Annotated in this window: 198 protein-coding genes, 1 tRNA gene, 1 rRNA gene and 1 pseudogene (1 of these 201 cut by a window edge); 122 read left to right on the forward strand and 79 right to left on the reverse strand. The window is 71.4% G+C overall.

What is annotated here, in order from left to right:
* Positions 1 to 62: 62 nt before the first annotated feature.
* The 3 genes from rrf (at position 63) to MQN93_RS27880 (ending at position 2120) form a co-directional block, all read left to right on the forward strand.
* Positions 63 to 179, forward strand: a 5S ribosomal RNA gene (gene rrf / locus MQN93_RS27870).
* 190 nt (positions 180 to 369) lie between these two features.
* Positions 370 to 1455: a hypothetical protein gene (locus MQN93_RS27875; RefSeq protein ID WP_242711899.1), complete on the forward strand. Its 1086-nt coding sequence runs from the start codon at positions 370 to 372 to the stop codon at positions 1453 to 1455.
* Complete coding sequence (locus tag MQN93_RS27880) at positions 1347 to 2120, forward strand: hypothetical protein (protein ID WP_242711890.1); 774 nt, start codon at positions 1347 to 1349, stop codon at positions 2118 to 2120. Before MQN93_RS27875 ends, MQN93_RS27880 begins: the two co-directional genes overlap by 109 nt.
* A 45-nt stretch (positions 2121 to 2165) precedes the next feature.
* Here the strand turns inward: MQN93_RS27880 and MQN93_RS27885 are convergent, their stop codons facing one another.
* The gene (locus MQN93_RS27885) at positions 2166 to 3458 is read right to left on the reverse strand and encodes a DUF1015 domain-containing protein (protein WP_016434594.1); all 1293 of its coding nucleotides are present in this window, start codon (positions 3456 to 3458) and stop codon (positions 2166 to 2168) included.
* Positions 3459 to 3530: 72 nt separating this feature from the next.
* Between MQN93_RS27885 and MQN93_RS27890 the strand changes: the two genes are divergently transcribed.
* The 4 genes from MQN93_RS27890 (at position 3531) to MQN93_RS27905 (ending at position 7814) form a co-directional block, all read left to right on the forward strand.
* Positions 3531 to 4559, forward strand: a complete 1029-nt coding sequence (locus MQN93_RS27890; protein WP_242711739.1) for an HAD hydrolase-like protein — start codon at positions 3531 to 3533, stop codon at positions 4557 to 4559.
* Positions 4560 to 4699: 140 nt separating this feature from the next.
* Positions 4700 to 5743 carry a FecCD family ABC transporter permease gene (locus MQN93_RS27895; RefSeq protein ID WP_242711740.1) on the forward strand — a complete coding sequence of 348 codons (1044 nt, stop codon included), beginning with the start codon at positions 4700 to 4702 and terminating at the stop codon, positions 5741 to 5743.
* Positions 5740 to 6777 carry a FecCD family ABC transporter permease gene (locus MQN93_RS27900; RefSeq protein WP_242711741.1) on the forward strand — a complete coding sequence of 346 codons (1038 nt, stop codon included), beginning with the start codon at positions 5740 to 5742 and terminating at the stop codon, positions 6775 to 6777. The genes MQN93_RS27895 and MQN93_RS27900 overlap by 4 nt, the downstream gene beginning before the upstream one ends.
* 230 nt (positions 6778 to 7007) lie before the next feature.
* Positions 7008 to 7814, forward strand: a complete 807-nt coding sequence (locus MQN93_RS27905; RefSeq protein WP_016434589.1) for an ABC transporter ATP-binding protein — start codon at positions 7008 to 7010, stop codon at positions 7812 to 7814.
* Here the strand turns inward: MQN93_RS27905 and MQN93_RS27910 are convergent.
* The gene (locus tag MQN93_RS27910) at positions 7798 to 8145 is read right to left on the reverse strand and encodes a hypothetical protein (RefSeq protein ID WP_016434588.1); all 348 of its coding nucleotides are present in this window, start codon (positions 8143 to 8145) and stop codon (positions 7798 to 7800) included. The genes MQN93_RS27905 and MQN93_RS27910 overlap by 17 nt on opposite strands.
* 42 nt (positions 8146 to 8187) lie before the next feature.
* Between MQN93_RS27910 and MQN93_RS27915 the strand changes: the two genes are divergently transcribed.
* The 6 genes from MQN93_RS27915 (at position 8188) to MQN93_RS27940 (ending at position 14767) form a co-directional block, all read left to right on the forward strand.
* Entirely contained in the window at positions 8188 to 8535 is a 348-nt protein-coding gene (locus MQN93_RS27915) for a hypothetical protein (protein WP_242711742.1), read from the forward strand.
* Positions 8536 to 8566: 31 nt separating this feature from the next.
* Positions 8567 to 9382, forward strand: a complete 816-nt coding sequence (locus MQN93_RS27920; RefSeq protein WP_242711743.1) for a TlyA family RNA methyltransferase — start codon at positions 8567 to 8569, stop codon at positions 9380 to 9382.
* Positions 9379 to 10284, forward strand: coding sequence for an NAD kinase (locus tag MQN93_RS27925; RefSeq protein ID WP_016434585.1), 906 nt, complete (start codon positions 9379 to 9381; stop codon positions 10282 to 10284). The genes MQN93_RS27920 and MQN93_RS27925 overlap by 4 nt, the downstream gene beginning before the upstream one ends.
* 142 nt (positions 10285 to 10426) lie before the next feature.
* Positions 10427 to 12145, forward strand: a complete 1719-nt coding sequence (recN, locus tag MQN93_RS27930) for a DNA repair protein RecN (protein ID WP_016434584.1) — start codon at positions 10427 to 10429, stop codon at positions 12143 to 12145.
* Positions 12146 to 12190: 45 nt separating this feature from the next.
* A complete protein-coding gene (locus MQN93_RS27935; protein ID WP_242711744.1) occupies positions 12191 to 12958 on the forward strand; it encodes a hypothetical protein in 768 nt (255 codons plus the stop codon).
* 672 nt (positions 12959 to 13630) lie between these two features.
* Entirely contained in the window at positions 13631 to 14767 is a 1137-nt protein-coding gene (locus tag MQN93_RS27940; protein ID WP_242711745.1) for a glycosyltransferase family 4 protein, read from the forward strand.
* A 78-nt stretch (positions 14768 to 14845) separates the two neighbouring features.
* Here the strand turns inward: MQN93_RS27940 and MQN93_RS27945 are convergent, their stop codons facing one another.
* Positions 14846 to 16549 (reverse strand): PucR family transcriptional regulator, encoded by a 1704-nt coding sequence (locus MQN93_RS27945; RefSeq protein ID WP_242711746.1) that lies wholly within the window; start codon positions 16547 to 16549, stop codon positions 14846 to 14848.
* Between the two features lie 78 nt (positions 16550 to 16627).
* Between MQN93_RS27945 and MQN93_RS27950 the strand changes: the two genes are divergently transcribed.
* Positions 16628 to 17584, forward strand: coding sequence for an LLM class F420-dependent oxidoreductase (locus MQN93_RS27950; protein WP_242711747.1), 957 nt, complete (start codon positions 16628 to 16630; stop codon positions 17582 to 17584).
* Here MQN93_RS27950 and MQN93_RS27955 read toward each other — a convergent pair.
* Both MQN93_RS27955 and MQN93_RS27960 read right to left on the reverse strand, forming a co-directional pair.
* Positions 17571 to 18953, reverse strand: coding sequence for an FAD-binding oxidoreductase (locus MQN93_RS27955; RefSeq protein ID WP_242711748.1), 1383 nt, complete (start codon positions 18951 to 18953; stop codon positions 17571 to 17573). The two genes, MQN93_RS27950 and MQN93_RS27955, sit on opposite strands and share 14 nt — an antisense overlap.
* A 71-nt stretch (positions 18954 to 19024) precedes the next feature.
* Entirely contained in the window at positions 19025 to 20827 is a 1803-nt protein-coding gene (locus tag MQN93_RS27960) for a glycoside hydrolase family 15 protein (RefSeq protein ID WP_016434578.1), read from the reverse strand.
* A 464-nt stretch (positions 20828 to 21291) separates the two neighbouring features.
* Between MQN93_RS27960 and pyrG the strand changes: the two genes are divergently transcribed.
* The 10 genes from pyrG to MQN93_RS28010 all read left to right on the forward strand — a co-directional run bounded on the left by pyrG (position 21292) and on the right by MQN93_RS28010 (position 33295).
* Positions 21292 to 22959 (forward strand): CTP synthase, encoded by a 1668-nt coding sequence (gene pyrG / locus MQN93_RS27965; protein WP_016434577.1) that lies wholly within the window; start codon positions 21292 to 21294, stop codon positions 22957 to 22959.
* An 83-nt stretch (positions 22960 to 23042) separates the two neighbouring features.
* Positions 23043 to 23669, forward strand: a complete 627-nt coding sequence (locus MQN93_RS27970) for an NUDIX domain-containing protein (RefSeq protein WP_016434576.1) — start codon at positions 23043 to 23045, stop codon at positions 23667 to 23669.
* 184 nt (positions 23670 to 23853) lie between these two features.
* Entirely contained in the window at positions 23854 to 25950 is a 2097-nt protein-coding gene (locus tag MQN93_RS27975; RefSeq protein WP_242711749.1) for a tetratricopeptide repeat protein, read from the forward strand.
* A 132-nt stretch (positions 25951 to 26082) separates the two neighbouring features.
* Positions 26083 to 27207 (forward strand): alanine dehydrogenase, encoded by a 1125-nt coding sequence (gene ald, locus MQN93_RS27980; RefSeq protein WP_016434574.1) that lies wholly within the window; start codon positions 26083 to 26085, stop codon positions 27205 to 27207.
* Positions 27208 to 27576: 369 nt separating this feature from the next.
* Complete coding sequence (locus MQN93_RS27985; RefSeq protein WP_078516599.1) at positions 27577 to 28752, forward strand: ParA family protein; 1176 nt, start codon at positions 27577 to 27579, stop codon at positions 28750 to 28752.
* Complete coding sequence (locus MQN93_RS27990) at positions 28737 to 29327, forward strand: hypothetical protein (RefSeq protein WP_242711750.1); 591 nt, start codon at positions 28737 to 28739, stop codon at positions 29325 to 29327. The genes MQN93_RS27985 and MQN93_RS27990 overlap by 16 nt, the downstream gene beginning before the upstream one ends.
* Positions 29328 to 29543: 216 nt before the next feature.
* Complete coding sequence (locus tag MQN93_RS27995; RefSeq protein WP_308404422.1) at positions 29544 to 30884, forward strand: segregation/condensation protein A; 1341 nt, start codon at positions 29544 to 29546, stop codon at positions 30882 to 30884.
* Positions 30881 to 31555 carry an SMC-Scp complex subunit ScpB gene (gene scpB, locus MQN93_RS28000; protein WP_242711752.1) on the forward strand — a complete coding sequence of 225 codons (675 nt, stop codon included), beginning with the start codon at positions 30881 to 30883 and terminating at the stop codon, positions 31553 to 31555. Before MQN93_RS27995 ends, scpB begins: the two co-directional genes overlap by 4 nt.
* Entirely contained in the window at positions 31555 to 32628 is a 1074-nt protein-coding gene (locus tag MQN93_RS28005; protein ID WP_242711753.1) for a pseudouridine synthase, read from the forward strand. The genes scpB and MQN93_RS28005 overlap by 1 nt, the downstream gene beginning before the upstream one ends.
* Positions 32629 to 32704: 76 nt before the next feature.
* On the forward strand, positions 32705 to 33295 hold the full coding sequence (locus MQN93_RS28010) for a TIGR03086 family metal-binding protein (protein ID WP_242711754.1): 591 nt from the start codon (positions 32705 to 32707) through the stop codon (positions 33293 to 33295).
* Positions 33296 to 33304: 9 nt separating this feature from the next.
* Here MQN93_RS28010 and MQN93_RS28015 read toward each other — a convergent pair whose 3' ends face one another.
* The gene (locus MQN93_RS28015) at positions 33305 to 34174 is read right to left on the reverse strand and encodes a DUF72 domain-containing protein (RefSeq protein ID WP_242711755.1); all 870 of its coding nucleotides are present in this window, start codon (positions 34172 to 34174) and stop codon (positions 33305 to 33307) included.
* 85 nt (positions 34175 to 34259) lie between these two features.
* Here MQN93_RS28015 and MQN93_RS28020 point away from each other — a divergent pair, with 85 nt between their 5' ends.
* Genes MQN93_RS28020 through MQN93_RS28030 form a run of 3 tightly spaced genes read left to right on the forward strand, consistent with a single transcriptional unit; the run spans position 34260 to position 36763 of the window.
* Positions 34260 to 34991, forward strand: coding sequence for an NUDIX hydrolase (locus tag MQN93_RS28020; protein ID WP_242711756.1), 732 nt, complete (start codon positions 34260 to 34262; stop codon positions 34989 to 34991).
* Positions 34988 to 36010 (forward strand): ADP-ribosylglycohydrolase family protein, encoded by a 1023-nt coding sequence (locus MQN93_RS28025; RefSeq protein ID WP_242711757.1) that lies wholly within the window; start codon positions 34988 to 34990, stop codon positions 36008 to 36010. The genes MQN93_RS28020 and MQN93_RS28025 overlap by 4 nt, the downstream gene beginning before the upstream one ends.
* A gap of 3 nt (positions 36011 to 36013) precedes the next feature.
* Positions 36014 to 36763, forward strand: a complete 750-nt coding sequence (locus tag MQN93_RS28030; protein WP_242711758.1) for a nucleotidyltransferase domain-containing protein — start codon at positions 36014 to 36016, stop codon at positions 36761 to 36763.
* Here MQN93_RS28030 and MQN93_RS28035 read toward each other — a convergent pair.
* From MQN93_RS28035 to MQN93_RS28050, 4 genes are all read right to left on the reverse strand, one after another.
* Positions 36695 to 37432 (reverse strand): nucleotidyltransferase domain-containing protein, encoded by a 738-nt coding sequence (locus MQN93_RS28035; RefSeq protein ID WP_242711759.1) that lies wholly within the window; start codon positions 37430 to 37432, stop codon positions 36695 to 36697. The genes MQN93_RS28030 and MQN93_RS28035 overlap by 69 nt on opposite strands.
* 22 nt (positions 37433 to 37454) lie before the next feature.
* Positions 37455 to 37868: a Rieske (2Fe-2S) protein gene (locus tag MQN93_RS28040; protein ID WP_016434562.1), complete on the reverse strand. Its 414-nt coding sequence runs from the start codon at positions 37866 to 37868 to the stop codon at positions 37455 to 37457.
* Positions 37865 to 38449, reverse strand: coding sequence for a DUF6529 family protein (locus tag MQN93_RS28045; protein ID WP_242711760.1), 585 nt, complete (start codon positions 38447 to 38449; stop codon positions 37865 to 37867). The genes MQN93_RS28040 and MQN93_RS28045 overlap by 4 nt, the downstream gene beginning before the upstream one ends.
* A gap of 165 nt (positions 38450 to 38614) precedes the next feature.
* Complete coding sequence (locus MQN93_RS28050) at positions 38615 to 39274, reverse strand: hypothetical protein (RefSeq protein ID WP_242711761.1); 660 nt, start codon at positions 39272 to 39274, stop codon at positions 38615 to 38617.
* Positions 39275 to 39532: 258 nt separating this feature from the next.
* Here MQN93_RS28050 and aroH point away from each other — a divergent pair, with 258 nt between their 5' ends.
* The 5 genes from aroH (at position 39533) to der (ending at position 44008) form a co-directional block, all read left to right on the forward strand.
* Positions 39533 to 39901: a chorismate mutase gene (gene aroH / locus MQN93_RS28055; RefSeq protein WP_016434559.1), complete on the forward strand. Its 369-nt coding sequence runs from the start codon at positions 39533 to 39535 to the stop codon at positions 39899 to 39901.
* Complete coding sequence (locus MQN93_RS28060) at positions 39898 to 40983, forward strand: prephenate dehydrogenase (RefSeq protein ID WP_016434558.1); 1086 nt, start codon at positions 39898 to 39900, stop codon at positions 40981 to 40983. Before aroH ends, MQN93_RS28060 begins: the two co-directional genes overlap by 4 nt.
* Before the next feature lie 128 nt (positions 40984 to 41111).
* Positions 41112 to 41798, forward strand: a complete 687-nt coding sequence (gene cmk / locus MQN93_RS28065; protein ID WP_016434557.1) for a (d)CMP kinase — start codon at positions 41112 to 41114, stop codon at positions 41796 to 41798.
* Positions 41756 to 42478, forward strand: a complete 723-nt coding sequence (locus tag MQN93_RS28070) for a lysophospholipid acyltransferase family protein (protein ID WP_199786540.1) — start codon at positions 41756 to 41758, stop codon at positions 42476 to 42478. Before cmk ends, MQN93_RS28070 begins: the two co-directional genes overlap by 43 nt.
* Before the next feature lie 48 nt (positions 42479 to 42526).
* Complete coding sequence (gene der, locus MQN93_RS28075) at positions 42527 to 44008, forward strand: ribosome biogenesis GTPase Der (protein ID WP_242711762.1); 1482 nt, start codon at positions 42527 to 42529, stop codon at positions 44006 to 44008.
* Positions 44009 to 44073: 65 nt separating this feature from the next.
* Here der and MQN93_RS28080 read toward each other — a convergent pair whose 3' ends face one another.
* The gene (locus MQN93_RS28080; protein WP_016434554.1) at positions 44074 to 44463 is read right to left on the reverse strand and encodes a hypothetical protein; all 390 of its coding nucleotides are present in this window, start codon (positions 44461 to 44463) and stop codon (positions 44074 to 44076) included.
* A 74-nt stretch (positions 44464 to 44537) separates the two neighbouring features.
* A complete protein-coding gene (locus MQN93_RS28085) occupies positions 44538 to 45320 on the reverse strand; it encodes a DUF8842 C-terminal domain-containing protein (RefSeq protein ID WP_242711763.1) in 783 nt (260 codons plus the stop codon).
* A 538-nt stretch (positions 45321 to 45858) separates the two neighbouring features.
* On the opposite strand from MQN93_RS28085, the gene MQN93_RS28090 reads away from it, so the two are divergent.
* Positions 45859 to 46548 (forward strand): transglycosylase family protein, encoded by a 690-nt coding sequence (locus MQN93_RS28090; protein WP_016434552.1) that lies wholly within the window; start codon positions 45859 to 45861, stop codon positions 46546 to 46548.
* Between the two features lie 111 nt (positions 46549 to 46659).
* The gene (locus tag MQN93_RS28095) at positions 46660 to 47322 is read left to right on the forward strand and encodes a transglycosylase family protein (protein WP_242711764.1); all 663 of its coding nucleotides are present in this window, start codon (positions 46660 to 46662) and stop codon (positions 47320 to 47322) included.
* On the opposite strand, the gene MQN93_RS28100 is transcribed toward MQN93_RS28095, so the two are convergent.
* The 3 genes from MQN93_RS28100 to MQN93_RS28110 are packed head-to-tail and all read right to left on the reverse strand — an operon-like array spanning position 47222 to position 51101.
* The gene (locus tag MQN93_RS28100) at positions 47222 to 47932 is read right to left on the reverse strand and encodes an ATP-binding cassette domain-containing protein (protein WP_242711765.1); all 711 of its coding nucleotides are present in this window, start codon (positions 47930 to 47932) and stop codon (positions 47222 to 47224) included. The two genes, MQN93_RS28095 and MQN93_RS28100, sit on opposite strands and share 101 nt — an antisense overlap.
* Complete coding sequence (locus tag MQN93_RS28105; RefSeq protein ID WP_242711766.1) at positions 47929 to 50625, reverse strand: ABC transporter permease subunit; 2697 nt, start codon at positions 50623 to 50625, stop codon at positions 47929 to 47931. Before MQN93_RS28105 ends, MQN93_RS28100 begins: the two co-directional genes overlap by 4 nt.
* Positions 50625 to 51101 carry a hypothetical protein gene (locus tag MQN93_RS28110; protein ID WP_242711767.1) on the reverse strand — a complete coding sequence of 159 codons (477 nt, stop codon included), beginning with the start codon at positions 51099 to 51101 and terminating at the stop codon, positions 50625 to 50627. The genes MQN93_RS28105 and MQN93_RS28110 overlap by 1 nt, the downstream gene beginning before the upstream one ends.
* Before the next feature lie 143 nt (positions 51102 to 51244).
* On the opposite strand from MQN93_RS28110, the gene MQN93_RS28115 reads away from it, so the two are divergent.
* From MQN93_RS28115 to MQN93_RS28125, 3 genes are all read left to right on the forward strand, one after another.
* A complete protein-coding gene (locus MQN93_RS28115; protein ID WP_242711768.1) occupies positions 51245 to 51820 on the forward strand; it encodes an MTB12 C-terminal domain-containing protein in 576 nt (191 codons plus the stop codon).
* The gene (locus MQN93_RS28120; RefSeq protein ID WP_016434546.1) at positions 51789 to 53087 is read left to right on the forward strand and encodes an ABC transporter substrate-binding protein; all 1299 of its coding nucleotides are present in this window, start codon (positions 51789 to 51791) and stop codon (positions 53085 to 53087) included. The genes MQN93_RS28115 and MQN93_RS28120 overlap by 32 nt, the downstream gene beginning before the upstream one ends.
* Positions 53088 to 53168: 81 nt before the next feature.
* The gene (locus MQN93_RS28125; RefSeq protein ID WP_016434545.1) at positions 53169 to 53978 is read left to right on the forward strand and encodes a hypothetical protein; all 810 of its coding nucleotides are present in this window, start codon (positions 53169 to 53171) and stop codon (positions 53976 to 53978) included.
* Here the strand turns inward: MQN93_RS28125 and MQN93_RS28130 are convergent.
* Positions 53967 to 55100, reverse strand: coding sequence for an epoxide hydrolase family protein (locus tag MQN93_RS28130; protein WP_242711769.1), 1134 nt, complete (start codon positions 55098 to 55100; stop codon positions 53967 to 53969). The genes MQN93_RS28125 and MQN93_RS28130 overlap by 12 nt on opposite strands.
* A 63-nt stretch (positions 55101 to 55163) precedes the next feature.
* Between MQN93_RS28130 and MQN93_RS28135 the strand changes: the two genes are divergently transcribed.
* Positions 55164 to 56204, forward strand: coding sequence for a helix-turn-helix transcriptional regulator (locus MQN93_RS28135; RefSeq protein WP_242711770.1), 1041 nt, complete (start codon positions 55164 to 55166; stop codon positions 56202 to 56204).
* Here MQN93_RS28135 and ctaD read toward each other — a convergent pair.
* Positions 56203 to 57771: pseudogene (gene ctaD, locus MQN93_RS28140) on the reverse strand (aa3-type cytochrome oxidase subunit I); the annotation flags it as partial. The gene MQN93_RS28135 and the pseudogene ctaD sit on opposite strands and share 2 nt — an antisense overlap.
* Positions 57772 to 58206: 435 nt before the next feature.
* Here ctaD and MQN93_RS28145 point away from each other — a divergent pair.
* A complete protein-coding gene (locus tag MQN93_RS28145; protein ID WP_016434541.1) occupies positions 58207 to 58422 on the forward strand; it encodes an I78 family peptidase inhibitor in 216 nt (71 codons plus the stop codon).
* Between the two features lie 171 nt (positions 58423 to 58593).
* Here the strand turns inward: MQN93_RS28145 and MQN93_RS28150 are convergent, their stop codons facing one another.
* Together MQN93_RS28150 and MQN93_RS28155 are read right to left on the reverse strand one after the other, a co-directional pair.
* A complete protein-coding gene (locus MQN93_RS28150; RefSeq protein ID WP_242711771.1) occupies positions 58594 to 59631 on the reverse strand; it encodes a phosphatase PAP2 family protein in 1038 nt (345 codons plus the stop codon).
* A 237-nt stretch (positions 59632 to 59868) separates the two neighbouring features.
* On the reverse strand, positions 59869 to 61128 hold the full coding sequence (locus tag MQN93_RS28155) for a glycosyltransferase family 39 protein (protein ID WP_242711772.1): 1260 nt from the start codon (positions 61126 to 61128) through the stop codon (positions 59869 to 59871).
* Between the two features lie 259 nt (positions 61129 to 61387).
* Between MQN93_RS28155 and MQN93_RS28160 the strand changes: the two genes are divergently transcribed.
* Together MQN93_RS28160 and MQN93_RS28165 are read left to right on the forward strand one after the other, a co-directional pair.
* Positions 61388 to 62995 carry an MFS transporter gene (locus MQN93_RS28160; RefSeq protein WP_242711773.1) on the forward strand — a complete coding sequence of 536 codons (1608 nt, stop codon included), beginning with the start codon at positions 61388 to 61390 and terminating at the stop codon, positions 62993 to 62995.
* Positions 62996 to 63124: 129 nt separating this feature from the next.
* Positions 63125 to 64315, forward strand: a complete 1191-nt coding sequence (locus tag MQN93_RS28165; protein ID WP_242711774.1) for an acyl-CoA dehydrogenase family protein — start codon at positions 63125 to 63127, stop codon at positions 64313 to 64315.
* Positions 64316 to 64352: 37 nt separating this feature from the next.
* Here MQN93_RS28165 and MQN93_RS28170 read toward each other — a convergent pair whose 3' ends face one another.
* The gene (locus tag MQN93_RS28170; RefSeq protein ID WP_016434536.1) at positions 64353 to 64793 is read right to left on the reverse strand and encodes a cell division protein SepF; all 441 of its coding nucleotides are present in this window, start codon (positions 64791 to 64793) and stop codon (positions 64353 to 64355) included.
* Between the two features lie 334 nt (positions 64794 to 65127).
* Between MQN93_RS28170 and MQN93_RS28175 the strand changes: the two genes are divergently transcribed.
* Together MQN93_RS28175 and MQN93_RS28180 are read left to right on the forward strand one after the other, a co-directional pair.
* Complete coding sequence (locus MQN93_RS28175) at positions 65128 to 66291, forward strand: DUF5685 family protein (RefSeq protein ID WP_242711775.1); 1164 nt, start codon at positions 65128 to 65130, stop codon at positions 66289 to 66291.
* Between the two features lie 98 nt (positions 66292 to 66389).
* Positions 66390 to 66983: a GTP-binding protein gene (locus MQN93_RS28180; RefSeq protein WP_242711776.1), complete on the forward strand. Its 594-nt coding sequence runs from the start codon at positions 66390 to 66392 to the stop codon at positions 66981 to 66983.
* 39 nt (positions 66984 to 67022) lie between these two features.
* Here the strand turns inward: MQN93_RS28180 and MQN93_RS28185 are convergent, their stop codons facing one another.
* Complete coding sequence (locus tag MQN93_RS28185) at positions 67023 to 67973, reverse strand: ABC transporter substrate-binding protein (protein WP_242711777.1); 951 nt, start codon at positions 67971 to 67973, stop codon at positions 67023 to 67025.
* A 404-nt stretch (positions 67974 to 68377) separates the two neighbouring features.
* On the opposite strand from MQN93_RS28185, the gene MQN93_RS28190 reads away from it, so the two are divergent.
* The 9 genes from MQN93_RS28190 to MQN93_RS28230 all read left to right on the forward strand — a co-directional run bounded on the left by MQN93_RS28190 (position 68378) and on the right by MQN93_RS28230 (position 80782).
* On the forward strand, positions 68378 to 69235 hold the full coding sequence (locus MQN93_RS28190; RefSeq protein ID WP_242711778.1) for an amino acid ABC transporter permease: 858 nt from the start codon (positions 68378 to 68380) through the stop codon (positions 69233 to 69235).
* Entirely contained in the window at positions 69232 to 70989 is a 1758-nt protein-coding gene (locus MQN93_RS28195; protein WP_242711779.1) for an FAD/NAD(P)-binding protein, read from the forward strand. The genes MQN93_RS28190 and MQN93_RS28195 overlap by 4 nt, the downstream gene beginning before the upstream one ends.
* 37 nt (positions 70990 to 71026) lie before the next feature.
* Positions 71027 to 71788: an amino acid ABC transporter ATP-binding protein gene (locus tag MQN93_RS28200; RefSeq protein ID WP_278191261.1), complete on the forward strand. Its 762-nt coding sequence runs from the start codon at positions 71027 to 71029 to the stop codon at positions 71786 to 71788.
* A gap of 31 nt (positions 71789 to 71819) precedes the next feature.
* Entirely contained in the window at positions 71820 to 72749 is a 930-nt protein-coding gene (locus MQN93_RS28205; RefSeq protein ID WP_242711780.1) for an LLM class oxidoreductase, read from the forward strand.
* A gap of 165 nt (positions 72750 to 72914) precedes the next feature.
* Complete coding sequence (locus MQN93_RS28210) at positions 72915 to 73814, forward strand: S1 family peptidase (RefSeq protein WP_016434528.1); 900 nt, start codon at positions 72915 to 72917, stop codon at positions 73812 to 73814.
* Between the two features lie 172 nt (positions 73815 to 73986).
* Complete coding sequence (locus tag MQN93_RS28215; RefSeq protein WP_242711781.1) at positions 73987 to 74868, forward strand: slipin family protein; 882 nt, start codon at positions 73987 to 73989, stop codon at positions 74866 to 74868.
* Positions 74869 to 75098: 230 nt separating this feature from the next.
* Positions 75099 to 76181, forward strand: a complete 1083-nt coding sequence (locus MQN93_RS28220; RefSeq protein ID WP_242711782.1) for a S1 family peptidase — start codon at positions 75099 to 75101, stop codon at positions 76179 to 76181.
* A gap of 183 nt (positions 76182 to 76364) precedes the next feature.
* Positions 76365 to 79811, forward strand: a complete 3447-nt coding sequence (locus MQN93_RS28225; protein ID WP_242711783.1) for a DNA polymerase III subunit alpha — start codon at positions 76365 to 76367, stop codon at positions 79809 to 79811.
* On the forward strand, positions 79808 to 80782 hold the full coding sequence (locus MQN93_RS28230; RefSeq protein WP_242711784.1) for a DNA polymerase Y family protein: 975 nt from the start codon (positions 79808 to 79810) through the stop codon (positions 80780 to 80782). The genes MQN93_RS28225 and MQN93_RS28230 overlap by 4 nt, the downstream gene beginning before the upstream one ends.
* Positions 80783 to 80785: 3 nt before the next feature.
* Here the strand turns inward: MQN93_RS28230 and MQN93_RS28235 are convergent, their stop codons facing one another.
* Positions 80786 to 81160 (reverse strand): cupin domain-containing protein, encoded by a 375-nt coding sequence (locus tag MQN93_RS28235; protein WP_242711785.1) that lies wholly within the window; start codon positions 81158 to 81160, stop codon positions 80786 to 80788.
* A gap of 117 nt (positions 81161 to 81277) precedes the next feature.
* Between MQN93_RS28235 and MQN93_RS28240 the strand changes: the two genes are divergently transcribed.
* Positions 81278 to 81724 carry a MarR family winged helix-turn-helix transcriptional regulator gene (locus MQN93_RS28240; protein ID WP_242711786.1) on the forward strand — a complete coding sequence of 149 codons (447 nt, stop codon included), beginning with the start codon at positions 81278 to 81280 and terminating at the stop codon, positions 81722 to 81724.
* A gap of 172 nt (positions 81725 to 81896) precedes the next feature.
* Complete coding sequence (locus MQN93_RS28245; protein WP_242711787.1) at positions 81897 to 82760, forward strand: esterase/lipase family protein; 864 nt, start codon at positions 81897 to 81899, stop codon at positions 82758 to 82760.
* Between the two features lie 78 nt (positions 82761 to 82838).
* On the opposite strand, the gene MQN93_RS28250 is transcribed toward MQN93_RS28245, so the two are convergent.
* Entirely contained in the window at positions 82839 to 83810 is a 972-nt protein-coding gene (locus tag MQN93_RS28250) for a lytic polysaccharide monooxygenase auxiliary activity family 9 protein (RefSeq protein ID WP_242711788.1), read from the reverse strand.
* Between the two features lie 202 nt (positions 83811 to 84012).
* Between MQN93_RS28250 and MQN93_RS28255 the strand changes: the two genes are divergently transcribed.
* A complete protein-coding gene (locus tag MQN93_RS28255; protein ID WP_242711789.1) occupies positions 84013 to 84462 on the forward strand; it encodes a GNAT family N-acetyltransferase in 450 nt (149 codons plus the stop codon).
* Positions 84463 to 84742: 280 nt separating this feature from the next.
* A complete protein-coding gene (locus tag MQN93_RS28260; protein WP_242711790.1) occupies positions 84743 to 85360 on the forward strand; it encodes a class I SAM-dependent methyltransferase in 618 nt (205 codons plus the stop codon).
* A 7-nt stretch (positions 85361 to 85367) separates the two neighbouring features.
* Here MQN93_RS28260 and MQN93_RS28265 read toward each other — a convergent pair whose 3' ends face one another.
* Both MQN93_RS28265 and MQN93_RS28270 read right to left on the reverse strand, forming a co-directional pair.
* A complete protein-coding gene (locus MQN93_RS28265) occupies positions 85368 to 85877 on the reverse strand; it encodes a ribonuclease FAU-1 family protein (RefSeq protein ID WP_242711791.1) in 510 nt (169 codons plus the stop codon).
* Entirely contained in the window at positions 85858 to 86790 is a 933-nt protein-coding gene (locus MQN93_RS28270) for a GNAT family N-acetyltransferase (RefSeq protein ID WP_242711792.1), read from the reverse strand. Before MQN93_RS28270 ends, MQN93_RS28265 begins: the two co-directional genes overlap by 20 nt.
* 71 nt (positions 86791 to 86861) lie before the next feature.
* Here MQN93_RS28270 and MQN93_RS28275 point away from each other — a divergent pair, with 71 nt between their 5' ends.
* Positions 86862 to 87233 (forward strand): GntR family transcriptional regulator, encoded by a 372-nt coding sequence (locus MQN93_RS28275; RefSeq protein WP_242711793.1) that lies wholly within the window; start codon positions 86862 to 86864, stop codon positions 87231 to 87233.
* Positions 87234 to 87263: 30 nt separating this feature from the next.
* Here MQN93_RS28275 and MQN93_RS28280 read toward each other — a convergent pair whose 3' ends face one another.
* Both MQN93_RS28280 and MQN93_RS28285 read right to left on the reverse strand, forming a co-directional pair.
* Positions 87264 to 88016, reverse strand: a complete 753-nt coding sequence (locus tag MQN93_RS28280) for a DUF72 domain-containing protein (RefSeq protein ID WP_242711794.1) — start codon at positions 88014 to 88016, stop codon at positions 87264 to 87266.
* A 15-nt stretch (positions 88017 to 88031) separates the two neighbouring features.
* Entirely contained in the window at positions 88032 to 89126 is a 1095-nt protein-coding gene (locus MQN93_RS28285) for a DUF5925 domain-containing protein (protein WP_037782201.1), read from the reverse strand.
* Between the two features lie 162 nt (positions 89127 to 89288).
* Here MQN93_RS28285 and MQN93_RS28290 point away from each other — a divergent pair, with 162 nt between their 5' ends.
* Positions 89289 to 90710: a GH39 family glycosyl hydrolase gene (locus MQN93_RS28290; protein WP_242711795.1), complete on the forward strand. Its 1422-nt coding sequence runs from the start codon at positions 89289 to 89291 to the stop codon at positions 90708 to 90710.
* Positions 90711 to 90740: 30 nt separating this feature from the next.
* Here MQN93_RS28290 and MQN93_RS28295 read toward each other — a convergent pair whose 3' ends face one another.
* The 5 genes from MQN93_RS28295 to MQN93_RS28315 all read right to left on the reverse strand — a co-directional run bounded on the left by MQN93_RS28295 (position 90741) and on the right by MQN93_RS28315 (position 97847).
* Complete coding sequence (locus tag MQN93_RS28295; RefSeq protein WP_242711796.1) at positions 90741 to 94574, reverse strand: lipopolysaccharide biosynthesis protein; 3834 nt, start codon at positions 94572 to 94574, stop codon at positions 90741 to 90743.
* Positions 94567 to 95367, reverse strand: coding sequence for a polysaccharide deacetylase family protein (locus MQN93_RS28300; RefSeq protein WP_242711797.1), 801 nt, complete (start codon positions 95365 to 95367; stop codon positions 94567 to 94569). Before MQN93_RS28300 ends, MQN93_RS28295 begins: the two co-directional genes overlap by 8 nt.
* Complete coding sequence (locus MQN93_RS28305; protein ID WP_242711798.1) at positions 95364 to 96386, reverse strand: glycosyltransferase family 2 protein; 1023 nt, start codon at positions 96384 to 96386, stop codon at positions 95364 to 95366. Before MQN93_RS28305 ends, MQN93_RS28300 begins: the two co-directional genes overlap by 4 nt.
* Entirely contained in the window at positions 96383 to 97219 is an 837-nt protein-coding gene (locus MQN93_RS28310) for a glycosyltransferase family 2 protein (protein ID WP_016434507.1), read from the reverse strand. Before MQN93_RS28310 ends, MQN93_RS28305 begins: the two co-directional genes overlap by 4 nt.
* A 349-nt stretch (positions 97220 to 97568) precedes the next feature.
* The gene (locus MQN93_RS28315) at positions 97569 to 97847 is read right to left on the reverse strand and encodes a hypothetical protein (RefSeq protein ID WP_308404424.1); all 279 of its coding nucleotides are present in this window, start codon (positions 97845 to 97847) and stop codon (positions 97569 to 97571) included.
* Between the two features lie 376 nt (positions 97848 to 98223).
* Here MQN93_RS28315 and MQN93_RS28320 point away from each other — a divergent pair, with 376 nt between their 5' ends.
* Positions 98224 to 99030, forward strand: a complete 807-nt coding sequence (locus tag MQN93_RS28320) for an SGNH/GDSL hydrolase family protein (protein ID WP_016434505.1) — start codon at positions 98224 to 98226, stop codon at positions 99028 to 99030.
* On the opposite strand, the gene MQN93_RS28325 is transcribed toward MQN93_RS28320, so the two are convergent.
* From MQN93_RS28325 to MQN93_RS28340, 4 genes are all read right to left on the reverse strand, one after another.
* On the reverse strand, positions 99031 to 100644 hold the full coding sequence (locus tag MQN93_RS28325; RefSeq protein WP_242711799.1) for a serine/threonine-protein kinase: 1614 nt from the start codon (positions 100642 to 100644) through the stop codon (positions 99031 to 99033).
* Between the two features lie 63 nt (positions 100645 to 100707).
* The gene (locus MQN93_RS28330; protein ID WP_242711800.1) at positions 100708 to 102420 is read right to left on the reverse strand and encodes an urease accessory protein UreH domain-containing protein; all 1713 of its coding nucleotides are present in this window, start codon (positions 102418 to 102420) and stop codon (positions 100708 to 100710) included.
* Entirely contained in the window at positions 102417 to 104003 is a 1587-nt protein-coding gene (locus tag MQN93_RS28335; RefSeq protein WP_242711801.1) for a tetratricopeptide repeat protein, read from the reverse strand. The genes MQN93_RS28330 and MQN93_RS28335 overlap by 4 nt, the downstream gene beginning before the upstream one ends.
* Before the next feature lie 201 nt (positions 104004 to 104204).
* Complete coding sequence (locus MQN93_RS28340) at positions 104205 to 105734, reverse strand: DUF4331 domain-containing protein (RefSeq protein WP_242711802.1); 1530 nt, start codon at positions 105732 to 105734, stop codon at positions 104205 to 104207.
* Positions 105735 to 105985: 251 nt separating this feature from the next.
* Between MQN93_RS28340 and MQN93_RS28345 the strand changes: the two genes are divergently transcribed.
* The 3 genes from MQN93_RS28345 to MQN93_RS28355 all read left to right on the forward strand — a co-directional run bounded on the left by MQN93_RS28345 (position 105986) and on the right by MQN93_RS28355 (position 107730).
* Positions 105986 to 106528: a sigma-70 family RNA polymerase sigma factor gene (locus MQN93_RS28345; RefSeq protein WP_016434500.1), complete on the forward strand. Its 543-nt coding sequence runs from the start codon at positions 105986 to 105988 to the stop codon at positions 106526 to 106528.
* Positions 106525 to 107334 carry an anti-sigma factor gene (locus MQN93_RS28350; RefSeq protein ID WP_242711803.1) on the forward strand — a complete coding sequence of 270 codons (810 nt, stop codon included), beginning with the start codon at positions 106525 to 106527 and terminating at the stop codon, positions 107332 to 107334. Before MQN93_RS28345 ends, MQN93_RS28350 begins: the two co-directional genes overlap by 4 nt.
* A 126-nt stretch (positions 107335 to 107460) precedes the next feature.
* The gene (locus MQN93_RS28355) at positions 107461 to 107730 is read left to right on the forward strand and encodes a hypothetical protein (protein WP_016434498.1); all 270 of its coding nucleotides are present in this window, start codon (positions 107461 to 107463) and stop codon (positions 107728 to 107730) included.
* A 274-nt stretch (positions 107731 to 108004) separates the two neighbouring features.
* Here the strand turns inward: MQN93_RS28355 and MQN93_RS28360 are convergent, their stop codons facing one another.
* From MQN93_RS28360 to hmgA, 3 genes are read right to left on the reverse strand one after another with little or no spacing between them, the layout of a single operon-like run.
* Positions 108005 to 109165: a type ISP restriction/modification enzyme gene (locus MQN93_RS28360; RefSeq protein ID WP_242711804.1), complete on the reverse strand. Its 1161-nt coding sequence runs from the start codon at positions 109163 to 109165 to the stop codon at positions 108005 to 108007.
* 40 nt (positions 109166 to 109205) lie between these two features.
* Entirely contained in the window at positions 109206 to 109955 is a 750-nt protein-coding gene (locus tag MQN93_RS28365; RefSeq protein WP_242711805.1) for a GntR family transcriptional regulator, read from the reverse strand.
* 27 nt (positions 109956 to 109982) lie between these two features.
* Positions 109983 to 111308 (reverse strand): homogentisate 1,2-dioxygenase, encoded by a 1326-nt coding sequence (gene hmgA, locus MQN93_RS28370; RefSeq protein WP_242711806.1) that lies wholly within the window; start codon positions 111306 to 111308, stop codon positions 109983 to 109985.
* Between the two features lie 160 nt (positions 111309 to 111468).
* On the opposite strand from hmgA, the gene MQN93_RS28375 reads away from it, so the two are divergent.
* The 11 genes from MQN93_RS28375 to MQN93_RS28425 all read left to right on the forward strand — a co-directional run bounded on the left by MQN93_RS28375 (position 111469) and on the right by MQN93_RS28425 (position 125005).
* Positions 111469 to 112074 (forward strand): hypothetical protein, encoded by a 606-nt coding sequence (locus MQN93_RS28375; protein WP_242711807.1) that lies wholly within the window; start codon positions 111469 to 111471, stop codon positions 112072 to 112074.
* Positions 112071 to 112688, forward strand: coding sequence for a TetR/AcrR family transcriptional regulator (locus MQN93_RS28380; protein WP_016434493.1), 618 nt, complete (start codon positions 112071 to 112073; stop codon positions 112686 to 112688). The genes MQN93_RS28375 and MQN93_RS28380 overlap by 4 nt, the downstream gene beginning before the upstream one ends.
* 148 nt (positions 112689 to 112836) lie before the next feature.
* Entirely contained in the window at positions 112837 to 115089 is a 2253-nt protein-coding gene (locus MQN93_RS28385) for a molybdopterin oxidoreductase family protein (RefSeq protein ID WP_242711808.1), read from the forward strand.
* A gap of 133 nt (positions 115090 to 115222) precedes the next feature.
* A complete protein-coding gene (locus MQN93_RS28390) occupies positions 115223 to 116644 on the forward strand; it encodes a CitMHS family transporter (protein ID WP_242711809.1) in 1422 nt (473 codons plus the stop codon).
* 47 nt (positions 116645 to 116691) lie between these two features.
* The gene (locus tag MQN93_RS28395) at positions 116692 to 117951 is read left to right on the forward strand and encodes an MFS transporter (protein ID WP_242711810.1); all 1260 of its coding nucleotides are present in this window, start codon (positions 116692 to 116694) and stop codon (positions 117949 to 117951) included.
* A gap of 26 nt (positions 117952 to 117977) precedes the next feature.
* Positions 117978 to 118658, forward strand: coding sequence for a hypothetical protein (locus MQN93_RS28400; protein ID WP_242711811.1), 681 nt, complete (start codon positions 117978 to 117980; stop codon positions 118656 to 118658).
* Positions 118648 to 119352, forward strand: coding sequence for a class F sortase (locus tag MQN93_RS28405; RefSeq protein ID WP_037781680.1), 705 nt, complete (start codon positions 118648 to 118650; stop codon positions 119350 to 119352). Before MQN93_RS28400 ends, MQN93_RS28405 begins: the two co-directional genes overlap by 11 nt.
* Positions 119353 to 119532: 180 nt before the next feature.
* Positions 119533 to 120879: an ABC transporter ATP-binding protein gene (locus tag MQN93_RS28410; RefSeq protein ID WP_242711812.1), complete on the forward strand. Its 1347-nt coding sequence runs from the start codon at positions 119533 to 119535 to the stop codon at positions 120877 to 120879.
* 138 nt (positions 120880 to 121017) lie between these two features.
* Positions 121018 to 122403: an aldehyde dehydrogenase family protein gene (locus tag MQN93_RS28415; protein WP_242711813.1), complete on the forward strand. Its 1386-nt coding sequence runs from the start codon at positions 121018 to 121020 to the stop codon at positions 122401 to 122403.
* Between the two features lie 11 nt (positions 122404 to 122414).
* Positions 122415 to 123497, forward strand: a complete 1083-nt coding sequence (locus MQN93_RS28420) for a Zn-dependent alcohol dehydrogenase (protein ID WP_242711814.1) — start codon at positions 122415 to 122417, stop codon at positions 123495 to 123497.
* A gap of 179 nt (positions 123498 to 123676) precedes the next feature.
* Positions 123677 to 125005: an MFS transporter gene (locus tag MQN93_RS28425; protein ID WP_242711815.1), complete on the forward strand. Its 1329-nt coding sequence runs from the start codon at positions 123677 to 123679 to the stop codon at positions 125003 to 125005.
* Here the strand turns inward: MQN93_RS28425 and MQN93_RS28430 are convergent.
* From MQN93_RS28430 to MQN93_RS28440, 3 genes are all read right to left on the reverse strand, one after another.
* Positions 124997 to 125950 carry a DMT family transporter gene (locus MQN93_RS28430; RefSeq protein ID WP_372504472.1) on the reverse strand — a complete coding sequence of 318 codons (954 nt, stop codon included), beginning with the start codon at positions 125948 to 125950 and terminating at the stop codon, positions 124997 to 124999. The two genes, MQN93_RS28425 and MQN93_RS28430, sit on opposite strands and share 9 nt — an antisense overlap.
* A 110-nt stretch (positions 125951 to 126060) precedes the next feature.
* Entirely contained in the window at positions 126061 to 126777 is a 717-nt protein-coding gene (locus MQN93_RS28435; RefSeq protein WP_242711816.1) for an ArsR/SmtB family transcription factor, read from the reverse strand.
* Positions 126778 to 126824: 47 nt separating this feature from the next.
* Complete coding sequence (locus MQN93_RS28440; protein ID WP_242711817.1) at positions 126825 to 127475, reverse strand: TetR/AcrR family transcriptional regulator; 651 nt, start codon at positions 127473 to 127475, stop codon at positions 126825 to 126827.
* A 50-nt stretch (positions 127476 to 127525) separates the two neighbouring features.
* Between MQN93_RS28440 and MQN93_RS28445 the strand changes: the two genes are divergently transcribed.
* From MQN93_RS28445 to MQN93_RS28455, 3 genes are all read left to right on the forward strand, one after another.
* Entirely contained in the window at positions 127526 to 128677 is a 1152-nt protein-coding gene (locus MQN93_RS28445; RefSeq protein ID WP_242711818.1) for an acyl-CoA dehydrogenase family protein, read from the forward strand.
* A 96-nt stretch (positions 128678 to 128773) separates the two neighbouring features.
* Complete coding sequence (locus MQN93_RS28450; protein ID WP_242711819.1) at positions 128774 to 129061, forward strand: YiaA/YiaB family inner membrane protein; 288 nt, start codon at positions 128774 to 128776, stop codon at positions 129059 to 129061.
* A 95-nt stretch (positions 129062 to 129156) separates the two neighbouring features.
* On the forward strand, positions 129157 to 129780 hold the full coding sequence (locus MQN93_RS28455) for a TetR/AcrR family transcriptional regulator (RefSeq protein ID WP_016434478.1): 624 nt from the start codon (positions 129157 to 129159) through the stop codon (positions 129778 to 129780).
* A gap of 51 nt (positions 129781 to 129831) precedes the next feature.
* Here the strand turns inward: MQN93_RS28455 and MQN93_RS28460 are convergent, their stop codons facing one another.
* On the reverse strand, positions 129832 to 130293 hold the full coding sequence (locus MQN93_RS28460; RefSeq protein WP_016434477.1) for a MaoC family dehydratase: 462 nt from the start codon (positions 130291 to 130293) through the stop codon (positions 129832 to 129834).
* Between the two features lie 107 nt (positions 130294 to 130400).
* On the opposite strand from MQN93_RS28460, the gene soxR reads away from it, so the two are divergent.
* The gene (gene soxR / locus MQN93_RS28465; RefSeq protein ID WP_037781678.1) at positions 130401 to 130886 is read left to right on the forward strand and encodes a redox-sensitive transcriptional activator SoxR; all 486 of its coding nucleotides are present in this window, start codon (positions 130401 to 130403) and stop codon (positions 130884 to 130886) included.
* 40 nt (positions 130887 to 130926) lie between these two features.
* On the opposite strand, the gene MQN93_RS28470 is transcribed toward soxR, so the two are convergent.
* From MQN93_RS28470 to MQN93_RS28480, 4 genes are all read right to left on the reverse strand, one after another.
* Positions 130927 to 131994: an RNA ligase (ATP) gene (locus MQN93_RS28470; RefSeq protein ID WP_242711820.1), complete on the reverse strand. Its 1068-nt coding sequence runs from the start codon at positions 131992 to 131994 to the stop codon at positions 130927 to 130929.
* Between the two features lie 88 nt (positions 131995 to 132082).
* A complete protein-coding gene (locus tag MQN93_RS28475; protein WP_242711821.1) occupies positions 132083 to 132811 on the reverse strand; it encodes a 3-keto-5-aminohexanoate cleavage protein in 729 nt (242 codons plus the stop codon).
* 343 nt (positions 132812 to 133154) lie between these two features.
* Positions 133155 to 133280 (reverse strand): hypothetical protein, encoded by a 126-nt coding sequence (locus MQN93_RS44005; protein ID WP_278191263.1) that lies wholly within the window; start codon positions 133278 to 133280, stop codon positions 133155 to 133157.
* Positions 133281 to 133540: 260 nt separating this feature from the next.
* A complete protein-coding gene (locus MQN93_RS28480; RefSeq protein WP_016434473.1) occupies positions 133541 to 134143 on the reverse strand; it encodes a hypothetical protein in 603 nt (200 codons plus the stop codon).
* A 221-nt stretch (positions 134144 to 134364) separates the two neighbouring features.
* Between MQN93_RS28480 and MQN93_RS28485 the strand changes: the two genes are divergently transcribed.
* Complete coding sequence (locus MQN93_RS28485; RefSeq protein WP_242711822.1) at positions 134365 to 137148, forward strand: penicillin acylase family protein; 2784 nt, start codon at positions 134365 to 134367, stop codon at positions 137146 to 137148.
* Positions 137149 to 137166: 18 nt separating this feature from the next.
* Here the strand turns inward: MQN93_RS28485 and MQN93_RS28490 are convergent, their stop codons facing one another.
* A complete protein-coding gene (locus tag MQN93_RS28490) occupies positions 137167 to 138489 on the reverse strand; it encodes a serine-threonine protein kinase (RefSeq protein WP_242711823.1) in 1323 nt (440 codons plus the stop codon).
* Between the two features lie 80 nt (positions 138490 to 138569).
* Positions 138570 to 139814, reverse strand: coding sequence for an exo-beta-N-acetylmuramidase NamZ family protein (locus MQN93_RS28495; protein ID WP_242711824.1), 1245 nt, complete (start codon positions 139812 to 139814; stop codon positions 138570 to 138572).
* Positions 139815 to 139990: 176 nt separating this feature from the next.
* Between MQN93_RS28495 and MQN93_RS28500 the strand changes: the two genes are divergently transcribed.
* The 3 genes from MQN93_RS28500 to MQN93_RS28510 are packed head-to-tail and all read left to right on the forward strand — an operon-like array spanning position 139991 to position 143064.
* Complete coding sequence (locus MQN93_RS28500) at positions 139991 to 140764, forward strand: SDR family oxidoreductase (protein ID WP_242711825.1); 774 nt, start codon at positions 139991 to 139993, stop codon at positions 140762 to 140764.
* Positions 140761 to 142425, forward strand: coding sequence for a class I adenylate-forming enzyme family protein (locus MQN93_RS28505; RefSeq protein WP_242711826.1), 1665 nt, complete (start codon positions 140761 to 140763; stop codon positions 142423 to 142425). The genes MQN93_RS28500 and MQN93_RS28505 overlap by 4 nt, the downstream gene beginning before the upstream one ends.
* Positions 142426 to 142470: 45 nt before the next feature.
* Complete coding sequence (locus tag MQN93_RS28510; RefSeq protein ID WP_016434467.1) at positions 142471 to 143064, forward strand: TetR/AcrR family transcriptional regulator; 594 nt, start codon at positions 142471 to 142473, stop codon at positions 143062 to 143064.
* Between the two features lie 6 nt (positions 143065 to 143070).
* Here the strand turns inward: MQN93_RS28510 and MQN93_RS28515 are convergent, their stop codons facing one another.
* From MQN93_RS28515 to MQN93_RS28525, 3 genes are all read right to left on the reverse strand, one after another.
* Positions 143071 to 144285 (reverse strand): acyl-CoA dehydrogenase family protein, encoded by a 1215-nt coding sequence (locus MQN93_RS28515; RefSeq protein ID WP_016434466.1) that lies wholly within the window; start codon positions 144283 to 144285, stop codon positions 143071 to 143073.
* A gap of 6 nt (positions 144286 to 144291) precedes the next feature.
* On the reverse strand, positions 144292 to 145314 hold the full coding sequence (locus MQN93_RS28520) for a phosphotransferase family protein (RefSeq protein ID WP_242711827.1): 1023 nt from the start codon (positions 145312 to 145314) through the stop codon (positions 144292 to 144294).
* 161 nt (positions 145315 to 145475) lie between these two features.
* Positions 145476 to 145772: a hypothetical protein gene (locus MQN93_RS28525; protein ID WP_242711828.1), complete on the reverse strand. Its 297-nt coding sequence runs from the start codon at positions 145770 to 145772 to the stop codon at positions 145476 to 145478.
* 129 nt (positions 145773 to 145901) lie between these two features.
* Here MQN93_RS28525 and MQN93_RS28530 point away from each other — a divergent pair, with 129 nt between their 5' ends.
* The gene (locus tag MQN93_RS28530) at positions 145902 to 146840 is read left to right on the forward strand and encodes an NADP-dependent oxidoreductase (protein ID WP_242711829.1); all 939 of its coding nucleotides are present in this window, start codon (positions 145902 to 145904) and stop codon (positions 146838 to 146840) included.
* Between the two features lie 10 nt (positions 146841 to 146850).
* Here MQN93_RS28530 and MQN93_RS28535 read toward each other — a convergent pair whose 3' ends face one another.
* From MQN93_RS28535 to MQN93_RS28550, 4 genes are read right to left on the reverse strand one after another with little or no spacing between them, the layout of a single operon-like run.
* Entirely contained in the window at positions 146851 to 147174 is a 324-nt protein-coding gene (locus MQN93_RS28535; protein ID WP_016434462.1) for a DUF202 domain-containing protein, read from the reverse strand.
* A complete protein-coding gene (locus MQN93_RS28540) occupies positions 147171 to 147563 on the reverse strand; it encodes a YidH family protein (protein ID WP_016434461.1) in 393 nt (130 codons plus the stop codon). Before MQN93_RS28540 ends, MQN93_RS28535 begins: the two co-directional genes overlap by 4 nt.
* Positions 147564 to 147573: 10 nt before the next feature.
* Positions 147574 to 148092: an NUDIX domain-containing protein gene (locus MQN93_RS28545; protein WP_242711830.1), complete on the reverse strand. Its 519-nt coding sequence runs from the start codon at positions 148090 to 148092 to the stop codon at positions 147574 to 147576.
* A 23-nt stretch (positions 148093 to 148115) separates the two neighbouring features.
* Entirely contained in the window at positions 148116 to 149009 is an 894-nt protein-coding gene (locus tag MQN93_RS28550) for a DMT family transporter (protein WP_037782197.1), read from the reverse strand.
* A gap of 383 nt (positions 149010 to 149392) precedes the next feature.
* Here MQN93_RS28550 and MQN93_RS28555 point away from each other — a divergent pair, with 383 nt between their 5' ends.
* The 4 genes from MQN93_RS28555 to MQN93_RS28570 all read left to right on the forward strand — a co-directional run bounded on the left by MQN93_RS28555 (position 149393) and on the right by MQN93_RS28570 (position 153731).
* Positions 149393 to 150343: a hypothetical protein gene (locus MQN93_RS28555; RefSeq protein ID WP_242711831.1), complete on the forward strand. Its 951-nt coding sequence runs from the start codon at positions 149393 to 149395 to the stop codon at positions 150341 to 150343.
* Between the two features lie 34 nt (positions 150344 to 150377).
* Positions 150378 to 151922, forward strand: a complete 1545-nt coding sequence (locus MQN93_RS28560) for an APC family permease (protein WP_242711832.1) — start codon at positions 150378 to 150380, stop codon at positions 151920 to 151922.
* Positions 151923 to 152368: 446 nt separating this feature from the next.
* Complete coding sequence (locus MQN93_RS28565; RefSeq protein WP_242711833.1) at positions 152369 to 153121, forward strand: molybdopterin-dependent oxidoreductase; 753 nt, start codon at positions 152369 to 152371, stop codon at positions 153119 to 153121.
* Positions 153105 to 153731: a cytochrome b/b6 domain-containing protein gene (locus MQN93_RS28570; protein ID WP_242711834.1), complete on the forward strand. Its 627-nt coding sequence runs from the start codon at positions 153105 to 153107 to the stop codon at positions 153729 to 153731. Before MQN93_RS28565 ends, MQN93_RS28570 begins: the two co-directional genes overlap by 17 nt.
* Here MQN93_RS28570 and MQN93_RS28575 read toward each other — a convergent pair.
* The 5 genes from MQN93_RS28575 to MQN93_RS28595 form a co-directional block, all read right to left on the reverse strand.
* Complete coding sequence (locus tag MQN93_RS28575) at positions 153669 to 154748, reverse strand: hypothetical protein (RefSeq protein ID WP_242711835.1); 1080 nt, start codon at positions 154746 to 154748, stop codon at positions 153669 to 153671. The two genes, MQN93_RS28570 and MQN93_RS28575, sit on opposite strands and share 63 nt — an antisense overlap.
* 134 nt (positions 154749 to 154882) lie before the next feature.
* Positions 154883 to 155911: an L-idonate 5-dehydrogenase gene (locus MQN93_RS28580; protein WP_242711893.1), complete on the reverse strand. Its 1029-nt coding sequence runs from the start codon at positions 155909 to 155911 to the stop codon at positions 154883 to 154885.
* 22 nt (positions 155912 to 155933) lie between these two features.
* Complete coding sequence (locus tag MQN93_RS28585; RefSeq protein ID WP_242711836.1) at positions 155934 to 156692, reverse strand: glucose 1-dehydrogenase; 759 nt, start codon at positions 156690 to 156692, stop codon at positions 155934 to 155936.
* A 10-nt stretch (positions 156693 to 156702) separates the two neighbouring features.
* Complete coding sequence (locus tag MQN93_RS28590; RefSeq protein ID WP_242711837.1) at positions 156703 to 158100, reverse strand: GntP family permease; 1398 nt, start codon at positions 158098 to 158100, stop codon at positions 156703 to 156705.
* 37 nt (positions 158101 to 158137) lie between these two features.
* Entirely contained in the window at positions 158138 to 158656 is a 519-nt protein-coding gene (locus tag MQN93_RS28595) for a gluconokinase (protein ID WP_016434450.1), read from the reverse strand.
* Between the two features lie 146 nt (positions 158657 to 158802).
* Between MQN93_RS28595 and MQN93_RS28600 the strand changes: the two genes are divergently transcribed.
* On the forward strand, positions 158803 to 159504 hold the full coding sequence (locus MQN93_RS28600) for a FadR/GntR family transcriptional regulator (RefSeq protein WP_242711838.1): 702 nt from the start codon (positions 158803 to 158805) through the stop codon (positions 159502 to 159504).
* Between the two features lie 29 nt (positions 159505 to 159533).
* Here the strand turns inward: MQN93_RS28600 and MQN93_RS28605 are convergent, their stop codons facing one another.
* Complete coding sequence (locus tag MQN93_RS28605) at positions 159534 to 159956, reverse strand: YchJ family protein (RefSeq protein WP_242711839.1); 423 nt, start codon at positions 159954 to 159956, stop codon at positions 159534 to 159536.
* Between the two features lie 374 nt (positions 159957 to 160330).
* Between MQN93_RS28605 and MQN93_RS28610 the strand changes: the two genes are divergently transcribed.
* The 20 genes from MQN93_RS28610 to MQN93_RS28705 all read left to right on the forward strand — a co-directional run bounded on the left by MQN93_RS28610 (position 160331) and on the right by MQN93_RS28705 (position 190171).
* Positions 160331 to 162196, forward strand: coding sequence for a phage tail sheath subtilisin-like domain-containing protein (locus tag MQN93_RS28610; protein ID WP_016434447.1), 1866 nt, complete (start codon positions 160331 to 160333; stop codon positions 162194 to 162196).
* A 34-nt stretch (positions 162197 to 162230) separates the two neighbouring features.
* A complete protein-coding gene (locus tag MQN93_RS28615) occupies positions 162231 to 162755 on the forward strand; it encodes a phage tail protein (protein ID WP_016434446.1) in 525 nt (174 codons plus the stop codon).
* Positions 162756 to 162787: 32 nt separating this feature from the next.
* Complete coding sequence (locus tag MQN93_RS28620; protein WP_242711840.1) at positions 162788 to 163525, forward strand: T4 family baseplate hub assembly chaperone; 738 nt, start codon at positions 162788 to 162790, stop codon at positions 163523 to 163525.
* On the forward strand, positions 163518 to 164270 hold the full coding sequence (locus tag MQN93_RS28625; protein ID WP_242711841.1) for a hypothetical protein: 753 nt from the start codon (positions 163518 to 163520) through the stop codon (positions 164268 to 164270). The genes MQN93_RS28620 and MQN93_RS28625 overlap by 8 nt, the downstream gene beginning before the upstream one ends.
* A 48-nt stretch (positions 164271 to 164318) precedes the next feature.
* On the forward strand, positions 164319 to 165179 hold the full coding sequence (locus MQN93_RS28630) for a Pvc16 family protein (RefSeq protein ID WP_242711842.1): 861 nt from the start codon (positions 164319 to 164321) through the stop codon (positions 165177 to 165179).
* A 6-nt stretch (positions 165180 to 165185) separates the two neighbouring features.
* The gene (locus tag MQN93_RS28635; protein WP_242711843.1) at positions 165186 to 167147 is read left to right on the forward strand and encodes an ATP-binding protein; all 1962 of its coding nucleotides are present in this window, start codon (positions 165186 to 165188) and stop codon (positions 167145 to 167147) included.
* 11 nt (positions 167148 to 167158) lie between these two features.
* Positions 167159 to 167434: a DUF4424 domain-containing protein gene (locus MQN93_RS28640; protein ID WP_242711844.1), complete on the forward strand. Its 276-nt coding sequence runs from the start codon at positions 167159 to 167161 to the stop codon at positions 167432 to 167434.
* Positions 167431 to 173823 (forward strand): eCIS core domain-containing protein, encoded by a 6393-nt coding sequence (locus MQN93_RS28645; protein ID WP_242711845.1) that lies wholly within the window; start codon positions 167431 to 167433, stop codon positions 173821 to 173823. Before MQN93_RS28640 ends, MQN93_RS28645 begins: the two co-directional genes overlap by 4 nt.
* The gene (locus MQN93_RS28650) at positions 173820 to 175043 is read left to right on the forward strand and encodes a hypothetical protein (RefSeq protein WP_242711846.1); all 1224 of its coding nucleotides are present in this window, start codon (positions 173820 to 173822) and stop codon (positions 175041 to 175043) included. Before MQN93_RS28645 ends, MQN93_RS28650 begins: the two co-directional genes overlap by 4 nt.
* Before the next feature lie 19 nt (positions 175044 to 175062).
* Positions 175063 to 175749 carry a hypothetical protein gene (locus MQN93_RS28655; protein ID WP_242711847.1) on the forward strand — a complete coding sequence of 229 codons (687 nt, stop codon included), beginning with the start codon at positions 175063 to 175065 and terminating at the stop codon, positions 175747 to 175749.
* Between the two features lie 9 nt (positions 175750 to 175758).
* On the forward strand, positions 175759 to 176112 hold the full coding sequence (locus MQN93_RS28660) for a LysM peptidoglycan-binding domain-containing protein (protein ID WP_016434437.1): 354 nt from the start codon (positions 175759 to 175761) through the stop codon (positions 176110 to 176112).
* Complete coding sequence (locus MQN93_RS28665) at positions 176105 to 177244, forward strand: hypothetical protein (RefSeq protein WP_037781670.1); 1140 nt, start codon at positions 176105 to 176107, stop codon at positions 177242 to 177244. The genes MQN93_RS28660 and MQN93_RS28665 overlap by 8 nt, the downstream gene beginning before the upstream one ends.
* Before the next feature lie 92 nt (positions 177245 to 177336).
* Entirely contained in the window at positions 177337 to 177873 is a 537-nt protein-coding gene (locus tag MQN93_RS28670) for a phage baseplate assembly protein V (RefSeq protein WP_016434435.1), read from the forward strand.
* Between the two features lie 20 nt (positions 177874 to 177893).
* The gene (locus tag MQN93_RS28675; protein ID WP_016434434.1) at positions 177894 to 178229 is read left to right on the forward strand and encodes a hypothetical protein; all 336 of its coding nucleotides are present in this window, start codon (positions 177894 to 177896) and stop codon (positions 178227 to 178229) included.
* Complete coding sequence (locus MQN93_RS28680; protein WP_242711848.1) at positions 178226 to 178609, forward strand: GPW/gp25 family protein; 384 nt, start codon at positions 178226 to 178228, stop codon at positions 178607 to 178609. The genes MQN93_RS28675 and MQN93_RS28680 overlap by 4 nt, the downstream gene beginning before the upstream one ends.
* Positions 178606 to 181713, forward strand: a complete 3108-nt coding sequence (locus MQN93_RS28685; RefSeq protein WP_242711849.1) for a putative baseplate assembly protein — start codon at positions 178606 to 178608, stop codon at positions 181711 to 181713. Before MQN93_RS28680 ends, MQN93_RS28685 begins: the two co-directional genes overlap by 4 nt.
* On the forward strand, positions 181710 to 185507 hold the full coding sequence (locus MQN93_RS28690; RefSeq protein ID WP_242711850.1) for a putative baseplate assembly protein: 3798 nt from the start codon (positions 181710 to 181712) through the stop codon (positions 185505 to 185507). The genes MQN93_RS28685 and MQN93_RS28690 overlap by 4 nt, the downstream gene beginning before the upstream one ends.
* Positions 185507 to 187669, forward strand: a complete 2163-nt coding sequence (locus MQN93_RS28695) for a hypothetical protein (protein ID WP_242711851.1) — start codon at positions 185507 to 185509, stop codon at positions 187667 to 187669. The genes MQN93_RS28690 and MQN93_RS28695 overlap by 1 nt, the downstream gene beginning before the upstream one ends.
* Positions 187670 to 187727: 58 nt before the next feature.
* Positions 187728 to 189287 (forward strand): DUF6519 domain-containing protein, encoded by a 1560-nt coding sequence (locus tag MQN93_RS28700; RefSeq protein WP_242711852.1) that lies wholly within the window; start codon positions 187728 to 187730, stop codon positions 189285 to 189287.
* Positions 189287 to 190171 (forward strand): peptidoglycan-binding protein, encoded by an 885-nt coding sequence (locus MQN93_RS28705; protein ID WP_016434428.1) that lies wholly within the window; start codon positions 189287 to 189289, stop codon positions 190169 to 190171. The genes MQN93_RS28700 and MQN93_RS28705 overlap by 1 nt, the downstream gene beginning before the upstream one ends.
* Positions 190172 to 190198: 27 nt before the next feature.
* Here the strand turns inward: MQN93_RS28705 and MQN93_RS28710 are convergent, their stop codons facing one another.
* The 3 genes from MQN93_RS28710 to MQN93_RS28720 all read right to left on the reverse strand — a co-directional run bounded on the left by MQN93_RS28710 (position 190199) and on the right by MQN93_RS28720 (position 195870).
* A complete protein-coding gene (locus tag MQN93_RS28710; RefSeq protein ID WP_242711853.1) occupies positions 190199 to 191569 on the reverse strand; it encodes a M1 family metallopeptidase in 1371 nt (456 codons plus the stop codon).
* Positions 191570 to 191646: 77 nt separating this feature from the next.
* The gene (locus tag MQN93_RS28715; protein WP_242711854.1) at positions 191647 to 195513 is read right to left on the reverse strand and encodes a Pls/PosA family non-ribosomal peptide synthetase; all 3867 of its coding nucleotides are present in this window, start codon (positions 195511 to 195513) and stop codon (positions 191647 to 191649) included.
* A gap of 269 nt (positions 195514 to 195782) precedes the next feature.
* A tRNA-Leu gene (locus tag MQN93_RS28720) sits at positions 195783 to 195870 on the reverse strand.
* Between the two features lie 183 nt (positions 195871 to 196053).
* On the opposite strand from MQN93_RS28720, the gene MQN93_RS28725 reads away from it, so the two are divergent.
* From MQN93_RS28725 to MQN93_RS28735, 3 genes are all read left to right on the forward strand, one after another.
* Entirely contained in the window at positions 196054 to 197379 is a 1326-nt protein-coding gene (locus MQN93_RS28725; protein WP_242711855.1) for a M20/M25/M40 family metallo-hydrolase, read from the forward strand.
* 162 nt (positions 197380 to 197541) lie between these two features.
* Entirely contained in the window at positions 197542 to 197775 is a 234-nt protein-coding gene (gene chpH, locus MQN93_RS28730) for a chaplin ChpH (RefSeq protein ID WP_016434424.1), read from the forward strand.
* A gap of 141 nt (positions 197776 to 197916) precedes the next feature.
* A complete protein-coding gene (locus MQN93_RS28735) occupies positions 197917 to 198657 on the forward strand; it encodes a chaplin (RefSeq protein WP_242711856.1) in 741 nt (246 codons plus the stop codon).
* A gap of 131 nt (positions 198658 to 198788) precedes the next feature.
* On the opposite strand, the gene MQN93_RS28740 is transcribed toward MQN93_RS28735, so the two are convergent.
* Positions 198789 to 198977 (reverse strand): DUF5703 family protein, encoded by a 189-nt coding sequence (locus MQN93_RS28740; protein WP_007380901.1) that lies wholly within the window; start codon positions 198975 to 198977, stop codon positions 198789 to 198791.
* 47 nt (positions 198978 to 199024) lie between these two features.
* Here MQN93_RS28740 and MQN93_RS28745 point away from each other — a divergent pair, with 47 nt between their 5' ends.
* On the forward strand, positions 199025 to 199735 hold the full coding sequence (locus MQN93_RS28745) for a hypothetical protein (RefSeq protein WP_242711857.1): 711 nt from the start codon (positions 199025 to 199027) through the stop codon (positions 199733 to 199735).
* Positions 199736 to 199838: 103 nt separating this feature from the next.
* On the opposite strand, the gene MQN93_RS28750 is transcribed toward MQN93_RS28745, so the two are convergent.
* Positions 199839 to 202286, reverse strand: coding sequence for a helix-hairpin-helix domain-containing protein (locus MQN93_RS28750; RefSeq protein WP_242711858.1), 2448 nt, complete (start codon positions 202284 to 202286; stop codon positions 199839 to 199841).
* Entirely contained in the window at positions 202283 to 203269 is a 987-nt protein-coding gene (locus MQN93_RS28755; protein WP_242711859.1) for an aldo/keto reductase, read from the reverse strand. The genes MQN93_RS28750 and MQN93_RS28755 overlap by 4 nt, the downstream gene beginning before the upstream one ends.
* A gap of 112 nt (positions 203270 to 203381) precedes the next feature.
* Between MQN93_RS28755 and MQN93_RS28760 the strand changes: the two genes are divergently transcribed.
* Together MQN93_RS28760 and MQN93_RS28765 are read left to right on the forward strand one after the other, a co-directional pair.
* Positions 203382 to 204437 carry an LLM class F420-dependent oxidoreductase gene (locus tag MQN93_RS28760; protein ID WP_016434419.1) on the forward strand — a complete coding sequence of 352 codons (1056 nt, stop codon included), beginning with the start codon at positions 203382 to 203384 and terminating at the stop codon, positions 204435 to 204437.
* Positions 204438 to 204674: 237 nt separating this feature from the next.
* Entirely contained in the window at positions 204675 to 205463 is a 789-nt protein-coding gene (locus MQN93_RS28765; protein ID WP_242711860.1) for a ferritin-like domain-containing protein, read from the forward strand.
* A gap of 16 nt (positions 205464 to 205479) precedes the next feature.
* Here MQN93_RS28765 and MQN93_RS28770 read toward each other — a convergent pair whose 3' ends face one another.
* Positions 205480 to 206478: a magnesium and cobalt transport protein CorA gene (locus MQN93_RS28770; RefSeq protein ID WP_242711861.1), complete on the reverse strand. Its 999-nt coding sequence runs from the start codon at positions 206476 to 206478 to the stop codon at positions 205480 to 205482.
* Positions 206479 to 206540: 62 nt separating this feature from the next.
* Between MQN93_RS28770 and MQN93_RS28775 the strand changes: the two genes are divergently transcribed.
* The 4 genes from MQN93_RS28775 to mshC all read left to right on the forward strand — a co-directional run bounded on the left by MQN93_RS28775 (position 206541) and on the right by mshC (position 210144).
* The gene (locus MQN93_RS28775; RefSeq protein WP_016434416.1) at positions 206541 to 207227 is read left to right on the forward strand and encodes a histidine phosphatase family protein; all 687 of its coding nucleotides are present in this window, start codon (positions 206541 to 206543) and stop codon (positions 207225 to 207227) included.
* Positions 207228 to 207337: 110 nt separating this feature from the next.
* Positions 207338 to 207928 (forward strand): DUF3090 domain-containing protein, encoded by a 591-nt coding sequence (locus MQN93_RS28780; RefSeq protein WP_016434415.1) that lies wholly within the window; start codon positions 207338 to 207340, stop codon positions 207926 to 207928.
* Positions 207892 to 208719: an SCO1664 family protein gene (locus MQN93_RS28785; protein ID WP_242711862.1), complete on the forward strand. Its 828-nt coding sequence runs from the start codon at positions 207892 to 207894 to the stop codon at positions 208717 to 208719. Before MQN93_RS28780 ends, MQN93_RS28785 begins: the two co-directional genes overlap by 37 nt.
* 195 nt (positions 208720 to 208914) lie before the next feature.
* The gene (gene mshC / locus MQN93_RS28790; protein ID WP_016434413.1) at positions 208915 to 210144 is read left to right on the forward strand and encodes a cysteine--1-D-myo-inosityl 2-amino-2-deoxy-alpha-D-glucopyranoside ligase; all 1230 of its coding nucleotides are present in this window, start codon (positions 208915 to 208917) and stop codon (positions 210142 to 210144) included.
* A 69-nt stretch (positions 210145 to 210213) separates the two neighbouring features.
* Here mshC and MQN93_RS28795 read toward each other — a convergent pair whose 3' ends face one another.
* The 8 genes from MQN93_RS28795 to MQN93_RS28830 form a co-directional block, all read right to left on the reverse strand.
* Positions 210214 to 210807 (reverse strand): hypothetical protein, encoded by a 594-nt coding sequence (locus MQN93_RS28795; RefSeq protein ID WP_242711863.1) that lies wholly within the window; start codon positions 210805 to 210807, stop codon positions 210214 to 210216.
* A 34-nt stretch (positions 210808 to 210841) separates the two neighbouring features.
* Positions 210842 to 212566 (reverse strand): S8 family peptidase, encoded by a 1725-nt coding sequence (locus tag MQN93_RS28800; protein ID WP_016434411.1) that lies wholly within the window; start codon positions 212564 to 212566, stop codon positions 210842 to 210844.
* A gap of 218 nt (positions 212567 to 212784) precedes the next feature.
* The gene (locus MQN93_RS28805; RefSeq protein WP_016434410.1) at positions 212785 to 213762 is read right to left on the reverse strand and encodes a PAC2 family protein; all 978 of its coding nucleotides are present in this window, start codon (positions 213760 to 213762) and stop codon (positions 212785 to 212787) included.
* Positions 213763 to 213938: 176 nt separating this feature from the next.
* Positions 213939 to 214610 carry a FadR/GntR family transcriptional regulator gene (locus MQN93_RS28810; RefSeq protein WP_016434409.1) on the reverse strand — a complete coding sequence of 224 codons (672 nt, stop codon included), beginning with the start codon at positions 214608 to 214610 and terminating at the stop codon, positions 213939 to 213941.
* A 274-nt stretch (positions 214611 to 214884) separates the two neighbouring features.
* Entirely contained in the window at positions 214885 to 216501 is a 1617-nt protein-coding gene (locus MQN93_RS28815; RefSeq protein WP_242711864.1) for a glycerol-3-phosphate dehydrogenase/oxidase, read from the reverse strand.
* Between the two features lie 50 nt (positions 216502 to 216551).
* Positions 216552 to 218090 (reverse strand): glycerol kinase GlpK, encoded by a 1539-nt coding sequence (gene glpK / locus MQN93_RS28820; RefSeq protein ID WP_016434407.1) that lies wholly within the window; start codon positions 218088 to 218090, stop codon positions 216552 to 216554.
* Positions 218091 to 218141: 51 nt separating this feature from the next.
* Positions 218142 to 218936, reverse strand: coding sequence for an MIP/aquaporin family protein (locus tag MQN93_RS28825; protein ID WP_016434406.1), 795 nt, complete (start codon positions 218934 to 218936; stop codon positions 218142 to 218144).
* Between the two features lie 349 nt (positions 218937 to 219285).
* Positions 219286 to 220050, reverse strand: a complete 765-nt coding sequence (locus MQN93_RS28830) for an IclR family transcriptional regulator (RefSeq protein ID WP_016434405.1) — start codon at positions 220048 to 220050, stop codon at positions 219286 to 219288.
* 296 nt (positions 220051 to 220346) lie between these two features.
* On the opposite strand from MQN93_RS28830, the gene metH reads away from it, so the two are divergent.
* From metH to MQN93_RS28850, 4 genes are all read left to right on the forward strand, one after another.
* Complete coding sequence (metH, locus tag MQN93_RS28835) at positions 220347 to 223868, forward strand: methionine synthase (RefSeq protein WP_242711865.1); 3522 nt, start codon at positions 220347 to 220349, stop codon at positions 223866 to 223868.
* Between the two features lie 183 nt (positions 223869 to 224051).
* Complete coding sequence (locus MQN93_RS28840; RefSeq protein WP_242711866.1) at positions 224052 to 224747, forward strand: HAD family hydrolase; 696 nt, start codon at positions 224052 to 224054, stop codon at positions 224745 to 224747.
* Between the two features lie 453 nt (positions 224748 to 225200).
* Complete coding sequence (locus tag MQN93_RS28845; protein ID WP_016434402.1) at positions 225201 to 226805, forward strand: ABC transporter substrate-binding protein; 1605 nt, start codon at positions 225201 to 225203, stop codon at positions 226803 to 226805.
* A 67-nt stretch (positions 226806 to 226872) separates the two neighbouring features.
* Entirely contained in the window at positions 226873 to 228453 is a 1581-nt protein-coding gene (locus MQN93_RS28850; RefSeq protein ID WP_016434401.1) for an ABC transporter substrate-binding protein, read from the forward strand.
* A 70-nt stretch (positions 228454 to 228523) separates the two neighbouring features.
* Here MQN93_RS28850 and MQN93_RS28855 read toward each other — a convergent pair whose 3' ends face one another.
* A complete protein-coding gene (locus tag MQN93_RS28855) occupies positions 228524 to 229195 on the reverse strand; it encodes a response regulator (RefSeq protein WP_016434400.1) in 672 nt (223 codons plus the stop codon).
* A 14-nt stretch (positions 229196 to 229209) separates the two neighbouring features.
* Complete coding sequence (locus tag MQN93_RS28860) at positions 229210 to 230229, reverse strand: RecB family exonuclease (RefSeq protein ID WP_372504476.1); 1020 nt, start codon at positions 230227 to 230229, stop codon at positions 229210 to 229212.
* 330 nt (positions 230230 to 230559) lie between these two features.
* Between MQN93_RS28860 and MQN93_RS28865 the strand changes: the two genes are divergently transcribed.
* Positions 230560 to 230686, forward strand: partial view of a site-2 protease family protein gene (locus MQN93_RS28865; protein WP_242711868.1) — the 5' end (the start) only. It continues 1346 nt past the right edge of the window; only the first 127 of its 1473 coding nucleotides appear in the window; it begins with the start codon at positions 230560 to 230562; the stop codon falls past the right edge of the window.

Raw genomic sequence — 230686 nt, forward strand, 5'->3', positions numbered from 1 at the left:
TGTCGGCTTTGAGCGGAACACATAACTGAAGAGTGTGCTTGTTCGCTCGAAACCATTAGGGTTTCGGTGGTTATAGCGTGAGGGAAACGCCCGGTTACATTCCGAACCCGGAAGCTAAGCCTTACAGCGCCGATGGTACTGCAGGGGGGACCCTGTGGGAGAGTAGGACGCCGCCGAACAATCTTTGGGAAGGACCCCTGGTCCCCAGCGTTCAGCTGGGACCAGGGGTCCTTTTCTTTTTACAATGCTTGCGGTACCGAAGACAGGAGTCACCGATGTCCACCAACTCTCCCGACGATCGACCTGAGCGCGACCAGCGGCGACGGGACGGTGGGGACCGCGGCGTCCGAGGCGGCTATCGCGGAGACCGTGGTGGGTTCCGCCGCGACGACCGCCGGGGCGATCGTCGTGATGACCGTCGGGACGATCGGCGTGACGATCGCCGGGACGACAACCGCGGTGGCGGGTACGGGCGTCGGGACGATCGCGACCGTGACCGGGGCTTCCGCCGTGACGACCGCGGTGGATTCCGGCGTGACGATCGCCGGGACGACAACCGCGGCGGTGGGTACGGGCGTCGGGACGAGCGGCGGGGTGATGACCGCGGTGATCGTGGTGCGCGGCCGGCGTACCAGCGCGACGACCGTGACCGTGGCCCCCGTCGGGATGACCGTGACCGCGACCGTGACCGCGGATTCCGCCGCGATGACCGAGGCGACCGCGACCGGGGCTTCCGCCGCGATGACCGAGGCGACCGCGACCGGGGCTTCCGTCGCGACGATCGGGGTGACCGCAGGGACCGGCCCTCCTTCCGTCGTGACGACCGCGGCGATCGGGGTGGCCGCCCGTCCTTCCGCCGCGACGACCGTCGCGATGACCGCGGCGACCGCCCGTCATACCGTCGTGATGACCGTCGTGACGACCGTCGCGATGACCGCGGCGACCGCCCGTCATACCGTCGTGATGACCGTCGTGACGACCGCCGCGATGACCGTGGCGACCGTCCCTCCTTCCGTCGTGACGACCGCGGCGACCGTGGTGACCGCCCGTCCTACCGCCGTGACGACCGTCGCGATGACCGCCGTGACGACCGCGGCGGTGACCGTGGTGGCTTCCGACGTGACGACAACCGGGGTGACCGGGGTGACCGTGGTGGGTTCCGCGGCCGGGATGACCGTGGTGGACGTGGCTACGGTCCTCGTCGGGACGACCGTGGTGGTCGACCCGGAGGCTTCAGGGGGCGTGACGACCGGCGCGGTGGCGGCGGTGGCGGCGGCCGGTTCCGGGATGATCGACCCCGCGACCGTGACCGGGACCGCGACCGCGATCGCGAGCCGATCAAGCGGCTGCCCATCCCCGAGGACGTCACGGGCGACGAGATCGACAAGGACGTACGGCAGGAGTTGCAGAGCCTGCCGAAGGGGCTTGCTGAGGATGTCGCCAAGAACCTGGTGATGGTCGCGCGGCTCATCGACGAGGATCCCGAAGGCGCTTACGGATACTCCAAGGTGGCGTTGCGGCTGGCGTCGCGTGTCGCCGCCGTACGCGAGGCGGCCGGGTTCGCGGCGTACGCGAACCAGAAGTACGCCGAGGCGCTCGCCGAGTTCCGGGCCGCGCGGCGCATGACCGGCACCGTGGAGCTGTGGCCGGTGATGGCCGACTGCGAGCGTGGGCTCGGACGGCCGGAGAAGGCGCTGGACATGGCCGGGGCGCCCGAGGTGCAGAAGCTGGACAAGGCCGGGCAGGTGGAGATGCGGCTGGTCGCGGCCGGAGCCCGGCGCGACATGGACCAGCTCGACGCGGCCATCGTGACCCTGCAGAGCCCCGAGCTCGCCTCCAACTCGGTGCAGCCCTGGACCGCGCGGCTGCGTTACGCGTACGCGGACGCCCTGCTCGCCGCCGGTCGTGAGGGCGAGGCGCGGGAGTGGTTCGCGAAGGCCGTGGAGGCTGACCGCGACGGCAGCACGGACGCCTCGGACCGGCTCGCCGAGCTGGATGGCGTGGAGTTCGTCGACGCCTTCGACGGGAGCGACGAGGACGACGACATCGAGGCCGGTGCCGACGTCGACCTCGCTGAGAAGGACGAAGACCAGGACCAGGACCGGGACGACAGGAACTGATCGTTGACGAAGGGGCGGGGCCGTGCGGTCCCGCCCTTTCGTGTGTCAGAGGTCCAGCGTGCGCAGCACCAGCCCGGAGGCCGGCTTCGGGCCGAACGACGTCGACTTGCGCGGCATCGTCACTCCCTGGCGGGCCAGGTCGCGTACGACCTCCTCGCGGACCGGGTGCAGCAGTACCGCCGTACCGCCGTCGCGCTCCGCTTTTTCGACCGTGGCGGCCGTGTCGTGGATGTAGGCGATATGGGCCGGGGAGTCCTCGGGGATGTGCCAGACGTGGTCGAGGAGGGCGGCGTGCAGGACCGTCGCGTCCAGGGTGCGCCAGGCGGGGGGGCGGTCCGTCGGGATCGTACGGGCCAGGAGATCCGGGTCCGGCCGGTCGACCAGGTGGTAGGCGCCGTCGCCGGCCAGCAGGAAGGCGTTGCCGTCGCGGGCGCTGTCGGCCAGCGCTTCGAGGGCTGACGGCAGGGACCCCGGCAGGTGCCGGATGCGGAAGAGGCCCTCCACGGCGGCGAGCGCGTCGGCCACCGGCACACCGTGCAGGAGGCGGTGGATGGCACGGACGCGCAGGGGGTAGCGGGCCGTGTCGACGAGGAGGACGAGGCCGTAGTCCCAAGGGCTGGGGGAGGTGTGCTCCGCGCGTAGACGGCGGTACGTCGCCCAGCGGTGGTGGCCGTCGGCGATGAGGGCCTGGTGCTGTGCGAGGTCGGACTGGATGAGGGCGAGGTCGGCCGGATCGGTGACCGCCCACAGACGGTGGCTGTAGCCGTCCTCCGTGGTCGTGGCGAGCACCGGAGGGTGGTCGGCGACGCGCTCCACGATGTCGGCCGCGGCGGACGTCGAACCGTTGCCGCGGTAGGTCAGCAGCAGGGGTTCGAGGTTCGCGGAGGTGGCGCGCATCAGGTCCGCGCGGTCGGCGACGATGTGCGGCATGACGTCCTCGTGCGGCAGCACGACGCCCTCGGCGGGGTCGGAGACGCGCAGGGCGCCTATGATGCCGCGCTGCAGCATGCCGTCGTCGGCGCGCTGTTCGTAGACGTACAGACCCGGTTTGTCGTCGGCGGCGAGTACGCCCTCCGACTGCCAGCGGCGCAGGGTGTCCGACGCCTGCTCGTTGCGGGCGCTCGGTGTCGGGGCCTGGGGGAGGATCAGGCGGACGATGTTGTACGGGTCGGCCGACTGGAGATGGTGCAGGCCGTCGGGGCGTACGACCACGTCGTACGGCGGCGACGTCACTGCGGCCAGGCTGCCGACCCGGTCCGGGTCGTAACGGAGGCCTCGGAACGGGGTGAGTTCCAGGCCCCGGAGCGCCGTTGCTTCCGAGTGACCTGCTGTGTTCATCCCGGCATCGTACGTGTGTCAGAGGCGTGAGGGATGATCGAGGGAAAGCCGTCGAGCGAGGAGCGATGTGGAATGAGCCAGAGCGTCAGGACGAGGCCCGAGGGCAGTGGCCAGGCCCTGAGCGAGGCATACGACACGGCGCTGCTCGACCTGGACGGGGTGGTGTACGCGGGGGGCAGTGCCATCGCCCACGCCGTCGAGTCGCTGGCCACCGCCCGGGCGGGCGGGATGCATCTCGCGTACGTCACCAACAACGCGCTGCGGACTCCGGACGCGGTGGCCGGTCATCTGACCGAGCTGGGGATCCCGACCGGTGCCGAGGACGTCATCACCTCCGCACAGGCGGTCGCGCGGCTGATCAGCGAGCAGATGCCGGCGGGCGCGCGGGTGCTGGTGATCGGCGGGGAGGGACTGAAGGTCGCGCTGCGCGAGCGAGGGCTCGAGCCCGTCGATTCGGCCGAGGACGATCCGGCGGCGGTCGTGCAGGGGTACGGCGGTCCCGATCTGACGTGGGGACGTTTCGCCGAGGCGTGCTACGCCATCGCACGCGGGGTGCCGTGGTACGCCTCCAACACCGACCTGACGATTCCCGGCGCGCGCGGGATCGCACCGGGCAACGGCGCGGCGGTGGAGGTCGTGCGGATAGCGACCGGCGCCGATCCGCAGGTCGCGGGCAAGCCGCTGCCCCCGATGCACCGGGAGACGATTCTGCGTACGGGCGCCGAGCGGCCGTTGGTGGTCGGGGACCGGCTGGACACGGACATCGAGGGGGCGTTCAATGGCGAGGTGGACTCGCTGCTCGTCCTGACCGGCGTCACCGACGCGGCACAGCTTCTCGCGGCGCCGCCGCAGCACCGGCCGACGTATGTCGACGCGGATCTGCGCGGAATGCTCACCGGACAGCCGGAGGTCACCGGGCTGGATGACGGCTTCCGGTGCGGCGGCTGGACGGCCACGGCGTCCTCGGAGCGGCTTGAACTGGACGGTGACGGGGAGGCCTTGGACGGTCTGCGGGCGCTGTGCGCGGCGGCCTGGACGTCGGCAGGCGAGGGTGTGTGCGAGCTGGACGCGGGGAAGGCGCTGGGCCGGCTGGAGCTGTGAGGCGACGGTTGCGGAGTTCGCGGTGGGGAGTTCGCTGTGAGCCGGAGCACATGCTGGACGGCGCTCGGGGTACCTGTGCATCGCCCGGTCGCGGTGACCAGCCATCGTGGTGGGATGCGAGGGTAGGCTAACCTAACTGCGTGTTGGTCGACAGTCCTCCCGAACAGCGCGCGGAGACCGCCCCCGCGCCCCCAACCCGCCGGGCGATACGTGCCTTTGGGCTCCTCCTCGCTCTCGCCGTCCTGGTGCTCGTCGCATTGGCGAGCATCGCGATCGGCGCGAAAGAGCTGTCCCTGGAGCAGGTGTGGCACGGGCTGTTCCAGGACACGGGGTCGTACGGCGACGTCGTCGTGGACGAGCGGCTGTCGCGGACGGCCCTCGGACTGCTCGCCGGCGTGGCACTCGGCCTCGCCGGTGCGGTCCTCCAGGCGCTCACCCGCAATCCGCTGGCCGACCCCGGACTGCTCGGCCTCAACGCGGGCGCGTCGGCCGCGGTCGTCACGGCCATCACGTACTTCGGTGTCACCAGCCTGAGCGGCTATGTCTGGTTCGCCTTCGCCGGAGCGGCGGCCGTCGGTGCGCTGGTCTGGTTCCTCGGGGGCAGCCGGAGTGCGACGCCGGTGCGGCTCGCGCTCGCCGGTACCGCCATCAGTGCCGCGCTGTACGGCTATCTGCAGGCCGTGATGATCACCGACGAGGCGGCGCTGAACAAGATGCGCTTCTGGACGGTCGGTTCGCTCGCCTCGGCGACCGACTCGACCATCCTTCAGGTGTTGCCGTTCATCGCGGTCGGCTCGGTCCTCTCCCTCGTGCTCGCCCGTCCGCTCAACGCCGTGGCCTTGGGCGACGACACCGCCAAGGCGCTCGGCGCCGACCTGAACCGGACCCGGGCGCTGTCCATGCTCGCCGCGACCGTGCTGTGCGGGGCGGCCACGGCGGCGTGCGGGCCGATCGCCTTCGTCGGGCTGATGGTTCCGCACGTCGTACGGTCCTTCACCGGGCCCGACCTGCGCTGGATCCTGCCGTACGCCGCGATCCTGTCGCCCGTCCTGCTGCTCGGCGCGGACGTGCTCGGCCGGGTCGTCGCCCGTCCCTCCGAGCTGCAGGTCGGCATCGTCACCGCGATCATCGGCGGGCCGGTCTTCATCTTTCTCGTACGACGGCGAAGGACGGCGCAGCTGTGAAGAGCACCCGTGTGGTGAGGTCCCCGGGCGGGCTCTCCGTGCGCCTGGATGTACGGGCCGCCCTCGTCGTCGTCCTGCTTTTGCTCGCCGCGCTCGCCGCGAGCGTCGTACTGATCGGCACCGGCGACTTCCCCATCTCGGCCGGCGATGTGCTCAAGACCCTTGCCGGGAACGGAAACGCGGGACAGGAGTTCATCGTCAACGAGCTGCGGCTGCCGCGGGTCCTGGTCGGGCTGCTGGTCGGCGCCTCGCTCGGACTGGGCGGCGCGCTGTTCCAGGCCGTCACCCGCAATCCGCTCAGCAGCCCCGATGTGCTCGGGCTCGGCCAGGGGGCGACCGCCGGGGCGCTGGTGATGATCGTGCTGTTCTCCGGCAGCGCCACCGAGGTCACGGTGGGTGCGCTGGTGGGTGGGCTGGCGACCGGGCTCGCCATCTATCTGCTCGCCTGGAAGCAGGGGGTGCACGGGTATCGGCTGGTGCTGGTCGGCATCGGTGTCTCCGCGATCGTCACAGCGGTCAACGGCTATCTGCTCACCGTGTCCGACATCGTGGACGCCACCCGTGCGGTCGTCTGGATGACCGGGTCGCTCAGCGGCCGCGACTGGGAGCAGGTCTGGCCGCTGCTCGGGCTGTGCGCCGTGCTGGTCCCGCTCGTCCTCGTCAACGCGCGCGGGCTGCGGATGATGGAGATGGGCGACGACGTCTCCGGTGCCCTGGGGGTACGCGTGGAGCGCGTCCGGGCCCTGCTGATGGTGGCCGCGGTCCTGCTCACCGCGACCGCCACCGCCGCCGCGGGTCCCGTCAGCTTCGTGGCCCTCACCGCGCCACAACTCGCCCGCCGCCTCACCCGTTCACCGGGCCCCAACCTCCTGTCGTCCCTGTGCATGGGCGCCGCCCTACTCGTCACCGCCGACTGGGCCTCCCAACGAACCTTCGGCGCCGACCAACTGCCCGTCGGCGTGGTCACCGGAGTCCTCGGCGGGGTCTACCTGCTGTGGCTACTGGTCACAGAACGCAGGGCGGGGCGGATATGAACGGGCTGGAGGGGCTGGGCGGGGGTTCGGCGGTGAGGCCTGCCGGTGGCTCGGTGGTGGATGCGGGCGCGGGCGCGGTGGCGAGTCCGGACCCAGACACCGCAACCACCCCGGACCCAAACCCCGCACCCACCCCGACCCTGAGCATGTCGACAAAGCCGGACGCGCGTACATCGACAAAGCCGGGTGGGTGTGGCCCGGACGTTGCGACGAACACCCGAAGGAGCACTGTGAACCGTCTGTCTGCCGAGAGTGTGACTCTTGCCTACGATCAGCGGGTCATCGCCGAGGAGTTGTCGGTGGAGATCCCGGACAACTCCTTCACTGTGATCGTCGGGCCGAACGCGTGCGGCAAGTCGACGTTGTTGCGGGCGCTTTCGCGGATGTTGAAGCCGAACCGGGGGCGGGTGCTGCTCGACGGGCAGGTCATTCAGTCGATGCCGGCCAAGAAGGTCGCGCGCACGCTGGGGCTGCTGCCGCAGTCGTCGATCGCGCCGGACGGCATCACCGTCGCCGACCTGGTGGGCCGCGGCCGCTACCCGCACCAGGGCATCCTGCGCCAGTGGTCGACGGAGGACGAACGGGTCGTACAGGAGTCGATGGCGCAGACCGGGGTCACCGAGCTCGCCGATCGCTATGTCGACGAATTGTCCGGCGGTCAGCGGCAGCGGGTGTGGATCGCCATGGCACTCGCCCAGCAGACGCCCCTGCTGCTGCTCGACGAACCGACGACCTACCTCGACATCCAGCACCAGATCGACGTCCTCGACCTGTGCGCCGAACTCCACGAGGAACAGGGCCGCACCCTGGTCGCCGTACTGCACGACCTCAACCACGCCGCCCGCTACGCCACCCACCTGATCGCCTTGCGCGAGGGACGGATCGTCGCCGAGGGAGCGCCGAACGACATCGTCACGGCCGAACTGGTCGAGGAGGTCTTCGGGCTGCGCTGCCAGGTCATCGACGACCCGGAGACGGGAACCCCGCTGGTGGTGCCCGCAGCGCGGAAGGCGCGGGCCGCTACAGCAGCTTCCTGAGCAGCAGCAGGTCCCGCAGTCCGGCCTCCAGCTTCACCCGGCCCGAGCCCCACGCCCGGGCGAAGTGCAGTTCGCCGGAGACCAGCGCCACCAGGTCGTCGCCCTTCATGGCCAGTCTGATCTGGGCCTTCTCCCGCGGAGGGCCCTGGACCGTGTCCTCGACCACGATCCGGCCCCCGGTCATCCGGCCGACGAAGGTGATGTCGAGGTCGGTGATCCGGCAGCTGACGGAGCGGTCCAGGGCGACGGCCGTACGGACGTCCCCCTCGGCGCTGCGCATGTTGTCCGAGAGCTTTTCGAGTGCGGCGCGGCACTCCTCGATCGTGGCCATCGAGATCGACGGTACCCCAGGGCTTCGGGGTAGCGTCTGGGCATGAGCGACACTGTGCCCGAGCCCACGAAGGGTCATGCGCCGGCGCCCACGGCAGAGGATGCGCCGGCCGAGGCCGAACCCCTCGTCGAGGCCGACCACGACCCCGCGGCCGACCACGATCCCGAGGCCGACCACGACCCCGCGGCCCCCGCTCCGCTGAACATCCCCCGCACCCCGACCGGCAACGCCGAGGTCGACGCCGGGCTGGAACGGCTCGGTGACGCCGACCACCTCACCACTGACGGACACATCGAGGTGTACGAGGATGTACACCGGGGGCTGCGCGACACGCTCACCGCGCTCGACGCCCGCCCGGGACCTCCGGCGCCCCCGCCCTCGTACCGATAGCCGTCGTACCAACACAGGAGCTGAACCGAACGTGGCAGGAGTCGCACGCCGTCGTCTGGACGCGGAGCTGGTCCGCCGCAAGCTGGCGCGTTCGCGCGAGCACGCCAGCCAGCTGATCGCGGCCGGGCGGGTGACCGTCGGCAAGACCGTCGCGACCAAGCCCGCCACCCAGGTGGAGACGGCGGCGGCCATCGTCGTCTCCGGCGACGACAACGATCCCGACTACGTCTCCCGGGGCGGCCACAAACTCGCGGGCGCGCTGGAGGCCTTCGTGCCGCGGGGACTCGTCGTCGAGGGACGACGGGCGCTCGACGCCGGCGCCTCCACCGGCGGCTTCACGGACGTACTGCTGCGGGCGGGGGCGGCCCACGTCGTCGCCGTGGACGTCGGATACGGACAACTCGCCTGGACTCTGCGCAGCGATGAACGCGTCACCGTCAAGGACCGTACGAACGTACGCGAGTTGACGCTCGAAGCGATCGATGGGGAGCCTGTGGATCTAGTCGTGGGGGATCTGTCCTTCATCCCGCTCGGCCTGGTACTGCCTGCCTTGGTGCGGTGCGTGAAACCGGACGCCGACCTGGTGATGATGGTCAAGCCGCAGTTCGAAGTGGGGAAGGAACGGCTCGGCAGCGGGGGTGTCGTACGGAGTCCGCAACTGCGGGCGGAGGCCGTGTGCCACGTGGCCCACAAGGCGTGGGACCTCGGGCTCGGGGTGAACGGTGTCACCGCCAGCCCCCTGCCCGGACCGTCCGGGAATGTCGAGTACTTTCTCTGGCTGCGGGCCGGGGCACCCGAACTGGACCCGGCCGACGTAGACCGTGCAGTGGCGGAGGGGCCGCGTTGACACAGAACCGAGCTCGTACTGTTTTCCTGCTCGCCCACACCGGGCGGCCCGCGGCCATCCGCAGCGCAGAACTGGTCGTGAAGGGCCTGCTGCGCGAGGGCATCGGCGTGCGCGTCCTGGAGTACGAGGCACGCGACCTGCCGCTGCCCGAGGAAGTGGAGCTGGTCGAGGAGGCCACACCGCAGTGCCTCGACGGCTGCGAGCTGCTGATCGTGCTCGGCGGCGACGGCACGCTGCTGCGCGGCGCCGAGTTCGCCCGGGCCTCGGGAGTGCCGATGCTCGGCGTCAACCTCGGGCGGGTCGGGTTCCTCGCCGAGGCCGAGCGGGACGACCTCGACAAGGTCGTCGACCGGGTGGTGACGAAGGCGTACGAGGTCGAGGAGCGGATGACCGTCGACGTCGTCGTCCACCGCAACGGCGACATCGTGCACACCGACTGGGCGCTGAACGAGGCGGCCGTGCAGAAGGTGTCCGCCGAGAAACTGCTCGAGGTCGTGCTGGAGATCGACGGGCGGCCGGTCACCGGGTTCGGCTGCGACGGGATCGTGCTGTCGACGCCGACCGGGTCCACGGCGTACGCCTTCTCCGCGGGCGGGCCGGTGGTGTGGCCCGAGGTCGAGGCGCTGCTCATGGTGCCGATCTCGGCGCACGCGCTGTTCGCGAAGCCGCTGGTCACGTCGCCGGACTCGGTGCTCGCGGTGGAGGTGCTGCCGCACATTCCGCCGGGGGTGCTGTGGTGCGACGGGCGGCGGACCGTCGATCTGCCGCCCGGGGCGCGGGTCGAGGTGCGGCGGGGTGCCGTGCCGGTGCGCCTCGCCCGGCTGCACCACGCGTCGTTCACCGACCGGCTCGTGGCGAAGTTCGCGCTGCCGGTCTCCGGATGGCGGGGGGCGCCCCATTAAGAGGTACCCGGAGGCGTTGCACTCGGGTGGGTGACAATGTGCCGTCCTTGTGCATTCGTCACCTGCACCTTCACACAACCGGGACGGGGGCCGTCGCACTTCCCGGTACTGACCTCGTAAGGTCGTAGCCGTGCTGGAAGAGATGCGGATACGGTCACTCGGAGTCATCGACGACGCGGTCGTCGAGCTGTCGCCCGGGTTCACGGCCGTCACCGGTGAGACCGGTGCGGGCAAGACCATGGTGGTCACCAGTCTCGGGCTGCTGCTGGGCGGGCGGGCCGATGCCGCGCTCGTGCGGATCGGGGCCGACAAGGCCGTGGTGGAGGGGCGGATCGCGCCTCCCGAGGGCTCCTCGGCCGTCGTACGCGCGGAGGAGGCCGGGGCCGAACTCGACGACGGGGCGCTGCTGATCAGCCGTACGGTTTCCGCCGAGGGACGCTCCCGGGCCCATCTGGGCGGGCGCAGTGTGCCCGTCGGAATGCTGGCGGAACTGGCCGACGAACTGGTGGCCGTGCACGGGCAGACCGATCAGCAGGGGCTGTTGAAGCTGTCCCGGCAGCGGCAGGCGCTCGACCGGTACGCCGGGGACGCCGTGGCCGGGCCGCTGGCGAAGTACGGCGAGGCGTACCGGCGGCTGAGGGCGGTCTCCACCGAGCTGGAGGAGATCGTCACGCGCGCGCGTGAGCGGGCCCAGGAGGCCGACATGCTGCGCTACGGGCTCGACGAGATCGCCGGTGTGGAGCCGCGGGCCGGCGAGGACGTGGAGCTCGCCGAGGAGGCGGAGCGGCTCGGGCACGCCGAGGCGCTGTCCTCGGCGGCCACGGCCGCGCACGCCGCCCTCGCGGGCAATCCGGAGGACCCCGAGGGCATCGACGCCACCATGCTCGTCGCGGGCGCCCAGCGGGCGCTGGACGCGGTGCGGTCCTACGATCCGGCGCTGGCGGCGCTGGCCGACCGCATCGGCGAGATCGGCATCCTGCTGGGCGATGTCGCGGGGGAGTTGGCGGGGTACGCCGACGACCTGGACGCGGATCCCTTGCGCCTTGCGGCGGTTGAGGAGCGGCGTGCCGCACTCACCGCGCTGACCCGGAAGTACGGCGAGGACGTCGCCTCGGTGCTGGCGTGGGCCGAGCAGGGGGCCGCGCGGCTGACGCAACTGGACGGCGACGACGAGCGGATCGGCGAACTGACCGCCGAGCGGGACGCGCTGCGCAGCGAACTGGGCGGACTGGCGCAGGCGTTGACGGACGCCCGGTCGGAGGCGGCCGAGCGGTTCGCCGCCGCCGTGACCGCGGAGCTGGCCTCGCTCGCCATGCCGCACGCGCGCGTGTCGTTCGAGATCCGGCAGACCGAGGACCCGGAGGGCGTGGAGGTCGGCGGCCGTCCCGTCGCCTACGGGCCGTCCGGCGCCGACGAGGTCGAGCTGCTGCTCGCGCCGCATCCGGGAGCGCCGCCGCGGCCCATCGCCAAGGGTGCCTCCGGCGGTGAGCTGTCCCGCGTGATGCTCGCCGTCGAGGTCGTGTTCGCGGGTACGGACCCGGTGCCGACGTATCTCTTCGACGAGGTGGACGCCGGCGTCGGCGGCAAGGCGGCGGTCGAGATCGGCCGCCGGCTCGCGCGGCTGGCGAAGACCGCACAGGTCGTGGTCGTCACGCACCTGCCGCAGGTGGCGGCCTTCGCCGACCGGCAGTTGCTGGTGGAGAAGCGCAACGACGGGTCGGTGACCCGCTCCGGCGTGAAGGTCCTGGAGGGTGAGGACCGGGTCCGGGAGCTCTCGCGCATGCTGGCCGGCCAGGAGGACTCCGAGACGGCCCGGGCGCATGCGGAGGAGCTGCTGGCCACGGCCAGGGCGGACGGATAGCGCCCGCGGGGGCGGGGGCCGGGCGTCGCCCTTTAGGGTGGCCCGATGGTCAACCGTGCTCGTAGGACAAGGTTGTTCGCACTGGCCGCTGGACTCACCCGTGCCGGGATCGCCGGGCTGCGTGCCAAGGCGCCCGGCGGGCGCGGGCGTTGGGAGCGGACGAACTACGCAGGCCGGACCGTGGAGTTGTACGCCGGGCCCGCGGCCGCGGTGGGCGCGGCCGTCGGGGCCGGGCGGGTGCGGCCCGTCGCCGGATTCGCCGTGCTCGCGGCCGGGCTCTGCGGGGCCTACGACGATGTGGCCGGGGCCGGTGACGATCGGCGCGGGTTCCGCGACCATCTCCTGGCGCTGCGGGACGGCGAGATCACCAGCGGGACGGTGAAGCTGTTCGGGATCTCCGCAGCGGGACTGGTCGCGGGCGCGCTGCTCAAGGAGCGGGCCGTGGACAAGGTGCTCGCGGGCGTCGTGATCGCCGGAGCGGCCCACTTCGTGAACCTCGTGGACGTACGCCCGGGACGGGCCGCCGCCGCGGTCCTCGCGCTCGGAACCCCCGGACTGCTGCGCTCCGGCCCCGGCGCGGAGTTCGCCGCCGCCACGACGGGCGCCGCCGCAGCCGTCCTGCCCGATGACGTCGGTGAGCGCGCAATGCTCGGCGACACGGGAGCACACGCACTGGGCGCGGCCCTGGGCACTGCGGTCGTGGCGGGCAACACACGCGCCGGGCTCCTGGCGCATGCCGCGGCTCTGGTCGCCGCGGCGGTGTACGGCGAGAAGGTGACTGAGGCGGCGCGGGCGTGGGGTGGCCGGGTGTGAGGCGGGCGGTCGTCCGGCGGGATCTCTTCGGGCGGACAGCGACGCCTGGCGGCGTGCACGGGGGCTGCTGACCTGCGGTCGCGGGTGCGGAACTCGCCGCGGTAGCGACTGCGTCGCCGTGGCCGTCTGCAGCGATGAGGTGGCTGGGTGGCGAGGGCGTGAGGTGGGCGGTTGTCCGGCGGGCGAGGTGCGGCGGCGGGCGGCGTGGGCTGGGATCTGTTGGGCGCGGAAATGGGGGCGCGGCCGTCGTGGCCTGGGCCATAGGCGTGCCGGGTTTCTTGCGTACGTGCGACTCGGTCGCCGTGGTCGTCTGCCGCGATGGGTGGTTGACGTGGCGAGGGCGTGGGGTGGGTGGTTGTTCGATGGGGGGCGAGGCGCTCGGCGGTGTGCGTCCGGAGCGCGCGTGCACGTGGGCGCGCGAAGGGCGCACTTCTTCCAGTGGTCGGATGCATCCGTGGCACCCACTGCCCCGAGGAGCCCCCTGCTCACTCGTGTGAGTGACCAACCCCACCGTCGCGCGGCCCGCGCATCGGGTTCGCGTTGTCGGAACACCCGGGCGGGCTGGCATCCTTGAGGCAGTACGTGGAGGAAGCCGCGCGGTACACCCCCTCCGCTCGTTCCTTCTGTACTTTCTTCGTGACCGCCCGAAGCCGAACCAGGAGCCCCGGCCACGTGAGCCACGTGAGCAGCCACTCACCGCACGGCCAGTTGCCGCTGCGCACCGTGCAGGTGCTGGGCGGTGGCAACGCCGGCAGCAGCGCGCATGTGCGCTCGCTCGCGTCGGGACTGGTCGCGCGGGGCGTGCGGGTCACGGTGTGCGCCCCCGTCGAGGCCGAGCACACCTACGACTTCACGGGCGCCGGCGCCGACCATGCGCACGTGCCGCGCAGCAGCGACCCGGGAACCGTAACCCTGCTGCGCGCGGCCTGCGCCGAGGCCGACCTGGTCCATGCGCACGGCCTGCACGCCTCCTTCCGCGCCGCGCTCGCGCTCAGCGGCCGGCGCACCCCGCTCGTCGTCACGTTGCACGACCGCGCCCACGCCGAAGGAGCCCGCGCCCATCTGCTGCGCCTCCTGGAGCGGCGGGTCGTGAAGGCGGCCACCGTGGTGCTCGGCGTCACCTCGGACCTGGTGGACCACGCTCGCCGCAGCGGGGCACGGGACGCGCGGCTCGCCGCCCTCACCCTGCCGCCCGCGCGCCGCACCGCGGAGCCGGAGGACCCCGAGCGCCCCGGCCTCAAGCTGCGGGCCGAACTCGGCGCCACCGGCCGCCCGTTGCTGCTGGCCGTCGGCTCCCTCGACCGGCACCGGGGCTACGACACCCTGCTGGACGCCACGCGCGCGTGGCGGCGCCTGGACCCCGTGCCGCTCGTCGTGATCGCGGGCGAGGGGCCGCTGCGGGGCGTGCTGCAGCGCCGTATCGAGAACGAGGGCCTGCCGGTGCGCCTGTTGGGGCGGCGGGACGACGCGGCCGAACTGCTCGCGGCCGCCGACCTCGCGCTGCTGCCCAGCAGTTGGGAGTCGCGCTCCGTGCTCGCCCAGGAGGCCCTGCACGCGCGCGTGCCGCTCGTCGCGTCCCGCGTCGGCGGCATCCCCGAACTCGTCGGCGACGGCGCCGAACTCGTCCCGTACGCAGACGCGGAGGCCCTCGCCACCGCCGTCACCGCGCTCCTCGACGACCCCGGGCGCCGCGAGGAACTCAAGGCCAAGGGCGCCCGGCAGGCCGCCACCTGGCCGACCGAGGACGAGACGGTCGCGCAAGTGCTGAGCATCTACGACGAGTTGACCCAGCCCCGGCCGCTCGCCTAGCTCCCCGGCCGCTCGCCTAGCTCCCCGGCCGCTCGCCTGACTCCCCGGCCGCTCACCCAGCTCACCTCTCGGCTCCCCTCACGGCACATGCCTGCGCGCCCGCAGGGCCAGGCTCAACGCCAGTACCGTCTGCGGGTCGTCGAGGTCCGTGCCGAGCAACTCGCCGATCCGGGCGAGGCGGTTGTAGAGGGTCTGCCGGTTGAGGTGGAGCTCGCGGGCCGTCTCCGCCTTGCGGCCCGCGTGCGCCAAGTACGTCTCCAGGGTGGGCAGCAGAGGCGGTTTGGAACGGTCGTCGTGGTCGCGCAGCGGGCCGATCGCACGGTCCACGAAGGCCGCCAGGTCCGGGTGGTCGCGCAGCCGCCACAGCAGCAGGTCGATGTCCAGGCGGCGGGCGTCGTACCAGAGGCGGTCCGACAGGCCCTGCGCCGCCGTCGCCGTCTCCGCCGCGTGTCTGAGCCCCGCGGAGGCCGCCGCCCAGCCGCCCGCCACCCCGACCACCACCGGCGGCCGCGCCCCGGGCCGGTGCATCCCGGCCCGCTCCACGCCCGCCCGCAGCGCCGCCGCGACCCGGTCCGCGACCGCCGCACGCTCCGACTCCGACCGCAGGCCCAGCAGGACGAGCACACGGCCCTCGACCGGCCGTACACCGAGCAGGACCGGTACCCCGACGGACGCGAGCTCCTCGGAGACCGCCCGCGCCAGCACCGCCCAGCCTCCGCCGCGCTCGAACTCGCCCGCGCGCGAGGCACCCCCGGCCGGGGCGAGGGCGTCACCCAGCCGCATCACGACCGGCAGCAGCGGGCTGCTGCCCGGCTTGAAGCCCAGCACGCGCGCCTGCGCGGGCGCGTCCTGCGCGGTGATACGGCCCTCGGCGAGATCGGTGAGGAAGTCGCCGCGGCCCCGCGCCGCCAGCTCCTCCTCCTGCCGCGCCTGCATCAGCACGACCGCCAGGATGCCCGCGGCCCGCTCGGCGGCCATGCGGTGCACGGGCACGAGCGGCGCCCGTACGGGCAGCAGGACCAGCCGGGCCCGCACCGAACCGGTGCCGGGCCCGCCGCCCGGCACATCCACCAGGACCGACCCGGACGGCGGTGGCACGTCCTTGTGCTGGCCGCGCAGCCCCTCCCACACCTGCAGTGGGTCCGCCCCCTCGGGCCCGGCGCCGGCGGCGTACAGCAGCTGCCCGTCCGTCGTCTCCAGAAAGACCGGGTTGCCGCTGAAGTCGCCCAGGATGCCGAGCACTTGGGGCACTCCTCCGCCACCGAGCAGGGCCTCGGTGCAGCGCCGGTGCACCTCCTCCGCCTGCTGCAGCAGCGCGTAGTGACCGTTGACGATCTCGGTGTGGATCTCCTCCGTGACCGTCACGAAGGGCACCTCGCGGTGCAGTTGGACCAGGGGGAGCCCGGCCGAGCGGGCTGTGTCGACGAGCGCGGCGGGCAGGCGCGTGAAGCGCGGGCCGAGCTCGACCACGAGGGCCGCGATGCCGCGTTCGGCCAGGGTGCGCACGAACGCCCGCTGGTCGGCCGGGCGGGTGCCGAGCCCGTACCCCGTGGTCAGCAGCAGCTCGCCGCCCTTCAGCAGCGAGGCGATGTTCGGCACCTCGCCCGCGTGCACCCAGCGCACGGTGCGCTGCAGCCGGTCCTCGCCCGCGAGGACCTCCGGCAGCCCGCTGCGCAGACCGGGCAGCTCCAGCGCCCGCCGAACGGTGATACCGGCGCCGCCCCGGCCGTCGAACCCGCCGTCCCTGCCCCTGTCCGTGCCGCTTTCCGTGCCGCTGTCCATAGCCGGACGCTACCTGCGCCGATGCCTCCAGGACACCTCCGGGCGATTACGGCGCAGGCCGTCGGGTAGCGGATCGACATGGACTTCAGCGTGGTGGCAGTGGCGCGTGAGGACGACAGCCCCGTGGAGGAGCCGCTGCGGGTCGCGGTGCTCGCCGACCGGCTGGGCTACCGGGAGGTGTGGGCGGGGGAGGGACCCACCTGGGACTCCTTCGTGCTCGCCGCGGCGATCGGGCGGGCCACCGAGCGGGTCGCCCTGACGGCCGGCCCGGTGCCGGTGTCCGTGCGCGACCCCTACAGCCTCGCGCGCGGTGCCGCGTCGGTCGCCGCCGTCACCGGACGGGCGGTCGGCGTGGCACTCGGCACCTCCAGCAAGCGGGTCGTCGAGGGCGTGCACGGGCGGCCCCGGGTGCGCCCCGCGGCCGTGATGGAGGAGACGGCGGCAGCCGTGCGGGAGCTGCTGCACGCCGAGCCGGGCGAGCCCGTCGTGCCCGGCAGCCCCTTCCGCCGCCGGCTCGCACCGCCCGGCGGCCCGCTCACCGTCGCCGCCTTCGGCGACCGTGCCATCGCGACCGCCGCCGCGCACGCCGACCGCATGCTGCTCGACATCGTCTCCCCGGAGCAGGTGCGCGACCTGCGCGCCAGGCTGGACGCGGCGGCCGAGAAGGTGGGCCGTACGCCGCCCACGCTCGCGGCCTGGCTGCCCGCCGCGGTCGATCCGGAGCCGGCCTCGCTCGCGCAGATCCTGGTCAGCATCGCCGGCTATCTGACCGTGCCGGGCTACAGCGACGTGTTCACCGCGGCCGGATTCGGCGAGGCGGTGCGGCTCGCCGCCGCCGGTGCCGACCGCGACACCCTGGTCCGCGCCCTGCCGCCCGAGGCCGCCGCCACCGCGGGCCTGGTCGGCGACCTCGGGGCCGTACGCGCCCGCATCGACGCCTACGCCGAGGCCGGGCTCGACGAGATCGCGCTGGTGCCGGCGACGGCGGCCGATCCGGCAGGGGAGCGGACCCTCACGGCGCTCAGGCCGGCCTGATGTTGTGGTTGAAGCGGAAGACGTTGTCCGGGTCGTAGGAGCGCTTCACCTCCGCCAGACGCCGGGCGTTCTCCGCGCCGAGGCCCGCCACGACCCGGTCGGTGCCCTCGTCGCCGATGAAGTTGAGGTAGACCGCACCCGTGCTCCACGGCTGTACGCCGGTGCGCACCTCACGGACCCACTGGATGCAGCGCTCGTCGTCCGCGGGGTCCTCCCACAGCCCGAAGGGGTGCACGCCCCACGGCGCGTCCCGGTAGGGGACGGGGTACTCATGGGGGCCGGTGCCGATCGCGCCGCCCTGCGGGAACAGCGCGTGCAGGGTGCCCGTCGGTACCGGCGTGAACTCCCCGAGACGGCAGAAGACGTCCACGAACTCGTCGGGCGCACCCGTCAGATACTCCGCCGACCAGTAGTTCCGCATCCCCGGCGGATCGTCGAGCATGCACTGGACGTCGGCGTACGGCATCTCCCCGACGATCTCCGACTCGTGCGGCAGCGCCAGCAGCGGCTCGGCCAGCTTGCGCAGATCCTGCTCGGGTCCGGCGTACGTGAGCAGCATCCCGCACAGCAGCTTGCCGACCAGGTGCGGCGGTATGAACTCCTCGGGCGGGCCGGTGACGTAGAGGACGGCCCCGCTCGCCTCGTCCGGGCCTGCGGTGATCACATCCCGGTAGGTGCGCGTGACCTCCGGTCCGAACTCCGGCAGGTACAGCACGAACGCGATGGAGAAATGGGGCAGTTCGTACAGTTTCAGGGTGAGCGACGTGGCGACGCCGAAGTTGCCGCCGCCTCCGTGCAGGGCCCAGAACAGGTCGGGGTTGTCGTCGGCGTCGGCGTGGATGCGCTCGCCGTCGGCGGTGACCAGCTCGACGCCCAGGAGGTTGTCGACGGCGTATCCGCAGCAGCGGTCCAGCCAGCCGGTGCCGCCCCCCAGCACGAAGCCGCCCACACCGGTGGTGGAGGCGCGACCGCCGGTCGTGGCGAGGCCGTACGGAGCGCAGGCGCGGTCCAGGTCGCTCATGGTGGCGCCGCCCGCGATCCGTACCGCCTCGGCGGCCGGATCCACGGTGACGGCGCGCATGCGCCGCAGATCGACCACCACGGCCCCGTCGCCCAGGGCCGAGCCCGCCACGCTGTGCCCCCCGCCGCGCACCGCCACGGGGAGGTCCAGTTCTCGTGCGCAGCGCACCGACTTCACGACGTCGGCTTCGTTCGCGCACTGTGCGATCGCCGCCGGACGACGGTCGATCATCGCGTTGAACACGATCCGGGCCTCGTCATAGCCCGGGTCCTCGGGAGCGAAGAGTTCGCCGACCAGATCCTCGCGCAGCGCGGCGAGGGCCGCGCCCGCCGTTGAGAGGGAAGCCATGGCCGCCCCCTTCCGGAAAGGGGCAATGTGGATGCTTCCCAGCCTAGGCAGACACGGCCCTCCCGGCGCGCTCAGCCGCCGTACGCTCCCGAGGCCGTCAGCCGCAACGCCGTGTCGATCAGCGGGACATGGCTGAAGGCCTGCGGGAAGTTGCCGACCTGCCGCTGCAGCCGCGGGTCCCACTCCTCGGCGAGCAGGCCCAGGTCGTTGCGGAGCGCGAGGAGCTTCTCGAACAGTTTGCGGGCCTCGTCCACGCGGCCGATCATCGCCAGGTCGTCCGCCATCCAGAACGAGCAGGCCAGGAACGCCCCTTCGTCACCGGGCAGACCGTCTACGCCCTCGGTGGAGCCCTCCGTCGGGTAGCGCAGGATGAAGCCGTCCGCCGTGGACAGCTCGCGCTGGATCGCCTCGATGGTGCCGATGACGCGCTTGTCGTCCGGGGGCAGGAAGCCCATCTGCGGAATCAGCAGCAGCGACGCGTCCAGCTCCTTCGAGCCGTACGACTGCGTGAAGGTGTTGCGTTCCTTGTCGTAACCCTTCTCGCAGACGTCGCGGTGGATGTCGTCGCGCAGTCTGCGCCACCGCTCCAGCGGCCCGTCGGCGTCGCCGGACTCGATGAGCTTGATGGTGCGGTCCACGGCGACCCAGGCCATGACCTTGGAGTGCACGAAGTGCCGGCGCGGACCGCGGACCTCCCAGATGCCCTCGTCCGGCTCCTCCCAGTGCCGCTCCAGGTAGCGGATCAGCTTGAGCTGGAGCAGCGAGGCGTAGTCGTTGCGGGCCAGGCCCGTCATGTGGCCGAGGTGCAGGGCCTCGGTGACCTCGCCGTACACGTCCAGCTGTAGCTGGTGCGCGGCGCCGTTGCCGACGCGCACCGGTGCGGAGTTCTCATAGCCGGGCAGCCAGTCCAGCTCCGCCTCGCCGAGCTCCCGCTCGCCCGCGATGCCGTACATGATCTGCAGGTTCTCGGGGTCGCCCGCCACCGCGCGCAGCAGCCACTCGCGCCAGGCGCGGGCCTCCTCGCGGTAGCCGGTGCGCAGCAGCGAGGACAGGGTGATGGCCGCATCGCGCAGCCAGGTGTAGCGGTAGTCCCAGTTGCGCACGCCCCCGATGTCCTCCGGCAGGGAGGTGGTGGGGGCGGCGACGATGCCGCCGGTCGGTGCGTACGTCAGCGCCTTCAGCGTGATCAGGGAGCGGATGACGGCCTCGCGGTACGGGCCGTGGTACGTGCAGTGCTCCACCCACTCGCGCCAGAAGTCCTCCGTCGCCTGCAGCGAGGCCTCCGGCTCGGGCAGCGCGGGCGGCTGCTTGTGCGAGGGCTCCCACGAGATCGTGAACGCGATCCGGTCACCCGGTGCGACCGTGAAGTCCGAATACGTGGTCAGGGACTTGCCGTAGGTCTCGCACTCGGTGTCGAACCACACCGAGTCGGGGCCCGCGACGGCGACCGTGCGCCCGTCGTGCTTGTGCACCCACGGCACCACACGCCCGTAGCTGAATCGCATCCTGAGGGCCGAGCGCATCGGGACGCGGCCCGAGACGCCCTCGACGATGCGGATCAGCTGGGGGGCGCCGTCACGCGGCGGCATGAAATCAATCACTCGGACCGTGCCGCGCGGGGTGTCCCACTCCGACTCCAGGATCAGGGAGTCGCCGCGGTAGGTCCGGCGGGCCGCGGTGGGCGGCTGGGCGTCGGAGGCGTGCGCGGGGCCGAGCCGCCAGAAGCCGTGTTCCTCGGTGCCCAGCAGTCCGGCGAAGATGGCATGCGAGTCGAAGCGGGGCAGGCACAGCCAGTCCACTGTGCCGTCCCGGCAGACCAGGGCAGCGGTCTGCATGTCTCCGATGAGTGCGTAGTCTTCGATGCGCCCGGCCACGTGCAACTCCAGTCGAACGGCCACGTCACACCCCCACGGGGGTGCTGTCGCTAGTGCGGTCAAGGGGTCGTTGTAATGCGTCGTTGAGCGGTGAAGCAAAGCAGGCGTCCAGCCGTGTGGCAAAACGACGATTTCTGCTCAACGAACTGACGAGCTCTCGTTGTTCCGGCGCATGCGGGCGGGGGTGGTGCCGTGATGCCGGCCGGGCTCGGCAGCGAGTGTCCGAGCAGGATACGACGCACGTAGATGATCTGCGTGCCGCTCCGGACAACCCGGATAGGCCGAACGGGTGAGCAACGGGTGAGAAAGTCGGGAGACCGTGCGGGTCCGTGGTGACTCGTGTGCGGAGCGTGGCCGGAAGCCATCCCCTCCGGGCGCTGATACCCTGGTAGCCCGTGGACCGGTGGGCGAGAAAACCCCGGAACCGCACCCCAGACCGCGACCACGGGAGCCCCCCTTTGGCCATGCCGCCCGCTGCTTTCCGAAACAGCAAAGCCACGACGACCAAGCACATCTTCGTCACCGGGGGTGTCGCCTCCTCGCTCGGCAAGGGCCTCACCGCCTCCAGCCTCGGCATGCTGCTCAAGGCGCGGGGCCTGCGCGTCGTGATGCAGAAGCTCGACCCGTACCTGAACGTCGACCCGGGCACGATGAACCCCTTCCAGCACGGTGAGGTCTTCGTCACCAACGACGGCGCCGAGACCGATCTGGACATCGGACACTACGAGCGCTTCCTCGACCGGGACCTGGACGGCTCTGCCAATGTCACTACAGGCCAGGTCTACTCGACCGTGATCGCCAAGGAGCGGCGCGGCGAGTACCTGGGCGACACCGTGCAGGTCATCCCGCACATCACCAACGAGATCAAGCACCGCATCCGCCGCATGGCGACCGACGAGGTCGACGTCGTCATCACGGAGGTCGGCGGCACGGTCGGCGACATCGAGTCCCTGCCGTTCCTGGAGACGGTCCGCCAGGTCCGGCACGAGGTCGGCCGTGACAACGTCTTCGTGGTCCACATTTCCCTCCTGCCCTACATTGGCCCGTCGGGAGAGCTGAAGACGAAGCCGACCCAGCACTCGGTTGCGGCTCTGCGCAACATCGGTATCCAGCCGGACGCCATCGTGCTGCGCTGCGACCGCGAGGTCCCGACCGCGATCAAGCGCAAGATCTCCCTGATGTGCGACGTCGACGAGGCCGCCGTGGTGGCCTGTCCCGACGCCCGCTCCATCTACGACATCCCGAAGACCGTGCACGGCGAGGGCCTGGACGCCTACGTCGTGCGCAAGCTGGACCTGCCCTTCCGCGACGTGGACTGGACGACCTGGGACGACCTGCTCGACCGCGTCCACAAGCCCGACCACGAGGTCACCCTCGCGCTGGTCGGCAAGTACATCGACCTGCCCGACGCCTATCTCTCGGTCACCGAGGCGCTGCGCGCGGGCGGCTTCGCCAACCGGGCCCGCGTGAAGATCAAGTGGGTCACCTCCGACGACTGCAAGACCCCGGCCGGCGCCAAGGCGCAACTGGAGGACGTCGACGGCATCTGCATCCCGGGCGGCTTCGGCGACCGCGGTGTGCTCGGCAAGGTCGGCGCGATCAAGTACGCCCGCGAGAACAAGATCCCGCTGCTCGGCCTCTGCCTCGGTCTGCAGTGCATCGTGATCGAGGCCGCCCGCAACCTGGCCGGCATCTCCGACGCCAACTCCACGGAGTTCGACCCGGCCACCGGTCACCCGGTGATCTCCACCATGGCCGAGCAGCTCGACATCGTCGCCGGCGAGGGCGACATGGGCGGCACCATGCGCCTGGGCATGTACCCGGCCAAGCTGGCCGAGGGCTCGATCGTGCGCGAGGTGTACGAGGGCAAGGAGTACGTCGAGGAGCGGCACCGCCACCGCTACGAGGTGAACAACGCCTATCGTGCGGAGCTGGAGAAGAAGGCCGGCATCCTGTTCTCCGGCACGTCGCCCGACGGCAAGCTCGTGGAGTACGTGGAGTACCCGCGCGAGACGCACCCCTATCTGGTGGCGACCCAGGCGCACCCCGAGCTGCGCTCCCGCCCGACCCGCCCGCACCCGCTGTTCGCGGGACTGGTGAAGGCGGCGGTCGAGCGGCAGAGTTCCAACTAGCACGACAGTTGTACGGTGGCCGGGGCGCGCGCATTCAAGAGGTGTGCGCCCCGGTTTCTTTTGCGCACGTCGAAGGGCAGGGCATGACGATCAAGGACACCCCGCAGGAGTGGGAGATCCGGGCGACCGAGACCCCCTTCGTGGGCAACAAGACCTCCGTCCGCACCGACGACGTGGTCATGCCCGACGGTCATGTGGCCCGCCGCGACTACCAGGTCCACCCCGGCTCGGTGGCCGTCCTCGCCCTCGACGACGAGGGGCGCGTCGTGGTCATCCGCCAGTACCGCCACCCGGTGCGCCACAAGCTCTGGGAGATCCCGGCCGGCCTGCTGGACGTGCCCGGCGAGAACCCGCTGCACGCCGCCCAGCGCGAGCTGTACGAGGAGGCCCACGTCAAGGCCGAGGACTGGCGGGTGCTGACCGACGTCTACACCACCCCCGGCGGCTGCGACGAGGCCGTCCGTGTCTTCCTCGCCCGCGGTCTCTCCGAGGCCGACGGCGACCGCTTCGAGGTCGAGCACGAGGAGGCCGACATGGAGCTCGCGCGCGTACCGCTGAAGGAGCTCGTACGGGGTGTGCTCGCGGGCGAGCTGCACAACAACTGCCTTGTCGTGGGCGTCCTTTCGCTGGTCGCCGCGGAGCACGGGGACGGGCTCGACGCGCTGCGCCCGGCCGAGGCCCCGTGGCCCGCGCGTCCCTTCGAGTCCTGAACGCAGCCGTCACCGCGCCCGTCCCCGCAGCCGCTCCCGCACCGGTGTGACGATCTGCTGATCCGATCGAGGGACGTGTCCGCCGCGCTCCGCACGGAACGTAGCAGAGCGTGAACTAGGCTCTGACACGCCCGAACCGGAGTCCCGGCGGGCTTGCACGCGCGGTGGGACGGGAGTGTGGCCCGTGACGGATCAGGCGGTGGACACGGACGGTGCACGGCCGGCGGGGCGCGCTGCGGACGAGGGCCGATTCCTGGGCCGTACAAGGGAGTTGAAGGAGCTGCGCGCCGACATCGAGCGCGCGGGACTGGACACCCTCTCCGGCCGCAAGGCCCCCCGCGCACGCGTCCTGCTCATCGCCGGAAGGCCCGGTTCCGGACGCACGGCGCTCGCCGAGGAACTGGCCCGGCAGGTTGCGCACCGTTACGACGACGGAGTGCTCCGGGCGCGGCTGAGCGGGCACGACGGCACCCCCGTCCCGGTCGAGCGCATCGCCCGCGAACTGCTCGGTGCCCTCGGGCTGCCGACCCCCGCCGGAGCCACCGAGGACGATCTGTGCGAGGCGCTGCGCGCCGCCCTCGCCGACCGACGGACGCTGGTGCTGCTCGACGACGCGGCGGACGCCGAACAGGTCGACGCGCTGCTGCCGGACACTCCGGAATGCCTGGTCGTGGCCGTGTCCGGCGGGCCTCTCACCGGGATCTCCGACGTCCGACCCTGCACCCTCGGCGGCCTCGACACCCGGTCCGCGGTGGAGCTGCTCAGCCGCTTCACCGGCTCGGTCCGCATCACGGTCGACCCCAGGGCCGCCGAGAGCCTCGTCGAGGAGTGCCAGGCCCAGCCCGCCGCCCTGAGGCTGGCCGGCGGCTGGCTCGCCGCCCGCCCCAAGGCGACCGTCGCCGACCTCGCCAAGCAACTGAACACGGAGAGCGACGAAAGCACCCCGCTGCGCCGGGTCTTCGGGCTCGTGTACGCCTCGCTGTCCGCGCCGGACGCCCGGATGCTGCGGCTGCTGTCGCTCGCCCCGGCCGGCCAGGTCGACCCGCACACCGCGTCCGCGCTGGCCGGCTGCTCGGTGGGCGACGCCCGCACCGCGCTGGACGGCTTCGCCGGCCTCGGGCTGCTGCGGGCGCTCACGTCGCCGCTGCCGCAGTACGAGGTGCCGGGCTGCCTCCACCCCCTACTCGAGGCGCTCGCCGAGACCCAGGACCGCCCGGGGGAGCTGCAGCTGGCCAGGGCCCGGATGCTGGAGCGGACGGTACGGCTGCTGCAGTCGTGCCGGACGATCACCGAGACGGACAACCCCGAGGCGCGCGAGAAGCTTCAGGCCATGCCGCGCTCGATGCGCTTTTCGAACCCCCGGGCCGCCGAGGACTGGCTGCGGGTGCGCCGGCCCGCGCTGCTGGCCGCGGCCCGGCTCGCCGTGGCCGACGGGGAGCTGGACACCCTGGCTCGCCGCCTGATGTCACAGCTGGTCAAGGCCATGGTGGCGCATTTCGGCACCCAGGCCGCCGCCCCCGACCTGTACGGCATCCACCGGCTCGTCCTGGACGTGGCCGAGCGGCAGAACCTGCCCCGGGAGCAGGCCGCCGCCCTGCTGAACCTCGGCGACCTGGACGCCCGGACGGGTCGTACGCGCGAGGCGCTGGTGCGGTACCGGGCCGCACTGGACGCCGGACGCCGGGCGAACGACCCGTACGCCGCCGGTCGCGCGATGGAATCCGTAGGCGGTGCGCACCTGGAGCTCGGGGACTTCGACCGGGCCGCCGACTGGTTCGGGCGTGCCCTCGCGCAGTGCCTGGCCCGGGACGACCGGACGGGCGCCGCGCGGCTCTACGGCCGGATCGCCACGGCCCACACCTACGCGGGCCGCTACGGCGAGGCCCTGCGCAACTGGCGCGCCGCGGTCACCGGACACCGCAAGAGCGGCGATGTCGCCGCCCAGGCGCGGGCGCTCAGCGAGGTGGCGCGCGTCCAGGAGTACGCGGGCCGCCCCGAGGAGTCGCTGGAGACCTGCCACGAGGCGGTGGAGCTGGCACGCCGCGCCGAGGACGTCCGGCTGCAGGCAGCGCTGCAGCTGCGGCTCGCCGACACCCTGGAACGCCTCGGTGACCCCGCCTCGGCCCAGCTGCACCGAGGCTCTGCGGAGCGCCTGCTGGGCGGGGAAGCGTCGCAGGCCGAGGAGCCGCCGGAGGAGTCTGCGGAGGGGTCTGCGGGTGTCGAAGACTCGAAACAGGACGGTGACGCCTGCGAAATCCGTAGTGCTCGTCCTGAAGATTGATGCAATGAAAGGCTAGACAGCGGGAACACCTTCATTAGACTGGCTCTGCCGCACCTTCTCCTGCGGTGTCTCCTGGTGTGCTCATGCATGCCTGGGTATGTGTTGTATTGCCCCATCCACGAGCCAAGGACCGTGATCGACGTGAAGGTCGGCATCCCCCGCGAGGTCAAGAACAACGAGTTCCGGGTGGCCATCACCCCCGCCGGCGTGCACGAGCTGGTGCGCAACGGCCACCAGGTCGTCATCGAGCAGGGCGCCGGCGCCGGCTCGTCGATCCCGGACGAGGAGTACGTCGCCGCGGGCGCGAAGATCCTCAACACCGCAGACGAGGTGTGGGCCACCGCCGACCTGCTGCTGAAGGTCAAGGAGCCCATCGCCGAGGAGTACCACCGCCTCCGCAAGGACCAGACGCTCTTCACCTACCTGCACCTGGCCGCCTCCAAGGAGTGCACCGACGCGCTCGTCGAGTCCGGCACCACCGCGATCGCCTACGAGACCGTGGAGCTGCCCAGCCGCGCCCTGCCGCTGCTCGCCCCCATGTCCGAGGTCGCGGGCCGTCTCGCCCCGCAGGTCGGCGCCTACCACCTGATGCGGTTCAACGGCGGCCGCGGTGTGCTGCCCGGCGGCGTCCCCGGCACCCAGCCCGCGAAGGCCGTCGTCATCGGCGGTGGCGTCTCCGGCTGGAACGCCACGCAGATCGCCGTCGGCATGGGCTTCCACGTCACGCTGCTCGACCGCGACATCAACAAGCTGCGCGAGGCCGACAAGGTCTTCGGCACCAAGGTCCGGGCGATCATGTCCAACTCCTTCGAGCTGGAGAAGGCCGTCCTGGACGCCGACCTCGTCATCGGCGCCGTCCTCATCCCCGGTGCCAAGGCCCCCAAGCTCGTCACCAACGAGCTGGTGTCCCGGATGAAGCCCGGCAGTGTCCTTGTCGACATCGCGATCGACCAGGGCGGCTGCTTCGAGGACTCGCGTCCCACCACTCACGCCGAGCCGACCTTCAAGGTCCACGACTCGGTCTTCTACTGCGTCGCCAACATGCCGGGTGCGGTGCCCAACACCTCCACCTACGCGCTGACCAACGCCACGCTGCCCTACATCGTCGAACTGGCCAACAAGGGCTGGGTGGAGGCCCTGCGCCGCGACCCCGCGCTGGCCAAGGGCCTCAACACGCATGACGGCAAGGTCGTTTACCGCGAGGTCGCCGAGGCGCACGGCCTGGAGCACGTGGAGCTCGAGACCCTGCTCGGCTGATCGTTCGGTCGCCGAGCCGCTAAGTCACCTTTCGGTAAAAGGCGATACGTCAACACAGGTCGTCAACACCGCGCACACGGCCGGACCTTGCCCGACAAGGTCCGGCCGGGTGTGTGTATGGTCACTTTGCGGCTCTCGGTCAACTCGCCTCGAACGTAACCCTTTGGTCGATTCGTACACCGGTGAAACCTGCCGTGCGACGGCCGTACGCCCTTGACAGAGGGATGTTTCATTGCCGACACATCCTGCCGGGTCCGGCGGATTGTGTTGCTGCGGACGCCCGACACGCCATAGAGTCGCCAACCGTCGGCATGGTGCCACGCTGACCTGTCTAGAAGTTTCCTGGTCACCAAGGAGGTAAGACGACTTGTGAATGAGTCGACATTTTCTCCCGGGGGTGGTCAACCAGGAACGCCGGTAGGGGGCCAGGGCCCCGCGGGGTTCGAGGCTGTCGGCTCCGTTGCTGTGCGCACCTTCGCAGCCCATCAGAGTTCGGGTCCGCAGATGATCCGGACTGCACACCAGAGCATGGATGGCCATCACGTGAACGCCATGGCCGGCGACGGAAGTGGCGCGCCCCACAACCACTTCGCCGACTACGACGAACTGCCCGAAGGGCACTTCTACGACCCCGACGCGGAGTACGAGCCCGACCCCGAGTACGCGGCCACGCTCGCGCCCGACGCTGCCCGCCAGCGCCGTGAGCGCATCGGCCCGACCGGACGTCCGCTGCCGTACTTCCCGATCCCGGGCCCGCTGACCGATCACGGCCCCGCGAAGATCATCGCGATGTGCAACCAGAAGGGCGGCGTCGGCAAGACCACGTCGACCATCAACCTGGGTGCCGCGCTCGCGGAGTACGGACGCCGCGTGCTGCTCGTGGACTTCGACCCGCAGGGCGCGCTGTCGGTGGGCCTCGGCGTCAACCCGATGGAGCTCGACCTCACCGTCTACAACCTGCTCATGGAGCGGGGCATGGCGGCGGACGAGGTGCTCCTGAAGACAGCGGTCCCGAACATGGACCTGCTGCCCAGCAACATCGACCTGTCCGCCGCCGAGGTCCAGCTGGTCTCCGAGGTCGCGCGCGAGTCCACGCTGCAGCGCGCCCTGAAGCCGCTCATGGCCGACTACGACTACATCGTGATCGACTGTCAGCCCTCGCTCGGCCTGCTCACGGTCAACGCCCTGACGGCCGCGCACAAGGTGATAGTGCCTCTCGAGTGCGAGTTCTTCGCGCTGCGAGGTGTCGCGCTGCTGACAGAGACCATCGAGAAGGTCCAGGAGCGGCTCAACCCGGAGCTGGAGCTCGACGGGATCCTCGCCACGATGTACGACTCGCGCACCGTGCACAGCCGTGAGGTGCTCGCGCGGGTCGTCGAGGCGTTCGACGACCACGTCTACCACACGGTCATCGGGCGCACGGTCCGCTTCCCGGAGACCACGGTCGCCGGTGAGCCGATCACCACGTACGCCTCCAACTCCGTCGGCGCCGCCGCCTACCGCCAGCTCGCCAGGGAGGTGCTCGCCCGGTGTCACGCCGAGTGAGTCTGCCGGGGGCCGACGAACTCTTCCGTACGACAGGGGGAATGGCGCTCCAGCCGTCCACTCCGCGGCGGGGGGCCAACGGTGAGGCACGGGTGCCCGCGCCCGCCACGGAGAGCGACGGCGTCGCGGCCGCGTCGTCCGAGGACGCGCCGCAATCGGTGCCCGCGCAGGGCGGCGACGGCGAGGGCGCGGAGCATGTGGCCGCGGAGCCCGAGCAGGCCGATGCCGGTGAGTCCCGCAGCCGCGCCGCGGCCGGGGAGCGCAATGCGCGACGTCAGACGACGCAGGAAGGTTCTGCCGCGTCCTCCGGTGCCGCACAGCAGCCCCGCAAGCGCGGCCGGTCCAACGCCTCGCGGCGGCCGAGCGGGCGTGAGCGGCACGACGAGAAGATCACCGTCTATGTGTCCGCCGAGGAGCTCATGGACCTGGAGCACGCCCGTCTGGTGCTCCGCGGTGAGCACGGTCTCGCGGTCGACCGCGGGCGCATCGTCCGTGAGGCGGTCGCCGTCGTGCTGGCCGACCTGGAGTCCCGCGGTGACGCGAGCATCCTCGTACGTCGGCTCCGCGGGCGGTAGCGATAGCCTGCGGGGGCCATGACCTCCAACGACGCCCCCACCCCCAGCGCCGGCCCCCCTGCCTCCGGCAGCCGGCGCCGAGCGCTGGGACGGGGCCCCGGAACGGCCCCCACGTCCACACCGCCGGAACCGCACCCCACGGGCGCCCCTGTCCAGCCGGATTCCGCGGTCGCCGCACCCGAGCTTCCTGCTCCCGGGGCGGGTCGCGAAGTTGGAGTGGGCGAGGGCGGAGTGCCGGGTGATGGTGAGGCATCGGAGGCCGGCGGTTGGGCGTCCGGGGACGGCGAGGAGTCGGGCGGCGTCGAGGCATCGGGCGGCAGCGGAGGACCGGACGGTGCCGAGGGACCGCGCGATGGCGCAGAGCCGGGCGGCGGCGAGGCATCGGGGGACGGCGAGGAGCCGGAAGACGTCGAGGGACCGCGCGAGGGCGCGGAGCCGGGCGATGGCGAGAAATCGGGCGACGGCGGAGAACCTGGCGGTAGCGGACAGCCGGGGGTCGGCGAGGAGCCGGACGGCGTCGAGGGACCGCGCGGCGGTGAAGAGCCGGACGACGGCGAAGAACCCGGCGACGGCGTAGAACCCGGCGACGGCGAAGAATCGGGCGACGGCGGAGAACCTGGCGGTAGCGGACAGCCGGGGGCCGGCGACGAGCCGGACGGCGTCGAGGGATCGCGCGGCGGTGAAGAGCCGGACGACGGCGAAGAGCCCGGCGGCGCCGTAGAACCCGGCGGCGGCGAAGAATCGGGCGACGGTGTCTTCAAAGTTCGGCTTGCCAATTTTGAGGGGCCCTTCGACCTGCTGCTGCAGCTGATCTCCAAGCACAAGCTGGATGTCACCGAGGTCGCGTTGTCCAAGGTGACCGATGAGTTCATGGCGCACATCCGGGCGATGGGGCCGGACTGGGACCTGGACCAGACGACGGAGTTCCTGGTCGTCGCGGCCACGCTGCTCGATCTGAAGGCCGCCCGGCTGCTGCCCTCCGCCGAGGTCGAGGACGAGGCCGACCTCGCGCTGCTCGAAGCCCGCGACCTGCTGTTCGCTCGGCTGCTGCAGTACCGCGCGTACAAGCAGATCGCCGACATCTTCAACCGCCGGCTCGACGAGGAGGCCCGCCGCTACCCCCGTACCGTCGGCCTCGAACCGCACCACGCCGAGCTGCTGCCCGAGGTGGTCATCAGCATCGGCCCCGAGGGCTTCGCCAAGCTCGCGGTCAAGGCGATGCAGCCCAAGCCCAAACCGCAGGTCTACGTCGACCACATCCACGCGCCCCTGGTGAGCGTGCAGGAACAGGCCCGGATCGTGATCGAGCGGCTCAAGGAGTCCGGAGAGGTCAGCTTCCGGGCGCTGGTCGACGACACCGAAGACACCCTCACCGTGGTGGCACGCTTCCTCGCCCTGCTGGAGCTGTACCGGGAGAAGGCCGTCGCGCTCGATCAGGAGACGGGGCTCGGCGAGCTGATGGTGCGGTGGACCGGTGGGGAGGGCGAAGCCCAGCCGATGGTGACCGATGAATTCGACCGACCGCCCGAGCCAGCGAAGGAGGAGCAGAAGGCATGACCGAGGAGACCGCGGACCTCCCGGCAGGGCTCCGCAGCGTCGCCGACCTCGACCTCAAGCCGGCCCTGGAGGCCGTCCTCATGGTCGTGGACGAGCCCGCGAGCGAGGAGCACCTGGCGAAGATCCTGGAGCGGCCCAGGCGCCAGATCGGCGACGCTCTGCGGCAGCTGGCCGACGACTACGCCGTGCAGGGCCGCGGCTTCGAGCTGCGGTTCGTCGCCGGCGGCTGGCGCTTCTACAGCCGCGCCGAGTACGCGCCCGCCGTCGAGCGGCTCGTCCTGGACGGCCAGACGGCCCGGCTGACGCAGGCCGCCCTGGAGACCCTCGCGGTCGTCGCCTACCGCCAGCCGGTGAGCCGCAGCCGCGTCTCCGCCGTACGAGGAGTCAACTGCGACGGGGTCATGCGCACCCTGCTGCAGCGGGGTCTGGTCCAGGAGGCGGGCGCGGAACCCGAAACAGGTGCGATCCTGTACACGACGACGAACTACTTCCTGGAGCGGATGGGCCTGCGCGGTCTGGACGAGCTCCCGGAGCTCGCGCCCTTCCTCCCGGAGGCGGAGGCGATCGAGGCCGAGACCCAGGAAGCCGTACCGTCGTTCGATCCGGATGCTCCGGACCCGGACGGCGGACCCACGTCGGCCATGACTGACACGACGACGACGGAACTTTGATGCGAAGCAGCGGCAGCGGCAAGAGCGGCGGGCGCGGTAACTACCGCGGTGCCGGCAACAACAGGGACCAGAAGCAGGGCGGCCAGGGCGGCCGTCCGCGCAAGCCCCGCCCCGAGGAGCGCCGCTACGACGTGGGCCCCGGCGCCACCCAGGACGGGCCTAAGTCCGGGCGCGGCGGCTCCGCGCGCGGTGGCGCCAAGGGCGGCCCGAAGCAGTCCCGGCAGGGCGGGCGCGGGCGTACGGCCCCGGGCAGCTCCCGGGAGTACGAGGCACGGGCCGAGGAGCGCAACCGCGAGCGGTACGCGGGCAAGAAGGAGGTCAAGGTCCCGAAGACCTTCCCCGGCGCCGAGCAGGAGGGCGAGCGGCTGCAGAAGGTCCTCGCGCGCGCGGGCTACGGCTCCCGGCGCGCCTGCGAGGAGCTGATCGAGCAGGCCCGCGTCGAGGTCAACGGCGAGATCGTCCTGGAGCAGGGCAAGCGCGTCGACCCGGAGAAGGACGAGGTCAAGGTCGACGGGCTGACCGTCGCCACGCAGTCGTACCAGTTCTTCTCGCTCAACAAGCCGGCCGGTGTCGTATCGACGATGGAGGACCCCGAGGGCCGGCAGTGCCTCGGTGACTACGTCACCAACCGCGAGACCCGGCTCTTCCACGTGGGGCGGCTCGACACCGAGACCGAGGGCGTCATCCTGCTCACCAACCACGGCGAGCTGGCGCACCGGCTGACCCACCCCAAGTACGGCGTGAAGAAGACCTACCTCGCCGCGATCGTCGGCCCGATCCCGCGCGACCTCGGCAAGAGGCTCAAGGACGGCATCCAGCTGGAGGACGGGTACGCGCGCGCGGACCACTTCCGGGTGGTCGAGCAGACCGGCAAGAACTACCTGGTCGAGGTCACCCTGCACGAGGGCCGCAAGCACATCGTGCGCCGCATGCTCGCGGAGGCCGGCTTCCCGGTCGAGAAGCTGGTGCGCACCTCCTTCGGGCCGATCACCCTGGGCGACCAGAAGTCGGGCTGGCTGCGACGCCTGTCGAACACCGAGGTCGGGATGCTGATGCAGGAAGTCGATCTCTGACAGATCGCTCGTGGGCGATGCGTTTTCGCCTTCTCGCCGGTCTGTACTCAGTGAGCGGCGAGAGGGGTGGGCATTCATGACCGCTACGACGAGGGATCGCGAGGCGCCATGGGCGCCCGGGGAGCTGCTGGAGCGCTCGCTCGCCTATGCGCTGGGCAGCGTCGCCGAGGTCGGGCCGGGGAACCTCGAACGGGTCACGCCGTGCGCGGAGTGGGACCTCGGGGCACTGCTGGGGCATCTCTACGACTCCCTGGACACCCTGCACGAGGGGCTGACGGGCGGGCGGATCGGGCTGTTTCCCCCCGAGCCCGGGGCCGTCGATCTCGCGTGCGCGTTCCGCACGCGCGCGTGTGCCGTGCTCGGAGCCTGGGCCGCCGGGCCGGGGGAGCGGGTCGTGGTGGGCGAACTGCCGCTGGACATGCGGGTGATGGCGGCCGTGGGCTCGGTGGAGATCGCCGTCCACGGGTGGGACGTCGCGCAGGCCTGCGGGCGTCCGCGGCCCATCCCGGAATCGCTCGCCGACGAGCTGCTGCCCGTCGCGCGGTGCGTGGTGGCCGAGGAGGACCGGGGCGTCCGGTTCGCCGAGGCGGTCGCCGTACCGGCCTGCGCCGGGCCCGAGGCACGGCTGCTGGCCTTTCTGGGCCGGTGCGCTCCCCGCCCGGAGTGAGGCTCGTCCCTAGCCGGGGACGTCGGCGGAAGCGGGGGCTGCGAGCAGCCGTCGCATGCGCTCGGCGGCACGGACCGCCGCGTCGCCGCAGCAGTTGTTGAACAGGACGTGGACCTGGTCCACCCGACCGGCCAGGCTGCGCAGCCGCGGGAGCCAGTCGGCGAGTTCGTCCTCGGCGTAGTCGTGGCGGAACCGGTCCTCCTTGCTTCCCCTGCCCCAGGCGGCGCTGCGGCCGTGGAAGCGGACGACCGAGAGGCGCGGAGTGGTGACCGGGGTGACGGGCGGGATGGACGTCGGCAGCGTCTGGGTCATGTCGACGGCGACGGCGGCCATGCCGTAGCGGGTGAGCAGCGCGCGTGTCGCGTCCGCCCAGGTCGTACGCCACCACCCGGGATGCCGGAACTCCACGGAGATGGGCCACCCCGCGGTCCGCTCGGCGCATTCGTGCAGGAACTCCCCGGCCCGCCCGCCCGGCCGGAACCACGGCGGCAGCTGCAGCAGCACGCTGCCCAGCCGCCCGGCCACGCGCAGCGGTTCGATGCCTTCGGTGAACCGCTCCCAGACCGCGTCCAGCACCTTGGGGTCCCGTGGCTCGGGGCGCAGGCCGTCCGGCATCGCGGTGTCGCGCGTCGGGTGCCCGGTCAGCAGCGAGAACGCCTTCACGTCGAAGACGAACCCCGGTGGTGTGCGCTCGGCCCAGGCCCGGCACGTCCGGGCGTCGGGAATCGCGTAGTAGGCGGAGTCGACCTCGACGATCGGGAACTGCGTGGAGTAGTGCCGCAATCGGCCCTCCGCGTCCCGGCGCCCGGGCGGATACCACCCGCTGGTCATCAGCGCTCGATCGGTCCACGAACAGGTGCCCACCAGGATCTCGCCCATGGCAGCCCGGTTACCCGCTCCGGGCTTGTGGAAGCACACCGACCCTGTTTATAGTCGTGATGACTATAAAAAGGGGTGGGTGCAGATGGCCTTCGACCTGGCGGGCTACGACAAGTACGCCTACGAGCCCTTCGCCGTCACCGTCGACCTCGCCGTGCTCACCATCCGCGACGGCGCCCTGCACGTGCTGCTCGTCGAGCGCGGACAGGAGCCGTACGCCGGACACTGGGCGCTGCCCGGCGGCTTCGTGGAGCCGCACGAGTCCGCGGAGACCGCCGCCCGGCGCGAACTGGCCGAGGAGACGGGTCTCGCCGACGTCACCGGACTCCACCTGGAACAGCTGCGGACCTACAGCGAACCCGGCCGCGACCCCCGGATGCGCGTCGTGTCCGTCGCCTTCACCGCGCTCCTGCCGCACGCGCCCGAGCCGCACGCCGGCACCGACGCGGCACGGGCGAGCTGGCTGCCGTACGACGCGGCGGGTCCGCTCGCCTTCGACCACGACGTGATCCTGGCCGACGCCCACGAACGCGTCGGCGCCAAGCTCGAGTACACCTGCCTCGCCACCGCCTTCTGCCCGCCCGAGTTCACCCTCGGCGAGCTGCAGCGGGTCTACGAGACGGTCTGGGGCACCACCCTCGACCGGCCCAACTTCCGCCGCAAGGTGCTCGCCACACCCGGCTTCGTCGAGCCCGTGCCGGGTGGCGCCCGGCTCACCGGCGGCCGGGGCAAGCCCGCGGCCGTCTACCGCGCGGGACCGGCCACGGCCCTGCACCCGCCCCTGCTTCGACCGTCCCGGGAAGGACGCCCCGCATGACCTTCGACATCGTCGACAAGCAAGCCGCCACCGGGGTGTTGACCGGTCTCGCCCTCGGGGACGCGCTCGGCTTCCCGACCGAGTTCGACGACGTTCCCGCGATCCTCGCCAAGTTCGGGCCGTGGCGGCAGATGCCGCTGCCGACGCCCGCAATCGTCTCCGACGACACCCAGATGACCCTGGCCGTGGGGCACGCCCTGCGGACGGCCACGGACCGCGGGGTGCTCGAACCGGAGAGCCTCGAACCGCCGCTGCGCAAGGAGTTCGTGCGGTGGTACGAGTCGCCGGACAACAACCGGGCGCCGGGCAACACCTGTCTGCGGGCCTGTGAACTGCTGCGGGACGACAGCCGCGCCTGGCAGGACGCCAGCCAGATCGGCTCCAAGGGGTGCGGCGCCAACATGCGGGTGGCGCCCGTCGGGCTCGTCCCCGGGCTGAGCGAGGAACAGCGTGCGGGCGCGGCCCAGTTGCAGTCGGCGCTGACGCACGGGCATCCGACGGCGCTCGCCGCGTCCGACCTCACCGCCCACGCCGTACGCCTGCTCGCCGAGGGCGCCGAACCGACCGGACTGGTCGGCCAGTTGCGGTCGTACGCACTGGAGAACCGCAGCCGCTACCACGAACCCTGGCTCGGCGACCTGTGGACCCGCGCCCACGACGACGCGCCGGAGGCGTTCATCGCGCGCGGCTGGGACGAGTGCCTGGAGATTCTCGGCCGCCTCCAGGAGGCCGAGCGCACGGCCTCGCCGGAGAACGAGCCGTGCCTGGCCACCGGGGCGGGCTGGATCGCCGAAGAGGCCCTGGCGACCGGCCTGTTGTGCTTCCTGCAGTTCGTCGACGAACCGGTCACGGCGATCCGGCGGGCCGCCTGCAGCTCGGGCGACTCGGACTCGATCGCCGCGCTGACCGGCGCCTTCGCGGGCGCCCACCTCGGCGCGGAGGCCTGGCCGACCGAGTGGGCCGACCGCATCGAGTACGGCAGCGACCTGGTGACCCTCGGGGCCCTCTGGGACTCTTGAGCGATGATCGACACCCTCGCCCTCGACCTGGCGCCGGTGGTCGCCGAGCAGCCCGACCCGGTGCTGTTCGCGACCATCTCCGGCGCGCACCTGTACGGCTTCCCGTCGCGCGACTCGGACGTGGACCTGCGCGGTGTGCACCTGCTGCCCGTCGCCGACCTGGTGGGGCTGCGGGAGCCCGAGGAGACCCGGTCCCGGATATGGGACCGGGACGGCGTCGAGATGGATCTCGTCACCCACGACCTGCGCAAGTTCGTACGGCTGATGCTGCGCCGCAACGGCTATGTGCTGGAGCAGCTGCTCTCGCCCCTGGTCGTGCACACCACCGACGCGCACCGGGAGCTGGCGGCACTCGCCCCCGGCGTCCTCACCGTCCATCACGCCCATCACTACCGGGGGTTCGCGAACACGCAGTGGCGGCTGTTCGAGAAGACCGGCGAGTTGAAACCGCTGCTCTACACCTTCCGGGTGCTGCTCACCGGCATCCATCTGATGCGCAGCGGGCAACTGCAGGCCCATCTGCCCACGCTGCTCGGCGAGGTGGAGGCGCCCGGCTACGTCGCGGACCTGATCGCGGCGAAGGCGGAACAGGAGCACGGGGCCGCCGACGTCGGTCACGCGCGCGTGCAGACCGACGTCGAGCGGCTGCACGCCGTGCTCGACGAGGCGCAGACGGCCTCGGCGCTACCCGACGCCCCGTCCGTCCACGACGCCCTGCACGACCTCGTCGTACGGATCCGGCTGCAGGGCTGAGGCGCGCCGCACCCGGACGAGGAAGTCCTCCACCCGGCGCTGGTCCGGCTCGGCGGGGAGCGGGCTGCGGCCGGCGGCCTCGTCCGCCTCGGCTGCCAGACGGTTCATCCGGGAGACGACCTCGGGCCACGGGACCTCGCCGCGTTTGACCGCGAGGAGCGGCTCGCGTTCGTCGCCGACGTCAAGGGTCAGGGCGCCCGTGCGCAGCAGATCGCGGGAGCTCATCAGCAGCCGGAGCAGATGCATGGCGTGCTTCCAGCGCGGGGTGCCGTGGGCGCGGACGGTCGCCTCCAGCTTCCTGCGCTGGCCGAGCGCGTAGCGGGTGAACGTCTCGTGTGCCCGCCGGGAGAGGAACGCCCCGCGCAGCGCGAGGAGTTCGCGCCCGGTGTCGTCGACGTGCTCCACGAGCGGGGAGTGCAGGCACTCCAGGATGTTCGGGTTGGCGCGCAGCGCCAGCTCGCAGAAGCGCTCCAGCTCCCAGCTGAACTGCTCCTCGGCCGGGCCCTCGACATGCGTCGGCGGCTTCTGGAAGCGCCAGAACAGCGCGGTGGGAGCGAGGAACACGCCCCGGCGGTCGGTGTCGCTGCCCTCCGTCGCCAGACCGAAGGCGCGCGAACCCATCACGCAGGCGTAGATCGTGTGGTCGCGGACCAGGGTCTCGGGGCGCATGACCGGGAGCGTACGCGGCACCTCACGCCAGGTTGATGGAATTTCCCTCCACCTTGATCTGCTGCTCGGCCAGGGGCTTGGGGGCGGGGCCCTTCGCCACCGAGCCGTCGGCCACCTTGAACCTGCTGCCGTGACAAGGGCAGTTGATCGTCCCGTCGGCAACGGCGCTCACCGTGCAGCCCTGGTGGGTGCAGACCGCCGAGAAGGCCTTGAACTCGCCCTTCTCCGGCTGGGTCACCACCACCTTCTCGTCCTTGAAGATCCTGCCGCCGCCGACCGGGATGTCGGACGTCTTCGCCAGCTCCTGACCGCCGGAGGCGTTCACCGACGGGGACGATCCCGAGTCGTCCTCGTCGCCGTACTTGCTGCAGCCGATGGCGAGCGTCGCCGCGCCGGTCGCGAGGAGAACCGTGCGCCGGGTCGAGCGGTGGGTCATGTCGTCACTCCGAACGTACGGAAGAACCAGAGGGCGGAGGTCAGCCAGATGAGGGTGAGCGCCGTGAAGACCAGCCCGCCGACGAGCGGAAGCAACCAGCCCGGTAGCCGCTCGGAGCGGAGCAGAAGCATCTTTGCACTGAAAACACCGAAGAAGAAACAACCCAGGATGGAATGCCACAAAACACGCGTTTCATAGGTCTGATAGCCCAGCGCGTACAGACAGTGCACCGCGACCGGGACCGCCACGAGGAACGCGATCCGCCCCGACCAGCGGTGCAGCTTCGACGCCCAGCGCGGGCCCGGCAGCTTGCCGTAGACCATGAGGGCGCTGACCAGTTGGACGAGCGCGAAGAAGAACGCGGTCGTCGCCAGCCATGACTTCACCGCACTCGTGCTGCTGAAGCCGGCGATGTTGAAGGCGGTCCCGGCCGGGTCGTGGACCCTTCCGTACACGCCGAGGGCGACGGCCACCGCGGCGGCGACGAGGGCCGGGACGAGATAGCGGGCCGCGCCGGCGCGGGGCCGGACAGGCTCGGGTGACGGGAATCCCTGGGTTGCGGCGTTCGGGTCGACGGTCATGGTCGGCTCCCTGGAGCGGACGGTGGTGTCGGCGGACGACGGGGCGGGCCGTGGGGCTGAGGACGACATGGCTCGCCGTGGTGCTGGGGGTGGCCGGGTGTGCGGTGGTGCCGGGGGTGGCCGGGTGTGCGGTGGTACCGGCAGGCGGCAGGACGAGTCGTGCTGTCAGGGGGTGGCGGGGCGTGCCGTGAGCTGTTGTCCGTCGACCGTGACCGCGCCCGTCTCCGGGTCGATGACCGGAGCGGCCTGGGGGTCCCCGTCGCGGGTGACGATGCCGACCTGCTTGCCGCCCGGCAGCACGATCCAGCCGCCGTCGACCTTCGCCCCGCGTACCGTGGCCGTCGCGCGGTACAGCCCGCCCGGCTTCTTGGCCTTGTCCGCGGTGAAGCCGTAGTGGCCGCCGCCGACGTCGGCCGTGCCGCTGATGCGCTTGCCCTCCTTGAGCGTGCCGTTCAGGACGTCGCCGTTCTTGCCGGTCAGCCGCATGCTGCCGTCGTCCTTGACGTCGCCCTTCAGCCACGACTCCTTGGCGCGGCCGTCGCAGAAGTACGCGATCGCCTTCCGGTCGCGCACCGTCACGGCGACGGCGGAGGAGTCGTCGTCCGTCCGTCCGGCGTAACTCGCGTCGGGCACGGACACCCGGGACGGCGACGGGCTGGGCGGCGTGGTGGTCTTCGTGGGAGCCGGCGACGCGGCGGCGGTCGGCGGCTTCTTCTTGGGCGTGGACGAGACGGCTTCGCTGCCCGTCGTCGCGTTGAGCGACAGCATGAACAGGCCGAGCAGCAGTCCCGCGAGCAAGGTGAACAGCGGTCCAGGACGCTTCATACGGACCTCCCCCGAGGCGATGGTGCTGCCATCAGAGCGGACCGCGGGCCCGGCGTAAAGAGGCGCACAGGGGCGTCTGTCGCCAAGTAGCGGAATTGGGTCGATTCAGAGACATTGGCGATGTCTCCGGTACTCGCGGCGAGCGGAGTACGCGGCGTTGACCCGTCTCAGCGGGCGGGCGCCGCGTACCCGCTCGTCACGGGCTGACTACGCTGGACGGTCGTAGAGCCGAGACGTACAGCAGCAAGGAGTCGAGCCGTGGCGGTACGAGCGGTCCGGGGAGCCGTCCAACTGGAACGGGACGAGGCCGGCCACATGGACGAGCAGGTCGGGGCCCTGCTCACCGCCATCCTGGAACGCAACGCCCTGACCGCCGACGACCTCATCAGTGTCTGGTTCACGGCCACGCCCGACCTGCACAGCGACTTCCCGGCGGCCGCCGCCCGCAAGCTCGGCGCCGGGTTCGCCGACGTCCCCCTGATCTGCGCCCAGGAACTGGACATCGAGGGCGCCATGCCCCGCGTCGTCCGCGTCCTCGCGCACATCGAGTCCGACCGGCCCCGCGCCGACATCGCCCATGTCTACCTGGGCGCCGCGGCCGCCCTGCGCAAGGACATCGCCCAGTGAGAACCGCGCTCGTCATCGGCACCGGACTCATCGGTACGTCCGCCGCCCTCGCCCTGACCCAGCGGGGCGTCACCGTGCACCTCGTCGACCACGACCCCGAGCAGGCCCGGACGGCCGCGGCGCTCGGCGCCGGCACCGACGAGGCCCCCGAGGGCCCAATCGACCTCGCGATCGTCGCCGCCCCGCCCGCCCATGTCGCCGCCGTGCTGGCGGACGCGATGCGCCGGGGCGTGGCCCGCGGGTACCTCGACGTGGCCAGCGTCAAGGGCGGCCCCCGGCGTGAGCTGGAGGGCCTGGGCCTGGACCTGTCCGCCTACATCGGCACGCACCCCATGTCGGGCCGTGAGAAGTCCGGCCCGCTCGCGGCCACCGCGGACCTCTTCGAGGGCCGCCCCTGGGTGCTGACGCCGACCCGGGACACCGACACCGAGGTGCTCAACCTCGCCCTGGAGCTGGTCTCGCACTGCCGTGCCGTGCCGGTGGTCATGGACGCCGACGCGCACGATCGCGCCGTCGCCCTCGTCTCCCACATGCCCCACCTGGTGTCCAGCATGGTGGCCGCACGCCTGGAGAACGCCGAGGAGGCGGCCGTACGACTGTGCGGCCAGGGCATCCGGGACGTCACCCGGATCGCCGCCTCCGACCCCCGGATGTGGATCGACATCCTGTCCGCGAACCCCGGACCGGTCGCCGACCTGCTCTCCGACGTGGCCTTGGACCTGGACGAGACCGTCCGGGCGCTGCGCTCGCTGCAGTCCTCCGACGAGGCCAAGCGGCGGGAGGGCACGAGCGGCATCCAGGACGTGCTGCGGCGCGGCAACGCCGGGCAGGTCAGGGTGCCGGGCAAGCACGGCTCCGCGCCGCGCGCGTACGAGGTCGTGGCCGTGCTGATCGACGACCAGCCCGGCCAGCTGGCGCGGATCTTCGCGGACGCCGGCCGGGCCGGGGTCAACATCGAGGACGTACGCATCGAGCACGCGACCGGGCAGCAGGCAGGTCTGGTGCAGCTGATGGTGGAGCCGCAGGCGGCGCCGGTCCTGACGGCGGCCCTGCGGGAGCGGGGCTGGGCGATCCGGCAGTGATCCGGCGGGGCCGCGGCCGTGAGCCGATCATCCGTCTGTAAGAGGGCACCCCGGAACCCAGTAACCTGGTGCGGGGCACGATCGCGCCCCGCCACCCCCGTCGCACCGCACCAGGAAGGTGTCCCCCCGTGGAAAACGGCGCCGCCCAGCCCGTGATTGTCGCCATCGACGGCCCCGCAGGCACCGGCAAGTCGAGCACGTCGAAGGCAGTCGCCGCGCAGCTCGGCCTGAGCTACCTGGACACCGGCGCCCAGTACCGGGCGATCACCTGGTGGATGGTGAACAACGGGATCGACGTCGACGACCCGTCCGCGATCGCCGCCGTGGCCGGCAAGCCCGAGATCGTCTCCGGCACCGACCCGGCCAACCCCACGATCACGGTCGACGGCGTGGACGTGGCCGGACCGATCCGCACCCAGGAGGTCTCCTCCAAGGTCAGCGCGGTCAGCGCGGTGCCCGAGGTGCGGGCCAGGATCACCGAGCTGCAGCGCTCGGTGGCCGCCGCCGCGGAGGTCGGCATCGTGGTCGAGGGCCGTGACATCGGTACGACCGTGCTGCCGGACGCCGACCTCAAGATCTTCCTGACCGCTTCCGCCGAGGCCCGCGCCGCCCGCCGCAGCGGCGAGCTCAAGGGCTCCGACGTCAACGCCACCCGTGAGGCGCTGATCAAGCGCGACGCGGCCGACTCCTCCCGCAAGACCTCGCCGCTCGCCAAGGCGGACGACGCGGTCGAGGTGGACACCACCGAACTCACGCTGGCCCAGGTCATCGAGTGCGTCGTCACCCTCGTCGAGGAGAAGCGGGCCGGAAAGTGACCGGAGCCCCCGTTCCCTCCGAGAGGGGCGCCGAGGTCGGGCGGCGGATCGGCGTCGGCCTGATGTACGGCCTGTATCGGCCCCGTGTACTCGGCGCCTGGAAGGTGCCCGCGACCGGCCCGGTGATCTTCGCCGTCAACCACTCGCACAACATAGACGGCCCCATGGTGATGGGGGTGGCGCCCCGGCCGACGCACTTCCTGATCAAGAAGGAGGCGTTCGTCGGCCCGCTCGACCCGTTCCTGCTGGGCATCGGCCAGCTGAAGGTGGACCGGTCGGTCGCCGACCGCGGGGCGATCACGCGGGCGCTGGACGTGTTGTCGGCCGGCGGAGTCCTCGGCATCTTCCCGGAGGGCACCCGCGGCGAGGGCGACTTCGCCTCCCTGCGCGCCGGACTCGCCTACTTCGCCGTCCGCAGCGGCGCCCCGGTCGTGCCGGTCGCCGTGCTGGGAAGCTCCGAGCGGCGCGGACGGTTGATAAAGGCGCTGCCCCCGCTGCGCAGCCGTATCGACGTGGTCTTCGGCGACCCCTTCGAGGCGGGCGACGGCACCGGACGGCGCACGCGCAAGGCGCTCGACGAGGCGACCGAACGCATCCAGAAGCAGCTCACCGCGCACCTGGAGAACGCCAGGCGGCTCACCGGCCGCCGGGCGACACTGAGTAGTGGATCAACCCGGTAGAACCGGGCGTCCACCGACCACCACGATGAACGACGAGGTACGGACTTCATGAACGACCACATCCACTCCGAGGGCTCTTTCGAGGAGCACGACCACGGAGAGCTTGGCGATGCCGAGTACGCGGAGTTCATGGAGCTCGCCGCGGAGGAGGGCTTCGACCCCGAGGACGTCGAGGGCGCCATCGAGGAGGCCGGGCACGGACCGCTGCCCGTCCTCGCCGTCGTCGGCCGCCCCAATGTCGGCAAGTCGACCCTGGTGAACCGCATCATCGGCCGCCGCGAGGCCGTCGTCGAGGACAAGCCGGGCGTCACCCGCGACCGCGTGACCTACGAGGCCGAGTGGTCGGGCCGCCGCTTCAAGGTCGTCGACACCGGCGGCTGGGAGCAGGACGTCCTCGGCATCGACGCCTCCGTGGCCGCCCAGGCCGAGTACGCGATCGACGCCGCCGACGCCGTCGTGTTCGTCGTCGACGCCAAGGTCGGCGCGACCGACACCGACGAGGCGGTCGTACGCCTGCTGCGCAAGGCGGGCAAGCCCGTGGTGCTGGCCGCCAACAAGGTGGACGGGCAGAGCGGCGAGGCGGACGCGGCCTATCTGTGGTCGCTGGGTCTCGGCGAGCCGCACCCGGTTTCCGCGCTGCACGGCCGCGGCACCGGCGACATGCTGGACGCCGTCCTGGAGGTCCTGCCGGACGCACCGCGCGAGACGTTCGGCGCGGCCGGCATCGGCGGGCCGCGCCGTGTCGCGCTGATCGGCCGCCCGAACGTCGGCAAGTCCTCCCTGCTGAACAAGGTGGCGGGGGAGGAGCGCGTCGTCGTCAACGAACTGGCGGGCACCACCCGCGACCCGGTCGACGAGCTGATCGAACTGGGCGGCGTCACCTGGAAGTTCGTCGACACGGCCGGTATCCGCAAGCGCGTCCATCTGCAGCAGGGCGCCGACTACTACGCCTCGCTGCGCACCGCGGCCGCGGTCGAGAAGGCCGAGGTGGCGGTCGTCCTGATCGACGCCTCCGAGTCCATCTCGGTCCAGGACCAGCGCATCGTCTCCATGGCGGTCGACGCGGGCCGCGCGATGGTCATCGCGTACAACAAGTGGGACACCCTCGACGAGGAGCGCCGCTACTACCTGGAGCGGGAGATCGAGACCGAGTTCGGGCAGGTCTCCTGGGCGCCGCGGGTCAATGTCTCCGCGCAGACCGGCCGCCACATGGAGAAGCTGGTCCCGGCGATCGAGACCGCTCTGGCGGGCTGGGAGACCCGTGTCCCCACCGGCCGGCTGAACGCCTTCCTCGGCGAGCTGGTCGCCTCCCACCCGCACCCGGTCCGCGGCGGCAAGCAGCCCCGCATCCTGTTCGGCACCCAGGCGGGCACCAAGCCCCCGCGGTTCGTGCTGTTCGCCTCCGGGTTCATCGAGGCGGGCTACCGGCGCTTCATCGAGCGCAGGCTGCGCGAGGAGTTCGGCTTCGAGGGGACGCCGATCCACATCTCGGTGCGGGTGCGCGAGAAGCGCGGCGGCAGGAAGAAGTAGCGTTACGTGCCAAGGGGCGGTCCCGGCCGGGACCGCCCCTTGGCACGTCGCCGAGGAGTCCGGCGTCAGTCGCTGCCGCGCGGGCCGGGTGGCAGCGCGGCCGGCAACGGGTGCAGGCCCGTGCCCTGTTGCCCGGTCGACCCGACGCGCTGCCACTGCGACTGCTGCCGCGCGCTGACGGCGCCCGCGCTGTAGGCGCTGTACGAGCTGCTGAACGACCCGGGGCGGTGTCTGGTGCGCAGGCCCGTACTGCGCGGGATGTTCCCGAAGGCGGTGAACCCCAGCTCCTCCTCGCCGCTGCGGTCGCCCGGCAGCGTGCGGAAGGACCTGACCCACTCGGCGTAGAGCGCGTCGTAGATGGGCGTGGCCGAGGGGCCGCCCGAGGTGTCCTGGGCCGACCGTGCGGACGGGATCGGCTGGAGGGGCTGGCGGCGGGGGACTTCGTATGCGTGCACGTATGTCCAAACGACCCCGGAACTCAAGGGATGCGGTCGGGGCCGGCCCCGTCGGGCGCACACCCAGGGCGCACTCAGGTTCCGGCGAGGGGCATGGCGACACCGACCAGCTGCCCGTTGGCCGCCGCCTTGTCCAGCGCGTCGCGCAGCAGGTCCTCGCGCGGCTGACGGCCGATGGAGCCCACCGGCGCGGCGAACAGCAGCACCTGCCGCAGCTTGTTGGCGGCGGTCCGCCAGCCCTCGGTGACCTGCAGCGGCTGGTGCGCCTGCCACCACGCCACCGGCTGCGTGCCGTTGCTGCCGGGCTGCAGCACGGCGTGCAGCTGGCCCATGGCGAGCAGCACCGACCAGCCGTGCAGCACCGGCGGCACCTCGTTCAACTGCGTCAGCGGCATGAAGCCCTGCTCGATGAGCAGCGGCAGGAAGTCGTCGCCCGCTCCCGTCGTGCCCGGCCGCACGATGGGGCCGGTCGGCTCGACGACCAGCGCCGGGTGCAACTCGCCGCCGATCAGGACGAGTCCGCTGGTCACTCCGAGCACGGCCTGCTCGGGGACGGCCTGCCCCGGGCCCGCGTCGGCGCCGTCCCCGGAGATGGACTTCACGGCGCCACGGAGCTGCTCCTCGGTGACCTGGACGACCTGCGAGGGCAGGCAGGTGGCGTGGGCGAAGGCGAGGACCGCGGTCTCCTCGCCGATGAACAGGACGGTGCTGGTGCGCTCCTGCGCGGAGTCGCCAGGGGTGCGGCAGGACGTGCAGTCGTAACTGCCCGGGGCGTTGTCTCCGGCGAGCAGCCGGTCGGCTTCGTCGTCGCCGATCTCGGCACGTACCTCGTCGCTGACGTCGAGCATGCGCGGCACGGGTGGCTCCCTCGGGGTCGTGGTGTGCGGCGGGGCCGGGTGGCTCCCGGCCCGTGAACCGGGTGGGCCCCGGGCTCATGAAGAAGACAACGGGTGATCTGTGGCGGGAGTCACGCCCGACACCGAACGGAATCGAACCATCCACCGCACAAAGTCACCGCAGGTGCGGAATCGGGTACTCACCGTCAATTCCTCGGAAATCCAAGGAAGTTGGTTTCGTGAGGTGAGTCACAGATCGTCCCGGTCTCCGGTCGACAAATCATGAAATGCAGGAATGAAGTGGGTGGCCGGAAGTTGCTGCTACCGCAGGTAACGGCGAACTGGCCTGGAATGACAAGGAGTTGGTTGCTGACGCCTCGACAAGCTCTCTACATTCCTCCGCCGTGTGCAACGAGCACCGCTCGGGTACGTCCGCCGGCCGAACAAGCCAGCTCACAGCACCACCTCCGGCGGATGGGACGGAGCGTGACGACCACTCAGGTGAGTGGGGCGCGCGCCTCGCTCCTGGGGGACCCCGGGTTGTTCGAGAGGGAACTTCATGTCCGAATGTGCCGATACCACTCACGGCAGCGATCGTCACGACAACGCACGTAAGACGCCGACTCGTACGACGGCGGTCCTCGCCGGGGCCGCACTGCTCGCCGCCCCGCTCGGACTGCTGGCCGCGACCGGGAACGCCGCGGCGGCCGACAACGGAGTGTGGGACCGCATCGCCCAGTGCGAGAGCGGCGGCAACTGGCACATCAACACCGGCAACGGCTACTACGGCGGGCTCCAGTTCTCCGCCGGCACCTGGCGCGCCTACGGCGGCACGGCCTACGCGCCGACCGCCGACAAGGCTTCCAAGGGGCAGCAGATCGCCGTGGCCACCAAGGTCCAGCGCGCCCAGGGTTGGGGCGCCTGGCCGGTCTGTTCGGCACGGGCCGGTGCGTACGGAAGCGCACCCGCCTCCTCGGGTTCGGCGACCACCAGGTCGGCCGAGTCCACCGGGTCGACCACGTCGACCGACGCAGCCCCGTCGAAGAAGCCGTCGAAGGCGCCGGCACGTTCGACGGGCCACACGGCTCGCGGGGAGTCCCGTGGCGACTACACCGTTCGCCGGGGCGACACGCTGAGCACGATCGCCGCACGGCACGGGACGACCTGGCAGCAGCTGTACGCCGCCAACAAGGCCGTCATCGGCGGTGATCCCGATCTGATCGTGCCCGGGCAGCAGCTCGACCTCTGAGCCGCCGCCCACCGGGCACGGGGCCCCTCCGGTCGTCCGACCGGGTGGGGCCCTTCGGCGCACACGACGCGCCGGAGCGGACACCGACCGCCCGCTGCTTACCGTGGGCCGATGTTGCGCACGCACCGAAGGCACGGCACGCCTCGCAGGTACGGCACGCCGATCGCACTGGTTCTGGCCGCCGCCCTGTGCGGCCTTCCGGCCCCCGCCACCGCCCAGGCGGCACCGTCCCCGCAGCGCGCAGTGCTTCCCGCGCGCGTGGCTCTCGACTGCGCCAAGGACCACTGGCCTTGGGGCTGCCTCGCGAAGTGCGAGAGCGGCGGCCGATGGGACGCCAACACCGGCAACGGCTACTACGGGGGCCTGCAGTTCTCGCAGCCCACCTGGAGGGCGTTCGGCGGACTGAAGTACGCGGCGCGCGCCGATCTCGCCACGCGCGCGGAGCAGATCGCCGTCGCCAAGAAGGTGCTGGCCGAACAGGGGTGGGGCTCCTGGCCCGTCTGCTCCGACCGCTACGGCCTCGAAGGGCGCGCGCTCAAGGCCCGGCCCGGCCGGACGCTGTCCTCGATCGCGGAACTGCTCGGCGTCCGCGGCGTCTGGGAGCGGCTCCAGGGAGCCGACGAGGACATGACCGGCGGCACTTCGGACCGGGCGAACTCCGGTACGACGACGGTCATCCCCGAGGACCCGGCCCGCGAGGGGGAGCCGCACCGGGTCCGCGGGGAGTTCGGCCCGCCTCTGGACGACGCTCCAGCTCGGCCGCCTCTCCGCTGAACACCACGGCGCCCCGGCGCAGTTCGTACACCAGGACCCCCGGCCTGCCCTGGAGCCCGGGCGGCAACCGCTGCTCGGCGACGACGACACAGGCGTCGAGGCCGGCCAGCAGTGCGTACGTCCGCGCCGCCACCGCGGGCGACATGCCCTGGGCGGGCTCGTCGACGAGCACCACGCGCGCGCGTGCCAGCAGGGCGCGGGCGAGCGCGAGCATGCGCTGCTCGCCACCCGAGAGGGTGCCGGCGCGACGCCCCAGCAGGGGCACCAGCTGCGGATAGGCGTCCAGGGCGACGTCGTGCTCGCGGGCCGTGAGGTCCAGGTTCTCGCGCACGGTCAGGGAGCCGAACACGGCCTGCCGCTCGGGGACCAGACACAGTCCGCGGCGGGCCCGCTCGTAGGCCGGCATCCGGCTGACGTCGGCGCCGTCCCACACCACCGCGCCGCCGGACAGCGGCACGGTGCCCGCCAGTGCCCGGAGCGCCGTCGTACGGCCGGAGCCGTTGCGGCCCAGCAGCACGGTGAGGCCGGGGCCGGGGGCGGCGAGGGTGACGCCGTGCAGGGCCTCCAGGGGGCCGTAGCGCACGCGCGCGTGGCGCAGCGAAATGGTCATGCGCCCACCTCCGTTGCGCCGAGGGCGTCGAGTACGTGTCCGGGCGGGCCCGAGGCGACGATGCGGCCCGCCGTCATCACGTGCACGACGTCCGCGAGGTCGGCGACCAGGTCGAGGTCGTGCTCCACCACCAGGAGGGCGGCCCCGTCGGCAGCGAGGGCTCTGAGCACGTCGGCCAGGGCGGTGACTTCGGCGCTGTCGAGGCCCGCGGCCGGTTCGTCGAGCAGCAGGACGCGGGGGCCGCCGGCGACGGCTCGCGCCAGCTCCACGCGGCGGAGGGTGCCGGTTGGCAACTCGGCGGCGGGGAGGTTGCGTATCGGGCCGTTCAGCTTCAGTAGCCGTAGGGCTCTTTCTACGGCTGCCTGGTCGTGGGTGTGGCCCTGTTCGGCGCCCACTTGGACGTTCTCGGCGACGGTGAGGGAGGGGAAGACGGAGAGTTGCTGGAAGGTGCGGGCGATGCCCAGGTGGGTGCGGGTGTGAGGGGGGAGGAGGGTGATGTCTCTTTCGCCGAGGCGTACATGACCCCGGGTGGGGTGCAGGGTGCCTGCCAGGCAGTGGAACAGGGTGCTTTTTCCTGCGCCGTTCGGGCCTACGATCGCTGTGATGCGGCCGGGGGGTACGTCCAGGTCTACGCCGTTCAGGGCGGTGAAGGTGCCGTAGCGGGCGTGTAGGGCCTGGGCTTTGAGGGTGGGTGCGGGTTTGTGGGGGTGCACCCGGCCTTCGGCCGGGTTTGGGGTCCTACCCGCACCACCCGTGCGGATTTCGTTGTCGGGTGCGGGTGGCCCTTGTGGGGGCTTCGCGCCGTCGGCGGCTGCCGGTTTCGGTCGTACGGCTTTCTGTCGCGGCCGTAGGCGTCCTGCTGCCCGCAGGCCCGTCGGTGTCAGGCGGGACTCCCGGCGCGGGCGCAGGCGTTGGGCTGCTGTTCTGAGGGCCTCGTACGGGCCGCCCGGGAAGCGGCCCACCAGGACGGCCAGTACGCCGATGAGGGCTGCCGCGACGCCGCCGCGGGCGCCCGCGTCGAGGCCCACCAGCAGGGCCGCCGCGAGGAGGGCGCCGAGAGTGCTGTCCGCGCCGAGGACGACCACTGCGGCGAACCACAGCAGGCCGCGGACGGGGTCGTAGGCGCCGGGGTCGAAGGCGCGCAGCCCCATGCCGAGCATGCTGCCGCCGAGGGCGGCCAGGGCGGCGCCCGAGACGAAGGCCAGCAGCTTGAGCGAGGGGACCCGGACGCCCGCCGCCGACGCGCCCGGCTCGTGGTCTCGCATGGCGGCCAGCGCACGGCCCGTACGGCCGGTGCGCAGCGCTCGTGTCGCCAGCAGGGCGCCCGCCAGCAGGACCAGTTCGAGGACGTAGTAGGCGCGGTCGCCCTCGAAGCCCGCCGGACGCCGCAGCGAGAGCCCGGAGGTGGCGTACGGCTGGGCGAAGACGAAGCGGCTCACCCCGACGCCCACCGCGAACGTCGCCAGTGCGAGCGCGAGCCCCCGGCGGCCGATCGCCGGCCAGCCGGTCAGCAGGCCGAGGGGAGCGACCAGGACGACCGCCACCGCGAGTGCGGCCAGTTCGGGCAGCCGGGGCAGGCCCGGGAAGCGGCCCGCCGCGAGCAGCGCCGTGAACAGGGCGCCCAGACCCGCGTACGCCGCCTGCCCCAGCGAGATCTGGCCGCCGCGGCCGGTGACCACCACCAGGGAGAGCAGGACCACGCCGAGCGCCGGCACCTGGACCGAGGTGTGCAGGTCCGAGCCGGCGAAGCCCAGCGGCAGCAGGAACAGGACGACCGCCACGATCCACGCCCCCTGCGGCGTCGGCACGCGCGCGGTGGCCGTGCGCGGCAGCGCGTCGCGGGTGCCGACGCGGGGCAGTACGAGTGCCGCGACCAGCAGGGCGACGACGAACAGGTTCGCGCCCACCGCCTGCAGGAGGGGCGCGCCCCAGCCCGACGGATGCAGCCGCGTCAGCTGGCTCTGCGCGACGCCGATGCCCAGCGCGACGACGACGGCCACCGGCAGGCTGCGCATCCGTGCCGCCACCGCGACCGCCACCACCTCCATGACGAGCAGCGGCAGCCCGTACGGATCCAGGCGCACGTACGGTGCCAGCAGCACACCCGTCAGGCCCGCCGTGAAGGAACCGAACGCCCAGCCGGCCGCCGCCACCCGGTCCGCGTCGATCCCGCCGAGCACCGCGAGCCCGCGGTCGTCGACCACGGCCCGCAGCTCCGTGCCGAACCGCGTCCAGCGGATCACCGCCCCGACCCCCGCCGCCAGCACGAGCACCACACCCAGCTGCCCCCAGGGATCCGCCGACACCAGCTCGGGCGCGTCGTCCCGGGCCCCCTGCCCCCACAGCAGCGCGGCCCCGCCGACCAGGAGCACGAAGACGCCGATGGACGCGACGAGGGTCTGCGCCGGATCACCGCCCAGGACCGCCGTCGGACGGAAGACGAACCGTTCCAGCACCACGCCGATCGCCGGGGCCAGCAGGAGAAGCGTCACGGTCGCCCCGAGCCACAGCGGCCAGCCCCACTCGACCACGCACTGCCGCAGCACATACGCGCACACCATCGCGATCGCGCCGTGGGCGAAGTTGAGCACGCCGGTCGCGCGGTACGTCACCACCAGGCCGATCCCGGTGAGCGCCGCCGCGCTGCCGACCGAGAGACCGGCCAGCGTGAGGTCGTACGTCAGTGAGGACATCAGCCGGTTTCGCCGGCGGGGTCGCAGATCGGGCACGGGCCCAGCTCGCCGCCGGCCAGCAGCTTGGCGTCCACCGGCACCGCCTCCACCTTTCCGGCGACCAGCGGGCAGTCCGCGCGGTGCCACAGCGTGCCGCCCGGCACCATCAGCAGGTCCCCGCTGACCGCGAGGGGGAGGGCCGCCGCACGCCCGGCGTCGTCGGTGTCGCTGGATCCGGCGGCCACCAGGAGGCCGTACAGCTCCTCCACGCGCGCGGCCGCCAGCGCGTTGCGTCCCTGGGTGAGCAGCACCGCCCCGGCGACGATCAGGGCCGCCCCGGGGACCGTGCAGGAGGCGAGGTAGGGCAGCTGGCGTTCGGCGAAACGCTCGCCCGAGATGCCGTACCAGCCGATGACGCACAGCACCGCACCTGCGGCGAGCGCGGCCCAGCCGGCCCACAGGACGGGGTGCACGGTCCGCAGTCGGCCTGTCCGCATCGCTGGCTCCCGCACATCGCGTTCTTGCCCAATCGCCTGCTGCTATTCCATGTAAGCCAATGGACTTGCACTATGCCTTCTGCAAGCTGACCCTGAAAGCACCGGGCGCACCTTGCCCGGACCGACACCCGGTGGTGAGCCAGATGGTTCTCGGGAGCGACCTCAGGAGCAGGAACGCACCAAGGGGGCGCGGCCCACGGGCAGCGGGCCGGGGCACGGCGGCGCTGGCCGCCCTCGGACTCGTCCTCGCCCCGGTCCTCGCGGCGTGCAGCGACGACAGCGGCGGCGGCAGCGAGAGCGCGCCCCCCACTCCGTCCGTGGAGCGGACGACGAGCGCCCCGGCGACGGCGCCGGCCGATCCGGCGGCCGCGACGAAGGAGATCCAGGAGAACTGGAAGACGTTCTTCGACCCGGCCACGTCCACGAAGGACAAACAGGCGGTCCTGGAGAACGGGGACCGCATGGGCCCGGTCATGCAGGCCTTCAGCGGCGACCAGCGCGGCGGGCAGGTGCAGGCGAAGGTGACGAAGGTCGAGTTCACCTCGACGGACAAGGCGAACGTCACCTACGACCTCACCCTGAAGGGCGCCACCGCACTGCCGGGCGCCACCGGGACGGCCGTCGAGCAGGACGGCACCTGGAAGGTCTCCGTCACCACGCTCTGCGCACTGGTCGGCATGAGCGGAAATGCCTCGGCGTCGGCTCTCCCCGGCTGCTGAGACCGCTGCCGCGGTGCTGCTGCTCCTCGTGGGCACGGCCTGCGGCAGCCGGCTGCCGGAGAGCGACTTCGAGCACGACGGCCGTACGGACGCGCCCGCGCCAAGCAGTGCCGCGCCGGTCCGCGTCGGCATCGTCACCAGCGCCACCAGCCCGGTCGGCGGCAACACCTTCACCGGCCCCCGTGACGGCGCCAAGGCCTGGTTCGACCGGCTCAACGCGCAAGGGGGCATCGACGGGCACCCCGTGGAGGTCCGTGAGTGCGACGACGGCGGCAGCGGCGTCGGCAACAACTCCTGCGTGCACAAGCTGATCGACGACGACAAGGTGGTCGCCCTGGTCGCGACCACCGCGCTGGACTACGCGGGCGCCTCCCGCGTCTCCCACGCGCGCGTGCCCGACATCGGCGGCCAGCCCATCGGGGCCGCCTACGACACCTGGCCGCACCTGTACGGCATCTACGGCAGCCTCGCGCCCCGCAACGGCACTCCCGGCTGGGGCGGAAAGCTCTACGGCGGCACGGAGGTGTACCGCTACTTCAAGCGCGAGAAGGGCGCCCGCACGGCCGCCGTGGTGTCGTACAACCAGGCCGCGTCCGCCTCCTACGCCCGCCTCGTCGAGCAGGGGCTCAAGGCCGAGGGCTACAAGGTGGTCACCGAGGAGGTCGACTTCGCGCTGCCCAACTTCCGTGCCGCCGCGGCGGATCTGAAGGAGCAGGGCGCCGACCTGGTCTTCGACGCCATCGACACCCACGGCAACGCCCAGCTGTGCAAGGCGATGGACGAGGCCGGGGCCAAGGTCATCGCCAAGGTCACCAACGTCCAGAACTGGACGTCCACCGTCCCCGACGACTACAAGGACTCCCCGCGCTGCCGCAACGCCCTGTGGGCGACCGGCTCCAGCCGCAATTACGACGACACGGACGACGCGGCCGTGCGGCGGTTCCGGGACGCCACCAAGGGCCTGAAGACGCACTCCCAGTGGCAGTTGGAGGGCTGGGCGGCCGCCATGTGGTTCACCGACGCGGCCAGGTCCTGCGCGAAGACGGGCATCACGCGCGCGTGCGTCGACGCCTACATGAACCGCAGCGAGAACTACACCGCCGGTGGACTGCTGGTCCCGGTCCGCTTCGACCGGCTGCCCGAGCCGCCGAAGCACCGCAGGACCTGTCTGTCGGTGGCCCGCTGGCAGGACGGGAAGGGGTGGGTGTCCCAGGGCGACATGAACAGCACCTGCTTCGACGTGCCGCAGCTGCCCTACCAGCCGTAGATCCGCCGCGACGCAACGCAACCAAAGGGCCCGGACACCGGTCTAACCGGGCAGCACAGGGCGAGGAAGGACCTTCACCGCATGACGACGTTGGCCCCGCAGTCCACACCGCTGCGCGCCGACTGCATCGCCGACTCGGCGGGCGGGCTGACCTTCGACGTGCCGGCGTTCGGGGAGAGCGGCCCCGCCCTGCTGGTGCTGCGGCTGCGGGACGCCCACGAGGAGGTCTGTCTGCCGCTGACCCCGGCCGGGGACGGCCGGCTGCGTGCCGCCCTGCCCAGCAGCGTCGCCCTCCCCGAGGGCCGCTGGGACGCCTACGCGCGCGTGGCCGCCGGGGAGCCGCGCCGTCTCGTGCCCGGCGTCACCGATCTGCGCTCGCTCGCCGCCCGGACCCCGGGCGCCTCCCGCGGCCATGTCGCCGTCCGCATCCCGTACGCCACCCGCCAGGGCAGGCTCAGCGTCCGCAGCTGGCTGCGCGCCCCGCACGCCGAGGTCGGTGAACTGCACGTCAGGCAGGGCGTGTTGAGTGTGCGGGGGCGGGTGTACGGCACCGGGCTCGGCCCGCACGCCCACGCCGAGATCCGTGCCCGGCACGCGCCCGTGCCGGTGCTGCGGACCGAAGTCCTCGCCGACCGGGCCGAGTTCCGCTTCAAGGTGGTGTACGCGGCCCTGGAGCCGGGCGTGTGGGACCTGTGGCTGCGGCCCGCGGGGGATGGAGGACCAGAGGTGCGGCTCGCCCGGCTGCTCGACGACGTGGCCGACAAGAAGCCGGTGTTCACCTATCCACGCGTGCGCGTGGACGCGCCGTACGGCCCGGTGGAGGCCGGGCCGTACTACACGCGGGACAACGACCTGTCGGTGTCCGTCACCGCGTGTGCCTCACCGCAGTGAGCCGAAGAACTCCCTGACGTCACGCGTCAGCAGGTCGGGCACCTCCAGGGCGGCGAAGTGACCGCCCCGGTCGAACTCCGTCCAGCGGACGACGGTGTTGGCCCGCTCGGCCCAGCGGCGGATCGCGACGTCCTCGGCGAAGTTCGCGACCGCCGTCGGCACCCCGGAGGGCGCGGTCGGGAACCAGTCCGGGACATGGCCGTTCTCGTAGTACATCCGGGCCGCCGAACCCGCCGTGCCGGTCAGCCAGTACAGCATCACGTTCGTCAGCAGCGTGTCCCGGTCGATCGCGTCCTCGGGCAGCGCGGCCGAGGAGTGCGTCCACGCCTGGAACTTCTCCATGATCCAGGCGAGCTGGCCGACGGGCGAGTCGGTGAGGGCGTACGACAGGGTCTGCGGACGGGTCGACTGCAGGACGTTGTAGCCGAAGCCGTCGGTGGTGAACTCCGCGATCCTGGCGAGGCGTTGCCGCTCACGGTCGGTCAGCCCCCGCTGCTCCTCCTCCTCGACCGGGCCGAGCGGGATGAAGCCCACCGACGCGGCGTTCACATGGACCCCGACCACCGACTCGGGCGCGACGCGGGCGAGTTCGGGGGAGACCAGCGCGCCGAGGTCGCCGCCCTGGGCGCCGTAGCGCTCGTAGCCGAGCCTGCGCATCAGCTCGGCCCACGCGCGTGCCGTGCGCGAGACGTTCCAGCCCTTCTCACGGGTCGGTCCCGAGAAGCCGAACCCGGGCAGGGACGGGATCACCAGGTGGAAGTCGCCGCTCAGCGGGCCGATCAGACCGAGGAACTCCACGACGGACCCCGGCCAGCCGTGCGTCAGGATCAGCGGGAGCGCGTCCGACCGGGCGGAGCGCACATGCAGGAAGTGCACGGTCGCGCCGTCGATCTCCGTCGTGTACTGCGGGATCTCGTTGAGGGCCGTCTCGTGCTTGCGCCAGTCGTAGCCGCCGCGCCAGTAGGCCGCCAGGTCGCGGAGGTACGGCAGCGAGGCGCCGTAGTCCCAGCCCGCGTCCGGGAGTTCGTCCGGCCAGCGGGTCAGGTCCAGGCGGGTGTGCAGGTCGTCGAGCTGTGCCTGCGGGATGTCGATCCGGAAGCCGTGCACGCTGTTGTCTGCCATGCATCCCACGCTAGGGACACTTGCGGACACCTTCTGTCCGCGTCCTTTGGCAGACTCGGCATCATGTTGGAGACCTCGGCACGACTCCTGCGGCTGCTCTCGCTCCTCCAGGCGCACCGCGACTGGTCGGGCGCCGATCTCGCCGACCGCCTCGGTGTCACCCCACGCACCGTGCGCAGGGACGTCGACCGGCTGCGTGAGCTCGGCTACCCCGTCAACGCCAGCCCGGGCACCGGCGGCGGCTACCAGCTGGGCGCGGGCGCCGAACTCCCGCCGCTGCTGCTGGACGACGACGAGGCGGTCGCCGTCGCCGTCGGGCTGCGCACGGCCGCCGGACAGGGCATCGAGGGCATCGGCGAGACCTCCGTACGCGCCCTCGCCAAGCTGGAGCAGGTACTGCCGAGCCGGCTGCGGCGCCGTGTGGGCGCCCTCAACGCCTTCACCGTGCCGATGCTGCGCGGCCCGCAGGCCTCCGCCGTCGACCCGGCCCTGCTGACCGAACTGGCGAACCTCTGCCGGGACGCCGAACGCCTCCGCTTCGCGTACAGCGACCACGACGGCACCGCCACCCGCCGCACGGTCGAACCGCACCGCCTGGTGTGCAGCGAGCGCCGCTGGTACCTGGTCGCCTGGGACCTGGACCGCGACGACTGGCGTACGTTCCGCGTCGACCGCATCACGCCGAGGCCGCCGCACGGCCCGCGCTTCACACCGCGCACCCCGCCCGCCGAGGACCTCGCCGCCTACGTCTCCAGGGGCGTCTCCACGCGCGCGTACGCCTCGCACGCCGTCGTACGGCTGCTGGTGCCCCTCGAGGAGGCCGCCGAGCGGATCTCACCGAGCGCCGGGCAGCTGGAGGCGGACGGCCCGGACGCGTGTGTGCTGCGCACCGGTGCCGCGAGTCTGGACGTGATGGTGATCCACGTGATGATGACGGGGTTCGAGTTCGAGGTGCTGGAGCCGGCCGAGCTGACCGAGGCGATCAGGACCGCTCGTGACCGGCTTGCTCGCTCGTTGGCTCGGGCTGCGGCGTCAGCGCCGCCAGTTCGGGATGGTGCAGATCGAACGCCGGGGACTCGGAGCGGACCTTCGGCAGGGTGTTGAAGTTGTGCCGCGGCGGCGGGCAGGAGGTCGCCCACTCCAGGGAGCGGCCGTAGCCCCAGGGGTCGTCGGAGTCGACCTTCTCGCCGTACTTGGCGGTCTTCCAGACGTTGTAGAGGAACGGCAGCGTCGACATGCCGAGCAGGAACGCGCCGATCGTCGAGATCGTGTTGAGAGCCGTGAACCCGTCGGCGGCGAGATAGTCCGCGTACCGGCGCGGCATGCCCTCCGCGCCCAGCCAGTGCTGCACCAGGAACGTGGTGTGGAAGCCCACGAACAGCGTCCAGAACTGGATCTTGCCGAGGCGCTCGTCGAGCATCTTGCCGGTGAACTTGGGCCACCAGAAGTAGAACCCGCCGAAGATCGCGAAGACCACGGTGCCGAACACGACGTAGTGGAAGTGCGCGACCACGAAATAGGTGTCCGAGACATGGAAGTCCAGCGGCGGTGACGCCAGGATCACCCCGGTCAGACCGCCGAACAGGAAGGTCACCAGGAAGCCCGTCGCCCACAGCATCGGCGTCTCGAAGGACAGCGAGCCCTTGATCATGGTGCCGATCCAGTTGAAGAACTTCACGCCGGTCGGCACGGCGATCAGGAACGTCATGAAGGCGAAGAACGGCAGCAGCACCCCGCCGGTGACGAACATGTGGTGCGCCCACACCACGACGGACAGACCGGTGATCGCCATCGTCGCGCCGACCAGCGTGAGATAGCCGAAGAGCGGCTTGCGGCTGAAGACCGGGAGGATCTCCGTGACGATGCCGAAGAACGGCAGGGCGATGATGTAGACCTCGGGATGGCCGAAGAACCAGAACAGGTGCTGCCACAGCAGGGCACCGCCGTTGGCCGAGTCGAAGACCTGCGCCCCGAACCGCCGGTCCGCCTCCAGGCACAGCAGCGCCGCCGCGAGCACCGGGAACGCCATCAGGATCAGGATCGACGTGAACAGCGTGTTCCAGGTGAAGATCGACATCCGGAACATCGTCATGCCGGGGGCGCGCATCCCGATGATCGTGGTGATGAAGTTGACCGCGCCGAGGATCGTGCCGAAGCCCGCCAGCGCCAGGCCCATGATCCACAGATCGGGTCCGACGCCGGGCGAGCGCACCTCGCTGTTGAGCGGCGCGTAGGCGAACCAGCCGAAGGCGGCGGGACCGTCCGGCACGAACAGCGAGCCGAGCACGACGAGACCGCCGAACAGGAAGAACCAGTACGACAGCATGTTCAGGCGCGGGAAGGCGACGTCGGGGGAGCCGATCTGCAGGGGCATCAGCTCGTTGGCGAAGCCCGCGAACATCGGGGTCGCGAAGAGCAGCAGCATGATCGTGCCGTGCATCGTGAACAACTGGTTGAACTGGTTGTTGTCCATGATCTGCAGCCCGGGCCGGGCGAGCTCGGCGCGCATCATCAGCGCCATCACCCCGCCGATCAGGAAGAAGGCGAAGGAGGTGATCAGATAGAGGTGGCCGATCTTCTTGTGGTCGGTGGTCGTCAGCCAGTCGACGACCACCCGCCCCTGCCGAGTGGGCACCGGTCGCGCCGCCGTGTGTACGGTCTGGGTCCCCATCGCTCGCTCGCCCCTTCGCTCGTCGCGCCCCGGGTCCGCCGCAGCCCGCGGACACCTGGCCGCGAGCTCACGCCATGATGCTCGCGTCGCCGTGTGCTCCGACAGGGGGCGTGCGGGGATTCTGTGCTGGAGCCATGGATTTCCTATGCGCTGTCAGCTCCCGCGAAGCCGCCGGAATCGATCGGGAAAGAAGTCCGGAGGCAGTTCTGACGGCACTTTCCGCCGGGGAATTCGAAGAGTGTTCGCGACACGCGGCAATTACGTTCGATTGCCTGCGGAAGGCGTAGGGACGCGTCCGTTCGTGTGACGGACCGGACCCGAAACGCGTGTCGTGGTCCTGTGACAGAAGTGTGACCGGAGGGGGATACGTGTCCGTCGGGCAGCGGGGGACGGGCCCCGCTTCCCTGCCCGCCGGAGAAGGCCTAGCGTGGCGGCATGGCACCGATTCCCACTCCGCCTGCGGAGCCCCAGGACAGTCCCGACGCGTACGTCGGCCTCGACGCGGCCGGAGCCGAGCGGCTCGCACGGGAACGCGGATGGTCGACGGTCCGCGCGCTGCCGCCGGGGGCGATCATCACCATGGAGTACCGCGTGGGCAGGATGAACTTCGAGGTCGAGGAGGACCGCGTGGTGCGGGCCTGGAAGGGCTGAGAAGGCCCGCCAAGCTCCCTGCCGGGCAGGTCCGGCAGGTCCGGCAGGCCCAGCAGGCTCGGGAGGTCTGGCAGGTCCGGCTTACGGCGAAGGCCCCGGTTCCAGGGCGGAACCGGGGCCTTCCTTGTGCGGGGGTGGTTGTGCGTACCGGCCCCGCTGTCCGTGTGCCGGTCAGGCGCCCGGCACGGGTCTGGCCGTCGAGGCCGCCGCACCGCGCGTGACACGGTCCGACTGCGGTGGGCGGCGGCTGCCGACCGGGGTGACCGGTGTGCGCTCCGAGCGGGCCGTGTGCGGGCCCTGGGACAGGTAGGCGGGCCCACGGGCCGTGCGGGACGACGAGGCGGCCGTGCCGCGCGCGGCCGCCTCGTCCTGCGGCGACGTGGCGGTCGCACGCGGCTTGAGCAGCACCGGAGAGCCGGCCGGAGCGGCCGGGGCCGGGGCCGGGGCGGTGCCACGGGCGCGCCAGCGGTCGCGCAGGTCGAAGAGAGCGACCTCGGCGCGGGCGATCAGCGGCTCGCACCAGGGCAGGGCCAGCAGGACCAGCAGTCCGGCGGCCCAGCCGAGGAGCACATCGCTCAGCCAGTGCGTACCGAGGTAGACGGTGGCCATCCCGACGCCCAGCGCGGTCACGGCGGACAGCGCGGACAGCCAGCGGCGGGCTCTCGGGGTGGAGGCGAGGTAGGCCAGGATGCCCCAGGTCACCACGGCATTGGCGGTGTGGCCGCTGGGGAATATATCGCCGCCCAGACCCATCTCGTTCGAGCCGATCGTCGTCGCGTAGTGCGGTCCCAGGCGGCCCATGCCGATCTTGGCGGCGCCGACCGTGATGTTCAGCAGCAGCAGCGAGGTGCCCAGGGTCAGCAGCGGGCGCAGCGTGTGCTGCCGCCAGGAACGCCAGCCCAGCCAGGCCGCGACCATGACGGCGGTCGGGCCGCGCTGGCCCAGCACCACGTAGTAGTCCACGAACCAGTGGATATGCGACCACTGCTGGTAGGGCCGGAAGAACATGACCTGCCAGTCCAGGCGGACCAGCCAGGAGGTGGTCACGACGGCCCACACGATCGCCAGATAGAAGGCCAGGGTCCCGGTGAGCAACGCGACCCTGTGCCGGCTCATCTTCGGCACATCGATGAGGGCCGGCCGTTCGGGCTCCCGGTCCAGTCTGGCGAACACCCGGTCCAGACGGGTGAGGTTTCGTTCGGTACGCACCCAATCGACGTTACAGCGAGTGAGCTCAGTTCTCCGTCGATTCAGCGGCTTTGTGATGACGATGTGATGTGGGATTCCTCTCAGCTGCGGCTTTATTTCCGAGGAATCCGCAATGCCCGGCGGCGCCTCCCTTCAATTCCTTTGATCATTCCGCGAATCAGTTTTATGGGACTTATGAATTCGTTCACCGAATGCTGGGACGGATTTTCCCGGACGCTCACCGCCCGCACAGGGCGGTCACGGCGGCCCCGAGCCGTTCAGCCAGAACGCTCCGTAGACGGCCGACGCCGCCGCGACACCGCCCACCACCAGCGCCGATCTCGATGTGCGCAGCCGTGACAGGGCCAGGGCGAGGGGCAGCAGCAGCGGGAAGGCCGGCAGCAGCAGACGCGGTTTCGAGCCGAAGTAGCTCGACGCGCACAGGGCCAGTGCGGTGACCACACCCGCGTAGACCAGGAGGGGCAGGGGCTGGCGCCCGCGTACACAGGCGACGTACAGCCAGATCACCAGGCCGACCCCGACGATCAGGCCCGCGCCCGCGAGCGCGGACGGAAATGACGTGAACTTGTCGGCGACGAAGCGGGCGAAGGCGGCGCCGCCGTCGAAGCCGTTGCGCCAGCCGGCCTGGACGTCCAGATAGCCGAGCGGGCCCTTGCCGGTGCGGTGGCCGACCCACAGGACGTATCCGGCGGCGCCCAGCGGCGCCACGAGCATCGCGAGGAGGCGCGGTACCGCTCCGGGGGCGCGCGACGCGTCCGGCGCGCCCTCGGATGCACCGACGCGCTCCGAGGGGTCGTCCGCGGACGCCACGGGGGCGCGTTCGCCCGCGCGGGCGACGCGTGCGTCCGCTGCGCCTCCGCCTCGCCCGAACGAGACGATCGCCGCGGCCCACACGGCCGCGACGACCGCGAGCCCGACCGGCCGGGTCAGCCCCGCCAGCGCGGCCAGGGCGCCCGCCGCCGGCCAGCGGCCGGTCAGCACGGCGTACAGCGACCAGGCGGCGAGCGCGGTGAACAGCGACTCGCTGTACGCCATCGACTGCACGATCCCGACGGGCAGCACGGCCCACAGCAGCACGGCACAGACCCCCGCCCTGCGCCCGTACACATGGTCCGTGACCGCGAAGATCCCCCAGGCCGCGGCGAGCGAGGCGAGCAGGCTCACGACGAAGCCGGCGTCCGCGTACGACAGGGGCGTGACCGCGTGCAGCAGCCGCTCCAGCCAGGGCAGCAGGGGAAAGAAGGCCAGGTTGGAGTGGACATCGCCGTTGGGCAGCCGCACCTCGTAGCCGTAGCCCAGATCCGCCACCCTCGTGTACCACAGTGCATCCCAGCGGGCCGTCAGCAGGGTGTACGCGCTCTTGTCGCGTGCCGCGCTCCACACGGCCAGCACGACCAGGCCCAGGGCGCGCACGGCCGCATACCCGAGGAGGGCCGGGACGGCGCGGCGCAGGGCCCCGTCCCGGGGCGGGGCCGCACGCGTCGCAAGATCGGTCACGGGCTCGATTATCGGTGGCGGCGCAACCGCCGGGCCGGGCGGGGCGTGAACCAGGAGGAGGGGAAGTGGCGTACGCCACACCGGTCCGCGCGAACTCTGAGAGGTCCGCCACGTGCCCCCGCCGGGAACTCGCGTACGCTGACGTGTCACTCGCCTTCGTTGCGCGGGCCGGAGACCACCGCTCCTCTCCGGCCGAGTCATGGGGAGTCCCCCACCCATGTGCCCGCCGAATGCGAGGGAACATCTGGGAGGTACGTACATGTCCGGGACGACCACGGCCGCCGCTGCGCTGCGCCGTCGGGCGGCCGGGGCCGGTGCAAACCGCTGGGTCGTCCTCGTCGTCCTCTGCGTGAGCCTGCTGCTGGTCGCGGTCGACGCGACCGTGCTGCACGTGGCGGTGCCCGCCGTCACCGAGGACCTCAGGCCCGGCGCGATGGAACTGCTCTGGATCGTCGACGTCTATCCCCTCGTCTGCGCCTCGCTGCTGATCCTCTTCGGCACGCTCGGCGACCGGGTCGGCCGCAGACGGATCCTCCTTCTCGGATACGCCCTCTTCGGCCTCGCCTCCGCTCTCGCGGCCCTCGCCCGTGACCCGCAGATCCTGATCCTCGCGCGGGCGCTGCTCGGCGTCGGTGGCGCGATGATCATGCCCGCGACGCTCTCGATCCTCCGCCAGGTCTTTCCCGACCGGCGCGAGCGGGCGCTCGCCATAGGTGTCTGGAGCGCCGTCGCCGCGGTCGGCGCGGCCGTCGGCCCGCTGCTCGGCGGGTTTCTTTTGGAGCACTTCTGGTGGGGCTCGGTCTTCCTCGTCAACATCCCGCTGATGCTGGTCAGCCTGCCGGTGGGACGACTCCTGCTGCCCGAGTCGCGCGGCACGGGCGACGGTCCCTGGGACGTGGTCGGCGCGCTGATGGCCGCGGCCGGGCTCTTCGGCGTCGTCTTCGGCGTGAAGCGGCTCGGCGGCGGGGAGCCGCCGGCGAGTGTGCTCACCCTGGCGCCGCTGGTGGTGGGAGCGGTGCTGCTGGTCCTGTTCGTACGGCGGCAGCGGCGGCGTACGCACCCGCTGGTGGACCTCGCGATGTTCTCCCGCCCGGCCTTCAGCACCTCGGTCGGCTGCATCGTCCTCGCCATGCTCGCCCTGGTCGGGCTGGAGCTGATCGCGGCGCAGTATCTGCAGCTGGTGCTGGGACTCTCCCCGCTGGAGACGGGGCTGCGGCTGCTGCCGCTGACGTTCGCCGCGATGGCCGCCGGGCTCGCGGGCGCGCGCATGCTGCGGCGGTTCGGGCCGCGCCGGATGGTGTGCTTCGGGTTCTGCCTGACGGCCGTCGCGGTGCTGCTGCTGACGGCGATGGGCGGCACGGACAATCCGAGCCTGCTGGTGTCCGCCTTCGTCGTCCTGGGCTTCGGCCTGGAGACCACGCTCTTCGGCGCGTACGAGTCGATGCTGAGCGAGGCGCCGCCCGCCCAGGCCGGCGGGGCCGCGGCCGTGGGGGAGACCTCGTACCAGCTGGGTGCCGGGATCGGCATCGCGCTGCTCGGCAGCGTGATGAACGCGGCGTACGCGCCCGGCCTGTCGTCCGTCCCCGGTGTCCCGTCCGCCTCCTCGGCCGCGGCCCGGCACTCGCTGGGGGAGGCCTACGAGGTCGCCGGGCGCCTCGGCGGACCGGTCGGGGTGGCGCTGCGCCGGGCGGCCCAGGACTCGTTCGTGCACGGGCTGCATGTGACGCTGCTGGTGAGCGCGGGTCTGCTGCTGATGGGAGCGGCCATGGCGCTGCGGCTGCCGCGGGTCATGCAGTGCGCGGAGCCCGCGCCGAAGGTGGAACTGCCCGCGCCGAGGGAGATGGCGGACTCCCGCGTCTCCGCGTGACCCGTACCGGCCGGGTGTGACCCGGTGCCACTGGACGTGCGGGACACTGCGTCGTAACGTCGGCTCCGAAATCTTAACTAGCGCTGCTAGTTTTCAGGAGAGCACTGCACGAGTGTCGGAGGGTGTCCCATGGCCACGTCCGCGAAGTTGCCCCCGTTCGACCCCGCCGACCCGCTCGGGATCGACGACCTGCTGGAGCCGGAGGACCTCGCGGTCCGGGACACCGTGCGGTCCTGGGCGGCCGACCGGGTGCTGCCCCATGTCGCCGAGTGGTACGAGAAGGGCGAACTGCCCGGCGTCCACGAGCTCGCCAAGGAGCTCGGCTCGATGGGCGCGCTCGGCATGTCGCTCAGCGGATACGGGTGCGCCGGAGCGAGCGCCGTGCAGTACGGCCTCGCCTGTCTGGAGCTGGAGGCCGCCGACTCCGGAATCCGGTCCCTGGTCTCCGTGCAGGGCTCGCTCGCGATGTACGCCATCCACCGCTTCGGCAGCGAGGAGCAGAAGCAGCAGTGGCTGCCGCGCATGGCCGCCGGCGAGGTCATCGGATGCTTCGGGCTGACCGAGCCGGACCACGGCTCCGACCCCGCCTCCATGCGCACGTACGCCAAGCGCGACGGCGGCGACTGGGTTCTCAACGGCCGCAAGATGTGGATCACCAACGGCTCCGTGGCCGGCGTCGCGGTCGTCTGGGCGCGGACCGACGACGGGATCCGCGGATTCGTGGTGCCCACCGACAGCGCCGGGTTCTCCGCGCCCGAGATCAAGCACAAGTGGTCGCTGCGGGCCAGCGTCACCAGCGAACTCGTCCTCGACGACGTACGGCTGCCCGCCGACGCCGTACTGCCGGAGGTGGTCGGGCTCAAGGGACCGCTCAGCTGTCTCTCGCACGCCCGTTACGGCATCGTCTGGGGCGCCATGGGCGCGGCGCGCAGCTCCTTCGAGGCGGCCGTCGACTACGCGAAGTCGCGGGAGCAGTTCGGGCGGCCCATCGGGGGCTTCCAGCTCACCCAGGCCAAACTCGCCGACATGGCGGTCGAACTGCACAAGGGGATTCTGCTCGCCCACCATCTGGGGCGGCGCATGGACGCCGGCCGCCTGCGTCCGGAGCAGGTCAGCTTCGGCAAGCTCAACAACGTACGGGAGGCGATCGAGATCTGCCGTACGGCGCGCACCATCCTGGGGGCCAACGGGATCTCGCTGGAATACCCCGTCATGCGGCACGCGACCAACCTCGAGTCGGTGCTGACGTACGAAGGCACCGTCGAGATGCACCAGCTCGTGCTGGGCAAGGCGCTCACCGGACTCGACGCCTTCCGGTGAACCCTGCGCGGGGGCAGGGCCGGTGAGCGGCCCTGCCTCAGCTCTGGTTGAAGAAACCGTCCGCGCGGTGCGCCGCCGGGTCCTGGCTCACGATCTCCGTGTCGGCCGGAGTCAGCAGGAAGACGCGGTTGGAGACCCGGTCGATCGAACCGCGCAGACCGAAGATGAGTCCGGCCGCGAAGTCCACGACGCGCTTGGCGTCGGAGGCCTCCATGGCGGTGAGGTTCATGATGACCGGCACGCCCTCGCGGAACAGTTCGCCGATGGCGCGTGCGTCCCGGAAGCTGTCGGGGGTCACCGTGCCGATACGGCGGCCCTTTTCCTCTGCGGTGTCCGAGGCCACCTTGACCCTCGGGTCGGTGACCCAGGCATCCCCGGGCTGCTCGGTCCCTTCGGAGTAGTCGTCGTCGTAGTAACGCTCGTCATCGTTGTCGTCGACGAGGCCAAGCCAGGCACTCGCCTTGCGTACCGATCCCATGGACGCCTCCTCTCACAGCGGTCCTTCTGCTCTCCGCAGTCCCTATGGTCATCCATGATGCGGTTGGCGCGCCAAGTGGATAGACGCCGCACGGGGGGTTTGTGACGGTACTGGTGCAGAGCGAATACGTCGAGAGCCCGGGTACCCCAAGGGTCTTGCAGTATGCGGATGCTGACTGTGAGTGAAATATGATTCTTCGCGGCGTATGGGTGATGGGCGGGGCGTACGGGTGAACGGGGTGGTCGATACGATGCGGCCGCGCAACCACGTCGCATCAGCCGTAACAGCCTGATCGGCAGCCTCACAAGCAGCGCGTGTCACGGGGGAGATCGTCATGTTCGGAATCGTCAGGCCCTGCACCCATCGGCTCGGAGAACATCTCAAGTCCCAATGGATGGCGCACTTGTGCGGGCTGTGTCTCGCGCTGCGCACGGACCACGGGCAGTTCGCGCGGATCGTGACCAACTACGACGGGCTGCTGATATCGGTTCTGACGGAGGCTCAGGCCGAACGGACGGGCCGTTGGCGGCGCACGGCGGGACCCTGTCCGCTGCGCGGGATGCGGACCGCCTCCGTCGCGCAGGGCGAAGGGGCACGGCTCGCGGCGGCCGTCTCGCTGGTGCTCGCCTCGGCCAAGGTGCGGGACCACGTGGCCGACGGGGACGGGCTGCTGGCCCGCAGGCCGGTGGCGCTCGCCGCGCGCCGGGTGGCGTCGAGCTGGGGTGCGGCAGGCGCTCGTACGGGATCGGACGTCGGGTTCGACACGGCGGTTCTCGTGGACGCCGTGGACCGGCAGCTCGGCATCGAGACGCTCGCCGGGCCGGGGACGCCTGTCCTCACGGTCACCGAACCGACCGAGACGGCGACGGCCGCGGCCTTCGCGCACACCGCGGTGCTGGCGGGCCGGCCGGGCAACGCCGAGCCGCTCGCCGAGGCGGGGCGGCTGTTCGGACGGCTCGCGCATCTGCTGGACGCCGTGGAGGACCAGGAGGCCGACGCCGCCTCGGGTGCCTGGAACCCGCTCTCCGCGACCGGGACCTCGCTGCCGGAGGCGCGGCGGCTCGCCGACGACGCCCTGCACGGGATACGGCTCGCCCTGCGCGAGGTGGAGTTCACGGAGGGCCGGCTGGCGCACCGGCTGCTCGTGCACGAACTGCGCAGCTCCGTCGACCGCGCCTTCGGCACCGCCTCGTGCGCGCACGGGTCCGCGCCGACGCTTGCGGGACCGTACGCGCCGCCCGGCGGTCCGGGCGGGCCGCCGCGGTCCCCGGAGCCGCCGCGGCGCAACCCGCGCGGGCTGCTGGCCGGCTGCGCGGTGTGGGCGGGGCTGGCCTGTACGTGCCAGTTGTGCTGCGGCGAGTACGAGGACCCGTGGAGCCGTGAGCGCAAGGACGGACTGTGCAAGGACGCGGACTGCGGCGATTGCTGTGACTGCTGCAACTGCTGTGACTGCGACGGGTGCGACTGCTGCGACTGCGGGTGCGACTGCAGCTGCTGACCCGGGCGGTGCCGTTGTCGTGAACGCTCGGCGGGTCCGGGACGTAGAGCAGGTCGAGGACGCGAAGGCAGTCCGGCCGCTCGAAAGGACCAGGGATCATGCCCGGCCGCTGTGACAGGACCGTCCCGCTCGCCGTGAAGGTCGTGGTGAGCGGGGGAGTCGGGGTCGGCAAGACCACGTTCATCGGCGCCATTTCGGAGATGGAACCGCTGGACACCGAGGCGGCGATCACGCATGTGTCGATGGGCGTCGACACGCTCGACGGGGCGGAGTCCAGGACGACCAGGACCGTCGCGCTCGACTTCGGGCGGATCACGCTCGATCCGACGATCGCGCTGTATCTGTTCGGGGCGCCCGGATCCGGTGCTCAGGAGCAGAGGCGGATCTCCTTCATGTGGGAGGAGCTGGCGGAGGGCGCGCTCGGAACGGTGATCCTCGCGGACACCCGGCGGATCGAGGACTGCTACCCGGCCGTCGACTACTTCGAGGACCGGGGCGTGCCGTTCGTCCTCGCCGTGAACCGGTTCGAGGACGCCGAGCCGCTCGAACCGGACGAGGTCCGCAGGGTGCTGGGACTTCGCGGTGATGTGCCGGTGCTCGAATGCGATGCGCGTGAGCGGGATTCGGTGCGGGACGTGCTGGGCGCGCTGATGGACCGGGTGCTGGGGGAGCGGGCGGTGACGGCGCGTTAGCGGAGGGGGACCGACAGCGGCCAACCCGGCACAGGCCGTTCAGTCTCCGAGTTCCGGCGGGGAGATCTGTGACTTCTCGATGGCCGAACCCGTGGTCCCCCACTTCTTGAGGATCTTTTGGTAAGTCCCGTCGCCTATCAGCTCGTTCACCGCCGCCTGAAACGCGGGAGCCAGCCGGGAGCCCTTCTTGAAGGCGAAGCCCACGTCCAGGCGGTGGTACTCATTGAGGAACTTCAGGCCCTGCTGATGGGCCACGGCATACCGCAGACCGTTGATGGTGGACATCACCACGTCGCTGCGGCCCTGCTGCAGGGAGGACCACAGGGCGCCCTGTTCGCCGTAGGTCTGCACCTCGTAGGGCTTCTTGCCGGCGGCGGTGCAGGTCTTCTTGTTCTCCTCCAGCGTTGCCTCGAAGGTGGTGCCCGCGCCGGTGGCGACGTTCAGGCCGCACAGCTGCTTCAGGTCCGTCACCTTGGAGAGCTTGCTGTCCTTGCGGGTGGCGAAGCCCTGGCCGTCGTTGATGTACGTGACGAAGTCGATCGTCCTGCGGCGCTCGTCGGTGACGCCGAAGTTGCTGGCGCCGAAGTCGTACTTGCCGCTGTCGAGGGCCGGCAGGATCGCTTCGAACCCGGCCTGCTCGGTTCTGAGCCGGATGCCGAGCACCTTGGCCACGGCATCGGCGAAGTCGACGTCCTGGCCGGTCAGGGTCTTGCCGTCGGACAGATAGGTCGTGCCGGGCGGGGTGCCGCCGACGCTGATGGCGACCGTGAGGCTCTTCACGCCCTCCGGCAGCAGTGCGGCTGCCGCCTTGTCCTTGTGGATGGCCGAGACTACGTCCGTGGTGGGGACCGCGTCGGACGCCCCCGCCGCGCCCGCGGCATCGGCGGTGCCGTCCGGGCCCGTACCGCAGGCCGTGAGGAGCAGCGTCGCCGCGGTGATCAGAACGAAGGGGGTGATGAGCCCATTTCGGGCAGGCAGGGGTGTGCGCATGGCTGGGCGGACTCCTGGGAGCGAGAGGCGCGGAGCAGCGGGAAACAGGGCGGAGGGAAGGGCGGAGCGAGGGGAGGGCGCGTGTGAAGGCGAGGAGGGAGAACGCAAAAGAGCGCCCCGGAACGTCAGGGGCGGTGCAGGGGGTCAGCTCAACAGGAGGAGGACCACACGCGACCGAAGTCGATGTGGGAGCGCTTGACCAGCCACTGCTGTGGATGCATGGGCCAAGTGGAACAGGCATCCGGTGGTGCGTCAACCGGCTTGAGACGTACGGCTCACAGTTCGGACAGCCTTGACAGCAAGGGGAAACGCACCCGTAGTCTCGAAGGGCGGCCCTGCTGAGGGGCTCGGCCGCTCCCGTGTGAAGGCATCACCGTGTTCGACTCAGCTCACGGAGCCTTCGCATGTCTTCCGACACCCTCGCCAAGATCCCCGCCGTCCCGGACGCACCGGACCACGCCGACTCCCTGCGGATCGTGCCGCAGCGCCGGTTCGGCCAGTGGGCCGCCGCCGTAGTCGTGCTCGCACTCCTCGGGCTCGCCCTCACCTCCGTCCTGCGCAACAAGGCGTTCCAATGGGGCGTCGTCGCCGACTACTTCACCTCGGACGCCGTGCTGCGCGGGCTGTGGCTCACCCTGTGGCTGACCGCGGTCGTCATGGTGCTCGGCTTCGCCCTCGGCACCCTGCTCGCCGTGTTCAGGCTGTCCGCCAACCCCGTGCTGCGCAGCGTCAGTTGGGGATACGTATGGCTGTTCCGCTCGATACCGGTGCTGGTCCAGCTGCTGCTGTGGTTCAACATCGGGGCGCTGTACCCGGAGTTGTTCGGGGTGAAGACGGTCGATCTGCTCGGGCCCGCCCAGGTCGCCGTCGTCGGACTCACCCTGCACGAGGCCGCGTACGCCGCCGAGGTGGTGCGCGGCGGACTGCTGTCCGTCGAGCGCGGGCAGATCGAGGCCGCCCAGGCGCTCGGTCTGAGCAGGTGGCGGCGGCTGCGGCGGATCGTGCTGCCGCAGGCGATGCGCTCCATCGTGCCGCCCGCCGGGAACATGCTGATCGGCACCCTCAAGGGCACCGCCATCGTCAGCGTCATCGCAGTGAACGACCTGCTGTTCTCCGCCCAGTTGATCTACCACCGCACCTACCAGGTGATCCCGCTGCTGATGGTGGCCACCCTCTGGTACACCGTCGTCACCTCGGTCCTCGGCGTCGGCCAGTACTACGTGGAGCGGCACTACGCCCGCGGTTCGGAGCGCGCCCGATGAGGCCCTCCCTGGTGATCGTCGGGGCCGGGCCACGGGGGACCGGTCTCATCGAGCGGATCGCCGCCAACGCGCCCGAGCTGTACGCCGGTTCGGGCCTCGACATCCATCTCGTGGACCCCTACCCGCCCGGCTCCGGACGGATCTGGCGCGCGACGCAGTCACCGCTGATGTGGATGAACTCGCACGCCGAGGACATCACGATGTTCACCGACGAGACGGTGGCCATGGAGGGGCCGGTGATCGGCGGCCCCACCCTGCACGAGTGGGCCCGCATCGACGGCCGGGTCTTCGCGGACCGCCGGCTGCAGGGCTCGTATCTGCGCTGGGTGCACGAGCGGGCCGTCGCCGCCCTGCCCGCGGACGTCACCGTCCACCACCACGCACGGCGGGCCCTGCGGGTCGGCGGCCCGCGCGAGGGCCGGCAGCAGGTGTGGCTGGAGGGTCGCCCGCGCCCGCTCCTCGCCGACCTGGTGGTGCTCGCGCTCGGTCATCTCGACGCCGAACCGGACGACGAACAGGCGGAGTTGGCGGCGTACGCGCGCACGCACGACCTGGTCCACCTCGCGCCCGACTTCACCGCCGACTCCGACCTGTCCGCGCTGAGGGCGGGCGAACCGGTCCTCGTGCGCGGGTTCGGGCTCGCCTTCGTCGACCTGATGGTGCTGCTGACCGAGGGCCGGGGCGGACGCCACGACGGCGACACCTATGTGCCGTCGGGACAGGAGCCGGTGCTGTACGTCGGCTCGCGCCGCGGAGTGCCGTACCACTCGAAGATCGGCTACGACTGGAGCGGCGAACGCCCGCCGCTGCCACGGTTCTTCGGGCCTGCCGAGGTCGAGGCGCTGCTCGCGCGGCCCGGCGGGTTCGACTTCCGGCGGGACGTGTGGCCGCTGGTGGAGAAGGAACTGGGATTCGCCCACTACCACCGGCTGTTCACCGCGCATCCGGAGCGGACGAACGGTGCCTGGAGCGACTTCGAGGAGAAGTACGCGGCGACGTCCCGGGCGGCGCAGCGGGAGGCGCTCGTGGTGGCGGCCGTGCCCGATCCCGTGGACCGGCTCGACCTGGACGCGCTCGACCGCCCACTGGAGGGGGTGCGGTACGCCTCCTTCGAACAGTTCCAGGAGGCGCTGCGCGGGTATGTGGAGCATGATCTGACCAGACGTCATAATCCGTACCACAGCCCTGACTTGGCAGTGTTCCTCGGTCTGCTCTCCGTCTACGGGCAGTTGGTCCGCCTCGGTGGCGTCGGGCCCTGGTGGCACGGCTTCTTCAGCTATCTGGCCTCGGGGCCGCCCGGGCCGCGGCTGCGGCACATCCCCGCTCTGTCCAGGGCCGGAGTCCTGAAGTTCGTCGGCGCCGACATGTCCGTCACCACCGAGGACGGGATGTTCCGCGCGTCGAGCCCCACCGTGCCGGGCTTCTCCGTCCGTGCGCGGGCGCTCGTCGAGGCGCGGCTGCCCGCGCCCACCGTCGCACGGGCCCGCGACACCCTGCTGCGCGAACTGCACGCCGAGGGCGCCGCCGAGACGCCCGACGGACTGCTCCGGGTCGACCCCGCCGACGGGCGGATCCTCGACCGGGCCGGGCGGCCGCATCCCCGACGGTTCGCGCTCGGGCCCTACACCGACGGCCGCACACCCGGTGCCTTCACCCGGCCGCGCACCGGCGGTCCGGCGTTCCGGCAGAACGACGCGACGGCACGGGCGGCGCTGCGGTTCCTGGCGGGGCTCGCCTCACGGGCCGCCGCATGACCACCCCGAACTCCCGCCTACGGCAAGGAATCACGCGATGAGCGTCATGGTCGACATCAGATCCGTCCGCAAGAGCTTCGGCGCGCTGACGGTCCTCAAGGGCATCGATCTGCAGGTACGGAGCGGTGAGGTCACCGTCGTGCTCGGCCCGTCCGGCTCCGGCAAGTCGACGCTGCTGCGCACCATCAACCATCTGGAGAAGGTGGACCAGGGCGTGATCAGCGTGGACGGCACCCTGATCGGCTACCGGCGCTCCGGCGACCGGCTGTACGAACTGCCCGAGCGCGAGGTGCTCAAGCAGCGCACCCGGATCGGCTTCGTGTTTCAGAACTTCCATCTGTTCCCCCATCTCACGGTGGAGGAGAACATCACCGAGGCACCGGTGTCCGCGCTGAAGCGGCCGCGCAAGGAGGCCGTGGAGAACGCGCGCGGGCTGCTCGCGCGGGTCGGCCTGGCCGACAAGGCCGAGGCGTATCCCCGGCAGCTGTCGGGCGGACAGCAGCAGCGGGTCGCCATCGCCCGCGCGCTCGCCCTGGAGCCGAAGCTGCTGCTGTTCGACGAACCGACCTCCGCGCTCGACCCCGAGCTGGTCGGTGAAGTGCTGGACGTCATCCGGGACTTGGCCGGTCAGGGCACCACGATGATCGTCGTCACGCACGAGATCGGGTTCGCCCGCGAGGTCGCCGACAACGTCGTCTTCATGGACGACGGCAGGATCGTCGAGCAGGGCCCGCCGGCCGACGTACTGGACCGGCCGCAGCAGGAACGTACCCGCGCATTTCTGTCCAAGGTCCTCTGATCCCCAGGTTCTCCGGAAAGGCTTCCTCCTCATGACCTCAACTCCCGCGCGGGGCCTGCTGCACCTCGCCGCCGCGATCAGCCAGGGGGCGGTGTACGGCACCGAGGCCGAGGTCGAGGCGGTACGGCTCGCCGAACGCGGCGGACTCGACTTCGTGACGCTCGACGACACCTCCGCCGATCCCGTCACCCTCCTGTCCCGCCTCGCCTCCGCCACCACGCGCATCGGTCTGGTGCCCGCCGCCACGAGTGCGCGCACCGAGCCCGGTCAGGTGCCTGGTCAGGCGCGGGCGGCGGGCGCCGCGCCCGCCCGGACCGGCCGGCGGATCGACGCGGCGACGGCGCAGGACGAGGCCCGGGGTGATGCCCGGGAAGAGAATGCCCGGGACGATGCCCGGGACGAGAAGCGGGACGCCGGGCCGTGCCCGCCCCGGGACCGCCCCGTCCGCGTCATCGACGCCACCGAGGCGCAGGCGCGGCGCGCCGCGGCCCTGTACGCCGACGTGGTGCTCGTGCGCGTCGCGACCGCCGTACAGGCAGCCGCCGTACGGGACCAAGTCCGAAGGACCGCCGAGGAGTCGGGGCGTGATCCTGGCGCCCTGCGCATCCTCGCGAGCCTTCTGGTCGACCTCGGCGACGGGGAGTACGCGGCCGCGCCCGGGCACGGCGGGGGCGGCCCCCGGCAGACCGCACAGGGCCCGCACTACCGGGGCGGACCCGTGGACCTCGCCGAGCTGATCGCCACCTGGCACGCGAACGGCATCGTCGACGGCTTCCACTTCACGCCCGTCGAGCCGCGCCGTGACCTGGAGCGGCTGGTCAACGGGACGGTGGCCCTGCTCCAGCACCGCGGTCTGTTCCGCACCTTCTACCCGGGTAGCACGCTGAGGGAGCATCTGGACCTCGTCGGGCGGTCCGACCGGGCCGCGGTTGGCGGGAACTCGCGGTTGTTCAAGGCCTGACGGCCGAAAGGCGCCCTTGCGCCGACCGGTCGGTCGGCCGAATACTCCCGGCAAGCGCTTGTCAGGGGCACGGCGTGTCCGAAATCCGGATGCCCGCACCCTGACTGCGCCTCACGGGGCCCCGACCCCACGCGGGCCCCCCGACTTCCTTCTTGGAGGAACGAAGTGAGGATCAAGCGCACTACCCCCCGCAGCGGCATTACGAGACGGACCCGGCTGATCGCCGTCACCACCGGACTCCTGGCCGCCGCCGCGTTCGCGGTCCCCAGCGCCAACGCGTCCACCGTCACCCCCTTCAGCACCGCCCAGCTCAAGAGCGCGAACGACTCGGTCCTCAAGGCCGATGTCCCCGGCACCGCCTGGGCCGTCGACAGCAAGACCAACCGGGTCGTCGTCACCGTCGACAGCACGGTCTCCAAGGCCGAGATCGCCAAGATCAAGCAGCAGGCCGGAAGCAACGCCGACGCCCTCACCATCAAGCACACGCCCGGTCAGTTCAAGAAGCTGATCACCGGCGGAGACGCCATCTACGGCGGCTCCTACCGCTGCTCGCTCGGCTTCAACGTGCACAGCGGAAGCACCTACTACTTCCTGACCGCCGGCCACTGCGGTGAGGTCGCCTCCACCTGGTACTCCAACTCCGGCCACACCACGGTGCTGGGCACCAACGTCAGCTACAGCTTCCCGACCAACGATTTCGCGCTGGTCCGCTACACCAACTCCTCGGTCGCGCACCCGAGCGCGGTCGGCAGCCAGACCATCACCCGCGCGGCCACCCCGAGTGTCGGCACGACGGTCTACCGTCGCGGCTCCACCACCGGCACCCACAGCGGCCGGGTCACCGCCCTGAACGCCACCGTCAACTACGGCGGCGGCGACGTCGTCTACGGCATGATCCAGACCACGGTCTGCGCCGAGGGCGGCGACAGCGGCGGCCCGCTGTACAGCGGTTCGACGGCGTACGGTCTGACCTCCGGCGGCAGCGGCAACTGCACCTCCGGCGGCACGACCTTCTTCCAGCCGGTCACCGAGGCCCTCAGCTACTACGGCGTGAGCGTCGGCTGACGTAGTCCCGACCGGCACACCGGCACCGAGCGAGCCCCCGCAGGCAACTGCAGTGCGGGGGCTCGCCCTTGTCCGCACCCCGGCGTTACCTTCGAAGTACAGGCAGTACGCCTGGTGTATCGACTCCTCCGCAATACGCACATACGCCCACTTCGGACCCTGGGGGGCCGACATGGTCGAGGAGCTGGTGGCCACGGGAGTGGTCCTCGCGTCCGCCGGAACGGTGTACCTGATGGCCGCAGCGCGCGTCGTCAAACAGTACGAGCGCGGTGTGGTGTTCCGGCTCGGCAGGCTCCGCTCCCGTGTGCGCGAGCCGGGCTTCACGATGATCGTGCCGTTCGTGGACCGGCTCCAGAAGGTCAATATGCAGGTGGTGACGATGCCGGTGCCCGCGCAGGAGGGCATCACCCGAGACAACGTCACCGTGCGCGTGGACGCCGTCGTCTACTTCAAGGTGACCGCGCCGGCCGAGGCGGTCGTACGGGTCGAGGACTACCGGTTCGCCGTCGCGCAGATGGCGCAGACCTCGCTGAGGTCGATCATCGGCAAGAGCGAGCTGGACGATCTGCTCTCCAACCGCGAGAAGCTCAACCAGGGGCTGGAGTTGATGATCGACAGTCCGGCGGTGGAGTGGGGCGTCACCATCGACCGGGTCGAGATCAAGGACGTCTCGCTGCCGGAGACGATGAAGCGCTCGATGGCCCGGCAGGCCGAGGCCGATCGTGACCGCCGGGCCCGGGTCATCAACGCGGACGCCGAGTTGCAGGCCTCGAGGAAGCTCGCCGAGGCCGCGCAGCAGATGGCGGACACTCCCGCCGCGCTCCAACTGCGGCTGCTGCAGACGGTGACGGCGGTCGCCGCCGAGAAGAACTCCACGCTCGTCCTGCCCTTCCCGGTGGAGCTGCTGCGCTTCCTGGAGAAGGCGCAGCACACCGCCGCGGCGCCGCAGCAGGCGCCTTCGCAGATCGACCGGCAACCGGTGCAGGAGCAACTGCCCGCGGCAGAACCGCGGATGGACCCGAACGGCGACAGGTCGAATTTCGGACAGGACTAGACCTTACCCAGTGCGAGCGCGTTACTCGCTCGTAGTGTTTGCAGAGCGAAGACGTGGGCTGACCGTGGTCTGTCAAAAATCAGGGGCGCATATGGCGCGTTCTACGCGCGTCTCGAAGAAGCCCTTGTGTGCTCCCTGTCGGCCTCGGGATAGTAGGCGCTGTTCAACGCCTTCCGGTTCGTGAGGTCCCCACAACCTCCCGGGCCGATCCCCCCACAGGAGGACGTCAGTTGAAGCACCGACGCATACCCAAGCGACGCGTGGCCGTGGCCGGCGCGGGTGTCACCGCGCTCATCGCCGCCGCAGTCACCTTCCAGACTGCGAACGCGAGTGAGACTCCGAAGACCCCCGAGCCGCAGACCCTGTCGGCCGTGGCGGCCGGAAAGCTCGCCTCGACCCTCGGCAAGGACCTCGGCGCGGACGCGGCGGGCACGTTCTACGACGCGAAGGCCAAGAGCCTCGTGGTGAACGTCCTGGACGAGACCGCCGCCAAGACCGTGCAGGCGGCCGGCGCCAAGGCCAGAATCGTCGAGAACTCCCTCGCCGAGCTCAAGAGCGCCCGTACGACGCTCAAGCAGGACGCGACCATCCCCGGCACCTCCTGGGTGACGGACCCCACGACCAACAAGGTCGTCGTCACCGCCGACCGCACGGTCTCCAAGGCCGAGTGGGCCAAGCTGACCAAGGTCGTCGACGGGCTCGGCTCGGTGGCCGAAGTCAAGCGCACGCAGGGGGAGTTCAAGCCCTTCATCGCGGGCGGCGACGCGATCACCGGCTCGGGCGGGCGCTGCTCGCTCGGCTTCAACGTGGTCAAGGGCGGCCAGCCGTACTTCATCACGGCCGGGCACTGCACCGAGGCCATCTCCACCTGGTCCGACTCCAGCGGCAACGAGATCGGCACCAACGAGCAGTCCAGCTTCCCGGACAACGACTTCGGTCTGGTCAAGTACACCTCGAACGTGGACCACCCGAGCGAGGTCGACCTCTACAACGGCTCCACGCAGAAGATCACCAAGGCCGCCGACGCCACGGTCGGCGAGAAGGTGCAGCGCAGCGGCTCGACGACCCAGGTGCACGACGGCACGGTCACCGGCCTGGACGCCACCGTGAACTACGGCAACGGCGACATCGTCAACGGTCTCATCCAGACCGACGTCTGCGCCGAGCCCGGCGACAGCGGCGGCTCGCTCTTCGACGGCGAGTCGGCCATCGGCCTCACCTCCGGCGGCAGCGGCGACTGCACCTCCGGCGGCGAGACGTTCTTCCAGCCGGTCACCGAGGCGCTCTCGACCTTCGGTGCCGAGATCGGCTGATCACCGCTCGACCTGTTCGACCTGTCAGTGGAGTCCCGCCCCGCGCGCGAGGGGCGGGACTTCCGCGTTTTCCGCGTTTGCGCAGGTGGGAGAGGGTCGAACGTCGGTCGTACATGTATTCGAATTTTGGTCTATGGTGGGGGTGGGACAGTAGGGAACTGATGTTCGAGAGCGGAGGTGCGGATGTCCGGCTTCACACATCTGCACACCGTCTCCGGGTTCTCGTTGCGCTACGGCGCCTCACACCCGGAGCGGCTGGCGGAGCGTGCCTCCGAGCGGGGCATGGACGCCCTCGCGCTCACCGACCGCGACACCCTCGCGGGCGCCGTCCGCTTCGCCAAGGCCTGCGCGAAGGCGGGCGTGCGTCCGCTGTTCGGGGCGGAGCTGGCGGTGGAGCCGCCCGCGCGGATCCGGGACGACGAGTCCGTACGACGGGAGCGGCGGCGCACCCCCGTGCGCGGCGGTGCCTTCATCGACGAATCGACACCACGGGTCACCTTCCTCGCCCGGGACGGCGCCCGCGGCTGGGCCGGCCTGTGCCGGCTGGTCAGCGCCGCCCACACCGCCGACGGTCCGCCCCGGCTGCGGTGGACCGACCAGCACGGCGACGGTCTGACCGTCCTGCTCGGCCCCGCCTCCGACGTCGGGCTCGCACTGGCCGCCGGGCGCCCGGACCGGGCCGCGAAGCTCCTCGCCCCCTGGCGCGAGATCTACGGCGACGCCCTGCGCCTGGAGGTCGTCTGGCACGGCCGCGAGGGCACCGGCCCCGGCTCCCTGCGCCTTGCCGCCCGCACCGTCGGCTTCGCCGCCGAGCAGCAGGTCCGCCCGGTGCTCAGCAACGCCGTCCGCTACGCCGACCCCGGGCTCGGCCCCGTCGCCGACGTCCTGGACGCGGCCCGCCGGCTGGTCCCCGTCGACCCGACGAGGGAACTGGACTCCGGGGAGGCCTGGCTCAAGGACGAGGGCGCCATGTTCCGCGCGGCCGAACGGATCGTGGAGGCGGCGGGATACCGGCGCGACACCGCCCACAGCCTGCTGGAGCAGACGCGCGCGACGGCCGCCGAGTGCCTGGTCGACCCCGACGACGACCTCGGCATGGGCGCCGTCCACTTCCCCGAACCGCACCTGGTCGGCGCGGGCCGCCGCACCGCCCAGCGGGCCCTGGCCTCACGGGCGGCGGCCGGGATGGTCCGGCTCGGTTACGCGGACCGGCGCGCCCACTGGGAGCGCATGCACCACGAACTGGACATCATCGCCCACCACGGCTTCGCCTCCTACTTCCTGACGGTCGCTCAAGTAGTTGACGACGTACGGAACATGGGCATCCGGGTCGCCGCGCGCGGCTCCGGCGCGGGCTCCCTGGTCAACCACCTCCTCGGCATCGCGAACGCCGACCCGGTCGACCACGGGCTGCTGATGGAGCGCTTCCTGTCCAAGGAGCGGGTCGTGCTGCCCGACATCGACATCGACGTGGAGTCCGCGCGCCGCATCGAGGTCTACCGCGCGATCATCGACCGGTTCGGCGAGGAGCGGGTCGCGACGGTCGCGATGCCGGAGACGTACCGCGTCCGCCACGCGATCCGGGATGTGGGCGCGGCCCTGTCCATGGACCCGGCCGACATCGACCGCATCGCCAAGTCCTTCCCGCACATCCGCGCCCGCGACGCCCGCGCGGCGCTCGACGAACTTCCCGAACTCAAGGCGCTGGCGGAGGAGGTCCGGCAGGCGGGCGGGCGGTACGGGCGGTTCTGGGAGCTGGTCGAGGCGCTCGACGCCCTTCCGCGCGGAGTCGCGATGCACCCCTGCGGAGTGCTCCTGTCGGACGCCTCCCTCCTGGCCCGTACGCCGGTCGTGCCGACCAGCGGCGAGGGGCTGCCCATGTCGCAGTTCGACAAGGACGACGTGGAGGACCTCGGACTGCTCAAACTCGACGTCCTGGGCGTGCGGATGCAGTCGGCGATGGCACACGCGGTCGCCGAGGTGGAGCGGGCGAAGGGGGAGCGGATCGACCTGGACGCACTGGCGAGCGGCGACCCGGCGACGTACCAACTCATCCGGTCCACCGAGACGTTGGGCTGCTTCCAGATCGAGTCGCCGGGCCAGCGGGACCTGGTGGGCAGGCTGCAGCCGGCCACCTTCCACGACCTCGTGGTGGACATCTCGCTCTTCAGGCCCGGACCGGTCGCCGCCGACATGGTGCGGCCGTTCATCGAGGCGCGGCACGGGCGGGCGCCCGTCACCTACCCCCACCCGGATCTGGAGGAGCCGCTGAAGAGCACGTACGGGGTCGTCGTCTTCCACGAGCAGATCATCGACATCGTCGCCATCATGACCGGCTGCGGGCGCGGTGAGGCGGACCGGGTGCGGCGCGGGCTGTCGGACCCGGAGTCGCAGGGGCGGATCAAGGTGTGGTTCGCCCAGCACGCGGCGGCGAAGGGATACGACGCAGAAACGATTCGGCGCACCTGGGAGATCGTGGAGGCCTTCGGCAGCTACGGCTTCTGCAAGGCGCACGCGGTCGCCTTCGCCGTGCCGACCTACCAGTCCGCCTGGCTGAAGGCGCATCACCCGGCCGCCTTCTACGCGGGCCTGCTCACGCACGACCCCGGGATGTATCCGAAGCGGCTGCTGCTGGCGGACGCGCGGCGGCGCGGGGTGCCGGTGCTTCCGCTGGATGTGAACCGGTCGGCGGTCGCACACCGTATCGAACTGGTGTCTGAATCTCCCGTGGCGTGGGGACTGCGCCTGGCCCTCTCCGACGTACACGGCATCAGCGAGGCCGAGGCGGCGCGGATCGCGGAGGGGCAGCCGTACGCCTCGCTCCTGGACTTCTGGGAGCGGGCGCGTCCGAGCCGGCCGCTCGCCGGGCGGCTCGCACAGGTCGGTGCGCTGGACGCCTTCGGGGCCAACCGCCGTGATCTGCAACTGCACCTGACCGAGCTGCACCGGGGTGCCCGGGGTGCGGGCGGAGGCCAACTCCCGCTGACGGGCGGGCGGAAGACGGCGCCGGCCGGACTGCCCGACCTGTCGGAGGCGGAGAAACTCAGTGCCGAGCTGGGAGTGCTGTCGATGGACGCCACACACCACCTCATGGACGACCACCGGGCCTTCCTCGACGAGCTGGGCGTGATGTCCGCGCGCCGGCTGCGCGAGGCAAGGCACGGTGAGACGGTGCTGGTCGCGGGCGCCAAGGCGGCCACCCAGACCCCGCCGATCCGGTCCGGCAAGCGGGTCATCTTCTCCACCCTCGACGACGGCACGGGCCTGGTGGACCTCGCCTTCTTCGACGACTCCCACGACGCCTGCGCCCACACCGTCTTCCACTCCTGGCTGCTGCTGGTGCGCGGAGTGGTGCAGCGACGCGGCCCGCGCAGCCTCAGCGTGGTGGGCTCGGCCGCCTGGAACCTCGCCGAACTGGTCGAACTGCGCGCCGAGGGCGGCCTCGACGAGGTGGCGGCACGGCTGGCGGAGCCGGTGCCGGAGGGCGCGGGCGGGGATCCGGCGCGCGGCAGACGAATCCAGATGCCGACCGGATACGAAATGAACCCATGGGCCGATCTGCGACCGGCGGGTCAAGGGCCTTCACAGGTACGGAAGTTGTGGCACCAGAGCCCGGGGAGTGCGGGATGACCATTCTGTGCGTACGTTTCCAGCTGCCGCCGGACGGCGAGGCCACGCTGCCGGGGCTGCTCGGGTTGCTGGAGGAGTTCACCCCGGTCGTCGAGGCGCTGCCGCCCGACGGGGCGCTGGCCGATCTGCGGGGCGCCGAGCGGTACTTCGGGCGCGACGCGGTCGAGCTGGCGGCGGTGATCCGGGTCCGCGCGCTGGCCCTGCACGGCGTCGACTGCGTGATCGGCGCAGGACCGGGTCCGATGCTGGCCCGCGTGGCCCTGCGCGACGCCCGGCCCGGAGTGACGTGCGCGGTGCCCGAACACCCGGACGGCATCGCGGAGTTCCTCGCGGACCGGCCGGTCACCGTGCTCCCCGGCGTCGGCACGGCCACCGCGCGCACCCTGTGCGACTACGGCCTCGACACCCTGGGCCGGGTCGCCGCCGCACCGCTGTCCACACTGCAGCGGCTGATCGGCGCGAAGGCGGCCCGCGAACTGCACGAGAAGGCGAACGGCATCGACCGCGGCCGGGTCGTCCCGAACGCCGTCTCCCGCTTCCTGGCCACCGAACGCCCCTTCGTCCGCGACGAGTTGTCCCCGGACCGGCACCGCCGCGCCCTGCTGTCCGCCGCCGAGGAACTGGGCTCCCGGCTGCGCGCCCTGGACAAGGTTTGCGGCACCCTCACCCTCACCGTCCGCTACGCCGACCGCACCGCGACCACCCGCACCCGCACGCTGAAGGAACCCACCGCCCACTCGCCCGCCCTGACCAGGACGGCGTACGACATGTACGAGTCCCTCGGCCTCCAGCGCGCCCGGGTCCGCGCCTTCGTCCTGCGCGCGGAGGGGCTGAGCCCCGCGGAACAGGCCTCCTACCAGCTGGTCTTCGATCCCGTCGACGAGAAGGTCCGCCGCGTCGAGGAGGTCGCCGACCGCGTACGGGCGAAGTTCGGACCGCACGCGGTGCTGCCGGGGGCGCTGGCGGCGTAGCCGTCACTGCGCCCAGGGGGGCGCGATCCGTGTCCCGTCGGCCAGTTCGGCCTCCAGTCCTGTGGACGTGGTGACCCAGGAGACGGCCGTCCGATCGGTGGGGTTCTCGATACGAACGGTCGCGCCCGGATTGACGATGACCGTGTCGCCCGCCGTGATGTGGTCGGTGCGGCCGTCGAGGGTGATGAGCAGTTCGCCGTCGAGCAGATGGAGGATCTCCTCCCGGCTGACGGTGTGCACGGGCGCCTTCGTGCCCGCCGGGATCTCACCGCGCCAGGCGCAGAGCTCCTTGCTGCCGGTGCGCGTGGTGGCGTACGAGACGAAACGGGCGCCGTGCATCTCGTGCGTGACGGCTTCGGATGTGCGGATGACGGGCATGGCTGCCTTCCGTTCGACGGGTGTGCACAATGGGCGTGCCGGATGGTCAAGTAGCTTGACTACCTGCCCTATGGTCAAGCTGCTTGACCGACGCGTCAAGGGTGTTTCAATGCCCTCGTGCAGAACTCCGAGGCCATGGCCCTGTCCACCACCCTGCTCGCCATCGCCGGTGAGCTCACTCAGCGCATCAATGAGGGGGTCGTCGCCCGCGGGTTCGACGGGGTCAGGCCGGCGCACGGGTTCGCCTTCGTGCGGCTCGCGCCCGACGGGGCGACGGTGACCGAGCTTGCCGTGCACCTCGGGGTGACGAAGCAGGCGGCGAGTCAGCTCGTCGACGAGATCGTGCGCAAGGGGTACGCCGAGCGGCGGGCGCATCCCGGGGACGCGCGGGCGCGGTTGGTCGTGCTGACCGAGCGGGGGTGGGCCTGTACGCGGGCCGCGGAGGAGGCGGCCGCGGAGGTCGTGCGGGGGTGGGGGCAGCTGCTCGGGGAGGGTGAAGTGCGGGCGCTGCATGAGCAGTTGGGGCGTATTGCGCCCTACGGGCGCATCAGGCCCACCTGGTGACGGTTGATCAGCAGTCACTGGCGCGTCGGTTATCACTGGAAGTTTTTACTGACGCGTAACTTCACACTTGCACTACTCGCTCGTAACTTGACGAGTGAACAGCATCCTTCGTGATCCGGATCACAGGGCGTAAGGCCATCGCAACTCCCTTGAGCCGCAAGGAGATCACACGATGCTGCCCTGGAAACGAGTGCTCAGACCCCTCGCCGCCCTGCTGCTGACCGCTGCGGTCGCCGTCGTCCCGGCCGCCACCGCGGCGCACGCCTCGGAAGCTCCCCACACCGGCTGGAACGACTACTCCTGCAAGCCCTCCGCCGCCCATCCCCGCCCCGTCGTCCTGGTCCACGGCACCTTCGGCAACTCGGTCGACAACTGGCTCGCCCTCGCCCCCTATCTGGAGAACCGCGGCTACTGCGTCTTCTCCCTGGACTACGGCCAGTTGTCCGGCGTCCCCCTCTTCCACGGCCTCGGCCCCATCGACAAGTCGGCCGAGCAGCTCTCCGCCTACGTCGACAGGGTGCTGGCCGCGACCGGCGCCGCCAAGGCCGATCTCGTCGGCCACTCGCAGGGCGGCATGATGCCCCGCTACTACCTCAAGTTCCTCGGCGGCGGCGCCAAGGTGAACGCCCTCGTCGGCATCGCACCCGACAACCACGGCACCGCCCTGAACGGCCTGGCCAACCTGCTCCCGTACTTCCCGGGCGCCTCGGACCTGCTGTCCAAGAACACTCCCGGCCTGGCCGACCAGATCGTCGGCTCCGCGTTCCTCACCAAGCTCAACGCGGGCGGCGACACCGTCCCCGGCGTCCACTACACGGTCATCGCCACCAAGTACGACGAGGTGGTCACGCCGTACCGGAGCCAGTTCCTGAGCGGTTCCGACGTGCACAACGTCCTGATCCAGGACCGCTGTTCACTGGATCTGTCCGAACACGTCCTGATCGGTCTCACCGACCGGATCGCCTTCCACGAGGTGGCCAACGCCCTCGACCCGGCACACGCCACCGCCACCACCTGTGCGTCGGTGCTGAGCTGAATCAGCAGAACCGCTGCGACGGAAAAACCGGGGCCTGTCCGGCCTGAGCCGCCGGACAGGCCCCGCCCCCCGTGGGATCTAACGGCCCCCGCGCCTGCGCACCGAGGCGAACAGCGCCGCCGAGCCGAGGGCCAGCGCGGCCGCCCCGCCCATGGCGATGTACGGAGTGCTGCTGCTGCCTCCGGTCTCGGCGAGGTCCTGCACCGACGTGCCCGAACTGCCCGCCGCCTTCGGCTCGTTGGCGACCACGGGGTCGGTCGTCGTAAGGGCGTCCTGGTCACCGTGGCCGTGGTGCTCGATCGTCGACTTGTCGGCGCCGTCCGCGACCTGCTCGTCGGTGGGCGCGGAGGCGGACGGGGCGGGCGTCGAACCGGTGGTCGAACCGGTCGTCGTACCAGCGCCGTTGCCGCCACCACCGAAGGCGACGTCCGAGCAGGAGTAGAAGGCCTCCGGGCTGTCCGAGCGCTGCCAGACCGCGTACAGCAGGTGCTTGCCGGAGCGCTGGGGGAGCGTGCCGGAGAAGGTGTAGAAGCCGCCGGAGGCGACCGGGTCGGTGGCCGTCGCCACCGGGTGCTGCAGGTCCAGGTCCGACCAGGCGAGCGGCTGCGACGGGTCGTAGCCGTCCTTGGTGATGTACACCTTGAAGGTGCCCTCGTGCGGGGCGGTCACGCGGTACTTGAAGGTGTACGACCCGCTGCTCACGCTGGTCGCCGGCCAGTCGGCGCGGGCCAGGTCGAGCCCCTTGAACTCCTCGCTGTTGGCGCTGCACAGCTTGCCGTCCGGGATCAGCGCCTGGTGCTGTCCGGCGGCGTCACCGATGCGGATGCCGTTCCAGTCGTACAGCGCCTGGGTGCCGCCGGCCGCGACGGCCGCCTTGCACGCATCCGACTTCGGGCTCTCCGGGCCCTCCGCGTAGCACTGCGAGACCCGGCTGACCGGGTCGCCCATCGAACCGTGGGCCGACGCGGGGGCGGCGGCGAGGAAGGTCAGGGCGAGCGGGGCCGCGCCGAGGGCGGTGAGAGTGGCGACCTTGCGGCGGCGTGCGGGCATGCGGAATCTCCTCGGAACGGAACGGTCCTGATGCGTGGGGCGGGTCCTGTGGGATGGATCCCGTGGGGCGGATCCCGTGGGGGCGCGATCAGAAACTAGCCCCAAGGAAGCGTGAAATCGCCTGCTGGAGGCGGGTGGGGGAGATCCTTATGGTGGCGTTAAGGGAGTGCTCAGACTGGGATCAGGTAATAGCGTGCGCGGCATGACCGACGAGGAGATCCGGGTCGCCGTGGCCGCCGACGTGCCGGCCGTGAAGGCCGTGACCGATGCCGCGTACCACCCCTACATCGAGCGGATCGGGGTGGTGCCGGTACCCATGCGGGCGGACCACGCGGCGAACGTGGCCGCGGGCCGGGTGTTCGTGACCGGGGATCCCGTCGTGGGGCTCGTGGTGCTGGAGGAGCACGAGGACCATCTGTTCCTCGACAGCATCGCCGTCCACCCCGAGGCACACGGCCGGGGGGTGGGGCGGCGGCTGCTGCGCTTCGTGGACGCACGCGCGCGTGGGCTCGGGCTGCCCGAGGTCAGGCTCTACACCAACGCGATGATGTGGGAGAACCAGAAGATCTATCCGAAGTACGGATACGACGTCGTGGAGCGGCGGGTGACCGGGCCGTACGACCGCATCCACTACCGCAAGCGGCTGGACTGACGCCGTCAGCCGTCCGGCCACCACGTTCTTGCGATGTCTCGGCGCACCTCCGGGCGTCCCGCGGGGCGCTCGTCGGCCTCTTCGCGGACCCTGCGCGAGTCCGACTTTTTCAGGGGCTTGTGCACAGTGGTCCGGCGCATGGCTGCCTCCTTCGGTGCCTACCGAGTTCCCGCGTTCTCACGGTGGTAGACCCTTGTCGGGAGACTGACTCATCGGTCCGGGTCTGTCTGTGGTGGCAGTCACCATTCGACTGTCAGTGGCGGGTGTCACTCTTGGCCTCATGACGGATGACAACGTGGGTCTGACCGGGGCGGACGTCGACTGGGACGCGTCGGCCGCCTCCTTCGACGACGAGCCGGACCATGGGCTGCGCGATCCGGAGGTCCGGCGGGCGTGGGCCGCGCGGCTCTCCTCCTGGCTCCCCGCGCGGGCGAGCGACGTCCTGGATCTCGGCTGCGGCACGGGCAGTCTGTCGCTCCTCGCGGCCGAGCAGGGACACCGCGTGACGGGCGTGGACGCGTCCCCGGCGATGGTCGAGCGCGCGAGGGCCAAGCTCGCGGGACGTGACGCCGTGTTCCTGGTCGGTGACGCGGCGGCACCCCCGGTGGGGGAGCAGCGCTTCGACGTCGTGCTCGTACGGCACGTCCTGTGGGCGCTGCCCGACCCCGGCCGTGCACTGCGGCACTGGCGCGGACTCCTGCGGCCGGGCGGGCGGCTCGTCCTGGTCGAGGGCGTGTGGGGGACGACCCACCCGGTGGGCATCGCCGCCGACACCCTGACCGCCCTCCTCGCACCGCTCACGGGGCGGATACGGGTGGAACGGCTGTCGGAGGAGACGGCGCTGTGGGGAAAGGAGGTACCGGACGAGCGGTATGCGGTGGTGGCGGTCGTGGAGTGAGCGGTCCTCAGGTCAGCAGCGTGCCGAAGGTGCCCTCGTGGGCGAGAGCTTCCAGTTCGCTCAGTGCGGCCAGTGCGGCTGCCGCGGTTTCGGGGTCCGTCCGGGTCAAGCCACTGGCGGCGAACTCGTCCTCGTCCAGCCTGCGTACGTCCCTGCCGTCGGCGGAGCGCCACAGGTCCAGGTCGAGATCCTCGACCACGAGCTCGCTGCCGGCGAGCACGGCGGGGCGGGTGATGTCGCAGTACCAGCCCTTCAAGGCGCCCGCGGAGTCGCGGACCTCCTTCACCGCGTACCAGCGGTCCCGCCAGTAGTGCTCGGTGAAGACGTCGCCCTTCTCGAAGCGGACGAAGCCGAAGTCGCGGACGCCCTCGCCCGCCCAGGGGGCCCGGACGACGATGCGCGTGCCGTCGTCGCCGAGCAGCTCCGCCTCGTAACGGATCTTCGTGCGGCCCGCCTTGACCAGCACGACCTCGAGCCGGGCCGCCTGGCCGGTGGAGTCAGCCGAGTTCGCGGACATACCGCACCTCCGTCGCACAGATCTCGTACCCGAACCACTTGTTGATCGCGAGCATCGGGCCGTTGCCCACGTCGTTGCCCGTGAGTGCCTCCGTGAGGCCGGCGGCGCGGGCGCGGTGCAGGGAGGCGTTCTTGGCGAGCTTGGCGAGGCCACGGCCGCGGAAGGCGCGGGCGGTGCCGGTCATGGCGGTCGCGTAACGGCCGGTCGCGGGGTCCGTGAACGCCACGCTGAAGGCGGCCGGGCGGCCCTCGACGAAGGCGATGGTGGTCAGCTCCCGGTCGAGCAGCGGATGCTTCCAGCTCTCCTCGATCCAGGTCTCGTACTCGGTGAACTCGGTGTCCACGTCGCTCGGTTCGTCCCGGGTGGTCTCCGCGTCCAGCTCGAACAGCGGGCGCGGATCGTCCGCGACATCGGCCGCGGAGCGCAACTCGACGCCGGGCGGCGGGGATTGCAGCGGCGGCAGCGTGCCCTCGGCCAGATCGAGGCGGAGGAAGTGGGCGGAGCGGCCGGCGCGGTAGCCGTGCCGCTCGGCGAAGTCCCGGTTCGCGGGCTCGTCCAGCACCCACGCGAACAGCTTCGTCGCCCCGTGCTCGGCGAGATGCTCCTCGGCGGTGCGGACCAGGAGCCCGCCGGCGCCGCGGCGCGTCCGGTCCGGGCGTACGTAGATGTTGAGCAATCCCTGGCCCGGCTCCGGGCTGTCGTGCGCCAGTTGCACCTGGGCGGTGCCGATCACCTCGCCGTCCTCCTCGGCGACGAGGGACCGGAAACGGGCGTCGGGGTGGGTGTGGGCCAGGCTGTGGACGATCGCGTCCGGGGTCCACAGGATGTACGGCAGGGCGAGGTGCCGTACCCGGGCGAAGTCCTCGACGTCGGTCCGGTCTGCGGGGCGCAGGTCGCGCACGATCACCGTCATGTGGACGCACGCTACGGCGGGACACGCCCCTGCGCCTCTCATTTTCCGGCGGGTGCGGAAGAATCGGCTGCGTGACCTTGAAGATCCACATCGACGACAGTGCTGCCCCGTACGAGCAGGTGCGGGCACAGATCTCCGATCAGGCGCGGTCGGGCGTGCTGCCGGTGGGGTACCGGCTGCCGACCGTGCGCGGGCTCGCCGAGTCACTGGGCCTCGCCGCGAACACGGTCGCCAAGGCCTACCGCGCGCTGGAGAGCGACGGGGTGATCGAGACCCGGGGGCGCCACGGCACGTATGTGGCCGCCGCGGGCTCGGCCGCGGAGCGGGAGCTGGCGGCCGCCGCGCAGGCCTACGCCGAGCGGGCGCGTCGGTTGGGGATGGCGGAGTCGGAGGCCGCGGCCGCGGTGCGGGACGCCCTGCGCGCGGCCTACGGCAAGGAGTGAGCAGGGTTCCGCGAAACGAGGGCGCGGGTGTCAGGGGGTGCGCGTCACCCTGAGGTGCGCCGCGCGTGCCGCCGCCGCGAACGTGGCCGCGTCCTCGACCGCCGCCCCGTTCGGGTCGTTGTTGAAGTACGCGTACACGTCGGCGTCCGCTCCCCATGACTGCGCGATGCGCTCGGCCCAGGTCGTCAGGGCCCGGCGCCCGTAGCGCGGCCACGCCTGCGCGCGGCCCTCGTGGAAGCGGACGTAGCCCCAGTCGGTGGTGCGCCACAGCGGGCCGGCCGGGCGCGCCCGGACGTCGGCCCAGCACAGGGCGGCGCCGCGCGCTGTGAGCACCTCGCGGATCTCGTCGGTCCACCAGGAGTCGTGGCGTGGCTCGACCGCCACGCGCGTGCCGGACGGGAAGCGGCACAGGCACGCGTCCAGCAGCTTCGCGTCGGCCTTGAGGGTCGGCGGGAGCTGGAGGAGGACCGGGCCCAGGCGGTCGCCCAGGCCCGCCGCGTGGCTCATCAGACGCTCGACCGGCTCCTGCGGTTCGCGCAGCCGTCTGATGTGGGTCAGATAGCGGCTGGCCTTGACCGTGACCACGAAGTCCCGCGGCACCCGCTCCCGCCAGCTGACGAAGTTCTCCCGGCTCGGCAGGCGGTAGAACGCGTTGTTGATCTCCACCGTGGCGAAGTGCCGCGCGTACTCCTCCAGCCACAGCCGCTGCGGACACCGCTCCGGGTAGAGCACACCCCGCCAGTCCTTGTACTGCCACCCCGACGTACCGACGAACAGGGTCATACGTCCATCAAAGCACTACAGGTACAGCCCCGCGTCCGCCCCGTCCCGCGGCTCCGGCAGCGCCGTCGGCGAGGTGCCCCGGCGCAGTGCGTACAGCTCCGCCAGGGTGGCGCCCTCGCGGCCGACGCCCTCCTCGCTGCCGAGCCAGTCCACCGCCTCGCGGCGGGTCAGCGGCCCGACCTCGATCCGGGCCAGACAGCGGCCGGGGCGGACCACGGCCGGGTGCAGACGCTCCAGGTCCTCGTTGGTCGTCACACCCACCAGGACGTTGCGCCCCTGGCCGAGCAGGCCGTCGGTGAGGTTGAGCAGCCGGGACAGGGCCTGGCCCGCCGTGTGCTTGGCCTCGCCGCGGATCAGCTCGTCGCAGTCCTCCAGGAGCAGCAGCCGCCAGCGGCCCTTGCCCGTCCCGTCCTCCTCGCCGATCGCGATGTCCATCAGATAGCCGACGTCGGAGAACAGCCGCTCGGGGTCGAGCACGCAGTCCACCTGGCACCAGTCACGCCAGGAGCGCGCGAGGGTGCGCAGGGCCGAGGTCTTGCCGGTGCCCGGCGGGCCGTGCAGCAGGAGCAGCCGGCCCGCGATGTCCTCCGGTGTCGTCTTCATCAGGGTGTCCATCGCCTCGGCCACCGGTGCCGTGTAGTTCTCCCGCACCTCGTCCCAGGTGCCCGCGGAGATCTGCCGGGTGGTGCGGTGCGGGCCGCGCCTGGGCGAGACGTACCAGAAGCCCATCGTCACGTTCTCCGGCTGGGGTTCGGGCTCGTCCGCCGCGCCGTCCGTGGCCTGGTCGAGGATCTTCTCGGCCAGCTCGGCGGTGGTCGCGGTCACCGTGACGTCGGCGCCCCTGTTCCAGCGGGAGATCAGCAGCGTCCAGCCGTCGCCCTCCGCCAGCGTCGCGCTGCGGTCGTCGTCGCGGGCCACCCGCAGCACCCGGGCGCCCGGCGGCATGAGGGTCGCGCCGGAGCGGACGCGGTCGATGTTCGCCGCGTGGGAGTACGGCTGCTCGCCCGTCGCGAAGCGGCCGAGGAACAGCGCGTCGACGACGTCGGACGGCGAGTCGCTGTCGTCGACGTTGAGCCGGATCGGCAGCGCGTCGTATGGGTTCGCAGACATGGCGTCCATGATCCGGCACGGGCGCTCGGTGTGCACCCGGTTTCCGCCGCGTTCGGTGGTGCTTCCGGAATGTCGGCCTCTGTATCCCGCCCATCCTGTTACAGACCTGTGCATTCACAACATCTGCCCTACCTGGCGTTCCCACGGTTACTGTTGCCCTCGATGGGACGTCATGGGTGGACTTCGGGGGCGGGGCGGTGGCGGCTCACCGCGCTGCTCGGGGTGGGCATCGCCGCACTGGCGCTGATCGTGACCCTGATCAACACACTGCCGGGGGGCGGCGGAAGCACCGCCGGCACCTCGCGCAACGGCGACACGGTGCACGGCACCCCGGTGACCCCGCCCGACCAGGACGAGCCCGAGGTGGGCTGGGGCTTCACCCACACCCAGTACAGCGCCGACGAGGGCAGCTCCGCCGCCTCCGAGCGGGTCGAGAAGCTGATCTCGGACGCCGGGGGCATGCCGCAGGACCAGGCGATCATGGGCTGGGGTGCCGACAACCCCGAGCCGGTGAAGGGGCGTTACGACTTCGGCGCGATGGACCGCCGTATCGACTTCATCCGCAGGTCCGGCGGCACCCCGGTGGTCACCCTGTGCTGCTCCCCGGACTGGATGAAGGGCGGCAGGGCCGGCGTCGACAACACGAACTGGAGCCAGTCGTTCCTGGAGACGGCCCCGAAGCCCGAGCACTACGCCGACTTCGCCGCGCTCGCCGCGACCGTCGCCAAGCGCTATCCGGACGTACGTCACTTCATCGTCTGGAACGAGTTCAAGGGCTTCTGGAACGACGCCAAGGGCCGCTGGGACTACGAGGGTTACACCAAGCTCTACAACCTGGTCTACAAGGCCCTGAAGAAGGTCGACAAGAAGATCATGGTCGGCGGGCCGTATCTGGTCATGGACAGCGTCGACCCGCGCGCGGACGAGGCGTCGTCCGCTCTCAAGGGGCCCTGGGGCGCCATGGACCAGCGCATCGTCGACGCCTTCGACTACTGGAACGAGAACAAGGCGGGCGCCGACTTCGTCGTCGTGGACGGCTCCAGCTACACCAACGACGACGAGATGCTGCCCAACGAGTTCGCGGCGACCGACAAGTTCACCGCCGTCGGCAGATGGGTGCGGCAGCAGACGCACGATCTGCCGCTGTGGTGGGCCGAGTACTACGTCGAGCCCGCCGACGGCAACGACGAACGCAAGGGCTGGTCCGAGGCCCGCCGTGTCGCCGTCCAGGCCGCCGGAATGATCGCCATGGTCAAGGGCGGCGCATCCTCCGGCTTCTACTGGAACCCGGAGGACGAGAAGGGCGACGACTGCGCGGGCTGTCTGTGGACGCCGACCGACCAGGGGGACGGCGGCGCGAAGCTGCCGATGTTCGACCTGGTCTCCCGCTTCCACCAGGCGTTCCCGCCCGGCTCCGCCTACACGACCGTGTCCGTGGCCAAGGACGACGTGCCCAACGTCCGTGTCCTCGCCACCGACCGGGCGGTCGTCGTCGTCAACACCCTCGACCGCTCGATCAGCGCCAAGATCGACGGCAAGCGGTTCGAGATGCAGGCGTACGAAGTGAAGTGGCTCGACCGGTAGACCGGCCGAGCCACTTCACGGCACGCGCCCTCACTTCATCGTCAGGAACCGCTGCACCAGCGAGGCCAGGAACACCGCCAGCAGCGGCAGCGAGAACCAGAAACTGCTCTGCAGCCACCGCAGTTGCCGCACGCTCGGCCGCAGCGCGACCCGCACCACCTCGCGCGCCGTCATCAGCACGATGAGCGCGAGCGCGGCGAGGGCGCCGACGACCGACCACGGCGTCCAGGTGATCTGCGGTCCGATCGGACCCGGGTCCGGCTTCGCCACCTTGCCCCCGGGCTGCTTCGCGAGGGTGTAGATGACGGCGTCGTCGTTGACGAAGGCCTTCTTCAGCTCCGGCCGCCGGTCCAGGTTCTGGATGAGCCGGGGCTCCCAGGTGTCCGAATACCCCACGTCCATGCGGAGATAGGTCGTCTGGCTCTCGTTGATCATCAGATACGAGTTCGGGCCCGCGTCCTTGAGCGCCTTGACCAGGCCGGACACCAGCACCGGGTCGGGCGGCGCCAGCGTGGGCACGTAGTTGACCCGCTCCATGTCCTTCGCGCCCCACGGCAGCGCCGGCGTCACGTCGTTGACCGTGTCGTTGCTCAGCCACAGCACGCGCACCGTCGGCTTGTCGTGGGCGTACACGAAGTCCATGGCCGCGACCTCGCCGGGCCGCACCCGCTCGAACGGCTCATTGCCCCAGCGGGCCACCAGGAAGCCGCCCACCAGGAGCAGTCCCGCCAGCAGCGCGGCCAGCGGAGCGAGGCTCACCCGGTCCTTGTCCCGCTCCTCGGCGGTGACACCGGTGCGCGGGAACAGGGCGAGACCGGCGAGGAGCGCCGCGCCCGGCACCGCGAACATGAAGACCCTAAGGGCCATTTCGCCGCCGTAGGACTGCATGCCGAAGCCCAGGAACGGGACGAAGGTCAGCACCAGCAGTGACCGCTCGCGGTACTTGTGGTCGCGTCGGCGCCACCAGCCCCAGCAGGCGAACGCCATCACGCCGCCGGCCAGCAGGACGCGTGTGTAGAGCACCAGCTTGTGCGTCGAGTCGCCGCCCTGGATACGGCCTGAGACCGAGGTGGAGACATTGCTGCCGACCCCGCCGACCCCGCCGAACAGGTCGTTGAAGTGGCCCGACCAGTACGGCTCGGCCATGAAGCCCAGCCAGGCCGCGACCATCACGGCGAACAGGATGGGCAGGCCGCGCAGTTCGGACCTGCCGATCAGGACGAGCACCGCGAGCACGCCCAGCATCACGAACGGCGTGAGCTGGTGGGCCGGGACGCTCGCCGCGTACAGCCCGACCAGTACAGCGAGCAGAACCGCCCTCTGGCGGCGGTCGGTCGGTTCGACCTCCGCCTCACCCGGCCGCGCCTTCGTCCAGATCACGCGCGGCGCCCTGAACCAGACCAGCAGGATCGCCACGAACGTCAGATACAGCAGATACGTGAAGCCCTGCGGGGAGAAGTAGTCCTGCCCCACCCAGCTGCTGAGGACGAAGATCCAGATGCCGGTCCACTTGGCCCGCCAGCTCGCCCGCAGCGAGCGTACGAGCAGGAACATCGGGGCCAGATAGAGGAGTTCGATGGTGGTCGGCCACCAGCGGATGACCTCGGAGAGGTCACTGACCCCGCAGGCCTTGGCGACGAACGCGGCCGCGGCGAAGAAGCCCGGCCAGCTCCAGCGCGCGTCCAGGTCCGGCACCGCGGATCCGGTGCGGTCGATGTAGTCGAGGAACCCGAGGTGCTGCCAGGCCGTCGGGAACCGCGGCTCCGTCTCGATCACCGCGGGCAGCGCATGCAGCGAGACGACCGTCGCCAACAGCGTGACCAGCAGCAGCGCCTTGTGCTCGCGTCCGAGCCAGAGCAGCGAGGCGAACACCACGATCAGCAGCGCGGCACCGACCAGCGTCGGCAGCGGCAGGACGGAGACGAGGCCGAGTCCGCCCATCCCGTCCAGATCGGCCTCGTCGATCCGCAGCGCGGGCACCCAGTACAACAGCAGCGCGGCGGCCAGCAGACAACCGAGGACGACTCCGAGACGGCTGGGCTGCAGCCGCTCGCGCCAGGAGAGAGCCGGGGGTGCGGGTTCGCGCACCTCAGTGTCCCGGCCCTCTTCCTCCTGGGCCTCCTCGGGCGGCTCCTCCGTGACGAGCGAGGCCTCCGCCTCCCGTACGACCTCCTCGCCGAACTCGGCTCCGAACGGCGCGTCGACCTCGGCCGGTCCCAGCGAGGCCTCCGAACCCGGCTGCCGCTCCTCGACGGGCAGACCGACCTCCGGGTTCTGCGCCCAGGCCGGCCGGTGGTCGGGAGGCAGGACGGGTGTCCCGGTGGGCGGTGTCCCCGGCCCCGGGCGCACGTCCGGGCGGCGCTCCACATGGTCGAAGTCGACATGGATGCCGAGCGCGAGGGTGTCGGTGTCCAGCGCCCAGGCAGGCCCGCGCCTGCGCGGCGTCTCGCCGCCCGGGGCCTCGCGAGCCCCCAGGTCGGCGAGGTCCCCGTCGGGTGCCGCGTGCTCGGGCACGGCTGCGCTCGGAGCGGCCCGGAGAATCCCGTACAGCTTCGGGGCGGCGATCGCGACGATCACCGCCAGCGAGGAGATCTCGGCGACACCGGCGCCGGTCAGCCCCATGCGGGGGAGCAGCAGCAGGGTCAGACCGAGCACCAGGGCGCACAACAGGCCCTGCAGCCAGGCGAGTCCGGCGGTGCGGCTCTGCGCGCGCAGCACCGCGAAGTACGTCTCCATGACGACCCTGAGCAGCGCGCCGACCGCGAACCAGCGCAGCAGCGGCGTCGCCGCGTCCGCGTAGCCCGCGCCGAAGACCCCCAGGATCCACGGGGCCCCGATGAACAGCACCCCGCAGATCGGCAGCATGATCCGCGCCATCCGCTTGAGCGCGGCACGGGTGTTGGCGGCCAGCCGGGCCGGGTCGTGCGAGCCCTCGACGGTCAGCGAGGCGCCCATGTTGATCGCGAGCAGATTGACCGTGCCGCCGATCGTGGTGGTGATGTAGAAGTACGCGTTGTCCTCGGAGCTGACCTGCGAGGCGATGATGACCGGGATCAGATAGACCACGGCGAGCGAGAACAGCGAGCCGGTGTAGTCGCCCGAGAGGAACTTCCCGATCTCCCTGAGCGTCGGCGGTTTGGCACGGTCCTCGGTCGCCTTCACATGCCGTGGCACCAGACGCCGGAAGACCAGCCAGCCGAGCGGGATCACCGAGGTGGCGATCGCGGCGACCCAGGAGACGAAGACGCCGGTCGTCGGGATCGCCACCGCGAACGCGACCAGCAGGCCCAGCTTCACCGCGGAGAACACGGTGTTGCCCACCGGCACCCAGGGCGCGCTTCTGAGCCCGGTCAGCACGCCGTCCTGGAGGGTGAGCAGGTTCCACGCGACCACGGCGACGATGAACCCGAGGCCGTTGAGCGGCCCGTGCAGGAAGCGGTACGACGGCCCCCACACGTTCAGCGTCAGCAGGAAGACGCCCGCCGCGACCGCCACGACCAGCGAACTGCCCGCGTACGTACGGAAGATCAGCCGTGCGGTGGCCCGCCCGGCGACGGGGATGAAGCGGGCCAGGGCGCCGGTCAGGGTCACCGCGGTCAGGCCCGCGAGGAACTTCATCGCGGCGATCGCGGCCGAGCCCTGGCCGACCGCATCCTCGGAGTAGTAGCGGGCCGCGGCCAGCCAGAAGCCGAGCCCGAGCACGGCCGAGATGCCGGTGTTCAGCATCAGCGCATAGGCGTTGCGGAACAGCTGGTTGCCGTCCTTGTTCCGGCCGAGCCCGGGCAGGCGAAGACGGCGCCCGGACTGCTCGGGCGCCTCGGTCGGCGGCGCTTCCGCCTCGGTGGTGGTCGTCGTGTCAGACACGGGAACGGATGGCCTTCCGGCGGACCTGACGTGCTCTTCGGACCATGGCGTACCCCTTGGTGAGGACGCGGTCCCTGGCGAACGTACGGGCGATCGCGCGGCCCTCGACCAGCCGCTCGAACTCCTCGATGCCCGTGCTGCGGCGCACGGTCACGCGCTGCAGGGCGTACGGCCCCTGGCTGCGCCGCGCGAGGCCGTTGCCGACGGCGAGCGCCTGCGCGTACCCCGTCTCGCGCACGGCTTCGCGGACCCGGCGGCTGGAGTAGCCGTAGGGGTAGGCGAACGAGGCCGGGGCGGTGCCCAGTTCGTCGCCGACGATCTCCCTGCAGTGGACCAGCTCGTGCCGCAGCGCGTCGTCGTCGAGCTGGTCGAGCTGCGGATGGGTGTGGCTGTGGCCGCCGATCTCGACGTCGGCGGCGGCGAGTTCGCGCACCTGGTCCCAGTCGAGCATGGTGTCCAGGCCGCCGCCCATGTCGTGGGCGCCCCTGAGCCAGCCCGTGGAGACGAACAGGGTGGACGCGAAGCCGTGCTTGGCGAGCACGGGCAGGGCGTGCCGGTGCACGCCCTCGTAGCCGTCGTCGAAGGTGATCAGCACGGGCCGGGCGGGCAGCGGGCGGCCCGAGCGCCAACTCGCCGCCAGATCGGCCGTGTTGACCGGGGTGAGTCCTCGGTCGCCGATGCACGCCATCTGCTCCGCGAACGCCTCGGGTGTTACCGACAGCTCACGGGTGGCGTCGTTCGGCGCGGTCGCGACCGAGTGGTACATCAAGACCGGCACCGGTGCCTCAGTCATGAGAGCCCCCCTCGCTCACGAGAATCTCCCCGCTCATGAGACGTTCCCTCGATCTCGACGACGGAGAAGGTCGCGTCGCCTCGGCGTGCCCGCACACTCCCCACCACGTACCCGCCGGCCGCCGTCAGCACCCCGGCGACGATCGCACCCGCCCGGCCCGCACCGCCCGGCCGGGCCAGCACGGCGTCGCGCAGTCCGCGGGCCACGCCGGCCGGCAGGACCCGGGTGGCGTACCGGCGCTCGGACTCAAGTCCCTTGTCCGCGCCCACACTTCGCGCCACCAGCGCCTTCGACAGGCCCTCGGCGTACGCCCGCGTGCGGAAGTACCCGAAGTGCTCGCGGGCCTCGGGCACCCTGTGGTGGATCACCGCGCGGTCGTCGATCAGGAGGATCGCGTCCGGTCTGGCGCGGGTGAGCCGGATGCACAGCTCCGTCTCCTCGCAGCCCAGCGGCCGCTTGTCGCCGTCACGGCCGATGCCGGTCGCGAAACCGCCCGCCGCGTCGAACGCCGTACGCCGGAACGAGGCGTTGCCGCCGAGGACGTTGCGCACCCGGACGCGGCCAGGCGGCAGTCCGAGGTAGGTGCAGCCGACCACCCAGTCGAACTCCGCGGGGAACCAGGCGGGCCGCCGGCCCGACGCCCAGATCGGCATCGTACGGCCGCCGACGGCCATCACCCGCGGATCGGCGAACCCCTCGGCGAAGCGGCGCAGCCAGTCCCGCTCGGCCACGGCGTCGTCGTCGAGGAAGGCGATCACCTCGCCGCCGGAGGCCGCGATCCCGGTGTTGCGGCCCGCGGACAGACCACGGGGGCCCGCGTTGGCGAGCACCCGTACCTCGTCGGTCTCCTTGTACTCCTTGGCCAGCCGGTCGAGCAGCGCCGGGTTGTGGTCGACGACCAGCAGGGTCTCCAGGGCGGGGTGCGACTGCGCCCGCACCGAGGAGACCGCCGCGAGGATGTCCTCCCAGCGGTCCTCGGTGTAGACGCAGATCACGACGGAGATGTCGGGATCGCTCAAGACACCTCTCCCTGAACCGAGTCGAGCCGGGCGGAGTCGAGCATCGGCGAGTGGTGTTCCTGCCGGCGCAGCTCCTTGCGGTTCGACCGCTCCTTGAGGATGACCTTGAGCACCCGGAACCCGTCGCGCACGGCCCGCAGATTGCTCGCGCCGTGGATGCGCAGATACTCGTAGCTCGGTATCTCCTGCACCTTCAGACCCGCCTTGACCACGCGGATGTTGATCAGGGTCTCGATCTCGAAGCCGGTGCAGTCCAGCGAGATCTTGTCCAGGCAGTGCCGCCAGAACGCGTTGTATCCGTAGCAGAGATCCGTGTAGCGGGCGCCGAACTTGCGGTTGACGACGGTGCACAGCGCCCAATTGCCGAGCTTGCGGATGAACGTCATGTCGTCGGTGCCGCCGCCGTTGGCGAACCGGGACCCCTTGGCGAAGTCCGCGCCGGAGACCAGCGCCGAGACATAGCTGACGATCTCGTTGCCGTCCGCCGAGCCGTCCGCGTCGACCATCACGATGATGTCGCCGGTGCACGCCTCGAACCCGGTGATCAGCGCGTCGCCCTTGCCCTTGCCGCGCTGCTCGACGACCTTGACCTCGGGCCACAGCTCGCGGGCCACCTGGACGGTGTCGTCGGTCGAATTGCCGTCCACGAGGACGACTTCGTGTATCCAGTCCGGAAGTGTCTTGAAGACGTAGGGGAGATTCTCCGCCTCGTTCATGGCGGGAATCACCACGCTCACCGGTGGCGCGATGGCCAGGTGAGAGGAGATCGGCCGGTATTTGCTGGCAGTTGACGGGTCTTGGCCCGTGGTCGCCGGCCGAAGAACTGAACTCATGAGTCTGGTCCCTCTCGTCCGGTGGACCGCCCGCCCCTGGGCGGCCCGGTTATGTGTCCGGTTCGAAAGGGGGGTTCACGTCTGCGGCATCACGAAATGGATCTCCGTGCATGCCGAGACGAGCTGGCAAAGCTGGCCGGCCGCCTGCCGAGGAAACGGCAGTCGGTCGCGCGGCACGACTCGGTCACAAGTGCGGTCACCGAGCACGGCACCCCCCTACCGCGCCCCGCTCCGGCTCCATCGCGGTCCTTGAGCCCTCCCCTGGAGCCGCTTGATGATGGACCGTTGCGGGTGAGATGTATGACGGTATTGACGATTGAACCCGTATGGCAAGGCCTGGAACGAGGCCTCACGTTTTTGTTGGTTTGACCGTTGCACAGCCCACCAGAAGCAGCAAACTGATCACGGCCACTGCGATGATTCCGCCGCGCACCGACCAACGGTGAACGGCCAACATGCCTTGCGCCACCAGCATGTTGAGCACAACGGCACCCGCGATCGCGCCGAGAGCGCGACCGAGGGGCCCCAGCCCGCGCAGCGCGGCCCAGACAGCCGTCGCGGGCGCTGCGAGCAGGAAGAACAGGGTGAACGGGCCGCGCAGGGGTGAGTCGGAGTCGACGAGCGCCAAGAGCGCGCCGAATCCCCCCACGGCCGTCGCGGCACCCGCGAGCACGGGCGACAGGTCCCTCCCCGGTCCTGATCGCTCCCGCTGGGCGCCCGATGGTGATGGTCTCTTGATATGGATCGTCTGCATTGGCGACTTTGCCCCCCGACGCGCCGGATGCCGGGCTTCACTGTCGCGCAGCGCAAGAGGGGCGTCAAGGTGCTGAAGTGGCCCATACCGGTTCTTGTGCATTCTTGAACAAGGCTGACGCGAGGGCATCGGACATGAACTTGTCCGGATTTGCTCGGTGGTTGACCCCAAATCTTGACATGGACACTTCCCGTTGACGCGCGTAGTTGCTACCACGGTTACGGCAGAGATCCTGCTAAAGGGAGGTTCCATGAGACGTTCCCGAATTGCCGTCTTCGTGAGTTCCATCCTCCTCGCCGCCGGCGCGGCCCTCACCGGGGCCACGACGGCGCAGGCGTCCCCGGACGCCGCAGCGACCGGCTATGTGGCCCTCGGCGACTCCTACTCCTCCGGGGTCGGGTCGGGCAGCTACATCAGCTCCAGCGGCGACTGCAAGCGCAGCACGAAGGCCTACCCCTACCTCTGGGCCGCCGCCCACTCACCCTCGACGTTCGACTTCACCGCCTGCTCCGGCGCCCGTACGGGTGATGTTCTGTCCGGACAGCTCGGCCCGCTCAGCACCGCCACCGGACTCGTCTCCATCAGCATCGGCGGCAACGACGCCGGCTTCGCCGACGTCATGACCACCTGTGTGCTCCAGTCCGACAGCTCCTGTCTCTCCCGCATCAACACCGCCAGGGCGTACGTCGGCTCGACCCTGCCCGGACAACTCGACACCGTGTACTCGGCGATCAGCGCCAAGGCCCCGAACGCCCATGTGGTCGTCATCGGCTACCCCCGCTTCTACAAGCTCGGCACGTCCTGCATCGGCCTCTCCGAGACCAAGCGGAAGGCGATCAACGACGCGGCCGACCTGCTGGACACCGCCATCGCCAAGGCCGCGGCCGACCACGGCTTCAGCTTCGGCGACGTCCGCGCCACCTTCACCGGCCATGAGATCTGCTCCGGCAGCTCCTGGCTGCACAGCGTCGACTGGCTGAACATCGGCGAGTCCTACCACCCGACCGCGGCCGGCCAGTCCGGCGGCTATCTGCCGGTCCTGACCAGCGCCGCCTGATCACTCGGAGGGCGACGCCGAAGTACTGGGGGAGGCCCCGCCCGTCGGGGTCTCCGCCACACAGGTCACCGAGAACGGAACCGAGTTGGACGTCGTCTCCACCGGAGAGCGCACCTCGACACTGATCTCGTTGCGGAAGGTCCCCGTGCTGTCGTAGGTCGTCACGAACGCCCTGTCCTGCCTGGTCCTCGAACCGCCCTCGGGAAAGGACATGGTCTTCCACCCCTGGTCCATGACCTGGCCGTCCCGCGAGACCCAGCGATAGCTCACCTGCGCCGGCAGATTCCCCACCGTGAACGTCGCCGTGAAGGCCGGCGCCCGGCCGCTCTCGGGCGGACAGCTGCCCGAGTAGTCGGTGTTCGCGCCCGCGAGCGTGACCTTCACGGACTGCGGCGCGGTCGTACGACCGCTGCTGCTCTTGCTCGGCGCCGGACTGTCGCCCCCGCCGCCGCCCGGCTGCTCGGTGGTCGGCGTCTGCGAAGTCCCGCCCCCCGCCCGGGTGGTGTTGCCGCCCCCGGCGTTCCCGTCGCCGCCGTTGTCGCGGTTCAGCAGCCCGTACGTCAGACCGGCCAGCGCCAGTGCCAGCACGACCAGCCCGGTGACCAGTACGACGGCTGCCCGGCGGTTGCGCTGCTTCGGCACGGTGGCCGTGGTCGCGGCCAGCTCCGGCGTGGCCTGTGCCGGCGCGGTCGGGTACGGCATCGGCGGAGTCGGCGTCCCCTGCGCCGGATACGCGGCGATCGTCGGCGTGTACGGGGCAGTCGGCGCGGCGTCCGCGCGCGGCGTGCCCCCCGCCCCGACGATCCGCAGGTCCTGCTCGGCCCGGTCGGCGGCCAGCCGCTCGGCCGGGTCCTTGCGCAGCAGCCCCTCGATGACCGGGGTCAGCGCACCTGCCCGCAGCGGCTGCGGCAGTTCCTCGTCCACGATCGCCCGCAGGGTGCTGAGCGGGGTGTCCTGGCGGAACGGGGAGTTGCCCTCGACCGCCGCGTACAACAGGACGCCGAGCGACCACAGGTCGGACTCGGGGCCCGGCGTGCGGCCGAGGGCCCGCTCCGGTGCCAGGAACTCGGGCGAACCGATGACCTCGCCGGTCATGGTCAGCGCGGAGCTGCCCTCCACCATGGCGATGCCGAAGTCGGTGAGCACCACCCGGCCGTCGTTGGCCAGCAGTACGTTGGCCGGCTTCACGTCCCGGTGCAGCACCCCGGCCTCGTGCGCCGCCCGCAGCGCCGCCAGCACCTCGGCCCCGATGTGCGCGGCCCGCTGCGGCGGCATCGGGCCCTCGGCCTCCAGGAGGTCGGCGAGGGAGATGCCGCGCACCAGCTCCATGACGATCCAGGGGCGGCCGTCCTCGGTGGCCACGTCGTAGACCGTGACGACATTGCGGTTGGCGACCCGCGCGGCCGCCCATGCCTCGCGCTCCAGGCGGGCGTACATCCGCTCCACGTCCGGGGCCGGCAGACCGGCGGGCGCGCGCACCTCCTTGACGGCGACCTCGCGGTGCAGCACCTCGTCACGGGCGCGCCACACCGTTCCCATGCCGCCCTGGCCGAGGGGGGACAGGAGGCGGTAGCGGCCGGCGATCACACGTTCACTGCCCGGTTCTTCGGACACGGGCGTCCCCCATTCGCATCCGCGTGCTTTTTCCACTCCGTGTGATTTCTCCACAAACGTAGCTCAGCCGAGTGCGGATGCCGCCCCCTTGAGCACCAGTCCGATCCCCAGGGCGACGACGAGGAACGCCGACGCCAGGGGGGCGCTCCTGCGGACCAGGGCCGCGACCGGACGGGCCGTCCAGCGGGGACGCCTGTCCAGCAGGCGGTTCACCCCGGTGCCCAGCTTGACCACCGCGAACCCGGCCGCGGTGAGGGTGAGCGCGAGCCCGACTCCGTACGCGACGACCAACAGCAGCCCGAACCAGGCCTGCCCGAGCGCCGCGGCGCCGACGAGCACGACGACGGCCGACGGGCTCGGCACGAGACCGCCGGCGAAGCCGAGCAGGATCGTGCCGCGCAGGGTCGGGGCGGTGGAGTGGGTGTGGGTGAAGCCGCCGTGGGTGTGCTCGATGGTGTGCGGATGGGGGTGGGCGTGGCCGTGGTTGTGGTCGTGGGGGTGGTTGTGGGGGTGGCTGTGGTCGTGATCGTGCGTGTGCGTGTGCGCGTGGTCGTGGTCGTGCGTGTGAGCGGGCGGGTGGGGATGGTGTTCGGCGGTCGTCGGTACGGGTTCCGTGTGGGCGGCGACCAGGACGAGTTCGCGCTCCTCGGGCTGCTCAGTCTCGTGCGGGTGGGGGTGGCCGTCCGGGCCGTGCGGGTGGGGATGGTCGTGGGTGTGCCCGTGACCATGGCTGTGCCCAGGGCCGCGGTTGCGCCAGGCCCGGCGTACGAGGGTCACGCCCGCGCAGGCCACCAGGACGCCGCTCGCGATGCCCAGCCAGGTGATCACCGAGGGCGCCGCCCCCGAACCGGCCGTGACCAGGAGGCCCAGCGCGACCACCCCCAGCGTGTGCGTGACCGTCACCGAGGCGGCCAGCGGCAGTACGTCCTTGAGGCGGGCGCGACCGCCGCGGGCGGCTGCCGTCGCGGCCATCAGGGTCTTGCCGTGGCCCGGGGCGAGCGCGTGCATCGCGCCCAGGACGATCGCGATCAGCAGCGCCAGTGCGGTGAAGCCGACGGTGAGGTCGTGCCGGGCGACCAGCGAGTCCAGGGCACGGGTCCAGCGGTCGGCGCCGCGCGGCAGCACGGAGGCGGCCGGCGCGTCCTGACGGTCCTCGGTGAGGGCGGGCCCGCCGGGGCGCACCCGCAGGGAGGCGGACGAGGTGTCGGCGGGGGAGGAGAGCAACTCCTTGGGATAGCTGGTGAGTTCGCGGGAGACCGAGCTCTTCGGTACGTCCGTTGCGGCGAGCGTCGTCCGGTCGCCGCGCGCGGTGATCTCCCGCCAGCCGGGCCCGGAGGACGCGCCCGCGCTGTGGAAGCCGACGGTCACGGTGTTGCCCTTCGGCAGCGGCGCGGTCAGCCGGCACTCGACCCGCAGCGTGGTCAGTCCCGCCTGTCCGGGCCGCTTCTGGGCCTTGCTGCCGGCGACGGTCAGGGCGGTTTCCCGCCCGTCGACGGTGACCTTGCTGCCGTCCGCCGCTTTCGCGCATCGCTGCCGCGCCCACTCGGTCGTGCCGAGCCGCTCGATGTCCGGCTCGGCCTGCGTGGCGGGGATCTCGGCGAGGTCCTCGACGTGGTCGACACGGAGCCGGTCGGGCGTGGCCACGAGGCCGTCGTAGCGGTTGACGGTGAAGTTGCCGAGGGGGTGCGCGCTCGCGCTGGTGGAAGGGAACAGCGCGAGCGCGCAGGCCGCCGTGAGGACGGCCCCGGTGGAGGCGAGCAGTCGACGAGGGTTCACTGCGCCGCCTCCAGGTCCTTGATCGCTTCGCGGGCCTCGTGGGCGCCCAGTGGGGAGAAGCCGGGGTTGAGTTTCAGTGCCGCTTTCAGTGAGGCGCGGGCGTCCTCGGGGTGGCCGGTGGCGCGCTCGATCATGCCGCGGTGATAGAGGAACGAGGCGTTGCGGTAGCCGGTGGCCGTCGCCTGCCGGGCGTACGAAAGGGCCTGTGTGTCCTGGCCGTTGACGTGCAGGGCCCAGGCCAGGGCGTCCGCGGTGTGCACGGTGTGCCGCCGGGTCCACTCCGCGCGGGCGGCGCGCAGGGCCGAGGTCCTGTCGCCGTGGTCGGCGGCGGCGAGCGCGGTGTCGAGGTCGGCGTTGACGCCGTTGGCGCGGGCGAGCGCGATCCACGCGTCCACCAGGGCGTACTGGTCGAGGGCCTTCGCCCGGTCGCCCTCGGCGCCGCGCTCCTCGTACATCTCGCCGAGCTCGACCAGCGGTTGGGGCAGCGGATAGCGGGCGACGACCTGTTCCATCCCCTTGATTGCGGCGGCCCGGTCGCCGCTCGCGTACTGCGCGAGGGCACGGCCCTGCAGTGCGGGAAGGTAGTTCTCGTCGGCGGCGAGCGCCCGGGCGTAGTGGGTGAGTGCGCTCTTGTAGTCGCCCTGGTTCCAGGCGAGTTGACCGAGCTGGGCGGCGACGTAGGAGATGTCTCCGCGGGCGGTGGAGGAGCCGAGGGCCTGTTCCAGGACCCGGCGCGCCGTCTTCACGTCGCCGCGCAGCTCATGGACGTACGCGTACCTGGTGAAGACCGGGACGCCCGGGCGCCGGGAGTCGGCGGTGTCGGCGGCCCTCGACGCGTCGGCGTAGCGGCCGAGTTCGACGAGGGCGTCGATACGGGAGGAGAGGGCGCGCTCGCTGTACGGGTTCTCCTTGAGCACGCCGTCCGCGTACCTGAGGGCGTCCGTGAAGTCGTGCCGCGCGGCGGCCAGGGCGGCCTGGCCCGTGACGGCCTGCTCGTTGCCGGGCTTCAGCTCCAGCGAGCGCTTCAACGCCTTCTGGGCCTGCGGGTAGCGGGAGGGGTCGCCCTTGGTGCGGGCCTGCTCGACATAGGCGAGACCGAGCGTGGCCCAGCTGCCGAAGTCCTTCGGCTGGACCCGGAGTTGGGCCTGCAACGCGGCGATGCTCGCGTCCAGGCCACCGGACAGCACGGCCGGGGACACGGCCCCGGATGCGGCGGCCACGGTGGTGTCCTCGTGGTCCCTCAACGCACCGACCGCGATGGATCCGGCCGTCAGCGCAACAGCCAACAGCACAGCCGTCCCCCCGAGCTGCAACGCCCGCACCCGCCGCACGGCCGCGACGCGGGGATCGGCATTCGCGCCGGGGCCGACCTCCGTGCTCAGGTCCGTTTCCCCGCTCCCGGCGGAGACTGCGCAGCTGCCCGCCTGGTCCGGGCCGTCGGGGCCTGGCGGCGGGTTCTTCTTCGCCAAGGCCGGGTCGTGCCGGGGCTTTTCGGGGTGTGGCGTGGCCTCGTGGTTCGGTGGGGTGGCGGGCGCGGGGCCCTGCTTCCTCTCCGGCTCGGTGCCGTTCGTGCGCGGGGCCATGCCCTCTCCTCAATCGACGTGCTGCAAGCGGACGTTGCGGGATGTGCGGCGCGGCCCGGCCGTGGGGGATGAGTACGAACGGGCCACGCCAGTCGAGGGTTCGGGCCCGGGCGGAGCCCGGACCGAAGGGGCGCGGGGAACTGCGCGACCAGCCACGGAACCGCTGTGGCCGAACGACGGCCGGCAGTCCCCCCGCGAGAGTCAGTACGCACGCCTCCGCATCCGGCGCCACCACATCAGCGCCGCCGCGATCAGCACGATCCCGGCCGCACCGGCGCCCGCGGACCCCGCGATCAGCGTCATGTTGCTGTTGTTGTCGGAGGCCGGCTGCAGAGCGTCCCCCAGCTGGTTGCGGACGTCGTTCCCGCTGGTGGCACCCTTGGCGGTGGCACCGCGCGAACCGGCCGTCGGGTTGGCCAGGTACGGGAAGGAGTGCCCGAAGCCCTTGTCGTTCTTGTCGACCGCGTCGCCCAAGTCGTTCTTGGATCCGACCAGTTCACCCTCGACGACCTGCAGCGCCTCGTCGACCACGTCGTCGGTGAGCCGACGGCCGTTCGGGAAGCCCGCGTTGTCACCGTCGAGCACACCCAGCCGCTTCGGCTCGGCCGTGGGCTTGATCGAGGTGTTCAGGCGCAGCTCCTCCGCCGGCCGGACCTTCGGCGGCTGGTTGAGCCCCTTGACGCCCTTGAGGAACACGTCGACCAGGTCGTTGCGCGGCTCGGCCGGCGCCTTGATCTTGTAGATCGACTCGATGAGCTTCGGCAGCTCGGGGTTGGTCACGTTCTTCAGGAACTGGCCGTCGTTCCACGGCGAGGACGCGTTGAACTTGTCCTTGTCCTTCAGCGGGTTGACGACCTCGTTGACCAGCGGGTTGCCCAGACGCGAGACCTGCTCGTAGTAGCCCTGGGCGTTCTTGCGCTGGGTGGTCGACCAGATGCCGACGACCGGCTGGTCCGCCGACTCCGTGATCATGTCGGTCGGGACCTGAAGGGCGATCGAGTTGACGTTGTAGCCCTTGAGGGTGTCCCGCCCGACCTCGGAGAGATCGCCGCCGTACAGCAGGTCGAAGACCCTGAGGTCCAGGAAGAACGGGTCGTCGGCCTGGCCCGCGAACGTCTGCGCGCCGTTGGCGAGCTTGTGGATCGCCTGCTTGCGCAGCGTGTCGTAGTCCGGCATCGACGCCTTGCCGACATTGGACGGAGCCACCGCCACGTTGTCGGCGAGCTTCGTCTTCGACGTCACCTTCTGGTTGTGCAGCTTGATCAGGTCGATGTCGTACGACTGCGTGACGTTCAGGTCGGGGTCGTCCAGGCTGGTGACCGCGCCCGTGTTGTAGAGGAACGTCTTCTTGTTCTTCGTGTGCGTCTTGAAGGTGTAGCGCAGCAGCAACTCGCCCTGCGCGTCACCGTTGTTGTCGATGTGGATGTCGTACTGGGCGTCGTCGGCGAACGTGTAGAAGTTCGGGCCGCCCGCCGGGTCCTCGAAGGGGATCCAGTTGGCGATGATCGTCGTCGTGTCCGGCCTGTCCGGGCTGACGAACGCGTACACGTCGGTGTTGTCGTACTGCGGCTGCCCCGAGATCAGCGGGGCCTCCCGGTGGCTGGAGGCGGAAGCCGCCCCCGGTTCCAGCGTGGCGACGCCGGCGGCCGCGAGCCCCCCGGCAGCGAGCGCTCCTGCCATCAGGGTCGCGACGCTCCTGCGTCCCGCACCGCTCCTGGAGATAGGTGTCATGCCGTCCGTCCTCAGTCCCAACTTGCCTGACGAACGCTGATTCGGAGCGGTCGGCAAAGTGGATTGGTCGAATCTCAAACGTTCTTGAGGCGAGTTCGGGAGCTCGTCCCCCACGACCCGTGAATCTTGTTTCGTGGGCCGCGGACCCGCGTTTTCGGCACTCTGATCCGTAACCCCATCCGGAGGTGCGTTCGTTGCGAATGCCTGGTGTGACGGGACGGGGCCCTTGCGGCCGCAGAGAGGGGGACCGCGTGGAGGCGGACGAGCTTCTGGTGCTCGTGGCGGGCGGAGACCAGAAGGCATTCGAGGAGCTGTACGGGCTGGTGTCGGGTCCGGTGTTCGGACTGGTGCGCCGGGTCGTACGGGACCCCGCGCAGTCGGAGGAGGTGGCCCAGGAGGTGCTGCTGGAACTGTGGCGGTCCGCAGCGCGGTTCGATCCCGGGCGCGGCAGCGCGCTGTCCTGGATCCTCACCCTCGCCCACCGCCGGGCCGTCGACCGGGTGCGCAGCGCCCGCGCGGCCGGCGAGCGCGAGCAGCGCGAGGCGCGCCGAGCCCACCACCCCGCCTTCGACCAGGTCACCGAGGAGGTCGAGGCGGGCCTCGAACGGGAGTGGGTGCGCCGCTGTCTGGACCGGCTCACCGACCTGCAGCGGCAGTCCGTCACGCTCGCCTATTACGACGGCTACACGTACCGTGAAGTGGCCGAGCGGCTCTCGCTGCCGCTGGGCACGGTCAAGACCCGGATGCGCGATGGACTCACCCAGCTGCGCAAGTGCCTGGGAGGTGTCGCATGAGCCTGCGCGACCGCCTGCGCCGCGAGGACCCGCACTCGCTGGCCGCCCCCTACGCGCTCGACGCGCTCGCGCCCGCCGAGCGGGCCCGCTTCGAGAAGCACCTGCAGACGTGCGCCGTCTGTGCCGCCGAGGTGCGGGCGCTGTCCGAGGACGCGGTCCGGCTGGCCTATTCGACGGCCGTCCCGGCGCCGCCCGCGATGCGGGACCGGGTGCTGGCCGCCGTACGCGCCACTCCGCAGGAGCCCGCGCACGAGCACACGCCCCAACTGCCGCCGCACGTCTGGGGCACGCAGCCACCGCCGGCGCGCTCCCGTGCGCCCCGCGAGCGCCGCCCGCTCTTCGTCCCCTTCGCCACGGCGACGGCCGCCGCGGCCCTCGTGGTCGCATCCCTCTTCGCGGTCCAGGCCGACCGGACCCAGGACCGGCTGAACGCCGAGCGGGCCCAGTCACGTGAGATCGCCCACGTTCTCGCAGCTCCCGACGCACGCGCGACCGCGGGGCGGGACGACCGGGGCCGCAACATCTCGGTGGTCGCCTCCGCGTCCGAGAAACAGGCGGTCGTCACGCTCAGCGGATACGGCTCCCTGCCCAGCGGACGCGTGCACCAGCTGTGGCTCATGCGCCCCAATGCGCAACCACGCTCCCTCGGGCTGTTCAAGGGCGGCGACACGCCCCTGGTCGCGACCGACCTCGACAGGTCTGCCACATCACTGGCTGTGACCGTCGAGCCCGACGGCGGCTCACCGCAGCCCACCAGCCAGCCGATTGTCCAACTCGCCCTGAAAGCGGTTGGATTCGGAGAGTGACGAACGTGGAATCGTCAACCTCCTTACGGGGAAGGTGAATCCTGTGACCGCGATACACGAGTGCCCCGAGGGAGCGATAGGGTTACTCTGCCCGGGCCGGGTGGACTCGTACGGGTGGGGAGTGACATGGAACAGATAACAGTGCGGAGCAGGGCGAGGGTCCCTGCGATCACGTACGGGAGCAGCGCGAGCAGCTCGCGCCTCGACCGGCACCTCTCGGTGCTGGGCGGTCCCGCCGTGCCGCAACAGAAGGCCGCCGAGGCGACCACGCTGATGCGTGAGCTCACCACGCGCGACACCCCGCAGGAGCGCAGTGCCAGGGGTGCGCGGATCAGCCGCGTACTGCTCTTCGCGCCGCTGCGTCGGCTGCGCCGTTCGCTGTTCGGCGGGCGCTGAGCCGCACCGGCGCCCCCGGCGGGCCCACGCCCGGTCGACCGCACCGTCCCGGCGCAGCGCTGCTCACTCGTCGTCCGTCATCCCCACGGCAGCAGCGATGCTCAGGTGCGCCACCGGGCGAGGGCCCGCGCCCAGAGCCCGAAGCCACGTCCCCGGCCGGACCCGCAGGCTCTCGACTCCTACCGCCCCGGTTATTACCGCCCCGGCTGTCAACTCCCCACCGCCCCGGCTGCCAACTCCCCACCGTCCCGCCCGAGTTGCCCCGCCACTGCGGCTAGATGAGCGCGAACTGCCCTTCCGGGCCTTCCTCGTGATGGTCCAGGACCGACGCCGGCCTGCGCGCGGTCCCGGGAACTGGCAGGACACCCGCCTTGTGCAGCTCGGACGCCGTGACGGGCGCGGTCACCGTCAACTCCTGCTGCTGCGGCCGTACTTCGGCGAGCAGGGCCAGCACCGTGATCAGTTCCAGCAGCTCGGACGTCCACGCCTGCGGCCAGGTCGCCGGGCGGATCGCCGCGAGCGTGCCCGGTTCGGCCCGAGCGGTGCGCGCCGTGAACCACTGCTCCAGTACGCGCACACCTCCCGCCTCGAAGTCCCATGCCTCGGGCGGCACGGGGGAGATGCGGCCCTCGTCGAGCAGCAGGGTCTCCTCGTCACGGTCGTAGTCGATCGTGAGCGGGCGGGACGGCAGCGGGGCGCGGACATAGGGGCGGCGGCCGCCCGGCAGCTTGGGCCGGTCGCCGTCGCGGCGCATCAGCCACAGGATGCGGCGGCCCAACTCCACGCCCCGCGACCACAGTTCGCCGTCCTCGGTGAGCGGGACCGTCAGACCGGGCCGCACCGTCGCCATGATCCAGGCGAGCACGTCCACCGGGGCGGGGACGAGGCCCAGACGCGTGCCCAGGTGCTCCAGCAGGCCCGGCGCCAGGTTGGGCTCCGCACCGCCGGGGCGGCGGTGGAGCGGACGGATACGGCCGGGGCGCAGCAGCGGGAGACGGGACGTGGCGAGCAGCTGCGGGCCGCCCGTGTCGGACGGGGTCTCCACGACGAAGACCTGCCGCTCGTCCGCCACCCGCCACAACTCCGGGCGGGCCGAGTCGATCAGCCGGTGGTCGGGGATCAGCCACTGCTCGTCGAAGGCGGCGTGCAGCACGCGCACCGGCTCCGGGCAGGGGCCGACGGCGCGCAGCAGCTTCTCCGTGCCGCTCGACTGGCCCGGCAGCTGGCCCACCGCCGAGTGCAGGGTGCGCGAGCGGGAGGGTTCGAACAGGGCCTCCCGGTCCGGGCCCTCGGCCTTCATCAGGGCGTCCCAGCGCGACTTCAGACAGGCCGCGTCGGGGCCCGCCGGCCACCCCCGGCCGAGCCGCGGCGGTGCGACGGACCACGGCATGAGGTCCGCCAGCAGCGGAGCGTCGTCGTGCGTCACGCTGGGCATCGTACGACCTTCCGCCGACAGGCATCCGGGGCCGGGGGCCTCATGTGGCGTCCAGGGTCACCGTGAAGGAGAAGCGGTCGCCGCGGTAGTGGATCACCGCGGCGTCCAGCACCCTTCCCTCGGCGTCGTAGGTCACGCCCGTGTAGTGCAGGATCGGGCTGAGCAGCGGGACTTGGAGCAGACGGGCCGTCTCCGGGTCGGCCAGCCGGGCCTCGACGGTGTCCGTGATACGGCTGATGTCCACCCGTACGACGTCGCGCAGCACCTTGGTCATCGGCCGGTGCAGCAGCTCGGCCGCCTCGAACCGCGCGGCCACGTCGGGACGCACGTAGTTGCGCGCGTGGTTCGTCGGCTCGCCCGTCTTCTCGTCGCTGCGCAGCCGGTGGTACGTGGCCACCTCGTCGATCTCGGGGAAGTGCTCGGCGAGTTCGGGCGGCACCGGCCCCGTGCCGTGGTCCAGCAGCTCGGTCGTCATGCCGGACTGCTGGGCCACGATGGCGTCCACCGAGCCGAGCAGCCGGACCGGGGTGCCCCGGCGGGCGTCGGGCTCGATGAAGGTGCCCCGGCGCCGGTGCCGGGTGATCAGGCCCTCGTCCTCCAGCTCCTTCAGCGCCTGCCGCATGGTCAGCACGCTCACCCCGTAGTGCTCCGCCAACTGCTCCTCGGTGGGCAGCCGCAGGGGGTCCTGCGGGGAGCGGCCGAGTATCGAGGCGCGCAGGGACTGCGAGACCTGGTACCAGAGCGGCAGCTTGCGGTTCAGGACGATCGAGTCCGGGGCGAAGGAGGTCACGGGGCCATCCGTACCGGTCGGGGATCTTCAGTGCAAGGGGCGGAAGTGGCGTTCGAGGCCCTGCCACACGTCGTCGTAGCGCTGCTGGAGGTGCTCCGCGTCCGCCGCCTGTGGGGCGAGCGTGACCGGCCAGCGGGTCTCGAACATGAACGCCAGCCCGTCGTCCACCTTCTGCGGCTTCAGCTCGGCCGCGCTCGCCCGGTCGAACGTCTCCCGGTCCGGGCCGTGCGCCGACATCATGTTGTGCAATGAGCCGCCGCCCGGAACGAATCCCCCCTTCCCGGCGGTCTTCGCGTCGTAGGCGCCCTCGATCAGGCCCATGTACTCGCTCATCACGTTCCGGTGGAAGTACGGCGGCCGGAAGGTGTCCTCGCCGACCAGCCAGCGCGGCGCGAAGACCACGAAGTCGACGCCCGCCAGTCCCGGGGTGTCCGACGGGGACGTCAGCACGGTGAAGATCGACGGGTCGGGGTGGTCGTAGGAGATGGTGCCGATGACGTTGAAGCGGCGCAGGTCGTAGACGTACGGCAGATGGTTGCCGTGCCAGGCGACGACGTCGAGCGGTGAGTGGTCGTACGCCGCCCGCCAGAGGTTGCCGCAGAACTTGTTGACCACCTCCACCGGGCCCTCGGCGTCCTCATACGCGGCGACCGGCGCCCTGAAGTCCCGGGCGTTGGCGAGTCCGTTGGCGCCGATCGGGCCGAGGTCTGGGAGCTGGAAGGGGGCGCCGTAGTTCTCGCAGACGTAGCCGCGGGCCGCCTCGTCCAGCAGCTCCACGCGGAAGCGCACCCCGCGCGGAATCAGCGCCACATGTCCCGGCTCCGCGTGCAGCAGCCCGAACTCGGTGTGCAGCAGCAGCCCGCCGCGCTCCGGGACGACCAGCAGCTCGCCGTCGGCGTCGCTGAAGACGCGCTCCATGGATGAGTCGGCGTGGTAGAGGTGCACGGCCATGCCGGTGCGCTGCGTCGCGTCGCCGTTGCCGCCCAGGGTCCACAGGCCCGCGAGGAAGTCCGTGCCGGCCGGGGGCTCGGGCAGCGGGTTCCAGCGCAGCCGGTTGGGGTCGGCGACCGATTCGGTGAACGGGGCCGTGCGGATGTGGCCGTTGTCCGTGCGCGTGAAGGCCGGGTGGGCGGCCGAGGGGCGGATGCGGTAGAGCCAGGAGCGGCGGTTGCGGGCGCGCGGTTCGGTGAACGCCGTGCCGCTGAGCTGTTCCGCGTACAGGCCCAGGGGTGCGCGCTGCGGCGAGTTGCGGCCCTCGGGCAGGGCACCGGGCACCGCCTCGGAGCTGTGCTCGTTGCCGAAACCGGAGAGGTAGGTCAGCCCCTCGGCCGTCTTGCGCGCTTCCCCGCTCATCGTCGCTCCCTTGCGAACAGCTGCAGTCCGATTCCTATGGAACACCGTAGGATTGCGGTTTCGCCGGCGCAAGAGGGTCTTCGGGCCTCCTCACCAGGGAGGAACGAGAACCAGACTCCAGGGGGATCCGAGTGTCGGACCGGTGTTCTAGTCTCCGGGCATGTCGTGGACGCGTGGTCTGCCCGCCGCGCTCGCGGTCTGTGTCCTGCTGCTGACCGGATCCGCGGGCTGCGGGACCGGTGATGCCCACGAGGGGAAGGACGGGCGGTCGGCCTCACCGGTGGGCAGAGTCCTGGAGGACACGGACGAGGACGGGCGGCACTACCGCGAAGTGCAGAAGAAGGACGCACCCGAGGTCGGCATCGAGGTGCAGCCCGACGCGGACAACGCCTGGGACGTGCGCCTGACCGTCCGCAACTTCCGCTTCTCCGCCGGAGGCGCGAAGCCGCAGGCGGTGGCGGGGCGGGGCCTGGCGTACATCTTCGTCGACGACCGGCTCGTCACCCGGCTCCGCGGCCTCAACTGCCGCCTCCCGGCCCGGCTCGTACCACGCGGCACGCACCACGTCACCGCCCGGCTCTACGCCGACGACGGCACCGTCTGGGCGGTGAAGGGCGAGCCGATCGAGAGCACGGCCGACATCACGGCGTCCGAGGCCGCGGCCAGGCCGGGCCGCACCGAGGACACGACGGCATTGAGTGCATCGCGCACCTGTCCGCGTACTGGGGGGCGAGGTTCTCCGGAGCGCGCCGGAAAGGCATCATGAAGCCTGTGCCCCACGCGACATCGCTACGCCGCGCCCCCGTGCAGCGCCGCAGCGCCGAACGGCTCACCAGGATCCTCGACGCCTGCGCCGACCTCCTCGACGAGGTCGGCTACGACGCCCTGAGCACCCGGGCCGTGGCGCTGCGCGCAGAAGTGCCCATCGGCTCCGTCTACCGCTTCTTCGGCAACAAGCGGCAGATGGTCGACGCCCTCGCCCAGCGCAACCTGGAGCGGTTCACCGAGCAGGTCGGCGAGCGGCTGAAGACGGCGGGGGAGGGGGGCTGGCGCAGCGCGATGGACGCCGTCCTCGACGAGTACCTGGCGATGAAGCGCACGGCGCCCGGCTTCTCCCTGGTCGACTTCGGCAACCAGATCCCGGTCGGCGCCCGCAACGCCGAGCCCAACCACCGCGTCGCCGACCGCCTCACCGAACTGCTCTCCGGCTATCTCGACCGTGAGCCGGACGAGGATCTGCGCCGCTCCTTCCTCATCGCCGTGGAGACCGCCGACACCCTGGTCCACCTGGCCTTCAGGATGGCCCCGGACGGCGACGAGAAGATCATCGCGGAGGCGCGCGAGCTGCTGCAGGCGTATCTGGCGCGGGTGCTCGACTGAGGGACCGAGGCCCCGGCTGCGGACGACGATCGCCACGCCGGCCGCCGGAGTCGCTCCGCCGGTTCGTCCGGCGGAACCCTCCCCAACATGCCAACCGGTCGGTATGCTCGAAGCGCCCGTGCGTCGACATCGCCCACCGGGAGGACCCGTGTCCCGCACCGCTCTGCGAATCTGCCCCCTGTGCGAGGCCACCTGCGGGCTGACGCTCACCATCGAGGGCACCCGGGTCACCGGTGCACGCGGTGACCGCGACGATGTGTTCAGCAAGGGGTTCATCTGCCCCAAGGGCGCCTCCTTCGGGGCCCTCGACGGCGACCCCGACCGGCTGCGCGGCCCCCTCGTGCGCAGGAACGGCGAGCTGCGCGAGGCCACCTGGGAGGAGGCCTTCGACGCGGTCGCCGCCGGCATCCGCCCCGTCGTCGAGCGGTACGGCCCGCACGCGGTGGGAGTCGTCCTCGGCAACCCCAATGTGCACACCGTGGCCGGCGCCCTCTACCCGCCGGTGCTGCTCGCCGGCCTCGGCACCCACAGCGTCTTCACCGCGTCCACGGTCGACCAGATGCCCAAGCACGTCTCCAGCGGACTGCTCTTCGGCGACGCCAACGCGATCCCCGTGCCGGACCTGGACCACACCGGCCATCTGCTTCTCATCGGCGCCAACCCCCTGGAGTCCAACGGGAGTCTGTGCACCGCCCCCGACTTCCCCGGCCGGCTCAAGGCGCTCAGGGCCCGCGGCGGCACCCTCACCGTGATCGACCCGCGCCGCACCCGCACCGCCAAACTCGCCGACCGGCACATCGCGATCCGCCCCGGCACCGACGCACTCCTCCTCGCGGCGATGACGCACGTCCTGTTCGAGGAGGGCCTCGCCGACCCCGGCGAGCTGACCGGGCACCTCGAAGGCATCGACGAACTGCGCGAGGCCGTACGGGACTTCACCCCCGAGGCGGTCGCCGCGGCCTGCGACGTGGACGCCGAGGTGACACGCGCCCTCGCCCGCGAACTCGCCGCCGCGCCGACCGCCGCCGTCTACGGCCGCATCGGCAGCTGCACCGTCCCGTACGGCACGCTCGGCAGCTGGCTCGTCGACGTCCTCAACATCCTCACCGGCAACCTCGACCGCCCCGGCGGCGCCCTCTTCCCGCAGGCGGCCACCGACCGCACGCCCCGCCCGGCCGGACCGAGCCACGGCTTCACCCTCGGCCGCTGGCACTCCCGGGTGAGTCAACACCCCGAGGCGAAGGGAGAGTTGCCGCTCTCCGCGCTCGCCGAGGAGATCGACACCGCGACCGAGCGGGGCGAGCCGATCCGGGCCCTCGTCGCCGTCGCCGCCAACCCGGTGCTGTCCGCACCCGACGGCGACCGGCTCGACAAGGCCCTGGACTCCCTGGACTTCATGGTCAGCGTCGACCCCTACCTCAACGAGACCTCGCGCCACGCCGACGTCGTCCTGCCGCCGCCCCCGCCCTCCCAGAGCCCGCACCACGACTTCGCCTTCAACACCCTCGCCGTGCGCAACCAGGTCCGCTACAACCGCCCCGCCGTCCCCCTGGAACCCGGCCGGATGGCCGAGACCGAGATCCTCGCCCGGCTGATCCTGGCCGCGACCGGCATGCACGGCGCCGAACCGTCCGCCGTCGACGACATGGTGATCGGCCAGACCCTCGGCAAGGCGGTCCGGGAACCCCACTCGCCGGTGCACGGCCGCGACCCGGAGGAGATCGCCGCACAGCTCATCGGCCAGAACGGCCAGGAGCGCCGGCTCGACATGATGCTGCGCCTCGGCCCCTACGGCGACGGCTTCGGCGTACGACCCGACGGGCTCACCCTGGAGCGGCTGCTCGCGCATCCGCACGGCATCGACCTCGGACCGCTGCGGTCGCGTCTGCCGCAGCCGCTGAAGACCCGCAGCGGCAGGATCGAGCTGTTGCCGCAGCCGATCGCCGACGACCTGCCGCGGCTGCGCACCGCCCTGGACCGACTCCCCGACGGGCTCGTCCTCGTCGGCCGGCGCCATCTGCGCTCCAACAACAGCTGGATGCACAACGTCCCCGCCCTCACCGGCGGCAGCAACCGCTGCACCCTGCACATCCACCCCGAGGACGCCGAGCGCCTCGGTGTGCGGGACGGGGACGCCGTCCGCGTGAAGGGCGCCGGGGGAACAGTGACCGCCCCCGCGGAGGTGACCGAGGGGGTCCGCCCGGGTGTGGTGAGCCTGCCGCACGGCTGGGGCCACGACCGGCCCGGCACCCGGATGAGCCACGCCGCCACCGACCCCGGAGTCAACGTCAACCAGCTCCTCGACGGCAGCCTGCTCGACCCGCTGTCCGGCAACGCGGTTCTCAACGGCGTGCCCGTGGAGGTCACGGGCGTGGCCCAATCGATCATGCCGCTGACCTGAGCAAAGCCCTGACCTGCAATTTTGCGCTTATTGCTCACGTGTCAACGTCTTGTTAAGCCTGTTTGAGCGGACCTAACGTCGTCGCACCGCCTGCCCGGTGGGATGTTCAAGGGCGAACGTTAGGTATCCACTCATGCTGACCCTCCTCGGCTTCGCCATGATCGCGACCTTCCTGGTCCTGATCATGCTGAAGAAGATGTCACCGATCGCAGCACTCGTGCTGATCCCGGCGCTGTTCTGCGTCTTCGTCGGCAAGGGCGCGAAGCTCGGCGACTACGTCCTCGACGGCGTCACCGACCTCGCCCCCACCGCGGCGATGCTCATGTTCGCGATCGTCTACTTCGGGGTGATGATCGACGTCGGCCTCTTCGACCCGGTCGTGCGGGGCATCCTGAAGTTCTGCAGGGCCGACCCGCTGCGGATCGTCGTCGGCACGGCCCTCCTCGCCGCGATCGTCTCGCTCGACGGCGACGGCTCGACCACCTTCATGATCACCGTCTCGGCGATGTACCCGCTCTACAAGCGTCTGAAGATGAGCCTGGTCGTGATGACCGGTGTCGCCGCCATGGCCAACGGCGTGATGAACACCCTGCCGTGGGGCGGCCCGACCGCCCGCGCCGCCACCGCGCTCAAGCTCGACGCGAGCGACATCTTCGTCCCGATGATCCCCGCCCTCGCCTCGGGCCTGCTCTTCGTCCTGGCCCTCGCCTACGTCCTCGGTCGCCGCGAGCGCAAGCGGCTCGGCGTGCTGACGCTGGACGAGGCGCTGGTGGAGGAGAAGGAGACGGAGACCGTGCTGGTCGGCGCGGGTGCGGGTGCGGGTGCCGGTCGTGGCAAGTCCCCTGCGCGTACGGGCGGTTCGGGCGGCGGGACCGACGCGGACCGTGCGGACGAGGAGACGGACGACGAGGACTTCCGCGGTCTCGACCCGAACCGCGCCACCCTGCGCCCCAAGCTCTACTGGTTCAACGCGCTGCTCACTGTCGCCCTGCTCACCTCCATGATCATGGAGTGGCTGCCGATCCCGGTGCTGTTCCTGCTGGGCGCCGCGACCGCGCTCACCGTCAACTTCCCGCACATGCCCGACCAGAAGGCCCGGATCGCGGCGCATGCCGAGAACGTCCTCAACGTCTCCGGCATGGTCTTCGCCGCCGCCGTCTTCACCGGCGTCCTCCAGGGCACCGGCATGGTCGACCACATGGCGAAGTGGCTGGTCGACAACATCCCCGACGGCATGGGTCCGCACATGGCCCTCGTCACCGGCGTGCTGAGCATCCCGCTGACGTACTTCATGTCGAACGACGGCTTCTACTTCGGCATCCTGCCGGTGCTCGCCGAGGCCGGGCACGCCCATGGCGTCTCCTCCCTGGAGATCGCCCGTGCCTCGCTCATCGCCCAGCCGCTGCACATGTCGAGCCCGCTGGTGCCCGCCGTGTACGTCCTGGTCGGCATGGCCAAGGTCGAGTTCGGCGACCACACGCGGTTCGTCGTGAAGTGGGCCGTGCTCACATCACTGGTGATCCTCGGGGCAGGAATCCTGTTCGGGATCGTCTGACCCGGCGCGGCGCCGGTGCCGTACACGATCGTCTGGAGGACTTCACCATGAGGCCCGGTGGGAACCGCGGCTGGCTGCTCCGCCTCGTCATCGCCTTCGGCTTCGCGCAGGGGGCGGTGTCGATGGCCCGGCCCGCCGTCTCCTACCGGGCCCTCGCGCTGGGCGCCGACGAGCGCGCGGTCGGTGTCATCGCAGGGGTCTACGCCCTGCTCCCGCTCTTCGCCGCGGTACCGCTCGGCCGCCGCACCGACCACGGCCGCTGCGCACCCCTGCTGCCGGTCGGCGTCGTGCTCATCGCCGGCGGCTGCGCGCTGAGCGGGATCGCCGGCTCCCTGTGGACCATGGCGGTCTGGAGCGGGGTGATGGGCCTCGGGCACCTCTGCTTCGTGATCGGCTCCCAGTCGCTGGTCGCCCGCCAGTCCGCCCCGCACGAACAGGACCGCAACTTCGGCCACTTCACCATCGGCGCCTCGCTCGGCCAGCTGGTCGGCCCGATCGCCGCGGGCGTGCTGATCGGCGGCCCGGACATGGCGGGCACCAGCGCACGGGCCCTGCTGGTGGCCGGTGCGGGAGCCGCGGTGGCGTTCACGTCGCTGTGGCGCATCGAGGACCGTACGGCCGTGAAACCGCCCACCGGCGAACGGGCCCGCGTCCCGGTCGGCGGCATCCTGCGCGCCCGGGGCGTACCCGCGGGCATGCTCATCAGCCTCTCGGTGCTGTCGGCCACCGACATCCTCACCGCCTATCTGCCGGTGGTCGGCGAGCACCGGGGGATCGCGCCGTCGGTGATCGGCGTGCTGCTCAGCGTGCGCGCGGGCGCCACCATCGCCTGCCGTCTGGTGCTCACCCCGCTGCTGCGGCTGCTCGGCCGCGCCACGCTGCTCTTCGTGACCTGTCTGCTGGCGGGCCTGCTGTGCGCGGGGATCGCGGTGCCGATGCCGGTGTGGGTGCTCGGTGTGCTGCTGGCCCTCCTCGGGTTCTGTCTCGGCGTGGGCCAGCCGCTGTCCATGACGACCGTCGTCCAGGCCGCCCCGGACGAGGCCCGCTCCACGGCCCTCGCCCTGCGCCTGACCGGCAACCGCCTCGGGCAGGTCGCCGCTCCGGCCGCGGCGGGTCTGGTCGCGGGGGTCGCCGGAGTGGCGGCGCCGTTCGTGATGCTCGGGGCCCTGCTGCTGGTCTCGGCGGGCACCGCCCTGCGCGGTCGCGATTGCGCCGGTCGAGCGACTTCCGACGGCGCGTCGGGTGGTGTCGGCGCGGTATCGGAGGCGGATGTGAAAGAGAGTCAGGTGAAAGAGCGATTTGTATGAAAATCGTCTGACTCGGAGGAACATCCATGCCCACCTTGATGCCCCCGTCCGCCGGCGTCCGTCTCGGAGCCGCGGCCCTCACCGTCCTCACCACGGCCGGGGCCTCCTGGCTCGCGACGTCGGCCGCGGTCGCGGCCCCCGGCGACGGTGCCGACATCAGGATCCACAATGAGCGGGTGCCCTACGGCGTCTCGAAGGACGACCCCCAGGTCTGCAGGTTCTACCTCGACGCCGCGAACTTCGGCGACGTCAACAGCGTCTCCTACACCATCACGGCCCAGCCCCCGCTGCCCACCGCGGCCACCGTGAGCGGCACGATCTCCCTCGCCGGCGGCGCCGGCCACACCGACACCCTGGGGCTGGCCGACGGCCGGTACACGCTCACCTGGACCTTCACCCCCACCCCGCCACCGGGCGCCACCCCTGTCACGCCGAGGACGAAGGTCTTCACCGTCGACTGCCACAGCCGGCACGACCAGGGCCGCGGGCAGCAGGGCCCGAACCGCACCATCGAGGACCACGGGCCCGGCGCCGGGCACGAGGGCGGCGGACCCAAGGGCGGGGTCCACGCCGGCGGCGGCGGTCTCGTCGACACCGTGCAGTCGTACACCCCGCTGAGCGCGGCCGCGGGCGTCGGACTGGTCGCGGTCGGCGGAGCCGTGTACGTCCGCACGCTGCTGCGCCGCCGCTCGCACGGTGCCTCCTAGGCGCAGACGCAGGCCCTGGCACCGGACCCGCGCCTACCGCCTCACCAGGACGGCCCTCATCGTGGCCGTCCTGGTGACGGTCGTCCGGTGCGGAGGGCACCACCACCAGGCCCCGCCCGTGGCCGGTGGGCCGGCCCCGGTGCACACGCCTGCCGAGCCGGTGACCGGGACCGCCGACCACCGTCCGCGGACCTCCGAGCCGACGACGGCCAGGCCGACCCCGCCACCCCGGCCGCTGCCCCGGTCCCCGGCGACCACCCTGCGCGTCCCGTCGCTCGGCATCGACGCGCCGATCATCGCCGTGAACGTCGGCGCCGACCGGCAGCTTCAGACCCCGCCGCTCGACAAGCCCAAGCTCGTCGGCTGGTACCGGGACGGACCCTCGCCGGGCGAGTCAGGCACGGCCATCGCCGTCGGCCACCGTGACACCAGGACCGGCGCGGCGGTCTTCGCCGCCCTCGCGCAGGTGCGCCCCGGCAGCGCGATCGAGGTCCGGCGCGTCGACGGCCGCACCGCCGTCTACAGCGTCGACCGCGTCCGGGTCTTCGACAAGGCACGCTTCCCCGACAAGGAGGTGTACGGCCAGAGCAGGCGCCCCGAGCTGCGGGTGCTGACCTGCGGCGGGCTGTTCAACCGCAGGACGGGCTACACCAGCAACGTCGTCGTCTTCGCCCATCTGACCGCGACCCGCTGACGCGGCGCGGCGCTGCGCCCGGTTTCTCACTGGGCGGAACGATGGGCCCGATTGTGCCGGGTGTCTTCCGCGAGCACGTACGGTCCGTTAACTTCCGTGACTCACAGCCCGTACGACCCGCACGGGCCCATCGACAGCCGAGCATCAGCGCTCGCTCCGTACGCCCCCGGGGGCTGTGTCATGACGCGCGCCATCTCCCTGCACGACGTGAGCAAGACCTATGCGCGAGGCGTTCGCGTGGTGGACCGGCTGTCGCTCGACGTCCGGCCCGGCGAGTTTCTCGTGCTGCTGGGGCCGTCCGGCTGCGGCAAGTCCACCGTGCTCAGAATGATCGCGGGACTGGAGGAGATCACCGAGGGCAGACTCCTGCTGGACGGCGAGTACGGCAACGACCTGCTCCCGTCCGACCGGAACATGGCGATGGTGTTCCAGAACTTCGCGCTCTACCCGAACATGACGAGCCGGGGCAACATCGGCTTCCCGCTGCGCGTCGAGAACCCCGGTCAGGATCCGGGCCCGCGCGTGGACGCCACCGCCCGCATGCTGGGCATCGAGGACCTCCTGGACCGCTTCCCCAGCCAGCTCTCCGGCGGCGAACGCCAGCGGGTCGCCATGGGCCGGGCCATCGCCCGCCACCCCTCCGCCTTCCTGATGGACGAGCCGCTGTCCAACCTGGACGCCAAGCTCCGCAACCATCTGCGGGCCGAGATCTCCAAGCTCACCCGGGAGTTGGGCGTCACCACGGTCTACGTCACCCACGACCAGGCCGAGGCCATGTCGCTCGGCGACCGGGTCGCCGTGCTGCGCGGCGGGGTGCTCCAGCAGGTGGGCACCCCGCGTGCGGTCTACGCCCTGCCGCGCAATGTGTTCGTCGCCGCCTTCATCGGCACCCCGCGCATCAACCTGCTGCGCGGCCTGGTCCGTGCCCCGCTCGACGGCGCGATGACCATCAGCCTCGGCAAGCAGTATCTGCGGCTGCCCGAACCCCTGAAACTGGACCACCAGTTGCTGCGCGTGCAGCAGGGCCGCGAGGTGATCGTCGGGCTGCGCTCGGAGGCCGTGCGGATCGCCAAGCGCACCTCGGCCCGCGCCGGCGAGGTGCCGCTCACCGGCCTGGTGGAGCATGTGGAGTTCCAGGGGCACGAGGTCCTCGTCCACTTCAACACCGGCTCGAAGCCCGCCGTCGTACCGGACCTCGAAGCCCCGCGCCCCGCTCCCCGGCCCTCCCGGCGGCGCCGCAGGGACGGGGCTCCGACCGTCCTCGGCCGGATCCGGGAGCGGGCGGGAGCCCTGCGCGCCGGGCCGGTCGTGGTCATGGACGACCCGGCGCGGGGGCGGCCGGTGGAACCCGCGTCCACCGAGCCCCGTCTCCCCGGCGACCTGGTCGTCCGCACCACCCCCGACATCGAGCTGCGCCACGGCATGCAGGTCCCCCTGCTCGTCGACCTCGCCCATCTGTTCGTCTTCGACCAGCACGGCGAGCGGATCTGTCCGTCCCCGGCGCGGCTGCCCGACCTGGAGGAGTAGGCCTTCGGGGGAGGGTGCCCCTGGGGTGTCCCCGGGGAGTCCCAGGGGGGTCCCTGGTGTCCAAAAACTATCGGCGCTAGTTTAGAGGCCTGTCGATAGGTTGTGACGCGCAGGACGCACCCCGCACCGGAGGAGCAGATGAAGGCACACGACGGCATGTACATCGACGGCGCGTGGCGCCCCGCCGTCGGCACGGACACGATCGAGGTCGTGAACCCCGTCGACGAGCAGGTCGTCGGCCGGGTCCCGGCGGGCACCGCCGCGGACGTCGACGACGCCGTGCGGGCCGCCCGCGCCGCCTTCCCGGCCTGGGCCGCGACCCCGCCCGCCGAGCGGGCCGCCCGGCTGACCGCCCTGCGTGACGTCCTCGCGGCCCGCAAGGACGAGATCGCCGAGACGGTCACCACCGAGCTCGGCTCACCCCTGAAGTTCTCGCAGAACGTCCACGCGGCCGTGCCGATCGCGGTCGCCGGCTCGTACGCCGAACTCGCTGCGACCCACGCCTTCGAGGAGAAGGCCGGCAACTCCACGATCCGGCTCGAACCGGTCGGCGTGGTGGGTGCGATCACCCCCTGGAACTACCCCCTGCACCAGATCGTCGCCAAGGTCGCCCCGGCGCTCGCCGCGGGCTGCACCGTCGTGCTCAAGCCCGCCGAGGACACCCCGCTCGTCGCCCAGCTCTTCGCCGAAGCGGTGCACGAGGCGGGCCTGCCCGCGGGCGTCTTCAACCTGGTCACCGGCCTCGGACCGGTCGCCGGCCAGGCCCTGGCCGAGCACCCGGACGTCGACCTGGTCTCCTTCACCGGCTCCACCGCGGTCGGCCGGCAGATCGGCGCCACGGCGGGCGCCGCGATCAAGCGGGTCGCCCTGGAGCTCGGCGGCAAGTCCGCCAACGTCGTCCTGCCGAGCGCCGACCTCGCCAAGGCGGTCAACGTCGGCGTCGCCAACGTCATGTCCAACTCGGGCCAGACGTGCAGCGCCTGGACCCGGATGCTGGTGCACCGGGACCAGTACGAGGAGGCGGTGAGCCTGGCCGCGGAGGCCGCCGCCAAGTACGGCGAGCGCATCGGCCCGGTGGTGAACGCCAAGCAGCAGGCACGGGTGCGCGGTTACATCGAGAAGGGCATCGCGGAGGGCGCCCGGCTCGTCGCCGGCGGACCCGAATCACCGCGCGAACAGGGCTACTTCGTCTCTCCCACCGTCTTCGCCGATGTCACCCCCGAGATGACGATCGCCCAGGAGGAGATCTTCGGGCCGGTCCTGTCCATCCTGCGCTACGAGGACGAGGAGGACGCCCTGCGCATCGCCAACGGCACGGTCTACGGCCTCGCGGGCGCCGTCTGGGGCGACGAGGCGGAGGCGGTGGCGTTCGCGCACCGGATGCAGACCGGGCAGGTCGACATCAACGGCGGCCGCTTCAACCCCCTTGCCCCCTTCGGCGGTTACAAGCAGTCGGGCGTCGGCCGCGAACTCGGCACGCACGGCCTGGCCGAGTATCTGCAGACCAAGTCCCTCCAGTTCTGAGGAGCGTATCCGTGGTTCGCGCAGCAGTCCTCCCCGCCGTGGGCGCTCCCCTGGAGATCACCGGGATCGACCTCCCGGAGCCCGGCCCCGGCCAGGTCCGCATCCGGCTCGCCGCCGCCGGGGTGTGCCACTCCGACCTGTCCCTGTCCAACGGCACCATGCGGGTGCCGGTCCCGGCCGTCCTCGGCCACGAGGGCGCGGGCACCGTCGTCGCCGTCGGCGAGGGCGTCACCCATGTCGCGCCCGGCGCCGAGGTCGTCCTCAACTGGGCGCCGTCCTGCGGCAGTTGCCACGCCTGCTCGCTCGGCGAGGTGTGGCTGTGCGCCAACGCCCTGAACGGCGCCGCCGACACCCACGCCCGGCGCTCCTCGGACGGCACGGACCTCCACCCCGGACTGAACGTCGCCGCGTTCGCCGAGGAGACCGTCGTCGCCGCGTCCTGCGTCCTGCCGCTCCCCGAGGGCGTCCCGCTCACCGACGCCGCCCTGCTGGGCTGCGCGGTCCTCACCGGCTACGGCGCCGTCCACCACTCCGCACAGGTCCGGCCGGGCGAGACGGTGGCGGTCTACGGCGTCGGGGGAGTGGGCCTCGCGGCACTGCAGTCGGCCCGGATCGCGGGTGCCGGACGTATCGTCGCCGTCGACGTGTCGCCCGAGAAGGAGGAGCTGGCGCGCGGCGCGGGCGCCACGGACTACGTCGTCGCCTCCGAGACGACGGCCCGCGAGATCCGGGGCCTGACGGACAAGCAGGGCGTCGACGTGGCCATCGAGTGCGTGGGCCGCGCGACGACGATCCGCACCGCCTGGGAGTCCACCCGCCGGGGCGGCCGTACGACGGTGGTCGGCATCGGCGGCAAGGACCAGCAGGTCACCTTCAACGCCCTGGAGATCTTCCACTGGGGCCGGACCCTTTCCGGGTGCGTCTACGGCAACTCGGACCCGGCGAAGGACCTCCCGGTGCTCGCGGAGCACATCCGGGCCGGCCGGCTGGACCTGGGAGCGCTGGTGACGGAACGCATCGGCCTCGACGGCATCCCGGCGGCCTTCGAGAACATGCTGGCGGGCAGGGGCGGCAGGGCACTGGTCGTGTTCTGAGGTCCGCGGGCCCGTCCGGGGCGGCAGTCCGGAGCGGAGTCCGGGGGCGGAGTCCGGGGGGCGGGTTCACCACCCGCCCCTGGATGCTCCGTACAACCACCGTGCACATCCGTTGACCCCATACCGTCCGGTCAGTATGTTCCCGGGAACGTCCCCACCGCACCCCGTGGAGTGCACACATGGACACAGCTCCCTCCGCTCACACCCTCCCCACCACCGCCCTCCCCACGACCGGCCGCCGCCGGGTCGCCACCGCGGCGGCCCTCGCGTCGGCCGTCGAGTGGTACGACTACTTCGTCTTCGGCATCGCCGCGGCCCTCGTCCTCGGCGACCTGTACTTCCCGGCCGGCAGCCCCACCGCCGGGGTCCTCGCCGCCTTCGCCACGTTCGCCGTCGGCTTCCTGGCCCGCCCGCTCGGCGGCATCGTCGCGGGCCACCTCGGCGACAAACGCGGCCGCAAGCCGATGCTGGTCCTCGCCCTCACCCTGATGGGCGTCGCCACCACCGGCATCGGCCTGCTGCCGACCTACGACACGATCGGCGTCGCCGCCCCCGTCCTCCTCGTCCTGCTCCGCGTCGTCCAGGGCCTCGCCGTCGGCGCACAGTGGGGCGGCGCGATGCTGCTGGCCACCGAGTACGCCCCCGAGGGCAAGCGCGGCCTGTACGGCAGTGTCGTCCAACTCGGCGTCCCCATCGGCGTGGTGAGCGCGAACACGGTCTTCCTGCTCGCCGGGGCGTTCACCAGCGACTCCGCGTTCACGGCCTGGGGCTGGCGGATCCCGTTCCTCGTCGGCCTGCTGGTCCTCGCGCTCGCCCGGTACATCCACACCCACGTCGAGGAGACCCCCGAATTCCGGGCGGCCGAGCGGGCGTTGGCCGAGCAGGACAAGGAGCAGGCCGAGCGCACCTCCCCGCTGCGCGCGATCCTGCGCGGCCACCTCGGCACGGTCCTGCTCGCGGGCGGCTCCTTCGCCGTGAACACCGCGACCTTCTACATCCTGATCACCGGCGTCCTCGACTACACGACCCGCGACCTCGGCATGAAGCGCGACGCGGTGCTCACCGTCTCGCTCTGCGTCAGCCTCACCCAGCTGGTGCTGATCCCGGCCGCCGCCGCGCTCTCCGACCGCGTCGGCCGCATCCGGATCTACACGCTCGGCGCGGCCGGCATCGCCCTGTGGGCCGTACCGATGTTCCTGCTGATCGACACCGGCTCGCTGCTGTGGCTGGCCGTCGGCACCTTCGTCGCCGGCTGCTTCCTCAGCATTATGTACGGCCCCCAGGCCGCGCTGTTCGCGGAGCTGTTCACGCCCGAGATGCGGTACACGGGAGCCTCGCTCGGCTACCAGATCGCGGCCGTCCTCGGCGGCGGCCTCGCGCCGTTCGTCATGGTGCTGCTGCTGGAGGCGACCGGCACCTCGATGGCGGTGTCCGGCTACATCGTCGTCCTCGCGGTGATCGCCCTGCTGTCCATCAAAGTCCTTGCGGGCCGGGCGCGTTCACGCTGAACCCGGCGCGCCCTCGCGCTGCGGCTCCGGAACCTCCTCCGGTGCCGCGGCCCGCGGGACCTTCCCGCTCCGGGGCCGGGAGCGGGACACCGCCACACCCGCCAGACACAGCACTCCGCCCCCGAGCGTGACGAGCCCCGGTACCTCGCCGAGCGCCAGCCACGACATCAGGACGACCAGCGCGGGCACCGCGTAGGTGGTCGCGCCCATCCGGCCGGCCGTCGTACGGGCCAGCGCGTACGCCCAGGTCGTGAACGCGAGCGCGGTCGGGAACACGCCCAGATAGACCATGTTGAGGGTCGCCGCGACCGGCGCGTCAGCGGCCTCGCCGACCAGCTGCCCGGCGAACGGCAGACAGCACACCGCACCGACGAGACATCCGAACGTCGTCACCTGCAGCGCGCTCGCGCTGCCCAGCGCGGGCTTCTGCGCGACGACACCGGCCGCGTAGCCGACCGCCGCCAGCAGACACAGCACCACACCGAGCACCGACGAGCCGCCCTCGCCCGACATCGACAGACCGACCGCCACCGCGCCCGCGAACGACACCGCCATGCCCGCCAGCAGCCGCGGCGGCATGCGGTCGCCGAGCAGCCGCGCACCGAGCAGCGCGATGAGGATGGGGCCGACGTTCACGACCAGGGCCGCCGTACCCGCGTCCACCTGCTGCTCGCCCCAGTTCAGGGCCACCATGTAGAAGCCGAACCAGAGCACCCCGGATATCGCGATCCCGCGCCAGGCCGACCGGGGCGGCAGCCCCTCCCCGCGCAGAAGCAGCATCACGCCGAGCACCAGCGCCCCGCAGACCAGCCGCCCGAGCGCCAGCGCGCCCGGCGAGTACGCGGCGCCCGCACTGCGGATGGACACGAAGGCGGAGGCCCACAACACGACGGTGACGGCGGCGGCACCGGGGGCGAGGAGGTCGCTGCGACGGAGGTTCATCATGCTCCAGAGGGTAGGGAGGGGACGGCGGAAGGGCTCGCGGGTTTCGGTCGGTGTGCTGGTGCGGGGGTGCTGTGGCTGGGCGCGCAGTTCCCCGCGCCCCTTTCGGGCGCTCAGCGCAGCGTTGTCGTGTCGATGCCGAAGAGGGTGGTCAGGGCCTGCTCGCCCTGTTCGGTCACCTTCACCGCCCGCTCGCTGCCGATGCGTACGCACCAGCCCGCGTCCAGCGCGTGACGGCAGAACGCCGCTCCCGCGACCCCCGCGAGATGCGGTCGGCGTTCGGTCCAGTCGAGGCAGGCGCGGGCGAGGGGGCGGCGGCCCTTGCGCTCCAGTGGGATGCCGACGGCGCCGAACCACTCCAGACCACTGTCCGTGAGCGCGAACCCGGTGTCCTGGCGCAGCAGCCCGCGCGCCGTCAGCCCGTCGGTGACCGCGATGCCCAGTCGCCCCGCCAGATGGTCGTAGCAGGTCCGCCCGCGTGCCATCGCCGACCCGGCGCTCGACTCCCGCAGCGTGCGCGGACGCGGTCGTACGGAAGCGTCCGGGGCCACCTGGGCGGCCAGGTCCTCGACCAGCTGGGCGACGCGGGGGCCGGCGAGGCGTACGTACCGGTGCCGGCCCTGTCGTTCCTCGGCCAGCAGGCCGCCCGCGACGAGCTTGCCGAGGTGCTCGCTGAGCGTCGAGGCCGCGACGCCCGCGTGCCGGGCCAGTTCGCCAGCGGTCCACGCCCGGCCGTCGAGCAGCGCCAGCAGACACGCCGCCCGTGTCTCGTCGGCCATCAGCCCGGCCAGCCGGGCCAGCTGCGGTGCCTGGGGGTCCCTGGTGGTCATGCGTCCCAGCATGCGGCATGCACGGTTCGGTGAGTGCCGAAGTGTCGTCACACGGTGCGCTTTACCCGCTCGTACTGCTGCACCAGCCCGTCCAGGAGCGCCGTGAGGCCCGTCTCGAAGGCCCGCTCGTCGATCTTCTCCTGCTGCTCGGCGAGGAGGTGGGCCTGCTGGAGGTGCGGGTAGTCGGCGGGGTCGTAGGCGCTCTCGTCGTCGACGAAGCCGCCGGCGAAGGAGCCGAGTGCGGAGCCCATCACGAAGTAGCGCATCAGGGCGCCGATGGAGGTGGCCTGGGCGGGTGGCCAGCCGGCCTCGACCATCGCGCCGTAGACCGCGTCGGCGAGGCGCAGCCCGGCGGGGCGGCGGCCGGGTCCGGTGGCGAGGACCGGGACGATGTTGGGGTGGTCGCGCAGGGCGGCGCGATAGGAGACGGCCCAGTCGTGCAGCGCGGTCCGCCACTCGCGGCCGTCCTCGAACATCGACAGGTCGACCTGTGCGCTCACGGAGTCGGCGACCGCCTCCAGGATCTCGTCCTTGGTGCGGAAGTGGTTGTAGAGCGAGGGCCCGCTCACCCCCAGCTCCGCGGCGAGCCGGCGGGTGGAGACCGCCGCGAGGCCCTCAGCGTCCACCAGCACACGTGCCGTCTCGACGATCCGGTCGGTGCTGAGCAGGGGCTTGCGCGGTCGGGCCATGGCGCACATAGTAGGGCTGCGATCAGAAACTAGCAGTGCTAATTTTAAGGTGGCCCACCATGAACCTGGAACTCAGCGAGGAGCAGACCGCCGTCCGCCGGCTCGCCCGGGACTTCGTGGACCGTGAGATCGCCCCGCACGTTGTCGCCTGGGACCGGGCCGAGGAGGTCGACCGGTCGATCGTGAAGAAGCTCGGCGAGGTCGGCTTCCTCGGTCTGACCATCGACGAGGAGTACGGCGGCAGCGGCGGCGACCACCTCGCGTACTGCCTGGTGACGGAGGAGCTCGGGCGCGGTGACTCCTCCGTGCGCGGCATCGTGTCCGTCTCGCTCGGGCTGGTCGCCAAGACGGTCGCGGCCTGGGGGAGCGAGGAGCAGAAGCGGCAGTGGCTGCCCGGACTCACCTCCGGCGCGTACGTCGGCAGCTTCGGCCTCACCGAGCCGGGCACCGGGTCGGACGCCGGCAACCTCACCACGCGGGCCGTCCGCGACGGCGACGACTACGTGATCAACGGCACCAAGATGTTCATCACCAACGGCACCTGGGCCGATGTGGTGCTCCTCTTCGCCCGCTCCACCGACGCCCCCGGGCACAAGGGGGTCTCCGCCTTCCTGGTGCCGGCCGACAGCCCCGGCCTGACCCGGCGCACCATCCACGGCAAGCTCGGCCTGCGCGGCCAGGCGACGGCCGAACTGGTCCTGGAGGACGTGCGGGTACCGGCCTCGGCGATGCTCGGCGAGGAGGGCAAGGGCTTCTCGGTCGCCATGTCGGCCCTGGCCAAGGGGCGGATGTCGGTGGCGGCCGGCTGCGTGGGCATAGCGCAGGCCGCGCTGGACGCGGCCGTCAAGTACGCCGGTGAGCGCGAGCAGTTCGGCACGCCGATCGCGGGTCACCAGCTCGTCCAGGAACTGATCAGCGACATCGCCGTCGACGTGGACGCCGCCCGGCTGCTGACCTGGCGGGTCGCCGACCTGATCGACCGCGGGCAGCCCTTCGCGGTCGAGTCCTCCAAGGCCAAGCTCTTCGCCTCCGAGGCCGCCGTCCGCGCCGCGAACAACGCCCTGCAGGTCTTCGGCGGATACGGCTACATCGACGAGTACCCGGCGGGCAAACTGCTGCGCGACGCCCGGGTGATGACCCTCTACGAGGGCACCAGCCAGATCCAGAAACTGCTCATCGGCCGTGCCCTGACGGGTGTTTCGGCCTTCTGAGCGGCACTTGAGTACGTGAGGCACTTGAGTACGTGAGTACCTGAGCTGAGTATCCCGGCGGATGTGGTGACGGCCACGTCCGCCGACGCTTGTCCCATGAGTGACACACCGGTCAAGCAGCAGAGCACGGCGGCCTTCTACGGCCAGGCCGTCGCCTCCTTCGCCGTCGCCATGACCGCGACGGCGATCGGTATCTTCCGGCTGAACGCCGACGCCTGGGTGCGGGCCTTCCTCGCGATCGCCGTCCTGTACCTCGTCACCTCAGCCTTCACGCTGGCCAAGGTGATCCGCGACCGGCAGGAGGCGGGCCAGATCGTCAGCCGTGTCGACCAGGCCAGGCTGGAGAAGCTGCTGGCCGAACACGATCCCTTCGAAAAGCTCTGAGCGACCGAAACGCTCTGAGCGACGGACACGCTAAGCGCTTGCTCACTTTCGGCGGTATGGTGGGGGTTCTGTCGGCGAAAAGGGGCGAGCGAGCGATGACTACGGCGGAGGAGACGACCGGCGGCGAGGCGTCCGCGTGGGGCGAGGTCACGCCCGACGCGGCCCGGCGACTGCTGATCGCCGCGGTGGAGGCCTTCGCCGAGCGCGGGTACCACGCCACCACGACCCGGGACATCGCGGGCCGCGCGGGCATGAGCCCGGCCGCGCTCTACATCCACTACAAGACCAAGGAAGAGCTGCTCCACCGGATCAGCCGGATCGGTCACGCGAAGGCGCTCGAGATCCTGCAGACGGCGGCCCGGCGCGAGGGCACCGCCACCGAGCGGCTCGCCGACCAGGTGAGCTCCTTCGTGCGCTGGCACGCGGGCGGGCGGACGACCGCCCGCGTCGTGCAGTACGAACTGGACTCGCTCGGGCCCGAGGCGCGCAAGGAGATCCTCGCGCTGCGCCGGCAGTGCGACGCCGAGGTGCGGGCGGTGATCGAGGACGGCGTGGCGGCCGGCGAGTTCGACGTGCTGGACGTCAAGGGCACCACGCTCGCCGTGCTGTCGCTCTGCATCGACGTGGCGCGCTGGTTCAACGTCGAGGGCCCCTGGACGCCGGACGAGGTCGGCGCGCTCTACGCCGACCTCGTGCTGCGCATGGTGGGGGTCAAGTAGCCGTTTCTGAGAGGCAGAAGCCGCGTCTCAGGGACGCGCACGAGCCGTCTCTCAGAGGTAGAAGCGGGCCACGGACTCGGCCACGCAGACCGGCTTGTCGCCGCCCTCGCGCTCCACGGTGTAGCCGACGGCCACCTGTACGCCGCCCGGTACGTCGTCGACGGAGCTGATCCTCGCCGTGGCGCGCAGGCGCGAGCCGACCGGTACGGGTGCGGGGAAACGTACCTTGTTGGTGCCGTAGTTGACGCCCATCTTCACGCCCTCGACGGACATCAGCTGGGGGCCGAAGAGGGGCAGCAGGGAGAGGGTCAGATAGCCGTGCGCGATGGTGGTCCCGAAGGGTCCGGCCGCGGCCTTCTCGGGGTCGACGTGGATCCACTGGTGGTCCCCGGTGGCCTCCGCGAAGAGGTCGATCCGCTTCTGGTCGACCTCCAACCAGTCGGTGTACCCCAGCTGCTCGCCGACCGCCGCCTTCAGCTCGTCGACGGACGTGAAGATCCTCGGCTCTGCCATGTCCCGGCCTCCCTGCCTCGCAATGTCTAAGCAACTGCTTAGCATGGTCGGGTGTGCACCCGATGTCAACGGACCGCCACGGGGACGCAGTGGGTAGGGTTCGAGAGGTGCCCCAGATCCCAGAGAAGATCCACGAGCTCACCGTCGGCCAGCTCGCGGCGCGGAGCGGCGCCGCCGTCTCCGCCCTGCACTTCTACGAGTCCAAGGGCCTGATCAGCAGCCGCCGGACCGCGGGCAACCAGCGCCGCTACCACCGCGACACGCTGCGCCGGGTCGCCTTCGTACGGGCCGCACAGCGCGTCGGCATCCCGCTGGCCACGATCCGTGAGGCGCTCGCCGAACTGCCCGAGGAGCGCACCCCCACCCGCGAGGACTGGGCCCGCCTCTCCGAGGCCTGGCGCTCCGAGCTCGACGAACGCATCAGCCAGCTCAACCGCCTGCGCGACCACCTCACCGACTGCATCGGCTGCGGCTGCCTCTCCCTGGACACCTGCATCCTCTCCAACCCGAACGACACCTTCGGTCAACGCCAGTCCGGTTCCCGCCTACTCGTGGAGCATCGGGGCGGCCGGAAGGGGCAGGAGCGGGGCTGAGCCGGGTGCCGGGTTTTTCGTTCGGCGCCCGGCGGGCCGGTCACTCGTACTCGGTGCCGCCCTTGCGGGTCAGGTAGGCCGGGCTTACTGCCTTGGCGATGGCTCTGCCTCCGGTCACCGGGCTGTACCGCTCGGTCGCAGGACGGATCACGACGCCCTCGCGCAGGTGGAGCTCGCGTCCGGAGACGGTCTCGCGGCCGCTCGCGATCGACAGGACCCGCTCGATGTCGTACGGACCCTCGTACAGCCGGGGCACCAACGGCAGCCGCCCGTCCAGGAGTTCGGCCGGGTCCAGCCAGTGCACCGTGCCGTCGATCTCCGCGCTGACGTCGAAGGCGGCGTAGCCGAGGGACTCGCGGCGCCCGTCGGCGCCGTAGGTCAGGTCCTGGACGCCCGCGCCGTACACCTCGCCGAAGATGCCGATCCGGCGTGCGCCCAGTCGCTTCGCGAGTTCGGCCGCGACTTCGGCGACGCCGTGGCCGTGCACCGCCCGCCAGTACAGGTTGCGCGGATCCTCCTTCAGCGCCAGGGACTTGGCGCCGAAGCCCTTGGAGGAGACGTGCACGCGGTCCTCGTCGGCGAGATACGTCAGCAGACAGGCCGAGCCGTGCAGCTTCTCGGTCAGGACCACATCCTCGCCCGGCGCGAAGATGTCCGGAAACCGCTGGATGTTCTCGATGTCGACCCAGGGCAGCAGATCGGGCGCGGACTCCACGTCGCCGTTCATCGTGGGCGGGATCGGCGGCACCCACTTGGTGATGCCGAGCCGCTCGGCGAAGTCCGTGCCGTCCAGGGCGGCCTGCGCGAGATCGACGTCCGCGAGCGCCTCGGGGCGGCACACGATGCCCTGCGACAGCTCACCGCGCAGCCGCACCGCCTTCACTCGGTCCGCGTTGCCGCCCGCCAGCCGTCCGGTCAGCCCCAGTTCCTCGATCAGGCCGGCCGGCAGTATGGACTGCTCGGGGATGTAGACGGCGGCGTCGCCGGTGCGGTAGGTGCCCTTGGCGACGACCGCTCGGTACAGGCCCACCTGGGCCAGTTCGAGCGCATCGGCGTTCGGATGCTCGTGGATCGTCAGCACTTCGGCGGTGACGCGGAGCGTCGACATCGCAGGTCCCCCTAGGACAACTCAGGTGTGTTTCATCGCCCTCAACTGTCCGTACGGGAAAAGGGTGGAGCGAGCGGATTTGCGGCTGCTAGCGTCGAGAGCCGTACTGGGCCAGGCCCTCCGTCACCAACTGGGCGTTGGAGGCGGCCCGTTGACCGTCCGGCAGCAGCAGGGTGTCCTCCAGGCCGATGCGGGTGGCGAGCCCCAGCCGGCCGGCCAGGCGCAGCACCGGCCAGGCGCTGCCGTCCTCGCCGTGCAGCAGTACGGGGCGGCCGTGCGCGGAACCCAGGCGGGACAACAGGGCGCGCGCCGTGTCCTCGGCCGTGTCCGCCGAGGTGTCCGTCACCTCGGCCAGCACGCGCAGCACCCGCGGGCCGAGCGGCGAGACGGCGAACCTCGCGGCCCCGTCCGTCCCCGACCAGATGCCGGCCTCCACGCCCACGCCGAGTTCGATCAGCGCGGCGGCGATCTCCTCGGCGCCCTCCTCATGCCAGTTGACCGAGGCGTGGTCGGGCAGAGCGGGCAATTGCGCCCAGCTCCGGACACGCGCCAGCCGGGCCTCCGGCTCCGGCTCGGCCCAGGCACCCGTGGTGACCCCAACTGGCACCGACACCCGCGCCCGTATGGCCTCCAACGTCGGCGCCAGCACCTTCGGCGACAGCGAATCCTCGCCACAAGGGGACTTGGGATGCACATGCACATCCATGGCCCCGGCCGCAACGGCCCACGCCGCGGACTCGCCCATCGCTTCCGGCGTCAACGGCACCACCGCCCCGTCGACGGCCCCACGCGGCCCATTGAGACACACCTGCAGCATGCCCCCAGCCTGCCATCCGACACCGACAACGGCCCGTCGTCCGCTGTCCGTCGAGCATCGCGGGCCGTCACATCGCCTCCGGCGTCATCGGCGCCATGCCCCTGTCGCCAGACCCACCGACAACGGCCCGCCGCCCACCGGGCATCGTCGGGTGCCAGAGCCCCTTCGGCGAGTGCGAGTCCTCGCAGCAGGGCGTGTTGGAGTGGGCATGGAGGCTCGTGGCCTTGGCCGCGGCGGCGCGCGCCGTCGGGCTCGGCGGTCGCCTGCGGGGTCGGCGGCAGCATGCCCCAGCCTGCCGGGCCCCACCGACAACGGCCCGCCGCCCACCGGGCATCGTCGGATGTCAGAGCCCTTCGGCGAGTGCGAGTCCTCGCAGCAGGGCGTCGTGGAGTGGACATGGACGTCCGTGGCCGTGGCCGCGGCGGCCCGCGCCGTCGGACTCGGCGGTCACCTGCGGGGTCGGCAGCATGCCCCCAGCCTGCCGGCCGTTACCAGCAGCATCCCGCCCCGCCGCCCGCAGGGCACTCCAGGCAACGCGCGGCGTCGAAGCAACATCCCCGCCCTGCCGCCCGCAGGGCACCCCCGCCCTGCCGCCCGCAGGGCACCCCCGCCCCGCCGCCCGCAGGGCACGCCCCGCCGCCCGCAGGGCACCCCAGGCAATGCGCGGCGTAGAAGGAGCGTTCCCCGGCTTGCAGGGGGTGCGGCATCCCCGGCGCACCCCCGTCGTGCTCAGGCCGACACGAGCAGCCTTCCGCGCCTTGCGTCAGCCAGGGCCTCGGGCTTGAGCACGGGCCGTGGTACGAGAATTCCGCAGTGGGTGCAGACCGGACCCGACGACGGTTCGTGGTCCAGGTCGTATTTCCAGATCAGGCGCTCGGTGCCGCACACCGGGCAGCAGGCGCCCGGTTCGTGCTCCAGGCCGGAGATCAGCCGGCGCAGCACCTCGGCCAGCGGTTCGCGCGGGTGCACCCGCGGGTCGTCGCACCAGGCGACTCCGAATCCGCCCCAGGTCAGACGGTGCCAGTCGTCCACGCTGCCCGGACGACGCAACCCGTCGTGCTTCTCCTTCTTGCGCCGCTCGGCGAACTCGACCTCATAGGCCAGCCAGACCGTGCGGGCTTCCTCCAACTCCTCCAGCGCGGCCACGAGCCGCACCGGGTCGGGGGAGCGGTCCTCAGGACCGAACCCTGCCCGGGAGCACAAATGGTCCCAGGTCGCCCTGTGCCCGTAAGGAGCGAACCGCTCAAGGCACTTGCGAAGTGAGTAGCGCCGCAGTGCCAGATCGCACCGCGGATCGCGGACCTGTCTCGCCAGACTCCGGAAACCGGCCATCGCCCTGCACCTCCGTCACACCTGCACCTGTACTTCGGTCACTTCGGCGTCGTCGAACGGACGTCGCCGAATAGACGTATCGACAGCCGATTCGGCTCCATCCGATTTCCGATGACCCCCATAAGCCGCCGTGCCTACTCCACAACTTGACGCATGTTCATCTTCTATCCCGGGGATACCGGCGGTAACGTCCCGGCTCACCCCCGTCGGTAGGAGCTGTCATGCCACGACGCACCTCACGCAGCGCGCCGCACAGACTGAGAACTCCCGGCAGACTCGCCGGGTTCCTGAAGACGGCATCCATATGCGTCCTGATTGCAGGCCTTTTGTCCCCGCTCACCCAGGCGACGGCGGCCGCCGCCACGGCCCCGAACGACTACTGCGGCGGCCAGTGCTCCGACATCCTGCCGCCGGGTGAGAACGGCAACGCGACCCTGGCCCAGATCCTGCTCAACCAGGCCTTCGGAACCCAGCCCGACCACGCGGAGGACCAGCTCGGCCCCTACGCCGACCTGGCCGGAGGCTACTCCGCGCTCACCGACGCGAAGATCGACGACTTCTTCAACGACGCGTCGTTCGGAGTCGCTTCCGATCAGGTCGCCTCCACGGAGAAGCCGGCGGGCCGCACCGACGTCACGATCGCCCGGGACAAGAAGACCGGTGTGCCGCACATCACTGGCACCACGCGCTACGGCACGGAGTTCGGGGCCGGGTACGCCGCGGCCGAGGACCGGCTCTGGCTCATGGACCTCTTCCGGCACGTGGGACGCGGCCAGCTGACCACCTTCGCGGGCGGCGCCCCGGCCAACCAGGGCCTGGAGCAGCAGTTCTACCGCAACGCCCCCTACACCGAGGCCGATCTGCAGGCCCAGATCGACAGCGCGGTCGCGAACAACGGCGACCGCGGCCGGCAGGCCCTCGACGACGCGAATGCCTACATAGCGGGCATAAACTCCTATATCGACGCCTCCGACTCGGGCCGCTACTTCCCCGGTGAGTACGTCCTGACCGGCCACAAGGACGCCATCACCAACGCCGGCACGATCGACCACTTCAAACTCACCGACCTGGTCGCCCTGGCCTCCGTGATCGGCTCCCTGTTCGGCTCGGGCGGCGGCGGAGAGGTCAACAACGCGATCTCACTCCTGGCCGCCCAGTCCAAGTACGGCGTGGAGGAGGGCACCAAGGTCTGGGAGTCCTTCCGCGAGCGCAACGACCCCGAGGCCGCCCTCACCGTCCACAACGGCGAGAGCTTCCCGTACGGCGCCAAGCCCGACAGCGCCCAGGGCGAGGCCCTGCCCGACGCCGGTTCGGTGACGACCGAGCCGCTGGTCTACGACGCCACCGGCACCGGCGCGAGCCAGAGCGCCACCTCCGCCGCCAAGGCGGCCACCGCCAGTGCGCTCGGCTCGGCCAGGCGCGGGATGTCCAACGCCCTCGTCGTCAGCGGCAAGCACACCGCGAGCGGCCATCCCATCGCGGTGTTCGGCCCGCAGACCGGCTACTTCGCCCCGCAGCTGCTGATGCTCCAGGAGATCCAGGGCCCCGGCATCAGCGCCCGCGGCGCCTCCTTCGCGGGCCTGAGCATGTACGTCGAACTCGGCCGCGGCCAGGACTACTCGTGGTCCGCGACCACCTCGGGCCAGGACATCATCGACTCCTACGCCGTCGAACTGTGCCAGGACGACCACCACTACCTGTACCACGGCACCTGCACGGCCATGGACAAGGTCGAGCAGAAGAACTCCTGGAAGCCGACCACGGCCGACGGCACGGCCGCGGGGTCGTACACCATGCGCGTGTGGCGGACGAAGTACGGGCCCGTGGCCTACCGCGCGACCGTCGGCGGCAAGAAGGTCGCCTACACCACCCTGCGCTCGTCCTATCTGCACGAGGCCGACTCGATCATCGGCTTCCAGATGCTCAACGACCCCGGCTACGTCAAGGGCCCGAAGGACTTCCAGAGCGCGGCCCAGCACATCAACTTCACCTTCAACTGGTTCTACGCCGACTCCCAGCACACCGCGTACTACAACAGCGGTGACAACCCGGTGCGCGCGAGCGGCGTCGACTCCGAGTTCCCGGTGTGGGGACAGGCCGCCTACGAGTGGAAGAACTGGGACCCGGCCACCAACACGGCGGCCTACACCCCCGCGGCGCAGCACCCCAACTCCGTCGACCAGGACTACTACATCTCCTGGAACAACAAACAGGCCCTCAACTACACGACCGCGAGCTGGGGCGACGGCTCGGTCCACCGCGGCAACCTGCTGGACGACCGGGTGAAGAAGCTGGTCGCGGCCGGCGGGGTGACCCGTACGAAACTGGTGCAGGCCATGGCGGACGCCGCCCTCGCCGACCTGCGCGCCGAGGACGTGCTGCCGGACCTGCTGAAGGTGATCGACAGCAGCACGGTCACCGACCCCACGGCCGCGGCGGCCGTCGGCAAGCTCAAGACCTGGCTGACGGCGGGCGGCAGGCGCACGGAGACCTCGCCGGGATCCAAGGCCTACGCCGACTCCGAGGCGATCCGCATCCTGGACGCCTGGTGGCCGCTGCTGGTGAAGGCCGAGTTCCAGCCCGGCCTCGGCGACGACCTGTACACCGCGTTCACCGCGAACCTGCCCATCGACGAGTCCCCGTCCGCCGGCCACGGCCCCACCGGCTCGCACGCCGGCAGCTCCTTCCAGTACGGCTGGTGGAGCTACGTCGACAAGGACGTACGGGCCGTGCTCGGTGAGCCGGTGCAGGGTCCGCTGGCCGAGAAGTACTGCGGCGGCGGCGACCTGAGCGACTGCCGGTCCATCCTGATCAGCACGCTCAAGGAGGCGGCCGGCACGTCCGCGTCCGCGGTCTACCCCGGCGACGACCTGTGCTCGGCGGGCGACCAGTGGTGCGCCGACTCGATCAACCAGCGCACGCTGGGCGGCATCAAGCACCACACCATCAGCTGGCAGAACCGGCCCACCTTCCAGCAGGTGGTGGAGTACACCTCGCACCGGTGACGCACGGCAGGCGGCGGGTCAGCGGATGCGGCCCGCCGCCAGCACGATCCGGGCCAGTTCCGGGTGCACGATGTCGCTGTGCGCCCCGGAGGGCGGCCCGCCCCTTCGGACCACTGCCGCGGCGTCCACGTTCACGCAGCCCGACGCGGGCAGCGTCGCCGTCAGCGCCTCGGCGAGGGTGAACGCGCGCGTGCCGGGCACCGCCTGCACACCGTCGTACCCCATTGCCCCCCACTTGGCGCCCAGCACCTGCGCCAGAGCGGCGTTCTCGATCACGCCCTGGGCGTCGTTCGCCATGCGCGACGCCAGCGGATAGATCGTGCCGAGCGCCGAGTCGAAGCGGGAGTGGCAGCACACCAGTGGCCCGTCGATGCGGTTCTGCTGGCCCTGCAGCACTCCTCCCGCGTGCGCGTCGTGCGGCAGCCTGGCCGCGAACGCGTAGTGGGAGAAGGCGCCTTGGAGCAGTGTCACCGACTTCACCGTGTGCACCCCGTCCGGCAGACCGCGCAGCGCGAACGACACCAGCCGCCCGCCGAAGCTGTGCCCGACCAGATGCACCCGCACGTCCGGCGCCCTGGTGGCCAACTGCCCTACGGCGCGCCCGAGTCCACGCTCACCGACGGTTCCCGCGCGCCGCTTCATCGCGTAGTACGTCGCCTGCCGCAGCAGCTCCTTCGCCCCGTCCCATGGGTTCGGTAGTGTGAACTGCGCCTCGGCGTCGCCGGATCGGAGGACCGACAGCGCCCGGGTGAACTCGTCGCACAGCGTCGTCGCGTCGCCGGTGAACAGCACCGGATCGCTCTGCGGGACACCTTCGGCGAGCGTGTCCGCTGCGAACAGCGGCTGCGGTCCGCCGGGTACGACCTCCACCAGCAGCCGTACGAGCCGTCCGAACTCCTCCAGTTCGTGCTCGGGCCGCTGGTCCAGCATGCGTGCGATCTGGTCGACGACGGTGGCCCGGCCGGGAAAGGTCTCAAGGAGCGCGTGCCGGGTGTCCTTGTCCAGCGCGGGCCTCGGGACGGCCTCGGCCTCCGTGGCCACCACGGACTTGGGGAAGTCGGGGATCGGTTCGTCGCTGAAGCGCATCGACGGCCAGACCACGCCCACGTACCCGATCCTCGCCCTCGGCGCGAGCCGGGGGACCGGTGCGAAGAACCGCCGGTAGAGGGCGGTCGCACCCGAGCGGTCGTTGTTCCAGCCGTGCGCGAACACGATCAGGTCGTGCACTCCACGGGCGGTCACCCCGGCGAGCAGTTCGTCCCGTTCCCGGCCGTCGACGTCGCCGTCCGCGTCGAAGGTCAGCTCCCAGTACGGAGTCACGCTCTTCTGCGGCCCTGCCATGACCGGCCCCCTCGCCGCCGTAGCGATGCCCTGTGGGCGCATCGTCCTGCCGGCGGACGAGGTTGGCCATACGCCACGGCTCACTTGTAGAGGAGGTATTCCCTTCGAACGCGCCGGAAGGCGGCCAGTTCCCGCTGCCAGCCGGCGACCACGTCGTCCGTGCCCGCGCCCGCGTCGATCGCGGTCCGCACCTGCGTGGAGCCCGTCAGCTTGTCGATCCAGTTGTCGGACCGCCAGGCGAAGCCGCTCCACACCTTCTTGGCGGTCACCAGCAGGGCGATGCCGGTGCGCACGGGGTCGTAGGCCGCGCGGTCGTGCACATGGATCTGCACCCCGCCGACCGTCTTGCCCTGGAACTTGGAGAACGTCGGCGCGAAGTACGCCTCCCTGAAGTGCACGCCGGGCAGGCCGAGTTCGTTCATGGCCACGGCCCACCGGCCGTCGACGCCCTCGGCGCCGAGCAGTTCGAAGGGCCGGGTCGTGCCGCGTCCCTCGGACAGGTTGGTGCCCTCGAACATGCACGTCCCCGAGTACACCAACGCCGTGTACGGGGTCGGCATGTTCGGGCTCGGCGGCACCCAGGGGAGCGCCGAGGCGTCGTAGAACTTCGAGCGCTGCCAGCCCGTCATCCGCACGGTCTGAAGGGGGACCGGCGCGGTGAGGAACTCCCCGTTGAACAGCCGGGCCAGCTCGCACACGGTCATGCCGTGCGCCTGGGAGATCGGCTGCCGCCCGACGAAGGTGGCGAACTCCTTGTGCAGCACCGGCCCTTGGGCCGAGCGTCCGGTCACCGGGTTGGGGCGGTCGAGGACGACGAAGCGCTTGCCGGCGAGCTGCGCCGCCTCCATGCAGTCGTAGAGCGTCCAGATGTACGTGTAGAAGCGGGCGCCGGCGTCCTGGATGTCGAAGACGATCGTGTCGACGCCCGCGGTGGTGAAGATGTCGGCGAGGGCCTGGCCGCTCTTGAGGTACGTGTCGTAGACGGGCAGCCCGGTGGCGGGGTCGTCGTAGCGGCCCTCGGAGCCGCCGGCCTGGGCGGTGCCGCGGAAGCCGTGCTCGGGGCCGAAGACCGCGGTGAGGTTCACGCGGTCGTCCGCGTGCATGACGTCGACGATGTGGCGGACGTCCCGTGTCACGCCGGTGGGGTTGGTGACGATGCCGACGCGTTGGCCTTCGAGGGGGGCGTAGCCGGTGGCGGCGAGGTTCTCGAAGCCGGTGCGGAAGGGGGTGTGGTGTTTTGCGGCGGCTGCTCTGGCCGGGGGTGCCGCGGTGATGGATGCTGCTGCCGTGGTCGCTGCGAGGAGGGCTCGTCTGCTTGGGCGCATGGGGTGCAAGGTATTGCTCCCGCCGGTTGTGGGGAAGGCGCGGGTTGGTCGTGGCTTGTCGCGCAGTTCCCCGCGCCCCTGAAACGGCGTTGCAGTCACCCCTTTCTTGATACATACCGACCGGTTAGTCTGGGCGTCGCGGGGGTGCTGGAGCCGGAGCACGTCGGAGGAAATCCATGGTGGAAGCCGTTCAGGGTGCTGGTGTCGTCGTCACGGGGGCCGGGGGTGGGATCGGGGCCGCGATCGCCCGGCGGTTCGCCGCCGAGGGGGCCCGGGTCGTCGTGAACGATCTGGACGGGGCGCGGGCCGAGGCGGTCGCCGCGGAGATCGGCGGCACCGCGGTGCCGGGCGACGCCTCCGCGATCGTGGCCGACGCGCGGGACGCCCTCGGCGGCACCGTGGACGTGTACTGCGCCAACGCCGGTGTCGCCTTCGACGACGGCGGCCAGGGACTGTCCGCCGACGAGAAGTCCTGGGCGACCTCCTGGGACGTCAACGTGATGGCGCACGTCCGCGCCGCCGAGCAGCTGCTGCCGGGCTGGCTGGAGCGCGGGAGCGGACGCTTCGTGTCCACCGTCTCCGCCGCCGGACTGCTGTCCATGATCGGCGCGCCCTCCTACAGCGTCACCAAGCACGGGGCCTACGCCTTCGCCGAGTGGCTGTCCCTGACCTACCGCCACCGCGGGATCAAGGTGCACGCCATCTGCCCGCAGGGCGTCCGCACCGACATGCTGGCCGCCACCGGCACCGCGGGCGACCTGGTGCTCAAGCCGACCGCGGTCGAGCCCTCGGACGTCGCCGACGCCCTGTTCAAGGGCATCGAGGAGGACCGCTTCCTGATCCTGCCGCACCCCGAGGTCGCCGGGTACTACCAGCTGCGGGCCGCGGATCCGGACCGGTGGCTGGGCAATATGAACCACCTCCAGCAGAAGTGGGAGGAGGCGCGATGACCGGCTCCCGTTACGCCGCCAAGCCCTGGCTGGCCCTGCTGAACGACGCCCAGCGCGGCCCGGTGCGGCCCGCCGACTCCCTGGTGCAGGCCCTGCGCAGGTCCGCCGCCGAGGCCCCGGACCGTGCCTGCCTGGCCTACTTCGACGGACGGCTGAGCTACCGCGAGGTCGACGAGCTGTCCGACTCGGTCGCGGGCCACCTCGTCGCCCGCGGCCTGGAGCGCGGCGACCGGGTGGCGATCCTGCTGCAGAACTCCCCGCAGTTCGTGCTCGCCCTGCTGGGCGCGTGGAAGGCGGGCGCGGTCGTGGTGCCCGTCAACCCGATGTACAAGTCCCGGGAGGTGGCGCATGTGCTGCGGGACGGCGAGGTCGCGGCGCTGATCTGCTCGGACCGCGCCTGGGAGTCGTATCTGCGCGAGACGGCCGCCGACTCGCCGGTCAGGATCGTGCTGACCGCCTGCGAGCTGGACTTCCAGACGCGCGGCGACGCGCGCGTGCTCACCTTCGAGCGGCTGCCGCAGGCCGCCGACGCCGCCGACCTGACGACCGTGGCCCGCGCCGGCTACGAGGCGCCCGGGACCCGCTACCCCGGGCCGTCCGACATCGCGCTGATCAGCTACACCTCGGGCACCAGCGGCACCCCCAAGGGCGCCACCAACACGCACGGCAACATCATGTACAACGCAGAGCGGCAGCGGACGGGGCTCGCGCTGCCCGAGGCGCCCGTCTACTACGCGCTCGCGCCGCTGTTCCACATCACCGGGATGGTGTGCCAGCTCGGCGCGTGCCTCAACAGCGCGGGCACGCTGGTGCTGACGTACCGCTTCGAGCCGGGTGTCGTGCTGGAGGCGTTCGCCGAGCACCGGCCGCACTACACGGTCGGACCGTCCACGGCCTTCATGGCGCTGGCCGCGCACCCGGCGGCGACCCCGGACCACTTCTCCTCCTTCGTCAACATCTCCAGCGGGGGCGCGCCGCTGCCGCCGGCCCTGGTGGAGAAGTTCCGGGCGGGCTTCGGGCCGTACATCCGCAACGGCTACGGCCTGACCGAGTGCACCGCGCCCTGCGCCTCCGTGCCGCCCCACCTGGAGGCGCCCGTCGACCCGGTCTCCGGGACGCTGGCCGTGGGAGTGCCGGGGCCCGAGACGGTCGTCCGGATCGTGGACGAGCAGGGGCAGGAGCTGCCCTTCGGCGAGCAGGGCGAGATCGTCGTGCGCGGGCCGCAGGTGGTGCCGGGCTACTGGCGCCGCCCGGACGCGACCGCCGAAACGTTTCCGGGCGGCGAACTGCGCACCGGCGACATCGGCTTCATGGACGAGCAGGGCTGGCTGTACGTCGTCGACCGCAAGAAGGACATGATCAACGCGTCCGGGTTCAAGGTGTGGCCGCGCGAGGTCGAGGACGTGCTGTACACCCATCCCGCGGTGCGCGAGGCGGCCGTGGTCGGGGTGCCCGACGGGTATCGCGGAGAGACCGTCAAGGCGTACATCAGCCTGCGTCCGGGCTCCGACACGGACCCCGATGAGCTCGCCGTGTACTGCAAGGAGAGACTGGCTGCCTACAAATACCCGCGGCAGGTGGAGATCCTGCCCGACTTGCCGAAGACGGCCAGTGGGAAGATCCTCCGTCGGGAGCTTCGTTCCCGCCCGCAGAGCGAGTAAGTACGTCGAGAACAGCGAAACGCCCGGAAGGCAGGTGGCGGCACAGTGCCCAGGACGACGGACGGAGACGGTACGCCCGTCCCGCAGCGGCTGCTGGCCGCCGCCACCCGGCTCTTCGCCGAGCAGGGCTACGACCGCACGTCCGTGCAGGAGATCGTCGAGGCGGCCGGCGTCACCAAGGGGGCGCTGTACCACTACTTCGGCTCGAAGGACGACCTTCTGCACGAGGTGTACGCGCGCGTGCTGCGCGTCCAGCAGGAGCGGCTGGACGCGTTCGCGAACGCGGACGAGCCGATCGAGAAACGGCTGCGGGGCGCGGCGGCCGACGTCGTCGTCACCACCATCGAGAACCTCGACGACGCGATGATCTTCTTCCGCTCGATGCATCATCTGAGCCCGGAGAAGAACAAGCAGGTGCGCGCGGAGCGCCGCCGCTACCACGAGCGCTTCCGTGCGCTGATCGAGGAGGGCCAGCGGACCGGCGTGTTCTCCACGGCGACCCCGGCGGACCTGGTGGTGGACTACCACTTCGGTTCGGTCCACCACCTGTCGACGTGGTACCGCCCGGACGGTCCGATGGGCGCGCAGGAGGTCGCCGACCATCTGGCCGACCTCCTCCTGCGGGCCCTGCGTCCCTAGGGACCGTCAGAGGTACTTCTTCAGCTCCCGTCGTGCCAGCGACCGCTGGTGCACCTCGTCCGGGCCGTCGGCCAGCATCAGGGTGCGGGCGCCGGCGTAGAGCTCGGCGAGCGGGAAGTCCTGGCTGACGCCGCCCGCGCCGTGCAGCTGGATCGCGCGGTCGAGGATGCCGACGACCGTACGCGGTGTGGCGATCTTGATGGCCTGGATCTCGGTGTGGGCGCCCCTGTTGCCCACGGTGTCCATCATCCAGGCCGTCTTCAGCACCAGCAGACGCAGCTGCTCGACCGCCACGCGCGCGTCGGCGATCCAGTTCTGCACCACGCCCTGCTGGGCGAGCGCCTTGCCGAAGGCGTTGCGGGAGACGGCCCGGCGGCACATCAGCTCGATGGCCCGCTCCGCCATGCCGATCAGCCGCATGCAGTGGTGGATACGGCCCGGGCCGAGGCGGGCCTGGGCGATGGCGAACCCGCCGCCCTCCTCGCCGATCAGGTTGGTCACCGGCACGCGCGCGTGGTCGAAGATCACCTCGGCGTGGCCGCCGTGGTAGTGGTCCTCGTAGCCGAAGACCTGCATGGCGCGCTTCACGGTGACGCCCGGGGTGTCGCGCGGGACCAGCACCATCGACTGCTGGCGGCGGATGTCCGCGCCGTCCGGGTCGGTCTTGCCCATCACGATGAAGATCTTGCAGTCCGGGTTCATCGCCCCGGAGATGTACCACTTGCGGCCCGTGATGACGTAGTCGTCGCCGTCCCGCTCGATGTGCGTGGTGATGTTGGTGGCGTCCGAGGAGGCCACCTCCGGCTCGGTCATCGCGAACGCGGAGCGGATCTCACCGGCGAGCAGCGGCTCCAGCCACTGTTTCTTCTGCCGCTCGTCCGCGAACTGCGCGAGCACCTCCATGTTCCCGGTGTCCGGCGCCGCGCAGTTCGTGGCGGTCGGCGCCAGCTGCGGGCTGCGGCCGGTGATCTCGGCGAGCGGCGCGTACTGCAGGTTGGTGAGCCCGGCGCCGTGCTCGGCGTCCGGCAGGAAGAGGTTCCACAGGCCCTGCCTGCGCGCCTCGGCCTTCAGCTCCTCCACCACGGCCGGGGTGTCCCACGGGGAGGCCAGCGCGGCCCGCTGCTCCTCGGCCACCGCCTCGGCCGGGTAGACGTACTCGTCCATGAAGGCGAGGAGTTGGGCGCGCAGTTCCTCGGTGCGCGCGTCGAACGCGAAGTCCATGACGGGTCAGCCTTCCTGAAGAGTGGTCAGGCCGTGCTCGATGAACACGGGCACCAGGTCGCCGATGCGGTCGAAGCCGCGGCCGACCGTCTGGCCGAGGGTGTAGCGGTAGTGGATGCCCTCCAGGATCACGGCGAGCTTGAACCAGGCGAACGCCGTGTACCAGGAGACGGCGGAGACGTCGCGCCCCGAGCGCGCGGCGTACCGCTCGATCAGCTCCGCCGGGTCCGGGTGTCCGGGAGCCTCGGCCGTGGTGGAGACGGGGGACTTGGGCAGCCCGAGCGGCATGCTGTACATCACCAGCAGGCCGAGGTCGGTGAGCGGGTCGCCGAGCGTGGACATCTCCCAGTCGAGGATCGCCCTGATCCGGTCGTCGTCGCCGATCAGGACGTTGTCGAGCCGGTAGTCGCCGTGGACCACCGCGGGCGCGGGGGACGGGGGGAGGTGCCGGCCGAGCGTCGCGTGCAGCTCGTCGATGCCGGCCAGGTCGCGGTTGCGGGAGGCGTCCAGCTGCTTGCCCCAGCGGCGCAACTGGCGGTCCAGGAAGCCCTCGGGCCGGCCGAAGTCCGCGAGGCCCACCTCGGCGGGGTCCACCGCGTGCAGCTCGACGAGGGTGTCCACCAGGGAGAGGACCGCGTCCCGGGTGCGCTCGGGGCCGAGCGGGGCGAGCTGGTCGGCGGTGCGGTACGGCGTGCCCTCCACGAACTCCATGACGTAGAAGGGGGAGCCGAGCACGTCCTCGTCCTCGCACAGCAGCACCGGGCGCGGCACCGGGACGTTCGTCGGGTGCAGCGCGCTGATCACGCGGTGCTCGCGCTTCATGTCGTGCGCGGTGGCCAGCACATGGCCGAGCGGGGGCCGCCGTACGACCCACCGGTCGGTGCCGTCCGAGACGGCGTAGGTGAGGTTCGACCGTCCGCCCTCGATCAGCCGGCCGGTCAGGGGGCCCTGCACCAGTCCGGGCCGCTCCTGCTCGAGCAGTCCGCGCAGCCTGTCGAGATCGAGACCTGGCGGGTGGTCGGGGCTCATCGGTGCTCCTTTACGGCGGGGGTGACGTTAACGACCAATGATGCCGACCGGTCGGTATGTCGTCCAGTGCGTGACGCGGGAACGTGATCCGAGCCACGATATGCCGACAGCTCCCCGCGCAGAACCGCGGGGAGCTGTCGGGCGGCCGGTACCGGCCAGGGTCAGTGGTCGTCCCAGTGGCCGTCGTGCGCGGCGTGCCGGTGGCCGTCGTGGACGTAGTCGACGTGGTCGCCGTGCAGCACGCTCTCGTGTCCGCAGCCCTCGCCGTGCCGGTGGTCGTGGCTCTCGTGCGGGACGTGCTCCGCGGGTTCGCACTCGTCCCAGTGACCGTCGTGGAGCCGGTGCAGGTGCCCGCCGTGCGCGTAGTCCACGTGGTCGTCGTGCGGCACCTGCGTGTGGCCGCAGTCCGGGCCGTGCTCGTGCGCGTGGGCGGCGTGTTCCCGGTGCAGGGCGGTCATGGTGCTCACCTTCGGGGTGCGGGGGGATGACGACGGACAGGCTGCCACGCATTCGCCCCGTATCGGGGCATCCGGGTTGCGTGGCGTCCGGCCACCGCGGAGGGTCGTGGGCATGAAGGGCATCAGCTCGTGAAGGGCATCAGCTACAGCCGGTACGGCGGACCCGAGGTCCTGGAGTACGGCGAGGTGCGCGATCCGAAGGTCGGCCCCGACGCCGTGCTCGTCAAGGTCCGTGCCGCTGCCGTCAATCCCGTCGACTGGAAGTGCCGCGCGGGGTACCTCGACGGGATGCTCGACGCCGTCTTCCCCGTGGTGCCCGGCTGGGACCTCTCCGGAGTGGTGGTGCGGCCGGGCGTCTCCGTCACGGAGTTCACCGCTGGGGAGGAGGTCATCGGGTACGTGCGCGAGGACTTCCTCTCGCGCGGCACCTTCGCCGAGTACGTCGCCGCCCCCGTGCGCACCCTCGCCCGCAAGCCGCGCAACCTCTCCTTCGAAGAGGCCGCCGGGCTGCCGCTGGCGGGGCTCACGGCCTACCAGGTGCTCGTGAAGGCGCTCCAGGTCAAGCGGGGCGAGACCGTCCTGGTGCATGCGGCCGCCGGCGGGGTGGGCTCCATCGCCGTCCAGCTCGTGCGGCATCTCGGTGCCCGGGCGATCGGCACGGCGAGCGCCCGCAACCATGCGTTCCTGCGGGGGCTGGGCTGCGAGCCCGTGGAGTACGGCGAGGGACTGGCCGAGCGGGTGCGCGGGGTGGCGCCCGAGGGCGTGGACGCCGTGTTCGACACCGTCGGCGGCGAGGCCCTCAAGGCCTCGGCCGGGCTGCTCGCGCCGGGCGGCCGTCTCGCCTCGATCGCCGACGGCGACGTCACGGGCTACGGCGGCCGGTACTGCTGGGTGCGCCCCGACGCCGACGACCTGCTGCGGCTGACCGAACTGGTCGAGCAGGGCGCCGTGTCCGTGCACGTGGACCGTGCCTTCCCGCTGGAGCAGGCGGCCCAGGCACACCGGCTCAGCGAGGAGGGGCGGACCCGGGGCAAGATCGTGGTGACGGTGGGGGACGCCGCCGAATAGCGCGCGTCCGTCACAGCACGAGCGCCACCCCGCACACCGCCATCGCCACCGTGCACACGATCGCGGCCGTGGCGTGCCGGGGGGCGAGTGCCGGGGGGACGGCGGCGGAGGCCAGGGTGCGGATGCGGCGGTGGGCCACGAGCAGGAAGCCCAGCCAGAGGGAGCAGCACAGGGCGCAGGCGACGATCCCGGCGGCCGAGACGTCGCCGTGCAGCGCGGTCTTCGCGGCGAGCACGGCGGCCACGGTGCTCGCCAGCGTGGTGCGCCGCCAGGCCAGCCGGGTGCGCTCCGGCTGCAGCCCGGGATCGCGCTCGTGGGCCGCGGCGGAGCTCATCCCTCCCACCCGACGAGCACGACGACCACCATCGCCACGGCCACCACGGCCACGACGACGCTCAGCAGCGCCGGGAACCGGGACACGGGCAGGTCCTCCCCGCGGCGCATGGCCCGCTCGCAGCGCATCCAGTGGTTGACCGCGCGCAGGGAGCACAGGGCGCCCGCACCGAGCAGCGCGAGCGCGAGCCCGACCCGCCAGGCCCAGCGCAGGTCGGGCAGGAACTGGTCCACCGCGAAACCGCCGCCGATCAGGGCGAGCGCGGTGCGCACCCAGGCCAGGAAGGTGCGTTCGTTCGCCAGCGAGAAGCGGTAGTCGGGTGTGCTGCCCTCCTCGCGTACGTCCTCGGGCGCGAACCAGAGGCGGACGTTCCGTACGAATGCGATCACGCGAAGGACCCTATCCGGCCGACCGGAAGGCCTTCAGGCGGTGGTAGGCCGCCAGCCCGTCCGGCACCCACTGCCACTCGGCGAGCCGCCGCTCCACCTCCGCCGGTGGCAGGAAGTCGTGCCAGGCCACCTCCTCGGCCTGGGGGCTGACCGGCAGTTCGCAGCGGACCTCGTACACCGCCGACCACCAGCTGTGGCCCGCGCCGTTGTCGTAGAGGAACTTGAAGAGGAACCGCGGCTTCGGCAGGCCCGTGACGCCGAGCTCCTCCTCGGCCTCGCGCAGCGCCGCCTCGTCGTAGGACTCGCCCGCGCCGACCACGCCGCCGACGAACATGTCGTAGTGAGAGGGGAAGACCAGCTTGACCGGGGTGCGGCGGTGGACGAAGAGGCGGCCGTGCGCGTCCCTGGCCTCGATGAAGACACAGCGGTGCCGCAGGCCCTCGGCGTAGGCCTCGCCGCGCGGGGCCTGCCGGACGACCTGGTCGTTCTCGTCGACGATGTCGAGGATCTCGTCTGCGGGGCTCGTCATACGGCCATCCAAGCAGGACGGCGTCAGTTCGGCTGCAGGTCCCGTACCCGCTGGGGCCTGGCCGCGCCGCTCGGCATGCACGGGTGCAGACCGAGCAGGACGATGCCGCCGACGATCGCCGCGAGGCCCGCCGCCTCCCAGGCGAGCGCGCCGGTGTCGGTGCGCAGCCGGTCGCCGAGGAAGCCGACCCCGCAGAGGATGCCGGCGAGGGGCTGGGCGGCGGTGAGGGCGGGCAGCGACATGCGCAGGGGAGCGGTCTCGAAGGCGCTCTGCACGAGGATCAGGCCGGTGACGCCGATGACGACGACGCCGTACGGCTGCCAGGTGGTCACCAGCTCGGTCAGGCCGCCCTCGGAGAAGCGCTGGCCGCTGATCCGGGTCAGGGCGTCCTGGACGCCGTAGAGGAGGCCCGCGGCGAGGGCGAGGAGGACCGGGGCGGCGCTCAGCCGCGAGCGCTTGGCGTAGGTCGTCAGCAGCAGCGCGAGGCCGATCATGGCGCCGATGATCAGCCAGTGCCGGAAGGGGTCGCTGATCGCGCTGCCGCCGCGCGGCTGCCCCGCCACGATGAAGGCGGTGACGCCACCCGCGAGCAGCGCAAGACCCGTCCAGCCCTGGCGGCCGAGCGGCTGTCGGGTCTGGCGCCGGGACAGGGCGAGCGCGAAGAGGAGGTTCGTGGCCAGCAGCGGTTCGACCAGGGAGATCTCGCCCTGGGACAGCGCGATCGCGCCCAGCACCATGCCGGCCACCATGAAGGCGATGCCGCCCAGCCAGCGCGGCACCTGCATCAGGTCGACGAGCAGGCGGGGTGAGAGGAAGTCGCTCAGTGGTGCCCGCTGGGCCGCGTTCTGCTGGAGCACGAATCCGAAGCCCAGGCAGCAGGCCGCGCTCACGGCGAGAATCAGTACCAGAACGGACACGTTGCGTACCTCGATCGTTGGGGACACGGGGTGCGTTTGGGTGACTGTAGCCTCCCGGCCGCCGCCGTGCCCCCGGGAGTGCGGGGATCCGGACGTCGACTCGGTCACGTCGCCCGGCCCTCCGGGGCGCCGACGCGGCCGTTCCGTCATGGTGGGGTGCCCGGGCCCCGGACGCCATGGCGTACGCCACACGAGGGATGGGCCGCACGGCGGTGACGGTGACCCGACTGATCCTTAAGTGCCCCTTCCGTCACAGGAGTTGAACCGTGTAACACCCGTCCATCCCTTGACGTGAACCATTGGTGACCGGTTGGCTGTGCGTGACCAGTCGACGGCAATCCGATATCGGGCGACGCACCGCGTCGCGTGAGGAAGTTCCCGCGGTGTCTCCACCCCCGCCACCTCTCGGCCGGGGCCGCAAGCGTGCGGCCCAGGCTCTCGACGCGGCTCTGGACGACGCCGAACTCGTCGCGGCCCGGGCCGCGTTGGCCCAGGGCCGGTGGCAGGCCGCCCGGTCGTTGCTCGTGCACACGGGGGACGACTGGGACCGCCGCGGCCACCGGCTCACCGTGCTGGCACTGGAGTCCTACAGCGCCGCCTGGGCCCGCGACTGGCTGCTCGCCGAGCCCGACTCCGCCGACGCCGCCCTGCTGCTCGCACTCGCGCAGGTGCAGCGGGCCCTGGCCCGCAAGGAGAAGCCGGACCGCGCCCGTAAGGCCTGCCGGGCGGTTGCCGAGCTCGTACCGGCCGACCCCACCCCGTGGCTCGGCCTGCTGATGCTGGAGCGCGGCACGGGCACGGACGAGGAGACCGCGCGCCTCTTCGACCAGATCCGCAGCCGGTACGCCGACCACCATCACGCCCACCACCTGATGGTCGCCCGGCTCGCCGAACGGCAGGCCGAGGCGGGCGCCGACCCGCTGCACGAGGTCTACGACTTCGCCAACTGGGCCGCCGAACAGGCCCCCGCGGACTCCCCGCTCGCCATCCTGCCGGTCGTCGCGCACGCCGAGCGCTACCGCGTGCTGGCCGCCGCCGGGCTGGAGTCCCCCGACCCCGTCTCCTCGGGCCACTGGAGCGGGCGGCGGGCCCGGCAGGTGATGAAGGCCGCCTTCGACTGGTGGCTGGAGTGGGAGCACGAGGGCCATCCGCGCCGCCTGGTCGACCTCAACTTCCTCGCCCACGCCAAGGTCTGCGAGGGGCGCGGCGCCGAGGCCGCGGCCCTGTTCCACCGCATCGGCGAGCACGCCACGCCCGCCCCGTGGTCGTACCCGGACCGCGATCCGCACTCCGCCTTCCGTGCCGCGCGCGCCGCCGCGCTCGGCACGGCATGACATTCCCGACCCCGACAGAAGGACGGTCCCCGCGATGACCACGGGCAGTTCCAGCGCGAGCAGAGCAGGCTCGGACGGCATCAGTACCTATCTGGGGCAGGAGCGTGCCCTGCGTGCGGACCGCCTCGGCACGGGGGGCCTGCTGCTCTCCGTCCTCGCGGCCACCGCCCCGCTCATGGTGGTCGCGGGTGTCATGCCCACGACGTTCGCGGTGATGGGGATCGTCGGACAGCCGCTGCTCTTCGTCGTCCTCGGCGTCGTCCTGATCCTGTTCGGCGTGGGCTACGCCGAGATGAGCCGGCACGTCCACAACGCCGGCGCCTTCTACGCGTACATATCCCGCGGCCTCGGCGGCACGGCCGGGGCGGGCGCGGCCCTGGTGGCGCTGGTCGCCTACAACGCCCTCCAGGTCGGCATCTACGGCATCTTCGGCTTCGAGGTCTCCGGGCTCTTCGACACCTACGCCGACATGACGGTCGTCTGGTGGATACCGGCGCTGGTGGCCCTCGCGGTCGTCGGTCTGCTGGGCTGGCTGAAGATCGACGTCAACGCGCGCGTGCTGGGCGTGCTGCTGGTCGTCGAGGTGATCCTCGTGGTGATCTTCGACGTCGCGGCCGTCGGCGACCCCGCGAAGGAGGGCCTGTCGCTGCACGCCTTCAACCCCGACACGCTCAGCGGCGCGGGCGTGGGCACCGCCCTGTGCTTCTGCATCGCGGCCTTCCTCGGCTTCGAGCAGGCGCCCGTGTACGCGGAGGAGACCAGCAGGCCGCACATCCTCGTGCCGCGCGTGATGTTCTACGCGGTCGGCGGCGTCGCCGTCTTCTTCGCGCTGAGCAGCTGGGCGCTGACCGTGGCCGCCGGGCCCTCCCAGGTCGTCGGCGTGGCGCGGAAGGAGAGCGCCGGGATGCTCTTCTCGCTGACCGAGTCCCGGCTCGGCGGCGCCTTCACCGACGTCCTGCACGTCCTGTTCGTGACCGGCATGTTCGCGGCCATGCTCAGCTTCCACAACGTCGTCGCCCGCTACACCTTCGCGATGGGCCGCGAGGGGCTGCTGCCGCGCACCTTCGGCCGCACCACCGGCTCCAGCGGCGCCCCCGGCACCGGTTCCCTGCTGCAGACGGCCGTGGCGGCGGTGGTCGTGATCGTCTTCGCGATCGCCGACGACAAGCCCACCGGGGACCCGACGGCGCCCGTGCTGCACCTGTTCACCTGGTTCGGCAACATCGGCGCGCTCGGCGTGATCGTGCTGATGGCGGCGGCCTCCGTGTCGGTCATCGTCTTCTTCGCCCGCCGCGGCGCCGCACGCGCCCAGTCCTGGCGCCTGGTCACCTCCGCCCTCGCCGCCGCCGCCCTGCTGGTGATCGCCGGCTACACGGTCAAGGACTTCGACGTCCTGGTGGGCGCGGGCCCCGACTCGGCCCTGAGCTGGGCCCTCCCCGGCATCATCGGCCTCGCCCTGGTGGTGGGCCTGGTCCAGGGCCTGGTGCTGCGCTCCCGCTCACCGGAGGCGCATGCCCGCATCGGTCTGGGCAATGAGGCGTTCCAGCTGGACAAGGCGGCCGCGAGCGAGGCGCCGTAGGGACGTGTGGGTGGGGTCGGGCGGGGGCGCCGGCTTTGGGGGTGGGGGAGCGGGTGCGATGCCCAGGCCGGTGTGGCCCCGGCTCTGCCCTGAGCTGGGTGGTGCACGGCGTCGCCGGAGGCGCGCGCTCGCATCGGCTTCGGCGCGGGGTGTTCCGGTTGGACACGGTCGTGGGCGAGGGCCCGTAGGGGTGCGTGGGTGGGGTCGGGCTGCGCCGGCTTTGGGGGAGCGGGTTCGATGGCCAGGCCGGAGCGGGCCCGGCTCTGCCCTGAGCTGGGTGGCGCGCCCGCGTCGGCTTCGGTGCGGGGCGTTCCGGTTGGACAAGGCGGCGCGGGAGACCTCGTAGGTGCGGTCGGTTTCTGAGGGGTGGGTAAGAAGATGACGGAATCCTGACGAGGAGCCGCGATCGCTGGTCCCGTCGGGGTCGGGGGTGTTCGAATGGATGGGTGAACTCCGAACAACCCGAGGAGCCCGGCGCGCCGCAGCCGTCGGCGGAGCGCGGCGCTCCGATCGGCCGCCGTGTCCTGCTCGGCACCATCGGTCTGGGCGCCCTCGGCGTGGTCGCCGCGCCGCCGCTGCAGCGCGCCCTGGAGAGCTTCCTCGGCGCGGCGGCCGACAAGGACCCCACGGGACTGACGGGACTGCTCCCCAACGGCGGCGGCTTCCGCTACTACTCGGTCGCCTCGTCCGTGCCGCACAAGAACGCCTCGAACTACCGCCTCACCGTCGACGGCCTCGTGGACCACCCGAAGACGTACACGCTCGACGACCTGCGCGCCCTGCCGCAGACCCGGATGGTCAAGGACGTCCAGTGCGTCACCGGCTGGCGCGTCCCCGACACCCCCTTCGAAGGGGTACGCCTGTCCCGGCTGCTGGACGCCGCAGGGGTGCACGGCAAGGCCGGCGCGGTGCGCTTCACCTGCTTCGACGGCACGTACACCGAGAGCCTCACCCTCGACCAGGCCCGCCGCTCCGACGTCCTGGTGGCGCTGCGGATGCAGGACAAGGACATCGGTCACGCCCACGGCGGCCCGGTCCGCCTCTATGTGGCGCCGATGTACTTCTACAAGTCCGCCAAGTGGCTCTCGGGCATCACCGTCACCGAGGACGTGCGCCCGGGCTACTGGGAGAAGCTGGGCTACGACGTCGACGCCTGGGTCGGCCGCTCGAACGGACGCGACGATGAGCCTACGACTTGAGTCGCACACCCCGTCGGTCTCCGGGGTCCGCCGCTTCGGCCCTGTCCAGCGCTGGGTGCACCGCACCACCGCCGCCCTGATGGGCATCTGCGTACTGACGGCCGCCTTCCTCTACGTCCCCGAACTCGCCGAACTGGTCGGGCGCCGCGCCCTGGTGGTCCGCGTCCACGAGTGGGCCGGGCTCGCCCTGCCCGTACCGGTGCTCGCGGGCCTGTTCTCCCGGTACTTCCGCGCCGACCTCGGCCACCTGAACCGCTTCGGCCCGCACGACAGGATCTGGCTGCGCGCGGCCCTGCGCCGCGACAAGCGCCGCTCCTCGCGCCCGGCGGCCAAGTTCAACGCGGGCCAGAAGATCTACGCGGCCTGGATCGCCGGCGCCTCGCTGGTGATGCTCGGCACGGGCCTGATCATGTGGTTCACCCATCTCACCCCGATCATGTGGCGCACCAGCGCGACCTTCGTCCACGACTGGCTCGCCCTGACCATCGGCATCGTGCTCGCCGGGCACATCGGCATGGCGCTCGGGGACCCCGAGGCCCGCAGCGGCCTACGGACCGGACAGGTCAGCCGTGAGTGGGCCGAGCGTGAGCACCCCCTGTGGCGTCCCTGACGACCCATCGGGCGACGGCACCGCGGCGGGCGAAGCGACGGTGAGGGCGTCCCTCAGCCGCGCCTCGGTGCCGGCGTACCGGACGGCCACGTCGACCCGCTGCGGATAGCGGTCCAGGGACGGCACCACGGCGGACAGCACCAGCCGGTCGCCCGACCGCGAGCGCACGACGGGCGCCCCGGCGAGCCGGTGCCCGCCGATGAACACGCTTCCCGACCGCAGCAGTTCGGCCTGGTCGAAGTAGGTGCCGCGCAGCTCGATCGCGACGGTGTCGCCCGGCCGCACCTGGGTCCCGCCGCCCGTCTCCACGCCGGCGATCCGGTAGTCGCAGGCGGGCCGCGCGCCCGAGTCCGTCGTCAACTGCGCGTTCGCCCCCGGGTACCGGCGGTGGAAGTCGAGCAGGGCGCCGAGCACGGCGTAGGCGGCACGGCCCTTGCAGGTGCCGGCCTTTCCGGCCGCTCCGGCGTACCCCTGTGCCGCCGCACTCCAGCTGCCGCCCTCGCCCTGTACGGCCAGACAGGCGTCGGCGAGCGCCCGCAGCACCCGCCACTCGGGGTCGGACGACGACCCGGGGATCACGCCGAGGGCGGCCCGGCAGTGGCGCGGATCGCGGAGCCGGTCGTAGACGCTCGACGGATCGGGAGCGGAGTCGGCGTCGGGCGAGACGGGTCCGGGCGGGAGCCACACGGGGCTCTTCAGCAGCCGGTTGCCGGACGAGGAGGAAGGTGTGGGGGAGGACGTGCCCCGCGGTGCGGCCGTGGCCGTCCGGGAGTGGTGGCTCGGACTGCCCGGCACCACCGTGCGGTTCGCCTCTCCGGCGGGTGACTCCCGGGGACCCGAGGGCTCCGGCGCGACGAAGGGACGGGCACTGCTCGACGGCCCGACCGTCACGATGGTGGTACCCCCGCCACCTCTGTCCGGGGTGCCACTTCCGTCACCACCGAAGGCGGCGACGGCCACCGCCACCGCTCCGACCACGAGCAGCCCCGAGACACGCATCCCGAGGGAAATGGCCATGACGCCCCCCGACACACAGACCCCCGGGGGCCTGGGTCCGGGGGCCTCCTCATCATCGGGCCGACGGTGCCCGTCGGGGAAGACGTCATATTGGCGGTCGGTGACGAAAAACAGTCACCCGGAAAACCGGAGACTCAGTCTCCGAAGTCCAGCAGGACCTTGCAGGAACGGCTGCGGTCCGCCGCGAGTGCGAACGCGGCCTCGGCCTCCCGCACCGGGACCACCGCGCTGACCAGGGCGTCGAAGGCGGGCTCGGCCGCGAGCAGCCGCAGCGCCTCGTCGAACTCCGCGTCGAAGCGGAACGCCCCGCGCAGGTCGATCTCCCGGCTCACGACGAGATTCCCGGCGAACGGACTCGGTCCGGGCGGCAGCATCCCCAGCTGCACCACGACGCCGCCGCGCCGCACCAGCCGCAGACACGTGTCGAGCCCCGCGGCGACCCCGGACGCCTCCACCGCCACGTCCGCCTCGGACGGCCACCCCGCGTCGGCCGGGTCGTCGGCCCGTACGACCGTGTCGGCGCCCGCGAGACGCGCGTACCCAAGCGCCGCCGGGAGGAGGTCGGTGACCGTGATGTGCGCGGCGCCCGCCGCCCGCGCGGCGGCGACGACCAGGCACCCGATGGGCCCGGCTCCCGTCACCAGGACGTGCCGGTCCTTCACCTCCCCGGCCCGCCGCACCGCGTGCAGCGCGACCGAGAGCGGTTCGGCCAGCGCGGCCCGCCGCAGCTCCAGGCCCTCGGGAAGCGGCCTCACCTGCTCGGCGGGTACGGCGATGTGCGCCGCGAAGCCGCCCTGCACGTGCGGGAAGCGGGCGGCGCTGCCGAGGTAGCGGGTGTCCCGGCAGATGTTGCGGCGCCCGCCGGTGCATTCCGGGCAGCGCCCGCACGGGGTCGCCGGGTGCACCGCGACCGCCGTACCGACGGCCGGGCCCGGCGCGCCCGGGGAGCCGTACGCCACGACCGTCCCGACCACCTCGTGCCCGAGCAGCATGGGCTCGCGCAGCCGGAAGTCACCGACGCCGCCGTGCCGCCAGTAGTGCAGGTCGGATCCGCAGACCCCGCCGTAGCGCACGGCGACCAGCGCCTGGCCGGGGGCGGGCTCGGGGACCGGCAACTCCTCGACACGCAAATCCAGTTGACCGTGGATCACACAGCCGAGCATCTCCGTCATGAGCCGTACCCCTTTACAGGACGCTCGTCATGCCGCCGTCGACGTACAGCACCTGTCCGCCGATGAAGTCCGCCGCGGGCGAGGCGAGGAAGAGCACCCCGCCCACCAGGTCCTCCGTACGGCCCCAGCGGCCGGCCGGGGTGCGGCGGCGCACCCAGGCGCTGAACTCCTCGTCCTCGACGAGAGCCTGGGTCAGTTCGGTCTCGATGTAGCCGGGGCCGAGCCCGTTGACCTGGACGCCGTGGGGGCCCCAGTCGGCGCACATGCCCTTGGTGAGCATCTTCAGGGCGCCCTTGGTGGCCGCGTAGGGCGCGATGCCGGGGCGGGCCACCTCGCTCTGCAGCGAGCAGATGTTGACGATCTTGCCGTGGCCGCGCTCCGTCATCCGGCGGGCCGCCTCGCGGCCGACCAGGAACGCGCTGGTGAGGTTGGTGTCCAGGATGCGGTGCCAGTCCGCCTCCCCGAACTCCAGGAGCGGGGCGCGCAGTTGCATGCCCGCGTTGTTGACGAGGATGTCCAGCGGGCCGACCCGCTCCTCGACGTCCGCGATGCCGGCGGCCACCGACGGGCCGTCGGTCACGTCGAACGCGGCCGTGTGCACGTCGCCGGGCAGCCCGGCCGCCGCCTCGTCGAGGCGGTCGGCGTCGCGGCCGTTGAGGACCACGGTGCAGCCGGCCTCCGCGAGGCCGCGGGCCAGGGCGAGCCCGATGCCCCGGCTGGAGCCGGTGACCAGAGCCGTGCGGCCGCTGATGTCGAAGAGCGGGTGACTCATCCTCGTACCCCTAAATGATCACTGAGAGCAGCAGGACCAGGGCCCCGCCGACCACCGAGATGATCGTCTCCATCACGGACCAGGTCTTGATGGTCTCGCCGACGCTCAGGCCGAAGTACTCCTTCACCAGCCAGAACCCGGCGTCGTTGACATGGCTGAAGAAGAGCGAGCCGCAGCCGATGGCCAGGACGAGCAGGGCGGTGTGCGAGGTCGACATGTCGGCCGCGAGCGGGGCCACCAGGCCGGCCGCCGAGACCGTCGCCACCGTCGCCGAGCCGGTCGCGAGGCGGATGATCACCGCGATCAGCCAGGCCAGCAGCAGCGCGGGGATCGACCAGTCCTTGGAGATGTCCAGGATCATCTGGCCCACGCCGGAGTCGATGAGCGTCTGCTTGAAGCCGCCGCCCGCGGCGACGATCAGCAGGATGCCCGCGATGGGCATGAGGCCCTTCTCGACGGTGTCGGTGATCCGCTCCCTGGTGAACCCGGCGGCCCGGCCCAGCGTGAACATACCGACGATCACGGCCGCGAGCAGGGCGATCAGCGGGTTGCCGATGACGTCGAAGACGCGCTGGGTGAGGTTCTCGGGGTCGTCGATCACGATGTCGACCAGCGCCTTGAGCAGCATCAGCACGACCGGCAGCAGCACGGTGGTCAGGGTGGCGCCGAAGCCGGGGCGCTTCTCCAGCTCCTCGGAGGCGCGCGGCGGCAGCATCCGCTCGGGGACCGGGGCGTCCACCCAGCGGGCCGCGACCTTCGAGAACAGCGGACCGGCGATGATCACCGTGGGGATGGCGACCAGGATGCCGAGCGCCAGCGTCACACCGAGGTTGGCGTGGACCGCGTCGATCGCGACCAGCGGGCCGGGGTGCGGCGGGATCAGACCGTGCATCACGGACAGACCCGCGAGCGCCGGGACGCCGATGCGCATCAGCGAGAAGTTGCCGCGCCGGGCGACCATCAGCACGACCGGGATCAGCAGCACGATGCCGACCTCGAAGAACAGCGGAAGGCCGATCACGGAGGCGATCAGGACCATCGCCCACGGCATGGCCCGTCCGCTCGCCTTCGCGAGGATCGTGTCGACGATCTGGTCCGCGCCGCCGGAGTCGGCGAGCAGCTTGCCGAGGATCGAACCGAGGGCGATCAGCACGCCCACGCTCGCGACCGTGGAGCCGAGCCCGGTGGAGAAGCTGGTGATGACCTTGTCGAGCGGGGCGCCCGCGACCGCGCCGAGCACCAGCGAGCCGATGGTCAGGGACAGAAAGGCATGCAACTTGAACTTGGTGATGAGCAGCACGATGACGGCGATGCCCGCCAGAACGGCGATGCCCAGCTGAGCGTGGCCGGCCGAGGTGATCGGCTCGGGTGCGTCCGCTGCCAGCATCTCGACGCTGAGTCTGGTCACGGTGTTGTCCTTGCAGGTACGGGGATGGGGGAGGGTGTTACCGGGCCGGGTGGGGGAGCGTTTCCAGCGCGTTCATGGCCCGTGCGGTGATCTCTTCGGGACTGCCGGAGACGTCCACCTCGACGCCCGCCTCGTCCGGCTGGAGCGGCTGGAGCGTGGCGAACTGGGAGTCGAGCAGGGCCGTGGGCATGAAGTGGCCCTTCCGGTGCGACATCCGGTTCTCGATGAGGGCGCGGTCACCCGTCAGGTGCACGAAGACGACGCCGGGTGCGGCTGCCCGCAGCCGGTCGCGGTACGAGCGCTTCAGCGCGGAGCTGCTGACCACTCCACCGAGCCCGGCCCGCCCGTGCGCCCAGGTGCCGATGGCGTCGAGCCAGGGCCACCGGTCCTCGTCGTCGAGCGGGACACCGGCCGACATCTTCTCGATGTTGGCCGGCGGGTGGAAGTCGTCGCCCTCGGCGTAGGGAACGCCGAGCCGAGCCGCGAGCAGGGGACCGATGGTGGTCTTGCCGGTGCCCGCGACGCCCATCACCACGACGACATGGGGGGTGCTCATCACTGCCTCGCTGTCTGCTGTCCTCGTCGACGCCTGACGCATGACGCGTCGACGACACTGAAACCGATTAGGTACGACGAATACAAGACTCTGTGACAAATAAGTCCGACTTTTTGTTTCCGTGATCCGCCCCGTACGCTGAGTGCATGAGCACACGGGGCCGGGGGCTGCACGGCCATGTACTGGACACCCTCGGCCCCGCGATCACCGCGGGCGAGTACCCGCCGGGCAGCGTTCTGCGCACGGACGAGCTGGCCCAGCACTTCGAGGTGTCACGCTCCGTGATGCGCGAGGCCGTCCGGGTCCTGGAATCCATGCATCTGGTCGAGTCCCGCCGCCGCGTGGGCGTGACCGTGCAGCCGAAGTCGGCGTGGAACGTCTACGACCCGCAGGTCATCCGCTGGCGGCTGGCCGGCGCCGACCGCCCCCACCAGCTGCGCTCGCTGACCGTCCTGCGCTCGGCGATCGAGCCGGTCGCCGCGGGCCTCGCCGCCCGGCACGCCACCGCCGAGCAGTGCGCCGAGCTCACCGAGTGCGCGCTCGGCATGGTCGCCAATTCACGCGGTCATCAGCTGGAGGCGTATTTGGTGCACGACATGGCCTTCCACCGGGTGATCCTCACGGCGTCGGGCAACGAGATGTTCGCCCGGCTCGGTGACGTCGTCGCCGAGGTGCTCGCGGGCCGCACCCACCACGAGGTCATGTTCGAGGACCCCGACCCGGCCGCCGTCACCCTGCATGTCCAGGTCGCCGAGGCGGTCCGGGCGCGCGACGCGACCCGCGCGGAGCAGCTGACCCGCGAGATCACGGTGGGCGCGCTCCAGGAACTGGACATCCTGGCGCCCTAGGGTCCGGCGGCCCTTGAGCCCGGCCGCCCTCAGTCGAGGAACTCCCCGTCCACGTACACCCAGGTGCCCTCCACCCGCTCGAACCGGCTGCGCTCGTGCAGCGAGCCGCCCCTGAAGGACGCCCGGAACGTCACCGTGCCGGTGGTGTGGAAGGCGGACCCGTCGGTGGTGGCCAGGATCTCCAGGCCCGTCCAGCGCATCCCCGGGTCGAGTTTCAGTTCCGCCGGGCGGGTACTCGGGTGCCAAGTCCTCAGCAGATACGGCTCGTTGAGCTTCACGAAAGCGCTGTAGCGCGAACGCATCAGCGCCTCGGCCGTCGGAGCGGCCGACTCACCCCGGTGGAATCGGCCACAGCACTGTTCGTACGTCTCCGCAAGACCGCAAGGGCAGGAGGGCTTGTGAACGGGGGCGGAGCCGTGCTGCCGCCGGGATTGCGAGGTACGTCGGGACATGGGCTCCATTCTGCTGCACCAAGGGCTGTGTGAGATCTGTGAAGCGCCTGATCCGACACGCGCACATCCGGTGTGGGTCGTGCACACCGCCCTCCATCGAACCTCCCTTCCGACTGGCGTGAACATGCCTTGCTTGTGCAACGGCCAACTCCCCAGGCTGGACAGAGCACTTGAGCATCAGGAGTCACAAGCGTGTTTGCTTGACCCGGTCGGCCGTCCGACCGGGGCAATGACGGGGGAACGCTGAAACGGGGTGTGCGGGCCGGCGCGTGAGGACGCGTCGGCGAAGCTGCCGCCTGCCGCTGTGCCAAAGCCTCTCCCTCTGCCGCCTCTTGGTGCCTTTCGTCCGGTGCCTGACAGGGATAGGAGGGGGAATGCCGACGAATGCCGTGAGCGCCGCGAGGCCGACGTATCCGGGCGTCTACGTCGAAGAACTTCCCAGCAGCACCCGCACCATCTCCGCCGTGACCACGTCGGTGACCGCATTCGTCGGGCACACCCGGCGCGGCCCGCTCAACGAGCCGGTGCGCGTCACCGGATTCACCGAGTTCGAGCGACGCTTCGGCGGGCTGAGCGCACAGAGCCCGCTCGCCTACGCCGTCCACCAGTTCTTCGGCAACGGCGGCTCCGTCGCCGTGATCGTCCGGGTCGCCAAGGCGGGCAGCGGCAAGGCGGCCTGCGTCGTCCTGGAGTCCACCGAGGGCCACAGCGAGACCCGGGTCCTCGAAGTGCACGCCAAGGAACCCGGCGTGTGGGGCAACGGGCTGCGCGTCGCCGTCGACTACGACACCCAGGCCTGTGACGAAACCTTCAACTTGCGGGTCTACGACGCCAAGGGCGACGCCCGCGAGAGCTTCAACGGCCTGTCCATGGACGAGGGCAGCGCGAGCTACGCGCCCACCGTCGTGGGCGCCGGCTCGCGGCTCATCCGCGTCGAGGCAGTCGGCGAGGGCCGCCCCGACCCGTCCGGCACCGTCTCCAAGCCGTTCGGCCACGAACTGCCCGACCTCGCCGTCGACCTGACGGTGAAGATCGGCGACGTGGAGCGCGAGTTCAGGCTCTACGACGCCGACTGCGACGGCGAAGCCCCGTCCTCCGTGGCCGAGTTGGCGCTGCTCCTGGAGCGCAAGCTGCGGGCCCTGCCCGACGCCCCCGGCAAGCACGCCTTCGCCGGCGTGGAAGTCACCGCCTTCGGCCGCCGTATCCAGGTCGTCGCGGGCTCCACCGACCCCGAGGACGTCGTCCGCTTCCTCGGCGAGTGCGCCAACGACCTGGGCCTGGAGGCCTCCGTCAACCCGCCGGTGTTCCCGCTGGAGGGCGGCGAGGACGGCGAGGCCCCCGGCCCGCGCGACCTCATCGGCTCCGAGGCCGGCAAGACCGGCATCCAGGCGCTGCGCGGCACGCCCGATGTCAACCTGCTGTCGCTGCCGGAGCTGGCCTCGTACGAGAAGACCGAGGACGCCCTCACGGTCATCTCGGCCGCCCAGCGGCTGTGCGAGGAGCGGCGTATCTTCCTGCTGGTCGACGCGCCCGCCACCTGGGTCAGCGTGGACTCCGCCCGCGCGGGCCTCGCCGCCTTCGACGCCGTCCGCGGCAACCACGCGGGCCTGTACTTCCCGCATCTGCAGCTCACCGACCCGCTCACCGGGCGGCTGCGCGCCTTCCCGCCGTCCGGCGCGGTCGCCGGCGTCATCGCGCGCACCGACTCCGAGCGCGGCGTCTGGAAGGCACCGGCCGGCACGGAGGCGCAGCTCGTCGGAGTGCACTCGCTCACCGTCGACCTGACGGACCGTGAGACGGGGCTGCTCAACCCGCTCGGCGTCAACTGCCTGCGCACCTTCCCGCTCACCGGCCCGCTGGTGTGGGGCGCCCGCACGCTGGAGGGCTCCGACGCCCTGGAGAGCGCCTGGAAGTACGTGCCCGTGCGGCGGCTCGCGCTGCACGTGGAGGAGAGCCTGCAACGCGGATTGCAGTGGGTGGTGTTCGAGCCCAACGACGAGAGCCTGTGGCAGCAGATCCGGCTGTCCGCCTCCTCCTACCTGCACACCCTCTTCCGTCAGGGCGCCTTCAAGGGCAGCACCCCGCGCGAGGCGTACTTCGTGAAGTGCGACAGCGAGACCACGACGGACGAGGACGTGGCGAACGGCGTCGTCAACGTACTGGTCGGCATCGCGCCGGTCCGCCCCGCGGAGTTCGTCGTCGTCAAGATCCAGCAGACGTCGGGGCAGTTCGCGCTGTAGCGCCGGCAGATCCAGGGAGAGCTGAAGGAATCCGATGGCTGAGTTCACGGTCAACGCGCACCGCTTCGACCCGTACAAGAACTTCAAGTTCCTTGTGCTGTGGGACGGTCGGACGGTCGCCGGCATCAGCAAGATCAGTCCGCTGAAGCGGACCACGGAGGTCGTCAAGCACCGCCACGGCGGCGACCCCTCCTCCCCGCGCAAGTCGCCGGGCCGCTCGGAGTTCGAGGGCATCACCCTCGAACGCGGGGTCACCCACGACCCGGAGTTCGACCGCTGGGCCAACAAGGTCTGGCAGGTCGGCGCCGGCCTCGGCTCCGAGGTGTCCCTCGCGGACTTCCGCAAGGACATCGTCATCCAGGTCCTCAACGAGGCCGGTCAGGTCGCCGTCTCGCACAAGCTCTACCGGACCTGGCCGAGCGAGTACCAGGTCCTCGGCGAGATGGACGCCAACGCCAACGCGGTGGCCATCCAGTCGCTGAAGCTCGAGTGCGAGGGCTGGGAGCGGGACTACGAGGTGCCCGAGCCGGAGGAGCCCTCGTTCCTCAACCCGGCCTGACACCGCGGTAGTTGAAGAATCCGGGGGAGGACATGGCGAACACCGGGGCGGCCGAACTGCTGGCCGCCTGGGAGGCGGGGCTCGGCGAGGCGCCCGTCGGCCGGGCGCTGCTGCTGCACCGCACGGCACGACCGGACGTCGACGTCTCGCGGCTGCCCGCGCTTCCCGTGGGCGAGCGCGAGGCGGACCTGTTCGCGCTGCGGCGCGCGCTGTTCGGCGAGCGGATGCAGGTGCGCCTGGAGTGCGCCGCCTGCGGCCAGGACATGGAGTTCGACCTGGACGCGGGCGAGCTCGCCGCATCGCTGGGCGGGCGCGGCGAGCGGGGCGAGCGGGTCGTACGGGTCCAGGAGGGCGGCTGGGACGTCGAGTTCAGGCTGCCCGGGATCGCCGACCTGCAGGCCGCGGCCCGGTCGGCCGACCCGCGTGCCGCCCTGTTCGCTCAGTGCCTGGTCTCGGCGGCACGGGGCGGCACCGCCGTGGCCGACCCGGAGCTTCCCGGCGCGGTGCAGCGCCGGATCGCCGAGGCGGTCGAGGCTGCCGACCCGGGCGCCGACCTGGCGCTCAGCATCGCCTGCCCCGAGTGCGGCGCGGCCACCCGGGCCGAGCTGGACATCGCCTCCTACCTCTGGACCGAACTGGACGCCTGGGCACGGGACGTCCTGCTCGACGTCCATCTGCTCGCCACCGCCTACGGCTGGAGCGAGCCGGAGATCCTGGCGCTCAGCCCCACACGGCGCCGCTACTACCTGGAGCTGTGTGCGGATGTCTGACTCCCAGGACCACAGGGATCGCCCGGACCACGCGGACCGTCCGGATTCCCCGGACTTCTTCGACCGGCTGATCGCACGCCACACCGCACCGCGACCGGCGGCCGTGCGGGTGCGGCCCCGGCTGCCCGGCCCGTTCGAGCGCGTGAAGGCCGTACGGTCCCGGTCGGCGACGTCCGAGGACGACGCGCTGCTGTGGCCCGCGGCCACGCCTGCCGCACCGCAGGCGGACGTGCCGCTGACCGCGCCCGGCGAGACCCGTACGCACACCGAACACGAGCACACCGTCGTACGCACCGCACACGAACCTGCGGGCCCGGGCCCGCGTCCGGCCGCACCGGCCCGCGCGGAGGCGCCCCTGCTGCGGCCCGTCGCGCCCCTCGCCCCCGGGCCGCGGCCCCCGGCCGACACCGCCCGGCGCGCCGCGGGGCGAGGACGCGCGGCGCAGCCGGAACACGCACAGACCGCGGTCTCCGCGCCCATCCCCCCGGGTGCGGAGACCGCCCCTCACGCCGTGTCGGCGGCGCTGCGACCCAGCGCCGCCGACACGGCGGCAGCGCGCGACGCCGTACGGCAGGCCGCGGCCCGGCGCCCGGCACGGGCCACCGAGCAGGTCGTGCAGGTGCAGATCGGGCGGCTCGAAGTGACCGCGCAGCCCCCGGAAGGCGGGCGGCGGAGCACACCCGCGAAGGAGCGGGCCGGGGCGACCGTGAGCCTCGCCGAGTATCTGGCCCGGGGGCGCGAGTGAACCACGGACAGGGATCAGCAGGCCGAGAGGAACCGAGGAACTGACGTCATGAGCAACGCACTTGCCATCGCCCATGTCACCCAGGCCCTCGCGCTGCTGATCGAGAACAATGTGGGACCGGAGTTCGGCGAGGCCGTCAAGGTCGAGCCGCGCAAGCCGCCCATGGACCCGCAGCTGGAGCAGCCGACGATCTCGGTGTTCCTCTACCAGGTCACGCCCAACACCTCGCAGCGCAACAACGACCTGCCGACCCGGGCGGCCGACGGCACCCTGGTCAAGCGGCCCGCCGCGGCGCTCGACCTGCACTATGTGATCAGCGCCTACGGCGACGAGCGGGAGCTGGTCGGGCAGCGGCTGATCGGCTCCGTGGTGCGCACCCTGCACGAGATCCCGGTCCTTCCCAAGGACGTCATCGAACAGGCCGGTGAGCGGCCCTACTTGGCGGGCAGCGACCTCGCCGAGGCGGCGCAGCGGGTGCGGTTCACACCGACCGTGATGGACGTCGACGAGACGTCGAAGCTGTGGGGGATGCTCTACCAGACGCCGTACACGCTGTCCGTGGTCTACCAGGCGACGCTCGTCCTCATCGACGGCCGGCAGGTGCCGGTGCCGGGCAAGCCGGTCGAACGGCCCGAGGTGCGGGTGCTGCCGTTCGGGGCGCCGGGCGCGCCGGTCCCTCCGGGAGCCGAGCCGGGGAACATCTCCGGCTCAAGTGAACCCGCATCCGGCCGGGTTGAGGGCCCCGAGCCGCAACAGCCCGCTCCGGAGAAGGCCGTCGCGAAGACCGCCAAGGCCCCGGCGAAGACCGTCGCGAAGACCGCCGCCAAGTCCCCCGCGCGGGCCCGCAAGTCGGCGCCCAGGGCCGGCCGGCAGACCCCGCGGCAGGGCGACAGCAGCACGGAGAAGTGAGGCGGCATGACGACCACGGGGGCAGGTGAGGACATGGGGACGACCGAGCACGGTACGACGCTGACCGCGGAGATCCGCCGTGTCCTGGCCCGGGTCGACGCGCACGCCGCGCGGTCCGCCGAGAAGGACCGCGCACCCGGCGCCGAACTCGCCCCCGTCGAGGGCCCCGGCGCCGCCCCTCTCGACGCCCTCGTCTCCTGCTTCGGCCTCACCGCCTTCGAGCGCGACCTCGTACTCCTCACCGCCGCCCAGGAGTTGGAGCCCACCGCCGGCGCCCGGTGCGCCGCCGCCAGCGGTGACCCCGCGCGCGCCCACCCCACCTTCTCGCTCGCCCTCGCCGCGCTCGCCGAGCCGCACTGGAGCGCGCTGACGCCCGTGGCCCCGCTCAGGCGCTGGCGGATCACCGAGCTGGACGACGAAGCACGGCTGACGACCTCACGGCTGCGGCTCGACGAGCGCATCCTGCACTTCCTGCTCGGCTCGCCCTATCTGGACGCCCGGCTGCACGGACAGCTGCGCCGCACCCCCGTGCCGCAGGCCCTGACGCCCTCGTACGACCTGGCGGCCGACCGGCTCGCGGAGGGCTGGACGACGGCGGGAGCCGCCGACGCCCCGCTCGTCGAGGTGACCGGCGGGGAGCTGCGCAGCCGGGCCGACATCGCGGCCGCCGCGGCCGCGCGCTCCGGGCTCGGGCTGTACTCGATGAGCGCCGAGGACATCCCGTCCGACCCCGTCGAACGCGACCGGCTCGCCCGGCTGTGGCAGCGCGAGGCGATCCTGCTGCCCTCCGCGCTGCTCGTCGAGGTGGGCGACCTGGACCGCGACCAGCGGGCGGCCACCGACGCGTTCCTGGCCGGGGCCGCCGTACCGGTGGTGGTCTCCAGCGAGGACCCGCTGCGCACGGAGCGGTCGTACGCGGCCCGGGTCGCGGTGCCGCAGCTGGACGACGAGGAGCAGTTCGCGCTCTGGGGCGAGGCCTTCCACGACGTCGCCGATCTCGACGACGGCGAACTGCGGTCCCTCGTCGCCCAGTTCAGCCTGCCGCCGCACGTCGTGCGGTCCGCGGCCGCGACCGTACGCCGCCGGCTGCCGCAGGAGGACGAGCTGGACGCCGCCCAACTCGCCTGGCGGGCCGGGCTCGACGAGGCACGCATCGGCATGGACGAACTCGGCCGGCGGATCACCCCGCGGGCCGGCTGGGACGACCTGGTGCTGCACGAGCGGCAGACCAGCGTGCTGCGGGAGATCGTGGCGCACGTACGGCAGCGGGCGACCGTCCACCAGGAGTGGGGATTCGGCGCCACCCTGCGCCGCGGCCTCGGCGTGACCGCGATGTTCGCGGGCGGCTCCGGCACCGGCAAGACGCTCGCCGCCGAGGTCATGGCCAACGAGCTGGGCCTCGACCTGTTCGTCATCGACCTCTCACAGGTCGTCAGCAAGTACATCGGCGAGACCGAGAAGAACCTCCGCCGGGTCTTCGACGCCGCCGAACGCGGCGGCGCGCTGCTGCTGTTCGACGAGGCCGACGCGCTGTTCGGCAAGCGCAGCGAGGTCAAGGACAGCCACGACCGGTACGCCAACCTGGAGGTCAGCTATCTGCTGATGCGGATGGAGGCCTACCGCGGCCTCGCCGTCCTCACCACCAACATGAAGAGCGCCCTCGACACCGCCTTCCTGAGGCGCATCCGCTTCGTCGTCGACTTCCCCTTCCCGGCCGAGCACGAGCGGGCCGAGATCTGGCGGCGCGTGCTGCCGCCCCAGGCACCCATGAAGGGCATCGACCCCGAACTTCTCGCCCAACTCACCGTCGCCGGCGGCTCGATCCGCAACATCGCCCTGTCCGGGGCCTTCCTCGCGGCCGAGGAGGGCGACCGGCTGCAGATGCGGCACATGCTCGCCGCCGCCCGCACCGAGTATCTGAAGCTGGAGCGCTCCCTGACGCCGACGGAGGTCCGCGGATGGGTGTGAACTCCGGTCCCGTGCAAGAGCCTTCGGCGATCCGCGTCGACATCGGCGAACTCGTCCTCGACGGCTTCCGGGCCGACCCCGACCGGGTGTCGGCCGCCTTCGAGACCGAACTGACCCGTCTCATACGGCTGCACGGCGTGCCGCTGGCCGCCGACGGACCCCTCGCCCTCGACGCGCTGTCCGGGCTGCCGCCCCTGTCGGCCGGGCTGTCCGCGCGGCGCCTGGGCCAGGAACTGGCGCGCGTCGTGCACCAGGGGCTGAGCGGTGACGGGGAGGTGAGCCGATGAGCCCGCGCACCCAGGACGCCGCCGCGGAGCAGTCCGCCGAGCAGCGCCGCCGCAAGCGCAGGGAGAAGGCCGCGAAGTCCCGCGCGCCCGAGCCCAAGAACATCGTCAGCGGCGCCGGACAGCCTCTGGACCCGGGCCTGCGCCGGGAGTTGGAGGAACACCTCGGTCACGACCTCGGACGGGTACGGCTGCACACCGGCCGCGACGCCGGACAGCTGACCGAACTGCTCGGCGCGGACGCGGTCGCCGTCGGACAGGACGTCTTCTTCCGCGAGGGCGCCTTCCGCCCCGGCACCGACGAGGGCCGCCGCCTGCTCGCCCACGAGCTGCAGCACACGGTGCAGAACCCGCACGGCCTCGGCACCCTGCGGGCCGGCCGCGAACTCGGCGCCGTGAGCCTGCCGCAGCAGGCCATCGAGCGCGAGGCCGAGGAAGCCGCCCAGGCCCTGGTCCGGCCGGACACTCCGGACGCCGCCCCGCAGGTCGAGGAGGGCCAGGACACCCCCGGCTGGCTGCGCTACGCCACCGTCGACGCCGACCGGATGCGCGCCGAGGCCGTCGACCCGGCCACCCTCGTGGACCGGATCGCAGGCAACGTGCTGCGCAGCCTGCGCGGCGACCCGAGCGACGCCTCCGGTCGCGTACGCCTCCAACTCGCGCGGATGTCCCAGCAGTTGGAGGACGCGGTCGTCGAGCGCCTGGAGAACAGGCTGCTCACCCCCGAGTACGACCGGCTGCTGGAGATCGCCGAACAGGCCAGGCCCGGACCCGTCGAACTCCAGCCCGCCGAAGCCCCGTTGCCCGAGGTCGACCTCTTCGAAGAACTCGGCGTCGAACGCACCCACTGGCAGAAGAAGCAGGAGTCCGACCGCGGCTCCGCCGACCGGCGGGCCGCCGACTCCCGCGAGGAACAGCGGGACACGAAGGCACGCGACGCCAAGAGCAGCAGCGACCGCAGCCGGGCCCGCGCGGACGCCGCCACCGAGGAACAGGACGCAGCGCAGCGCACCGAGCAGGAGGATGCCCGCAACGCCTCACGGCAGCAGGCCAAGGAGGAGCAGCAGCAGGAGGAGGAGCAGTCCGCCACCGATCGCGAGCGCACCGACCAGGCCGCCGACCAACGGGCCCAGGGACGCCAGGAGGGCACCGAACAGGCCAAGGAGGAGCGCAAGGAACAACGCGAGCGCGAGGAGGCCGACCCGCAGCAGGCCACCGCTCCCGGCGCCGACAAGCGCAAGCGGCGCGACGACCAGACCCAGCCCGCCGCCGGGTCCCGCAACGAGCAGCCGGACCCCAAGCAGAAGGCCCAGCCCGGCCCCGTACGCCCCGAGAAGGTCGACGAACGCGCCGAACGGCCCGACTCCGCGCTGTCCGAGCACGGGCTCAACGAGAAGGACGAGGACGGCGGCGCCGAGGCCGAACCCCGCGAGGAGGAACGGCCGCTCGGCCTGGAGGCGGGCGCCGACCAGGAGGTCGCGGGCGGCGAGGACGAGAGCGCCGGAGCAGCGGACACGAAGGACGAGCCCCCGCTCAAGCCCGAGGACTATCTGCCCGAGGCCGACCTCGACCTGTCCGCCGTACCGACCGCGGACAAACTCACGCCGGGCGCCGCAGAACCGTCCCCGCCCTCCTTCCCCACCCCGCCGCCGACGAAGGCCGAGAAGACCGAGCAGGAGCGGGAGAAGAACGAACAGGAGCCGGACGAGGACGACGCCGGACCCGAGCCCAAGGCACCCGGCCAGGACGAGGGGCCCGTCGAGGGCGAGGCCCCGCAGCCCGAGAACGGGCCCGCCGCACAGGCCCAGGACCGCGGCACCAAGGAACTCCAGGAGACCGGCAAGCCGCTCGACCAGGAGGTCGGCCCCGACCCCGCGACCCAGGACAGGGAACGGCCCGAACCGGAGACCGAGAAGCCGGATCCCGAGCAGCAGCAGGAGAAGGGACAGACCAAGGACCCGGACGACTCCGACTCCGACCGGACCGACGGCGAGGACGAGAAGCCGGACGCCGACGACGAGCAGGACGAGAAGGACCGGCAGCGGGAGCGTACGACGGCGGAGTCCCGTACGACCGCCGCCTCTCCGGGACCTGCGTCACCGTCGCCCGCGCCCGCTGCGGCGACGCCCGTCGCCGCCGCCGTGTCCCGGCCGGCCGGCGCGCAGACGCCCCGGACCCCGGTCGAGGACCGCGATCCCTCGCCCGCCACGCGGCGCGATGCCGCACCGCCCCGGTCCGAGCGCGAGGCACCCCAGGCCAAGAGCCAGGTGCCCAAGGAGACCGGACCCGGCGCCGTACCGCGCGGACCGATCGGCGCGTCCGAGCGGACCGGACCCGCGGTCGCCGCCGGCCCGGGCGCGGCGCCGTCCGTCGCCCAGGCGGCGGTCAGCCCGGCCGCGGAACAGGCGGACGGGCCCGGCCAGACCGCCGCGACGAGCGCGCCACGGCCCGAAGCCTCCCTGGAGAAGGACGGCGGAGGCTGCGCGCCGCCCGCGCCCGCACCCGAGAAGGACGAGGGGCAGCAGGGCAGTTGCGGAGGGGGAGGCGGCGAGGCCGCGCCCAAGGAGAAGCAGCAGGACCCGCCGGACGTCTCGGGACAGGACCCCAAGGCGGCCGTGCAGACCGTGAGCAAACTGGCGCCCGACCAGGCGGCCGCCGCCATGCCCGGGGTCGACAGGGCCGCCGACAAGAAGATCGCCGACGAGCAGAAGCGGCTGGACGCGGCACCGCCGACGCGTGAACGTCCCTCGGGCGCGCCGCAGACGCGTTCCGCGCCGCCGCAGGCCGCGCCCGCGGCCGCCCAGGTCACCGGCAAGGTGGAGCGGGTCGGCCCCGAGGACCAGGGCGACAAGCAGAAGGCCAAGGGCGGCGACAAGGCCGAGGGCAGACAGCCCGCCGCCGACGTGCCTCCGCCGCCGCCTCCCGCCGTACCGGACAAGGGCCTGAGCGAGTCCGAGGCGAAGAACGTCGAGGCGACGGCCGACTCGATCCCCACCACCGACCCCGCACTCGAGAACAAGACCGTCGGCCCCGCGCCCAAGATCCGCCTCGAGGGCCCCAGCGACCCGACGCGCACCGACGACCAGGCCAAGGCGCTCAAGGACAAGCAGACCGACCTGCAGACGACCGGGCGCGAGGACGCGGCCAAGCCGCTCGGCGAGGACCAGATCTACCCGAACGCCCCGGCGGAACGGCTGACCGGCAAGGCGTCCGGCGGGGGCGGTGGCGGCAAGGCCGGCGGGCTGGAGGCCACGCCCGCGCCCAAGGCCGGCGTCGGCGCGGTCGCCAAGCAGGAGAAGGGCACCGAGATCACCGCCGGCGCGGGCAAGGCGCAGGGCGATCTCGCCGCCAAGGACAAGGAGCACCAGCAGGGCGAGCAGAAGGCCAAGCAGGACAAGCAGAACGAGATCGACCGCGAGGTCGAGCGCAACACCGCGCAGCAGACCGCCGAACGCGGCCGGGTCGCCCGGGAGACGCAGAAGCAGCGCGAGGACTGGCGCAACGAACAGGACAAGAAGGTCGAGGACGCGGACAAGCAGTCCGGCGAGGAGCACGACAAGAAGAACAAGGAGATCGTCAAGGCGCGCGACGACAAGGACAAGGAGATCGGCGCGCGCAAGGACAAGGACAACGCCTCGATCGACACCGAGCGGGAGAACGCCGAGAAGGAGGCCAGGAAGAAGAAGGAGGAGAAGAAGCCCTCCGGCGGGCTGCTCGGCTGGGTCGCCGACAAGGTCGCCGACTTCTTCAAGGGCCTGCTCGCGGCGGTCACCGCGGTCTTCGACGCCGCCCGCAAGGCGGTCAACGGCATCATCGACAAGTTCAAGGAGTGGGCCAACCAGGCCATCGACTTCGTACGTGACCTGGCGATCAAGGCGATCAACACCCTTGCGGACGTCCTGATAGCGATAGGCGACACGCTGCTGGCCGCGTTCCCGGAGCTGCGGGACCGCTTCCGCAAGGCGATCGAGGGCCTGCGGGACGCGGCGATCGCGACGGTCAACAAGCTGGCGGACGGCCTGAAGAAGGCGGTCAACAGCCTGCTCGACGCACTGGCCGCCGGGCTGAACAAGCTCCTGGACGTCCTCGAAGCCGGCGTGAAAGCGGTCATCAAGGCCTACCAGGCCGTCATCGTCGGGGCGATCAAGTTCGCGCAGGCGGCGATCGAGGCGCTGGGGAAGTTCGCGGCCCTGGTCGCGGACATCGCGCCGGACCCGGGCGGCTGGATCGCCAAGGCCGGCAGCGCCGCCAAGACCGGCATCACGGACCACCTCTGGGGCGCCATCAAGGTGGCCGTGAAGCAGTGGTTCGACACGAAGGTCGAGGGCATCCTCGGCCTCGGTAAGGCCGTCATCGACGTCCTGGTCAAGGGCTGCGTGTCGCTGAAGCAGATCGGCAAGATGGCGTGGGACGCGATCATCGCGTCCCTCCCGATGATGATCGCGACGCTCGTCATCGAAAAGGTCGTCTCGATGATCGTGCCCGCGGCGGGCGCGATCCTGACGATCATTCAGGGGCTGATGGCGGCGTGGTCGACGGTCAGCTCGATCCTGTCCGCCTTCTCGAAATTCTGGGCCTACCTGAAGGCGGTGAAGGCGGGCCCGGCGGCCTGCCTGTTCGCCGAGGCGGTCGCGGCAGGCGTGGTCGCCCTCCTGGACTTCATCACCAACTTCCTCCTCCAACGCCTCTCCCGAGCCACCAAGGGCGTCGGCAAACGCCTCAAAGGCATGGCCCAGAAAATCATGGACGGCCTGAAGAAGGTCGGGGGAGGGGCGAAGAAGGCGGCGGGGGCGGCGGTCAACTCGGCGCGCGGCGCGGTCCGCAAGGCCCGCCAAACCCTGTCCCGCGACGCCAGGCCGTCGAAACCGAAGGGCGAGCCGTCCCCCGACCCCAAGTCCCCGGTGAAACCGAAGGACCACGCGACGCCGAAGGGTCCGGCGAAGAAGCCGGATGCGGCGGAGACGAAGCCCAAGGAGAGGTCGCCGGAGAAGGACCGGACGCCGGAGCGGGAGCAGGGGGCTGCGAAGGACCGGACGCCGGACAGGGACCGGACACCGGACAGGGAGAAGTCTCCCGACACGGACACGAAGCCCAAGACCGCCCCGAAGAAGAAGCCGAAGGAGATCGAGGGCCCGAAACCGACCAAGCCCAAGAAGCCCAAGTCCCCGGTCGGCAAGGCCCTTTCGAAGGCCAAGGGCGCGGTCAAGTCCGCCCTGAAGAAGGTCGGCAACGCCGCCAAGACCCTCGGCCGCAAACTGAAGAAGTCCAAGCTCGGCAAGGCGCTGAAGAACGGCGCGTCGAAGCTGCGGAACTACTTCAAGAAAAAGAAGGACCAGTTCCGCGACCACAAGAAGCGCCGCCAGGAACAGAAGAGGCGCAAACAGGAACAGCGGAAGAAGGACGAGAAGTCCAGGGAGTCGAAGGAAGCACGGCTGCACAAGATCGTGCTCCGCATACGCCCTCGCTTGGACGGCCTGCTGGAGAGGGGTGTGCCACGGCCGGTCATGATCGCGACCCTGGCCGGCATGCGGATCTGGTACCGACTCACCGGACTCGATCTGCGAGGCCGCGCGACAGGGGACATCCTTGCGCGGCTCAACCCCGAGGAAGTCTCCAACGAGTTCGAGGAGGAAACCCCGGCGCCGCCTCCCGCCTCTCTTGCCGCAGCTGAGGCCGAGCAGAGAAGGCAGGGCGATCGGGGCTCCGAGCAGGAGGCGCCGGATCAGCAAGCGGGACAGCAGGAGCAGCCGAAGCCCAAGATGACCGGACTGTCGGACGCGCTGAAGGCAGTCCTGAACAGCGCGACGAAGCCTTCGGGACAAGGTGCGCCGGAGCCCGGGGAATCCCTCTCCTTCAAGCAGGCCGTCGACCGGAAATACAGAAAGGCCAACCAAGGGAAGAGAGACGAGGAGAAATACACTCCCGACCACATACCGTCAGGTGCCTCTCTGATCCAGGCCGAGAAAGACCGGGTGAAGGACGCAAAGGAGTCGGAGCTGGGTCGGAGGCTCACCTCTCAGGAAGAGCTGGAGCTGTACCAGAAAGAAAAACTCCTCACCAAAAAGAGGGGTAAGCGCAACGTTCGGGACGACAGGGCCGAGGAGATCTATCAGGAGGGTCTCACCCTCTACTTGCGGAAGCAGCTCCATGAACAGGGGAGAACCTTCTTCAGCGCAAACACGCCAGAGAAGGTGAAGCATGACGCAAAGAACCCGACCAAGGCCGTCGAACTGGATTATCGTGCCTATCTGACGGTCCTCGGTGAGGAGCTGACCCAGGACGAAGTGATAGGTTTCATCCGACATTACGAACACCTGGCGCGCACCAAGTTGATCGACTGGTCGCCCGAGATCGACAAGCTCCTACAGGAAGCCTGGGAGAGAGTCAAGTGAGGCCGAAAGAGAAGCTGGAACAAATTGCAGCAGACGCCGCGCTATCCGTTCCGGACAAGGAGGCGCGCATTATCGAATTGCTTTCCGGGGAGTCGGACCGAGGGGTGGCGGCCGCGGTCGACTGCCTGGTGGAGACCGATGACGAGCGGGCGGCGGACTTCGCGGCGATCCACCTTGCGCTTCTCCCTGGGGCGCGTGAGGGGAAGACCCGCGCCGCAGAGCGTCTTCGGGGTGCTGGGCCAATGGTTCGTTCAGCTTCCCGACTGGTCCCTTGGCTTCCGGGTGAGCTGCTGGACGGCTTTGTGGCCGACTACGTGGCGGATCCGAAAGCCGGCTCCCCGCTGTCCGACGTCATCTTTGAAATCGGTGTGAACGCTCCCGATCGACTGCGTCCATTTGCCGACAAGGTCGAGAGTCATTTCATTCACAGGAGCCTGTTGTCCGGCTCGCCCGACGAACTGGTCGATGCCTTTCTTGAGCGATGGCGCGAGGAGGACGACGATTATGATGCGATCGAGGCAGTCGCACTCATTCGCACCCCTCATGCCGTTCGCACCCTGATCGCGGTTCGCGAAGAATTCGAGGATGCTGAGGAATGGGAGATTCTGCTGGAGTTGGCAGGGCTGCTCCCCGACACCGAGAAGAGTGCCGGTCACCCGCCGGCATACCTGGGCTCCGTTGTCGATGAAGCGGAAAGCCCGCATGTCATGGGCGGCCATGTCGATGGGCCCGTCCCTGTCTGCCCCGCCTGCTCCGCCCCGGCTCAGCGGGTGCTGACTGTGGCCGCCGAGGCGGTCCCTTTCGGACTTGCGCAGGACGCGTCGTTCTTCTGGTACACGTGCTCCTGCGGAGCTCTGGAGACCACGACGGTAAGGGTCGGCCCCGGCGAACGGTACGTCTTCTATGGTCCGCACGGAGTCTCCGATCCCAGCCGGAGCATTGTGCCGGGCAAGAGGGCGATGGCTCTGGAGCCGCACCCGAATCAAGTCGGGGTGAGCCTCGAGGCGATCGCAGGGGCATCCAGGCATCAGGTCGGCGGCCTCCCGCGTTGGGTGGAGTACGACGCCCATCCGCACTGTCCCGAGTGCCGTGAAGCGATGCCTTTCCTTGCTTCTGTCGACAGCGGGCCAACCCCCTTCGGGGCGATGGGATTCCGAGGAACGCTTTTCTGCTTCTGGTGCAATGACTGCGGCGTATCAGTCACGCAGCACCAGTCATGAACATCCAGGACGGTGAGCGATGACCCGCTACGCAGACATCCCCAAACCCATCCGCTCCGGAATAGTCGTAGTCAACCCCGAAACGGGCACCCCCCAACGCATCATCGTCCTCCAGTTCAACCCGGACACCCTGGAGCGCAGCATCGCCCCCCAGTCCGCCGGGGACAGCAGCGACGGGGGAGCAGGTGGCACCGGGAATGGCGACCGGAACGAGGCACTTCGCCTCAAGGGCCCCGCCGAGGAGACGTGGAAGTTCACCGCCGAGATCGACGCGACCGATCAGTTGGAGATCGCCGCGCCCGACGGCATCCACCCCCAACTGGCCACGCTGGAAATGCTCGTGCAGCCCACCACCGCGCAACTGCGCGCAGCCAGCCGGCTCTCGCAGAAGGGGACCATCGAGATCAGTCCGATCGAGATGCCCCTCACGCTCTTCACTTGGGGCAGCAAGCGCGTCATGCCCGTCCGGCTCACCGAACTCTCCGTCAATGAATCCGCGTTCGACGTGAATCTCAATCCGATACGGGCCTCGCTCAGCATCGGCATGAAGATCCTCACCGTCAGCGATCTCCCGGCGGGGCACCGAGGCGCCGACCTCTACATGGCCCACCTTGCCCAGAAGGAACGCCTCGCGGCCGCCGCCCGCGGCGGCAGCCTCGGGGCCCTCGGACTCCCGGGCGCCGATGTACTGAGTGGAAGGGGCTGACAGACACCCATGGCCGACATCGAGTCCTACGAAAGCGCCCTCGGCGCGATACCCGGCGCGCACCCCTACCCCCGCACCAGCCGCTACCACGACGCCGAGATCGGCATCCACACCCTTCCCGACGGGACCGAAGTCCGGTACGCCAAGCGCCGGTTGCTTCCGCCGCTCGACGACCAGGACACACAGGAACACACTGTCGGTGCCGGCGAGCGCCCCGACCTCCTCGCCCAGCGGTTCTACGGCGACCCCGGCCAGTGGTGGCGCATCGCCGACGCCAACCCCGTACTCGATCCTCGCGAGTTGACCGACGAGGCCGGACGGGTCGTCGAGATCCCCGAGCCCGGGGGGCGACGGAGTGTCTGAGCAGCCAGTCGGACAAGGGCCCGTCCACATCACGCTCCTCATGGGGCCGAAGCTCGCCCGCCCCGTGCCGGCCGAGGTGACCGAGGCCCTCCTCTCCGCCCAGATCACCGCCACCGCCGGCGAACGCAGCGGTTTCCAGCTGGCGTTCGACCTCACCAAGACGGGGATCATCAACAAGCGGCTGCTGCCTGAAGGGTTCTTCGACCCCAAGACCCGCCTCATCGTCACCGTCAGCGTCCGTGGCACCACCGACGTCCTCTTCGACGGGCTCGTCGTCCGGCAGGAGGTCGGCGCCAGCAACCAGCCCGGCCACTCCACCCTCACCGTCACCGGCGAGGATCTGACCCTGCTCATGGACCTGGAGGAGCGCACCGCCCGCTACCCCAACCTGCCGCCCTCGCAGCGCGTCCACGCCATCCTGCGCCGCTACTCCGACTACGGCATCCGGCCCGACGTCTACGCCGAGAAGATCGCCCAGCCGCCGCACCAGGACCTCCGCGTCCACTACCAGACGGGCACCGACCTTCAGTACGTCACCGACCTCGCCCGCGCCAACGGCTACACCTTCTACCTGGAACCCGGCCCCAACCCCGGCCAGTCCTCCGCCCGTTGGGGCCCCGAGGTCCGCCTCGGCATCCGCCAGCACGCCCTCAACGTCAACATGGACGCCAACACGACCGTGGACCAGCTGACGTTCTCGTACGACGGGACGGCCCGCGAGGAACCACAGGCCCGCTGGCAGGACCCGGGGACCCGTCTGTCCACCCTGCTGCCCCAGCCGCCGATCAGCCCGCTGCGCCCGCCCCTCGGGCGACGCCCCACCCCCGCGCTCAGGCGCAGGACCCTCTCCGGCACCGCCAAGCAGCAGCGCGAGCAGGCCGAGGCCGAACTCCTCGCCCGCGCCGCCGTCTCCGCCGACGTGGTCTCCGGTTCCGGCTCGCTCGACGTCAACCGGCACGGCTACATCCTGCAGCCCCGCCAACTGGTCGGCGTGCGCGGCTCGGGACGGGCGTACGACGGCGACTACTACGTCAAGTCCGTCACCCACAACCTGCGCCCGGGCTCCTTCCAGCAGAACTTCACCCTCTCCAGGGAGGGACTGGAGGCCCGCAGCGACCACGTCCGGCCGTAGCCGCCCGAACCACCCGAATCACCTGAAAGCCAGCCGCACCACCCGCACCACCCGACGCGCCCCAACGGCCCACCCACCAGGAGCAGTTCAGCATGGCGGCACCCAACAACCGTTACCTCGGCAAGTTCCGCGGCCGGGTCGTCGACAACAACGACCCGCTGCGGATCGGCCGTGTCACCGTCGAGGTGCCCGACGTCCTCGGCGACGAGCCGTCCACCTGGGCCCTGCCCTGCCTGCCGTTCACGGGACCGGAGTCGGGGCAGTTCGTGGTGCCGCCGCCCGGCGCGGGCGTATGGGTGGAGTTCGAGCAGGGGGACCCCAGTTTCCCCGTGTGGACGGGGTGTTGGTACGGGGCCGCCGAGGAACTGCCGCCCGACGCACGCCGCGCGCTGCAGGCGAACGCGCCCACCAAGCCCGTCGTCGTGCAGACCCCGGGCGCGCACAAGATCGTGATGAACGACACCGCGGGCGCCGAGCAGGGGATTCTGCTCCAGGCCCAGGGCGGCGCCTACATCCGCATCACCAAGGAGGCCGTGGTCATCGCGACCGGCGCAGGCGCCGAGATCGTGCTCCGCGGCAGGGAAGTAACCATCAACGAGGGCCAGTTGACCGTGCTCTCGAAGCGATAGAGGACGGGGGACGCACCAAGTTGTCCGGGAGTCTGCTCGACGCCGGCGCCGTGATCGGCTGCCCGCACGGCGGCCGGGTCACCGCCGCCACCACACCCTCCGGCGGCGTACGCATCCAGGGTGCCGCCGTCGCCACGGCCAGGCACACCTACGTCGTCACCGGCTGCCCGCACACCGTCGACGGTGTGCCCACACCCTGTGTCTCGGTCCGCTGGACCGCCGACGGCACCGGCATCACGGTCGACGGCGTCCCGGTGCTGCTCGACACCTCCGCGGCCCTCTGCCTCACCGCCGCCTTCGTGCCGCAGGGCCCGCCCGTCGTCATGGCCGCACCGCGAAAGGTGACCGTCCGATGAGCCCACGCACCCGCCCGCGCACCGACATCGCGTTCCCCTTCCGCGCCGACCGCCGCGGCCGCACCGCGCACGCCGCGCATGCCGCGCACGTCCACGACCTGATCGAGCAACTGCTGTTCACCAGCCCGGGAGAGCGGGTCATGCGGCCCGACTTCGGCTGCGGGCTGCTCGACCTGGTCTTCGCACCCAACAGCCCGGAACTGGTCAGCACGCTCGAACTCTCCGTGCAGGCCTCGCTGCAGCGCTGGCTCGGCGACCTCATCGACGTCGTCGCCCTCGACGTGGTGAGCGACGACAACGCCGTACGGGTCCATCTGTCCTACGTCCTGCGCGCCACCGGCGCCCGCACCGACGACGTCTTCGAAGGGAGGGCCGTATGACCACCGCCACGTCCCGGCGTGCCAAGGTGAGAGCCGCGCAGCTCAACGGAGTCGACGCCGTCGAGGTCGACGACGACGGACTGCTGCTCACCGTCACCTTCCTCGGCAAGGCCCCGCACGGCCTCGGACCGGAGAACGTCCGCATCGACGGCGGCCGCCGGATCACCGGCATCACCGCCGTCGACGTCAGCGTCGAACGCGAGGAGGACCCGGAGCTCGACGACCGGCTCTACGTCACCCTCGACCGGACCGGCGACACCTCGCGGTACGTCCTCGCCCTCGTCGAGACCGACCCGTACGGCCGCCCCGGCACGGAACCCTTCCGCGGCTTCGACCAGCGCTACCACCGGGCGTCCTTCTCCTTCCGGCCCGACTGCCCAACTCCGTTCGACTGCAAGGAAGACGGCGAGGCACAGCCGGACTTCCCCGCCGCGCCCGTCGTCGACTACACCGCCCGCGACTACGACACCATCCGCAAGCTGCTCCTGGACCGGCTCGCGCTCACCACCCCCGACTGGGTCGAGCGCAACCCCGCCGACCTGGGCATGACGCTCGTCGAACTGCTCGCGTACACCGGCGACCAGATCAGCTACCAGCAGGACGCGGTGGCCACCGAGGCCTACCTGGACACCGCGCGCCGCCGGGTCTCGGTGCGGCGGCACGTCCGGCTCATCGACTACGCGATGCACGACGGCTGCACGGCCCGCGCCTACGTCACCGTCCGCACCGCCGACGACACCACGCTCGCCCCGGGCACCTTCCGCTTCGCCTCCGTCGACATACGCACCCTCGACCCGCACGACCGGCCCGTACCGGGACCGGTGATCGACGAGAACGACCTCGGCGACCTGGACGAACGCGGCTCCGTGGAGGTCTTCGAACCGGTCCTCGCCGCCGACCCGCTCGAACTGAAGGTCGCGCACAACGCGATCCGGCTGTGGACCTGGGGCGGCGAGGTGTGCACCCTGCCGAAGGGCGCCACCTCCGCCACCCTGCGCGACGCGTGGGACGACCCGGAGACCTGCCGGACACGTCAACTCGCCCTCAAAGCAGGTGACGTGCTGATCCTGGAGGAGGTCAAGGGGCCGCGCACGGGCACCCCGGGGGACCAGGACCCGAGCCACCGCCAGGCCGTGCGCCTCACCTCCGTCACCCCGGGTGTCGACCGCATCGAGGACCAGCCGGTCCTGGAGGTCACCTGGGCCGCCGAGGACGCGCTGCGCTTCCCGCTCTGCCTCACCACGCGCGGCGGCCGCGACTGCCTGCCCGTCGAGGACGTGACCCTGGCCCGCGGCAATGTCGTCCTCGTCGACCACGGCCGCACCCTCACCGGCCTCCCGGAGACCGTCACCGTGCCGCCGGAGCCCGCCGTCGTCGCCCCCTGCGACCCGCCCGCCTTCGGATGCGACGACCCCGCCGAGGGCAACGCGCCGGCCCGTCTGATCAACTCCCTCACGGACCGCACGGAGAACGGCGAAGCACTCGTCCCCGACGACGTCCGCGAGCTGTTCCAGGTGGTGGGCGAGGCCGCGACCGTACGCGCCGGAATCGGTCTGGAACGCGCCGGTCAGCGCCACGAACGCGTGGTGCCCGGCACGGCATACGCCCAGGCCGCCGCCCTGCGCGCCCTCCTCGCGCAGTCCGTGTACCCCGGCATCAGGCCCCGCTTCCGCCCGGTCCTCGGCCGCTCCCCGGTCGTCCAGGCGGCCCCCTTCCCCGACCCGCAGGCCGTCGCCGCAGGGCAGGCCGAGCGGATCGCCGCGATCCCGGGGCGGGTGCGGCAGCGCCTCGTCGAACTGTGGCGCAGCGCCCGCGACCGCGACGGGCTCACGGACGAGGAGATCGCCGAACTCACCGTCGTCTACGGCCTGAAGACCATCGAGCGGTACGAGCTCCGGGCGCACCCCGTCCGAGCCCTGCGCGAACTCCTGCACAGGAACGACGAGTTCCTGGACACCAAGCTGCGCCGGGTGGAGATCCTCGCCTCCCGGGCCCGCGCGGGCACCGTGCTCGACGGGCACATCGCCTGGGAGATCGCGCACAGTTGGGGCCCGGCGTACGCGGCCGGACTGCACCCCGACGAGCCCGTGCTGCGCGGGTCCGCGACGGCCGCGCTCGACCAGGACCCGCGCACGGCGCTGCCCGCCGTACGGGTCGAGGACGGCGAGCAGACCTGGGTGCCCCGCCGCGACCTGCTGCACAGCGGGCCCCGCGACCGGCACTTCGTCGGTGAACTCGAGGACGACGGCCGCCTCGCGCTGCGCTTCGGCGACGGCCGGCACGGCGCGCGGCCCGCAGCGGGCGCCCGGCTCGCCCTCCATTACCGGCTCGGCGGCGGGCACGCGGGCAACGTGGGCGCGGAGGCCATCAACCATCTGGTCGTGCAGAGCGACTGCGAGCGGCCGCCGGCCGCCGTGGTCCGCAACCCGCTGCCCGCCACCGGCGGTGTCGAGCCCGAACCCGTCGAGCAGGCACGCCAGTTGGCCCCGCTCGACCTGCGCCGCACCCGGCTGCGCGCGGTCACCGCCGAGGACTACGCGGCCCTCGCCCGCGCACTGCCCGGCGTACAGCGGGCCGCCGCCGAGATCCGCTGGACCGGCAGCGTCCAGGAGGCACACATCGCGATCGACGCATACGGCAGCGCCGAGCCGACGGCCGCACTGCTCGCACGGGTGGAGCAGTCCCTGGAGGCGTACCGGCGCATCGGCCACGACCTCGTCGTCGGCCCCGCCCGCCTGGTGCCGCTGGACATCGAGCTGAGCGTGTGTGCCGCGCCCGGCCACCAGCACGGACAGATCCTTGCCGAGCTGTACCGCGTGCTGGGCAGCGGACGGCTCGCGGACGGGCGGCTCGGGTTCTTCCACCCGGACGCGCTGACCTTCGGCGAACCCGTACGGCTCAGCCGGCTGGTCGCCGTCGCCGCCGCCGTACCGGGCGTGCGGAGCGTCGAAGTCACCCGGCTGCGGCGGCTGTTCGAGCAGGAACGAGGAGAGAGGGAGGACGGCGTGCTGCGGCTCGGCCCGCTGGAGATCGCCACCTGCGACAACGACCCGGACCGGCCGGAGAACGGCCTGCTGGCGATAGCCCTGGGAGGTGCCCGATGAGCCCGACGTGCTCCTGCAAAGGGGCGTGCGGCGGTCACGACGAGCGCCTGGCGCCCGCCCCCGTGCACAACCCGCCCGGCCGCACCGCCCTCGACTACCGCGTCGGCGCGTACGGCTCCTTCCTGGCCGCCCTCCTCGACCGGCTCGCCTCACCGGCGTACCCGGCACTCGACGGGCTGACCGTACGCACCCCCGACGACCCGGCGATCGGTCTCCTCGACGCGACCGCCGTCCTCGGCGACCTGCTCACCTTCCACTCGGAGAGGATCGCCGACGAGGCCTATATCCGCACGGCCGGCGAGCACCGCTCGCTGGTCCTGCTCGGCCGCCTCGTCGGACACCGCCCGCGGCCCGGGGTCGCCGCCGCCACACACCTGGCGTACACCCTCGAACGCGACCCGCGCGCGGAGACGCTGCCCGTCGTGATCCCGCGCGGCGCACGCACCCACAGCGTGCCCGCCTCCGCGGACGAGGAGTCCGTGACCTTCGAGACCAGCCGGGACCTCACGGCCCGCTGGGACTGGAACGAGCTGAAGGTGCGCAGGAGGCGGCCGACGCTGGTGACGCCGGCGGATCTCGAGCGGCGGTCCGAGTTCTTCGTCGAGGGGGCGGGGAACTCGCTGCAGACCGGGGATCAGTTGCTGTTCGTCTTCGGTGAACAGGCCGGTGGGGAGCGGAAGTTGCTGCCGGTCGCGGGGGTGCGTGTCGACCGGGACGAGGATGTCACGGTACTCACGCTGCCGAAGTCCGCGCCCCCCACGCTCAAGGAGCTCGTCGACGAGGTGCTGCGGTGGGTGGCGGAGCCGTCCGCTCCGGGTGGGCCGGGGGATGAGCCGCCGACGCCTGAGGTGCCCAATCCGCGGCCGGTGAGCCGGTTGATCGAGGATTTCGAGGATCAGGTGCTCGTGCCTCTGCGGGCGGCTTTGGGGGACGTGAAGACGCCCGAAGGGTTGGTGGGGTGTCTGGCGGAGCCTGTTGCGCGGCTGGGTGAGGCCGAGGTGTTGGCCGAGCCGTTCGAGGAGGTTGCTGCGTGGTTTGAGCAACTGCACGCGGTACTCGATGAACTCGGGGCTCGTGCAATGGGGTTGGCTCCTGCGCAGGCCGCCGATGAGGGTGCCCCTGTGGGTGCGTTGGCGGGTGCGGGTTCGTCCGGGCTTGGCGCGCAGTTCCCCGCGCCCCTGGAGGGTGATCCGCGTACCGCTGCCTTTGATGTTCTGGGGGCTGTTCTTCCCGCCCTGCGTGCCCAGGCTGCCGGCGCGTTTGGCGGGGGCGGTGCTCGGCGGCCCGGTGCCGATGCCGCTCGGGTGCTTGCTGCGCTCAATCCGGGGGTCGGCAGTCTGTATCCGGCCTGGCGGAAGGCGGCTGTTGGTGCGCCCGGGCAGTTGCTGCGGGCGTTGCTCGCCATGCGGGTCACCGCGGCGCCGTTCGGGGCCACGGCGCCGCTCAAGCCTGTGCAGGACGACAAGGGGCGGGTCATCCGCTCCACCGACTGGCCGCTGACGGGCGCCGCGCTCACCGGCATGCGGATCGTCTACGACACCGGGGCCAAGGCGCCGGTCCGGGCGGAGTTCCAGTACGTCGAGGGCAACAGCTCCGACCAGCGCGCCGTGACCCTGCCGCTGAGCCAGCAGGTCAGCTTCACGCTCGGGCCCGGCCAGGTCGACCTGTCGACCCGTGCCGCCCAGGACCGCGACCTGAGCTGGCTCACCCGCCGCCCCGCCGACTCCCAGGAACCCGGCGTCAACATCCGCCTGCGCGACGGTCTGCCGGCGCGGACCCTGTTCGTGTCCCGCCCGGACGAGCAGGGCGTGATCCACGTCGGCGTCAACAACGGCACCCCGCGCGAGGAGTCCCTGCGCCCGGGCGACACCCGGCAGTTCACCCACGGCGAGTACGAGGTGAGCCTGCGCTACACCGTGGGCAGCAGCGAGCCCAACGTCGAGGTCGTCATCGCCAGCAAGCCGGCACCGGTCAACCGCAAGGTGCTCCAGCTGGACAGCGTGCACACCGGCATCACCGTCGGCAGCTGGGTCGCGATCCAGCGCCCCACCAAGGGCGCCCAGGACGGCATCCCCGGCGACGCCGAGCTGGCGTTCGTCACCACGCAGGTCGTGTCGGTGCGTACGGCGGCGTACACCAACTACGGCATCACCAGCCGCGGCACCGAACTCACCCTCGCCGACCCGTGGCTGGACGAGTTCGACGTCCTGCTCTCGCACATCCGCGACACCACCGTGCACGCGGCGGGCGAGCCGCTGCGCCCGGCGGACGAGCCGCTCGGCGAGGACGTGCACGGCAACGAGATCGAACTCGCCGAGCTGTACGACGGGTTGGGCGCGGGACGGCTGCTCGTCGTCACCGGCGAGCGCAGCGACATCCCCGGCACGGCCGGTGTCGCCGCCACCGAGGTCGTCGCCGTCGCCGCCGCCGACCCGGCCGTGGATCCGCAGCTGCCCGGCGACCGCGTCCACACCCGGCTGACCCTGACCACCGACCTCGTCCACCGCTACCGCCGCGACACGGTCAGGATCCTGGGCAACGTGGTCGAGGCCACCCACGGCGAGAGCCGTCAGGAGTCCATCGGCAGCGGCGACTCCGACCGCGTCGGACAGACCTTCGCGCTCTGGCAGTCCCCGCTGACCTGGCTCGCCGACGACAACCCCCTCGGCGCCACACCGGTGCTGGAGATCCGGGTCGACGGCGTGCTCTGGCACGAGGTGGACAGCCTCGCCGGACGGGGCCCGCGCGACCGTGTCTACATCACCGGGACCGCCTCCGACGGGCGCACCACGGTCACCTTCGGCGACGGTGTGCACGGCGCCCGGCTGCCCAGCGGCCACGAGAACGTCCACGCGAGCTACCGCTTCGGCACCGGCAAGGCCGCCAACGTGCCCGCCGACCGGCTCACCCAGCCCCTGACCCGCCCGCTCGGCGTCACCGCCGTCACCAACCCCCGCCCGGCCACGGGCGGCGCGGACGCGGACGGCCCGGGCCTGACCCGCCGTACGGTCCCGCTGGCGGTCTCCGCCCTCGACCGGCTCGTCTCGCCGGCCGACTACGAGGACTTCGCCCGCTCCCGGGCCGGCATCGGCCGGGCCGCCGCACGCGAACTCTTCGACGGACGGCGGCGGTTGCTGCACGTGACGGTCGCGGGCACCGACGACGTGCCGCTCGACGGCGGCTCGGACACCCTGCGCGCCCTGCGCGGCGCACTCGCCGAGTACGGCGACGCCAACCTGCCCGTCCGTGTCGACGTGCGCGAACTGGTCCTGCTGCTCGTCGCCGCGAAGGTGAAGGTCGCCCCCGACCACGCCTGGGAGTACGTCGAGCCACGGCTGCGCCAGGCACTCATGCGCCGACTCGGCTACGAGGGACGGGAGTTGGGGCAGCCCGCCCGGCTCTCCGACCTCCTCGCCACGGCCCACACCGTGCCCGGCGTCGACTACGTCGACGTGGACGTCTTCACCGGCGTCCCCGCCTCCGCGACCCCGGACGAACTCGCCGCACTGCTCACCGACCCCGGCCCGCCGCGGGCCTCGGTGCCGGCCCACCCGGCGTCGTACGACAAGAAGGTCCACACCGTCCGCGCCGCGAACGGCGAGACGCTGTCGGAGATCTGCGCGCGCTACGGCATCGCGCTCGCCGAACTCCTGCGCCTCAACCCCGACATCACCGACACCCGGCGCCTCGCGCAGGGCCGTTCGGTGTTCGTCTTCCGCGGCATCCGCCCCGCCCAGCTCGCCCTGCTGTCCCCACGGGCGGCGGACACCCTCATCCTCACGGAGGTCAAGTGATGGCCGCGAACCCGGCGGACGTCCAGTTCGACACGGCGACCCCGGCAGCCGTCCGGGAGCCCGACGGCCTCGCCGCCCTGCTGCCGCGCTGGCACCTGCTGCGCGACGCCGAGGAGGGCGAGCCGCTGCGGGCGCTGCTCGCGGTGATCGCCGAGCAGCTCGACCGGGTCCGCGACGGTGTGGAGCAGGGCTACGAGGACCTGTTCGTGGAGACGGCGGCACCCTGGGTGCTGCCGTACCTCGGCGACCTGGTCGGCTACCGCACCCTGCCCGGCTACGAGCGCGTCCTGACCACCGGTCTGCACGCGGGCGGGCGCGAGGCCCTCGCCGAGGCGATCGCACCGCGCGCGGACGTGGCGGCCACGGTCGCCGCCCGCCGCCGCAAGGGCACGCTGCACCTGCTGGAGGAGATCTCCGAGCGGGTCGCCGGCTACCCCGCACGCGCGGTCGAGCTGTCCCGGCTGGTCGCGCACAACCAGTCGGTGAAGCTCCACCGGGACACGGGCCGGGGCCGTCTGCTCGACCTCAGGGACGGCTCGGCGCTCGCGCTCACCGGCGGCCCCTTCGGGACGACCGCCCGCACGGTCGACGTCCGCCGCACCAACTCCTCGCGCAGACAAGGGGGTTGGACACCCGCCGGGGTCGGCCTCTTCGTCTGGCGGCTCGGGGCGTACTCGCTGACCTCGTCCCCGGCGTACTGCATCGACCGCGCCCGCAACCTCTACACGTTCTCGATCCTCGGCAACGACAGCCCCCTGGTCACCAAGCCCGTCCCGGAGCCGTCGCCCACCCACATCGCCACCGTCGACAACGTCCCCGCCTTCATCACCCGCCGTCTGCTCCACGACCGGCTGCTCGACTACTACGGCCCCGGCAAGAGCTTCGTCATCCGACGCGACGGCGAGGACCGGCCCGTACCGCCCTCCGACATCGTGGTCGCCGACCTCTCCGACTGGCGCTACCGGCCCAAACGCGGCCAGATCGCCGTCGACCCGGAGCTCGGACGGATCGCGTTCGGGTCCAGGTCGGCGCCCCGGCAGGGCGTATGGGTGGACTACCACTACGCGTCCGGCGCCGACATGGGCGGCGGCGAGTACGCGCGGCCCGACCGCACGGCCCGGCCCGACGCCGCTTTCTACCGGGTCGGCCCCGGGCAGCCGTACCGCCAGATCATGGACGCCTACCGGGCCTGGCAGCACGACCGCCGGGCCGGTGACACCGGACCCGACGGCATCATCGAGATCACGCACAGCGGCGCATACCAGGAGCAGCTGGACTTCGACCTCGACCCCGGCGACCGGCTGGAGCTGCGCGCCGCCGAGGGCACCCGCCCGGTGATCCGGCTCCTCGACTGGTACAGCAACCGCCCCGACGCCCTCAACATCCGCGCCGTGGACGAGGACTGCGCACCGCACGAGCGGCCGCGCATCGTCCTCGACGGGCTGCTGGTCGCCGGGCGCGGCATCAACGTCACCGGGCCGATGGGAGCCGTCGTCGTACGGCACTCCACGCTCGTACCCGGCTGGTCCCTGGAACCCGAGTGCGAGCCGCACTCGCCCGACGAGCCCAGCATCGTGCTGGAGCGCACCACCGCCTGTCTGCAGGTCGAACACAGCATCCTCGGCACCGTCGAGGTCATCGGCGACGAGGTGAGCGAGGACCCCCTCGACATCCATCTGCGCGACAGCATCCTGGACGCCACCGGCTCCGACCGCGAGGCACTGTCCGCCCCGGACTGCCGTCACGCCCACGCGGTGCTCCATGTGCACCGCACCACCGTCATCGGCGAAGTCCACACCCACGCCGTGGAGTTGGCCGAGAACTCCATCTTCACGGGCAAGCTCCATGTGGCCCGGCGCGGGATCGGCTGCCTGCGCCACTCCTACGTCCCCGCCGGCTCGCGCACCCCGCGAAGGCACCGCTGCCAGCCCGATCTCACCCCGGGCGTACGGCCGTTGTTCTCCGCCCTGCGCTACGGGACGCCCTGGTACGGGCAGCTGTCCGACCGCTGTCCCGAACAGATCCGGCGCGGAGCCGACGACGGCGCCGAAATGGGTGCCTTCCACGACCTGTACCGGCCGCAGCGCGAGGACGGCCTGCGCGCGCGGCTCGCGGAGTACACCCCCGCGGGCACCGACGCCGGGATCTTCTTCGTGACCTGATCCGAGGCCGACAGGCACCCGCACCCGCACCCTTTTCCGAACCAGGGGGACCCCCTTCATGCACGCTGATCTCTCCCGCCTCACCTTCCGGCCGGAGCGGCACTACTCCGCGGTCGTCGCCCAGCAGGGCCGCGTCCAGCTCGACGCCGACGCCAACGAGCAGACCGCGATCCAGCTCCACCGGGCCCGCGCCCTCGCCGCCGACCTGATCGGCCGGCACGGCGGACCGCGCGACGCGGCCGGCTTCCGCGTCGAGTACATCGGCGGCAAGCACGACATCGACACCCTGCACATCTTCGGCGGGCGCTACTACGTCGACGGCATCCTCGTCGACGCGGACCGCCCGGCGCCGGGCACACCCGTGCCGGACGAGGACGCCGAGGACACCGACGACACGGCGGACACCGCGGCCCCGCCGTCGTACTGGACCTACTGGGACCAGCCCGACGCCTACCGCGACCCGGAGAAGCCCGGCGACCGGCTGCCCTCACCCGCGCAGTCGCCGTTCGTGGTCTATCTGAACGTCTGGGAGCGCTCGGTGACCGCGGCCGAGGACCCGGCGCTGCGCGAGGTCGCCCTCGGCGCGGCGATGCCGGACACCGCGGCCCGCGTCAAGGTGGTCTGGCAGGTGCTGCCGCTCTCCCTCGCCGAGCTGGCGATCGAGGACACCGACCCGTCGAAGGAGGTCGTCCGCGCCGCCTTCGAGAAGTGGGCGAAGGGACAGGCGCTGTCCTCGGCCCGGCTCGCGGCGCGCAGCGAACGACCCGACCACGCCGACGAGGACCCCTGCCTGGTCCGGCCGGACGCCCGCTACCGCGGCACGGAGAACCAGCTGTACCGCGTCGAGGTGCACGCGGGCGGCGCGGCGAAGGACGCCACCTTCAAGTGGTCCCGCGAGAACGGGTCCGTGGTCTTCCCGGTCGACGAACTCGACGGCACCTGGGTGCAGTTGGCGTCCCTCGGCCACGACGACAAACTCGACCTGGCCGTCGGTGACCTCGTGGAGTTCACCGACACCGCCTACTCCTCACGGCTCGAGGCCCTGCCGCTGCTGCGCGTCGAGGAACTCGACCTGCCCGGCCGCCGGGTCCGGCTGTCCGCCGAGCCCGAGCCGGGCGTCGGGCGGCAGCCCGCCCTCAACCCCTTCCTGCGCCGCTGGGACCACCACGAGGGCCCCAGGCGCAAGGGCCGTACGGCAACCCTCAAGGGGGGCGCCGTCCCCGTCACCGAGGGGGAGTGGCTGCCGCTGGAGGACGGCGTCGAGGTGTACTTCGCCAAGGGCGGCGCCTACCGCACCGGCGATCACTGGCTGATCCCGGCCCGCACCGCGACCGGCGCCGTCGAATGGCCGGCCGACCCGGCGCGCCGCCCACTGCTCCAGGGCCCCGCCGGCATCGCACGCCACTTCGCCCCGCTGGCCCTGGTCAAGGGCGAGGAGGGCGCCGTCGACCTGCGGCTCGCCTTCGGTCCGCTGGCCAGCAGCATCCCGGCCGCGGACGAGGCCACCCTGGCCGCGGAGGAGCAGGCACGACGTGAGGAGACGGCGGCGGAGGACCCGTCGCACGGAAGGTCGCAGACCACGGCGGAAGCGGAGGCCGCGGCGGAGGGAGACAACTGATGGCCACACCCATGAGCGCGTCCAAGCTGCTGGAGATCCTGCGGGCGGAGGGCCTGACGGTCCACGAGGTACGCAGCTGGCGCACCCACAACCGCAACAGCAAGGGACCCTGGGGTCCGATCAACGGCGTGATGATCCACCACACCGTCACCTCGGGCACCCAGAACTCGGTGAACATCTGTTACAACGGCTACTCCGGGCTGCCCGGCCCGCTGTGCCACGGCGTCATCGACAAGAAGGGCGAGGTCCACCTCGTCGGCAACGGCCGTGCCAACCATGCCGGGTTGGGCGACAGCGACGTCCTGCGCGCCGTCGTCAACGAGTCGAAGCTGCCGCACGACAACGAGGCCGACACCGACGGCAACCGGCACTTCTACGGCTTCGAGTGCATCAACCTCGGTGACGGCAAGGACCCCTGGCCCGAGGCGCAGAAGGAGGCCATCGAGAAGGTGGCCGCGGCCATCTGCCGGCACTACGGCTGGAGCGAGCGGTCGGTCATCGGCCACAAGGAGTGGCAGCCCGGCAAGACGGACCCGCGCGGCTTCACCATGGACGGGATGCGCAAGCGCATCGCCGAACGGCTGGCGGGCAAGGGCGGCGGAGGTGGCGGCGGCTCGAAGCCGCCGTCCAAGCCCAAGTACGCGCCCTTCCCCGGTGGCGGCTTCTTCCACGACGGACAGAAGTCCCCGCTCATCACCGCCATGGGCAAACGCCTGGTCGCCGAGGGCTGCGACCACTACGAGGTCGGGCCCGGCCCCGAGTGGACCGCCGCCGACCGCGCGTCCTACCAGGCCTGGCAGCACAAGCTCGGCTTCAAGGGCAAGGACGCCGACGGCATCCCCGGCAAGGTCAGCTGGGACAAACTGAAGGTGCCCGCGAGCTGAGGGCCGCCTCCCTTTCGCCCCGCCCGCCTACGCCGACTCGGCGTTGGTGGGCGGGTGCGTGGGACGGGCGGGGAACTGCGTGGGCAGCGGCGGCAGTTGGGCGCCGTGCACCCATGCATCGAGGAGAGCGTCCAGCGGCTCGTCCGCGAACCGGTTCACATGGGCCGTGAACGTCTTCGTCGTCACGGCCCCGTCCCGGTGCAGCACCGCCCAGTTGCGCAGCATACGGAAGAACGCGTCGTCGCCCATCGCGCAGCGCACCGCGTGCACGGTCAGCCCGCCGCGCTCGTAGAGCCGGTCGTCGAACATCGACTTGCGGCCCGGGTCGGCCAGCTTCAGATCCTGCGGCTGCGCGGACAGCAACCGGTGGGCGACGGCGGCGAAATGCTGCGCGGCGCGCCCGCCGGAGCGCTCCGACCACAGCCACTCGGCGTACTTGGCCAGCCCCTCGTTCAGCCAGATGTGCCGCCAGTCCGCGATGGACACGCTGTTGCCGAACCACTGGTGCGCCAGCTCGTGCGCCACCAGCCGCTCCGAACTCCGCGCCCCGTCCACGTGGTTGGCGCCGAACAGCGACAACCCCTGTGCCTCCACGGGCACATCGAGCTCCTCCTCGGTCACCACCACGGCGTACTCACCGAACGGGTAGGGCCCGAAGACCTCCTGGAACAGGTCCATCATCTGCGGCTGCCGCGCGAAGTCCCGGGAGAACTCGGGCAGCAGATGCGCCGGGATGTGCCCGTGCTGCGGCACCCCGCCCGGGCCCGGGTCGCCCAGCAGCACCGTCTGGTACTTGCCGATCGCGAGCCCCACCAGATAACTCGACGTCGGCGCCGACTGCTCGTACACCCAGGTCGTCGTGGACGCCTTCGTCGTACGGGTCAGCAGCCGGCCGCCCGCGACCACCGCGTACGCGGACGGCGTGGTGACCGAGATCTGGTACGACGCCTTGTCGGCGGGCCGGTCGTTGCACGGGTACCAGGACGGCGCCCCGACCGGCTGGCTCGCCACCAGCGCCCCGTCCTCCAGCTCCTCCCAGCCGAGCCCGCCCCACGGGCTGTGCACCGGCTTGGGGTTGCCCGACCACTGCACCTCGACGGTGAAGGCCGCACCGGCCCGCACGGGCTTGGCGGGGCGGATCCGCAGCCTGCCGCCGCGGTGCGTGTAGTGCGGCTGCCGCCCGTCCACCCGGACCCGGCCGATCTTGAAGTCGGCGAGGTTGAGGACGAACTCGGCGAGCGGCGAACGGCCCGCTATGGCGTTGATGCGGGCGGTCCCGGCCAGCCGGTTCGGGCCGGGGCGGTAGTCCAGCGCGAGCTCGTAGCGGTGCACCCGGTACCGGGCGTCACCGTGGTCCGGGAAGTACGGGTCCGAACCCGCCGCCTGCTGAACTGCCACTGCCGCTTCTGCTCCCTGCGCCGTACTGCCACCCGTCCGTGCCGGTGCACCGCTCACCGGCTCCGAGTGACCCGCGCTCAGGGACGCCATGCCTCGATCGGATTGCCCAGCCAGCGGGTGTCGTCCGGGACGGACTCCGCTGCCATGACGAGCGACGCGGGACCCAGCGTGGTGCGGGCCCCGATCGTGCTGCCGGGCAGCACGATCCCGCCAGGGCCCAGCGTGGCGCCCTCACGGAGAACCACAGTATCCGTCCGCAAGATCCGGTCGTGGAAGAGGTGGGTCTGCAGGACGCAGCCGCGGTTCACGGTCGCGGCGTCCCTGAGCGTCACGAGATCGGTCTCGGGCAGCCAGTAGCTCTCCACCCACACGCCCCTGCCGATCCGCGCACCAAGGCCGCGCAGCCAGCCCGTCATCAGCGGCGTCCCCGGCACCGAGGCGGCCAGCCACGGCACCGCGACCACCTCGACGAAGGTGTCCGCCAGCTCGTTGCGCCACACGAATCCGCTCCACAGCGGGTGCTCACCCGCGCGGTGCCGCCCCACGAGCAGCCACTTCGCGACGATCGAGACGCCGGCCGCCGCGCCGCCCGCCGCGAGCAGCACCAGCCCGGACAGCGGCGCCGCCCACGGCCCCAGCAGACACAGCACCGCCACCGTGGCGGCCGCGATCGCCGCCGAGCAGAACACCGGCACGATCCGGCACAGCTCCACCAGAGCGCGCGCCCACAGCAGCCGGGCCGGCGGGTCGTAGGTCCGGCTCTGGTCGCCGGACTCCGTGCTCCGCGGCAGCCGCACCGGCGGCAGCCCCAGATAGGAGCTGCCCTTCTTGGCCTTCTTCGGCGTCGCCGACAGCACCCCGACCAGACCGCCGTCCGGCACACTGCGCCCCGGCGCCGTCATCCCGGAGTTCCCGAGGAACGCCCGCCGCCCGATCTCCGCGCGCCCGATCCGCATCCAGCCCCGGCCGAGTTCGTACGGCGCGGTCAGCGTGTCGTCGGCGAGGAACGCACCCTCGCCGACCGTGGTCAGGCTCGGCAGCGCGAGCACGGTGGACACCTCGGCCCCGCGCCCGATCCGCATCCCGAGCAGCCGCAGCCACACCGGCGTGACCAGCCCGGCGTACAGCGGGAACAGGGTCTCGCGGGCGCGGTCCATCAGCTGCGTGACCGTCCAGGCCTGCCAGCCGGTCCTGCTGTGCGTCGGATACGTGCCCTCGCGCAGCCCCAGGCTCAGCAGCCGTACACAGACGACGATCAGCAGCGCGTACGCCGCCCCGAAGGCCAGTGTCGCCGGGACGAGCGCGAGGGCGGCACCCCGCACGGGCGCGGCCGGGTCGACGAACGCGCACGCCACGAGGAACGCGGCCCCGCCCGCGAGCAGCGGCAGCGCGGACAGCGCGAGGCCCGTCAGGCCGTACATCACACGCCAGTACGTGCCCCGCTGCGGGCGCTCCTTGGGCCAGTTGCGCTTGGCCTTGCCGAGCTTGACCGCGGGCCCACCGGCCCAGCGCTGACCGGTCGGGATCTGCCCGGTGACCGCCGAGCCCGGCGCCACCTCGGCGCGCTTGCCCACGTGGGCGCCCGGGAAGAGCATGCTGCGGGTACCGACGGTGGCGTGCGCGCCGACCTTGACCGCGCCGATCTCCAGCCGGTCGCCGTCCAGCCACCAGCCGGACAGATCGACCTCGGACTCCACGGCCGCGCCCCGGCCCAGCTTGAGCAGACCGGTGACCGGCGGCAGCGAGTGCAGGTCGACGTCCTGGCCGACCTTGGCGCCCAGCGCGCGTGCGTACCGCTCCAGCCAGGAGCCGGTCAGCGAGGTCGCCCCGCTGACCTCGGCGAGCCGCTCGGCGGTCCACAGCCGCAGATGGACGCCGCCGCCGCGCGGGTACCGGCCGGGCTGCACACCCCGCAGCAGCAGCCGCGCACCGCCCGCGGCCGTCGCGAGCCGCCCGGGCGGCGTGCAGAGCACGAGACCACCGAGCGCGAGCAGCCACCAGGGGGCCGTCGGCAGCCAGGACCAGGCGGGCAGCAGATTCCCGGCCGCCGCGAGCGCGACCGTCCAGCGCAGTCCGAGCAGGGTGAACAAAGGGACGAGCAGCAGCAGTTGGATCACCTTGGCGCGGACCGGCACCGGGGCGACGGTGCGCTCACCCCCGTCGTCGTGCGCCGACTCCTCCAGGTGCCGGGCCAGCTTGCGCAGGGTGGGCTGCTGGTAGATGTCGAGGACGGCGGCGCTCGGGTAGCGGGCGCGCAGCCTTGTCGTCAGCTGCGCGGCGGCCAGGCTGCCGCCGCCGATCGCGAAGAAGTCGTCCCGGGCGCCGGTGACGGGGATGCCGAGGACTGCCGTCCACTGCTCGGCCAGCCACGCCTCGGTGCCGTAGAGCTGCTCGGCGGGACCGCTGGTCTCCAGCCCCTCCAGGGGCCAGGGCAGTGCGTTCCGGTCGACCTTGCCGCTGGTCCGGGTCGGCAGGACCTCGACCGGGGCGAGCAACGGGACGAGCGCGGCGGGCAGTTCGGCGCGCAGCTTCTGCACGGCGGCCGCGTGGTCCCAGCCGTCCTGGGTGACGACGTAGCCGACGAGGAGCTGGTTGCCGCTGCGGGCGGTGCGCACGGCGGCCGCGGCGCCCGCGACACCGGGCAGCGCCTGCAGCGCGGCGTCCACCTCGCCGAGCTCGATGCGGCGACCGCCGAGCTTGATCTGCTCGTCGGCCCGCCCCAGGAACACCAGCCCCTCCGGCTCGGCCTTGACGAGGTCACCGCTGCGGTACGCCCGATCCCAGCCCAGCGCCTCCAGTGGCGCGTACTTCTCCGCGTCCTTCTCGGCGTCGAGATAGCGGGCGAGCCCGACCCCGCCGATCACCAACTGCCCGCTGCCGCCCATCGGCACGGGCTCCCCGGCCTCGTCGACGACGGCCAGCTCGTAGCCGTCCAGCGGCAGCCCGATCCGAACGGGCTCCTCGCCGCCCAGCAACGAGGCGCACGCGACCACCGTCGCCTCGGTCGGCCCGTAGGTGTTCCAGACCTCGCGCCCCTCGGTCACCAGCCGTTGCACCAGCTCGGGCGGGCACGCCTCACCACCGAAGATCAGCAGGCGTACGTCGTTGAGGGTCTCCGGCTCCCACAGCGCGGCCAGCGTCGGCACCGTCGAGACGACGGTGATCTCCTGCTCGACCAGCCAGGGCCCGAGATCGGCGCCGCTGCGGACCTGCGAGCGGGGCACGGGCACCAGACAGGCGCCGTGGCGCCAGGCCAGCCACATCTCCTCGCAGGACGCGTCGAAGGCGACCGACAGCCCCGCCATGACCCTGTCACCGGGACCGATCGGGTCGTCGGTCAGGAACAACGCGGCCTCGGCGTCCACGAACGCGGCGGCACTGCGGTGGCCGACCGCGACGCCCTTGGGCTTCCCGGTCGAGCCGGAGGTGAAGATGATCCACGCGTCGCTCCCGACGCCGGGCCGCGCGGCGGGCACGTCGCCGCGCCCGGTGACGGTCAGCTCGTGCCCGGCCCCGACGACGGCCCGTACCTCCGCCTCGCCGAACACCAACTCGGCCCGCTCGTCCGGGTCCTCGGCATCCACGGGGACGTAGGCCGCACCCGCGGCGAGAACCGCCAGGACGGCGACATAGAGGTCGTTGCTCCCCGACGGCACGCGGACACCGACCCGGTCACCGAGCCCGACACCGGCCGCGGCCAGCCGCCCGCGCAGCCGCTCCACCTCGGCGGCCAGCGCGCGATAGGTCAGCCGGGTCGTCCCGTCGTCCAGGGCGAGCTCGTCCGGGTAGGAGCGTACGGACGCGTCGAAGATGTCGACGAGCGTGCGAGCGGAGGCCGCCTGACCTCCCGAAAAACGTGCGGTGTCACCGAACTGCCGGTGGATCTCAGCGCCGAGCTCATCGTCGAGCAGGCCGAGAGCACTGCCCTCGTGTATGGCTGCCATCGGTCCTCGCGTCTCGATCCCGGAAGCCTCCGGGGCGCTGGCGGGCCCGCAGGTCTGCCTGGGGTTGTCCTCCTCCAGCTCCGTAACAAGCCGGAAATTTTAGTACGACGCTAGGTTCGCGACCTTGGATCGGCCACTCGGGAGGGCCGCTCGGAGACACCCGGAGACCGACACCGGCTCGCTGACCTCGCGCTTCTTCGGCGAAGGAGAGATGCCCCACACGACGAGTGAGGCCGTGACCCCGAGGGGTCACGGCCTCACTTCCGCTGTGGTGTCCGAGGGGGGACTTGAACCCCCACGCCCGATAAAGGGCACTAGCACCTCAAGCTAGCGCGTCTGCCATTCCGCCACCCGGACAAGGTGTCTGTCGTGCGGGTTTGCCCGCCGCGACGTAGGAAACAGTACCAGGCTCCGGAGGGGGTCCCGGTCACCCCCTTCCGGCGTGAACGGCGTGTGACGGAGCGGGTCCGCTCTTGGGGTGCGACCGGGGGAGAGGGAGGATGAGGGGAACCACCAGCAGTGACAGCGGGAGGAAGCAGCGTGAGCGAGGCGGACACGGCGCGGGGCGTCACCGGCGAGGACGAGGTCGTGGACCTCTGCCGCGAGCTGATCCAGATCGACACCAGCAATTACGGCGACCACTCGGGTCCGGGTGAGCGCAAGGCGGCCGAGTACGTCGCCGGGAAGCTCGCCGAGGTGGGTCTCGAACCGGAGATCTTCGAGTCGCACCCGGGCCGGGCCTCCACCGTGGCCCGCATCGAGGGCGAGGACCCCTCGCGGCCCGCACTTCTCATCCACGGCCACCTCGACGTCGTCCCGGCCAACGCCGACGACTGGACCCACCACCCCTTCTCCGGCGAGGTCGCCGACGGGTGCGTCTGGGGCCGCGGCGCCGTCGACATGAAGGACATGGACGCGATGACCCTCGCGGTCGTACGCGACCGGCTGCGCAGCGGGCGCCGGCCCCCGCGCGACATCGTCCTCGCCTTCCTCGCCGACGAGGAGGCGGGCGGCACATACGGCGCCAAGCACCTGGTCACCGAGCACCCCGGTCTCTTCGAGGGCGTCACCGAGGCGATCAGCGAAGTGGGCGGGTTCTCCTTCACGGTCAGCGAGCAGCGCCGGCTCTATCTGATCCAGACGGCCGAGAAGGGCATGCATTGGATGAAGCTGAAGGTGGCCGGCACCGCGGGCCACGGCTCGATGATCCACCGGGACAACGCGATCACCGAACTGTCGGAGGCGGTCGCACGCCTCGGCCGGCACCGCTTCCCGGTCCGCGTCACCAAGACGACCCGCGCCTTCCTCGACGAACTCGGCGACGCGCTCGGCACCGAGCTGGACCCGGAGGACATGGAGGGGACCCTCGCCCGGCTCGGCGGCATCGCCAAGCTCATCGGGGCCACCCTGAGCAACACGGCCAACCCCACCCAGCTCGGCGCCGGCTACAAGGTCAACGTCATCCCCGGCGAGGCCACGGCGCACGTCGACGGGCGCTTCCTGCCGGGCTTCGAGGAGGAGTTCCTCGCCGACCTCGACACGATCCTCGGACCCAAGGTGCAGCGTGAGGACGTGCACGCCGACAAGGCCGTCGAGACGACCTTCGACGGGGCGCTGGTGGAGGCCATGCAGTCCGCGCTGGTGGCCGAGGACCCGGCCGCCAAGGCCATCCCGTACATGCTCTCCGGTGGCACGGACGCCAAGTCCTTCGACGACCTCGGCATCCGCGGCTTCGGCTTCGCCCCGCTCAAGCTGCCCCCCGAGCTGGACTTCGCGGGCATGTTCCACGGCGTCGACGAGCGGGTGCCGGTCGACGGCCTGAAGTTCGGTGTGCGCGTCCTGGACCGGTTCATCGACGCGTCGTGACCGTCGCACATCGACGCTTCGTGACCTTCGTAATCGGCAGCGCGTACGGAGCGGCGCCGGGACGGGTGAATGCGACCATCAGGTCGTAGCTCCATTACTTCCTCCTCGTTACAGGTAATGCGATCAGCAACACGAGATCGCTTTTGCCAACAAGGAGGAATAATGATCAAGAAGGTCGTCGCTGCTGCGGCTGCCACTGGTGGTCTGGTTCTCGCGGGTGCGGGCCTGGCTGTCGCCGACTCCGGTGCTCAGGGTGCCGCCGTGCACTCCCCGGGCGTCGTTTCCGGCAACGTCGTTCAGGTGCCCGTTCACGTCCCGGTGAACGTCTGCGGCAACACGGTCTCCGTGATCGGGCTGCTGAACCCCGCCTTCGGCAACACCTGCATCAACAAGTGACGTCGATCCGCTGAGGGTCGTTTCACGCCGTCGGCTCCGGAGCGCACGCCATGCGCTCCGGAGCCGACCGGCCGTTGTCCCGGATTTCTTCGTGGAATTCGCAGGATTCCAGGTCAGGATCGAAGGCAGGAGAATTCAGCAATGCGACAGGTCACCCGCAAGGGCCTGATGACCGTGGCGGCCGCGACCGGCGTGCTCGCCGCAGCAGGCGGCTACGCCCACGCCGACTCGGGCGCGAGCGGTTCCAGTTCCGACTCACCGGGCGTCCTGTCCGGCAACACGGTGCAGGTGCCCGTTCACGTCCCGGTGAACGTCTGCGGCAACACGGTGGACGTCGTCGGGATCCTCAACCCGGCCATGGGCAACACGTGCGCCAACAAGAGCGACGGCGGCGACTCCACCGGCGGACACGGCGGCTCCCGGGCCGACGGACACGCCAGTGACTCGCCGGGTGTCGGCTCCGGCAACCACGTCCAGGTGCCGGTCGACGTCCCGGTGAACGTGTGCGGCAACAGCGTCGACGTCGTCGGCATCGGCAACCCCGCCAAGGACAACGACTGCACCAACAACGGCTCGGGCGGCGGGCACAAGACGCCTCCCGGTGACGACGAGACGACTCCGCCGGGCAACCCCGACCACCCGGGCAACCCCACGGAGCCCACTCACCCCGGCACCCCGAGCACGCCTCCCGGCAAGGGCGGCGAGACACCGGGCGACACGCACCCGAACCACCCGGGCACCCAGACGGTCACCCAGCCCAAGGGCTCCGCGCAGCTGGCGCACACCGGCAGCGACCTGCCGATGGGCGTCGTGCTCCCGGTGGGTGCGGGCGCGCTGCTGGCCGGAGCGGTCATGTACCGCAAGGCACGCGCTTCCGTATAAGGCGACGCTTCCGCACAAAGCGACACAGGCGCGGACGAAGCACCGGAAACTTCCCCCGACGGTGCGCAGAACGGAGCGGGCCCCGTGCTGGCGGGGCCCGCTCCGTTTCGGTCGTCCGTCCCGGCCTCAGCTCACCACGTGGCACGCACCTGGCGGATGATCCGCCGTCGCAACCGCACCCTGCGGCTTCCGTCGCGCATCAGGCTCAGACGGTCCAACTCCCAGTGACCGTACTCGGCATGGTCCGTCAGCAGGCGTGTGGCGTCCTTGCGGGAAACCCCGCGCGGTACGTACACGTCGACAAATTCGTATTCCGGCATCGCATCTATTGTGCGGGCTGGGGCCCGGTACGGATAGCGTCTGCACTATGTCTGATGCTGTGCAGCCCACCGCTGCCGAGGTACGCGCCGCCGCCGAGGCGGTCAAGACCGCGCTCGACCGCCACCTGGCCGCGGTCGAACGCAGGTCCGGGGAGGACGACCCGGCCGTCTACGAGGCCTTCAACGAGCTCGCCGCGGCCGCCGAGACGTACGACGAGCTGCTCTACGACCGCTACGACGAGGTCACGCCCTTCGAGATCCCCGGTGCGGAGGACACACTGCCGCCGTACAAGGGTCCCGAGGAGCCGAACGCGCTGAGCGTGCTCATCCGCCGCGACTACGCCGTGGTGGAGCCGCAGCGGCTGCTGGCACAGGCGCAGCGCGTGGAGGCCGCGGACTCCGACGACGGCCGAGGCGCGGGCGCGGAGGCCTCCACGACGGTGCACGGCGCGCTGGGCATCCTCTTCGGCGAGTTCGAACCGGACGAGATCGCCTCGCGGCACAAGGAGTTCGGGCTGGAGGAGGGCGACTCCACGCTCTGGGTGACGGCGACGGACGAACCGGCCGAGCCCGGCGAGTGGCTGGAGGCGCCGTTCGACCAGATCGACCCGCAGCGGGTGGTGTGCCGCTTCGACGTCAGCGCGGTGTTCGACGAGGACCTCGACGACATCGGCCTCGACGACGACGAGGACGAGGTCGACCTCGACGACGACCTGGACGGCGACGAGGACCTGGAACCGCTGGACGCGGAACGCTGAGGACCGCGGACACCGGGCCGTCACGTCACGGCCGGGACGGCGGCGGCCCCGGGGCGAGGACCCCGGGGCCGCCGTCGTCGTCCTGGGCTCGGTGAGGGCGGGGTCAGCCGGTGGCCGGTACCTGGGTCGCCAGCAGCAGGGGCAGGCGGGTGGTGCGGGGCTTGGCGACGACCTCGGCCACGGCTCTGGGGAGTGCCTGTTCGACGCCGTGGACCACGGACAGATGGCGGTCCGCTCTGCCGAACGCGGTGTAGATCCACGGGCGGCTCAGGGCGGGTACCGCGTCCCCGGGCAGCACCGCGACCACCGCGGGCCACCGGTCACCCACCGCCTGGTGCGCGGTCAGCGCCCATCCGTGCCGCACGGACTGCTCGACCCGCTCCTTCGCCACCACGACGGGCAGGCCCGAGCACGACAGATGCAGCCCGTCGGCGTCGGCCTTCACCACGGCGCCGGGGACCGTACGCCCCGGTGCGGGGGAGTAGGCGATCCGGTCGCCGGGGTCGAAGCCGCCGAAGCGGCCGGGGCCGGGGTTGAGGCGTTCCTTCAGCGCCGCGTTGAGCGCCCGTGTGCCCGCTGCGCCACCGTGGCCCGGGGTGATCACCACGGTCTGCTCGGGGGGAACGCCGATCGCGCGCGGCACCGAGTCCGCGACGAGCTGCACGGTGCGGTGCACGGCCTCGCCCGCGTCCCGCACGGGGACGATGACGACCTCCTTGCCGGGTGCGTCGACCTGGCCCAGCTCGCCGATGCCGATGCCGGAGACCAGCTCGCCGAGCGGCCCGGAGTCGGGCAGCCGGGAGGAGATCCGGGGGCAGATCCGCGCCGCCAGCAGGTCGGCGAACACCCGCCCGGGTCCGGCCGACCACAGCACCGCCGGGTCGCCGGAGAGCACCAGCCGGGCACCGTCGGGCAGCGACTCGATGAGCAGGGCCGCCGTTTCGACGTCCAGCTGGGGTGCGTCCAGCACGACGAGGAGATCCAGGTCCAGCGCGCCGTCGGCATCCCGCCCGGGGCCCTCGACGCCGGAGAGCAGACCGGCGACGGTGGTGGCGCGGGAAGCGTCGCGGCCGTCGCTCCGGTGCCCCCGCCCGGCGCCCTCCTGCACGTGCCCGGAGTTGCCCTGACCCTGCCCGGCCCGGAGTGCCGCCGCGAACCGGTCGCGGCCGCCCGGGGTGTGCGTGGCCGCCCAGGCGCGCAGGCCGAGGCCTGCCGCGACCTCCAGCAGCGCCGCCGGCTCGGCCCGGGACGCCTCGCCTCCGGTGTGCAGCACCAGGCCGTGGCCGGCGACCGCGCGGACGAGTTCGGCGGTGGAGCCGTGCGCCGCGGCGGCCGCGCGCTCCCAGTCCTCGGCCGAACCGTCCTGCTTGGGCACGGAGTTGATCAGCCGGGCCAGACCGTCGGCCAGGCTCTCCTCCGCGAGGGCGTACCGCTCCAGGCCGATCAGGACGCGGACCGGGCGCTCCTCGGCCTCCTCGCCGTCCTCGGCCGGCTCCGGAGCCGGCGCGGTCGGGTCGAGGGCGTCCTGGAAGACCAGCGCCTCGCCCTCCGCGACGGCGCTCTGCACGGCCGATTCCGCGTCGGGCACGGCCCGTTGGGCCAGCGCCGCGATGAGCGCGGACATCTCCAGGGCCGTGTGCCCGGCGAGGGCCGCCTGCTCCAGCAGCCAGCCCGTCAGCGCCCGGCCCCGCCGCTCGTCGTCCGGACGGCAGTCCGCGCCGAGCAGCGCCCGCGCGAAGCCGTCGGCCTGCTCCGGCCGTACGCCGCCGACGCGCAGCAGCAGCCACGGATCCGACCGCAACTGCTCGTCCGCACCCTCGCCGAGGGCCGCGGTGACCTGCGGTGCGAGTGCCTCCGGGGCGCCTCCGTCGGCCAGTACGCGTCCGACCGCGCCCACCGTCTCCGGGGCCGGAGCCGCGGCCGGTGCGGCGGGCGCGGGCTGCGGCCGGCGCACCGGCTCGGCCGTGGGGCGCCGGGGGGCGCGCTCGGGTTCGCCGAAGACGGTCGCCACGGGCTTCTGACCGCTCTCCACGGCCCGGACGGCGGCGAGCAGATCGGCCGCCTTCCCGCTGAGCTTCGCGCCACTGTCGATGGGCCCGCGCTTCTCGGCCTTGCGCCGCTCGATCCGCTCCCGCTCGATCCGCTGCGCCGCCAACTCGGCCTCGGCCTCGGACCGCTGAGCAGCACTCTCACCGTCGCCGTCGGAGGGCGACTGCCTGACGGGGTCCGCGTCAGCTCCCGCTGTCCCCGCGTCCGTCACGTCGTCGCGCGGGGCGCCGTGCACGCCCTCGCCGTGCGCGCCTTCGCCCGGTGCGGCGTCACCCGCCACCTCGCGCTGCGCGGCGGGGTCCGCGTCCGGTGTCGCCGTCCCTGTACCCGGCGCATCGCTGTCGGCCGGCCCGTCCTGCGCGGCGCGGCTCGCGGCCCTGCTGCCCGCCGCTCCGTCCCGCCCGGCGAGATCCGCGTCCGGTGCTGCCGTGCCCGTATCCGCCGCGCCCCGCGCCGCCACCCCCGGCTCGGTGTTCTCCGTGGTCTCCGGGTCCGTGCTCACAGCGTGCTCCAGTCGTGATCGGGATAGCGGTGCACGGGCGCCGACACATCGTCGAGAGCCCGGCAGATCTCGTCAGGAAGACTAAGCGTCTCCACTGACAATGCCGCCGTGAGCTGCTGCGCGTTGCGCGGGCCGATGATGGGGGCGGTCACGCCGGGCCGGTCCCGGATCCAGGCGAGGGCGACCTGAAGGGGCGTCACCGCGAGCCCGTCCGCCGCGGTCTGCACGGCGTCCACGATGCGGCTCGCCGTGTCGTCGAGGTACGGCGCCACGAAGGGCGCCAGGTGTTCCGAGGCGCCGCGCGAGTCGGCGGGAGTGGTGTCGCCCCGGTACTTGGCCGTCAGGACCCCGCGGCCCAGCGGCGAGGACGGCAGCAGCCCGACACCCAGGTCCAGCGCCGCCGGCAGCACCTCGCGCTCCACGCCGCGCTGCAGCAGTGAGTACTCCATCTGCGAACTGGCCAGTCTCGTACGCGTACCGGGCGCCGCGAGCTGCCAGGTCGCGGCCTTGGCGAGCTGCCAGCCGCAGAAGTTGGAGACTCCGGCATACCGTGCGCGCCCGCTGCTGACCGCGACGTCGAGGGCGTGCAGGGTCTCGTCGAGCGGGGTGTACGGGTCGTAGGCGTGGATGTGCCACACGTCGACGTAGTCCGTGCCGAGCCGGGCGAGCGAGGCGTCCAGCGCGGAGAGCAGATGCCCGCGCGAGCCGTCGACGCGGCGGTCCGGGTCGGGCACACTGCCGGCCTTGGTCGAGATCACCAGATCCCGGCGCGGGACCAGGCCTTCTATGAGGCGTCCGAGCAGATACTCGGCCTCCCCGTCGCCGTACACGTCCGCCGTGTCGACGAGGTTGCCGCCCGCTTCCCAGAACGACTTCAAGAGGTCCGCGGCGTCGTGTTCGTCGGTGTCCCTGCCCCAGGTGAGGGTGCCGAGTCCGATACGGGACACGCGAAGACCGGTACGGCCGAGATGCCTCTGCTCCATGAACGCCGAGATTACTGGCCTGAACCTGTGGCGTGGGGGCCTGTGGACAACCAGTTTTCTCACGCTAGGGTCTGCGGAACAGGCACGTTACTGATCGGTAAGGGGAAACGGCATGCAGCTCGGGATCAACCTCGGCTACTGGGGTGCCGGAATGGACGCGGACAACCTCGCGGTCGCCAAGGAGGCCGACCGGCTCGGCTATGCCGTCTGCTGGGCCGCCGAGGCCTACGGGTCGGACGCGGCCACCGTGCTCAGCTGGGTCGCCGCCCAGACCGAGCGCATCGACATCGGCTCGGCCATCTTCCAGATCCCGGCCCGCCAGCCCGCGATGACCGCGATGACGGCGGCCACGCTCGACTCCCTGTCCGGCGGCCGCTTCCGCCTCGGCATCGGCGTCTCCGGACCGCAGGTCTCCGAGGGCTGGTACGGCGTCAAGTTCGACAAGCCGCTGGCACGCACGCGTGAGTACGTCGAGATCGTGCGCAAGGCGATGACCCGCGAGCGTCTGACGTACGAGGGCGAGCACTGGACGCTGCCGCTGCCCGGCGGACCGGGCAAGCCGATCAAGCTGACCGTGCATCCGCAGCGTGAGCACATCCCGCTGTACATCGCCGCGATCGGCCCGAAGAACCTCGAGCAGACCGGCGAGATCGCCGAGGGCGCCCTGCTGATCTTCCCCTCCGCCGCGCACCTGGAGGAGACCACGATCAAGCACCTGCGGGCCGGGCGCGAGAAGGCCGGCAAGACCATGGAGGGCTTCGACGTCCACCCGACGCTGCCGCTGGCCGTCGGCGAGGACAAGGACGTGGCCACGCTCGCCGACGCCTTCCGCCCCTACACGGCGCTGTACGTCGGCGGCATGGGCAGCGCCAAGCAGAACTTCTACAACCAGCTCGCCCAGCGCATGGGATTCGAGGCCGCGGCGGCCGAGATCCAGCAGAAGTACCTCTCCGGCGACAAGCAGGGCGCCGCGGCCGCCGTACCGCACGACCTGATCGACCAGACGACGCTGCTCGGCTCCGTGGGCCGCGTCGCGGACCGGATGAAGGAGTACGCGGCGGCCGGAGTCACGAGCCTCAGCCTGAACCCGGCGGGCTTCACGCTCGACGAGCGGCTCGCCTCGCTCCGGGCCGGCATGGAGGCCCTGGAGCGCGCCGGACTGGCGTGACACCGGGGGCTGGAGGTTTCTGCGGCCGTGGTGGGGGCTCGGGGGGTCTTCCCCGCCACGGCCGTCACGGTGAACAACGCGCGCGGGTCCACTCGGTTACGCCCCCGTGCGCCCTGGCGGGTCCACCTTTTGGCGGAGTTGTCCGATACAGCTGTTGCAGCACCTCTCGAGCCGCATTTGACTCGTTCTTTGCGGAATCCGGCGGAGTTCCGTGAGTCCCGCAGAGAGGTGTCCACGATGCTTTCGGCAAAGAGCCTGTTCCAGGAGATCCTCGACGACGACGAATCGTTCGCCCTGTTCTGCTCCATCGCGGCCGGTGGGGAGTCACAAGGAGGCTGGGAGAACGGCCGCATCGCCGCACTCGTACCGGAGAGCGAGCACGGGCTGGCCCCCAAGATCACCCGGCACGGCGCGGACGAGGACAAGCACGGGCGGATCTTCAACGCCCTGATGAAGAAGCGCGGGCTCGACCCCGTCCCGGTCCCGCCCGAGACCGACTACACGATGCTCCTGGAGAGGCACGGCATCGGCCTCTCCCACGAGAAGCTCAAGGGCGAGGAGCGGCTCACCGTTCAGGACATCGTCACCTACCTCGCCCACAGCCGGGTCACCGAACAGCGCGCCTCCGAGCAGATGGACCTGCTGCGCAGGCACTTCGCCGACCACCCCGACGTCGGGCGCGCGGTGAAGATGATCTCCAACGACGAGGACAACCATCTGGCCTACTGCCACGAGGAGTTGCTGCGCTTCGCGCGCGCGGGGCACGGCCGGGCGATCCAGCGGACGCTGCGCGAGTGCGCGCTCGCCGAGATCCGCATCTACCGCGACGTCAGCCTTGCCGTCATGGACCACATGGGACGCATCCTCGGCTGGTCGAGGACCAGGTCGGCGGTGCTCGCCGCCGGCATCCACGCCGTCTACGCCTACGAACGGCTCGCGGGCTGGCGGCGCATGGTGAGCCTGCGGATGCCGGAGCGGCGCGACGCGCTGGGCGGGCCCGCGGCGAGCACACCCGAGTTCGCCTGAGGCCCGGGCACGGGTCCTACAGCCAGCCCCGGCGCTTGAGCAGCCGGAAGAGCAGTACCTCCAGGACGGCCATCAGCAGGATCACCGCCGGGTACGACACGGTCCAGTGCAGCTCGGGCATGTGGTCGAAGTTCATGCCGTAGATCCCCGCGATCATCGTGGGGACCGCGGCCATGGCCGCCCACGCGGAGATCTTCCGCATGTCGTCGTTCTGCCGGACGCTCATCTGCGCGAGATGCGCCGACAGCACGTCCGAGACCAGCCGGTCCAGCCCCTCCACCGACTCGTTCACGCGCGTGAGGTGGTCGCTCACGTCCCGGAAGAACGGCTGTGCCTTCTCGTGCACGAAGGGCACCTTGGTGCCGAACATCCCGTTGCCCGCGAGCCGGGCCAGCGGCTGCGTCAGCGGTCCGGTGGCCCGGCGGAACTCCAGGACCTGCCGTTTGAACGCGTAGATCCGGGACGCGGTGTGGCGCGAGCCGCCGCCGGTCGGCGAGAACACCTCGGTCTCCAGTTCCTCCAGGTCGGTGCTGAGTTCGCCCGCCACCTCCAGGTAGTGGTCGACCACGGCGTCGGCGATGGAGTAGAGCACCGCCGTGGGCCCGTGCCGGAGCATCTCCGGCTCGTCCTCCAGGCGGTGCCGCACCTGCGCCAGGGGTGCCTCCTCGCCGTGCCGCACCGTCACCACGAACGAGTCGCCGACGAAGACCATGACCTCGCCGGAGGTGACGATGTCGCTCGCCGCCTCGTACCCGACCGGCTTGAGGACCATGAACAGCGAGTCGTCGTAGACCTCCAGCTTGGGCCGCTGATGCGCGCTGAGCGCGTCCTCGACGGCCAGCGGATGCAGCCCGAACTCCTCGGTGACCCGGTCGAACTCCTTCTCCGTCGGCTCGTGCAGGCCGATCCAGACGAAGGCGTCGCGCCCCCGGCGGCACTGCGCCAGAGCGTCCGAGAAGTCGTCGGGCCCCTCGGTGCGACGCCCGTCGCGATAGATGGCACAGTCCACGATCACGGAGCGCATTCTCCCGTCGTACAGGCGTGGACGCACCCCGGCGTGCGCCTACTCTTGGCCACATGCCCACGCTGATCCTGGTCCGGCACGGACGTTCCACCGCCAACACCGAAGGGGTGCTCGCGGGCTGGACGCCCGGTGTCGCTCTCGACGAACGCGGGGCCGCGCAGGCCGCCGCACTGCCCGGGCGGCTCGCCGAGCTGCCGATCCGCGAGGTGGTCAGCAGCCCGCTGCAGCGCTGCCGGGAGACGATCCAGCCACTGCTGGACGCCCGGCCGGAACTCGCCGTCCACACCGAGGAGCGCATCGGCGAGGCCCACTACGGCGACTGGTCCGGCCGCAAGCTCGCCGAGCTGGGGGACGAGCCGCTGATGCAGGTCGTGCAGGCGCACCCGTCGGCCGCCGCGTTCCCGGGAGGCGAGTCGATGCGCGCGATGCAGACCCGCGCCGCCGAGGCCGTACGCGAGTGGAACGCGCGCGTGGAGCGCGACCACGGAGCCGACGCCGTCTATCTGATGTGTTCGCACGGCGACATCATCAAGTCGCTCGTGGCGGACGCACTGGGACTTCATCTCGACCTCTTCCAGAGGATTTCCGTTGAACCGTGTTCCATCACCGCGATCCGTTACACACGCCTGAGGCCGTTCCTCGTGCGCCTCGGTGACACCGGTGACCTCACCTCGCTGGTGCCGCGCGAGGAGCCCCCCGCGGACGACGCCCCGGTCGGTGGCGGTGCGGGCGCACCGTGATCGTCGGGAGCAGTAGGGTGAAGCGGTCGCAGTAGCGCCGCAACCGACCGCACCCGCAGGCCGTGCGGCCATCCGGTCCCATGTCGATCCCCGATTCCAGGAGACAGGACGTGTCCCGTCAGGTGTTCCTCTACGACCCGCCGGACCGCTTCGTGGCCGGTACGGTCGGGCTGCCCGGACGCCGTACGTTCTTCCTCCAGGCCACCGCAGGCCCCCGTGTGACCAGCGTGGCCCTGGAGAAGACCCAGGTCGCCGCCCTTGCCGAGCGCATGGACGAACTGCTCGACGAGGTCGTACGGCGCAGCGGCGGCAGCGCCGCCGTCCCGGCCGTGGCCTCCACCGAGATCACCGACTCCGACCCGCTGGACACCCCGGTCGAGGAGGAGTTCCGGGTCGGCACCATGGCGCTCGCCTGGGACGGCGAGGAACAGCGCATGATCGTCGAGGCGCAGGCCCTCGTCGAACTCGACGCCGACTCCGAGGAGGACCTCGCCGAGGCCGAGGAGCGCCTGCTGCAGGACGAGGAGAACGGGCCCCCGATGCTGCGGGTCCGGCTGACCGGCACGCAGGCGAGAGCCTTCGCCAAGCGTGCCCTCGACGTCGTCAACGCCGGGCGGCCGCCGTGCCCGCTGTGCAGCCTCCCGCTCGACCCGGAAGGACACGTATGTCCGCGCCAGAACGGATACCGCCGCGGAGCGTGACGCCCGTCGAGCTGCTCGCCGACGGTGAGCTCACCGTGCGCGGCAGAATCCGCGAGGCGTCCAACGCAGCGCTGTACTGCACGATCTCCCACGAGGGGCGGGAGGCGGCCTGCATCTACAAGCCCGTGGCCGGCGAACGCCCCCTGTGGGACTTCCCCGACGGCACCCTCGCCCAGCGCGAGGTGGCCGCCTACGAGGTCTCCGAGGCGACCGGCTGGGGGCTCGTCCCGCCCACCGTGCTGCGCGAGGGGCCGTACGGCGAGGGCATGGTCCAGCTGTGGATCGAGGCGTCCGCCGATGGTGACGCTCCCGAACTGCTCGCCCTCGTGGACGCCGAGGAGCCCGAGCCGGGCTGGAAGGCGATCGGTCTCGCCGAGGTCGGCGAGGGCCGCACCGCGCTGCTGGTGCACGCCGACGACGTACGGCTGCGACGGCTCTCGGTGCTCGACGCCGTGATCAACAACGCGGACCGCAAGGGCGGCCATCTGCTGCCGACGTCGGAAGGCCGGCTGTACGGCATCGACCACGGGGTGACCTTCAACACCGAGAACAAGCTCAGGACACTGCTGTGGGGGTGGGCGGGGGAGCCGCTGGACCCGGAGGCGGTCGGTGTCCTCAAGACGCTCCAGGAGGCCCTGGGCGCCCAGGGAGCGCTCGCCGCGCGGCTGTCGGCGCTGATCACCCGGGCCGAACTCGACGCCACGCGCGCGCGTGTCGCCGAACTGCTGGAGTCGGGGAAGCATCCGGAGCCCGGCGGGGAGTGGCCGGCCATTCCGTGGCCGCCGGTCTAGGAGCACACTGGGCGCTGTCGCGCCCCCAGGGGCGCGGGGAACTGCGCGACCAGCCCCCACCGGCCCGCGGGGTGGTCCCGGCGGCCTGTGCGGCGATGTCCATGCATAAGGGCTGTTGCCGCGCAAGAGCGCCTCACCGGCCATCCGGCCCGGTCCGGTTCGTATACGGAACTTCCGTCCGGTTAGGCTCATGACATGCATGCCTGGCCCGCTTCCGAGGTCCCCGCCCTGCCTGGTCAGGGCCGCGACCTGAGGATCCACGACACCGCGACCGACGGCGTGGTCCGCCTCGACCCCGGTCCCGTCGCCCGTATCTATGTCTGCGGCATCACGCCGTACGACGCGACCCACATGGGTCACGCGGCGACCTACAACGCGTTCGACCTCGTCCAGCGCGTGTGGCTCGACACCAAGCGGCAGGTGCAGTACGTCCAGAACGTCACCGACGTGGACGATCCGCTCCTGGAGCGGGCGCAGCGCGACGGCGTCGACTGGGTCGGCCTCGCCGAGCAGGAGACGGCCCTCTTCCGCGAGGACATGACCGCCCTGCGGATGCTGCCGCCGCAGCACTACATAGGCGCGGTCGAGGCGATACCGGGCATCGTCCCGCTCGTCGAGCGGCTGCGGGAGGCGGGCGCCGCCTACGAACTCGAGGGCGACATCTACTTCTCCGTCGAGTCCGATCCGAACTTCGGCAAGGTCTCCAACCTCGACGCGGCCGCCATGCGGCTGCTGTCCGCCGAGCGCGGCGGCGACCCGGACCGCCCGGGCAAGAAGAACCCGCTCGACCCGATGCTGTGGATGACCGCGCGCGAGGGCGAGCCCAGCTGGGACGGCGGCTCGCTGGGCCCCGGCCGGCCCGGCTGGCACATCGAGTGCGTCGCCATCGCCCTGGACCACCTGGGCATGGGCTTCGACGTCCAGGGCGGCGGCTCCGACCTGGCCTTCCCGCACCACGAGATGGGCGCCTCGCACGCCCAGGTGCTGACCGGCGAGTTCCCCATGGCCAAGGCGTACGTCCACGCCGGCATGGTCGCCCTGGACGGCGAGAAGATGTCCAAGTCCAAGGGCAATCTGGTCTTCGTGTCCACGCTGCGGCGAGAGGGGGTGGACCCGGCGGCCATCCGGCTCGCCCTGCACGCCCACCACTACCGGTCCGACTGGGAGTGGACCGACCAGGTGCTCGCGGACGCCGTGGCCCGGCTCGGCCGCTGGCGCGCCGCCGTCTCCCGGCCCGACGGTCCTCCGGCCGAGGCCCTGGTCGAGGAGATCCGCGAGGCCCTCGCGAACGACCTGGACGCCCCGGCCGCGCTCGCCGCGGTCGACCGCTGGGTCGCGCTGCAGGACGCCGAGGGCGGCACGGACACCGGGGCTCCCGGGGTCGTGTCGCGCGCCGTGGACGCGCTGCTGGGCGTGGCCCTGTAGCGCTCGTCCCGCACACGAAGGGGCGCTTCCTTGCGCAAGGAAGCGCCCCAACTGCTGTTCAGCGGCCGGTCAGATGCGCTGGATCCGCACGCTGCGCAGCACGTTCGGGGCCTGGGTGTCCCAGACGCCGATCACCTGGTGGCCGAACGCGAAGGCCTCCTGGATCTGCTGGTGCAGCTGCGGGGTCGGGTTGTTGAGGACCCGGAACTGGTTGTTGATGCGCAGGAAGACCTGCTGCGGCTGGCCCTGGAGCGGGTGGACGATGTCGACGAAGCCGTTGGCCACGCCGGCGGCGAGCGCCTGCGCCTGGACCTGCTGGATCACCTGCTGGACGACCGACTGCGCGAGCTGCTGGAGCTGCTGCTGCGTCTGCTGCTCCTGCTGCTGGGCCTGCTGGTCCTGCTGCTGTTGCTGACCGTAGGGCTGCTGCTGCCCCATCTGCTGCAGCAGTTGCTGGTACGGCTGCTGCTGGCCGAGCTGCTGGAGCTGCTCCAGCGAGCCGCTCATCCCCATCGGCTGCTGCTGCCCGAAGCCCTGCTGCTGGCCGAACGGCTGCTGCTGCCCGAAGCCCTGCTGGCCGAACGGCTGTTGCTGTTGCTGCTGGTACGGCGACGTGCTCGGGTTCTGCTGTCCCAGTTGACTCATCTGCGGGGTGGTGCTCATGCGGGTGTCACCTTCCCTTGATGGTTGGGATCCGTCAGCCCGTGACGACCAGGCCGACGATCTCGTCGTCCGAGAACCACACTCGGACGTCGGGCCGTCCCCCCGCGAAGGCGGAGTGCACCGCCTGGCGTACCTCGGGGGACGGGTGGTCCAGGTTCCGCCAGGCACCGGCCACGAACAGCCGGAGCCTGGGCGGGAGTTCGCGTGGATACGGCACCAGCTCGTCCCAGTACCGCTCGGCCCGGCCCGAGCCGACCGACTGCGGCAGCAGATGCGTGACCGCCGCCTTGATGTCGGGCCGGTTGCCGATCCGCTGGGAGGCGGGCCGGCCCGGTGCGTCCTGCTGCGGTGAGCCGGTGGCCCGCAGCACCTCGCGGGCACGTTCCGGGGACATCGGCGGCTGGCCCGCCGTCATGAGCATTCCCTGGAGGGCGGCCAGCGCGCCGACCACGACCGGGGAGGCGGAGGACGTCCCCGAGAACGTGTCCGTGTACCAGGCGATCTCCTCGGGCCCGCCCTGCAGATCGCCCGGCCGGTCCCAGAAGCCACCGGTGGTCGTGACCTCGCGGCCCCAGCCCTGGGCGTCCAGCCGGGCGCCGTAGTTGGAGAACGCGAGCCTCGACCGGTCGGGTCCGTGGTCGCGGCCGTGGGTGCCGGGCGGGGGCGCGCCCGCGCCGACCAGGACCGCGCCGGAGGACTGGTTGGAGGGGTTGAAGGGGTTGCGCCACCACTCGGGGAACTCGTCCGGGCGGCGTTCGTAGACCGCGTCGTCCAGCGACTCGGCGCCGTTGCCCGCCGCCTCGACCACGAGGATGCCCCGGGCGGCGGCGTACCGGATGGCCGCGAAGTCGTCCGGCCACCACTCCAGGGCGATGTAGCCGCGCTGGTCGTCGCGTTCGGCGTACTCGAACCGCGGCCCGGGCCGGTGCAGTTCGACCAGCACCACGTCGCCGGGGCCGAGGCGGTCGGCCGCCGCGTGGATCGCGGCCGCCGTGCCGATGCCCTGGAAGGACGCGGCCGCGGTCACCGCCTCGGGCACGATGCCGTTCACGCCGTACTCGCCCATGTCGCCGCCGATGACACCGATGACGGCGGTGCCGTGGTTGCGCCAGGCCAGATCGGTGAGCGGGGTGCCGACCACGATGCCGGCCAGCTTGGCGGCGAGGTCCTCGTGCCCCAGCTGCCAGGCGCCCTCGACATCGACGACGGTCACCCCTCGCCCCGCACCGCCGGGCCGGTGCCACGCCCAGTGGGCGTCGACCCCCTCGGGAGCGGGACGCAGATAGCCCTGGCGGCCGCTGAAGTCCGGTGTGACCGGGGCGCCTTCCTTCAGCCGCCGGTTGTCGTCGGCCACCGTCGCGGGGACGGCACCCGGCTTCACATACGCGGTGTCGATGCCCGGCAGTGCGGCGATCCGGGCCCGCAGCTCCTGGGCGCGGCTCTCCCCGCCGCGTACCCGGTAGAACAGCGCGAGGTCGGGCGGGCCCTGCTCGCCCGGTGCGGGGGAGGCCTGCTGGAGTCGCTCCTCGCTGCCGAACAGCGGCTGCAGCTGGAGCTGTTCGTCGCTGAGGAACATGTTGAGCGCGGAGAGGTCGGCACCGGCCGCCGAGCGGACGTCCTCGGCCCGGGCGCGCAGCTGGGCGCCGGGGCTCGCGACGACGATCAGCTCCTGCTCGGCTCCTCGATAGGTGAATCCCGCTCCGTCGGGTCCGGGCCCACCGGCTCCGGGACCCTGTGCCGGCTGTACCTGGTCGCTCATCGGTACCGCTCCCTTCGGTTCGGTCCGTGCGGGTGCGCCGTCGATGCACAACCAAGCACGCGCACGCCGACGCGTAAAGGCTGTTTTCGCCAACTCCGTTTGAAACAAGTTGAATTGGGTAACGTGTGCAATCCGTCCTGAAACAACCGGCACGGCTCAATCCGGCCAAAGGCTGTGGACAGACGAAGGGCGGTGCGCCACGCGCACCGCCCTTTTCCTCAGTCCTCCGAGGACTCGTCGTCCTCCTCGCTCGGCTTCGGAGGTTTCGGTGGTTTCGCCCGGCCGCCGGGGTTGTCCCGCAGATACGGCTGGTTCTCGCCGCCGTCCGCGGTGGCGTGTCCGCCGGCTGGACCCGACCCGTCCCGGCGGCGCAGATATCGCTCGAACTCGCGGGCGATCGCCTCGCCCGACGCCTCCGGCAGCTCCGCGGTGTCCCGGGCCTCCTCCAGCGTCTGGACGTACTCGGCGACCTCGCTGTCCTCGGCCGCCAGCTGGTCCACGCCCACCTGCCAGGCGCGCGCGTCCTCGGGCAGCTCGCCCAGCGGGATGCGCACGTCGATCAGGTCCTCCAGGCGGTTGAGCAGCGCCAGCGTGGCCTTCGGGTTCGGCGGCTGCGACACGTAGTGCGGCACCGCCGCCCACAGCGACACGGCGGGCACGCCCGCGTGCGTACAGGCCTCCTGGAGGACGCCGACGATGCCCGTCGGACCCTCGTACTTGGTCTCCTCCAGGTCCATGCGCCGCGCCAGGTCCGCGTCGGACGTTGTGCCGCTGATCGGGACCGGACGCGTGTGCGGGGTGTCGCCCAGCAGGGCGCCCAGCACGACCACCAGCTCCACCCCCAGCTCATGGGCAAAACCCAGCAGCTCGTTGCAGAACGAGCGCCAGCGCATCGACGGTTCGATGCCACGGACGAGCACGAGGTCGCGCGGCTTGTCACCGCCGACCCGGACCACCGAGAGGCGGGTCGTCGGCCACGTGATCTTGCGCACGCCGGCGTCCATCCACACCGTGGGGCGGTTCACCTGGAAGTCGTAGTAGTCCTCGGCGTCCAGCGCCGCGAACACCTCGCCCTTCCACTCCCTGTCCAGATGCGCGACCGCGGTGGAGGCGGCGTCGCCGGCATCGTTCCAGCCCTCGAACGCGGCCACCATGACCGGGTCGATCAGCTCGGGAACCCCCTCGAGCTCGATCACCCAGGCCTCCTTCCGACGTGCCCTCCGCTTGACCACCCAACCTTACGGCGTGCGGCGGGGGCACCCGCAGCCCCCTTGCACGGGCGAGTGAACGGATCACTGCCCCGATCGCCACCCCGGAACACCCCCCCGGCCACGCGAGCCGGAACGCAGGGCTCCGGGACTTTGCCCCACCGTCACAGCGTCGAGCGCAGCCACTGTTCCACGCTCGCGATGTGCACCGTCGCCCACGACCGCGCGGCCTCCGCGTCCCGGTCGCGCAGGGCGGCCAGGATCGCCCGGTGCTCGTGCAGGGTGCGGCTGACCGCGTCCTCCTGGGTCAGGCCGCGCCAGATACGGGCCCGGGTGGTCGGCCCCGACAGACCGTCCAGCAGCGAGCAGAGCACCGAGTTGCCGGAGCTCTGCACGATGCCGCGGTGGAAGTCGAGGTCGCAGGCGACCAGCTCCTCCACCGAGGGCGCGTCCCCGAGCTTGTCCAACTGGGCCGCGAGTGCGTCCAGTTGCTGCTCGCTGATCCGGGCGGAGGCCATCGCGGTCGCGGCCGGCTCCAGGATGCGCCGCACCGCGAGGAACTCCAGCACGGTGTCGTCGCGGTGGAAGTCGACGACGAAGCTCAGCGCCTCCAGCAGCAGTTGCGGGTCGAGGCTGGTCACATAGGTGCCGTCACCCTGCCGTACGTCCAGGATGCGGATCAGCGACAGGGCGCGTACCGCCTCCCGCAGGGAGTTGCGGGACAGCCCCAGCTCGGCCGCCAGCTCGCTCTCCTTGGGCAGCCGGTCGCCGGGTCGCAGCGCGCCGGAGACGATCATCCCCTTGATCTTCTCGATCGCCTCGTCGGTGACTGCCATGTCCGGCCTCCCTGTCGTTCAGACATCCGATGTCTTACGCCATTATGGCGTTCCACGGGCTGAACGGGGTGCCGAATGCTCAGCTCAGGCCCGGACCGTGCGGCCCTGCGAAAGGGGCGGCTCCATCGGCGCGGAGCCGCCCCTCACACGGGATCCGGCCTCCTAGGGGAGAGAGGCCGTTCCCCGTTCGTGCCGGTCCCGGCCAGGGGAAGGGACCGGCACGAGGTCACTTCCTCACGAGGTCACTTCTTCACGAGGTCACTTCTTCTCGAGGTCACTTCTTGTCGAGCAGGTCCTGGACCTTCGCCCGCACCTCGTCCGTGGCAAGCCCCCGGATCGTCAGCGTCGTACGGCGGCGCAGCACGTCGTCCGGCGTCTCGGCCCACTCGTTGTCCCGGGCGTAGACGACCTGCGCCCAGATCTCCGGGGCGTCCGGGTGCACCCGCTCGCCCAGCTCCGGGTTCTCGTTGGCCAGCCGCGCGATGTCGAAGGCCAGCGAACCGTAGTGCGTGGCAAGGTGCTTGGCCGTGTCGGCGGCCATCCGCGGCCCCGGCGCCGGGTTGTCCACCAGCAGCCGGTGCGCGACCGCACGCGGGTTGGCGACACCCGGCAGCGGCAGCTTCTTCGGCAGCGCGGAGATGGGCTCGAAGTCGTCGCCCAGCGGGGCGCCCGGCAGCGACTCCAGCTTCTGCATCACCGTACGGCCGATGTGGCGGAAGGTCGTCCACTTGCCGCCTGCGACGGAGAGCATGCCGCCACGGCCCTCGGTGACCACCGTCTCGCGCTTGGCCTTGGCCGTGTCGCCGGGGCCGCCGGGCAGCACCCGCAGACCCGCGAACGAGTAGGTGATGAGGTCACGGGAGAGCTGCTGGTCGCGGACGGAGAAGGCCGCCTCGTCCAGGATCTGGGCTATGTCCTGCTCGGTGACCGCGACGTCCGCCGGGTCGCCCTCGAACTCCTCGTCGGTCGTGCCGAGCAGCAGCATGTCCTCCCAGGGGAGGGCGAAGGTGATGCGGTACTTGTCGATGGGCGTCGCGAGCGCCGCCTTCCACGGCGAGGTCCGCTTCAGGACCAGATGCGCGCCCTTCGACAGACGGATCGACGGTGCCGCATTCGGGTCCTCCATCCTGCGCAGGTGATCGACCCACGGGCCGGTCGCGTTGAGTACGAGACGGGCGTTCACGCCGAACTCGTCGCCGGAGACGCGGTCGCGCAGCTCGGCGCCGGTCACCCGGCCCCGGGTGAAGCGCAGACCGCTGACCTCGGCGTGGTTGAGGACGACGGCGCCCGCCTCGACGGCCGCACGCACCGTCATCAGCGCCATGCGCGCGTCGTTCATCTGGTCGTCGCCGTACACGGCCACGGCCTTGAGGTTCTCGGTACGCAGCTCGGGCACGTCCTGCGCCGCCTTGGCGGGGGACAGCAGGTGGCCGACGCCGTCACCGAACGCGGAGAGCGCGGAGTAGGCGAAGACGCCCGCGCCGAGCTTCGCGGCGCCGTGCGGCCCGCCCTTGTACACGGGGAGGTAGAACGTGAGCGGGTTCGCCAGGTGCGGTGCCACCTGACGGGAGACCGCACGGCGCTCGAAGTGGTTCTCCGCCACCAGCTTCACCGCGCCGGTCTGCAGATAGCGCAGGCCTCCGTGGAGCAGCTTGGAGGAGGCGGAGGAGGTGGCGCCGGCGAAGTCGCCGGCGTCGACCAGAGCCACCCTGAGGCCGGACTGCGCGGCGTGCCAGGCGGTGGAGATGCCCAGGATGCCGCCGCCGATCACAAGAAGGTCGAACGACGCCTTGGCGAGCTGCTCCCGGGTCTCGGCGCGGCTCGCGGTGGAGCCGGAGGCCGGGCGCGTGCCCAGGGCAGGCACGGACTGCAGGGTGGTCTGACTGGTCATTTCGGGTTCTTACTCCTCATCGGAGCCGGTCGGGCCTGGTGGGGCCCTCGTCAGCTCTCGTCCTCGAGCCAGCCCATGGTCCGGTCGACGGCCTTGAGCCAGTTCTTGTACTCACGGTCGCGGGTCTCCGCGTCCATGCGGGGGGTCCACTCGGCGGCCCGGCGCCAGTTGGCGCGCAGGTCGTCGGTGCTGTTCCAGAAGCCGACGGCGAGACCGGCGGCGTAGGCGGCGCCGAGGCAGGTGGTCTCGGCGACCATCGGGCGCACCACCGGCGCGTCCAGGACGTCCGAGAGCGTCTGCATCAGCAGGTTGTTGGCGGTCATGCCGCCGTCGACCTTGAGGTTCACCAGCTCGACGCCGGAGTCCTTGACCATGGCGTCGGCGATCTCCCGGGTCTGCCAGGCGGTGGCCTCCAGGACGGCGCGCGCGAGGTGCGCCTTGGTGACGTACCGGGTCAGACCGGCGATCACACCGCGGGCGTCGGCGTTCCAGTGCGGGGCGAACAGGCCGGAGAAGGCGGGCACGAAGTAGGCGCCGCCGTTGTCCTCGACCGAGAGCGCGAGTGTCTCGATCTCGGCGGCGGTGGAGATCAGGCCCATCTGGTCGCGCATCCACTGCACCAGGGAGCCGGTGACGGCGATCGAGCCCTCCAGGGCGTAGACCGTGTCCTGGTCGCCGATCTTGTAGCCGACGGTGGTCAGCAGGCCCGCGTAGGAGTTGATGATCTTCTCGCCGGTGTTCATCACCATGAAGGTGCCGGTGCCGTACGTCGACTTGGTCTCGCCCTCGGCGAAACAGGTCTGGCCGAACAGGGCCGCCTGCTGGTCGCCGAGCGCGGAGGCGACCGGGATGCCGCCGAGCAGGTCGCCCAGCTTGCCGCCGGTGATCTCGCCGTAGACCTCGGCGGAGGAGCGGATCTCGGGCAGGATCTGCAGCGGGACGCCGATGGACTCGGCGATCTTCGCGTCCCACTCCATGGTGTGCAGGTTCATCAGCATGGTGCGGGAGGCGTTGGTGACGTCCGTGACGTGCTTGCCGCCGTTGGCACCGCCGGTCAGGTTCCAGATGACCCAGGTGTCCATGGTGCCGAACAGGATGTCGCCGGCCTCGGCGCGCTCCTTGAGGCCCTCGACGTTGTCCAGCAGCCAGCGGGCCTTGGGACCGGCGAAGTAGGAGGCGAGGGGAAGGCCGGTCTCGCGGCGGAAGCGGTCCTGGCCGACGTTGCGCCCGAGCTCCTTGCACAGGGCGTCGGTGCGGGTGTCCTGCCAGACGATGGCGTTGTGGACGGGCTCACCGGTGTTCTTGTCCCACAGCACGGTGGTCTCGCGCTGGTTGGTGATGCCGATGGCCTTGATGTCGTCCCGGGTGATGCCGGCCTTGGCGACGGCCCCGGCGACGACCTCCTGGACGTTGGTCCAGATCTCCGTGGCGTTGTGCTCGACCCAGCCCGGCTTCGGGAAGATCTGCTCGTGCTCCTTCTGGTCGACGGAGACGATACGGCCGTCCTTGTCGAAGACGATGCAGCGGCTGGAGGTGGTGCCCTGGTCGATCGCCGCGATGAAGGGCCCGGCGGTGTGGGCGTCGGTCACTGTGTGCTCCTGGGATGTGCTGAGTTGGGAGGGACTGTTCTACCGGTGCCTCTAAGCAAAAGCGACGTTGTAGATGCCTGCAGCGATCGCGCCGCCGATCAGCGGACCGACCACCGGGACCCAGGCGTAGCCCCAGTCGGAGCCGCCCTTGTTGGGCAGGGGCAGAAGGGCGTGCACGATGCGCGGACCCAGGTCACGGGCCGGGTTGATCGCGTAGCCCGTCGGGCCGCCGAGCGAGAGGCCGATGGCGACGACCACGAGTGCGGTGATCAGACCGCCGAGGACGCCGAGTCCGTTGCCCTTGTCGTTCAGGCCCTGCGTGAGCACGGCGAGGATCAGCACGATGGTGCCGACGATCTCCGTGAGGAGGTTCTGCACCGCGTGCCGGATCTCCGGACCGGTGGAGAAGATGCCCAGGACCGGGCCCGCGCCCGTCTCCTGCGCCTCGACCGCCTTGACCTTGGTGGCCTGTGCGCCCGGACCGCCGACGATCTCCTTGTCGGTCAGGTGCGCGTGGAACTGGCCGTAGTAGGCGACCCACACCAGGGTCGCGCCGATCATGGCGCCGAGCATCTGGCCGGCGAAGTAGACCGGAACGTCGCTCCAGTCGCTGTTCGTGATGGCCAGGGCGACGGTGACGGCGGGGTTGAGGTGGGCGCCGGAGAGCGGGCCGGAGATGTAGACGGCCGTCATGACGGCGAAGCCCCACCCGAAGGCGATGGCGAGCCAGCCCGCGTTACGGGCCTTGGAGGCCTTCAGCGTCACGGCGGCGCAGACTCCGCCGCCGAGCAGGATGAGTATGGCGGTACCGATGGTCTCGCCGATGAAGATGTCGGAGCTGGACACCCGCGACTCCTTTGTCCTTCGTCCAGGGGACCGAACCCCGGGTCCCTCCGGGAGTTCGAGCTGCCCTCGGGGTGAGGGCGGTTCCGGCCCTTGGCGTTGTCACACTCTAACGCGTATTGCCGGTAGGTGTTCGACAATGCCGACCGATGGACGGGAGTCTTGCTTCGCCGTCAGTCGCCCGTCAAGGGTCATGTCGTCGAAAACACGATCGTTATCGATCCGCGAGGGCAGTCGATCTTGCAGGTCAGATGCGTGCGGATGCGTACGGCGGGGTAACAAGCGCGGCGCGTACCGACTGGACGGTCTGTCCGCTCGCCCTGCGACCGCGGGAGGCTTCGGGTGCAGCGGGTCAGAACCGTCCGGCGCCCAGGTCCCGCGACACCGCGCGGGCGCAGTCCCGTACCGCGGCGATGAGTTCGGGCCGCACCTCGCCGTCCCGGCACACCCGCTCCACGGCACCGGTGATGCCCACCGCGCCGACCGGCATGCGCCGCCGGTCGTGGATGGGCGCGGCGATGGAGGCGACGCCCTCCCAGGTCTCCTCGACGTCGGCCGCGTATCCACGCGCGCGGGACATGTCGAGGATGTGCTCGAAGGCCTCCAGGTCGCACACGGTCCGGTCGGTGAAGGACTTGCGGTCGGCCTCCAGCGCCTCGCTGTGCGCGACCGGGTCGTAGGCGGACAGGACCTTGCCGAGGGCCGTGGAGTGCAGGGGCTGCATGGCCCCGATCTCCAGCACCTGGCGGCTGTCGTCGGGCCGGAAGACGTGGTGCACGATCAGGACGCCGTGCTGGTGCAGGACGCCGAGATACACGCTCTCCCCGCTGGAGCGCGCCAGGTCGTCCGTCCACACCAGGGCGCGCGCCCGCAGCTCGTGGACGTCGAGATAGGTGGTGCCCAGACGCAGCAGTTCGGCGCCCAGCTGGTAGCGCCCGGAGGCCTCGTCCTGCTCGACGAAGCCCTCCTGCTGGAGGGTGCGCAGAATCCCGTGGGCGGTGCCCTTGGCGAGGCCCAGTGACGAGGCGATGTCCGACAGGCCGAGCCGTCGCTCGCCGCCCGCGAGCAGCCGCAGCATCGCGGCCGCCCGTTCGAGCGACTGGATGTTCCGTGCCATCGCCGTGCTGCCTCCGTCCCCTTCGACCGTCGACGTGCGACGTCGCTGCCGCCGTTCGGCAATGTCGAACACTACCGGTCGATGCCGACCTCTCGCTAATGGTCGGCCGTCATCTGTCGCGATCTGTTGTGTCACAGGTATCCCGCAAGCGACCTGCCCGTCACCCTCGTCCGCCCCGTGGACGCCCCGGACATCCCCGGGCGGACCCGGTTACCCTGGCGTGGTGCGCCCGCCGCGGGAAGGCCTGCGGCAAGGGCGCAAAGCCGACAGCCGTCGCACTCAGAGGGAGCCCCTTCATGGCCTCGTCGCCAACGACCCCTTCCGCCGACAGCCGGACCCGTGTGTCCGCGCTCCGCGAGGCGCTGGCCACCCGAGTGGTGGTGGCCGACGGAGCGATGGGCACGATGCTCCAGGCGCAGGACCCCACCCTCGAGGACTTCCAGAACCTCGAAGGCTGCAACGAGATCCTGAACCTGACCCGCCCCGACATCGTCCGTTCGGTCCACCAGGAGTACTTCGACGCGGGCGTGGACTGCGTCGAGACGAACACCTTCGGCGCCAACTACGCGGCGATGGCCGAGTACGACATCCCCGAACGGGTCTACGAGCTGTCCGAGGCGGGCGCCCGTATCGCCCGCGAGACCGCCGACGGCTACCTCGCCCGGGACGGCCGACAGCGCTGGGTGCTTGGCTCGATGGGCCCCGGCACCAAGCTGCCCACGCTCGGCCACATCGGGTACACCACGATCCGCGACGCCTTCCAGCAGAACGCCGAGGGCCTGATCGCGGGTGGCGCGGACGCGCTCATCGTGGAGACCACCCAGGACCTGCTGCAGACCAAGGCCGCCGTGATCGGCGCGCAGCGCGCCCGTGAGCTCTCCGGCCTGGACCTGCCGATCATCGTCTCCGTCACCGTCGAGACCACCGGCACCATGCTGCTGGGCTCCGAGATCGGTGCCGCGCTCACCGCGCTGGAGCCGCTCGGCATCGACATGATCGGCATGAACTGCGCCACCGGCCCCGCCGAGATGAGCGAGCACCTGCGCTATCTCTCCCGGCACTCCCGCATCCCGCTGTCCTGCATGCCGAACGCCGGCCTGCCGGTCCTCGGCAAGAACGGCGCCAGCTACCCGCTCACCCCGCCCGAGCTGGCCGACGCCCACGAGACCTTCGTACGCGACTACGGCCTCTCCCTGGTCGGCGGCTGCTGCGGCACCACGCCCGAGCACCTGCGCCGGCTGGTCGAGCGGGTCCGGGACATCGCCCCGACCGAGCGCACCCCGCAGCCCGAGCCCGGCGCCGCCTCCCTCTACCAGAGCGTGCCGTTCCGCCAGGACACCTCGTACCTGGCGATCGGCGAGCGCACCAACGCCAACGGCTCGAAGAAGTTCCGCGAGGCCATGCTGGAGGGCCGCTGGGACGACTGCGTGGAGATGGCCCGCGACCAGATCCGCGAGGGCGCCCATATGCTGGACCTCTGCGTGGACTACGTCGGCCGGGACGGCGTCGCCGACATGGAGGAGCTGGCCGGGCGCTTCGCCACCGCCTCCACCCTGCCGATCGTCCTGGACTCCACCGAGGTCGCGGTCATCAGGGCCGGCCTGGAGAAGCTCGGCGGCCGCGCGGTCATCAACTCCGTCAACTACGAGGACGGCGACGGCCCCGAGTCCCGCTTCGCGAAGGTCACCGCGCTCGCGCGGGAGCACGGCGCCGCACTGATCGCGCTCACCATCGACGAGGAGGGCCAGGCCCGCACCCCCGAGAAGAAGGTCGAGATCGCCGAGCGGCTGATCGAGGACCTGACGACGAACTGGGGCATCCACGAGTCGGACATCCTCATCGACACCCTGACCTTCACCATCTGCACCGGTCAGGAGGAGTCCCGCAAGGACGGCATCGCCACCATCGAGGCGATCCGTGAGCTCAAGCGCCGCCACCCCGACGTGCAGACCACGCTGGGCCTGTCGAACATCTCCTTCGGCCTCAACCCGGCCGCCCGCATCCTGCTCAACTCCGTCTTCCTGGACGAGTGCGTCAAGGCGGGCCTGGACTCGGCGATCGTGCACGCGAGCAAGATCCTGCCGATCGCACGCTTCACCGAGGAGGAGGTGCAGACCGCCCTCGACCTCATCCACGACCGCCGCACGGAGGGCTACGACCCCCTGCAGAAGCTCATGCAGCTCTTCGAGGGCGCCACCGCCAAGTCCCTGAAGGCGGGCAAGGCCGAGGAGCTGGCGGCGCTGCCCCTGGAGGAGCGCCTCAAGCGCCGCATCATCGACGGCGAGCGCAACGGCCTGGAGGCCGACCTCGACGCGGCCCTGCAGGACCGCCCCGCCCTCGACATCGTCAACGACACGCTCCTGGACGGCATGAAGGTCGTCGGTGAGCTGTTCGGCTCCGGCCAGATGCAGCTGCCGTTCGTGCTGCAGTCCGCCGAGGTCATGAAGACGGCCGTCGCCTACCTCGAACCGCACATGGAGAAGGTCGAGGGCGAGGAGGCGGGCAAGGGCACCATCGTGCTGGCCACCGTCCGCGGCGACGTGCACGACATCGGCAAGAACCTCGTCGACATCATCCTGTCCAACAACGGCTACAACGTCGTCAACCTGGGCATCAAGCAGCCGGTCTCCGCGATCCTGGACGCCGCCGAGGAGCACCGCGCCGATGTCATCGGCATGTCGGGGCTCCTGGTCAAGTCCACGGTGATCATGAAGGAGAACCTGGAGGAGCTCAACTCCCGCGGTCTGGCGGCCGATTACCCCGTCATCCTCGGCGGCGCGGCCCTCACCCGCGCCTATGTCGAGCAGGACCTGCACGAGGTGTACGAGGGCGAGGTCCGCTACGCCCGCGACGCGTTCGAGGGGCTGCGCCTCATGGACGCGCTCATCGGCGTCAAGCGCGGAGTCCCCGGCGCGAAGCTGCCCGAGCTCAAGCAGCGCCGGGTGAGGGCGACTTCGGCGGTGGAGGTCGAGGAGCGCCCGGAGGAGGGCCACGTCCGCTCCGACGTCGCCACCGACAACCCGGTCCCCGCCCCGCCGTTCTGGGGCACCCGCGTCATCAAGGGCATCCAGCTCAAGGAGTACGCGGCCTGGCTCGACGAGGGCGCGCTGTTCAAGGGCCAGTGGGGACTGAAGCAGGCCCGCACCGGCGAGGGCCCCTCGTACGAGGAACTCGTCGAGACCGACGGCAGGCCGCGGCTACGCGGTCTGCTGGACCGGCTGCAGACCGAGAACCTGCTGGAAGCCGCCGTCGTCTACGGCTACTTCCCGTGCGTCTCCAAGGACGACGACCTGATCATCCTGGACGAGCACGGCAACGAGCGCACCCGCTTCACCTTCCCGCGCCAGCGCCGCGGCCGCCGGCTCTGTCTCGCCGACTTCTTCCGCCCGCAGGAGTCCGGGGAGACGGACGTCGTCGGCCTCCAGGTCGTCACCGTCGGCTCGCGGATCGGCGAGGAGACGGCGCGCATGTTCGAGGCGAACGCCTACCGCGACTACCTCGAACTGCACGGCCTGTCCGTGCAGTTGGCGGAGGCGCTGGCCGAGTACTGGCACGCGCGCGTGCGTTCGGAGCTGGGCTTCGCGGGCGAGGACCCGGCCGAGATGGAGGACATGTTCGCCCTGAAGTACCGGGGCGCCCGCTTCTCCCTCGGCTACGGAGCGTGCCCGAACCTGGAGGACCGCGCCAAGATCGCCGACCTGCTGGAGCCCGGGCGCATCGGCGTCCAGCTCTCCGAGGAGTTCCAGCTGCACCCCGAGCAGTCCACGGACGCGATCGTGATCCACCACCCGGAGGCGAAGTACTTCAACGCACGCTGAGGACGGCGAGAAGGACCGCAAAAGCGCAGCTCACAGCGGACCGGGGCGTACGTACGGTGTGCCCCGGCCCACACCGGATAAACCAGGCGCTTCGGCGGTGACAGTCGTACACTGGTCGGTCCACTGCAGGCCGGTTCCCCGCACGGGAACCGGCCTGATCGTCCCTCAAGGAGGTGCGCCCGGATGACCAGTACGGTCCCCGCGCTCGGAACCCGAACGGCCGAAGGCTCAGCCCTGCAGGCCGTGCTCCTCGACATGGACGGCACCCTGGTGGACACCGAGGGCTTCTGGTGGGACGTCGAGTGCGAGATCTTCGCCGGTCTCGGCCACACCCTCGACGACTCCTGGCGCCATGTCGTGGTGGGCGGACCCATGGCCCGCAGCGCGGGGTTCCTGATCGAGGCCACCGGCGCCGACATCACGCTCGCCGAGCTCTCGGTCCTGCTCAACCAGGGCTTCGAGAGCCGCATCGCCCGCGCCCTGCCGCTGATGCCGGGTGCCGCCAGACTGCTCGCCGAGCTGTCCGAGTACGAGATCCCCACGGCCCTGGTCTCCGCCTCGCACCGGCGCATCATCGACCGGGTGCTCACCTCGCTCGGCCCCCAGCACTTCGCCCTCTCGGTGGCCGGCGACGAGGTGCCCCGCACCAAGCCGCACCCCGACCCGTATCTGGCCGCGGCCGCCGGCCTCGGCGTGGATCCGGCCCGGTGCGCGGTCGTCGAGGACACCGCGACCGGGGTCGCGGCGGCCGAGGCCGCGGGCTGCCATGTGGTCGTGGTGCCCTCGGTGGCCCCCATCGCACCCGCCGCCCGGCGCACCGTCGTCACCTCGCTCGAAGAGGTCGACCTGACATTTCTGCGCGGGCTGATCGCTGTCTGATCGCCGTCCGATGACAGAAATGCGCTGAACGTTCACGCAGTGTGCGGTAGTGATAGGACAGGAATTCCCACTGCCGGTGTGCGAGGGAATTCGAATCAGGACGAGCGGCCGAATTCCGGTGCCGATCCGGGTCGTTGAGAATGTGACGTTCCCCACGTTTACGGCCCTCGACAGGGTGGGCGGCATGTGCAGCCCGCCCGTTTTCACCGTGCCCCGGCGTGCCTTTGTGTCCCGATTGATGGGAACCTGCACGAAACCTTCCCATCGTGGGTTTCCGGTCCGTCCGCACCCGATTCCGCTGCGTGATGGGGGCTCAACTCCGGTGGCTGCCAACCCTCGTGCCGGTGCCGACTAATCTCATCGCGAGGACCATCGCCCCTACCCCCGTGATCCGCTGCGACACCCCTGCATGCCGGGTACACGGACCTGAACAGCTTCTGGAGAAACTCGAGCATGAACCGCAAGACTTTGGTGCTGCCTGCCGTGGTCGGCCTGCTCGCGCCCGTGCTCGCCGCTTGTGGTGGTTCCGACAGTGGCAGCAGCGGTGGGGACGCGATCGTCGTCGGTACGACGGACCAGTTCACCGCCACCAAGGCCGCCCCTGCGCCGCTCGACCCGGCGTACGCGTACGACGTGGGCACCTGGAACATCCTGCGCCAGACCGTGCAGACCCTGATGATCCAGCCGCGCGGCGAGGGCGACCCCGTGCCCGAGGCCGCCGAGAGCTGCGGCTTCACCGACTCCGGCAACGAGCGCTACGCCTGCAGGCTGCGGGAGGGCCTGAAGTTCGCCAACGGCGACGCCATCACCGCGCAGGACGTCAAGTACTCCATCGACCGCGTGCGCACCATCAACGCCGAGGGCGGCCCGGTCGGCCTGCTCTCCACCATCGACACGGTCGAGGCCAAGGGCGACCGCGACGTGATCTTCCACCTGAAGACCGCCGACGCCACCTTCCCGTACAAGCTGTCGACCCCGGTCGCCGGCATCGTCAACCCCGACGACTACGAGAAGAACAAGCTGCGCGACGGCTTCGACGTCGACGGCTCCGGTCCGTACACCCTCTCCAGCGAGGTCAAGGACGACGCGCTCGTGAAGGCCACGTTCACCAAGAACCCCAACTACAAGGGGACGCTCAAGGTGAACAACTCCAAGGCGGAGATGGTCTCCTTCGCGGACGCCGACGCGATGGGCAAGGCGCTCGACAAGGGTGACATCGACGTCATGACCCGCAGCATGTCGCCGGAGCAGATCCAGAAGCTCTCCAACGACTCGGACACCAGCGTCGACCTCGTCGAGATGGCCGGCCTCGAGATCCGCTACCTCGCCTTCAACACCAACGCCCCGAGCGTGAAGACGAAGGCCGTCCGCCAGGCGATGGCCCAGCTGATCAACCGCGGCGAGCTCGTCTCCAAGGTCTACGGCACCCAGGCCGAGCCGCTGTTCTCGCTGGTCCCGGCGAGCATCACCGGCCACTCCAACTCGTTCTTCAACAAGTACGGCGACCCGAGCACCACCAAGGCCAAGGCCACGCTGGAAGCCGCCAACATCACCACTCCGGTGAAGCTGACGCTGCACTACACGACCGACCACTACGGCTCGGCCACCAAGAAGGAATTCCAGATCCTTCAGAAGCAGCTCAACAGCAGCGGCCTGTTCGACGTCAGCATCCAGGGCTCGCTCTGGAAGGACTACATCCCGGCCGAGCGCAAGGGCGACTACGACGTCTGGGGCATGGGCTGGTTCCCCGACTTCCCCGACGCCGACAACTACCTGGCGCCGTTCCTCGACAAGGACAACTTCCTCAAGCTGCCGTACCACAACAACAAGATCATCAACGACCTCATCCCGGCGTCCCGCCGTGAGGCCGACCGCATCGCCGCATCCCCCGACCTGACGCAGATCCAGGACGACGTCGCCAGTGACGTGCCGATCCTGCCGCTGTGGCAGGGCAAGCAGTACGTGGCCGCCCGCGACGACGTCACGGGCACCGCGTACGCTCTCAACTCCTCCTCGACTCTTCAGTTGTGGGAGCTCAGCCGTGGAGTGAGCGGCTGACAAGATCCCCGGGGCCCCAGGGACGGCGGCCCCGGGATTCCTGATACCGACGAGAAGGCAATGTGCCGTGAAGATGCGCAACCAGTGGCCGGTCCTGCCCGTAGTGGCAGGGCTGGCCTCCGGGCTTTTGACGGGCTGTGGAGCCGACAGCGGCGATTCCGGAGGAACCGGATCCTCCGTCGTCATGGGAATGTCGGACGACGTCCTGGCCACCGACCCCGCCTCCGGATACGACCCGGGGTCCTGGCTGCTGTTCAACAACGTCTTCCAGTCCCTGCTCAGCTTTCCCAACGGCGGGACCGAGCCCGAGCCGGAGGCGGCCGAGTCGTGCGGCTTCAGCGACACCTCGGCCAAGGTCTACAAGTGCACGCTCAAGGACGGCCTGCACTTCAGCAACGGTGACAAGCTCACCTCGGAGGACGTCAAGTTCTCCTTCGACCGCATGCTGAAGATCAACGACGCCGCCGGTCCGGCGATCATGTTCCCCATGCTGGACAAGGTGGAGACGCCGGACGAGAAGACCGTCGTCTTCCGGCTGAAGGTCCCCGACGCCACCTTCCCCAGCAAGATCGCCTCCGGTGCGGGCTCGATCGTCGACCACACCCAGTACGACGGCGACAAGCTGCGCAAGGACGGCAAGGCGGTCGGCTCCGGCCCGTACAAGCTGGACTCCTTCGACAAGAAGGAGGCCGTCTTCTCGGTCAACAAGAGCTACAAGGGCACCGCCAAGGTCAAGAACTCCGGCGTGACGCTGAAGTTCTTCCACGGCGACCAGAACGCCCTGAAGAAGGCGCTCCAGGACGACAAGGTCGACATCGCCTACCGCGGTCTGACCGCGGGCGCCATCGCCGACCTGCAGAACGCCAACAACAACTCCAAGGTCGAGGTCGTCGAGGGCAGCAGCGCCGAGGTCCAGCACCTGGTCTTCAACATGAAGGACCCGGTCGCCGGAAAGCTCGGCGTCCGCAAGGCGATCGCCTATCTGATCGACCGCGACGCTCTGATCAAGGACGTCTACGAGGGCACGGCCACCCCGCTGTACTCGATCATCCCGGCGGGCATCGGCGGCCACAACACCGCCTTCTTCGACACCTACGGCGCCAGCCCCTCCCCGGCCAAGGCCGCCGCCGCGCTCAAGGCCGACGGCATCACCGGCAAGGTGAAGCTGACCCTGTGGTCCACCCCGTCCCGCTACGGCCCGGCCACCGACGAGGAACTGAAGGCGATCGCCAAGCAGCTCAACGCCAGCGGTCTGTTCGACGCCGACGTGAAGTCCGTGGCCTTCGACCAGTACGAGAAGGACATCGCCGCGGGCAAGTACGGCGTGTACGTGAAGGGCTGGGTGCCGGACTACCCGGACGCCGACAACTTCACGGCCCCGTTCTTCGGCAAGGGCAACGTGCTGAGCAACAACTACAGCAACAGCACCATCACCGGCACGCTCATCCCGCGCACCGCCGCCCAGAGCGACCGCGCCGCGACCGACAACGACTACGACCGGCTGCAGGACATCGTCGCCGACCAGCTGCCGGTCCTGCCGGTCTGGCAGGCCAAGCAGTACGCGGTGACCCGCGAGAACGTCTACGGCCTCGAATACTGCCTGGACGCCTCGACGGTGTTCCGCTTCTGGGAGCTCAGCAAGGACTGAGCGGCCCTACGCACGGAAGAAGGGCGCCCCCTCGCGGGGGACGCCCTTCTTCCGTCACTGCCACGAGGGCTCACTGCGCGCCGGGACGCACCAGCCCGCTCTCGTACGCGTACACCGCGGCCTGCACGCGGTCGCGTAGCCCCAGCTTGGTCAGCACATGGCCGACGTGCGTCTTCACCGTGGTCTCGCTGACGAAGAGATCGGCCGCGATCTCGGCGTTGGACAGCCCGCGGGCCACCAGCTTCAGCACCTCCACCTCGCGGTCGGTGAGGGTGTGCAGCGTGTCGGGGACCGGCTCGTCACCCGAGGGCAGATGCGTGGCGTACTTGTCGAGCAGCCGCCGGGTGATGCTCGGCGCGAGCATGGCCTCGCCGCCGGCCACCACACGGATCGCCTGCACCAGCTCGTTGGCCGGCGCGTCCTTGAGGAGAAAGCCGCTGGCGCCCGCGCGCAGCGCCTCCACCACGTACTCGTCGAGGTCGAAGGTGGTCAGCACGAGCACCTTGGCCGGGCCGTCCCGCCCGGGCCCGGTGATCTGCCGGGTCGCCTCCACCCCGTCCATGCGGGGCATACGGATGTCCATCAGGACCACGTCGGGCTGCAGAGCCCGCACCTGGTCGAGAGCCTGGAGGCCGTCTCCGGCCTCGCCGACGACCGCGATGTCCTGCTCGGCCTCCAGGATCATCCGGAAGCCGGTACGCAGCAGCGGCTGGTCGTCGACCAGTAGGACGCGGATGGCCACGTAAGTCTCCTTCGCTAGTCCGGCCCCATTCTGCCCTGCGTGCGGTCACCGGACTCGGCCGCCCTCACGGGCAGCGGATACGGCGGGGGAGTGCCGCCGAATTCCGGGCAGTGCGCCTGGTGGTCGCACCAGCCGCACAGCTTGGTGGGGCGCGGGCGCCAGTCCCCGGACTCCGTCGCCTGCCGGATCGCGTCCCACAGCGCGAGCAGCTTGCGCTCGACGCGCTCCAGGTCGGCGAGGACGGGGTCGTACGTCAGGACGTCGCCGCTGCCGAGGTACACCAGCTGCAGCCGCCGCGGGACGACGTGCTTCAGCCGCCACACCACCAGGGCGTAGAACTTCATCTGGAACAGCGCGCCCTCCGCGTACTCCGGGCGGGGCGCCTTGCCCGTCTTGTAGTCGACGATCCGGACCTCGCCCGTGGGTGCCACGTCGACCCGGTCGATGATGCCGCGCAGCGTGAGCCCCGAGTCCAGCTCGGCCTCGACCCACAACTCGCGCTCGGCGGGCTCCAGCCGGGTCGGATCCTCCAGCGTGAACCAGCGCTCGACGAGCTGCTCCGCCTCGCCCAGCCAGCGGGCCAGCCGCTCGCCCTCGGGGTCGTCCGCGAAGAGCTCCAGGACCTCCGGCCTGCTCTCCCGCAGCCGGTCCCACTGCGCGGGGATCAGGGACTTGGCCCGCGGCGCGGTCCGCTCCGCCGCCGGCGCGTCGAAGAGCCGCTCCAGCACGGCGTGCACCAGCGTGCCTCGGGTCGCCGCCTCGCTCGGCTTCTCGGGCAGCCGGTCGATCACACGGAAGCGGTACAGCAGCGGGCACTGCATGAAGTCGCTCGCGCGCGAGGGAGACAGGCTTGCGGGCACTATGGCCACCGGCGCGCCGCCGCCCACCACCCCGGCCGCACCCCCGGCCACCGCCCGCACGCCCGCAACGCCCTCCGCCGCCACCACCGGCTCGACCGGCGCGACGGGGGCGCCGGTCGCCGTCGGCTGGACTGGCGTGACGGGTTCGGCGGTCGCCGTCGGCTGGACCGGCATGACCGGCTCCACGGTCGTCACCGGCTCGACCGCCGTCACCGGCTCGCCGGTCGTCACGGCCTCCGTCGTAGTCGCCGGATCCACAGATACCGGCGAATCCCCCTGTGCCGCACCGCTGCCGCCGGCCTCGGCCGCACCCTCCGCGCTCGTCTCCATGTCCCAGACCTTACGGCCCGCCACTGACAGTGACCCAGCCACGGTCGTGACGGGCGCGACGCCCGGGAAAACTGAGGGGGTGCCGGGGCGGAACACGCCGCGACGGCCGCATACCATCGACCCCAGACCCTTCCGCCCGGCAGGCGCGGAAGACGCTTCGAACGAGGGGACATCGTGGACGAGAGCGGCGGGAGCGGGCAGCCGCGGTCCGGCACCGACGAGCCGGCCGAGCACCACGCAGGGCCTACGGCCCCGGCCGCCCCCTCACCCACCCCGGCCGACGAACGGCCCGCCGAGACCA

Source organism: Streptomyces spinosisporus (genome assembly GCF_022698145.1).
Classification (GTDB): Bacteria; Actinomycetota; Actinomycetes; order Streptomycetales; family Streptomycetaceae; genus Streptomyces; species Streptomyces spinosisporus.

Bases quoted from the DNA above. Each gene is read 5' to 3' on its own strand.
- MQN93_RS27885 (WP_016434594.1), bottom strand. From the start codon at position 3,458: ATGAACACAGCAGGTCACTCGGAAGCAACGGCGCTCCGGGGCCTGGAA.
- MQN93_RS27890 (WP_242711739.1), top strand. From the start codon at position 3,531: ATGAGCCAGAGCGTCAGGACGAGGCCCGAGGGCAGTGGCCAGGCCCTG.
- MQN93_RS27910 (WP_016434588.1), bottom strand. From the start codon at position 8,145: ATGGCCACGATCGAGGAGTGCCGCGCCGCACTCGAAAAGCTCTCGGAC.
- MQN93_RS27915 (WP_242711742.1), top strand. From the start codon at position 8,188: ATGAGCGACACTGTGCCCGAGCCCACGAAGGGTCATGCGCCGGCGCCC.
- recN (WP_016434584.1), top strand. From the start codon at position 10,427: ATGCGGATACGGTCACTCGGAGTCATCGACGACGCGGTCGTCGAGCTG.
- MQN93_RS27935 (WP_242711744.1), top strand. From the start codon at position 12,191: ATGGTCAACCGTGCTCGTAGGACAAGGTTGTTCGCACTGGCCGCTGGA.
- MQN93_RS27945 (WP_242711746.1), bottom strand. From the start codon at position 16,549: ATGGACAGCGGCACGGAAAGCGGCACGGACAGGGGCAGGGACGGCGGG.
- MQN93_RS27950 (WP_242711747.1), top strand. From the start codon at position 16,628: ATGGACTTCAGCGTGGTGGCAGTGGCGCGTGAGGACGACAGCCCCGTG.
- MQN93_RS27955 (WP_242711748.1), bottom strand. From the start codon at position 18,953: ATGGCTTCCCTCTCAACGGCGGGCGCGGCCCTCGCCGCGCTGCGCGAG.
- pyrG (WP_016434577.1), top strand. From the start codon at position 21,292: ATGCCGCCCGCTGCTTTCCGAAACAGCAAAGCCACGACGACCAAGCAC.
- MQN93_RS27970 (WP_016434576.1), top strand. From the start codon at position 23,043: ATGACGATCAAGGACACCCCGCAGGAGTGGGAGATCCGGGCGACCGAG.
- scpB (WP_242711752.1), top strand. From the start codon at position 30,881: ATGACCGAGGAGACCGCGGACCTCCCGGCAGGGCTCCGCAGCGTCGCC.
- MQN93_RS28005 (WP_242711753.1), top strand. From the start codon at position 31,555: ATGCGAAGCAGCGGCAGCGGCAAGAGCGGCGGGCGCGGTAACTACCGC.
- MQN93_RS28010 (WP_242711754.1), top strand. From the start codon at position 32,705: ATGACCGCTACGACGAGGGATCGCGAGGCGCCATGGGCGCCCGGGGAG.
- MQN93_RS28015 (WP_242711755.1), bottom strand. From the start codon at position 34,174: ATGGGCGAGATCCTGGTGGGCACCTGTTCGTGGACCGATCGAGCGCTG.
- MQN93_RS28020 (WP_242711756.1), top strand. From the start codon at position 34,260: ATGGCCTTCGACCTGGCGGGCTACGACAAGTACGCCTACGAGCCCTTC.
- MQN93_RS28025 (WP_242711757.1), top strand. From the start codon at position 34,988: ATGACCTTCGACATCGTCGACAAGCAAGCCGCCACCGGGGTGTTGACC.
- MQN93_RS28030 (WP_242711758.1), top strand. From the start codon at position 36,014: ATGATCGACACCCTCGCCCTCGACCTGGCGCCGGTGGTCGCCGAGCAG.
- MQN93_RS28035 (WP_242711759.1), bottom strand. From the start codon at position 37,432: ATGCGCCCCGAGACCCTGGTCCGCGACCACACGATCTACGCCTGCGTG.
- MQN93_RS28040 (WP_016434562.1), bottom strand. From the start codon at position 37,868: ATGACCCACCGCTCGACCCGGCGCACGGTTCTCCTCGCGACCGGCGCG.
- MQN93_RS28045 (WP_242711760.1), bottom strand. From the start codon at position 38,449: ATGACCGTCGACCCGAACGCCGCAACCCAGGGATTCCCGTCACCCGAG.
- MQN93_RS28050 (WP_242711761.1), bottom strand. From the start codon at position 39,274: ATGAAGCGTCCTGGACCGCTGTTCACCTTGCTCGCGGGACTGCTGCTC.
- der (WP_242711762.1), top strand. From the start codon at position 42,527: ATGAACGACCACATCCACTCCGAGGGCTCTTTCGAGGAGCACGACCAC.
- MQN93_RS28090 (WP_016434552.1), top strand. From the start codon at position 45,859: ATGTCCGAATGTGCCGATACCACTCACGGCAGCGATCGTCACGACAAC.
- MQN93_RS28095 (WP_242711764.1), top strand. From the start codon at position 46,660: ATGTTGCGCACGCACCGAAGGCACGGCACGCCTCGCAGGTACGGCACG.
- MQN93_RS28100 (WP_242711765.1), bottom strand. From the start codon at position 47,932: ATGACCATTTCGCTGCGCCACGCGCGCGTGCGCTACGGCCCCCTGGAG.
- MQN93_RS28105 (WP_242711766.1), bottom strand. From the start codon at position 50,625: ATGTCCTCACTGACGTACGACCTCACGCTGGCCGGTCTCTCGGTCGGC.
- MQN93_RS28110 (WP_242711767.1), bottom strand. From the start codon at position 51,101: ATGCGGACAGGCCGACTGCGGACCGTGCACCCCGTCCTGTGGGCCGGC.
- MQN93_RS28115 (WP_242711768.1), top strand. From the start codon at position 51,245: ATGGTTCTCGGGAGCGACCTCAGGAGCAGGAACGCACCAAGGGGGCGC.
- MQN93_RS28120 (WP_016434546.1), top strand. From the start codon at position 51,789: ATGCCTCGGCGTCGGCTCTCCCCGGCTGCTGAGACCGCTGCCGCGGTG.
- MQN93_RS28125 (WP_016434545.1), top strand. From the start codon at position 53,169: ATGACGACGTTGGCCCCGCAGTCCACACCGCTGCGCGCCGACTGCATC.
- MQN93_RS28130 (WP_242711769.1), bottom strand. From the start codon at position 55,100: ATGGCAGACAACAGCGTGCACGGCTTCCGGATCGACATCCCGCAGGCA.
- MQN93_RS28135 (WP_242711770.1), top strand. From the start codon at position 55,164: ATGTTGGAGACCTCGGCACGACTCCTGCGGCTGCTCTCGCTCCTCCAG.
- MQN93_RS28145 (WP_016434541.1), top strand. From the start codon at position 58,207: ATGGCACCGATTCCCACTCCGCCTGCGGAGCCCCAGGACAGTCCCGAC.
- MQN93_RS28160 (WP_242711773.1), top strand. From the start codon at position 61,388: ATGTCCGGGACGACCACGGCCGCCGCTGCGCTGCGCCGTCGGGCGGCC.
- MQN93_RS28165 (WP_242711774.1), top strand. From the start codon at position 63,125: ATGGCCACGTCCGCGAAGTTGCCCCCGTTCGACCCCGCCGACCCGCTC.
- MQN93_RS28170 (WP_016434536.1), bottom strand. From the start codon at position 64,793: ATGGGATCGGTACGCAAGGCGAGTGCCTGGCTTGGCCTCGTCGACGAC.
- MQN93_RS28175 (WP_242711775.1), top strand. From the start codon at position 65,128: ATGTTCGGAATCGTCAGGCCCTGCACCCATCGGCTCGGAGAACATCTC.
- MQN93_RS28180 (WP_242711776.1), top strand. From the start codon at position 66,390: ATGCCCGGCCGCTGTGACAGGACCGTCCCGCTCGCCGTGAAGGTCGTG.
- MQN93_RS28185 (WP_242711777.1), bottom strand. From the start codon at position 67,973: ATGCGCACACCCCTGCCTGCCCGAAATGGGCTCATCACCCCCTTCGTT.
- MQN93_RS28190 (WP_242711778.1), top strand. From the start codon at position 68,378: ATGTCTTCCGACACCCTCGCCAAGATCCCCGCCGTCCCGGACGCACCG.
- MQN93_RS28195 (WP_242711779.1), top strand. From the start codon at position 69,232: ATGAGGCCCTCCCTGGTGATCGTCGGGGCCGGGCCACGGGGGACCGGT.
- MQN93_RS28200 (WP_278191261.1), top strand. From the start codon at position 71,027: ATGAGCGTCATGGTCGACATCAGATCCGTCCGCAAGAGCTTCGGCGCG.
- MQN93_RS28205 (WP_242711780.1), top strand. From the start codon at position 71,820: ATGACCTCAACTCCCGCGCGGGGCCTGCTGCACCTCGCCGCCGCGATC.
- MQN93_RS28215 (WP_242711781.1), top strand. From the start codon at position 73,987: ATGGTCGAGGAGCTGGTGGCCACGGGAGTGGTCCTCGCGTCCGCCGGA.
- MQN93_RS28225 (WP_242711783.1), top strand. From the start codon at position 76,365: ATGTCCGGCTTCACACATCTGCACACCGTCTCCGGGTTCTCGTTGCGC.
- MQN93_RS28230 (WP_242711784.1), top strand. From the start codon at position 79,808: ATGACCATTCTGTGCGTACGTTTCCAGCTGCCGCCGGACGGCGAGGCC.
- MQN93_RS28235 (WP_242711785.1), bottom strand. From the start codon at position 81,160: ATGCCCGTCATCCGCACATCCGAAGCCGTCACGCACGAGATGCACGGC.
- MQN93_RS28245 (WP_242711787.1), top strand. From the start codon at position 81,897: ATGCTGCCCTGGAAACGAGTGCTCAGACCCCTCGCCGCCCTGCTGCTG.
- MQN93_RS28250 (WP_242711788.1), bottom strand. From the start codon at position 83,810: ATGCCCGCACGCCGCCGCAAGGTCGCCACTCTCACCGCCCTCGGCGCG.
- MQN93_RS28255 (WP_242711789.1), top strand. From the start codon at position 84,013: ATGACCGACGAGGAGATCCGGGTCGCCGTGGCCGCCGACGTGCCGGCC.
- MQN93_RS28260 (WP_242711790.1), top strand. From the start codon at position 84,743: ATGACGGATGACAACGTGGGTCTGACCGGGGCGGACGTCGACTGGGAC.
- MQN93_RS28265 (WP_242711791.1), bottom strand. From the start codon at position 85,877: ATGTCCGCGAACTCGGCTGACTCCACCGGCCAGGCGGCCCGGCTCGAG.
- MQN93_RS28270 (WP_242711792.1), bottom strand. From the start codon at position 86,790: ATGACGGTGATCGTGCGCGACCTGCGCCCCGCAGACCGGACCGACGTC.
- MQN93_RS28280 (WP_242711794.1), bottom strand. From the start codon at position 88,016: ATGACCCTGTTCGTCGGTACGTCGGGGTGGCAGTACAAGGACTGGCGG.
- MQN93_RS28285 (WP_037782201.1), bottom strand. From the start codon at position 89,126: ATGTCTGCGAACCCATACGACGCGCTGCCGATCCGGCTCAACGTCGAC.
- MQN93_RS28290 (WP_242711795.1), top strand. From the start codon at position 89,289: ATGGGACGTCATGGGTGGACTTCGGGGGCGGGGCGGTGGCGGCTCACC.
- MQN93_RS28300 (WP_242711797.1), bottom strand. From the start codon at position 95,367: ATGACTGAGGCACCGGTGCCGGTCTTGATGTACCACTCGGTCGCGACC.
- MQN93_RS28310 (WP_016434507.1), bottom strand. From the start codon at position 97,219: ATGAGTTCAGTTCTTCGGCCGGCGACCACGGGCCAAGACCCGTCAACT.
- MQN93_RS28320 (WP_016434505.1), top strand. From the start codon at position 98,224: ATGAGACGTTCCCGAATTGCCGTCTTCGTGAGTTCCATCCTCCTCGCC.
- MQN93_RS28335 (WP_242711801.1), bottom strand. From the start codon at position 104,003: ATGGCCCCGCGCACGAACGGCACCGAGCCGGAGAGGAAGCAGGGCCCC.
- MQN93_RS28340 (WP_242711802.1), bottom strand. From the start codon at position 105,734: ATGACACCTATCTCCAGGAGCGGTGCGGGACGCAGGAGCGTCGCGACC.
- MQN93_RS28350 (WP_242711803.1), top strand. From the start codon at position 106,525: ATGAGCCTGCGCGACCGCCTGCGCCGCGAGGACCCGCACTCGCTGGCC.
- MQN93_RS28355 (WP_016434498.1), top strand. From the start codon at position 107,461: ATGGAACAGATAACAGTGCGGAGCAGGGCGAGGGTCCCTGCGATCACG.
- MQN93_RS28360 (WP_242711804.1), bottom strand. From the start codon at position 109,165: ATGCCCAGCGTGACGCACGACGACGCTCCGCTGCTGGCGGACCTCATG.
- hmgA (WP_242711806.1), bottom strand. From the start codon at position 111,308: ATGAGCGGGGAAGCGCGCAAGACGGCCGAGGGGCTGACCTACCTCTCC.
- MQN93_RS28375 (WP_242711807.1), top strand. From the start codon at position 111,469: ATGTCGTGGACGCGTGGTCTGCCCGCCGCGCTCGCGGTCTGTGTCCTG.
- MQN93_RS28380 (WP_016434493.1), top strand. From the start codon at position 112,071: ATGAAGCCTGTGCCCCACGCGACATCGCTACGCCGCGCCCCCGTGCAG.
- MQN93_RS28390 (WP_242711809.1), top strand. From the start codon at position 115,223: ATGCTGACCCTCCTCGGCTTCGCCATGATCGCGACCTTCCTGGTCCTG.
- MQN93_RS28395 (WP_242711810.1), top strand. From the start codon at position 116,692: ATGAGGCCCGGTGGGAACCGCGGCTGGCTGCTCCGCCTCGTCATCGCC.
- MQN93_RS28400 (WP_242711811.1), top strand. From the start codon at position 117,978: ATGCCCACCTTGATGCCCCCGTCCGCCGGCGTCCGTCTCGGAGCCGCG.
- MQN93_RS28410 (WP_242711812.1), top strand. From the start codon at position 119,533: ATGACGCGCGCCATCTCCCTGCACGACGTGAGCAAGACCTATGCGCGA.
- MQN93_RS28415 (WP_242711813.1), top strand. From the start codon at position 121,018: ATGAAGGCACACGACGGCATGTACATCGACGGCGCGTGGCGCCCCGCC.
- MQN93_RS28425 (WP_242711815.1), top strand. From the start codon at position 123,677: ATGGACACAGCTCCCTCCGCTCACACCCTCCCCACCACCGCCCTCCCC.
- MQN93_RS28430 (WP_372504472.1), bottom strand. From the start codon at position 125,950: ATGATGAACCTCCGTCGCAGCGACCTCCTCGCCCCCGGTGCCGCCGCC.
- MQN93_RS28435 (WP_242711816.1), bottom strand. From the start codon at position 126,777: ATGACCACCAGGGACCCCCAGGCACCGCAGCTGGCCCGGCTGGCCGGG.
- MQN93_RS28440 (WP_242711817.1), bottom strand. From the start codon at position 127,475: ATGTGCGCCATGGCCCGACCGCGCAAGCCCCTGCTCAGCACCGACCGG.
- MQN93_RS28445 (WP_242711818.1), top strand. From the start codon at position 127,526: ATGAACCTGGAACTCAGCGAGGAGCAGACCGCCGTCCGCCGGCTCGCC.
- MQN93_RS28450 (WP_242711819.1), top strand. From the start codon at position 128,774: ATGAGTGACACACCGGTCAAGCAGCAGAGCACGGCGGCCTTCTACGGC.
- MQN93_RS28455 (WP_016434478.1), top strand. From the start codon at position 129,157: ATGACTACGGCGGAGGAGACGACCGGCGGCGAGGCGTCCGCGTGGGGC.
- MQN93_RS28460 (WP_016434477.1), bottom strand. From the start codon at position 130,293: ATGGCAGAGCCGAGGATCTTCACGTCCGTCGACGAGCTGAAGGCGGCG.
- MQN93_RS28470 (WP_242711820.1), bottom strand. From the start codon at position 131,994: ATGTCGACGCTCCGCGTCACCGCCGAAGTGCTGACGATCCACGAGCAT.
- MQN93_RS28475 (WP_242711821.1), bottom strand. From the start codon at position 132,811: ATGCTGCAGGTGTGTCTCAATGGGCCGCGTGGGGCCGTCGACGGGGCG.
- MQN93_RS44005 (WP_278191263.1), bottom strand. From the start codon at position 133,280: ATGCTGCCGACCCCGCAGGTGACCGCCGAGTCCGACGGCGCGGGCCGC.
- MQN93_RS28480 (WP_016434473.1), bottom strand. From the start codon at position 134,143: ATGGCCGGTTTCCGGAGTCTGGCGAGACAGGTCCGCGATCCGCGGTGC.
- MQN93_RS28485 (WP_242711822.1), top strand. From the start codon at position 134,365: ATGCCACGACGCACCTCACGCAGCGCGCCGCACAGACTGAGAACTCCC.
- MQN93_RS28490 (WP_242711823.1), bottom strand. From the start codon at position 138,489: ATGGCAGGGCCGCAGAAGAGCGTGACTCCGTACTGGGAGCTGACCTTC.
- MQN93_RS28495 (WP_242711824.1), bottom strand. From the start codon at position 139,814: ATGCGCCCAAGCAGACGAGCCCTCCTCGCAGCGACCACGGCAGCAGCA.
- MQN93_RS28500 (WP_242711825.1), top strand. From the start codon at position 139,991: ATGGTGGAAGCCGTTCAGGGTGCTGGTGTCGTCGTCACGGGGGCCGGG.
- MQN93_RS28505 (WP_242711826.1), top strand. From the start codon at position 140,761: ATGACCGGCTCCCGTTACGCCGCCAAGCCCTGGCTGGCCCTGCTGAAC.
- MQN93_RS28515 (WP_016434466.1), bottom strand. From the start codon at position 144,285: ATGGACTTCGCGTTCGACGCGCGCACCGAGGAACTGCGCGCCCAACTC.
- MQN93_RS28520 (WP_242711827.1), bottom strand. From the start codon at position 145,314: ATGAGCCCCGACCACCCGCCAGGTCTCGATCTCGACAGGCTGCGCGGA.
- MQN93_RS28525 (WP_242711828.1), bottom strand. From the start codon at position 145,772: ATGACCGCCCTGCACCGGGAACACGCCGCCCACGCGCACGAGCACGGC.
- MQN93_RS28535 (WP_016434462.1), bottom strand. From the start codon at position 147,174: ATGAGCTCCGCCGCGGCCCACGAGCGCGATCCCGGGCTGCAGCCGGAG.
- MQN93_RS28545 (WP_242711830.1), bottom strand. From the start codon at position 148,092: ATGACGAGCCCCGCAGACGAGATCCTCGACATCGTCGACGAGAACGAC.
- MQN93_RS28560 (WP_242711832.1), top strand. From the start codon at position 150,378: ATGACCACGGGCAGTTCCAGCGCGAGCAGAGCAGGCTCGGACGGCATC.
- MQN93_RS28570 (WP_242711834.1), top strand. From the start codon at position 153,105: ATGAGCCTACGACTTGAGTCGCACACCCCGTCGGTCTCCGGGGTCCGC.
- MQN93_RS28575 (WP_242711835.1), bottom strand. From the start codon at position 154,748: ATGGCCATTTCCCTCGGGATGCGTGTCTCGGGGCTGCTCGTGGTCGGA.
- MQN93_RS28580 (WP_242711893.1), bottom strand. From the start codon at position 155,911: ATGCTCGGCTGTGTGATCCACGGTCAACTGGATTTGCGTGTCGAGGAG.
- MQN93_RS28585 (WP_242711836.1), bottom strand. From the start codon at position 156,692: ATGAGTCACCCGCTCTTCGACATCAGCGGCCGCACGGCTCTGGTCACC.
- MQN93_RS28595 (WP_016434450.1), bottom strand. From the start codon at position 158,656: ATGAGCACCCCCCATGTCGTCGTGGTGATGGGCGTCGCGGGCACCGGC.
- MQN93_RS28600 (WP_242711838.1), top strand. From the start codon at position 158,803: ATGAGCACACGGGGCCGGGGGCTGCACGGCCATGTACTGGACACCCTC.
- MQN93_RS28605 (WP_242711839.1), bottom strand. From the start codon at position 159,956: ATGTCCCGACGTACCTCGCAATCCCGGCGGCAGCACGGCTCCGCCCCC.
- MQN93_RS28610 (WP_016434447.1), top strand. From the start codon at position 160,331: ATGCCGACGAATGCCGTGAGCGCCGCGAGGCCGACGTATCCGGGCGTC.
- MQN93_RS28615 (WP_016434446.1), top strand. From the start codon at position 162,231: ATGGCTGAGTTCACGGTCAACGCGCACCGCTTCGACCCGTACAAGAAC.
- MQN93_RS28620 (WP_242711840.1), top strand. From the start codon at position 162,788: ATGGCGAACACCGGGGCGGCCGAACTGCTGGCCGCCTGGGAGGCGGGG.
- MQN93_RS28625 (WP_242711841.1), top strand. From the start codon at position 163,518: ATGTCTGACTCCCAGGACCACAGGGATCGCCCGGACCACGCGGACCGT.
- MQN93_RS28630 (WP_242711842.1), top strand. From the start codon at position 164,319: ATGAGCAACGCACTTGCCATCGCCCATGTCACCCAGGCCCTCGCGCTG.
- MQN93_RS28635 (WP_242711843.1), top strand. From the start codon at position 165,186: ATGACGACCACGGGGGCAGGTGAGGACATGGGGACGACCGAGCACGGT.
- MQN93_RS28645 (WP_242711845.1), top strand. From the start codon at position 167,431: ATGAGCCCGCGCACCCAGGACGCCGCCGCGGAGCAGTCCGCCGAGCAG.
- MQN93_RS28655 (WP_242711847.1), top strand. From the start codon at position 175,063: ATGACCCGCTACGCAGACATCCCCAAACCCATCCGCTCCGGAATAGTC.
- MQN93_RS28660 (WP_016434437.1), top strand. From the start codon at position 175,759: ATGGCCGACATCGAGTCCTACGAAAGCGCCCTCGGCGCGATACCCGGC.
- MQN93_RS28670 (WP_016434435.1), top strand. From the start codon at position 177,337: ATGGCGGCACCCAACAACCGTTACCTCGGCAAGTTCCGCGGCCGGGTC.
- MQN93_RS28680 (WP_242711848.1), top strand. From the start codon at position 178,226: ATGAGCCCACGCACCCGCCCGCGCACCGACATCGCGTTCCCCTTCCGC.
- MQN93_RS28685 (WP_242711849.1), top strand. From the start codon at position 178,606: ATGACCACCGCCACGTCCCGGCGTGCCAAGGTGAGAGCCGCGCAGCTC.
- MQN93_RS28690 (WP_242711850.1), top strand. From the start codon at position 181,710: ATGAGCCCGACGTGCTCCTGCAAAGGGGCGTGCGGCGGTCACGACGAG.
- MQN93_RS28695 (WP_242711851.1), top strand. From the start codon at position 185,507: ATGGCCGCGAACCCGGCGGACGTCCAGTTCGACACGGCGACCCCGGCA.
- MQN93_RS28700 (WP_242711852.1), top strand. From the start codon at position 187,728: ATGCACGCTGATCTCTCCCGCCTCACCTTCCGGCCGGAGCGGCACTAC.
- MQN93_RS28705 (WP_016434428.1), top strand. From the start codon at position 189,287: ATGGCCACACCCATGAGCGCGTCCAAGCTGCTGGAGATCCTGCGGGCG.
- MQN93_RS28715 (WP_242711854.1), bottom strand. From the start codon at position 195,513: ATGGCAGCCATACACGAGGGCAGTGCTCTCGGCCTGCTCGACGATGAG.
- chpH (WP_016434424.1), top strand. From the start codon at position 197,542: ATGATCAAGAAGGTCGTCGCTGCTGCGGCTGCCACTGGTGGTCTGGTT.
- MQN93_RS28735 (WP_242711856.1), top strand. From the start codon at position 197,917: ATGCGACAGGTCACCCGCAAGGGCCTGATGACCGTGGCGGCCGCGACC.
- MQN93_RS28740 (WP_007380901.1), bottom strand. From the start codon at position 198,977: ATGCCGGAATACGAATTTGTCGACGTGTACGTACCGCGCGGGGTTTCC.
- MQN93_RS28745 (WP_242711857.1), top strand. From the start codon at position 199,025: ATGTCTGATGCTGTGCAGCCCACCGCTGCCGAGGTACGCGCCGCCGCC.
- MQN93_RS28755 (WP_242711859.1), bottom strand. From the start codon at position 203,269: ATGGAGCAGAGGCATCTCGGCCGTACCGGTCTTCGCGTGTCCCGTATC.
- MQN93_RS28760 (WP_016434419.1), top strand. From the start codon at position 203,382: ATGCAGCTCGGGATCAACCTCGGCTACTGGGGTGCCGGAATGGACGCG.
- MQN93_RS28765 (WP_242711860.1), top strand. From the start codon at position 204,675: ATGCTTTCGGCAAAGAGCCTGTTCCAGGAGATCCTCGACGACGACGAA.
- MQN93_RS28775 (WP_016434416.1), top strand. From the start codon at position 206,541: ATGCCCACGCTGATCCTGGTCCGGCACGGACGTTCCACCGCCAACACC.
- MQN93_RS28785 (WP_242711862.1), top strand. From the start codon at position 207,892: ATGTCCGCGCCAGAACGGATACCGCCGCGGAGCGTGACGCCCGTCGAG.
- mshC (WP_016434413.1), top strand. From the start codon at position 208,915: ATGCATGCCTGGCCCGCTTCCGAGGTCCCCGCCCTGCCTGGTCAGGGC.
- MQN93_RS28795 (WP_242711863.1), bottom strand. From the start codon at position 210,807: ATGAGCACCACCCCGCAGATGAGTCAACTGGGACAGCAGAACCCGAGC.
- MQN93_RS28800 (WP_016434411.1), bottom strand. From the start codon at position 212,566: ATGAGCGACCAGGTACAGCCGGCACAGGGTCCCGGAGCCGGTGGGCCC.
- MQN93_RS28810 (WP_016434409.1), bottom strand. From the start codon at position 214,610: ATGGCAGTCACCGACGAGGCGATCGAGAAGATCAAGGGGATGATCGTC.
- MQN93_RS28815 (WP_242711864.1), bottom strand. From the start codon at position 216,501: ATGACCAGTCAGACCACCCTGCAGTCCGTGCCTGCCCTGGGCACGCGC.
- MQN93_RS28830 (WP_016434405.1), bottom strand. From the start codon at position 220,050: ATGGCACGGAACATCCAGTCGCTCGAACGGGCGGCCGCGATGCTGCGG.
- metH (WP_242711865.1), top strand. From the start codon at position 220,347: ATGGCCTCGTCGCCAACGACCCCTTCCGCCGACAGCCGGACCCGTGTG.
- MQN93_RS28840 (WP_242711866.1), top strand. From the start codon at position 224,052: ATGACCAGTACGGTCCCCGCGCTCGGAACCCGAACGGCCGAAGGCTCA.
- MQN93_RS28845 (WP_016434402.1), top strand. From the start codon at position 225,201: ATGAACCGCAAGACTTTGGTGCTGCCTGCCGTGGTCGGCCTGCTCGCG.
- MQN93_RS28860 (WP_372504476.1), bottom strand. From the start codon at position 230,229: ATGCCGGTCCAGCCGACGGCGACCGCCGAACCCGTCACGCCAGTCCAG.